This is a genomic window from Ruegeria sp. BHSC276, from assembly GCF_059612945.1.
Genome location: NZ_JBXWRP010000007.1, coordinates 112,385 through 317,957, shown reverse-complemented (window position 1 = coordinate 317,957; position 205,573 = coordinate 112,385). Strand labels below are relative to the sequence as shown.

At 64.0% G+C, this 205,573-nt stretch carries 211 protein-coding genes (1 of these 211 only partly in view); 122 read left to right on the top strand and 89 right to left on the bottom strand.

The features are described 5' to 3' along the window. The 3 genes from AC2FMD_RS14070 to panB form a co-directional block, all read right to left on the bottom strand. On the bottom strand, positions 1-424 hold a 424-nt coding region (locus tag AC2FMD_RS14070), incomplete at its 3' end, for an FGGY family carbohydrate kinase (RefSeq protein ID WP_496795131.1). A 71-nt stretch (positions 425-495) separates the two neighbouring features. Then, positions 496-1,347, bottom strand: coding sequence for a pantoate--beta-alanine ligase (panC, locus tag AC2FMD_RS14065; protein WP_496742513.1), 852 nt, complete (start codon positions 1,345-1,347; stop codon positions 496-498). Continuing rightward, on the bottom strand, positions 1,344-2,183 hold the full coding sequence (panB, locus tag AC2FMD_RS14060) for a 3-methyl-2-oxobutanoate hydroxymethyltransferase (RefSeq protein WP_496742514.1): 840 nt from the start codon (positions 2,181-2,183) through the stop codon (positions 1,344-1,346). The genes panC and panB overlap by 4 nt, the downstream gene beginning before the upstream one ends. Positions 2,184-2,355: 172 nt before the next feature. Here panB and AC2FMD_RS14055 point away from each other — a divergent pair, with 172 nt between their 5' ends. The 6 genes from AC2FMD_RS14055 to AC2FMD_RS14030 all read left to right on the top strand — a co-directional run bounded on the left by AC2FMD_RS14055 (position 2,356) and on the right by AC2FMD_RS14030 (position 9,862). Beyond that, a complete protein-coding gene (locus AC2FMD_RS14055; protein ID WP_496742515.1) occupies positions 2,356-3,843 on the top strand; it encodes an ABC transporter substrate-binding protein in 1,488 nt (495 codons plus the stop codon). 61 nt (positions 3,844-3,904) lie between these two features. After that, on the top strand, positions 3,905-4,987 hold the full coding sequence (locus AC2FMD_RS14050) for a ligand-gated ion channel (protein ID WP_496795130.1): 1,083 nt from the start codon (positions 3,905-3,907) through the stop codon (positions 4,985-4,987). Positions 4,988-5,027: 40 nt separating this feature from the next. After that, complete coding sequence (locus AC2FMD_RS14045; RefSeq protein ID WP_496742521.1) at positions 5,028-5,975, top strand: ABC transporter permease; 948 nt, start codon at positions 5,028-5,030, stop codon at positions 5,973-5,975. Next, positions 5,972-6,787: an ABC transporter permease gene (locus tag AC2FMD_RS14040; protein WP_496680027.1), complete on the top strand. Its 816-nt coding sequence runs from the start codon at positions 5,972-5,974 to the stop codon at positions 6,785-6,787. Before AC2FMD_RS14045 ends, AC2FMD_RS14040 begins: the two co-directional genes overlap by 4 nt. Then, positions 6,784-8,382 (top strand): ABC transporter ATP-binding protein, encoded by a 1,599-nt coding sequence (locus AC2FMD_RS14035; RefSeq protein WP_496742517.1) that lies wholly within the window; start codon positions 6,784-6,786, stop codon positions 8,380-8,382. The genes AC2FMD_RS14040 and AC2FMD_RS14035 overlap by 4 nt, the downstream gene beginning before the upstream one ends. Before the next feature lie 34 nt (positions 8,383-8,416). After that, positions 8,417-9,862 carry an aldehyde dehydrogenase family protein gene (locus AC2FMD_RS14030; protein WP_496742518.1) on the top strand — a complete coding sequence of 482 codons (1,446 nt, stop codon included), beginning with the start codon at positions 8,417-8,419 and terminating at the stop codon, positions 9,860-9,862. A gap of 6 nt (positions 9,863-9,868) precedes the next feature. Here the strand turns inward: AC2FMD_RS14030 and pncB are convergent, their stop codons facing one another. Then, on the bottom strand, positions 9,869-11,161 hold the full coding sequence (pncB, locus tag AC2FMD_RS14025) for a nicotinate phosphoribosyltransferase (protein ID WP_496742519.1): 1,293 nt from the start codon (positions 11,159-11,161) through the stop codon (positions 9,869-9,871). A 166-nt stretch (positions 11,162-11,327) separates the two neighbouring features. On the opposite strand from pncB, the gene AC2FMD_RS14020 reads away from it, so the two are divergent. Continuing rightward, positions 11,328-11,858: a hypothetical protein gene (locus AC2FMD_RS14020; protein ID WP_496689549.1), complete on the top strand. Its 531-nt coding sequence runs from the start codon at positions 11,328-11,330 to the stop codon at positions 11,856-11,858. On the opposite strand, the gene pncA is transcribed toward AC2FMD_RS14020, so the two are convergent. Next, a complete protein-coding gene (pncA, locus tag AC2FMD_RS14015) occupies positions 11,859-12,452 on the bottom strand; it encodes a bifunctional nicotinamidase/pyrazinamidase (RefSeq protein ID WP_496680022.1) in 594 nt (197 codons plus the stop codon). It lies immediately after the preceding gene. Positions 12,453-12,548: 96 nt separating this feature from the next. On the opposite strand from pncA, the gene trhO reads away from it, so the two are divergent. Together trhO and AC2FMD_RS14005 are read left to right on the top strand one after the other, a co-directional pair. Then, entirely contained in the window at positions 12,549-13,454 is a 906-nt protein-coding gene (gene trhO / locus AC2FMD_RS14010) for an oxygen-dependent tRNA uridine(34) hydroxylase TrhO (RefSeq protein WP_496680021.1), read from the top strand. 74 nt (positions 13,455-13,528) lie between these two features. Beyond that, positions 13,529-14,041: a potassium channel family protein gene (locus AC2FMD_RS14005; RefSeq protein ID WP_496743265.1), complete on the top strand. Its 513-nt coding sequence runs from the start codon at positions 13,529-13,531 to the stop codon at positions 14,039-14,041. A 3-nt stretch (positions 14,042-14,044) separates the two neighbouring features. Here the strand turns inward: AC2FMD_RS14005 and AC2FMD_RS14000 are convergent, their stop codons facing one another. Beyond that, complete coding sequence (locus AC2FMD_RS14000) at positions 14,045-14,374, bottom strand: hypothetical protein (RefSeq protein ID WP_496743267.1); 330 nt, start codon at positions 14,372-14,374, stop codon at positions 14,045-14,047. A gap of 190 nt (positions 14,375-14,564) precedes the next feature. On the opposite strand from AC2FMD_RS14000, the gene betB reads away from it, so the two are divergent. From betB to AC2FMD_RS13985, 3 genes are all read left to right on the top strand, one after another. Beyond that, complete coding sequence (betB, locus tag AC2FMD_RS13995; RefSeq protein WP_496680016.1) at positions 14,565-16,019, top strand: betaine-aldehyde dehydrogenase; 1,455 nt, start codon at positions 14,565-14,567, stop codon at positions 16,017-16,019. 141 nt (positions 16,020-16,160) lie between these two features. After that, positions 16,161-18,605 carry a GcvT family protein gene (locus AC2FMD_RS13990; RefSeq protein WP_496743268.1) on the top strand — a complete coding sequence of 815 codons (2,445 nt, stop codon included), beginning with the start codon at positions 16,161-16,163 and terminating at the stop codon, positions 18,603-18,605. After that, the gene (locus tag AC2FMD_RS13985) at positions 18,602-19,951 is read left to right on the top strand and encodes an MmgE/PrpD family protein (RefSeq protein ID WP_496795129.1); all 1,350 of its coding nucleotides are present in this window, start codon (positions 18,602-18,604) and stop codon (positions 19,949-19,951) included. The genes AC2FMD_RS13990 and AC2FMD_RS13985 overlap by 4 nt, the downstream gene beginning before the upstream one ends. An 18-nt stretch (positions 19,952-19,969) precedes the next feature. On the opposite strand, the gene thpR is transcribed toward AC2FMD_RS13985, so the two are convergent. From thpR to AC2FMD_RS13955, 6 genes are all read right to left on the bottom strand, one after another. After that, positions 19,970-20,485, bottom strand: coding sequence for an RNA 2',3'-cyclic phosphodiesterase (gene thpR, locus AC2FMD_RS13980; protein ID WP_496743271.1), 516 nt, complete (start codon positions 20,483-20,485; stop codon positions 19,970-19,972). Between the two features lie 125 nt (positions 20,486-20,610). Continuing rightward, entirely contained in the window at positions 20,611-22,761 is a 2,151-nt protein-coding gene (locus tag AC2FMD_RS13975; protein WP_496743272.1) for a hypothetical protein, read from the bottom strand. Then, positions 22,758-23,627 (bottom strand): flagellar motor stator protein MotA, encoded by an 870-nt coding sequence (gene motA / locus AC2FMD_RS13970; protein WP_496689642.1) that lies wholly within the window; start codon positions 23,625-23,627, stop codon positions 22,758-22,760. The genes AC2FMD_RS13975 and motA overlap by 4 nt, the downstream gene beginning before the upstream one ends. A gap of 45 nt (positions 23,628-23,672) precedes the next feature. Beyond that, positions 23,673-24,251, bottom strand: a complete 579-nt coding sequence (locus AC2FMD_RS13965) for a MotE family protein (RefSeq protein WP_496680008.1) — start codon at positions 24,249-24,251, stop codon at positions 23,673-23,675. After that, positions 24,248-24,859 carry a hypothetical protein gene (locus tag AC2FMD_RS13960; RefSeq protein WP_496743275.1) on the bottom strand — a complete coding sequence of 204 codons (612 nt, stop codon included), beginning with the start codon at positions 24,857-24,859 and terminating at the stop codon, positions 24,248-24,250. The genes AC2FMD_RS13965 and AC2FMD_RS13960 overlap by 4 nt, the downstream gene beginning before the upstream one ends. 9 nt (positions 24,860-24,868) lie before the next feature. Beyond that, the gene (locus AC2FMD_RS13955; protein ID WP_496743277.1) at positions 24,869-25,357 is read right to left on the bottom strand and encodes a flagellar basal body-associated FliL family protein; all 489 of its coding nucleotides are present in this window, start codon (positions 25,355-25,357) and stop codon (positions 24,869-24,871) included. Between the two features lie 119 nt (positions 25,358-25,476). On the opposite strand from AC2FMD_RS13955, the gene fliF reads away from it, so the two are divergent. From fliF to fliP, 4 genes are read left to right on the top strand one after another with little or no spacing between them, the layout of a single operon-like run. Continuing rightward, positions 25,477-27,069, top strand: a complete 1,593-nt coding sequence (fliF, locus tag AC2FMD_RS13950; protein WP_496743279.1) for a flagellar basal-body MS-ring/collar protein FliF — start codon at positions 25,477-25,479, stop codon at positions 27,067-27,069. Further along, entirely contained in the window at positions 27,069-27,665 is a 597-nt protein-coding gene (locus AC2FMD_RS13945) for a FliH/SctL family protein (RefSeq protein ID WP_496795128.1), read from the top strand. Before fliF ends, AC2FMD_RS13945 begins: the two co-directional genes overlap by 1 nt. Beyond that, positions 27,658-27,945, top strand: a complete 288-nt coding sequence (locus AC2FMD_RS13940; protein WP_496795127.1) for a FliM/FliN family flagellar motor switch protein — start codon at positions 27,658-27,660, stop codon at positions 27,943-27,945. The genes AC2FMD_RS13945 and AC2FMD_RS13940 overlap by 8 nt, the downstream gene beginning before the upstream one ends. Continuing rightward, positions 27,942-28,673 (top strand): flagellar type III secretion system pore protein FliP, encoded by a 732-nt coding sequence (gene fliP / locus AC2FMD_RS13935; RefSeq protein ID WP_496689651.1) that lies wholly within the window; start codon positions 27,942-27,944, stop codon positions 28,671-28,673. The genes AC2FMD_RS13940 and fliP overlap by 4 nt, the downstream gene beginning before the upstream one ends. Positions 28,674-28,682: 9 nt before the next feature. On the opposite strand, the gene AC2FMD_RS13930 is transcribed toward fliP, so the two are convergent. Both AC2FMD_RS13930 and AC2FMD_RS13925 read right to left on the bottom strand, forming a co-directional pair. Beyond that, the gene (locus AC2FMD_RS13930) at positions 28,683-30,122 is read right to left on the bottom strand and encodes a sensor histidine kinase (RefSeq protein WP_496795126.1); all 1,440 of its coding nucleotides are present in this window, start codon (positions 30,120-30,122) and stop codon (positions 28,683-28,685) included. Beyond that, positions 30,119-30,856 (bottom strand): response regulator transcription factor, encoded by a 738-nt coding sequence (locus AC2FMD_RS13925; RefSeq protein ID WP_496679997.1) that lies wholly within the window; start codon positions 30,854-30,856, stop codon positions 30,119-30,121. The genes AC2FMD_RS13930 and AC2FMD_RS13925 overlap by 4 nt, the downstream gene beginning before the upstream one ends. 221 nt (positions 30,857-31,077) lie before the next feature. Here AC2FMD_RS13925 and AC2FMD_RS13920 point away from each other — a divergent pair, with 221 nt between their 5' ends. The 4 genes from AC2FMD_RS13920 to AC2FMD_RS13905 are packed head-to-tail and all read left to right on the top strand — an operon-like array spanning position 31,078 to position 35,240. Next, the gene (locus AC2FMD_RS13920; protein WP_496710856.1) at positions 31,078-32,322 is read left to right on the top strand and encodes an ABC transporter substrate-binding protein; all 1,245 of its coding nucleotides are present in this window, start codon (positions 31,078-31,080) and stop codon (positions 32,320-32,322) included. A 58-nt stretch (positions 32,323-32,380) separates the two neighbouring features. Beyond that, entirely contained in the window at positions 32,381-33,253 is an 873-nt protein-coding gene (locus AC2FMD_RS13915) for a carbohydrate ABC transporter permease (RefSeq protein WP_496795125.1), read from the top strand. Next, on the top strand, positions 33,246-34,139 hold the full coding sequence (locus AC2FMD_RS13910) for a carbohydrate ABC transporter permease (RefSeq protein WP_496679991.1): 894 nt from the start codon (positions 33,246-33,248) through the stop codon (positions 34,137-34,139). Before AC2FMD_RS13915 ends, AC2FMD_RS13910 begins: the two co-directional genes overlap by 8 nt. Positions 34,140-34,142: 3 nt before the next feature. Next, entirely contained in the window at positions 34,143-35,240 is a 1,098-nt protein-coding gene (locus AC2FMD_RS13905) for an ABC transporter ATP-binding protein (protein ID WP_496795124.1), read from the top strand. Positions 35,241-35,311: 71 nt separating this feature from the next. Here the strand turns inward: AC2FMD_RS13905 and AC2FMD_RS13900 are convergent, their stop codons facing one another. Beyond that, positions 35,312-35,920 (bottom strand): MlaC/ttg2D family ABC transporter substrate-binding protein, encoded by a 609-nt coding sequence (locus AC2FMD_RS13900; protein WP_496689344.1) that lies wholly within the window; start codon positions 35,918-35,920, stop codon positions 35,312-35,314. Next, entirely contained in the window at positions 35,910-36,737 is an 828-nt protein-coding gene (locus AC2FMD_RS13895) for an MlaA family lipoprotein (protein WP_496679987.1), read from the bottom strand. The genes AC2FMD_RS13900 and AC2FMD_RS13895 overlap by 11 nt, the downstream gene beginning before the upstream one ends. 284 nt (positions 36,738-37,021) lie before the next feature. On the opposite strand from AC2FMD_RS13895, the gene AC2FMD_RS13890 reads away from it, so the two are divergent. The 4 genes from AC2FMD_RS13890 to AC2FMD_RS13875 are packed head-to-tail and all read left to right on the top strand — an operon-like array spanning position 37,022 to position 39,767. After that, positions 37,022-37,477, top strand: coding sequence for a RidA family protein (locus AC2FMD_RS13890; RefSeq protein WP_496679985.1), 456 nt, complete (start codon positions 37,022-37,024; stop codon positions 37,475-37,477). Beyond that, on the top strand, positions 37,474-38,241 hold the full coding sequence (locus AC2FMD_RS13885; RefSeq protein ID WP_496795123.1) for a glycerophosphodiester phosphodiesterase family protein: 768 nt from the start codon (positions 37,474-37,476) through the stop codon (positions 38,239-38,241). Before AC2FMD_RS13890 ends, AC2FMD_RS13885 begins: the two co-directional genes overlap by 4 nt. Positions 38,242-38,289: 48 nt before the next feature. After that, positions 38,290-39,477 (top strand): GNAT family N-acetyltransferase, encoded by a 1,188-nt coding sequence (locus AC2FMD_RS13880; RefSeq protein ID WP_496743292.1) that lies wholly within the window; start codon positions 38,290-38,292, stop codon positions 39,475-39,477. Continuing rightward, positions 39,474-39,767 (top strand): 4a-hydroxytetrahydrobiopterin dehydratase, encoded by a 294-nt coding sequence (locus tag AC2FMD_RS13875; protein ID WP_496795122.1) that lies wholly within the window; start codon positions 39,474-39,476, stop codon positions 39,765-39,767. Before AC2FMD_RS13880 ends, AC2FMD_RS13875 begins: the two co-directional genes overlap by 4 nt. Here AC2FMD_RS13875 and AC2FMD_RS13870 read toward each other — a convergent pair. Together AC2FMD_RS13870 and AC2FMD_RS13865 are read right to left on the bottom strand one after the other, a co-directional pair. Then, positions 39,764-40,084, bottom strand: a complete 321-nt coding sequence (locus AC2FMD_RS13870; protein ID WP_496689351.1) for a hypothetical protein — start codon at positions 40,082-40,084, stop codon at positions 39,764-39,766. The two genes, AC2FMD_RS13875 and AC2FMD_RS13870, sit on opposite strands and share 4 nt — an antisense overlap. A 77-nt stretch (positions 40,085-40,161) precedes the next feature. Then, positions 40,162-40,647: a peroxiredoxin gene (locus AC2FMD_RS13865; RefSeq protein ID WP_496680145.1), complete on the bottom strand. Its 486-nt coding sequence runs from the start codon at positions 40,645-40,647 to the stop codon at positions 40,162-40,164. Between the two features lie 99 nt (positions 40,648-40,746). On the opposite strand from AC2FMD_RS13865, the gene AC2FMD_RS13860 reads away from it, so the two are divergent. The 3 genes from AC2FMD_RS13860 to AC2FMD_RS13850 are packed head-to-tail and all read left to right on the top strand — an operon-like array spanning position 40,747 to position 42,730. Continuing rightward, the gene (locus tag AC2FMD_RS13860; protein WP_496742571.1) at positions 40,747-41,958 is read left to right on the top strand and encodes an NAD(P)/FAD-dependent oxidoreductase; all 1,212 of its coding nucleotides are present in this window, start codon (positions 40,747-40,749) and stop codon (positions 41,956-41,958) included. Continuing rightward, complete coding sequence (gene rsmD / locus AC2FMD_RS13855; RefSeq protein ID WP_496742572.1) at positions 41,955-42,506, top strand: 16S rRNA (guanine(966)-N(2))-methyltransferase RsmD; 552 nt, start codon at positions 41,955-41,957, stop codon at positions 42,504-42,506. The genes AC2FMD_RS13860 and rsmD overlap by 4 nt, the downstream gene beginning before the upstream one ends. A gap of 47 nt (positions 42,507-42,553) precedes the next feature. Further along, entirely contained in the window at positions 42,554-42,730 is a 177-nt protein-coding gene (locus AC2FMD_RS13850; protein WP_496742573.1) for a hypothetical protein, read from the top strand. Here AC2FMD_RS13850 and map read toward each other — a convergent pair. Next, positions 42,724-43,530 (bottom strand): type I methionyl aminopeptidase, encoded by an 807-nt coding sequence (map, locus tag AC2FMD_RS13845; RefSeq protein WP_496742574.1) that lies wholly within the window; start codon positions 43,528-43,530, stop codon positions 42,724-42,726. The two genes, AC2FMD_RS13850 and map, sit on opposite strands and share 7 nt — an antisense overlap. An 84-nt stretch (positions 43,531-43,614) precedes the next feature. Then, positions 43,615-44,307 (bottom strand): DNA/RNA nuclease SfsA, encoded by a 693-nt coding sequence (sfsA, locus tag AC2FMD_RS13840; protein WP_496710846.1) that lies wholly within the window; start codon positions 44,305-44,307, stop codon positions 43,615-43,617. 50 nt (positions 44,308-44,357) lie between these two features. On the opposite strand from sfsA, the gene AC2FMD_RS13835 reads away from it, so the two are divergent. The 4 genes from AC2FMD_RS13835 to AC2FMD_RS13820 are packed head-to-tail and all read left to right on the top strand — an operon-like array spanning position 44,358 to position 47,272. Next, on the top strand, positions 44,358-45,080 hold the full coding sequence (locus AC2FMD_RS13835) for a competence/damage-inducible protein A (RefSeq protein WP_496679968.1): 723 nt from the start codon (positions 44,358-44,360) through the stop codon (positions 45,078-45,080). Next, positions 45,077-45,787 carry a GNAT family N-acetyltransferase gene (locus AC2FMD_RS13830; protein WP_496742575.1) on the top strand — a complete coding sequence of 237 codons (711 nt, stop codon included), beginning with the start codon at positions 45,077-45,079 and terminating at the stop codon, positions 45,785-45,787. The genes AC2FMD_RS13835 and AC2FMD_RS13830 overlap by 4 nt, the downstream gene beginning before the upstream one ends. A 31-nt stretch (positions 45,788-45,818) precedes the next feature. Beyond that, positions 45,819-46,376: a peroxidase-related enzyme gene (locus AC2FMD_RS13825; RefSeq protein WP_496689420.1), complete on the top strand. Its 558-nt coding sequence runs from the start codon at positions 45,819-45,821 to the stop codon at positions 46,374-46,376. Then, on the top strand, positions 46,373-47,272 hold the full coding sequence (locus tag AC2FMD_RS13820) for an OmpA family protein (RefSeq protein ID WP_496742576.1): 900 nt from the start codon (positions 46,373-46,375) through the stop codon (positions 47,270-47,272). The genes AC2FMD_RS13825 and AC2FMD_RS13820 overlap by 4 nt, the downstream gene beginning before the upstream one ends. A gap of 60 nt (positions 47,273-47,332) precedes the next feature. Here AC2FMD_RS13820 and AC2FMD_RS13815 read toward each other — a convergent pair whose 3' ends face one another. Next, positions 47,333-48,238, bottom strand: a complete 906-nt coding sequence (locus AC2FMD_RS13815; RefSeq protein ID WP_149774265.1) for a LysR family transcriptional regulator — start codon at positions 48,236-48,238, stop codon at positions 47,333-47,335. Positions 48,239-48,464: 226 nt separating this feature from the next. Here AC2FMD_RS13815 and AC2FMD_RS13810 point away from each other — a divergent pair, with 226 nt between their 5' ends. Beyond that, positions 48,465-48,908 (top strand): DUF4399 domain-containing protein, encoded by a 444-nt coding sequence (locus AC2FMD_RS13810; protein WP_496689422.1) that lies wholly within the window; start codon positions 48,465-48,467, stop codon positions 48,906-48,908. Positions 48,909-48,921: 13 nt separating this feature from the next. On the opposite strand, the gene AC2FMD_RS13805 is transcribed toward AC2FMD_RS13810, so the two are convergent. Next, positions 48,922-50,949 (bottom strand): FAD-dependent oxidoreductase, encoded by a 2,028-nt coding sequence (locus AC2FMD_RS13805; RefSeq protein WP_496795121.1) that lies wholly within the window; start codon positions 50,947-50,949, stop codon positions 48,922-48,924. 129 nt (positions 50,950-51,078) lie between these two features. Here AC2FMD_RS13805 and AC2FMD_RS13800 point away from each other — a divergent pair, with 129 nt between their 5' ends. Continuing rightward, a complete protein-coding gene (locus tag AC2FMD_RS13800; RefSeq protein WP_496742578.1) occupies positions 51,079-51,564 on the top strand; it encodes an RNA pyrophosphohydrolase in 486 nt (161 codons plus the stop codon). 96 nt (positions 51,565-51,660) lie between these two features. Further along, positions 51,661-52,554 carry a DMT family transporter gene (locus AC2FMD_RS13795; protein ID WP_496742579.1) on the top strand — a complete coding sequence of 298 codons (894 nt, stop codon included), beginning with the start codon at positions 51,661-51,663 and terminating at the stop codon, positions 52,552-52,554. A 41-nt stretch (positions 52,555-52,595) separates the two neighbouring features. Here AC2FMD_RS13795 and AC2FMD_RS13790 read toward each other — a convergent pair whose 3' ends face one another. Together AC2FMD_RS13790 and nth are read right to left on the bottom strand one after the other, a co-directional pair. Continuing rightward, positions 52,596-53,585, bottom strand: a complete 990-nt coding sequence (locus tag AC2FMD_RS13790) for an adenosine kinase (RefSeq protein ID WP_496742580.1) — start codon at positions 53,583-53,585, stop codon at positions 52,596-52,598. Beyond that, complete coding sequence (gene nth / locus AC2FMD_RS13785) at positions 53,582-54,226, bottom strand: endonuclease III (RefSeq protein ID WP_496689375.1); 645 nt, start codon at positions 54,224-54,226, stop codon at positions 53,582-53,584. Before nth ends, AC2FMD_RS13790 begins: the two co-directional genes overlap by 4 nt. A gap of 132 nt (positions 54,227-54,358) precedes the next feature. Here nth and AC2FMD_RS13780 point away from each other — a divergent pair, with 132 nt between their 5' ends. Next, entirely contained in the window at positions 54,359-55,210 is an 852-nt protein-coding gene (locus tag AC2FMD_RS13780; protein WP_496689376.1) for a bifunctional helix-turn-helix domain-containing protein/methylated-DNA--[protein]-cysteine S-methyltransferase, read from the top strand. 177 nt (positions 55,211-55,387) lie between these two features. After that, entirely contained in the window at positions 55,388-55,822 is a 435-nt protein-coding gene (locus tag AC2FMD_RS13775; protein WP_496742581.1) for a glyoxalase superfamily protein, read from the top strand. Between the two features lie 63 nt (positions 55,823-55,885). On the opposite strand, the gene AC2FMD_RS13770 is transcribed toward AC2FMD_RS13775, so the two are convergent. After that, entirely contained in the window at positions 55,886-57,325 is a 1,440-nt protein-coding gene (locus AC2FMD_RS13770; protein ID WP_496795120.1) for an aldehyde dehydrogenase family protein, read from the bottom strand. Positions 57,326-57,542: 217 nt separating this feature from the next. Between AC2FMD_RS13770 and AC2FMD_RS13765 the strand changes: the two genes are divergently transcribed. Then, complete coding sequence (locus AC2FMD_RS13765; protein WP_496689381.1) at positions 57,543-58,193, top strand: peroxiredoxin; 651 nt, start codon at positions 57,543-57,545, stop codon at positions 58,191-58,193. Positions 58,194-58,261: 68 nt separating this feature from the next. Here the strand turns inward: AC2FMD_RS13765 and AC2FMD_RS13760 are convergent, their stop codons facing one another. Both AC2FMD_RS13760 and pnp read right to left on the bottom strand, forming a co-directional pair. After that, complete coding sequence (locus AC2FMD_RS13760) at positions 58,262-59,005, bottom strand: glycosyltransferase family 25 protein (protein WP_496795119.1); 744 nt, start codon at positions 59,003-59,005, stop codon at positions 58,262-58,264. A 92-nt stretch (positions 59,006-59,097) separates the two neighbouring features. Further along, the gene (gene pnp / locus AC2FMD_RS13755; RefSeq protein WP_496689385.1) at positions 59,098-61,248 is read right to left on the bottom strand and encodes a polyribonucleotide nucleotidyltransferase; all 2,151 of its coding nucleotides are present in this window, start codon (positions 61,246-61,248) and stop codon (positions 59,098-59,100) included. Between the two features lie 285 nt (positions 61,249-61,533). Between pnp and AC2FMD_RS13750 the strand changes: the two genes are divergently transcribed. Next, entirely contained in the window at positions 61,534-62,280 is a 747-nt protein-coding gene (locus AC2FMD_RS13750; RefSeq protein WP_496710835.1) for a DUF3299 domain-containing protein, read from the top strand. A gap of 240 nt (positions 62,281-62,520) precedes the next feature. On the opposite strand, the gene AC2FMD_RS13745 is transcribed toward AC2FMD_RS13750, so the two are convergent. Beyond that, the gene (locus tag AC2FMD_RS13745; protein WP_496683298.1) at positions 62,521-62,838 is read right to left on the bottom strand and encodes a potassium channel family protein; all 318 of its coding nucleotides are present in this window, start codon (positions 62,836-62,838) and stop codon (positions 62,521-62,523) included. A gap of 3 nt (positions 62,839-62,841) precedes the next feature. On the opposite strand from AC2FMD_RS13745, the gene AC2FMD_RS13740 reads away from it, so the two are divergent. Then, on the top strand, positions 62,842-64,281 hold the full coding sequence (locus tag AC2FMD_RS13740; protein WP_496742583.1) for a metal-dependent hydrolase family protein: 1,440 nt from the start codon (positions 62,842-62,844) through the stop codon (positions 64,279-64,281). A 75-nt stretch (positions 64,282-64,356) separates the two neighbouring features. Here the strand turns inward: AC2FMD_RS13740 and rpsO are convergent, their stop codons facing one another. The 6 genes from rpsO to rbfA all read right to left on the bottom strand — a co-directional run bounded on the left by rpsO (position 64,357) and on the right by rbfA (position 68,577). Next, positions 64,357-64,626, bottom strand: coding sequence for a 30S ribosomal protein S15 (gene rpsO / locus AC2FMD_RS13735; protein ID WP_490360262.1), 270 nt, complete (start codon positions 64,624-64,626; stop codon positions 64,357-64,359). Positions 64,627-64,769: 143 nt separating this feature from the next. Then, positions 64,770-65,855 (bottom strand): calcium-binding protein, encoded by a 1,086-nt coding sequence (locus tag AC2FMD_RS13730; protein ID WP_496742584.1) that lies wholly within the window; start codon positions 65,853-65,855, stop codon positions 64,770-64,772. Positions 65,856-65,949: 94 nt separating this feature from the next. Next, entirely contained in the window at positions 65,950-66,459 is a 510-nt protein-coding gene (locus AC2FMD_RS13725; RefSeq protein WP_496742585.1) for a DUF1643 domain-containing protein, read from the bottom strand. Positions 66,460-66,481: 22 nt separating this feature from the next. Beyond that, positions 66,482-67,387: a tRNA pseudouridine(55) synthase TruB gene (gene truB, locus AC2FMD_RS13720; RefSeq protein WP_496742586.1), complete on the bottom strand. Its 906-nt coding sequence runs from the start codon at positions 67,385-67,387 to the stop codon at positions 66,482-66,484. Positions 67,388-67,441: 54 nt separating this feature from the next. After that, positions 67,442-68,185, bottom strand: a complete 744-nt coding sequence (locus AC2FMD_RS13715; RefSeq protein WP_496742587.1) for a phosphodiester glycosidase family protein — start codon at positions 68,183-68,185, stop codon at positions 67,442-67,444. Further along, the gene (gene rbfA, locus AC2FMD_RS13710; protein WP_496683311.1) at positions 68,182-68,577 is read right to left on the bottom strand and encodes a 30S ribosome-binding factor RbfA; all 396 of its coding nucleotides are present in this window, start codon (positions 68,575-68,577) and stop codon (positions 68,182-68,184) included. The genes AC2FMD_RS13715 and rbfA overlap by 4 nt, the downstream gene beginning before the upstream one ends. 92 nt (positions 68,578-68,669) lie before the next feature. Between rbfA and dapB the strand changes: the two genes are divergently transcribed. Further along, the gene (gene dapB / locus AC2FMD_RS13705) at positions 68,670-69,479 is read left to right on the top strand and encodes a 4-hydroxy-tetrahydrodipicolinate reductase (protein ID WP_496683313.1); all 810 of its coding nucleotides are present in this window, start codon (positions 68,670-68,672) and stop codon (positions 69,477-69,479) included. Here dapB and tmpB read toward each other — a convergent pair. Together tmpB and tmpA are read right to left on the bottom strand one after the other, a co-directional pair. Then, the gene (gene tmpB, locus AC2FMD_RS13700) at positions 69,476-70,066 is read right to left on the bottom strand and encodes a (R)-1-hydroxy-2-trimethylaminoethylphosphonate oxygenase (protein ID WP_170342010.1); all 591 of its coding nucleotides are present in this window, start codon (positions 70,064-70,066) and stop codon (positions 69,476-69,478) included. The two genes, dapB and tmpB, sit on opposite strands and share 4 nt — an antisense overlap. Further along, the gene (tmpA, locus tag AC2FMD_RS13695) at positions 70,063-71,199 is read right to left on the bottom strand and encodes a 2-trimethylaminoethylphosphonate dioxygenase (RefSeq protein WP_496795118.1); all 1,137 of its coding nucleotides are present in this window, start codon (positions 71,197-71,199) and stop codon (positions 70,063-70,065) included. The genes tmpB and tmpA overlap by 4 nt, the downstream gene beginning before the upstream one ends. A gap of 98 nt (positions 71,200-71,297) precedes the next feature. Here tmpA and AC2FMD_RS13690 point away from each other — a divergent pair, with 98 nt between their 5' ends. Next, positions 71,298-72,158, top strand: coding sequence for a LysR family transcriptional regulator (locus tag AC2FMD_RS13690; protein WP_496795117.1), 861 nt, complete (start codon positions 71,298-71,300; stop codon positions 72,156-72,158). A 4-nt stretch (positions 72,159-72,162) separates the two neighbouring features. Here the strand turns inward: AC2FMD_RS13690 and AC2FMD_RS13685 are convergent, their stop codons facing one another. Further along, positions 72,163-72,345 (bottom strand): DUF1674 domain-containing protein, encoded by a 183-nt coding sequence (locus tag AC2FMD_RS13685; protein ID WP_496742590.1) that lies wholly within the window; start codon positions 72,343-72,345, stop codon positions 72,163-72,165. An 88-nt stretch (positions 72,346-72,433) separates the two neighbouring features. Between AC2FMD_RS13685 and AC2FMD_RS13680 the strand changes: the two genes are divergently transcribed. The 7 genes from AC2FMD_RS13680 to AC2FMD_RS13650 all read left to right on the top strand — a co-directional run bounded on the left by AC2FMD_RS13680 (position 72,434) and on the right by AC2FMD_RS13650 (position 80,904). Then, positions 72,434-73,693, top strand: a complete 1,260-nt coding sequence (locus AC2FMD_RS13680) for an RsmB/NOP family class I SAM-dependent RNA methyltransferase (RefSeq protein ID WP_496795116.1) — start codon at positions 72,434-72,436, stop codon at positions 73,691-73,693. 88 nt (positions 73,694-73,781) lie between these two features. Further along, the gene (locus AC2FMD_RS13675; protein WP_496795115.1) at positions 73,782-75,521 is read left to right on the top strand and encodes a heparinase II/III family protein; all 1,740 of its coding nucleotides are present in this window, start codon (positions 73,782-73,784) and stop codon (positions 75,519-75,521) included. A 21-nt stretch (positions 75,522-75,542) separates the two neighbouring features. Then, positions 75,543-77,132 carry a bifunctional phosphoribosylaminoimidazolecarboxamide formyltransferase/IMP cyclohydrolase gene (gene purH, locus AC2FMD_RS13670; protein WP_496795114.1) on the top strand — a complete coding sequence of 530 codons (1,590 nt, stop codon included), beginning with the start codon at positions 75,543-75,545 and terminating at the stop codon, positions 77,130-77,132. Continuing rightward, complete coding sequence (gene lspA, locus AC2FMD_RS13665; protein WP_490360251.1) at positions 77,132-77,608, top strand: signal peptidase II; 477 nt, start codon at positions 77,132-77,134, stop codon at positions 77,606-77,608. The genes purH and lspA overlap by 1 nt, the downstream gene beginning before the upstream one ends. Positions 77,609-77,658: 50 nt before the next feature. After that, the gene (locus tag AC2FMD_RS13660) at positions 77,659-78,174 is read left to right on the top strand and encodes a DUF3035 domain-containing protein (protein ID WP_496680591.1); all 516 of its coding nucleotides are present in this window, start codon (positions 77,659-77,661) and stop codon (positions 78,172-78,174) included. 82 nt (positions 78,175-78,256) lie between these two features. Beyond that, on the top strand, positions 78,257-79,597 hold the full coding sequence (locus AC2FMD_RS13655) for a M16 family metallopeptidase (RefSeq protein ID WP_496742594.1): 1,341 nt from the start codon (positions 78,257-78,259) through the stop codon (positions 79,595-79,597). After that, a complete protein-coding gene (locus tag AC2FMD_RS13650; protein WP_496742595.1) occupies positions 79,594-80,904 on the top strand; it encodes a M16 family metallopeptidase in 1,311 nt (436 codons plus the stop codon). The genes AC2FMD_RS13655 and AC2FMD_RS13650 overlap by 4 nt, the downstream gene beginning before the upstream one ends. Positions 80,905-80,924: 20 nt before the next feature. Here the strand turns inward: AC2FMD_RS13650 and AC2FMD_RS13645 are convergent, their stop codons facing one another. From AC2FMD_RS13645 to deoC, 3 genes are read right to left on the bottom strand one after another with little or no spacing between them, the layout of a single operon-like run. Then, on the bottom strand, positions 80,925-81,740 hold the full coding sequence (locus AC2FMD_RS13645; protein WP_496742596.1) for an SDR family oxidoreductase: 816 nt from the start codon (positions 81,738-81,740) through the stop codon (positions 80,925-80,927). Between the two features lie 27 nt (positions 81,741-81,767). Beyond that, a complete protein-coding gene (locus tag AC2FMD_RS13640) occupies positions 81,768-84,101 on the bottom strand; it encodes an aldehyde dehydrogenase family protein (RefSeq protein ID WP_496742597.1) in 2,334 nt (777 codons plus the stop codon). Between the two features lie 11 nt (positions 84,102-84,112). Beyond that, on the bottom strand, positions 84,113-85,111 hold the full coding sequence (gene deoC / locus AC2FMD_RS13635; protein ID WP_496742598.1) for a deoxyribose-phosphate aldolase: 999 nt from the start codon (positions 85,109-85,111) through the stop codon (positions 84,113-84,115). A gap of 197 nt (positions 85,112-85,308) precedes the next feature. On the opposite strand from deoC, the gene AC2FMD_RS13630 reads away from it, so the two are divergent. The 6 genes from AC2FMD_RS13630 (at position 85,309) to AC2FMD_RS13605 (ending at position 92,643) form a co-directional block, all read left to right on the top strand. Further along, complete coding sequence (locus AC2FMD_RS13630) at positions 85,309-86,262, top strand: metal ABC transporter solute-binding protein, Zn/Mn family (RefSeq protein ID WP_496742599.1); 954 nt, start codon at positions 85,309-85,311, stop codon at positions 86,260-86,262. Between the two features lies 1 nt (position 86,263). Beyond that, positions 86,264-87,067 (top strand): metal ABC transporter ATP-binding protein, encoded by an 804-nt coding sequence (locus AC2FMD_RS13625; RefSeq protein ID WP_496680610.1) that lies wholly within the window; start codon positions 86,264-86,266, stop codon positions 87,065-87,067. 3 nt (positions 87,068-87,070) lie between these two features. Further along, positions 87,071-88,276, top strand: a complete 1,206-nt coding sequence (locus AC2FMD_RS13620) for a metal ABC transporter permease (RefSeq protein ID WP_496689416.1) — start codon at positions 87,071-87,073, stop codon at positions 88,274-88,276. After that, entirely contained in the window at positions 88,273-89,202 is a 930-nt protein-coding gene (locus tag AC2FMD_RS13615; protein ID WP_496742600.1) for a metal ABC transporter permease, read from the top strand. The genes AC2FMD_RS13620 and AC2FMD_RS13615 overlap by 4 nt, the downstream gene beginning before the upstream one ends. Positions 89,203-89,484: 282 nt before the next feature. Beyond that, complete coding sequence (gene mutL, locus AC2FMD_RS13610; protein ID WP_496795113.1) at positions 89,485-91,347, top strand: DNA mismatch repair endonuclease MutL; 1,863 nt, start codon at positions 89,485-89,487, stop codon at positions 91,345-91,347. 57 nt (positions 91,348-91,404) lie between these two features. After that, positions 91,405-92,643, top strand: a complete 1,239-nt coding sequence (locus AC2FMD_RS13605; protein WP_496680618.1) for a DNA recombination protein RmuC — start codon at positions 91,405-91,407, stop codon at positions 92,641-92,643. Between the two features lie 3 nt (positions 92,644-92,646). On the opposite strand, the gene AC2FMD_RS13600 is transcribed toward AC2FMD_RS13605, so the two are convergent. From AC2FMD_RS13600 to AC2FMD_RS13590, 3 genes are read right to left on the bottom strand one after another with little or no spacing between them, the layout of a single operon-like run. Then, positions 92,647-93,051 carry a hypothetical protein gene (locus tag AC2FMD_RS13600; RefSeq protein WP_496710819.1) on the bottom strand — a complete coding sequence of 135 codons (405 nt, stop codon included), beginning with the start codon at positions 93,049-93,051 and terminating at the stop codon, positions 92,647-92,649. 56 nt (positions 93,052-93,107) lie between these two features. Continuing rightward, a complete protein-coding gene (locus AC2FMD_RS13595; protein WP_496688538.1) occupies positions 93,108-93,758 on the bottom strand; it encodes a ChrR family anti-sigma-E factor in 651 nt (216 codons plus the stop codon). A 10-nt stretch (positions 93,759-93,768) separates the two neighbouring features. Then, positions 93,769-94,425 carry a sigma-70 family RNA polymerase sigma factor gene (locus AC2FMD_RS13590; protein ID WP_496742602.1) on the bottom strand — a complete coding sequence of 219 codons (657 nt, stop codon included), beginning with the start codon at positions 94,423-94,425 and terminating at the stop codon, positions 93,769-93,771. A 138-nt stretch (positions 94,426-94,563) separates the two neighbouring features. Here AC2FMD_RS13590 and AC2FMD_RS13585 point away from each other — a divergent pair, with 138 nt between their 5' ends. The 5 genes from AC2FMD_RS13585 (at position 94,564) to AC2FMD_RS13565 (ending at position 97,504) form a co-directional block, all read left to right on the top strand. Next, positions 94,564-95,334: a DUF1365 domain-containing protein gene (locus tag AC2FMD_RS13585; RefSeq protein WP_496710817.1), complete on the top strand. Its 771-nt coding sequence runs from the start codon at positions 94,564-94,566 to the stop codon at positions 95,332-95,334. Between the two features lie 86 nt (positions 95,335-95,420). After that, positions 95,421-95,738 carry a DUF3775 domain-containing protein gene (locus tag AC2FMD_RS13580; protein WP_496680628.1) on the top strand — a complete coding sequence of 106 codons (318 nt, stop codon included), beginning with the start codon at positions 95,421-95,423 and terminating at the stop codon, positions 95,736-95,738. A 106-nt stretch (positions 95,739-95,844) separates the two neighbouring features. Further along, positions 95,845-96,897, top strand: a complete 1,053-nt coding sequence (locus tag AC2FMD_RS13575) for a hypothetical protein (RefSeq protein ID WP_496742603.1) — start codon at positions 95,845-95,847, stop codon at positions 96,895-96,897. 128 nt (positions 96,898-97,025) lie between these two features. Then, positions 97,026-97,259, top strand: coding sequence for a hypothetical protein (locus AC2FMD_RS13570; protein ID WP_496680633.1), 234 nt, complete (start codon positions 97,026-97,028; stop codon positions 97,257-97,259). Between the two features lie 41 nt (positions 97,260-97,300). Continuing rightward, positions 97,301-97,504 (top strand): hypothetical protein, encoded by a 204-nt coding sequence (locus AC2FMD_RS13565; RefSeq protein ID WP_496680635.1) that lies wholly within the window; start codon positions 97,301-97,303, stop codon positions 97,502-97,504. 81 nt (positions 97,505-97,585) lie between these two features. Here the strand turns inward: AC2FMD_RS13565 and AC2FMD_RS13560 are convergent, their stop codons facing one another. The 4 genes from AC2FMD_RS13560 to AC2FMD_RS13545 are packed head-to-tail and all read right to left on the bottom strand — an operon-like array spanning position 97,586 to position 101,092. Continuing rightward, positions 97,586-98,728 carry a saccharopine dehydrogenase family protein gene (locus AC2FMD_RS13560; protein ID WP_496795112.1) on the bottom strand — a complete coding sequence of 381 codons (1,143 nt, stop codon included), beginning with the start codon at positions 98,726-98,728 and terminating at the stop codon, positions 97,586-97,588. A 3-nt stretch (positions 98,729-98,731) separates the two neighbouring features. Further along, on the bottom strand, positions 98,732-99,787 hold the full coding sequence (locus tag AC2FMD_RS13555) for a saccharopine dehydrogenase (protein WP_496742606.1): 1,056 nt from the start codon (positions 99,785-99,787) through the stop codon (positions 98,732-98,734). 12 nt (positions 99,788-99,799) lie between these two features. Next, positions 99,800-100,417 carry a glutathione S-transferase family protein gene (locus AC2FMD_RS13550; protein WP_496795111.1) on the bottom strand — a complete coding sequence of 206 codons (618 nt, stop codon included), beginning with the start codon at positions 100,415-100,417 and terminating at the stop codon, positions 99,800-99,802. A 24-nt stretch (positions 100,418-100,441) separates the two neighbouring features. Next, positions 100,442-101,092, bottom strand: coding sequence for a histidine phosphatase family protein (locus AC2FMD_RS13545; RefSeq protein WP_496710810.1), 651 nt, complete (start codon positions 101,090-101,092; stop codon positions 100,442-100,444). A gap of 366 nt (positions 101,093-101,458) precedes the next feature. Here AC2FMD_RS13545 and gcvT point away from each other — a divergent pair, with 366 nt between their 5' ends. From gcvT to gcvP, 3 genes are all read left to right on the top strand, one after another. Then, positions 101,459-102,556, top strand: coding sequence for a glycine cleavage system aminomethyltransferase GcvT (gcvT, locus tag AC2FMD_RS13540; protein WP_496742607.1), 1,098 nt, complete (start codon positions 101,459-101,461; stop codon positions 102,554-102,556). A gap of 18 nt (positions 102,557-102,574) precedes the next feature. Then, entirely contained in the window at positions 102,575-102,940 is a 366-nt protein-coding gene (gene gcvH / locus AC2FMD_RS13535) for a glycine cleavage system protein GcvH (protein WP_496680648.1), read from the top strand. 143 nt (positions 102,941-103,083) lie between these two features. Continuing rightward, positions 103,084-105,939 carry an aminomethyl-transferring glycine dehydrogenase gene (gene gcvP / locus AC2FMD_RS13530; protein WP_496795110.1) on the top strand — a complete coding sequence of 952 codons (2,856 nt, stop codon included), beginning with the start codon at positions 103,084-103,086 and terminating at the stop codon, positions 105,937-105,939. A 40-nt stretch (positions 105,940-105,979) separates the two neighbouring features. Here the strand turns inward: gcvP and AC2FMD_RS13525 are convergent, their stop codons facing one another. Continuing rightward, positions 105,980-107,260: a cytochrome-c peroxidase gene (locus tag AC2FMD_RS13525; protein WP_496680652.1), complete on the bottom strand. Its 1,281-nt coding sequence runs from the start codon at positions 107,258-107,260 to the stop codon at positions 105,980-105,982. A gap of 6 nt (positions 107,261-107,266) precedes the next feature. On the opposite strand from AC2FMD_RS13525, the gene AC2FMD_RS13520 reads away from it, so the two are divergent. After that, positions 107,267-107,737, top strand: coding sequence for a tetratricopeptide repeat protein (locus tag AC2FMD_RS13520; protein ID WP_496680654.1), 471 nt, complete (start codon positions 107,267-107,269; stop codon positions 107,735-107,737). A gap of 40 nt (positions 107,738-107,777) precedes the next feature. Here the strand turns inward: AC2FMD_RS13520 and AC2FMD_RS13515 are convergent, their stop codons facing one another. From AC2FMD_RS13515 to AC2FMD_RS13490, 6 genes are read right to left on the bottom strand one after another with little or no spacing between them, the layout of a single operon-like run. Then, on the bottom strand, positions 107,778-108,839 hold the full coding sequence (locus AC2FMD_RS13515) for a TRAP transporter substrate-binding protein (protein ID WP_496680656.1): 1,062 nt from the start codon (positions 108,837-108,839) through the stop codon (positions 107,778-107,780). A gap of 25 nt (positions 108,840-108,864) precedes the next feature. Next, complete coding sequence (locus AC2FMD_RS13510; protein WP_093964183.1) at positions 108,865-110,154, bottom strand: TRAP transporter large permease; 1,290 nt, start codon at positions 110,152-110,154, stop codon at positions 108,865-108,867. Continuing rightward, on the bottom strand, positions 110,155-110,742 hold the full coding sequence (locus AC2FMD_RS13505; protein WP_496680659.1) for a TRAP transporter small permease: 588 nt from the start codon (positions 110,740-110,742) through the stop codon (positions 110,155-110,157). A gap of 52 nt (positions 110,743-110,794) precedes the next feature. After that, positions 110,795-111,313 carry a flavin reductase family protein gene (locus AC2FMD_RS13500; protein ID WP_496680661.1) on the bottom strand — a complete coding sequence of 173 codons (519 nt, stop codon included), beginning with the start codon at positions 111,311-111,313 and terminating at the stop codon, positions 110,795-110,797. Beyond that, positions 111,310-112,200: an aldo/keto reductase gene (locus AC2FMD_RS13495; protein WP_496680662.1), complete on the bottom strand. Its 891-nt coding sequence runs from the start codon at positions 112,198-112,200 to the stop codon at positions 111,310-111,312. The genes AC2FMD_RS13500 and AC2FMD_RS13495 overlap by 4 nt, the downstream gene beginning before the upstream one ends. Further along, positions 112,200-113,354: an LLM class flavin-dependent oxidoreductase gene (locus tag AC2FMD_RS13490; RefSeq protein WP_496710803.1), complete on the bottom strand. Its 1,155-nt coding sequence runs from the start codon at positions 113,352-113,354 to the stop codon at positions 112,200-112,202. The genes AC2FMD_RS13495 and AC2FMD_RS13490 overlap by 1 nt, the downstream gene beginning before the upstream one ends. Positions 113,355-113,458: 104 nt before the next feature. Here AC2FMD_RS13490 and AC2FMD_RS13485 point away from each other — a divergent pair, with 104 nt between their 5' ends. The 5 genes from AC2FMD_RS13485 to AC2FMD_RS13465 all read left to right on the top strand — a co-directional run bounded on the left by AC2FMD_RS13485 (position 113,459) and on the right by AC2FMD_RS13465 (position 119,182). Next, positions 113,459-114,169 carry a GntR family transcriptional regulator gene (locus AC2FMD_RS13485; protein ID WP_170342101.1) on the top strand — a complete coding sequence of 237 codons (711 nt, stop codon included), beginning with the start codon at positions 113,459-113,461 and terminating at the stop codon, positions 114,167-114,169. A gap of 13 nt (positions 114,170-114,182) precedes the next feature. Then, the gene (locus tag AC2FMD_RS13480) at positions 114,183-115,283 is read left to right on the top strand and encodes a Gfo/Idh/MocA family protein (protein ID WP_496743397.1); all 1,101 of its coding nucleotides are present in this window, start codon (positions 114,183-114,185) and stop codon (positions 115,281-115,283) included. 182 nt (positions 115,284-115,465) lie between these two features. After that, positions 115,466-116,620: a phosphoserine transaminase gene (locus AC2FMD_RS13475; RefSeq protein ID WP_496743398.1), complete on the top strand. Its 1,155-nt coding sequence runs from the start codon at positions 115,466-115,468 to the stop codon at positions 116,618-116,620. Positions 116,621-116,688: 68 nt separating this feature from the next. Further along, complete coding sequence (serA, locus tag AC2FMD_RS13470) at positions 116,689-118,284, top strand: phosphoglycerate dehydrogenase (protein ID WP_496680671.1); 1,596 nt, start codon at positions 116,689-116,691, stop codon at positions 118,282-118,284. Between the two features lie 160 nt (positions 118,285-118,444). Then, positions 118,445-119,182, top strand: a complete 738-nt coding sequence (locus AC2FMD_RS13465; protein WP_496743399.1) for a metallophosphoesterase — start codon at positions 118,445-118,447, stop codon at positions 119,180-119,182. Here AC2FMD_RS13465 and AC2FMD_RS13460 read toward each other — a convergent pair. The 3 genes from AC2FMD_RS13460 to AC2FMD_RS13450 form a co-directional block, all read right to left on the bottom strand. Next, positions 119,070-120,587 carry a malonate--CoA ligase gene (locus AC2FMD_RS13460; protein ID WP_496743400.1) on the bottom strand — a complete coding sequence of 506 codons (1,518 nt, stop codon included), beginning with the start codon at positions 120,585-120,587 and terminating at the stop codon, positions 119,070-119,072. The two genes, AC2FMD_RS13465 and AC2FMD_RS13460, sit on opposite strands and share 113 nt — an antisense overlap. Positions 120,588-120,675: 88 nt before the next feature. Then, positions 120,676-121,380 carry a histidine utilization transcriptional repressor HutC gene (hutC, locus tag AC2FMD_RS13455; protein WP_496688571.1) on the bottom strand — a complete coding sequence of 235 codons (705 nt, stop codon included), beginning with the start codon at positions 121,378-121,380 and terminating at the stop codon, positions 120,676-120,678. A 28-nt stretch (positions 121,381-121,408) separates the two neighbouring features. Next, entirely contained in the window at positions 121,409-122,770 is a 1,362-nt protein-coding gene (locus AC2FMD_RS13450) for a formimidoylglutamate deiminase (RefSeq protein WP_496743402.1), read from the bottom strand. A gap of 81 nt (positions 122,771-122,851) precedes the next feature. Here AC2FMD_RS13450 and hutI point away from each other — a divergent pair, with 81 nt between their 5' ends. The 8 genes from hutI to AC2FMD_RS13410 all read left to right on the top strand — a co-directional run bounded on the left by hutI (position 122,852) and on the right by AC2FMD_RS13410 (position 130,179). Then, on the top strand, positions 122,852-124,051 hold the full coding sequence (gene hutI / locus AC2FMD_RS13445; protein WP_496795109.1) for an imidazolonepropionase: 1,200 nt from the start codon (positions 122,852-122,854) through the stop codon (positions 124,049-124,051). A gap of 2 nt (positions 124,052-124,053) precedes the next feature. After that, positions 124,054-125,592, top strand: a complete 1,539-nt coding sequence (gene hutH / locus AC2FMD_RS13440; RefSeq protein WP_496743405.1) for a histidine ammonia-lyase — start codon at positions 124,054-124,056, stop codon at positions 125,590-125,592. Beyond that, entirely contained in the window at positions 125,589-126,404 is an 816-nt protein-coding gene (gene hutG / locus AC2FMD_RS13435) for an N-formylglutamate deformylase (RefSeq protein WP_496743406.1), read from the top strand. The genes hutH and hutG overlap by 4 nt, the downstream gene beginning before the upstream one ends. Continuing rightward, on the top strand, positions 126,401-128,083 hold the full coding sequence (gene hutU / locus AC2FMD_RS13430) for a urocanate hydratase (RefSeq protein WP_496743407.1): 1,683 nt from the start codon (positions 126,401-126,403) through the stop codon (positions 128,081-128,083). The genes hutG and hutU overlap by 4 nt, the downstream gene beginning before the upstream one ends. A gap of 72 nt (positions 128,084-128,155) precedes the next feature. Continuing rightward, the gene (gene serB, locus AC2FMD_RS13425) at positions 128,156-129,034 is read left to right on the top strand and encodes a phosphoserine phosphatase SerB (RefSeq protein ID WP_496743409.1); all 879 of its coding nucleotides are present in this window, start codon (positions 128,156-128,158) and stop codon (positions 129,032-129,034) included. 50 nt (positions 129,035-129,084) lie between these two features. Further along, positions 129,085-129,414, top strand: a complete 330-nt coding sequence (locus tag AC2FMD_RS13420) for an ArsR/SmtB family transcription factor (RefSeq protein ID WP_496743410.1) — start codon at positions 129,085-129,087, stop codon at positions 129,412-129,414. Further along, positions 129,402-129,839 (top strand): SRPBCC family protein, encoded by a 438-nt coding sequence (locus tag AC2FMD_RS13415; protein WP_496743412.1) that lies wholly within the window; start codon positions 129,402-129,404, stop codon positions 129,837-129,839. The genes AC2FMD_RS13420 and AC2FMD_RS13415 overlap by 13 nt, the downstream gene beginning before the upstream one ends. Before the next feature lie 19 nt (positions 129,840-129,858). After that, positions 129,859-130,179, top strand: coding sequence for a YciI family protein (locus AC2FMD_RS13410; RefSeq protein ID WP_496680694.1), 321 nt, complete (start codon positions 129,859-129,861; stop codon positions 130,177-130,179). Between the two features lie 3 nt (positions 130,180-130,182). On the opposite strand, the gene AC2FMD_RS13405 is transcribed toward AC2FMD_RS13410, so the two are convergent. Continuing rightward, a complete protein-coding gene (locus AC2FMD_RS13405) occupies positions 130,183-131,181 on the bottom strand; it encodes an asparaginase (protein ID WP_496680696.1) in 999 nt (332 codons plus the stop codon). 179 nt (positions 131,182-131,360) lie between these two features. Between AC2FMD_RS13405 and AC2FMD_RS13400 the strand changes: the two genes are divergently transcribed. From AC2FMD_RS13400 to AC2FMD_RS13380, 5 genes are all read left to right on the top strand, one after another. After that, positions 131,361-131,897 carry an invasion associated locus B family protein gene (locus AC2FMD_RS13400; RefSeq protein ID WP_496680697.1) on the top strand — a complete coding sequence of 179 codons (537 nt, stop codon included), beginning with the start codon at positions 131,361-131,363 and terminating at the stop codon, positions 131,895-131,897. A 157-nt stretch (positions 131,898-132,054) separates the two neighbouring features. Then, positions 132,055-132,222, top strand: coding sequence for a hypothetical protein (locus tag AC2FMD_RS13395; protein ID WP_496680700.1), 168 nt, complete (start codon positions 132,055-132,057; stop codon positions 132,220-132,222). Positions 132,223-132,361: 139 nt separating this feature from the next. Further along, complete coding sequence (locus AC2FMD_RS13390) at positions 132,362-132,682, top strand: lysozyme inhibitor LprI family protein (protein ID WP_496743590.1); 321 nt, start codon at positions 132,362-132,364, stop codon at positions 132,680-132,682. 84 nt (positions 132,683-132,766) lie between these two features. Then, complete coding sequence (gene rlmN, locus AC2FMD_RS13385; RefSeq protein WP_496680704.1) at positions 132,767-133,954, top strand: dual-specificity RNA methyltransferase RlmN; 1,188 nt, start codon at positions 132,767-132,769, stop codon at positions 133,952-133,954. Between the two features lie 217 nt (positions 133,955-134,171). Continuing rightward, on the top strand, positions 134,172-134,792 hold the full coding sequence (locus AC2FMD_RS13380; protein ID WP_496680705.1) for a cytochrome P460 family protein: 621 nt from the start codon (positions 134,172-134,174) through the stop codon (positions 134,790-134,792). Here the strand turns inward: AC2FMD_RS13380 and AC2FMD_RS13375 are convergent. The 3 genes from AC2FMD_RS13375 to AC2FMD_RS13365 all read right to left on the bottom strand — a co-directional run bounded on the left by AC2FMD_RS13375 (position 134,774) and on the right by AC2FMD_RS13365 (position 137,808). Next, the gene (locus AC2FMD_RS13375) at positions 134,774-136,453 is read right to left on the bottom strand and encodes a U32 family peptidase (RefSeq protein WP_496795108.1); all 1,680 of its coding nucleotides are present in this window, start codon (positions 136,451-136,453) and stop codon (positions 134,774-134,776) included. The genes AC2FMD_RS13380 and AC2FMD_RS13375 overlap by 19 nt on opposite strands. An 84-nt stretch (positions 136,454-136,537) precedes the next feature. Continuing rightward, positions 136,538-136,882, bottom strand: coding sequence for a hypothetical protein (locus AC2FMD_RS13370; RefSeq protein WP_496742412.1), 345 nt, complete (start codon positions 136,880-136,882; stop codon positions 136,538-136,540). After that, positions 136,879-137,808, bottom strand: coding sequence for a DnaJ C-terminal domain-containing protein (locus AC2FMD_RS13365; protein WP_496742413.1), 930 nt, complete (start codon positions 137,806-137,808; stop codon positions 136,879-136,881). Before AC2FMD_RS13365 ends, AC2FMD_RS13370 begins: the two co-directional genes overlap by 4 nt. Before the next feature lie 179 nt (positions 137,809-137,987). Here AC2FMD_RS13365 and AC2FMD_RS13360 point away from each other — a divergent pair, with 179 nt between their 5' ends. After that, positions 137,988-138,371 (top strand): hypothetical protein, encoded by a 384-nt coding sequence (locus tag AC2FMD_RS13360; RefSeq protein WP_496742414.1) that lies wholly within the window; start codon positions 137,988-137,990, stop codon positions 138,369-138,371. Between the two features lie 3 nt (positions 138,372-138,374). Here AC2FMD_RS13360 and AC2FMD_RS13355 read toward each other — a convergent pair whose 3' ends face one another. Further along, positions 138,375-139,481, bottom strand: a complete 1,107-nt coding sequence (locus AC2FMD_RS13355; RefSeq protein WP_496742415.1) for a cystathionine gamma-lyase — start codon at positions 139,479-139,481, stop codon at positions 138,375-138,377. 3 nt (positions 139,482-139,484) lie between these two features. Next, positions 139,485-140,327 (bottom strand): LOG family protein, encoded by an 843-nt coding sequence (locus AC2FMD_RS13350; protein ID WP_496680717.1) that lies wholly within the window; start codon positions 140,325-140,327, stop codon positions 139,485-139,487. A 79-nt stretch (positions 140,328-140,406) separates the two neighbouring features. On the opposite strand from AC2FMD_RS13350, the gene AC2FMD_RS13345 reads away from it, so the two are divergent. From AC2FMD_RS13345 to dapD, 3 genes are all read left to right on the top strand, one after another. Further along, entirely contained in the window at positions 140,407-141,324 is a 918-nt protein-coding gene (locus tag AC2FMD_RS13345; protein WP_496742416.1) for a threonine/serine dehydratase, read from the top strand. Positions 141,325-141,369: 45 nt separating this feature from the next. After that, the gene (locus tag AC2FMD_RS13340; protein ID WP_496680721.1) at positions 141,370-141,969 is read left to right on the top strand and encodes a GntR family transcriptional regulator; all 600 of its coding nucleotides are present in this window, start codon (positions 141,370-141,372) and stop codon (positions 141,967-141,969) included. Between the two features lie 119 nt (positions 141,970-142,088). Then, positions 142,089-142,916, top strand: a complete 828-nt coding sequence (dapD, locus tag AC2FMD_RS13335) for a 2,3,4,5-tetrahydropyridine-2,6-dicarboxylate N-succinyltransferase (RefSeq protein WP_005980357.1) — start codon at positions 142,089-142,091, stop codon at positions 142,914-142,916. A 72-nt stretch (positions 142,917-142,988) separates the two neighbouring features. On the opposite strand, the gene AC2FMD_RS13330 is transcribed toward dapD, so the two are convergent. Next, positions 142,989-143,528 carry a GFA family protein gene (locus AC2FMD_RS13330; protein WP_496795107.1) on the bottom strand — a complete coding sequence of 180 codons (540 nt, stop codon included), beginning with the start codon at positions 143,526-143,528 and terminating at the stop codon, positions 142,989-142,991. 28 nt (positions 143,529-143,556) lie between these two features. Here AC2FMD_RS13330 and AC2FMD_RS13325 point away from each other — a divergent pair, with 28 nt between their 5' ends. Then, positions 143,557-143,904 carry a DUF8846 family protein gene (locus AC2FMD_RS13325; protein WP_496795106.1) on the top strand — a complete coding sequence of 116 codons (348 nt, stop codon included), beginning with the start codon at positions 143,557-143,559 and terminating at the stop codon, positions 143,902-143,904. On the opposite strand, the gene AC2FMD_RS13320 is transcribed toward AC2FMD_RS13325, so the two are convergent. Continuing rightward, positions 143,901-144,959, bottom strand: coding sequence for a transporter substrate-binding domain-containing protein (locus AC2FMD_RS13320; protein WP_496795105.1), 1,059 nt, complete (start codon positions 144,957-144,959; stop codon positions 143,901-143,903). The two genes, AC2FMD_RS13325 and AC2FMD_RS13320, sit on opposite strands and share 4 nt — an antisense overlap. A 200-nt stretch (positions 144,960-145,159) precedes the next feature. On the opposite strand from AC2FMD_RS13320, the gene dapE reads away from it, so the two are divergent. From dapE to AC2FMD_RS13305, 3 genes are all read left to right on the top strand, one after another. After that, the gene (gene dapE, locus AC2FMD_RS13315) at positions 145,160-146,299 is read left to right on the top strand and encodes a succinyl-diaminopimelate desuccinylase (protein ID WP_496742420.1); all 1,140 of its coding nucleotides are present in this window, start codon (positions 145,160-145,162) and stop codon (positions 146,297-146,299) included. A gap of 65 nt (positions 146,300-146,364) precedes the next feature. Beyond that, entirely contained in the window at positions 146,365-148,629 is a 2,265-nt protein-coding gene (gene rnr / locus AC2FMD_RS13310) for a ribonuclease R (protein ID WP_496680735.1), read from the top strand. Between the two features lie 89 nt (positions 148,630-148,718). Beyond that, positions 148,719-150,017 carry a lytic murein transglycosylase gene (locus AC2FMD_RS13305; RefSeq protein ID WP_496795104.1) on the top strand — a complete coding sequence of 433 codons (1,299 nt, stop codon included), beginning with the start codon at positions 148,719-148,721 and terminating at the stop codon, positions 150,015-150,017. Between the two features lie 51 nt (positions 150,018-150,068). On the opposite strand, the gene AC2FMD_RS13300 is transcribed toward AC2FMD_RS13305, so the two are convergent. After that, entirely contained in the window at positions 150,069-151,466 is a 1,398-nt protein-coding gene (locus AC2FMD_RS13300; protein ID WP_496680741.1) for an aspartate aminotransferase family protein, read from the bottom strand. Positions 151,467-151,542: 76 nt separating this feature from the next. Continuing rightward, positions 151,543-152,226 carry a GntR family transcriptional regulator gene (locus AC2FMD_RS13295; RefSeq protein WP_496680743.1) on the bottom strand — a complete coding sequence of 228 codons (684 nt, stop codon included), beginning with the start codon at positions 152,224-152,226 and terminating at the stop codon, positions 151,543-151,545. 140 nt (positions 152,227-152,366) lie between these two features. Between AC2FMD_RS13295 and AC2FMD_RS13290 the strand changes: the two genes are divergently transcribed. The 5 genes from AC2FMD_RS13290 (at position 152,367) to AC2FMD_RS13270 (ending at position 157,657) form a co-directional block, all read left to right on the top strand. Beyond that, positions 152,367-153,452: a polyamine ABC transporter substrate-binding protein gene (locus AC2FMD_RS13290; RefSeq protein WP_496742423.1), complete on the top strand. Its 1,086-nt coding sequence runs from the start codon at positions 152,367-152,369 to the stop codon at positions 153,450-153,452. 74 nt (positions 153,453-153,526) lie between these two features. Beyond that, complete coding sequence (locus AC2FMD_RS13285) at positions 153,527-154,654, top strand: ABC transporter ATP-binding protein (protein WP_496680747.1); 1,128 nt, start codon at positions 153,527-153,529, stop codon at positions 154,652-154,654. Further along, a complete protein-coding gene (locus AC2FMD_RS13280; RefSeq protein WP_005980379.1) occupies positions 154,654-155,544 on the top strand; it encodes an ABC transporter permease subunit in 891 nt (296 codons plus the stop codon). Before AC2FMD_RS13285 ends, AC2FMD_RS13280 begins: the two co-directional genes overlap by 1 nt. Further along, positions 155,541-156,359 carry an ABC transporter permease gene (locus AC2FMD_RS13275; protein WP_496710781.1) on the top strand — a complete coding sequence of 273 codons (819 nt, stop codon included), beginning with the start codon at positions 155,541-155,543 and terminating at the stop codon, positions 156,357-156,359. Before AC2FMD_RS13280 ends, AC2FMD_RS13275 begins: the two co-directional genes overlap by 4 nt. Further along, positions 156,356-157,657 (top strand): NAD(P)/FAD-dependent oxidoreductase, encoded by a 1,302-nt coding sequence (locus AC2FMD_RS13270; RefSeq protein WP_496795103.1) that lies wholly within the window; start codon positions 156,356-156,358, stop codon positions 157,655-157,657. The genes AC2FMD_RS13275 and AC2FMD_RS13270 overlap by 4 nt, the downstream gene beginning before the upstream one ends. Before the next feature lie 6 nt (positions 157,658-157,663). Here AC2FMD_RS13270 and AC2FMD_RS13265 read toward each other — a convergent pair whose 3' ends face one another. The 3 genes from AC2FMD_RS13265 to AC2FMD_RS13255 form a co-directional block, all read right to left on the bottom strand. Next, positions 157,664-158,518: a phosphotransferase family protein gene (locus tag AC2FMD_RS13265; RefSeq protein WP_496680755.1), complete on the bottom strand. Its 855-nt coding sequence runs from the start codon at positions 158,516-158,518 to the stop codon at positions 157,664-157,666. A 76-nt stretch (positions 158,519-158,594) separates the two neighbouring features. After that, a complete protein-coding gene (locus AC2FMD_RS13260) occupies positions 158,595-159,260 on the bottom strand; it encodes a flagellar hook capping FlgD N-terminal domain-containing protein (protein ID WP_496742426.1) in 666 nt (221 codons plus the stop codon). A 3-nt stretch (positions 159,261-159,263) separates the two neighbouring features. Beyond that, on the bottom strand, positions 159,264-160,403 hold the full coding sequence (locus AC2FMD_RS13255; RefSeq protein ID WP_496795102.1) for a flagellar hook-length control protein FliK: 1,140 nt from the start codon (positions 160,401-160,403) through the stop codon (positions 159,264-159,266). Positions 160,404-160,597: 194 nt separating this feature from the next. Here AC2FMD_RS13255 and AC2FMD_RS13250 point away from each other — a divergent pair, with 194 nt between their 5' ends. The 6 genes from AC2FMD_RS13250 (at position 160,598) to AC2FMD_RS13225 (ending at position 164,324) form a co-directional block, all read left to right on the top strand. Then, entirely contained in the window at positions 160,598-160,870 is a 273-nt protein-coding gene (locus AC2FMD_RS13250; protein ID WP_496680761.1) for a rod-binding protein, read from the top strand. Beyond that, the gene (locus tag AC2FMD_RS13245; RefSeq protein WP_496688624.1) at positions 160,860-161,219 is read left to right on the top strand and encodes a flagellar biosynthesis protein FlgN; all 360 of its coding nucleotides are present in this window, start codon (positions 160,860-160,862) and stop codon (positions 161,217-161,219) included. The genes AC2FMD_RS13250 and AC2FMD_RS13245 overlap by 11 nt, the downstream gene beginning before the upstream one ends. A gap of 207 nt (positions 161,220-161,426) precedes the next feature. Then, on the top strand, positions 161,427-162,674 hold the full coding sequence (locus AC2FMD_RS13240; protein ID WP_496680766.1) for a flagellin N-terminal helical domain-containing protein: 1,248 nt from the start codon (positions 161,427-161,429) through the stop codon (positions 162,672-162,674). Between the two features lie 80 nt (positions 162,675-162,754). After that, positions 162,755-163,129 carry a flagellar biosynthesis regulator FlaF gene (gene flaF / locus AC2FMD_RS13235; protein WP_496680768.1) on the top strand — a complete coding sequence of 125 codons (375 nt, stop codon included), beginning with the start codon at positions 162,755-162,757 and terminating at the stop codon, positions 163,127-163,129. Further along, positions 163,129-163,530 carry a flagellar biosynthesis repressor FlbT gene (flbT, locus tag AC2FMD_RS13230; RefSeq protein WP_496680771.1) on the top strand — a complete coding sequence of 134 codons (402 nt, stop codon included), beginning with the start codon at positions 163,129-163,131 and terminating at the stop codon, positions 163,528-163,530. Before flaF ends, flbT begins: the two co-directional genes overlap by 1 nt. After that, positions 163,527-164,324: a DUF1217 domain-containing protein gene (locus AC2FMD_RS13225; RefSeq protein WP_496795101.1), complete on the top strand. Its 798-nt coding sequence runs from the start codon at positions 163,527-163,529 to the stop codon at positions 164,322-164,324. The genes flbT and AC2FMD_RS13225 overlap by 4 nt, the downstream gene beginning before the upstream one ends. Positions 164,325-164,412: 88 nt before the next feature. Here the strand turns inward: AC2FMD_RS13225 and AC2FMD_RS13220 are convergent, their stop codons facing one another. The 3 genes from AC2FMD_RS13220 to AC2FMD_RS13210 all read right to left on the bottom strand — a co-directional run bounded on the left by AC2FMD_RS13220 (position 164,413) and on the right by AC2FMD_RS13210 (position 167,040). Beyond that, entirely contained in the window at positions 164,413-165,984 is a 1,572-nt protein-coding gene (locus AC2FMD_RS13220) for a DUF427 domain-containing protein (protein ID WP_496742429.1), read from the bottom strand. A gap of 95 nt (positions 165,985-166,079) precedes the next feature. Continuing rightward, positions 166,080-166,781, bottom strand: coding sequence for a winged helix-turn-helix domain-containing protein (locus tag AC2FMD_RS13215; protein ID WP_496742430.1), 702 nt, complete (start codon positions 166,779-166,781; stop codon positions 166,080-166,082). Then, complete coding sequence (locus AC2FMD_RS13210) at positions 166,753-167,040, bottom strand: hypothetical protein (protein ID WP_496742431.1); 288 nt, start codon at positions 167,038-167,040, stop codon at positions 166,753-166,755. Before AC2FMD_RS13210 ends, AC2FMD_RS13215 begins: the two co-directional genes overlap by 29 nt. Positions 167,041-167,218: 178 nt before the next feature. Here AC2FMD_RS13210 and AC2FMD_RS13205 point away from each other — a divergent pair, with 178 nt between their 5' ends. From AC2FMD_RS13205 to AC2FMD_RS13190, 4 genes are all read left to right on the top strand, one after another. Beyond that, positions 167,219-167,695, top strand: coding sequence for a hypothetical protein (locus AC2FMD_RS13205; RefSeq protein WP_496710771.1), 477 nt, complete (start codon positions 167,219-167,221; stop codon positions 167,693-167,695). 115 nt (positions 167,696-167,810) lie between these two features. Next, positions 167,811-168,428 (top strand): ribonuclease HII, encoded by a 618-nt coding sequence (gene rnhB / locus AC2FMD_RS13200; protein WP_496742432.1) that lies wholly within the window; start codon positions 167,811-167,813, stop codon positions 168,426-168,428. 106 nt (positions 168,429-168,534) lie between these two features. After that, on the top strand, positions 168,535-169,638 hold the full coding sequence (locus AC2FMD_RS13195) for a site-specific DNA-methyltransferase (protein WP_490361517.1): 1,104 nt from the start codon (positions 168,535-168,537) through the stop codon (positions 169,636-169,638). Between the two features lie 146 nt (positions 169,639-169,784). Further along, a complete protein-coding gene (locus AC2FMD_RS13190; protein ID WP_496742433.1) occupies positions 169,785-171,167 on the top strand; it encodes an adenylate/guanylate cyclase domain-containing protein in 1,383 nt (460 codons plus the stop codon). Here the strand turns inward: AC2FMD_RS13190 and AC2FMD_RS13185 are convergent. Both AC2FMD_RS13185 and mutY read right to left on the bottom strand, forming a co-directional pair. Continuing rightward, the gene (locus AC2FMD_RS13185) at positions 171,164-172,300 is read right to left on the bottom strand and encodes an alkane 1-monooxygenase (protein WP_496742434.1); all 1,137 of its coding nucleotides are present in this window, start codon (positions 172,298-172,300) and stop codon (positions 171,164-171,166) included. The genes AC2FMD_RS13190 and AC2FMD_RS13185 overlap by 4 nt on opposite strands. A gap of 24 nt (positions 172,301-172,324) precedes the next feature. After that, positions 172,325-173,416 carry an A/G-specific adenine glycosylase gene (gene mutY, locus AC2FMD_RS13180; protein ID WP_496710766.1) on the bottom strand — a complete coding sequence of 364 codons (1,092 nt, stop codon included), beginning with the start codon at positions 173,414-173,416 and terminating at the stop codon, positions 172,325-172,327. 81 nt (positions 173,417-173,497) lie between these two features. Here mutY and AC2FMD_RS13175 point away from each other — a divergent pair, with 81 nt between their 5' ends. From AC2FMD_RS13175 to AC2FMD_RS13165, 3 genes are read left to right on the top strand one after another with little or no spacing between them, the layout of a single operon-like run. Further along, positions 173,498-174,016, top strand: coding sequence for a DUF721 domain-containing protein (locus AC2FMD_RS13175; RefSeq protein ID WP_496683957.1), 519 nt, complete (start codon positions 173,498-173,500; stop codon positions 174,014-174,016). Positions 174,017-174,018: 2 nt separating this feature from the next. Further along, positions 174,019-174,684, top strand: a complete 666-nt coding sequence (locus AC2FMD_RS13170) for a DsbA family protein (protein WP_496795100.1) — start codon at positions 174,019-174,021, stop codon at positions 174,682-174,684. Next, a complete protein-coding gene (locus AC2FMD_RS13165) occupies positions 174,684-175,796 on the top strand; it encodes a CaiB/BaiF CoA transferase family protein (RefSeq protein WP_496710765.1) in 1,113 nt (370 codons plus the stop codon). Before AC2FMD_RS13170 ends, AC2FMD_RS13165 begins: the two co-directional genes overlap by 1 nt. Here AC2FMD_RS13165 and lpxK read toward each other — a convergent pair. The 5 genes from lpxK to AC2FMD_RS13140 form a co-directional block, all read right to left on the bottom strand. Then, a complete protein-coding gene (gene lpxK, locus AC2FMD_RS13160) occupies positions 175,793-176,791 on the bottom strand; it encodes a tetraacyldisaccharide 4'-kinase (protein WP_496742437.1) in 999 nt (332 codons plus the stop codon). The two genes, AC2FMD_RS13165 and lpxK, sit on opposite strands and share 4 nt — an antisense overlap. Further along, positions 176,778-178,013: a 3-deoxy-D-manno-octulosonic acid transferase gene (locus tag AC2FMD_RS13155; protein ID WP_496742438.1), complete on the bottom strand. Its 1,236-nt coding sequence runs from the start codon at positions 178,011-178,013 to the stop codon at positions 176,778-176,780. Before AC2FMD_RS13155 ends, lpxK begins: the two co-directional genes overlap by 14 nt. Then, positions 178,010-178,813: an inositol monophosphatase family protein gene (locus tag AC2FMD_RS13150; protein ID WP_496688646.1), complete on the bottom strand. Its 804-nt coding sequence runs from the start codon at positions 178,811-178,813 to the stop codon at positions 178,010-178,012. The genes AC2FMD_RS13155 and AC2FMD_RS13150 overlap by 4 nt, the downstream gene beginning before the upstream one ends. Continuing rightward, entirely contained in the window at positions 178,800-180,146 is a 1,347-nt protein-coding gene (locus AC2FMD_RS13145) for a TldD/PmbA family protein (RefSeq protein WP_496742439.1), read from the bottom strand. The genes AC2FMD_RS13150 and AC2FMD_RS13145 overlap by 14 nt, the downstream gene beginning before the upstream one ends. Positions 180,147-180,362: 216 nt before the next feature. Further along, positions 180,363-181,886 (bottom strand): DUF2125 domain-containing protein, encoded by a 1,524-nt coding sequence (locus tag AC2FMD_RS13140; RefSeq protein WP_496742440.1) that lies wholly within the window; start codon positions 181,884-181,886, stop codon positions 180,363-180,365. Positions 181,887-182,020: 134 nt separating this feature from the next. Here AC2FMD_RS13140 and AC2FMD_RS13135 point away from each other — a divergent pair, with 134 nt between their 5' ends. The 3 genes from AC2FMD_RS13135 to AC2FMD_RS13125 are packed head-to-tail and all read left to right on the top strand — an operon-like array spanning position 182,021 to position 184,106. Then, the gene (locus AC2FMD_RS13135) at positions 182,021-182,770 is read left to right on the top strand and encodes an SDR family oxidoreductase (RefSeq protein WP_496688651.1); all 750 of its coding nucleotides are present in this window, start codon (positions 182,021-182,023) and stop codon (positions 182,768-182,770) included. Continuing rightward, positions 182,767-183,375 (top strand): enoyl-CoA hydratase/isomerase family protein, encoded by a 609-nt coding sequence (locus AC2FMD_RS13130; protein ID WP_496680327.1) that lies wholly within the window; start codon positions 182,767-182,769, stop codon positions 183,373-183,375. Before AC2FMD_RS13135 ends, AC2FMD_RS13130 begins: the two co-directional genes overlap by 4 nt. Further along, on the top strand, positions 183,372-184,106 hold the full coding sequence (locus AC2FMD_RS13125; RefSeq protein ID WP_496742441.1) for a VOC family protein: 735 nt from the start codon (positions 183,372-183,374) through the stop codon (positions 184,104-184,106). Before AC2FMD_RS13130 ends, AC2FMD_RS13125 begins: the two co-directional genes overlap by 4 nt. On the opposite strand, the gene AC2FMD_RS13120 is transcribed toward AC2FMD_RS13125, so the two are convergent. Beyond that, positions 184,107-184,403 carry an HNH endonuclease gene (locus AC2FMD_RS13120; RefSeq protein ID WP_496680331.1) on the bottom strand — a complete coding sequence of 99 codons (297 nt, stop codon included), beginning with the start codon at positions 184,401-184,403 and terminating at the stop codon, positions 184,107-184,109. It lies immediately after the preceding gene. 49 nt (positions 184,404-184,452) lie between these two features. Here AC2FMD_RS13120 and AC2FMD_RS13115 point away from each other — a divergent pair, with 49 nt between their 5' ends. Beyond that, positions 184,453-185,661, top strand: coding sequence for a TIGR03862 family flavoprotein (locus tag AC2FMD_RS13115; RefSeq protein WP_496680332.1), 1,209 nt, complete (start codon positions 184,453-184,455; stop codon positions 185,659-185,661). On the opposite strand, the gene AC2FMD_RS13110 is transcribed toward AC2FMD_RS13115, so the two are convergent. From AC2FMD_RS13110 to AC2FMD_RS13090, 5 genes are all read right to left on the bottom strand, one after another. After that, on the bottom strand, positions 185,628-186,224 hold the full coding sequence (locus tag AC2FMD_RS13110) for a glutathione S-transferase family protein (RefSeq protein ID WP_496688657.1): 597 nt from the start codon (positions 186,222-186,224) through the stop codon (positions 185,628-185,630). The genes AC2FMD_RS13115 and AC2FMD_RS13110 overlap by 34 nt on opposite strands. Before the next feature lie 73 nt (positions 186,225-186,297). Then, positions 186,298-187,326, bottom strand: coding sequence for a DNA polymerase III subunit delta (gene holA / locus AC2FMD_RS13105; RefSeq protein WP_496742442.1), 1,029 nt, complete (start codon positions 187,324-187,326; stop codon positions 186,298-186,300). After that, on the bottom strand, positions 187,323-187,823 hold the full coding sequence (gene lptE / locus AC2FMD_RS13100; protein ID WP_496742443.1) for an LPS assembly lipoprotein LptE: 501 nt from the start codon (positions 187,821-187,823) through the stop codon (positions 187,323-187,325). The genes holA and lptE overlap by 4 nt, the downstream gene beginning before the upstream one ends. Next, positions 187,810-190,347: a leucine--tRNA ligase gene (gene leuS, locus AC2FMD_RS13095; RefSeq protein WP_496742444.1), complete on the bottom strand. Its 2,538-nt coding sequence runs from the start codon at positions 190,345-190,347 to the stop codon at positions 187,810-187,812. Before leuS ends, lptE begins: the two co-directional genes overlap by 14 nt. 72 nt (positions 190,348-190,419) lie before the next feature. Beyond that, positions 190,420-190,908, bottom strand: a complete 489-nt coding sequence (locus tag AC2FMD_RS13090; protein ID WP_496680340.1) for a DUF3576 domain-containing protein — start codon at positions 190,906-190,908, stop codon at positions 190,420-190,422. Between the two features lie 279 nt (positions 190,909-191,187). Here AC2FMD_RS13090 and AC2FMD_RS13085 point away from each other — a divergent pair, with 279 nt between their 5' ends. Both AC2FMD_RS13085 and AC2FMD_RS13080 read left to right on the top strand, forming a co-directional pair. Beyond that, positions 191,188-192,201 (top strand): porin, encoded by a 1,014-nt coding sequence (locus AC2FMD_RS13085; RefSeq protein ID WP_496710755.1) that lies wholly within the window; start codon positions 191,188-191,190, stop codon positions 192,199-192,201. Positions 192,202-192,303: 102 nt separating this feature from the next. Then, the gene (locus tag AC2FMD_RS13080; protein ID WP_496742445.1) at positions 192,304-192,963 is read left to right on the top strand and encodes a YggS family pyridoxal phosphate-dependent enzyme; all 660 of its coding nucleotides are present in this window, start codon (positions 192,304-192,306) and stop codon (positions 192,961-192,963) included. On the opposite strand, the gene AC2FMD_RS13075 is transcribed toward AC2FMD_RS13080, so the two are convergent. Together AC2FMD_RS13075 and ribA are read right to left on the bottom strand one after the other, a co-directional pair. Then, positions 192,947-193,447, bottom strand: coding sequence for a L,D-transpeptidase family protein (locus AC2FMD_RS13075; RefSeq protein ID WP_496742446.1), 501 nt, complete (start codon positions 193,445-193,447; stop codon positions 192,947-192,949). The genes AC2FMD_RS13080 and AC2FMD_RS13075 overlap by 17 nt on opposite strands. Further along, a complete protein-coding gene (gene ribA / locus AC2FMD_RS13070) occupies positions 193,444-194,538 on the bottom strand; it encodes a GTP cyclohydrolase II (RefSeq protein WP_496742447.1) in 1,095 nt (364 codons plus the stop codon). The genes AC2FMD_RS13075 and ribA overlap by 4 nt, the downstream gene beginning before the upstream one ends. A gap of 160 nt (positions 194,539-194,698) precedes the next feature. Between ribA and AC2FMD_RS13065 the strand changes: the two genes are divergently transcribed. The 5 genes from AC2FMD_RS13065 to AC2FMD_RS13045 all read left to right on the top strand — a co-directional run bounded on the left by AC2FMD_RS13065 (position 194,699) and on the right by AC2FMD_RS13045 (position 198,223). Further along, on the top strand, positions 194,699-195,385 hold the full coding sequence (locus AC2FMD_RS13065) for a response regulator transcription factor (protein WP_149775464.1): 687 nt from the start codon (positions 194,699-194,701) through the stop codon (positions 195,383-195,385). A 192-nt stretch (positions 195,386-195,577) separates the two neighbouring features. Then, positions 195,578-196,366 carry an exodeoxyribonuclease III gene (locus AC2FMD_RS13060; protein ID WP_496742448.1) on the top strand — a complete coding sequence of 263 codons (789 nt, stop codon included), beginning with the start codon at positions 195,578-195,580 and terminating at the stop codon, positions 196,364-196,366. Between the two features lie 88 nt (positions 196,367-196,454). Continuing rightward, the gene (gene trxA, locus AC2FMD_RS13055; protein ID WP_496680350.1) at positions 196,455-197,372 is read left to right on the top strand and encodes a thioredoxin; all 918 of its coding nucleotides are present in this window, start codon (positions 196,455-196,457) and stop codon (positions 197,370-197,372) included. A 27-nt stretch (positions 197,373-197,399) separates the two neighbouring features. After that, on the top strand, positions 197,400-198,041 hold the full coding sequence (locus AC2FMD_RS13050; protein WP_496795099.1) for an LON peptidase substrate-binding domain-containing protein: 642 nt from the start codon (positions 197,400-197,402) through the stop codon (positions 198,039-198,041). After that, a complete protein-coding gene (locus AC2FMD_RS13045; protein WP_496680352.1) occupies positions 198,038-198,223 on the top strand; it encodes a Trm112 family protein in 186 nt (61 codons plus the stop codon). The genes AC2FMD_RS13050 and AC2FMD_RS13045 overlap by 4 nt, the downstream gene beginning before the upstream one ends. On the opposite strand, the gene AC2FMD_RS13040 is transcribed toward AC2FMD_RS13045, so the two are convergent. Next, positions 198,220-199,446, bottom strand: a complete 1,227-nt coding sequence (locus AC2FMD_RS13040; RefSeq protein ID WP_496742449.1) for an FAD-dependent monooxygenase — start codon at positions 199,444-199,446, stop codon at positions 198,220-198,222. The genes AC2FMD_RS13045 and AC2FMD_RS13040 overlap by 4 nt on opposite strands. A 93-nt stretch (positions 199,447-199,539) precedes the next feature. Here AC2FMD_RS13040 and AC2FMD_RS13035 point away from each other — a divergent pair, with 93 nt between their 5' ends. From AC2FMD_RS13035 to AC2FMD_RS13020, 4 genes are all read left to right on the top strand, one after another. Next, positions 199,540-200,868 (top strand): amidase, encoded by a 1,329-nt coding sequence (locus AC2FMD_RS13035; protein ID WP_496742450.1) that lies wholly within the window; start codon positions 199,540-199,542, stop codon positions 200,866-200,868. Positions 200,869-200,977: 109 nt separating this feature from the next. Then, positions 200,978-202,159: an aminotransferase class I/II-fold pyridoxal phosphate-dependent enzyme gene (locus AC2FMD_RS13030; protein ID WP_496795098.1), complete on the top strand. Its 1,182-nt coding sequence runs from the start codon at positions 200,978-200,980 to the stop codon at positions 202,157-202,159. 13 nt (positions 202,160-202,172) lie between these two features. Next, positions 202,173-205,076, top strand: coding sequence for a DNA translocase FtsK (locus tag AC2FMD_RS13025; RefSeq protein WP_496710747.1), 2,904 nt, complete (start codon positions 202,173-202,175; stop codon positions 205,074-205,076). A 39-nt stretch (positions 205,077-205,115) separates the two neighbouring features. Further along, a protein-coding gene (locus AC2FMD_RS13020) for a LolA family protein (protein ID WP_496680358.1) crosses the window boundary here: on the top strand, positions 205,116-205,573 show its 5' portion. Its footprint extends 139 nt past the window's final position; the window shows 458 of its 597 coding nt (coding positions 1-458); its start codon is at positions 205,116-205,118; the stop codon falls past the right edge of the window.

Sequence of the window (205,573 nt, the reverse complement as noted above, 5' to 3'; positions counted from 1 at the left end):
CCCACTTGACCTTGGTGCCCGAGAAATACGGGTCGAGCAGCAGGCCGGTTTGGGAGGTCACGTCATCCTCGCAGCCCGCGTCGCGGAACCGCCGGCAGATCTCGGCGGTGCGGCGGTCCTGCCAGACGATGGCGTTGTGGATGGCCTTGCCGGTCGTCTTGTCCCAGACCACGGTGGTTTCGCGCTGGTTGGTGATGCCGATCCCGGCGATCTGGTCGGCCGAGGCACCGACCTCGTCCATCACCTGCCGGCAGACGTTCAGGACGCTGTCCCAGATTTCCTCGGGGTCGTGCTCGACCCAGCCTTCCTGCGGGAAATACTGGGTGAATTCCTGCTGTGCGGTGCCCACGCGCTGCATCTGCGCGTCGAACAGGATCGCGCGCGAGGACGTGGTGCCCTGATCGATTGCCAGAATATAGGTCATGCCCGTGCTCCCCCTGTCGTCATTTTCAGAGGACATTAGGCGATTGGTCAGGGCCGTTCCAGACCCCAGTTTCAGGCCACCGGCACGTCGATATTGTCGATCAGGCGCACGCCCTCCAGCCAAGCGGTGGCGAACAGGCGCGCGGGGCGGGTGGCGGCGGTCAGCGGCGTAAGCGTTTCGGCGCAGCGCAGGTCGATATACTCCACTTCGGAAAAGCCTGCCGCCAGCAGCGCGTCGCGGGCCGGCCCCACCAGATCCGCGAACGCGGCGCCCTGCGCCAGTTGCCCGGCCATGTCCTGCATCACCGCATGCATCCGCGCCCCGGTCACCAGCCCCTGGTCCGACAGACGCAGGTTGCGTGAGGACATCGCCAGCCCCGAGGGCTCGCGCACGGTGGGGCAACCGATCACTTCGATCGGGATGTCCAGATCGCGGGCCATGCGGCGCACGACCATCAACTGCTGATAGTCCTTTTCGCCGAAATAGGCTCGGTCCGCCTGCGTCTGCAGGAACAGTTTCGCCACGACGGTCGCCACGCCGTCGAAATGTCCGGGGCGGAATTCGCCCTCCATCACGTCGGTGAGGCCGGCGACGGACACAGTGGTGGCGAATCCGTCGGGATAGATCTGGTCTGGGTCGGGGACATAGATCGCGTCGACCCCCAGCGGCGCCAGCTTGGCCGCGTCGTCCTGCTCGGTGCGGGGGTACTTGGCCAGATCCTCGGGATTGTTGAACTGTTTGGGGTTGACGAAGATCGTCACGATCACCCGGTCGCAATCGGCCCGCGCCGCCTGAGCCAGCGACAGGTGCCCCTGATGCAGCGCGCCCATGGTGGGCACCACGCCGATGGTCTGGCCTGCCCGGTGCCAGGCCTGGGTGATGGCGCGCAGGTCCGGCAGGGTGCGCAGGATGGGCGCGGTCATGCCTTGCCCCCCTTGGCGGGAGCCTGATCGGCAAACACATGCTCGGCTGCGGGGAAGGTGCGGGCGCGCACCTCGGCGGCGTATTCTGCAATGGCGGCCTCGGCCAGCGGGCCCAGATCGGCATAGCGTTTGACGAATTTCGGCTTGAATGCGGTGAAGAAGCCCAGCATGTCATCGACCACCAGGATCTGACCGTCACAGCCCGCCGAGGCGCCGATGCCAATGGTGGGAATGGGCACCTCGGCGGTGATCCGGTCGGCAAGACCCTGCGGAACCTTCTCGAGCACGACGGAAAACGCCCCGGCCTCGGCCACGGCGCGGGCGTCGGCCAGCACCGCCTCGGCCTGTTCGTCGCGGCCCTGCACCTTGTAACCGCCCAGCGTGTTGATCGATTGCGGCGTCAGCCCGATATGCGCCATCACCGGGATGCCGCGCTTGACCAGAAAGCGGATCGTTTCGGCCATCTCGACCCCGCCTTCCAGCTTGACCGCGCCCGCCCCGGTTTCGGCCATCAACCGGGCCGCGTTGCGGAAGGCCTGCGCGGGACCTTCCTCGTAGCTGGCAAAAGGCATGTCGATGACCATCATCGCCTTCTCCAGCCCGCGGGCGACGGCCTGGCCGTGCAGGATCATCATCTCCATCGTCACGCCAAGGGTCGAGGTCAGCCCATGCAGCACCATGCCGACGCTGTCGCCCACCAGGACGAAATCGCAATGGGCATCCATCAGCCGTGCCATCGGTGTCGTGTAAGCGGTCAGGCTGACCAGTGGCTCGCCGCCCTTTCTTGCTCGGATATCCTCGGCGTTCGGGGCTTTCTTGCGGGCTGTCGCGCTCATCTTGGGTCCTGTGGACAAGTCATGTTGCAGCGCGGCATAGCAGAGAGCGTCTCCGTTTTCAAAGACCGGTTGCGCCAACAATTCCTTGATTGACCTGAGGTTTGGGGGAACAGTGATTGCAGGCGGCCGCGAAATGCCGGGCTGCGACGTAAGCATAGGGGAGGGAATTTTCATGACGAAATCAAGGTATCGCGCCTTTGCGTCCGCCTTGGCGGTGGGCGCCAGCCTGTTTGCGACCCAGGGCTGGGCGCAGTCGGACATCACCATCGCCATGCAGCTGGAGCCGCCGCATCTGGACCCGACCAGCGCCGCCGCGCAGGCCATCGACTCGGTGGTCTATGCGAACGTGTTCCAGGGTCTGACCCGCTTCATGGGGGATGGCTCGATCGTGCCGTCGCTGGCCGAAAGCTGGGACATCTCCGAGGATGGCAAGACCTACACCTTCAAGCTGCACAATGGCGTGACCTTTCACGATGGCACCACGATGGATGCCGAGGACGTGAAGTTCAGCCTCGACCGCGCCACCGCCGAGGACAGCGCCAATGCGCAGAAGGCCCTGTTCGCCGGGATCGAGTCCGTCGAGGCCGTGGACCCGCTGACCGTCAAGATCACCCTGACGGAACCGAACGGCAATTTCCTGTTCAACCTGGCGTGGGGCGACGCGGTGATCGTGGCGCCGGAAAGCATCGAGAACATCAAGACCAACCCGGTCGGCACCGGCCCCTACACCTTTGCCGAATGGGTGCAGGGCGATCGCGTCGTCTTGCAGCGCAACCCCGATTACTGGGGCGAGCAGCCGGCGCTGGAAAAGGCGACCTTCAAGTTCATCTCGGACCCGACCGCCGCCTTTGCCGCCGTGATGGCCGAGGACGTGGACGTGTTCACCGGCTTCCCGGCCCCCGAGAACCTGCCGCAATTCGAGGCCGATCCGCGGTTCCAGGTGCTGGTCGGCTCGACCGAGGGCGAAACGATCCTGTCCACCAACAACAAGCGGCCGCCGTTCGACGATGTCCGCGTGCGCAAGGCGCTGGCCCATGCCATCGACCGGCAGGCCATCATCGACGGCGCGATGTTCGGCTACGGCACCCCGATCGGCACCCATTTCGCGCCGCACCACCCGGCCTATGTCGACCTGACCGGCAACTCGGCTTATGACCCAGAACAGTCCAAGGCCCTGCTGGCCGAGGCAGGGTTCCCGGACGGGTTCGAGACCACCCTGCACCTGCCGCCGCCTTCCTATGCACGGCGCGGGGGCGAGATCATCGCCGCGCAGCTGGCCGAAGTCGGCATCAAGGCCGAGATCATCAACGTCGAATGGGCGCAGTGGCTGGAAAGCGCGTTTAAGGGCAAGGATTACGGCCTGACCATCGTCAGCCATACCGAGCCGATGGATATCGGCATCTATGCCCGGCCGGACTACTATTTCCAGTATGACAATCCCGAGTTCCAGAAGCTGATGGAAACGCTCAACGCCACGACCGACGAGGCCAAGCGGACCGAGTTGCTGCAGCAGGCGCAGCGGATCATCGCCGAGGATTACGTGAACGGTTACCTGTTCCAGCTGGCGGCGCTGAGCGTGGCCAAGGCCGGCGTCAAGGGCCTGTGGGTCAATGCGCCGACGGCGGCGACCGACCTTGCCGCGATTTCCTGGTCCGAGTGACCGCAAAGGCAGGAGGCCCGGGTGCCCGGGCCTCCGCATTCACCCCAAGGTGCTGGTCCGCATGTATTTTTTGCGCCTTTCGCGTCTTCTGATCTTCAACTTCGCCCTGCTGCTCGCCGGGCTGTTCCATTCGCCCGGTCCGGCCAGCGCTCAGGATCTGTTGTCCGAAGGCTTTGCCACGAAGGTGGAAATCCCCGACGAACCCTTGCAGGTCGGCATCGGCATCCATATCGACCAGATCACCGGCGTCGACCAGAAAGCCGAAAACTATGGCGCCGTGGTGGTCATTCGTGGCGAATGGAAAGATCCGGCACTGGCCTTCGATCCGGAAGAAAGAGGGCGAGAGGTTCTGGTGGTCGATCCAAAGAAGCTTGCCGATTACGCGACCTCCATCGGAACGGTCATTCCCGTCTTCATCATCCAGAACCAGCAGTCCAACCGCTGGATCCACGAATCCGTGGCCGCGGTCTATAGCGACGGCCGAGTCATCTATGTCGAGAAATCGTCCCTGACGTTGCAGGCACCCCATTTCAACTTTCTGAAATACCCGTTCGACACCCAGGAGTTCCACTTCAAGGTGGAATCGATCCTGCCGTCTGAATTCGTGTCCTTCGTGCCGCTACGCGAATTTTCGGGGCTGGGGGATCAGCTGGGAGAGGAAGAGTGGATCCTTGGCAACGACAGGATGGAGAAAAACCACGTCATCGGCGTGTCGGGGCGGATCAGCGACCAGTTGGATCTGGTTTTCGAAGGCAAACGGCACCTGACCTATTACATCATTCGGGTCTTCCTGCCGATGCTGGTTCTGATCACCGTCAGCTGGGCTTTGTTTTTTCTGGATGAATACCGCAAGCGGATCGAGATGTCCGGGGCCAACCTGCTGGTTTTCATCGCCTTCAACTGGGCGATTTCGGCCGACCTGCCCAAACTGGGGTATCTCACCTTCGTCGACTTCATCCTGCAGTGGATGTTTTTGGTCACGGGCGCGATCATTGTCTTCAACGTGGTGCTGCGAAAGATCAAGATTTCGGGGCGCGACGACCTCGCCCGCAAACTCGACAATTACGTTATCAAGTGGATCTATCCGCTGGGCTATGCCGCGATCGTGGGCTGGGCGGTTTATGCCTATCTGCTAGCATCTTAGGCGCTGGACCCAGGGCAAAACCGCGCCTAACGTGGCCCTGATGCTTCGCTATGCGCTCAAACGCCTGATTTCGCTGGTTCTCAGCCTTGCGGTCGCCTCGGTGGTCATCTTCGCGGTGATCGAGGTGGCACCCGGCGATCCGGCATCCTTCATGCTGGGGGTGAACGCGCAGCCCGACACGCTGGCGGCCTTGCGCGCCGAGCTTGGCCTGGATGTGCCCAAGATCGAGCGCTATTTCACCTGGGTCGGCGGGATGCTGACCGGCGATTTCGGCACCTCCTACACCTACCGCACACCGGTTTCGACCATGATCGCGGACCGGATGTGGGTGTCTCTGCCGCTGGCGCTCTATGCGCTCACGCTGTCGACGGCCATCGCCTTTCCGGCAGGCATCTACGCGGCCTCGCGGCGCGGCCGGCCCGGGGACATCGCGGTGATGGGCGCCACCCAGCTGGGCATCGCGGTGCCGAATTTCTGGTTCGCGATGATGCTGGTGCTGATCTTTGCGATCAATCTGCGCCTGTTTAACGCGGGCGGCTTTGCCGGGTGGGAAAACGGCATCTGGACCGGCCTGCATTCGCTGACCCTGCCGGCCATCGCGCTGGCACTGCCGCAGGCGGCGATCCTGGCGCGGGTGATGCGCTCGGCCCTGCTGGACATACTGGGCGAGGATTTCATGCGCACTGCCCGCGCCAAGGGCCTCAGCCGCCGTCAGGCGCTGTGGCGGCACGGGGTGCGCAACGCGCTGATCCCGGTGCTGACGATCATCGGGCTGCAGTTTTCCTTCCTGCTGGCCGGGGCGATCATCATCGAACAGGTTTTCTACCTGCCCGGTCTCGGGCGGCTGGTGTTTCAGGCGATCTCGTCGCGCGACCTGATCGTGGTCGAGTCGGTGGTCATGCTGCTTGTCTTCGCGGTCATCACCGTCAATTTCCTGGTCGATCTGGCCTATGCCGCCGTCGATCCCCGGCTGAGGAGCCGCACATGAGCCGCAACCTGATCCTCGGCGCATGCCTGTCGTCTCTGGTGGTTCTCGCAGCGCTCGTGTCCTTTGTCTGGACGCCCTATGACCACGCCGCACTGAACATTCCTGACAAGCTGCAACAACCCAACGCGCAGCACTGGTTCGGCACCGATCATTTCGGGCGCGATCTGTTCTCGATGATCATGGTGGGCGCGCGCACCTCTATCGCGGTGGCGCTGGTGGCGGTGGGCATCGGCATGGCGCTGGGCGTGCCGCTGGGCCTGACGGCGGCGGCGCGCAAGGGGTCTTGGCTGGACGAGCTGATCATGCGCGGCAACGATCTGGTCTTTGCCTTTCCCTCGCTGGTCATCGCCATCCTGATCACCGCCGTCTTCGGCGCGGGCGCGATCAACGCGATCATCGCGATCGGCATCTTCAACATCCCCGTCTTTGCCCGCATCACCCGCGGTGCGGCCCTGTCCCTGTGGGAGCGCGAGTTTATCCTGGCGGCCCGTGTCGCGGGCAAGGGCGCGGCGCGGATCTCGGCCGAGCACATCCTGCCCAACGTCGCCAACCTGTTGATCGTGCAGGGCACCATCCAGTTCTCTCTGGGTATTCTGGCCGAGGCGGGTCTGTCCTATGTCGGTCTGGGCGCGCAGCCTCCCACGCCCAGCTGGGGCCGGATGCTGGCCGACGCGCAGACAATGGTCAGTTTTGCCCCGCATTTGGCTCTGATTCCGGGGCTGGCGATCATCGTCACGGTGCTGGGGCTGAACCTGATGGGTGACGGGCTGCGCGACTGGCTCGACCCCCGCATCCGGGTGGCGCGCGCATGAGCTTGCTGGAAATCCATAACCTGTCGCTGTCGATCCACGCCGTTGGCATCCTCAAGGACGTAAGCCTGTCCGTCGATCCCGGACAGATAGTGGCCGTCACCGGCGAGAGCGGCTCGGGCAAGTCTATGACGGCGCTGGCGGTGATGCAGCTTTTGCCCAACGGGGCGCGGACATCGGGGGCGCTGCAACTTGACGGGCAGGACCTGCTGGGCCTGCCCGAGGCCGAGATGTGCGCCCTGCGCGGGGCGGCGATCGGCATGGTGTTCCAGGAGCCGATGACGGCGCTCAACCCGGTCCAGACCATCGGGGCGCAGGTGATGGAGACCATCCTGATCCACAAGGCGATGCCGCCCGATCAGGCCGAGGCCCGTGCTCGCGAGGTTTTGACCCGCGTCGGCCTGCCGCCCGAGAGGTTCCCGCTGGACCGCTACCCGCATGAACTGTCGGGCGGGCAGCGGCAGCGGGTGGTGATCGCCATGGCCATCGCGCTGCGCCCCCGGCTGCTGATCGCGGACGAGCCGACGACGGCGCTGGACGTGACCACGCAGGCGCAGATCCTCGATCTGCTCAAGGGTCTGGTCACGGAATACGGCATGGGCCTGTTGATGATCACCCATGATCTGGCGGTGGTGGCGGACATGGCCGACCGGATCGTGGTGATGCGCAACGGCGAAGTGGTCGAGGCCGGGCCTACGGGTCAGCTGCTGACCAACATGCAGCATCCCTACACGCGGATGCTGTTCGAGGCCTCGAACCACCAAGTCGAACTGCCCGCCCCGGCGGCCCCGGCGCCTCTGCTTTCGGTCTCGGAGGTGGTGCGCGACTATCGCCTGCCGCGTGCGCGGCTGTTCGAAAAGCCCGGCCATCATCGCGCCGTGGACAATGTGAGTTTCACGCTGAATAGGGGCGAACGCCTTGGGCTTGTGGGCGAGTCCGGTTGCGGAAAATCGACTCTAACACGGGCCATTTTAGGGCTCGAGGAGGTGCAGGGCGGGCAAATTCTGCTGGACGGCCAGCCGGTGTTCACCGGGCACAAACCCAACCTGGCCGTGCGCCGCAAGATGCAGGTGGTGTTCCAGGACCCGTTCGGCAGCTTCAACCCCCGGCACCGGGTTGCCCGCCTGATCACCGAACCTTTTCACCTGCTGGAAACCCCGCCCACCGGGTCGGAACGGCAGGATCGCATCGCCGAGATGCTGACCGCCGTGGGCCTGTCGCCCGACGATGCGTGGAAATACATCCACGAATTTTCGGGCGGGCAGCGCCAGCGCATCGCCATCGCCCGCGCGCTGATTATCCGGCCCGAGCTGATCTTGTTCGACGAGGCCGTCTCGGCGCTGGATGTCTCGGTCCGGGCACGGATCCTCGACCTGCTGGCCGAGCTGTGTGCGACCTATGACCTGACCTACCTGTTCATCAGCCATGACCTGAGCGTGGTGCGCACCATTACCGACCGGGTGATGGTGATGCAGTCGGGTCGGATCGTCGAGCAGGGTGAGACCGAGCGCGTGTTCTCGGACCCGCAGCACCCCTATACGCAAACCCTGATCCAAGCCGTGCCGAAATTGCCCGATCTCGGGCAAGGCGCAGCATGAAACCTCTTTGTTAGAGCCTGTTTTGGAGGCAGATATGCAAAATCCCATCTGGTTTGATTCCACCTTGTGCCTGATCGGCGGCGATTGGGTCGCGAGCGATGACACGCTTGATCTGACCAACCCGTCCGACGGCACGCCGCTCGGCCGAATTGCGCGCGGTGGGGCGCCGCAGATCGATGCCGCCGTGCAGGCCGCGCAGGCCGCGCTGGACGGCGACTGGGGCCGGATGACCGCGCCGGAGCGGGGCCGCATCCTGACCCGTCTTGGACAATTGGTGCAGGACAGGATTGAGGAGCTTGCTCTGCTCGAAGCGTTGGACGTTGGCAAACCGCTGACCCAGGCCCGTGCCGACGCACTGGCGCTGGCGCGCTATTGCGAGTTCTACGGCGGTGCGGCGGACAAGGTGATGGGCGAGACCATCCCCTATCTCGACGGCTACACCGTCTATACCCTGCGTGAGCCGCACGGGGTGACCGGCCATATCGTGCCTTGGAACTACCCGATGCAAATCATCGGCCGCTCGGTCGGGGCGGCGCTGGCCATGGGCAATGCCTGCGTTCTGAAACCGGCGGAAGAGGCCTGTCTGACCGCGCTGGCCTTTGCCCATCTGGCAACCGAGGCGGGGCTACCCGCCGGCGCGCTGAACGTGGTTCCCGGCATCGGGGCCGAGGCGGGCGCGGCCCTGTCGGCGCATCCGGGTGTGCATCATATCTCGTTCACCGGGTCCGTGGCGACGGGCGCGCTGGTGCAGCAGGCGGCCGGGCGCAACGTGGTACCGGTGACCCTGGAACTGGGGGGAAAATCTCCGCAACTGGTGTTTGATGATGCCGATCTGGAGGCCGCGTTGCCGTTTCTGGTGAATGCGGGCATCCAGAACGCGGGTCAGACCTGCTCGGCCGGGTCGCGTGTTCTGGTTCAGCGCGGCGTCTATGCCGAGGTCAAGGCGCGCATGGCCGCCGCCTATGCCGACCTGACCGTCGGCCCCGCGACCGAGGATCTGCGCGTTGGGCCGCTGATTTCGGACCGGCAGAAGCAGATCGTGACCGGCTTTCTGGCGCAGGGGGGCGATCTTGAGATCGCAGCACAGGGCCGAATCGTGGATCACGCGCCGCCGGGCGGGGCCTATGTGCGCCCGACGCTGTTTGGGGACGTGCCGCCCGATCATCCGCTGGCGCAGCAGGAAATATTTGGCCCGGTGCAGGTTCTGATCCCGTTCGACACCGAGGAACAGGCCATTCAAATCGCCAACGGCACCGACTATGGGCTGGTGGCCGGGGTCTGGACGCGGGACGGCGCGCGGCAGATGCGGCTGGCCAAACGGCTGCGCGCGGGGCAGGTGTTCATCAACAATTACGGCGCGGGCGGCGGGGTCGAGCTGCCGTTCGGCGGGGTCGGAAAATCGGGCCATGGCCGCGAAAAGGGGTTCGAGGCGCTGTACGGTTTTTCCCAGTTGAAAACCGTGGCCGCCCATCACGGCTGAGCCGGGCTAGACGATCACTTCGATCGCTTCTTGTTCCCCTACGCCAAAGACGCGCTTGTAGCGCTCGATCTCGTCTTTCGGCCCCATCGCCTTTTCGGGGTTGTCCGACAGTTTCACCGTCGGCCGCCCATTGGCCGAGACCGCCTTGCACACCAGCGAGAACGGCGCCAGCGCATCCCCCGGCACCAGACCGCGGAAATCGTTGGTCAGCAACGTGCCCCACCCGAACGAGACCTTCACCCGGCCCGCGAATTGGCCGTGCAATTCGCGGATCTTGTCCACATCGAGCCCGTCCGAGAATATGATCCGCTTCTGGCTGGGATCCTCGCCGCGCGATTTCCACCACTCGATGGCGATCTCGGCGCCCTTGGCCGGATCGCCGCTGTCAATGCGGATGCCGGTCCAGCCGGCCAGCCAGTCGGGTGCGCGGTCCAGAAACCCCTTGGTGCCATAGGTGTCGGGCAGGATGATCCGCAGGTTGCCGTCATGTTCGTCATGCCAGTCGCTCAGCACGTCATAGGGCGCGCGGGCCAGTTCTTCGTCGGTTTTGGCCAGCGCCGAATAGACCATCGGCAGTTCATGCGCATTGGTGCCGATCGCCTCGACCTCGCGCCGCATGGCGATCAGGCAGTTCGACGTTCCCGTGAAAGCCGGGCCCAGCCCCTCGATCATCGCCTGCACGCACCAGTCCTGCCACAGGAAGGAATGCCGCCGTCGGGTGCCGAAATCGGCGATGCTGAGGCCTTCGATCGCGCGCAGTTTTTCGATCTTTTCCCAGACGCGGGTCATGGCGCGGGCATAAAGAACCTGCAACTCGAACCGGCGCATGTCGTTCAGCACCGCGCGTGAGCGGAGCTCCATCAGCACTGCTAAGGCCGGTATCTCCCACAGCATGACCTCGTGCCATTTGCCCTCGAACGTCAGCTCGTACTGGTCGCCCTTGCGTTCCAGGTGATAGGGCGGCAGGCGCAGATTCTCGAACCATTCCATGAAATCGGGGCGGAACATCTGGCGCTTGCCGTAGAAGGTGTTGCCCCGCAGCCAAGTGCTTTCACCCCGGCTGAGGCTGAGCGAGCGGATATGATCGAGCTGTTCGCGCAGCTCGCCCTCGTCGATCAGCTTGGCCAGCGGAACGTGATTCGAACGGTTGATCAGAGAAAACACGACCGTCGTTTGGGGCTTGTTGCGAAACACTGACTGGCACATCAGCAGTTTGTAGAAATCCGTGTCGATCAATGACCGCACGATCGGGTCGATCTTCCATTTGTGATTGTAGACACGGGTCGCGATGTCGACCATGGGGAGCTCCTGCCATTTCCGTTGTTAGATCAATCGGTGCGGTGATTGGCAAGAGTCCCGGATCTGTTAACAATGCCAAGGACAGGTCACAATCCGGGCATAAAGTCCGATCCTTTCGCGATCTAGTGAGGGGGGTGGGATGGGACCAGAAGTTTGTAAGTGGTGAATGAGTCTGACGTACGATTTTGATATTGTAACGATTGCTGAAGAGTCCGAGACGGAAAACCCTGAGGCCGGTGCCCAGGTGGCGGGGCGGCATGTCTATGCCGTGTTTCGCGATATCCGCACGGCGGATGCGCTGCGCCGGGCCTCGCCCAGAATCCGCAGGATTTTCGTGGATGCCGGTTTCAGTCTGGAATCCAGACGGACCGGGCTCGAGCGCGATCTGTACCCGGCAGAAGATGCCGAGGCGCGCGCGCTCATCCTGCGCCGGTTGTTCGACAACATTCGGAACCGGGGCGTTCAGGGCCAGTATTGCGGCACGTTCGACATCCTGGCGTTTCTGCAACATGTACGTCGTGCGCAGCCGCTGCCCCGCAGGCCGGTCCAAGAGAGACCAAAGCCGGCCCGGGCCGGTGCCGACGCGAAGAAGACCGCCCGCCGCTCGATCGTGGGCCGGGTCGGGTTCGCGCTGGGGCTGGCAGTCATCCTTTTCGTCGTGCTGAAATATCTGGCGGCCACCGGGGCGACGCCCTGATCAGAGCAGCGCCACACCTGCCGTTTGCATGGCTTGCTCGGCCGCAGCCAGCGACCCGTCTAGGTCGATCGCCCGGCAGGCGTCGGTTCTGACGGTCACGTCAAAGCCCAGCCGGGCCGCATCCACCGCCGAATAATGCACGCAGAAATCGGTCGCCAGGCCCACCAGCGTCAACCGGTCTATCCCGCGCGTGCGCAGATAGCCTTCCAGCCCGGTGGGGGTGGTCCGGTCGTTTTCGAAGAAGGCCGAATAGCTGTCGATCGCGCTGCGAAAGCCCTTGCGCAGGATCAGGTCGGCATCGGTGCGCAGGTCGGGGTGGAATTCGGCGCCGAGTGTGCCCTGCACGCAATGGTCGGGCCACAGGACCTGTGGGCCATAGGGCATTTCGACCAGATCATAAGGTGCCTTGCCCAGATGGGATGACGCGAACGAGGAATGACCTGCCGGGTGCCAGTCTTGCGTCAGGATCACCGCGTCGAAATCTGGCATCATGGCATTGATCGGGGCAACGATCTCATCCCCGTTGGGAACCGCCAGCGCGCCGCCGGGGCAGAAATCGTTCTGGACATCGATCACGATCAGGGCATGGGTCATGGCAGCCTCCTTTGCGTGTGCTATCGGTAGGGGGGTGGGCGGTGGTCGTCAATGCGGTCTCTTGCGTTGCGGGGGGCCGCGCATTAGATCGCGGCCATGTACACGATCGCCGCACTGTATCACTTCACCCGTTTTGCCGACCCGGACGCCCTGCGCGCGCCGCTGCTGGAGCTGTGCCGCGCGCAGTCGGTCAAGGGCACGCTGCTGCTGGCGCATGAAGGCATCAACGGCACCATCGCCGGCCCCCGCGCCGGGATCGACGCGGTGCTGGCGCATATCCGGGCGCTGCCGGGCTGTGCGAACCTGGAATGGAAAGAGGCCACCGCCAGCCAGCCGCCGTTTGGCAAGATGAAGGTGCGCCTGAAGAAAGAGATCGTGACCATGGGCCAGCCGGATGTCGATCCGCGCGCCCGCACCGGCCATTATGTCGAGCCGCAGGACTGGAACGATCTGATCCGCTCGGATGATGTGGTGGTTATCGACACGCGCAACGACTATGAGGTGTCGATCGGCACATTCGAAGGCGCAATCGACCCTAAAACGGACAGTTTCCGCGATTTTCCCGCTTGGTGGGAGCAGAACAAGCACAGGTTCCACAACAAGCGCGTCGCCATGTTCTGCACCGGCGGCATTCGCTGCGAGAAATCCACCAACTATCTGCTTGGGCAGGGGGTCGAGGATGTCTACCACCTGAAGGGCGGCATCCTGCGCTATCTCGAGGAGGTCCCGCCCGAAGACAGCACCTGGAAGGGTGAATGCTTCGTGTTCGACAACCGCGTGTCGGTGGGGCACGGGCTGGTCGAGGGGCCGCACCAGCTGTGTCATGGCTGCCGCCGCCCGATCCTGCCCCAGGACATGGAGCGCCCTGAATACGAGCATGGCGTGTCTTGCCACCAATGCATCCACGAGACGTCCGAGGCCGACAAGGCGCGGTTCCGCGAACGGCAGAAACAAATCGCGCTGGCGCGGGCGCGAGGCGAAGAGCATCTGGGCGGTCAATAGCGAATCGCGAAAGCGCTTGTGATGGCGGACGCTTCGGTGAAGGATGGCCGAAGCCGAACCGCCGAGGATGACAGATGCCCGCCGACCCAACCACCTTCGAGGACTGGAAGCCCACATTGCTGGCCGCGCTGGGGCTGATTCTGGTCAGCACGATGGCCTGGTATCTGCTGTCGCATCTGAACGAGGCGACCGCGGGCACCACGATCGGGACCGCCACGACGATCGGGCTGGCGTTTTTGCTGGTGTGGCAGACTTGGTACTACATGACCCGGGTCCGCAACCCCAAGCGGCAGCTGCTGCTGATGGGGATCTCGTTCATTCAGGCGGTGCCGTTCCTGTTTGCAGCCGTCTATGGGTCATATGGGTATCACGACCTGTGTGTCGAGGGCGCGCGCCGCCCCAGCGATGTGCTGTATTTCTCGTATGTCACCTTCACCACGGTCGGGTTCGGCGACCTGCGGCCCATCGGCGTCTGCCGGGCCCTGGCCGTGGCCGAGGCCATCACCGGATATATCCTGCTGGGCCTGTTCGTGGCCGCCGCGGTGGGGCTCTATGGCCGCACCCATCGTGCCCGGCGAGACCACTGACGCCTACTTGTTGCGGTCGATCCACTGTGACATGGCACGTTTGTCGCGAAAGCACTCATCCGGGATCGGGCGGCGCTTGCTGCGCGAAATACGTTCGGCAAATGCCACCTGCTTGCCGGTGGGATAGTTTGCAAAGGGCGACGTGTCCCTTGGTTTGTGTGCTGAAATCCAATCGGACATTGACCGTCGGTCACGCTGCGCTTCGACGGGTATCTCGAGCGCGGCCTGACGCGCGATCGCGCGGGCATAGCGCATCTGCCGATCCGTGACCGGCATTAGGTGATAGTCGTTTGTGGGCTCCATCCGGGCCGTAATCTGCCGGGACCGTTGCATCGTGCAATCCTCCGATCATATGGAACATAAATGGAACATTAACCAAATTTTTCAAGTTTCCTTGCGGTTTCAGCGGCGGAAACCGGCCGATGCCAGTGTTTTATTGACTGACCAATCAACAACCCTTAACTGCGGTTGGAACCCATTTGCCGCTGGCCTGACCGGCGGCCCCGCAAGAAAAGGATCCGCCATGAAATTTCAGCCCACGGCCAGCCATTTCATCGATGGCGAATATGTCGAAGACACCGCAGGCACCCCGATCGACGTGATCTATCCGGCTACGGGCGAGGTCATCGCCCGCCTGCATTCGGCGACGCCGCAGATCATTGAACAGGCTCTAAACAGTGCAAAACGCGCTCAAAAGACCTGGGCGGCGATGACCGGGACCGAGCGCGGCCGCATCCTGCGCCGCGCCGCCGACATCATGCGCGAGCGCAACCGTGAGTTGTCGATCCTCGAAACCCATGACACCGGCAAGCCGTTGCAGGAAACGCTGGTGGCCGATGCGACCTCGGGCGCGGACGCGCTGGAATATTTCGGCGGACTGGCCGGGTCGCTGACCGGCGAGCATATCCCGCTGGGCAGCGGTGATTTCGTCTATACCATCCGCGAGGCGCTGGGCGTCTGCGTCGGCATCGGCGCGTGGAACTACCCCACCCAGATCGCCTGCTGGAAGGGTGCCCCGGCGCTGGCATGTGGCAATGCGATGGTGTTCAAACCCTCGGAAACCACGCCCCTGTCAGCGCTGAAAGTGGCCGAGATCCTGATCGAGGCCGGCGCGCCTAAGGGCATCTACAACGTGGTTCAGGGCTATGGCGATGTGGGCGCCGCGCTGGTCACCGACCCGCGCGTGGCCAAGGTGTCGCTGACCGGATCGGTGCCCACGGGCCGCAAGGTCTATGCCGCCGCCGCCGAGGGCATGAAACACGTCACGATGGAACTGGGCGGCAAGTCGCCCCTGATCGTGTTCGACGACGCCGATATCGAAAACGCCGTCTCGGGTGCGATCCTGGGCAATTTCTATTCCTCGGGCCAGGTCTGTTCCAACGGCACCCGGGTCTTCGTGCAGAAAGGCATCAAAGAGGCCTTTCTGACCCGACTGACCGAACGTCTGGCCAAGGTGAAGATCGGCGACCCGATGGATGAGGCCGTGAATTTCGGCCCGATGGTCAGCGAGAACCAGATGAACATCGTTCTGGGCTATATCGAGAAGGGCAAGGCCGAGGGCGCACGGCTGGTCCATGGCGGCGCGCGGTTGGATCGCCCGGGCTTCTACCTTCAGCCAACGGTCTTTGCCGACGTGACCGACGACATGACCATCGCCCGCGAGGAAATCTTCGGCCCCGTCATGTCGGTGCTGGATTTCGAAACCGAAGACGAGGTGATGGCCCGCGCCAACGCCACCGAGTTCGGCCTGGCCGCCGGCGTGTTCACCAACGACCTGACCCGCGCTCATCGCGTGGTGGCCGGTTTCGAGGCAGGCACCTGCTACATCAACACCTACAACCTGGCCCCGGTCGAGGCGCCGTTCGGTGGGTCGAAAATGTCGGGCGTCGGGCGCGAGAACTCGAAGCTGGCGATCAACCACTATTCGGAAATGAAAACCGTCTATGTTTCGATGAACGACGTCGAGGCGCCTTACTAGACGATCCCAAACCGGGATTCCGTCCAACTTGCCCTGTTCCCGACATTTGGGGTCGGGAACAGAGCATACGGTGTCCGCACACTGTGGCTGACTTCTGAAGCAGAGGGGTGACGCGCCCCCGCCAGTCAGGAGAGAAGCCCAATGAGAACCCATGCACAGGCCGTCGTGATCGGAGGGGGCCTTGTCGGTTGTTCGATCCTCTACCATCTTGCCAAGCTGGGCTGGACCGACGTGATCCTGCTGGAGCGGGACGAGCTGACCAGCGGTTCAACGTGGCACGCGGCGGCCAACATCCACGGGCTGCACGACAACAACAACGTCACCCGCATCCAGCACTACACGATGAACCTGTACAAGCAGCTGGAAAAGGAAACCGGGCAGGGCTGCGGCGTGTTCCAGCCGGGATCGCTGTATCTGGCCCAGACCGAAGCGCGCGAGCACCAACTGCGTTTGCAAGAGGCCAAGGCGCGGTTTTACGGCCTGAACTTCTATGAAATCAGCCGCGAACAGGCGATGGAGCTGCACCCACTGGCGCAGTTCGACGACATCCGTTGCATCATGTACGAACCCGACGGCGGCAACGTGGACCCCTCGGGCGTAACCCATGCCTATGCCGCCGGAGCGCGCGCGCTGGGGGCCGAGATTCAGCGGTTTTGCCCTGTAATAGGGACTGAACAGCAGCCTGACGGCTCGTGGATTGTGCGAACGGAAAAGGGCGACATCCACACGCAATGGGTGGTCAACGCAGCCGGGTTGTGGGGGCGCGAGGTGGCGTCGCTGGCCGGGCTGGAGCTGCCGCTGCAACCGACCGAACACCAGTATTTCGTGACCGAAGCGATTGACGAGGTGGCAGCTCTCGGCCGCCGGCTGCCCTCGATCGCCGACCGCGACGGCGAATATTACTTCCGGCAGGAAGGCAACGGGTTGCTGATCGGCGCCTATGAGAAAGACATGCGTTTCTGGGCCGAGGACGGCACGCCGCTGGATTTCGCCCATGACCTGTTTCCCGACGATTTGGACCGGATCATGGAGAACGTGATCCGCGCGACCGAGCGTGTGCCGGTGGCCGCGACCGCAGGCGTGAAACGGGTGATCAACGGCCCGATGATCTGGTCGCCGGATTCCAACGCCATCTGGGGGCCGGTGCCCGAGCTGCGCAACTATTTCTGCTGCACCGGTATTATCCCCGGATTCTCGCAATCGGGTGGGCTGGGCCTCTTGGCCGCGCAATGGATGATCGAGGGCGAGCCGCAATACGACATGTTCGCCTGGGATCTGGCGCGGTTCGGCGACTGGGCCGACAAGAAATTCACCAAGGCGCGGGTCGCCGACCAATATTCCCACCGCTTTGCCATCCACTTCCCGAACGAAGAACGCAGCGCTGGCCGCCCCGCTCGTGTGCGCCCTGCCTATGAGATGCAGAACCAGATGGGCGCGGTCTTCGGCCTCAACTGCGGCTGGGAACACCCGCTGTGGTTCGCCGACCGGCCCGGAACGGTCGAGACCACCGGCTTCACCCGCCAAAACTGGTTCGAACCGGTGGGCCAGGAGGCCCGGATGCTGCGCGAGAGCGTGGGCGTGATCGACATCTCGAACTTTGCCAACTACGTCATCAAGGGGCCGGGCGCGCATGACTGGCTCGACCGGCTGGTGGCCAACCGAGTTCCGACCGAGGTGGGACGTTCGTGCCTGACCCCGATGATCTCGGTGCGCGGTGGCGTGGCGGGGGATTTCACCATCACCAAGACCGCCGAGGACGAATACATGATGATCGGCTCGGGCATGGCCGAACGCTATCATCAGCGGTTCTTCAACATGGTGGACCTGCCCGAAGGCACCACCTTCGAAGTCGCCACCAACCGCATCGCAGGCTTCAACGTCGCTGGCCCGAAATCGCGCGAGGCCTTGCAACGGCTGACCAACGCCGACCTGTCGAATGAGGCGTTCCGCTTCATGCGCACGGCCACGATCGAGGTTGCCGGGGTCACTTGCTTGGCCATCCGCGTCAGCTTTACCGGCGATCTGGGGTGGGAGCTGCACTGCGCCGAAGAGGACCAAATCAGACTCTATTCTGCGCTTCTGGATGCTGCCCGCGCTTGCGGTGGTGGGCCGGTCGGCAGCCGGGCTCTGGGCGCATTGCGGATCGAAAAGGGTTATGGCTCGTGGGGTCGTGAGTATTCTCAGGAGTACTGGCCGCACGAGGTCGGTCTGGATGGGTTGATCAAGCCAGACAAGGATTTCCTGCACAAGGAGGCCTGGCTGGCGATCAAGGACAATCCCGCGCGCGAGGTGCTGTCGATTTTCGAGGTCAATGTCACCCACGATGCCGATGCCAGCGGGGGCGAGCCGATCTTTACCCCAGATGGTACGCCCGTCGGGCGCGTCACCTCGGGTGCCTATGGCTACACAGTCGGCAAGTCGCTGGCCATCGGATACGCCAACCCTGATGTCGCCCAGCCGGGTGACGAGGTGCATGTCTTCATCCTGGGTAAGCCGCACAGGGCACGGATCTTGCATGCGCCTCCGTTCGACCCCAAGGGCTTGCGATTGCGTGACCAAAAACCGGTGATGGAGGGCGCCAAGTGACCGAAACCTTCGCCCGCGTTGCCGAGTTTGTTCTAAACCGCCCGGCGGACCAGATGCCCGACAGCGCGCGCGAAGCGGCGGCCCTGATGCTGCTGGATACTTTGGGCATCGTGGTCGCCTCGACCCCGATGGAGGCAGGCGTGATCGCCCGCGACACTGCGGCATTGCTGTACGGAACGACCGATCATGCGTTCTCGGCGCGGATGCTGTGCGATGGGCGCCGGGTCAGTCTGGCGGGCGCAGCTTACGCGGCCGCCACGCAGACTGACAATCTCGACGGGCACGACGGCTACAACCCGACCAAGGGGCATATCGGTGTCGTGGCAATACCCGCGCTGTGCGCATTGGCCGAGCACTGCCCTGACCTGTCCGGACCCGATGCCTTGGCGGCCGTCATCACCGGCTACGAAATCGCGGGCCGCGCGGGTATCACGTTGCACGCCACCGTCAGTGACTATCACACCTCGGGGGCGTGGAACGCACTGGGCGTCGCGGCGATGGCGGCCCGCTTGCGGGGCCATTCATCCGACCAGTTGCGCCAAGGCCTTGGCATTGCCGAATATCACGGCCCCCGCAGCCAGATGATGCGCGAGATCGCCAACCCAACCATGCTGCATGACGGCTCGGGCTGGGGCGCGCTGGTGGGAATGTCGGCGGCAATTCTGGCCGAGCGCGGCTTTACCGGCGCCCCTGCCATCACCATCGAGGAGGACCGCGCCGCACCCTATTGGCAGGACCTCGGCACGTTTTGGCAGATGGAACATCAATATGTGAAACCCTATCCGATCTGCCGCTGGGCCCATGCCGCCATAGACGGGCTGCGCACGGTGATGCACACGCACGGTCTGACCCATGACCGGATCGCCCATGTTGATATCAATACCTTTCATGAGGCATGCCAGCTGTTTTCCGGCGTGCCGCAGACGACGTCTCAGGCTCAGTACTCGCTGCCCTTCGCCGTTGCGGTGCAAGCGGTGCACGGCCGGATCGGAGTGGAACACTTGATGGGGTCGGGGCTAGCTGACACGGACGTGGTCGGGTTCATGTCACGAATTTCGGTTCGAACATGCGATCGGCACTCGGCCCGGTTTCCAGCCGGACGCTGGGCGGACGTCTCGGTCACGACACGCGACGGCCGGTTGTTGCACTCGGGGGACACGCATGCCCGGGGTGGCCCCGAAGCGCCGATGTCGCGCCAGGATGTCATTGGCAAATTCCTGGAATTCGCGACGCCGCAGATGGGGGGCGATGCCAAGACGCTGGCCGAGGCTGTTCTCGACCTGGTCGACCCCGATGCGCGGTTCGACCGAGTTGCCAGCTTTCTCTACCCGGGCCTTGACCGGTAACGCCCGCCCCGCCCGATGTCAGGTGTCGGGCAGCAGGGGATAGTCGGCAAGCCGATCATACCGCGATCCCTGCGGAGTCAGGGTCGAGGAGAAAAGCGCGAACCGGTCTACCGGCATGTCTAGCGCATCCGGCAAGAACCCGGAAAAACCCTTGAGCAGAGCCGGATTCGCGCCGCGCTGGATGGTGATGTGCGGCCGAAATCTGCGCCGCGGTACGTCGATGCCCGCCCTTCGCGCCAGTTGCAGAGTTTTCGTCTGCAATTCCTGCAAGGACGGGTTTTTCGCAACGGCCAAGTGTATGGTGTTTCCAAACATTCCCAAACCGTCGAACCGGATGCAAAAGGCAGGGTGCTGAACGCGCTCCAATTCAACATGCAGAACGGAAAGTTGTTCTTCCGGCGTGTCCCCCAGAAAAGCCAGTGTGACATGCAGATTCTCTGCCACAACCGGGCGACCTCCGGAAAAGCCGGATTGTAGGACGCGGCAGAACCGCACCAGATCCGGCGTTGCGGGAATGGCCAGAAAACTGCGCATTTCGTCCAGACCTGACAGGCCGGTTCGGGGCCTGTCTCATGGGTTTGTATTTCGGTCAGCCCATCTTGAGCTGGCGGACGAACTTTGCAAGCCTCGACGCGACGCCCATGGTCGGTTCAAGGTCGTCATTCTGCGTCCGTTTCGACAAGAGCCAGCAGATCTCGGATTTTTTCGCGCGTTCCGGTGCTGGTCTCCAACAGTTCCCGCGCGTCCTTCAAGGGCGATTCCGGTGACCGTTCCGCCGCGTTATCCAGTTCAGCGCTCAAGGCCATCAACCGGCCCACTCGACCGTCCGAAAGGTCGATCTGCGCCCTTGGCGAACCCGCAAACCACGACAGCCGGGCGGCCTCGACATCCTCTCCCAACTCGGTCAGGATCCCTGCGGCTTCCTCAAATTCGCCCAGCTCGGTCAGTGCCGCGGCGCGCAGTCGCTGGGTCCGCTCGGATCGGTCGTCTGCCAGTTCTTCCAGCGCCTGTCGCGGCTGGCCTTCCATCATCGCGACGCGGGCGCGCAGCCATGCTCGGTCGCGCTGGCGGGTCCGGTCTTGCCCTTTGTCGACCAGCCGCCGGACTTGCGAGGAAAAACCCAGATCGGCATATCGCTCGGCCAGGGCCAGGGCGGTGTCGGTGCTGAGGCGTTGAACCAGCGACGGATCCATCGCGAAGGTCATGCGGACGAAAGTACCGTCATCCGCCCGTTCTGCCATCAACTGCAGGATACGGTTCTGAGTGCCATCCCAATCGGCGTCCCCCACATGAGCCGTGGAAAGCCGGAATGCCGGTTCAAACTCGTTGAACAGGCTCAGCGCTACGGCATGGCTGCGAGCCATGACGGGCCCGAGTTCCGAGTTCTTCAGTTCAACGGCATAGGCCCCGGCAAGGTCCAGCTGTCTTTGGGTGATCGCGCCACGGTCGGCCCATTGCTGCTCGATCAGCCTTGCCAGAGCCAACGGAGCTTCGACCCGCGCCTTGGGGTCCTCGATCACCCTGCTCAGCAACGTTCTGCTGCTTTGCGCGTCTTCCGCGGCTGAGGCGACTTGGGCCTTTGCCAAGTTGGTTTCGGCGCTGACTTCTGGCTCGATGCGCTCCACCGAGCGCAGAATCCTGCGGGCAGCCTCCATTTCTTCGGCCTTCGTGAAGACCTGCGCCAATCTGGGACCAAGATGGCGCCGCAGATGTTCGGGCAACCGTTGGAACGATTGCTCGACTGTTTCCGGCCGAGCCTCGGGCTGCAACTCTCCTTGGGCGAGCGCGGCCCAAAGCGCTATTGCACCGTCACAACGTTGCAACCCCTCGAATGGTGGCGGCCCGTCGGATGGAAGCGCATCGATGACCGTCGCAATGCCGGCAACCCACTCTGCTTCCTCGGGAACCTGGGAGAGCAGGCCCAACGTTTGTACCGCTTCGGCTCCGAAGCCGAAATAGGTCAGGACCTCGGCAAGCCTGATCACGGCGTCTGGATCGATGCGATCGAACTCTTGGAACAGGGCGCGGCGTAGGTCTGCCACCTGCTGATGGAACGGACGGCCATCTGTCCAGGACTCGAAGTCCAATGCGGCGTCCGAGATGCAGGCCGGCCCAGGTTCCAGAATTGGCAATGGCAAATTCGCCATGAAGCCCAACTCGTCCAAAACCGAGGTTATCGCCAGGTTTGGTGACAGGTCGGACCCAAGCAAAGTCGGCGGAGGCGGCGTCGAGGCGCGCGGCCCGACGCCCGACAGGTCGAGATCGACGATCTCGCGGTCGGCACTCTGCAGGAAGCGGGTGGCTAGACGGTCTTCGATGTCTTGCCGGCTCAGGCGCAGTAAAGGTTCGGCCAGATGGGTCAAAGGCAGGTCTTTGGCCGGTGTCGCCTGGTCCACGCGGGGAAGAACCGGTGGCGGGATATCGAGATCGGGCAAGGGCAGCGCCTTCCCCGGAGCGATGTCCACCACGACCATCGTGTCCTTGAACAGAAAAGCGGTTGCCGCACAGTCGCAGCCGAATTCCATTTCCAGCGGCGCGCCCGGCTGCGCTTGCGTGAGGCCCGAAAGCCGGTTGCCCGACAGGCGTGTAAATACCGATTTCATGTCGAACACCACGTCGGTCAGGGCCAGCGAAAGGGTGGCCCCCTTCTTGCGATGTGTCAGCCGCCAGGAGGTTCCGGTCGGAACTTGCACCACCAGCCGGGTATAGCCATCATGTTCGCCCGATCGCACCGGAATGGTGGTTTGCGCCACTGCTCCTCCGGTCGCGAAGCCCAGAAAAGCAAATACCAGAGCCAGCCTTCGCATCATGCCGCCGCCTGCTTGATTTCCTTTAGTGCTTCTTCCAGTTCAGTGAAATTCGGCCGGTTGTGGGTCGGCGTGTTCTGCCGTCCGACCTCGATACACATCGCCGCGTTGTGGTTGTGAAGGTTGGCGACCAAAACTTCCTTGATCAGTTGGTAGAAATGGTTGTCTTCCTCGACGACCGCTTTCAGCTTTCCGGCGAACGGGCCGACTAGGCCATAAGCCAAAAACACCCCCAGGAAGGTCCCGACCAATGCGCCCCCGATCAACTTGCCCAGAACCTCCGGCGGCTGGTCGATCGACCCCATGGTCTTGATCACACCCAGAACCGCAGCAACGATTCCCAAGGCCGGCAGGCCGTCGGCAACCGTCTGAAGAGCGTGGCTGGAATGCATGGCATGTTGAAAATTGGCTTCCATGCGTTTCTCCAGAACCTCTTCGACCTGGTGCGGGTCATCATAGTTCATCGCCGCAGACCGCAAGGTGTCGCAGATCAGGTCGACGGCCTCCTTGTCGGCCTGAATCTTGGGATACGCCGCGAACAGAGAGGAGTTTTCCGGATCCTCGATATGCCCCTCGACCTCGACCGGGTTGGACCGGGCCAGCCGGATCAGCGAAAATAACAAGCACAACAGGTCCCGATAGTCTTCGGGTTTCCATTTTGGGCCCTTGAACACCTTTCCCAGATCCTTGACCGTATGCTTGACCGCGGACATGTCGTTGCTGATCAGGAAAGCGCCGACGGCGGCCCCACCGATCATCATCATCTCGAAAGGCAGGGATTTCAGGATGATGGCCATCTTGCCGCCGGCGGCAAGATAACCGCCGAAAACCATCGCAAAAATGACGACAATACCAAGAATTCCAATCATGCTTGCTCTCCGACAGGGCGACATTTGGAGTGGTGGGGCAACGGCCTACTCCGTAGGTGCGTTGGCATTGCGGCCTGCCAAGACGACACTGATCGTATAGGCCACCTGAGGGTTCAGCCCGGCCATGATGCCGGCGGCGGTATCCGAGGGCATGCGCGCCAGGAAACCCGCGGCGAATACAGGGTCCATCGTTTCGAACAACTTTGCGGCATCCTTCGGCTTCATGTTCTGGTAGACATCGGTCAGACGCGCCAGATCCCGCTCGGCCGCCTGGTCGGCAACGGCCAGAGTTTCCCGCAGCGACTCTTCGGCCTTCCGCAGATCGGCGAGGCGCTGTGCGATCGTCTTTTCCGCAATCTCGACTACCTTTTCCTTCTCGCGCAGCATGTTCTCCCGCTGTCGGAGCGCGGTTTCCCGCTGCGACAGCTCGGCCAGAAGCGCGTTCAAGTCCGAGGCTTGGGGTTGTGGATCGTGGTGCTCGGCCGCAGCTTTGGGTGCGCGGGCAAGGGCGGGCCCCGCCTCAAGCCCCAATCGGATGACGGCGGACCCGATCATCAAGGCGGAGATCAGGGTCAATACCCCTCCGCGCGCCCGCGGTTGCGCGTGTTGCGGGGCGGAGGTCATTGTCGCGCCTCGCCGCGTTGAGTCGTATGACGGAAGAACAGGACGCCTTTGGGCATCGCCTTTGCCTCCTCGGCGCCCTTCTCCGAACCGCCCCTTGCGTCAGGCTCGTCGTTCGGCTCGGTATCACCTTCGCCCGAGGCGTCTTTCGCTGTCTCTTCACCTGCGCTCGCGCCATTTTCTGTTTCGCCGCTTCCTGCGTCGGCTACGCCCGCTTCGGACTCGTTGAATTCCGGTTCGGCCGGTGCCGTGGGCGGTTCGTCAGGTCGAACCAGGTCGTCAGGTTGCGGCGGTTCGTTCTTTTTTTCGGTATCCGAGCCAGTCGCGGGCACCACATCGTGCATCGAGGCCATGATCAGCTCTAGCCGTTTGGCAACCGATTCCGCGCATTCGGTCAGGCCTTGCAGTCGCTGCCCAGACTGATCCGAGGCCGCTCGCGCCGCGTCCAGGGATTTTCTCAGCTCTTCCGCCTGGGCGGACAGCACGGAAACCGCCCCGCCGACCCCTTTCTCAAGGTCGGTGAACCGCTTGAGTCGCCGGGCCAGAACGAAACAGTACAAGCCCGCCCCAAGCGCGCCTGCCGCCAGAAGAATGTCCGCAATCAGCTCCAATTTCGCCTCCTAGTTCAACACGAATTCCATGACCAGAACGTCACGCACCCGGCCCTCGCCCACGACCATGCCGATGCGCCGCAGCAAGTGGCCGCGAATCCGCACCAACGCCAGCGAGTCCTCGAGGTCCGACAGATCGACTGCGCGCAGATAGCTGTTCATGACATCCACGATTCGGGGTTTCATCGCCTCGACTTCCGAGGCGTATCCGGCCTCGACCTCGAGCTGAGCATGGAATTTCAGGTGCCGCGAATCGCCGGTGGTTACCGCAACGATGACCTCCGGCAACTCGACGAACTGAACGTTCGGCGCCGCATGGCCGGCGGGGGACTTTTCCGCCGTTTCTTCATGCGAATCTCGGCCCAGCGGCAACAGCCCTGAACTGGTCATAAAGTACCCGCCGGCAGCGCCAGCCAAGGCCAGCACGAGCCCAACGATCAGCCCTGCTTTACCCGATTTTTCAGGGACTTCTGCCTGTTCTGCAGTCGCGTCCGTCATGGCGTCCTCATTCTTGCGTTCGGACACCGTCATAACCCTGCAGGGACTAACCGATTGTTAAGGGCAATCGTCCAAACAAGGGACGAGCCGCACAGAATGTCGGCGAGTCGGAGGTGAGCGTGCAGCAGATCGGAACTGTCTGGGCAAGTTTGGACAGGCGCAAGCAAATCATCGTGGCGGGCGCCGCGATCCTGGTATTCCTGAGTGTGCTGGCCATGTCGCGGCTGGTGACTTCTCCATCGATGACCCTGTTGTATGCCGGGCTGGAAAGCGGCGCGGCGGGCGACATCGTTCGCGCACTGGATCAACGCGGCGTCGCGTATGAGATCCGGGGCGGTTCGATCTATGTGCCAGCCTCCCAGCGGGATGAACTGCGCATGACGCTGGCGTCCGAGGGCCTGCCGGCCAATGGTAATCGGGGCTATGAACTGCTCGATTCGCTCAGCGGGTTCGGCACCACGTCGCAGATGTTTGATGCCGCCTATTGGCGCGCGAAAGAGGGTGAACTGGCCCGCACCATCGTCAGCAGTCCCCATGTCAGCCAGGCGCGGGTGCATATCGCGAACGGGTCGTCCAACCCGTTCCAGCGGTCGGTCGCCCCCACGGCCTCGGTCTATCTTGTGCCGGCTGGCGCCCGGGTGACGGCCGAGCAGGCCAAGGCAATCCGATTCCTGGTCGCGTCGGCGGTGACCGGATTGGCGCCCGAGGATGTTGCGGTGATCGATTCCAACGGCGCGGTCGTCGGCCCGCAAGAGGCCACGGTCGCTGCCGATACGGCCGACGACAAGGCCAAGCAGCTGCGCGAGCGGGTGTTGCGCCTGGTCGAGGCGCGCGTCGGCCCCGGAAATGCCGTGGTCGAGGTGAGCGTCGATACCGTGACCGAGACCGAGTCGATCCGCGAGCGGCGGTTCGATCCCAAGGGCCGCGTTGCCATCAGCACCGATATCGAGGAACGCTCGGACAGCTCGCGCAACCAGTCTTCGGACGTCACCGTGGCGTCGAACCTGCCGGATGGCGATGCCGCCGGCGGGGACGAGTCGAATTCGACCGCGACCCAGACCCGCGAGCGTGTGAACTACGAGGTGTCCGAGACCGAATTGGAAGTGCATCGCGCCCCGGGGGCGATCAAGCGCCTGACCGTGGCGGTCATGGTAAACGGCACGCGCACGGTGGATGCGTCGGGAGCGTCGGTGTTCCAGCCGATGCCCGACACCGAGCTTGAGGCCCTGCGCGAACTGGTGGCCTCGGCGGTCGGCTTCGATGCCGAACGCGGGGACGTGATCACGCTCAAGTCGATGGAATTGCCGCAGGTGGAGCCGCAGGGAACCCTGGCCACGGCCTCGATCTGGCAGAACATTCATCTGGACACGATGTCGTTGATCCAGATGGCGGTATTGGCGATCGTGTCGCTGGTGATGGGGCTGTTCGTGATCCGTCCGATCCTGACCAACGCTCCGGTCGCGGCATTGCCGCCGGCGGCCGAGCGGTCGACGGCACCGGATGCCCAATATCTGGTCGGCGAGATCGCCGACGGCCAGGATCAGGATTTCGCGCCGCTTGCCCCGGCCGCCGACCAAGGTGCGGTCCCCGCAATTGCGCAAGCCACGTCCGAGGATGCGGTCGCGCGTCTGCGCAGCATGATCGGCGACAAGCAGGAGGAAACGGTCGAAATCCTGCGCAGCTGGCTTGAGGAAAGCGAGGAGAAGGTGTGATGTCGATAGCCCATCTGCTCGAGGATTTCACCGCCCAGGCCGAAGGCGCCCCGATGCGCCTTCTGGACGAGGAAGCGTTGGAGGAAGAACGGTTCGCAGCCTTTGAAAAGGGATACGGGGCCGGCTGGGAGGACGCGTTGCAGGCTCAGGGACAGGGCCGGGCTGCCCTGACCGAAGAGTTGCGCGCCGCCTTCGCGGACCTGTCTTTCAGCTATCACGAGGCGTTGACCCGCATGACCTTGTCGCTCGAGCCGATGTTCCAGTCGCTCGTGCAGGTGGTTCTGCCGCAGGCCATCGATCAGGGTTTTGCCGCGCGCGTAGTCGAACAGTTGTGCGAACTGTCACGCGAACAGGTCGCCCAGCCGGTGCACCTGGTCGTGCCTCCGGGCGCGGCCGAGGACGTCTCGGCGCTGTTGCCCGGCGGCATAGACCCCGCACCCAAGGTGGTCGAGGACCCGGCACTGCAGCCTGGACAGGCGCGGTTGCAGGTCGGCACGGCCCGCGCCGAGGTCGATTGCGCGGCGCTGTTGGAGACGATCGCCGCAGCGTTCAACGCGTATGTATTCGAGGCAAAAGAGGCTTTGTCAAATGAGTGAAAACCAGCCCCCCAAACCGGAAAAATACAACCCGTTCGAGACGGTGCCGATCGAAGTGACCGTCTCGGTCGGCCGGGCGCGTCCGTTGGTTCGCGACCTGCTGAACATGGGCGAAAACGCGGTTCTGGCGCTGGACAAACGTGTCGAGGATCCGGTCGACCTGTATGTCGGCGATCAACTGGTTGCGCGTGGTCTGCTGGAAGAGATGGAGGGGGAGCATGCCGGCCAGCTTGCCGTGCGCCTGACCGAGATATCGGATTTCAAGACCGGGCTGGGATGATGCGCGGCGGATTCTGGCTGATCCTCGCGGCGGTGTTGCTGGCGCCGGCACTGGCTTCGGCCCAGGAGCTGTCGCTGTCTCTGGGCGAGGGCGGCTCGATATCGGCGCGCACGATCCAGTTGATTCTTCTGATCACCGTGCTCAGCCTGGCGCCCGGGCTGGCGATCATGGTCACCTGTTTTCCGTTTCTCGTGACGGTTTTGGCAATTCTGCGGCAGGGGATCGGGCTGCAACAGTCGCCGCCCAACATGCTGATCGTCAGCCTGGCGATGTTCCTGACCTATTTCATCATGGAACCGGTTTTCACCCAGGCCTGGGACACCGGAATCCGGCCGATGGTCGAGGAAACGATGGACGTCGAGCCTGCGTTGGAGCGTGCGCTGGTGCCGTTTCGCGAGTTTATGGCCGCGCGGCTGGATGCCGATACGTTCCGGGCGATGGCTGCCCTGCGGCCGAATGGCGAAACGTTGGAGCTGTCGCCGCAGGCGCCTCTGTCGGTGCTGATGCCGTCCTTCATGCTGTCCGAGATCGCCCGCGCGTTTCAGATCGGGTTCCTGATCTTCCTGCCGTTCCTGATCATCGATCTGGTGGTAGCCGCGGTGCTGATGTCGATGGGTATGATGATGGTTCCCCCGGCTACGGTGTCGCTTCCGTTCAAGCTGGCGTTCTTCGTCATCGCCGACGGGTGGTCGTTGATCGCGGGAGCGCTGGTGCGCAGCTACTCGTGAGGCGGAGCGTCACCTCAGGATCGTGAACCGGGCGCGCAACCCCTGTTCGCCGGCCTCGAACCGCAGGGAGCCGCCGTGTTGTTCGGCCACAGTCGCGACGATGGTCAGGCCAAGGCCGAACCCGTCCGACGAGCCGGTGTTGGACCCGCGCCGGAAAGGGGCCATCAGCGCCTCGATATCGGTGACCGTCAGGTCGGTGCCCTTGTCCTCGACGATGACCGTGGCGGTTTCGGCATCGGTCTCCAGCGCAACCCTGGCGTGCCGACCGTATTTCAGCGCGTTGTCGATCAGGTTGGTCAGCGCCCGCCGCAGCGAGATCGGGCGGGCCATCACCAGGATGCGCCGGCTCTCCGGCAGGCTGGCGTGGCCGCGCCGGGACATGAACAAAGAGGAGGCGCCTTCGACTTCGACCGGGGCGATCTGCTGCAGATTCACCGGCAGGTCCATGTCCTGGTAATCGGCCACCAGCGACTCGACCAGCGAGGTCAGTGAGATCTGCCGCGGTTCCTCGACGCTCAACTCCGACCGGGTATAGGTCAGCACGCTTTCGATCATCCCGGTCATCTGGTCGACGTCCGATTCCAGCTTTTCGCGCAGGTCGGGGTCGGGGATCAAGGCCGCGCGCAGCCGCACCCGCGCGGCAGGGGTGCCCAGATCGTGGCTGACCCCCGACAGGACCGTGGCGCGTTTTTCCAGCTGTGCGCGTTCATCCTGAAGATAGTCGTTCACGGCCGAGACGATGTCGCGCAGCTCGGCCGGGCCGGCAATGTCATAGCTTTGGGGACCGCCATGCCGGCGCCGGTCGCGCAGCGCCTGTGCGAAGCGGGCGAAACTGTCGGTGGCATTGCCGATCGATGTGAGGATGGCGGCCAAGGCTACGACCGCCGCCAGGATCGCCGGCAAGCGCAGATCGGTCGGCGCGGCACCGCACCCCCAGACCCGTGTTCCGTCCACCTGCTGCCAAGCACCGCGGCCGTACCGGGCGATCAGGACCGGTTCGCTGCAATAGGTGGCCAGCAGCCGGGTCAGGTTTCCCATTTTCTGCGGACCGGTCTGATCGCTGCCTGAAACGATGTCGGACACCGGATAGACCAGCCGGTCGGACATCACGGCCAGTGTCAATTCGCGCCCACCCAGCGGCGCGGAACTGTCGGTCAGGATCGACAGGTTGGTTACGAAGCGCCGCTCCTGCAGGCCAGGCAGTTGTTCGAACTCGCCGGCCTCGGCCAGCCGTGCGGCCTGCGGAGACAGCGGCGTGGTCGTGATGTCAGGCAGGGCGCCGCGCCCGGTACGCAAATTCTCGTAGACGGCAAACCCGGCCGCGTAGGCCCGGGTCAGGTAACGGTCCCAGTTGCGGGCCGAAGCAAACCACAGCCCGGCCGCCAGCAACCCGGCGGCGAAGGCACTGATGGCCCAGACCCAGCCGAGACTGCGCAGGCGCAGGGTCATGCCTCGTCTTCCACGGCCACGTCGCAGGCAAAGACGTATCCCACCCCGCGCGCGGTGCGCAGCATCTGGGGATCCTTGGGGTTGGCCTCGATCTTGGAGCGCAAACGCCCGACCAGAACATCGATGGCGCGGCCCTGAGCCTCGGGCTTGTCGCCGCTGCCGGTCACGTCCAGCGCAGCGGCGATCTCGTCGCGGGTCAGGGGGATGTGGGGATTGGCCAACAGCACCTTGAGCAGCGCGGTTTCCCGCTGCGAAAGGGACACTTGATAGCCGTCGGGGGCATGCACCTCGTCGCGTTTTCCGTCATAGACCCAGCCGCCGAAGCGGAACGTACGGATCCTTCGGCGATAGGCCAGAGACGGCGTGCGCCGCGCGCGCTGCATCACCGCCCGCACGCGCGCCAGTAGCAGCTGCGGGTTGAACGGCTTGGCGATGTAGTCATCGGCGCCCACTTCGTAGCCGGCCATGCGCTGGTGATCGGCCGACAGGGCCGACACGAAGATGATCGGGACGTCTTGTTCTCGGCGCAGGCGGGCACAGATCTCGACCCCGTTCTCGTCACCCAGCATCACGTCCAGCAGGATCAGGTCGATGCGGCCCGATTTCAGGTGCGCACGCACCTGGTCCTCGGTTGCGGCCGGCAGGGCGATGAACCCGTTCTGCTGAAAGAACTGGGTCAGCATCGACCGGATCTCCGGATCGTCGTCGACAACCAGCAAACGTGGAATGCTCACGTTCGTCCTCCCTGAGTTTCCCTACGACGCTGCCCTCAATTGTAACGGACTGCAACGGATTCAAGATCAACGTAACATGCTGTAACAAAAGCCGGGAAAAATTGCCTCCGGCGCCGGGTTCGGGCCAGATTTTCCGTTGCCTGATGACGGTTTGTCTCCGGTAATATTCGGCATCGCCGCCCAAACGGCGGTATGACATAGGTTCTGGGAGGATACCGAACATGAAACGTTTTGCATTCGCCACGGCGTCGTCGCTGGCCGTTCTGGCCGCGTCCTCGGTCATGGCCGAGCCGCAGGCCGAAGTTCTGCACTGGTGGACATCGGGGGGCGAGGCCAAGTCGGTCGCCGTTCTGCAGGAGGAATTCGCGGCCAATGGCGGCACCTGGACGGACATGCCCGTCGCGGGCGGTGGCGGCGACGCGGCAATGACCGCGCTGCGCGCCCGGGTTCTGGCCGGCAACGCGCCGACCGCGGTTCAACTTAAGGGCCCGGCGATCCAGGAATGGTACGAAGAAGGCGTTCTGGCCGACATCTCGAACGTGGCCGAGGCCGAGGGCTGGGACAAGGTTCTGCCCGCTTCGATCGCGGCGCACATGAAGTGCGAGGGCACCTGGTGTGCAGCGCCGGTGAACGTGCACCGGGTCGACTGGATCTGGGCCAATGCCGACGTGCTGGCGGCCAATGGCATCGAGATGCCGACCACTTGGGACGAATTCAACGCCGCCGCCGAGAAGCTGCAGGCCGCGGGTGTGATCCCGCTGGCCCATGGCGGCCAAGCCTGGCAGGACGCGACCGTGTTCGAAACGGTCGTTCTGGGCCTTGGCGGCCCCGAGTTCTACAACAAGGCGCTGGTCGAGCTGGACGCCGAGGCGCTGACCTCGGACACGATGGTCAAGGTGTTCGACCAGATGCGCACTCTGCGTGGTTTCGTTGACGAGAACTTCTCGGGCCGCGACTGGAACCTGGCCACCGCCATGGTCATGAACGGCGAGGCCGCCTTCCAGATCATGGGCGACTGGGCCAAGGGCGAATTCCTGGCTGCAGGCAAGGAACCGGGCAAGGATTTCCTGTGCGCCTCGACCCCCGGCGACGGATATCTGTACAACGTAGACAGCTTTGCCATGTTTGACGTGGAAGGTGACGACAAGCGCGCCGGGCAGGAATTGCTGGCCAAGCTGATCGTCGCGCCCAAGTTCCAGGAAGTGTTCAACCTGAACAAGGGGTCGATCCCGGCCCGGACCGACGTGTCGCTGGACAAATTCGACATGTGCGCCAACATCTCGGCCGAAGACATGGCGACCTCGTCCGAAAACGGCTCGCTGCTGCCGTCCTATGCCCACGGTATGGCGCTGCGCGGGTCGCAGGCCGGTGCGATCACCGACGTGGTGACCGCGCATTTCAACTCGGACATGTCCTCGCAAGAGGCCGTGCAACAACTGGCTGACGCAGTGGCCAACAGCTACTGATCTCCAACCCGCCCTGCCCCCATGCGCGGGCAGGGCACCTTTCTCCCCGGAGGCTCAAATGTCGGAATGGCTGGAAAACCACCTGCCCAAGGTGGTGCTGGCACCCTCGTTCATCGCCGTATTGATCTTTGTCTACGGTTTCATCGGATGGACGGCCTGGGTATCGCTGACCCGCTCGAAACTGCTGCCGAAATACGAGATCAAGGGCTTCGTGCAATACGAACGCCTGTTCGACTCGCCCCGCTGGGACACGGCAATCAACAACCTGTACATCTTTGGCGCGCTTTTCATCGTGATCGCGATGGTACTGGGCCTGGCGCTGGCCATCATGCTGGATCAGAAGATCCGCGTCGAAGGGTTCATCCGCACGATCTACCTGTACCCGATGGCGCTGTCGATGATCGTCACCGGCACCGCGTGGAAATGGATCCTGAACCCCGGTCTGGGGATTGAAGCCACCGTTCGGGGCTGGGGGTTTGAAAACTTCACCTTCGACTGGCTGGTGAACCCCGATTTCGCGATTTATACGATTGTGATGGCGGCGGTCTGGCAAAGCTCGGGCTTCGTGATGGCGCTGTTCCTGGCCGGGCTGCGCTCGGTCGATGGCGAGATCATCAAGGCCGCGCAGGTCGACGGCATCCCCACCTGGCGGATCTACACGGCAATCATCATCCCGTCGATGGCGCCGATCTTCCTGTCGGCCTTCATCGTGCTAGCCCACCTTGCAATCAAGAGTTTTGACCTGGTCATCGCCCTGACCGGCGGCGGCCCCGGCTATGCCACCGATCTGCCGGCTACCTACATGTACGCCATGGCGTTTTCGCGGGGCGACATCGGCCAGGCGGCGGCGTCGGCGATGATCATGATGCTGGTCGTCTTTGCGATCGTGGTTCCTTACCTTTACTCAGAACTGAGGGCGAAAAATGACTGATCTGTCGATGCCCCGAACCCGTGCGCAGGGCACGGCCGGCAAGACCGCGCTGCGCTGGCTGCTGTATGTCCTGCTGGGCCTGTTCGCGCTGTATTACCTGATGCCGCTGTTCGTGATGGTCACGACCTCGCTGAAAAGCCTCGAGGAGATCCGCACCGGCAGCCTGATCGCACTGCCCCGCGACGTCACGCTCGAGGCGTGGAAAACCGCATGGTCCAGTGCCTGCACTGGGATTCAGTGCGAAGGGTTGCGGCCCTATTTCTGGAACTCGGTGCTGATCGCGGTGCCGGCGGTGATCCTGTCGACCCTGCTGGGCGCGCTGAACGGGTATGTCGTGGCGCAGTGGCGGTTCCGCGGGGCCAACATCATCTTTTCGCTGATGCTGTTTGGCTGCTTCATCCCGTTCCAGGTTGTGCTGCTGCCGATGGCGCGGCTGCTGGGGCTGATGGGGCTTGCGGGCACCATTCCGGGCCTGATCTTCGTCCACGTGATCTATGGGCTGGGCTTCACCACGCTGTTTTTCCGCAATTACTATGTCACCATTCCGGCCGAGCTGACCAAGGCGGCGCGGGTGGATGGGGCCGGGTTCCTGCGGATCTTTTGGTCGATCTTCCTGCCGCTGTCGCTGCCCATCATAGTGGTGACGGTGATCTGGCAGTTCACCCAGATCTGGAACGACTTCCTGTTCGGCGTTTCGTTCAGCCAAGCGGGCACGCAGCCCGTGACCGTGGCACTCAACAACATCGTCAACTCAACCACCGGCGTCAAAGAATACAACGTCGACATGGCAGCCGCGATCATCGCGGGGTTGCCGACGCTGCTCGTCTATGTCGTTGCCGGCAAGTATTTCATCCGCGGCCTGACCGCCGGTTCCGTGAAGGGATAACCCATGGCTCCCATCCTCGATATCAAAAAACTGTACAAGAATTACGGCGCAACCGAGATTCTCAAGGACATCAACATCTCGATCGAACCGGGCGATTTCCTGGTGCTGGTCGGGCCGTCGGGCTGCGGCAAGTCGACCCTGCTGAACTGCATCGCCGGGCTCGAGCCGATCTCGGGCGGGACGCTGTCGATCGGCGGCAAGGACATGACCCATGTCAGCCCCAAGGACCGCGACATCGCGATGGTGTTCCAGTCTTACGCCCTGTACCCGACCATGTCGGTGGCCAAGAACATCACCTTTGGCATGAAGGTGCGCGGGGTCGATCAGGCGACACAAGACGCCAAGCTGAAAGAGGTCGCCGCGCTTCTGCAGATCGAGCCGTTGCTGAACCGTCGCCCCAGCCAATTGTCGGGTGGCCAGCGGCAACGTGTGGCGATGGGCCGGGCGCTGGTGCGCGACCCCAAGCTGTTCCTGTTCGACGAACCGTTGTCGAACCTCGACGCCAAGCTGCGGGTCGAGATGCGGACCGAGATCAAGAAGCTGCATCAGACGCTGGATGCCTCGATCGTCTATGTGACCCATGATCAGATCGAAGCGATGACCCTGGCCACCAAGATCGTGGTGTTGAAGGGCGGCGTGGTGCAGCAGATCGGTACCCCGGCCGAGATCTACAACCGCCCCGCCAACCTGTTCGTGGCGGATTTCATGGGGTCGCCGGCAATGAATTTGATCCCGGCGCGGGTCCAGCGCAACGGGACCGGCACGCAGGTCGCAATCGCGCGTGCGGGGGGCGATCCGATCGTGCTGACGGACACGCGCGATCTGCACCTGCCTGAAGAGGTGATCCTGGGCCTGCGCCCCGAGGACATCGCCGAGGCCGGGTTCCGCGCCGGCGCCGGCGTGCAGGAGGCTGCCTGCCTGGTCGATATGGTCGAGCCGGCGGGGGCGGACACCTATGTCGTTTCGGAACTGGGCGGCAAACAAGTGACCGCGCGTCTGCATGCCGAAACCAGCGCCAGGGCCGGGCAGATGCTGAACCTGGCCTTTGACATGAGCAAGGTGTCGTATTTCGCCAAGGACACGGGCGAGCGGCTGAACTGAGCCGCTTATTCGGGCACGAAAATGCCGCGCATATCGGATGCGCGGCATTTTTGCGGTCCGGTCCGGCGGGGTCAGCCGGTGGTTTTCAGGTCGCGGATTAACTGATCCAGATTACCCTTGCGGGCATCCAGCATCGCGCCGATCTCGGTGCGCTCGGTCAGCAGCAGGTTCACCCCTTCGATGAACATGTTGTAAAACTTGTCGCGGCCCGATTTGTCCGACACCAGGAAGGTTACCTCGAACGGGGCTTCGCCGCGCAGCTTGACGGTGCTGCGCACCTCGTATCCGGCCTTGATCTTGCGGGCCGATTTCACAGTGACCTGACCGCCGATGAACTCGCGGAACCGGCGGCCATATTTGCGCGAGATATAGCCCTGGAACGCTTTGGTGAATTCGCGCAGTTGCGCTTGGCTGGCGCTGCGCGCATCCGCCCCCAGCGCATATCGCGCCATGATCGGCACATCGGCGTATTGCACGAAGATCTTCTCGAAATCGCGCAGCATCGCGCTTTCGGATTTGCCCGATTCGATGACGCGGTTGATCTCGGCCACCACCTTGTCGACCAAGACCTTGGCCGATGCCTCGGTCAGGGCCAGCGCGGGCAGGGGAAGGGTGGCTGCCGCCACGCCGGCCAGGGCGGTGGAGACGAAACCGCGGCGGGTCAATGTGTCATTCGGCATAGGGGTCCTCGTAGGGGTCAAGATAGGCGTCCGCGGCCGGATCGCCATCAAGGTCGGCATAGGGGTCCGAGTACAGATCCAGATAGGTATCTTCATCGTCGCGTGCCAGTTCGAACCGGCGGTTCTGCAGATAGATCAGGCGCGCCTGCGCATAGCTGTCGGCGCTTTCATATAGGATAGAATCGACAGTGTCCGAGAACCTGCCCCGATCGCCCATACGGCGCACGACCTCGGCATAGAGGCCTAGGTTGTCGGCTGGGCGGGTCGGCGCCAGGTCGATCGGGTTGGTGAACAGGTTCACCACCACGCCGACCGCGTCGCGCGTGGTGGACGGGCCGTAGAAGGGCAGCTCGACATAGGCGCCCTCGCCGAAACCCCAGACATGCAAGGTTTCGCCGAAATCAGTATCGACCTGCGGCAGGTTCAGCTCGTCTGCCGGTTTGGACAGGCCGAACCCACCGACAGTTGAGTTGATCACGAAGCGCAGCAGGGCGTTTCCGGACTGTTTCAGATTGCCCTGAAGCAGGTAATCGACGGCCTGCCCGGGCAAGGTAATGTTCTCGGCGAAGTTGTTGAAACTGGTCACCATCGGGTCGGGCACGATCTTGACATAGCCCTTGGACGCCGGGCGGAACAGAAATCGGTCCACGCCCAGGTTGAACTTGTGTATGCCCCGATTGGTTTTTTCGTAGGGGTCGAAAACCTCGCCCCGCGTCGCGGCATCCTGTGGCTGGCTGGCGCAAGCCGACAGCACCGCCAAAAACGCGGCAAGGGCGACATGTCTGAAACGGATCCGGCTCGACACGGTCTCATTCACTCCCGTTCGCCCGGATGTAAGGCAACCGGACACTCAATCAATACTCTTGGCCTGTTCGCACCGGCCCAATTCTCCGGCAGATAGTTGCTTTCTGCCCGAAATGAAACTCCTAGCGTGTTACCTGCGCACATCCGCTAGGTAAAGTGGCCGGCGTTCAACACCTCGGGGACAACAGAAAACGCGCCGTTTCGCAGACTGGCGGGGAAATGACGGTTTTGCGTCTTTTCGCGAATCCCGTTCCCGGTTAGCGTCCCGAAAACAGACCGGAAGCTGAGGACAAGAACATGAGCATCGCGGCAAAACTGGAATCCATGGGCGTGACCCTGCCGGACGCCCCGGCGCCGGCGGCCAATTACGTGCCGTTCGTGCGGGTAGGCAACATCGTTTATGTCTCGGGCCAGATCTCGAAGGACGATGCGTTGATCACCGGCAAGCTGGGCGCCGATATGGATGTCGCGGCCGGTGCGGCGGCGGCCCGGGTCTGTGCCATCAACCTGCTGGCCCAGGTCAAGGCGGCCTGCGGCGGGGACATCGACAAGCTGGTGCGTGTGATCAAGCTGACCGGTTTCGTGAACTCGACCGCCGATTTCACCGACCAGCCGCAGGTGATCAACGGCGCGTCCGATTTCCTGGTCGAGGCGCTGGGCGAGGCGGGCCGCCATTCGCGTTCGGCCGTCAGCGCCGCGTCGCTGCCGCTGGGCGTCGCGGTTGAGATCGAAGGGATTTTCGAGATCCAATGACACCGTCTCTGCCTCGTGTGTTCATGGGCGCGCCGATTGCGCATCGGGCGCTGCATGACATTCGCCAGACCCGCCCGGAAAACAGCCGGGCGGCCATCCGGGCCGCCATTGCTGCGGGCTACGGGATCGAGATTGACCTGCAGATGACGTCGGACGGCCATGCCATGGTTTTCCACGACTATGACCTGACGCGCCTGACCGGCCAGTCCGGCGCGATCCAGCAGATCACCCGGGCCGAGGCCGCGGACCTTCCGCTGCTGCACGGGGACGAGGGGATCCCCTCGCTTGAGGAAGTTCTGCAACTGGTGGCGGGCCGCGTGCCGTTGCTGATCGAGTTCAAGGATCAGCACGGTGCGATGGGGCCTGTGGACGGGCGGCTGGAAGGGGATGCGGTCGCGCTGCTGAAGTCCTATGACGGTCCGGTCGCGCTGATGTCGTTCAACCCCAACTCCGTGGCCGAGCTGGCCCGGCTGGCGCCGGAGATTCCGCGTGGGCTGACGACCTGTTCCTACAAGCCCGAAGTCGAGCATCTGCCGGCCGAGGTCTGCGACCACCTGCGCGACATCCCCGATTTCAACCGGGTTGGCGCCAGCTTCATCAGCCACGAGGTGCAGGACCTGGCCCGCCCCCGCGTGGCCGAGTTGAAGGCGCAAGGCGTGCCGATCCTGTGCTGGACGGTGCGCTCGGCCGAACAGGAGGCCGAGGCGCGAAAGGTGGCCGACAACGTGACCTTCGAAAACTATCTGGCCGCCATTCCGGGTTGAACCCGGCTGCCGGCGTCACAGATAGTTCAGGGGGACGCAGGAGGGCACATGGACCAGTCACAGATCGAGATCCGGGTTCTGTCGACGCTGGATCAGATCCCGGCGGCCGAATGGGACAGTTGCGCCTGCCCCGAGGCCGCCGACGGCACCCGCCCGCTGGACCCGTTCACCACGCACCGGTTCCTGCGCGCGCTGGAAGACAGCGGATCGGTCGGGCGGGGCACAGGCTGGCAGCCGCAATACCTGACCGCCTATCTGGACGGCCTGCTGATCGGGGCCGCGCCGATGTATGCCAAGTCGCACAGCCAGGGCGAATACATCTTCGATCACAGTTGGGCCCATGCCTATGAAAATGCGGGCGGGCGGTACTATCCCAAACTGCAGATCGCGGTGCCGTTCACCCCGGCCACCGGACGGCGGTTCCTGACACGGCCCGGCTATGACGGGATCGCCATGTCGGCGCTGGTGCAGGGGGCGGTGCAACTGGCCGCCGACAACCGCCTGTCGTCGCTGCACGTCACCTTCTGCACCCAGGCCGAGGCGCTGGCCGGGCAGCAGATGGGCCTGCTGGCGCGCGATTCGCAGCAGTTTCACTGGCTGAACGATGGCTATGCCGATTTCGACGATTTCCTCGCCGCCCTGTCCTCGCGCAAGCGCAAGAACATCCGCAAGGAAAGGGCGCAGGCCAACGCCTTCGGCGGCGAGATCCGAACCCTGACCGGCGCCGATCTGCGCCCCGAACACTGGGACGCGTTCTGGGAATTCTATCAGGATACCGGCGCGCGCAAGTGGGGCTCGCCCTATCTGACGCGGCAATTCTTTGACATCGTTCACGAAACCATGGCCGATGACATGGCGCTGGTGCTGGCCGAGCGGGGCGGATACCCGGTGGCCGGCGCGCTGAACTTCATCGGGCGCGAAACCTTGTTCGGGCGCTATTGGGGCTGCACCGAACATCATCCCTGCCTGCATTTCGAACTGTGCTACTATAGGGCGATCGACTTTGCCATCGCGCAGGGGCTGGCCCGAGTCGAGGCCGGCGCGCAGGGCGAACACAAGCTGGCGCGCGGCTACCTGCCCACGCGCACGCACAGCCTGCACTGGATCGCCGATCCCGGCTTCGCGGACGCCGTCGCGCGGTACCTCGAGGCCGAAGCCCGCGCGGTAGGGGAAGAGATCGAGATTCTGACGGATTACGGCCCGTTCAGAAAAGCCAACCCGGAGGAACGGCAATGAGCGAACTTCTGTCCACCGAGACCCGCGGCCCGCTGCTGGACCCGCTGTTTAGGAACGGCTGGACCATGGTCGAGGACCGCGACGCGATCACCAAGACCTTCATCTTCGACGATTTCGTCGATGCCATTGGCTGGATGACCAAGGTGGCTATCTTTGCCGAAAAGTGGAACCACCACCCCGAATGGTCCAACGTCTATCGCACGGTCGAGGTGGTTCTGACAACCCATGACGTGGGCGGCCTGTCGTCTCAGGACGCCAAGCTGGCGCGCAAGATGGACAGCCTGCTCTAGCCGCGGTCGCCGCGCGACCCCATTCCGCCGGCCAGCAGGGCAACCTCACCCAGCCGCTGGAACTCGGCCGGGGTCACGGTGCCATCGCTGACATCTATTTCGCGCGGAATGCCTGTGGTGCGGTTGCCCACCATCCGAACGCTGCGCGCGGCCGGATTGATGTCGAGGCAGCGCGTCTGATAGCAGGTCAGACCCGATGTATTGATCTGGATGCGGGCCTGCCCGTCGGGGCCGGTAACGACAGGAGACTGAGGCACCTCGCAGGCGGTCAGAGCGACCATGGCGCCGATCCCAGCCAGTGTTTTCATGTAGGCCATCAAGATCCTCCTTGCCGTTTATCCGGCCATTTGCAAACGCCCGGGCGGGCGCCTGCGGTTGGGTTTCCTTTTAGCGGTCAGATAACCGCCAGCAGGCCTTCTCCGGCCGAAATCTCGCAGGCACCGGGGCTTTCCTCGAGGTTCAGCGCCACGACCTTGCCGTCTTCGACCAGCATCGCATAGCGCTTGGAGCGCGCGATCAGGCCGGCGGGCGGGGCGTCGAAATCCATGCTGATCGCCTTTGTGAATTCCGAGGCCGGATCGGCCAGCATGGTCAGCCCTGCCGCGGTCGCACCCGTGGCCTCGCCCCAGGCCTTCATCACGAAGGGGTCGTTGACCGACACGCAGATGATCTCGTCAACGCCCTTGGCCGCGAACTGGTCCTTGGTGCGCATGAAGCTGGGGACATGGGCCGAGTGGCAGGTGGGGGTGAACGCGCCGGGCACGGCAAAGATCACCACCTTGCGGCCCTTGACCTTGCTGGAGAGCCGCACCTCTTCCGGTCCGTTTTCGCCCATCTGGATCAGGGTTGCTTCGGGCAGGGTGTCGCCGGTTGAAATCATCTTCATGCTCCTGTCGTTTGAAATTGCAAACTCGCTCCTTGCCGCAATATAGGTGGGCGGGTGGCACAAGCCACGGGAAATCGACAGGGGGCGGACCAGATGAGCCATATCGTCGTGATCGGAGCCGGACAGGCGGGGTCGTCACTGGTGGCCGGGCTGCGCAAGGGCGGGTTTGACGGGGCGATCACCCTGATCGGGGCTGAGCCCGTGCTGCCCTATCAACGCCCGCCGCTGTCCAAGGCCTACCTGCTGGGCGAGATGGAATTGGAACGGCTGTTCCTGCGCCCCGAGAGTTTCTATGCCGAAAACAACATTACCCTGCGGCTGGGTCAGCAGGTGACGGCGATCGACCCGGCCGCCAAGACCGTGACCATCGGCGACGAGGTGATCTCCTACGACCAGCTTGCCCTGACCACCGGTTCGCATCCGCGCTGCCTGCCCGCCGCGATCGGCGGAGACTTGGAGGGCGTGCATGTGGTGCGCACGCTGGCCGATGTGGACGTGATGGCCCCCGCCGTGATCGAAGGCGCTCGGGCGCTGATCGTGGGCGGCGGCTATATCGGGCTCGAGGCCGCAGCCGTCTGTGCCAAGCGCGGCGTACAGGTGACGCTGGTCGAGATGGCCGACCGCATCCTGCAGCGTGTCGCCGCGCCCGAGACCAGCGACTATTTCCGCGCGCTGCACGGCACCCATGGCGTGGACATCCGAGAAGGCGTTGGGCTGGAACGGATCACCGGCGAGAATGGCAAGGTCACCGGCGCGGTGCTGGGCGACGGGACGGAACTGGCGGTTGATTTCGTGGTGGTCGGCGTGGGCATCACCCCGGCCACCGAACTGGCCGAGATGGCCGGGCTTGCCATCGAGAACGGCATCAAGACCGACGCGCAGGGCCGCACCTCCTCCCCCGATATCTGGGCGGCGGGCGATTGTGCCTCGTTCCCCTACAAGGGCCGACGCATCCGTCTGGAAAGCGTGCCCAATGCGATCGACCAGGCTGAGGTGGTGGCGCAGAACATGCTGGGCGCGGGCAAGGATTACGTGGCCACGCCCTGGTTCTGGTCGGACCAGTATGACGTGAAGCTGCAGATCGCCGGGCTGAACACGGGCTATGACCACGTCGTCACCCGCAAGGGCGAGGGGGCGACCACCTCGTTCTGGTATTACCGGGGCGATCAGTTGCTGGCGGTGGATGCGATGAACGACCCGCGCGCCTACATGGTCGGCAAGCGCCTGATCGACGCGGGCAAAACCGCCGATCCGGCGGTGGTAGCCGACCCCGCAGCGGATCTGAAGCCGCTGCTCAAGGCGTGAGGATCATCGCCGGAGATTTCCGGGGCCGGGCGCTGGCCTCGGTCGGCAAGGGGGACGCGGGTGCGCATCTGCGCCCCACCACCGACCGGGTGCGCGAAAGCCTGTTCAACGTGCTGAACCACCTTGTCGACTTCGATGGGCTGCGGGTGCTGGACCTGTTCGCCGGCACTGGTGCCTTGGGGCTCGAGGCGCTGTCACGCGGCGCGGCGCATGTCACCTTGGTTGATGATGGGCGGGTGGCGCAGGGGCTGATCCGCAAGAATATCGACCTGACCCGCAGCGCCGACCGCACCGCCCTGATCCGCCGCGACGCGACACGGCTGGGCGACAATCCCGGCGCGCCGTTCGACCTGATCTTCCTCGATCCGCCCTATGGCAAGGGAATGGGGCAAAAGGCGCTTGCCGCGGCGCTCAAGGGCGGCTGGCTGGCCGATGACGCGCTGGTGGTCTGGGAAGAGAACGCCCCGATGGCCCCGCCCGAGGGCTTCACGCTGCACGATGCGCGCAAATACGGCGACACCCATATCTCGCTGATGTGGCGGGGCTGAACCGCCCTTTTTTGGACCCGGGGCCGCGCCGTGCTATGTTGCGGGTCATGGACCACGCCATGCCCATTTTCCCGCTGGTTCCCGCGCAGAGTGCCGAGACCGAGACAGGGCCAGAACCCAAACCGCGCCGCGCGCCCGTCTTCATCCAGGACGCGGTGACGCCTTGGGGGCAAGAGACGCTGTTGCTCGCCCTGTGGCGCGCGCAGCGGGATCAGGATCAGTAGGTCGGGTGGAACTTGCCGCCCGGTGACAGGGTAAAGATCTCGACCCCGTCCGCGGTGACACCCACGGAATGTTCGAACTGCGCCGACAGCGACTTGTCGCGGGTCACGGCGGTCCAGTCATCGGCTAGGGTCTTGGTCTCGGGGCGGCCCAGGTTCACCATCGGCTCGATGGTAAAGAACATGCCCTCTTCCAGAACCGCGCCGGTGCCCGGGCGGCCGTAATGCAGCACGTTCGGCGGCGCGTGGAACACCCGGCCCAGCCCGTGCCCGCAGAAATCGCGCACCACGCTCATGCGGTGCGATTCAACGTAGGACTGGATGGCATGGCCGATATCACCAAAGGTGTTGCCCGGCTTGACCATCTCGATCCCTTTGAACAGGGCGTCATGAGTCACCTGGATCAGCCGCTCGGCCTTTCGCGGCAGCTTGCCTGCCACATACATGCGGCTGGTGTCTCCGAACCAGCCATCGACGATCACCGTCACGTCGATGTTCAGGATGTCGCCATCCTTCAGCTTCTTCTCGCCCGGGATCCCGTGGCAGACCACGTGGTTCACGCTGATGCAGCTGGCGTGCTGATAGCCCTTGTAGCCGATGGTGGCCGAGTTGGCGCCGGCATCCTCGACCATCCGGGTGATGATCCGGTCGATCTCGCCCGTGGTCTGGCCGGGAAAGACATGCTCGGCGATGTCATCCAGAATCCGCGCCGCAACCGCCCCTGCCGCGTGCATGCCGGCAAAGTCAGCCTGTTCGTAAATGCGGATGCCGTCCTTCGTCAGGCGGCCACGATGTTCCTTCATCAACGCGGGGCTCCAATTGTTGCGCGCGATACCCTCTTTACGCTGCTTGTGCAGAAAGTGCCAGAGGGCGCGCGGTGGCGGGCGTCACAGTTTGTTGCCGATCCAGACGCCTTTGGGCGTGATTTGGGTCGCATAGACCAGCCGTTCAACCCCTTTCGCTGCCGCAGCGTCAAATTGCGCCGCATAGGCCGGGTCGATATCGGCGGCCAGCTCGAACCGCTTGCAGTCGGTGCGTTGCACCAGATACAGCATGACGGCTCGGTACCCGGCCTCGGCCATCGCCGCCAGTTCGCCCAGATGCTTGGTGCCGCGTGCGGTCACGCTGTCGGGAAATTCGGCCAGACCGGGCTGGCGCGACAGGGTCACGCTTTTCACTTCGACATAGGCGTCCGGCAACCCCGCCTCGCTCAACAGGAAATCGACACGGCTGTTTTCGCCGTATTTCACCTCGGGCCGGATGGTGCCATAGGCGGCCAGTTCGGGGATCTCGCCCGCCTCAAGCGCGGCCCGCAGCGCGCGATTGGGCACCGAGGTATCGACCCCGGTGAAATGGCCGTTCTCGTGCTCGACCAGCCGCCAGCCGAATTTCAGTTTCTTCCTGGGGTCGTCATTGGGTTCCAGCCAGATTTTCATGCCCGGCTCGGCCAGTCCCATCATCGAACCGGGATTGGCGCAATGGGCCGTCACCTCGCGCCCGTCCTCCAGTACGCAATCGGCCAGAAAGCGTTTGTAGCGGCGGATCAGGCGGGCGGGAACAAGAGGGGTTTGAAAGCGCATGGCTCCGGGCCTATACCTGCCTCAAAGGTCGATCAAGAGGAGAGCGCGCCATGCCCAACCCAACCGCGGCAATGCTGGTGATCGGGGATGAAATCCTGTCGGGCCGCACCCGCGACGCGAACATGCACTTTCTGGCGCAGGAATTGACCAAGCATGGCATTGACCTGAAAGAGGTCCGCATCGTCAGCGATGACGCCGAGGCCATCGAAACCGCCGTCAAGGCGCTGTCGCAGGCCTATGACCATGTGTTCACCAGCGGGGGCATCGGCCCGACCCATGACGACATCACCGCCGATTGCATCGCCCGCGCCTTCGGGGCCCATATTGACGTGCGCGATGATGCCCGTGCCCTGCTGCAGGCGCATTATGACCAGGCCGGGTTGGAGCTGAACGCCGCACGGCTGCGCATGGCGCGCATCCCCGATGGCGCGACGCTGATCGACAACCCGGTCTCGACCGCGCCGGGATTTACCCTGGGCAACGTCCACGTGATGGCCGGGGTGCCCTCGGTGTTCCGGGCGATGGTGGCCAGCGTGCTGCCCACCCTGACCGGAGGCAAGCCATTGTTGTCGCAGACCCTGCGCGTAGACCGGGGAGAGGGCGACATCGCCACCAATCTGTCGGCCCTGGCGCAGGATTTCGACGACTTGTCGATCGGTTGCTACCCGTTTCAGATCAACGGCGTGTTCGGCGCCAACGTGGTGGTGCGCGGCACCGACGGCGCCCGTATTGACGCCGCCATCACCCGCCTGGCAAGGGAGCTTGACCTGTGAGGCCCGACTGGGCCGCCGTCGTCGACGGCACATGGCCCGCCGCGCGGTACACGCAACTGGGTCCTTTCCTGCTGCGCGAAGGGCTGGGAGGCGGCTCGCGCGTGTCCGCGGCCAGCCGTGTCGGCCCGGTCACCCCGCCGGATATCGACGCGGCCGAGGCGGCCATGCAGGCGATGGGCCAGAAACGCATCTTTTGCCTGCGCCCGGGTGATGAGGCACTGGACGAAATGCTGGCCGCGCGGGGCTATGAGATCCTCGATCCGGTCAACATCTATGCCTGCCCGGTCGCGCGGCTGACCGAGCAGCCGGTGCCGCCGGTGACCGTCTTTACCCTGTGGGAGCCGCTGGCCATCATGCGCGAGATCTGGGCGCAGGGGGGCATCGGCCCCGAACGCCTTGCGGTGATGGAGCGCGCCTCCGGCCCCAAGACCGGCCTGTTGCTGCGCCACCGCGATCAGCCGGCGGGCACCGCCTTCGTGGCCATCCACGACGGCATCGCCATGCTGCATGCGCTCGAGATCGTGCCGGCCAATCGCCGGCAGGGGCTGGGCCGCTGGGCGATGCGCGCCGCGGCCTTTTGGGCGCTGGACAATGGCGCCCATACCCTTAGCGTGATCTGCACCAAGGCGAATGAGGGGGCCAACGCGCTCTACCGCTCTCTGGGGATGGAACACGTCGGAGAGTACCATTACCGCCAGCTGGTCTGAGAGGAGAAAGACAGCCGTGACCGACACCGACATGCCCACCGCGCTGAACCTGCCGATGGTGGACCCGCTGCCGCCCGAAACGCAGAAGTACTTTGACATCTGCACCGAAAAGCTGGGCATGATTCCCAACGTGCTGAAGGCCTATGCCTTTGACATCGACAAGCTGAATGCCTTCACGGCCATGTACAACGACCTGATGCTGGCCGACAGCAACCTCTCCAAGCTCGAGCGTGAGATGATCGCGGTCGTAGTGTCGTCGATCAACCGCTGCTTCTATTGCCTGGTGGCGCATGGCGCGGCAGTGCGGCAGATGTCGGGCGATCCCAAACTGGGCGAGATGCTGGTGATGAACTACCGTGTGGCGCCTCTGGATGACCGCCAGCGTGCGATGCTGGACTTTGCGGCCAAGATGACCACCGCCAGCGCCGAGATCGAGGAGCCCGACCGCCAGCGCCTGCGCGACGTGGGGTTCTCGGATCGCGACATCTGGGACATCGCCAACGTGGCCGGGTTCTTCAACATGACCAACCGGGTGGCCAGCGCAACGGCGATGCAGCCCAATGACGGCTACCACGCCCAGTCGCGATGATCCGCCGTGCCGCCTTGCTGATCTGGCTGCTGGGCGGGCCGGTTGCGGCCCAGACCCTGACGCTGCCTGACAGCGCCCGGCAGGTCAGCGAACGCATCAGCCCCTTGGACAGCTATGACATGCCGATCGGGCCTTTTGCCGACGGCTCGGTGCCGGTGCGTCCGGTCGAAGGGCGGGTCGAGCGGATCACCTGGCGCCTGCAGGCGGGGTCCAGCACCACGCTGCAGTTGCTGGCGCCGCTGCGTGACCATCTGAAGGCACAGGGCTATGACATCGTGTTCGAATGCGAGGCCCGCAACTGCGGGGGTTTCGATTTCCGCTTTGCCATCGAGGTGGTGCCGACCCCCGACATGAACGTGTCCATCAACGATTATCGCTTTCTGTCCGCGACGCGCGGCGAAGAAGTGCTGACCCTGCTGGTCAGCCGCAGCCCACCCGATGGGTATCTGCAGATGATCCGCGTCACACCCCAAGGCGCAAAACCGCCGCCCCTGGTGGTCGAAGAGACGGTTCAGGGCGCAGGCGGCCTTCTGTCCGATCTGACGCGCGATGGCCATGTTATCCTGGATGATTTGAGTTTCGAATCCGGCGCCGTCGCACTGGGCGAAGGTCCGTTTGCCTCGTTGGCCTTGTTGGCCGCCTATCTGGCGGACAATCCGGGGGCGCGGCTGGCGTTGGTCGGCCACACCGACGACACCGGAGACCTGCAGGCGAATATCGATGTCAGCACCCGCCGTGCCCAGGCCGTGCGAACCCGCCTGATCGAACGGCACGGCGTTGCCCCCGATCGGGTACAGGCGCAAGGGGTGGGATATCTGGCGCCGTTGACGTCGAACGCCACCCCGGAAGGCCGCGAACTGAACCGCCGGGTCGAGGCGGTGCTGCTGGTCAACTGAGCCTTGCCAAAAAAATGGCCCACGCAGGACGCGCGGGCCGTTCAGGTGCCACCGGGAGAATTACCAGTCCATCGGCCCCTTTTCAGCGAAGGAGTCGACAAGAAAATCAATGAAGGCGCGCACCTTGGGCTGGGTAAACCGGCCCGGCGGGTACACCGCATAGATGCCCTGTACCTCGTCCGGCAGCGACGGCATAGCGTCCACCACCTTGCCCGATTTCAGCGCATCCGCATACAGATAGCTGGGCAGATAGGCGATACCCAACCCCGAGATCGCCGCGTTCAGCAGCGACTGCCCGTCATTCACGCTCAGCCATCCGGCCGTGCGCACCTGCCGCTTTTCGCCCGACGGCGCCGTCAGTTTCCAGACATTGCCCGAGGACTGGCTGGAGTAATGCAGCAGCTTGTGTTCGTTCAGATCGTCGATCTTTGCGGGCAGCCCAAAGCGTTCCACATAGCTGGGGGCGGCCACCATGCGTTTGACCGTTTCCGTCAGCTTGCGGGCGCGCAGGGTGCTGTCTTCCAGCTCGCCGATGCGGACGGCCACGTCGAACCCTTCCGAGATCAGCTCGACATAGCGGTTGTTCAATACCATGTTCACGGTGATGTCGGGATAGGCGGCCAGGAATTCAGACAGGACCGGCGACAGGTGATTCACGCCGAAATCCGTCGCAACCGAAATCCGCAGCAGGCCCGACGGCGCCGATTGCATAGAGGTTACCAGCGCGTCGGCCTCTCCGGCGTCGTTCAACACACGGCGGGCGCGGTCGTAGTAGGCCAGCCCGATCTCGGTCGGCGAAACGCGGCGCGTCGTGCGGTTCAGCAGCCGCGCGCCCAGCCGGGCCTCGAGGCTCGACACATGCTTTGACACGGCTGATTTGGAAATGCCCATCTTCTTGGCCGCATCGGTGAAACCACCTTGGTCCACCACATTGGCAAAGGCCTCCATTTCGGTCAGTCGGTCCATTCTCGTTCCCCAGGTCTTCTGTTCGTTGTCCGACCATGGCCTTGAATCTGGGCGGAAACGGGGCAGACATGGGATAATATCAGGGTTTCGAATTGGATCGTTTGCGCTTCGGAAACGCGGAAACAGTGGTGTCTTGGGCGTTTGACGCCCTGATGTTCCGGCGGTTTTTGGAGCATTTGCCTGCGCATGTTACGCTGGGATCGGCAATTCCTTGACCAAGGAGATGATGATGAAGATCATATTCGCGTGCATATTCTGCCTTGTGGCATCGGTCGCGCAGGCCGGAGGGCCAACCGCATCCAATCCCGACGCCAAGGTCTATTTCGTGGATCCATCCGATGGCGACGCGGTGACGTCGCCGGTGACCATCGTCTTCGGTCTCAGCGGCATGGGGGTCGCACCGGCCGGGACCGAAAAGGAGAACACCGGCCATCATCACCTGCTGATCGACCGCCCGCCGCTGGGGCAGGGCGAAGACGGGGCCGACGAACTATCCAATGGCCTGCCGTCAGACGCGCATCACATGCATTTTGGCGGCGGCCAGACCGAGGTAACGCTGGACCTAGCCCCCGGCCCGCACACGCTGCAACTGGTTCTGGGCGACGCCGGGCATGTGCCGCACTCCCCGCCGGTCTTGTCCGAGGTGATCACGATCACCGTCGAGGAGTGACCGACGGCCGCGCTCAGAGCGCAGTGGCCAGCCGGGTGCCTTGGTTGATCGCCCGCTTGGCGTCCAGTTCGGCCGCCACATCGGCGCCGCCGATCACATGCGGGGTGATCCCGCGTTCGATCAGCGCATCGGCCAGCGACCGCTCGGGCACCTGTCCGGCGCACAGAACGATCGTATCGGCCTTGATGACGGTCGGGTCGGCGCGCTCTTCTCCGAACGAGACATGCAGCCCCTCGTCGTCGATTCGCTCGTAGTTCACGCCGCCAACAAAGTTGACGTTCTTCATCTTAAGCGTCGCGCGGTGGATCCAGCCGGTGGTCTTGCCCAACCCCTTGCCATGCGCCTGTTTCTTGCGCTGCAGCAGCGTGACCTGCCGCTTGGGTGCCTCGGGCTGAGGGCCTTCGGGCGCGAGGCCTGAGCGGTGTTGTTCGGGGTCGGCGACGCCCCATTCCTTCATCCACAGGGGCAGGTCGGTGGTGGGCGAATGGCCCTCCTCCAGCAGGTATTCCGACACGTCAAAGCCGATGCCGCCCGCGCCGATCACCGCCACCGATTTTCCTACCGGAGCCTTATCGCGCAGCACGTCGATATAGTTCACGACATTGTCGCGGTCCTCGCCCGGGATCTGCGGGTCGCGCGGGTTGACGCCGGTGGCGATCACCACCTCGTCGAACCCGGCCAGATCGTCGGCGCCAACCTCGCGGCCCAGTTCGACCTTGACGCTCAGATCGTCCAGCATGGTGCGATACCAGTCCACCAAGCCCCAGAACTCTTCCTTGCCAGGCACCTGCTTGGCCATGTTCAGCTGGCCGCCGATCTCGTCGGCCTTGTCGAACACGGTCACGTCATGGCCGCGCTGTGCGGCGGTCATCGCCGTGGACAGGCCCGCCGGACCCGCGCCCACGATGGCCACGCGCTTGGGCGTGGCGGCCTTTTCGATCACCAGTTCGGTCTCGTGGCAGGCGCGCGGGTTCACCAGGCAGGAGGTCAGCTTGCCGCTGAAGGTGTGATCCAGACAGGCCTGGTTGCAGGCGATGCAGGGCGCGATCTTGGCCGACTCGCCGGCCATGGCCTTGGCCACGAAATCCGCATCCGCCAGCATCGGCCGCGCCAGAGAGACCATGTCGGCGCAGCCCTCGGCCAGCACCTGCTCGGCCACTTCGGGCGTGTTGATCCGGTTCGAGGTGATGACCGGAATCCCCACCTTGCCCATCAGCTTCTTCGTCACCCAGGCAAATGCCGCGCGCGGGACGCTGGTGGCGATTGTGGGAATCCGCGCCTCGTGCCAGCCGATGCCGGTGTTGATGATCGTGGCCCCGGCCTTTTCGACCGCTTGCGCTAGCTGCACCACTTCTTCATGAGTCGAACCATTCGGCACAAGGTCGATCATCGACAGCCGGTAGATGATGATGAAATCGGTACCCACCGCCGCGCGGGTGCGGCGGACGATTTCCAGCGGCAGACGCATCCGGTTCTCATAGGACCCGCCCCAGCGGTCGGTGCGCTTGTTGGTGTGGGTCACGAGGAACTGGTTGATGAAATACCCCTCGGACCCCATGATCTCGACCCCGTCATAGCCCGCCTTCTGGGCCAGCACGGCGGCGTTCACGATGTCGCTGATCTGTTTCTCGATGCCGTCCTCGTCCAGCTCGGTCGGCGGGAAAGGCGAGATCGGCGACTTCACCGGGCTGGGCGCCACGCATTTCGGCCCATAGGCATAGCGGCCCGCATGCAGGATCTGCATGGCGATCTTGCTGCCCGCCTGATGCACCCGATCGGTGACGACGGAATGGTTCGCCACGTCCTTGTCGCTGGTCATCATCGCCGCCCCCGGCAAGACCGAGCCTTCGAGGTTTGGCCCGATGCCGCCCGTCACCATCAGCGCCACACCACCGCGCGCGCGGGCAGCATAGAACTCGGCCACCCGGTTCCAGTCGCCGGTTTCCTCCAACCCGGTATGCATCGAGCCCATCAGGACCCGGTTCTTCAACGTGGTAAAGCCCAGATCCAGCGGGGCCAGCAGGTGTGGGTAGTCGGTCATCAGAATCTCCCTTGCTTGCGCGCACCATTGCTTTACGCGCAGGTCATGTCACGCCAAACGCCGCGTCAGACCCTTGCACTGACGCAACGACCGATTAGGAATGGGGCGACATCAAGCCCGGAGACCCCCATGACCCCCGAACAGATCGCCAAGCTGCCCTACCGCCCCTGCGTCGGCCTGATGCTGATGAACGATCAGGGCCAGATCTTCGTCGGCCAGCGCAACGACCGGTTCGAGGACGCCTGGCAGATGCCCCAGGGCGGCGTGGACGAGGGCGAAGACCCGCGCGCGGCGGCCCTGCGCGAGTTGCAGGAGGAAATCGGCGTCACCCCCGACCTCGTGGAAATCGTGGCCGAGACCGACGGCTGGCTGCCCTACGACCTGCCGCACGACATCGTGCCCCACATCTGGAAGGGCCGCTTTCGCGGGCAGCAGCAGAAATGGTTCCTGATGCGGTTTCTAGGGACCGACGACCAGATCGACATTCAGACCGAGCACCCCGAGTTCACCCGCTGGAAATGGCAGGACCCCGACCGCCTGATCGCCGAGATCGTGCCATTCAAGCGGGACGTCTATGAGCGGGTGATGGAGGCGTTTCGGGGGAATTTGGGGTGAACTAGACCCCGGTCGAGTGGGTTCCGCATTGCGCACAAAGTGCCCAGCCCATGGTTCTCTGCTATGAAATTCGCGAACCTGTGTTAGGCCTTGGTCATGGCAAAGACCTCGACACAAACCGGAACGGCTATTCCCTATGCGCTTGCGGTTGCAGGCGTTCTTTTCGCGTCGATCTGCTTTGGGCTGGTGCCCTATTTCAGCAGAGGGCTGACGCAGCAGGGTGTCGCGCCTTATGCCGTCGCATTCTACCGCTACATCGTCGCGGCAATTCTGCTGCTGCCCGTTCTCGTCATGCACCGCAAAGCTTGGCGCGAGATTTGTTGGGGCCTCTCGGCAGGAGCCGTGATGGGAGTGGGGTGGATCGGATACGTGACTGCGTTGGAGACCTTGCCCGCGTCAACCGTAGGCGTGCTCTACATGACCTATCCGGTTTTTACATTGGTCATTGCCTGGGCGCTTTTCTCTGATGCACCCACGCGGAGCGCCTTGCTCGCTTCTGGCCTTATTGTTCTGGCTGCAATCATTGCTGGTTCGCCCGCATCCGTGTCACCACAACACATACCAACTCTATTGGTGGCACTGGCGGCCCCGTTCGGTTTTGGTTTCGGTATTTGTGTTTTGGTCCACAGGCTGTCCCGCATCGCGCCGCTTGCGCGCATAGCCTCGGTTTCCTTGGGATCGGTTCTTGGGCTCTTGCCGCTGATGCTGAGTGCCGATGTGCGACAGCTGCTCCCGGAGGGGCAATCCGACTGGATCTTGATCGTCGGAATTGGCCTGGTCACGGCGCTTGTGCCTCAGCTCATCTACACGATCTGCTCGCCGTTGATCGGCGCCTCTCAAACCGCGGTCGTCGGAAGCATAGAATTGCCCACGATGTTCGTGGTCGGATTTGTTGCTTTTGGCGAAGCAATCACGGCGCCCCAAGCCATAGCGTGCGCTTTGGTTCTTGGTGCGATTGGAATCACCCGAAGCCGAACGACACGCACCTAGACCACTGTGATTGCGAAAGAACCGAAAAGGTAGGTTTGACCTCAAACCAACCCTTCTTCCCGCAACAACTCCAGCACGTTGGTATCCGGCCGCGGGCCGATATGGCTGATCACCTCACGGGCGCAGACATTGCCGATGCGGGCGCAGGTTTCCAGGTCGCGGCCCGTCGCCATGCCGAACAGGAACCCGGCGGCGAACTGGTCGCCCGCGCCGGTGGCGTCCACCGGCACGATCTTCTCGACCGGCACGTCGATGCGCCCCTCGCCGCTCAGCACCGTCACCCCGTCGCCCGAGCGGGTGCAGACCACCAGCGGGCAGATCGCCGCCGTGCGCCGCAGTGCCTCTTCCAGATCGTCGGTCTCGAACAGTGACTTGATCTCGGCCTCGTTGCCGATCACGAAATCCAGCTCGTTCTCGATCAGCGACAGGAAATCGGCGCGATGGCGTTCCACGCAGAACGGGTCGGAAATGGCGATGCCGGTCTTGCCGCCGCCCTCGCGGCAGTCGCGCGCGGCCTCCAGGAACGCGGTTTTGCCCTTGTCCTTGTCGAACAGATACCCTTCGAGGAACATGATCTGCGCATTTCCCGCCACCTCGCGCGGCACGTCGGCGGAACTCAGCTCCGAGGAAATACCCAGGTAGGTGTTCATCGACCGCTCGCCATCGGGCGAGACGAAGATCATTGACCGCGAGGTCGGCAGCTCGCCATCCTGCACCGGCGGATTGACGAAATCCACCCCGTCCTCGTTCATCGCGGCGGCATAGAAATGGCCCAGCCGGTCGTCATGCACCCGCCCGATGAAGGCCGCGTCCAGCCCCAACGCGCCCGCGCCCGCGATGGTGTTGGCAACCGAGCCGCCCGGCGTCTGCACCCGGTTCTCCATCGAGGCATAAAGCAGCTCGGCCCGTTCGCGCTCGATCAGCTGCATGATGCCCTTCTCGATATCCATCATCTCGAGGAAATCGTCGTTGCATGTGCTGATGACATCGACGACGGCATTGCCGATGCCGACAAGCTGGTAGGTTTTCATAGATTCTTGTCCTCGAATTGGCACAGGTCGCGGATGATGCAGGTGGCGCACATCGGTTTGCGCGCCTTGCAGTGATAGCGGCCGTGCAGGATCAGCCAGTGATGGGCGTGCAGCTGGAAATCGACCGGAATGTTGTCCTCGATGGCGCGTTCCACGGCGTCCACGTCCTTGCCGGGGCAGATGCCGGTGCGGTTGCCGACGCGAAAGATATGGGTGTCGACCGCCTGCGCCGGGTGCCGCCACCACATGTTCAGAACCACGTTGGCGGTCTTGCGCCCAACGCCCGGCAGCGACTGCAGCGCCGCGCGCGAGTTGGGCACCTCGCCGCCGTACTGTTCGACCAGGATGCGCGACATCTTGATGACGTTCTTGGCCTTCTGCCGGAACAGGCCGATGGTCTTGATGTGCTCGATCAGCCCCTCTTCGCCGAGGTCGAGCATCTTCTGCGGGGTATCGGCGATCTTGAACAGCGCGCGGGTGGCCTTGTTGACGCCCGCATCGGTCGCCTGCGCCGATAGCGCCACGGCGACGACGAGGGTATAGGCGTTCACATGCTCAAGCTCGCCCTTGGGTTCGGGGTCGGCCTGTTGGAACCGGGTAAAGATCTCGCGGATCGTGTGATAATCAAGCTGCTTTGCCATCCGGGCCTTAATGCCGCCCGCGGTGCCGGGTGACAAGCCCAAAGCCCGCTGCACCGGCAATGCGCAAGTTTCGGGTCGCCCCGTCGGGCCCGGCCCGGCTAGGATGGTGCAAGCCACAGCAAGGTGAATGCCATGAACGTCCAAACATCCGAATCCGGGTACCACTACAACGTGATGCGGCGAGCGATCGAGCTGATCGACCGGGGCGGCGAGTCCCTGTCGCTGGAAGAACTGGCCCGCCAGATGGACATGAGCCCTGCGCATTTCCAGCGCCTGTTCTCGCGCTGGACAGGCGTGTCGCCGAAACGCTACCAACAATATCTGACGCTGGGCCATGCCAAGGCGCTGCTGCGCGAGCGGTTCACCACGCTGGAGACCGCGCACAGTGTCGGCCTGTCCGGCAGTGGCCGCCTACACGACCTGTTCTTGAAATGGGAGGCGATGAGCCCCGGCGAATACGCCCGCAAGGGCGCGGGGCTGACCATCTATTGGGGCTGGTTCGAAAGCCCCTTTGGCCCGGCGCTGGTGATGGGCACGGCCAAGGGCATCTGCGGCATGGCCTTTGCGGCCGAGACCGGCGAAGAGGCCGCGATGCAGGACATGCTGTCGCGCTGGCCGATGGCCGACTATGTCGAGGATCCGATGCGCCTGCGCCCATGGGTCCTGTCGGCCTTCGGCGCGGCCAGCGACCGCCTGGAGCCAACGCCGCTGTACCTGATCGGCTCACCCTTGCAGATCAAGGTGTGGGAGGCGCTGATGCAGATCCCCTCGGGCCAGGTGACGACCTATTCCCAGATCGCGCAGGCCGTGGGTGCACCGCAGGCGGTGCGGGCGGTGGGCACGGCGGTGGGCCGCAACCCGGTCAGTTGGCTGATCCCCTGCCACCGCGCGCTGCGCAAATCGGGGGGGCTGGGCGGCTATCACTGGGGGTTGCCCGTCAAACGCGCCATGCTGGCCTATGAAGCGGCGCAGGCCGATGCCTGATTGACTTGGGGTTCCGCGCCTGCCACAAGGCGCACAGGTTCGGGTCTCCTGCCGCTCGCGGCCGTTTGGCTTTGGTGAAACCCGGTTCAAACCACATCTGTCGCCCTTTCCCGGCGCGCGGATGGCAAGGCGAGCCCCGTCCAATACTCGCGCCCGTTTTTGGAAACGAGGCAAGACATGACACAGATCCGAAACATCGCCCCGGTGGGCGAGCTGAAAGTGCAGGCCAAACGCCTGCGCGAGAAACTGCATGGCGCAGGCGTGGCCCTGAGCCATGCGCAATCGCTTGAGATGATCGCCCATCAGCACGGCGCGCGCGACTGGAACACGTTGCACGCATTGGCCGGAAACCGGCTGCACTTGAAGGTCGGAGACCGCGTGCAGGGCACCTATCTGGGCCAGCCCTTCACCGGGGAAATCCGCGGCCTGACGATGCTGGGCGACGGCTCGCAGCGGCGGATCACGCTGCAGTTCGACACTCCGGTCGACGTGGTGACCTTTGACAGCTTCTCCTCATTCAGGCAGCGCGTCAGTGGTCAGATCGGCTGGGACGGTCGGTCGACCCGCCACACGTCGAACGGCGAACCACAACTGGTGGTGCGCCCGGCATGACGAAAACGGGGCAAGGTGCCTGTCCGCGCCTTGCCCCGCATTTTGTGCGTTCCTGTGCCGGGTTTATTCCGGAGTCCAGCCGCTGACGGCCTTGACCTCGAGGAAGTCCTCCAGACCCCAGACACCGCCTTCGCGTCCGTTGCCCGACTGCTTCATGCCGCCAAATGGCGAACCGGCGGCGCGCGACTGGCCGTTCATCTCGACCATGCCCGAGCGCAGTTTGCGCGCCATGCGGTTGGCGCGGGCGCCATCCTGCGTTTGGACATAGTTGGTCAGGCCATAGGGCGTGTCATTGGCGATCTCGATGGCCTCTTCCTCGGTATCGAAGGGGATCATCGTCAGGACCGGGCCAAAGATCTCCTCGCGCGCGATGGTCATCTGGTTGTTGGCGTCGGCAAACACGGTGGGGCGCACGAAGTAGCCTTTGTTGAACCCTTCGGGCCGACCGGGACCGCCGGCGACCAAGCGCGCACCCTCGTCGATGCCTTTCTGGATCAGGGCCTGGATCTTGGTCCATTGCAGCTCGTTCACGACGGGGCCGATATGGCGGCCTTCCTGCATCGCCGGGCCCACGGTGACCTTGTTGGCCACCTCGGCCGCGGTTTCCACCGCCTTATCATAAATCGAGCGCTGCACCAGCATCCGGCTGGGCGCGTTGCAGCTCTGGCCGGTGTTGTTCATCATGTGCAGCACGCCGCGCTTGACCGCCTTGTCATCGGCATCGGCAAAGATGACGTTGGCGCCCTTGCCGCCCAGTTCCAGATGCACTTTTTTCAGCGTGTCGGCGGCATTCTTGGAAATCGCCGTGCCCGCGCGGGTCGAGCCGGTGAAGCTGACCATGTCCACGTCGGGGTGGCCCGAAAGCTGAGTGCCCACGCCGGCCCCGTCCCCGTTCACAAGGTTGAACACGCCCGGCGGGAAGCCCGCCTCGTGCATCATCTCGGCAAATATCATCGCGTTCAGCGGGCTTTGCTCGGAGGGTTTCAGAACCATGGTGCAGCCCGCGATGGCCGCCGCGCCAACCTTGAGCGTGATCTGGTTCATCGGCCAGTTCCACGGGGTGATCAGCGCGGCCACGCCGACCGCCTCATAGATGATCCGGTCACCGGGGGCATGATCGCCCAAGGGGCGTTCGAACTGGAAGTTCTTGGCCGCACGAATGAAATTCTTCAAATGCCAGATCCCGGCGCCCACCTGCTGGGTGCGCGACATGTCGATCGGCGCGCCCATTTCCATCGACATCGCCTGCGCGAGGTCTTCGGCGCGGGTGGGGTAGATTTCGATCAGCTTTTCCACCAGCGCGATCCGTTCGACCACTGGCGTGGCCATCCAGCCCGGCAGCGCCGCCTTGGCCGCCGCCACGGCCGCGTCGGTATCGGCCTGACCGCCCAGCGAGATCACCGTGCAGGGCTCCTCGGTCGAGGGGTCGATCACATGGAAATCATTGGGCTGGCTGGGGGCGACCCACTGGCCGTTGATGTAAAAGTCGCGTTTCTCGATCATGGCGTGTCCTCTTGATCCGCATTCATTCGACCGCGCGGTCGGTTTTCTCGGGCACTCTGTCACTGCGGCCCCCTTGGGGCAAGGCAATTCTGGGAATTTGATCAAATTATTGATCGCACGTTTTTTGCCGCTGTGCCACATCAATGGTTTAACCTGTGGGCAAAGTGATTAGGTTTGCACCATCCGACTCGGGTTTTCACAGGAAAGGAGATGCATCATGGGTTTGCGCATCAACGATACCGTCCCCAATTTCACCGCTGAAACGGACCAGGGCACCATCCAGTTCCACGACTGGATCGGCGACAGCTGGGCGATCCTGTTCTCGCACCCCAAGGACTTCACTCCGGTCTGCACCACCGAGTTTTCGGCCGTCGCGCAATTGAACGATGAATGGGCCAAGCGCAACACCAAGGTGATCGGCGTATCAGTCGATGGTGTCGAGGACCACAAGAAGTGGAAAAAGGACATCGAGGCCTATGGCAAGGCCAACCCCGGCTTTCCGATCATAGCCGATGACGGACTGGCAGTGTCCAAGGCCTTCGACATGCTGCCGGCCGAGGCATATCTGCCCGACGGCCGCACCCCAGCAGACAGTGCAACGGTGCGCTCGGTCTTTATCATCGGGCCGGACAAGCAGCTGAAACTGTCGATGACCTATCCGATGACCGTGGGCCGGAATTTTGCCGAGATCCTGCGCGCGCTGGACGGGTTGCAGATGAGCGCCAAGGGTGTGGCCACCCCGGCCAACTGGGTGCCGGGCGAAGACGTGATCATTCCGCCTTCGGTTTCGGACGAAGACGCGAAGGAGAAGTTCGGCGAGTTCGAGACGATCTTCCCCTATCTGCGCAAGACCAAGGCGCCAGCCTGACGGCGACCGGGTCGGGGGCTGTCTGCCCCCATCGCGCCCCAAGGGGCGCGATTCCCCCGAGGATATTTTCAGCCAGATGAAGCAGGCGCGCGCTGCGGATGCAGATGCAGTTGTGCTCGGTAGGCGGCGCGCTTGAATTCGCGGGTCAGTTTGTCGGTCAGAGGCGGTTTCGCCTGGATCGTCGAGCCGCCGATTTCGCTGGCCACCTCCCGGTTGCCGCTGCCCAACAGAGCATGGACGGACTGGCCTGTGATCCAGTGCATTTGCAGAAACGTGTCCACCGGGCGGTCAATCTGGTCGGTGGCGGCGAGTAGGCGTTCGGCGGCATTCCGCCCCACCACCTGACAGCAGCATTGCAGGCCGATGACCTTGGGCAGGATCAGGCGCAAACCGTCGCGCTCGGCCAAGGTTTGGGCGGCGGTTTCGCGCTGCTTGACCGGGATACGGATATAGTGGTCAGGCGTTGCGATCGGGCGTAGCAGTTCCAGCGCCGCTGACATCCGGTCGGGATCGATACGCAGGTCATCCTCGGCGGTGATGGCCAGATCGATCCCCTCATCGACCATCTTGCGCCAGATTCGTCGGTGGCTTTCGAACACGCCGATTTCGGCCGGGCGCAGGGCGAAGGGGTAGCGCGGGCGATGCAGGTTTCCCGGGTGCAGTGTAACCCCGGCAATCTGCGCTGGATCCCGCCCGTCGACCGCTTCGATCAGTTCGGCATTGGGCAGCTCGGCGCAGAGTTTCTCGGCATTCGGGCGGCGCGCGGTGCTGGACGACATGTGTATGACGAAGGATCGCATGGTACCGTGCATAAAACAGGGGCGCGGCCCGGGAAAGGCCCCGGTCAAACAAAAAAGACCCCGGCCGGAACCGGGGTCTTGGATCAAGCAAGGGGCAGGGCGGATTATTCCGCGCTTTCCTCTTTCTTTTCCTTCTTCTCGGGCACGATCTCTTCGCCGGTTTCCTGATCGACGCATTTCATCGACAGGCGCACCTTGCCGCGATCGTCAAAGCCCAAGAGCTTGACCTTCACTTCCTGACCTTCCTTCAGAACGTCCGAGGGATGGTTCAGGCGGCGGTTTTCGATCTGCGACACGTGGACCAGACCGTCGCGCTTGCCAAAGAAGTTCACGAAGGCGCCGAAATCGACGATCTTCACGACCTTGCCGGTATAGATCTTGCCCTCTTCCGGCTCGGCCACGATCGAATGGATCATGTCATAGGCCTTCTGGATGGCTTCGGCATTCGGCGAGGCGATCTTGATGATGCCGTCGTCGTTGATGTCGACCTTGGCGCCGCTGGTCTCCACGATCTCGCGGATCACCTTGCCGCCCGAGCCGATCACTTCGCGGATTTTGTCGGTTGGGATCTGCATGGTCTCGATGCGCGGTGCGTGAATCGAGAACTCGGCAGTCTCGCTCAGCGCCTTGCCCATCTCGCCCAGAATGTGCAGGCGGCCGTCCTTGGCCTGGGCCAGCGCCTTCTCCATGATCTCGGGCGTGATGCCCGCGACCTTGATGTCCATCTGCAGCGAGGTGATGCCGTTTTCGGTGCCCGCCACCTTGAAGTCCATGTCGCCCAGGTGGTCTTCGTCACCCAGGATGTCGGTCAGAACGGCATAGGAGCCGTCTTCTTCGAGGATCAGGCCCATGGCCACACCGGCCACCGGCGCCTTGAGCGGAACGCCCGCATCCATCATCGACAGCGAGCCGCCGCAGACCGATGCCATCGAGGACGAGCCATTCGACTCGGTGATCTCGGACACAACGCGGATGGTGTAGGGGAAGTCGGTCGGCGCCGGCAGAACCGCCTGCAGCGCGCGCCAGGCCAGCTTGCCGTGGCCCACTTCGCGGCGGCCCGGAGGGCCAACGCGACCCACTTCACCGACCGAGTAGGGCGGGAAGTTGTAGTGCAGCAGGAAGTTCGATTTGAAGTTACCGTGCAGCGCGTCGATGAACTGTTCATCGTCACCGGTGCCCAGCGTGGTCACGGCCAGCGCCTGAGTTTCGCCACGGGTGAACAGGGCCGAACCGTGGGTGCGCGGCAGCAGGCCGGTTTCGGCCACGATCGGGCGCACATCGGTGGTCGAACGACCGTCGATCCGCTTGCCGCCCTTCACCACGTCGCCGCGCAGGATGCCGGCTTCGAGCTTTTTCATCGCCGAGCCGAGATTCGGGTCTTCCAGCTGCTCTTCGGTCAGGGCGGCCTTGATGGCCTCGCGCGCGGCGGCCACGGCTGCGGTGCGCTCCTGTTTGTCGGTGATCGCGAATGCGGCGCGCATCTGCTCTTCACCGGCGGCCTTCACGGCGTCGTACAGCGCGGAATAGTCCGGCGGGGTGAATTCGAACGGCTCTTTCGCGGCTTCTTCGGCCAGGCTGATGATCAGGTCGATCACCGGCTGGATCTGCTGATGCGCGAAAGTCACTGCGCCCAGCATCTCGGCTTCGGACAGCTCGTAGGCTTCCGATTCCACCATCATCACAGCGTCCTTGGTGCCGGCAACAACCAGGTCCAGGCGCTGCTCGGGGTTCAGGCGCAGGTCCTGCATGTCGTCAACGGTCGGGTTCAGGACGTATTCGCCGTTGGTGTAGCCCACGCGGCAGCCGGCGATCGGACCCATGAACGGTGCGCCTGAGATGGTCAGAGCGGCCGAGGCGGCGATCATCGCCACGATGTCGGGGTCGTTGACCAGATCGTGGCTCAGGACGGTGCACATCACCAGAACTTCGTTCTTAAACCCGTCAACGAACAGCGGGCGGATCGGACGGTCGATCAGGCGCGCGGTCAGCGTCTCTTTCTCGGTCGGACGCGCCTCGCGCTTGAAGAAGCCACCCGGCACCTTGCCGGCAGCATAGTATTTTTCCTGATAGTGCACGGTCAGCGGGAAAAAGTCCTGACCGGGCTTCTGTTCCTTGGCGAAGGTCACGTTGGCCATGACACTGGTTTCGCCCAGGGTGGCAATCACGCTGCCGTCGGCCTGACGGGCAACCTTGCCGGTTTCCAGTGTCAGCGTCTCTTCGCCCCACTGAATTGATTTTTTCGTTACATCAAACATTTGCGTATCCTAGAAGGGAGCTCTCCCAGGCCCATCCCGGGTCTCCCGTTTGCGTGGCGGCCCCATTGCCGCCGACCCCATTCATCCTTGTTTCGAGTGCCGGGGTCAGGGCACAACGTCTCAGATGCTGCGCGCATACAATAGAATCCGCCGGATTGAAAGAGAAACCGAACGGCCCCGGCCCGCACGGGCAAGTGGGGCTATGGACGCACCGGGGTCGCGGCGCTAGGGTAGCGGAAGGAGGCGTTCCGTTGTCGTCGGATCGACCCAAGCGGAGGGACAGGTATGCGAGTCGGACGAGTGTTGGCCCCGTTGGCGGCCTTGCTGATGGCGGCTCAGGCGACCTTGGCCGGACCCGCGCCGCTGAACTGGTCCGACCTGCGCGACCCCGCGGTGCAGCAGTTCGAGGATCCCTATCGCGACCTCAGCCCCGAACAGTTCGACGATGTGCTGTTTGCCGTGCGCCTGCGCGGGCGTCTGCAACAGGATCGCGGCACGTCCGAGGACCGCCAGAACTGGCAGGAATTGCTGGATGAAACCGAAGACGCCCTGGCCGCCGACGGGATCGATGTGGACTGGTTGTTGGATCAGCGCGCGGTCGTCACTGAGCGCCGCCGTCGCGCTGCCACGCAGGGCAATCCCGTGCTTGACGGTCAGACCGTGACCTTGGCGGGCTTTGCGATCCCGGCGCCACCGGATGCCGACGGGCGCGCCGTGGCTTATCTGGTGCCCGAACGCGGCATGTGCAGCCACATGCCGCCGCCGCCGCCGAACCAGATGGTCCGCGTTCGGCTATCCGATGACTGGGCGCCCACCTTCAATCACGAGCCGGTTCGCCTGACAGGTCGGCTTGTCATCGACCCGTCCGATCAGCAGATGGTCGTCGTGGACGGGTTGATGCCGATGCGCGCTACGTTCCGTCTTGATGTGATGGACGCCGAGCCGTTGGCACAGACGGCGCCGTCGACCGAGGATGCCGCCGAACGGCTGCGCGCCGCTGCCCGGCGCAAGACCGGCGGGGCCTCGGACTGATCCTGCCGGTCGAGGGCCGGCGAAAATCGCACCGAAACTGCAATATTGCGCAACCGGTCGTTTGGTCACGAGGTAGAATTCGTTCGCCGCAAAAAATGAAACGATAGGATTTCCGCCGGAACCCGCCCGGACTTGGACTCTTGCGAAAAACACGAAGCCTTACGGTAAGCAGTCATTTCTGTGCGCGTCCGGTCGCCCCGGGAAGTCGGGCGAATTGCCCTGCGGTTGGAGTTGCTGGCGTCATTGCCGCAACAAAGCCTTCGCAAATTGAATGAACATTGCGATGAATACGCCGACCCCTACGAAAATGTAGATCACGGTGAAGATCTTGCCGATCTTGGTCGCCGGGGACAGATCGCCGAACCCGACCGTCGACAGAGTGGTCGCGCTGAAATACAGCGCGTCCACCCAATGCCAGCCCTCGACACTGCTGTAGAACAGCGTGCCGGACAGAAGAATAAGCACACACAGCAGCAACCCACCCCGAAAATGCGGATCATCCCAGGATCGGACGATCGCCTTGAGCAGACGGTAGGCATTGAGGATCAGAGCAATCATTCTATGCGCCCTCAGGTTGTTTTGACGATTTCTCAGTTAGGCTTCAACTTCTCGAGTGAAATTCCGCATGTACAAATCGGATTATTTGCTAAGATGCCGGTGTTTGACAGGAGATACTTTATGCGTATTCATCTTTTGGTGGCGATGGTTGCCGCCACCTCGGTTTCCGCGCAGCAAGACCCGGCTCAGACCCTGATCACCAATGTGCATGTATTTGATGGCGTCAACGACGGGCGCATCGAAAACGCGAATGTTCTGATCGAGGGCAACCTGATTGCGGCTGTGTCAACAGACCCGATCTCGGCCGAAGGTGCAACGGTGATTGACGGTGGTGGGCGCACCCTGATCCCGGGTCTTATCGATGTGCACTGGCACACCCTCTATTGTTGCAGCCCGCAAAGCTCGGTTGTGACCGATGATATCTTGGGTGTCGCGATCCGTGGTGCTTTGGGGTCCGAAGGCACGCTGATGCGGGGCTTCACGAGCGTCCGTGATGTTGGCGGTAATTCCTTCGCCATCAAGAAGATGATCGACGCCGGCGAAATCCCCGGTCCGCGAATCCTGCCGTCCGGTCCGCCGATCACGCAGACGGGCGGGCATTTTGATTACCGCCCTTATCAGGCGGTGCCGACAAACGAAGGCGATGCTTTGTGGTATTGGTACAGCGTTGGCCTGATGATGCAGGCAGACGGCGTCCCGGAAGTCACCAAGCGGGCCCGAGAAATCATGCGTATGGGGGCCACGCAGCTAAAGATTTCGGGCGGCGGCGGTGTGTCGTCCACATACGACCCGCTGGACGTTCGCCAATACACAAAGGATGAAATCGAAGCCTTTGTCGAAGTGGCCGACACCTACAACACCTACGTTGCCTCTCATCTTTTCACCGACGATGCTGCGCGCATCGCGATCGAGGCCGGTGTGAAATCCATCGAGCATGGCTTCCTCATGAGCCGTGAGACCATGGAAATGATGCGTGACAATGACGTGTGGCTGTCCGTGCAACCGCTGCTGGATGACGAAGACGGGTTTTCCTTTGATGACCCCGTCAGCCAACAGAAGTGGATCGACGTGACCAACGGCACCGATTTCACCTACAAGGCCGCAAAGGAAGTGGGGGTCAAAACCGCCTTCGGGACCGACATCCTGTTCGACCCGAAATTGGCCGAGCGGCAGGGTGCGTTTCTTGCCAAGCTGCAGCGGTGGTACTCTCCTTACGAGGTTCTGCAGATGGCCACTTCGACCAATGCCGAACTGCTGGAATTGTCCGGCCCCCGGCACCCTTATCAGCAAGGACCGCTGGGCCAGATTACAGAAGGCGCTTATGCCGATTTGATCCTTGTGGATGGCAACCCGCTAGAAGACATCGATCTGGTTGCCGACCCACACGAAAACTTCGACCTGATCATGAAAGACGGTGTGGTCTACAAGAATACGCTGGACTGAACACCGTGCTCCTCTGACAATAAAACGCCCGCCAAATGGCGGGCGTCTCGAACTTGAAAGCGGTGTGTTCCGCGCTTAGCGGCGGATGCCCAGCTTTTTGATCAGGTCCTGATACCGGGCTTCGTTCTTGCCCTTCAGGTAGTCCAGCAGCTTGCGGCGCTGGGCGACCATCTTCAGCAGACCACGGCGGCCGTGGTTGTCTTTCTTGTGGGTCTTGAAGTGCTCGGTCAGGGTGTTGATGCGCGAGGTCAGGATGGCAACCTGGACTTCCGGCGAACCGGTGTCGCCGTCCTTGGTTGCGAATTCTTTCATGACGCGTGCTTTTTCTTCGGCAGTGATCGACATCGGGGTCTCCTTTACAGGTTAGAGTTGATGGCGCAGGCCGGGATGTCGTCCAGCACAGGCCCATGGAGAAAACCGCACCGATTCCGATGCGGATGGGCGCGTATAGGCGCATTTGGCGCAAATGGCAAAGGGATTCTGGTCCGTCAGCCGGTGGCGGTGGATTGGGAGTTCGTCAAGGTCGAAACCAACTCGATATCGTCCAGCGTCAGCCCCTCGGCGTCGAGCAGCTGTGCCACCAACTGCCCGTTGACCAGCACCTGCGTCATGTCCGGGTTGTCGGCATCCTGTTCGATCGAGATCTCGGGCGCCTCGGGCTGGTCCCAGGACACCAGCAGCTTGTCCTGCCCGTGGGCAAAATCCATGACGGTCACTTCCGGCCCGTCCGGGGCGCCGTCGAAGATGAACGTGTCGCTGCCCGCGCCGCCGGTGGCGATGTCGCCCGGGCCGGCCAGGATGGTGTCGTCTCCGGCCCCCCCGTTCAGAAAATCGGTGTCCGGGGTGTCTTCGCCATCGGACCCGTCCAGCGTGTCGTCCCCGTCGCCGCCGAACAGGGCATCCTCGCCCGCGCCGCCGGACAGGTGGTCATCGCCACCGCCGCCCTGCAGCGAATCCTCACCCGCATCACCGACCAAGCCGTCGTCACCCTGCCCGCCATAAAGCTTGTCCGCGCCGGAACCGCCGGTCAGCCTGTCGTCGCCGTAATGGCCAAACAGCCTGTCGTCGCCGGTGCCGCCATCCAGAGTGTCGTCGTCATCCTGCCCGTGCAGGGTGTCGTCGCCCGCGCCGCCGGTCAGCCTGTCTGCGCCCTGATCGCCGAACAGAACGTCATCCCCGTCGCCGCCTTCCACGGTATCGTCGCCGCCATATCCGTTGATCTGATCATTTCCTGTACCGCCGGCCAGAACATCGTCGCCTTCGGTCCCGGCAATGACCAGGTTGCCGTCATAGTCGGACAGTACGGTGCCGGCAGAGGGTGTCTCCTCCGCATTCGTCGCGCTGTCCTCGGGCGCAATTTCGTCAGTCGCGGTTGCCGTGACGGGTTCGACAAGGTTGCCCTCGCTGGGCACGTCGTCGATCTCGAGCAGGTTGCCTTGGGACAGGTCGTCGATCTCTTCGTCATCGATCACGTCGGTGTCTGTCTCGTCCTCTTCCGAGGGCGAGAGGACATCGCTCATGGCATAGGCGGCGCCGCCGATGGCGGCCAGTCCAAGCAGGCCAAACAGGAACATGAAACCCTCCGAGCGGAAATTGTTCCGAGTGTGAAATATCCCACCCGATCAGGGCGTTGGTCAAAGGCTACCTTCCTCTTTGGTTAACCGTTGGTCACCGGCCCCAAGACTGCGGTTGCTGCGAATAGGCGATGTACAACGGGTGCTTGGGGTGGCCGTCCTTGGTCAGGCCCAGGTGGAACAGCGGCTGGCCGGTGCCGCGCAGCAAGCGCTCGACCGCCGGGCCGCGATCCAGATGCGCGCCATGGGTGCCCCAGGCGGCGATCACCTGATCGGCCCAGTCCACGCCGGCCAGGATGGCGGCGTCGTTTTCCGGCCCCACCGGATCGGCCACTGCGCGCATCTTGCGCGGGTCGGTGTCGCGCCAGGCAAAGATGTTGGTCACCTGGAACGCCCCGAACCCCAAGGCCCGCGCGCGCCGCTCGCAACGCTCGACGGTCGGGTCGTTCTGCACCTCGGTCGCGGTCGAGGGGTTCAGCATCACGAACAGCGCCCGGCGCCCGGCCGGATCCCAGATGCGGGTCAGGCTGTAGCGATAGCGTTCGCAGTCGGAATAGACAGCTGTTGAGGGCGCATCGCCCTTGGTGTGGGAGCGGGTGATCATGCGCCTTCGCTTAGCACGGGACCTAACCGGCGAACACCCGGCTGGGGTGCAACTCACCGGATTTGTAGATCCCCACTGCCACGGCCTTGCCGTCGAACGAGGCCCAGGCCTCGTCGCCGTATTCCACGTCGTTGGCCAGAACCATGCCGGGGTTGCCGTTGCGCAGGCGGGTGGCGCCTTCGGGGGTGCATTTCAACTCGGGAAGGTCGGTCAGACCTTCCTCCAGCGGGCGCAGGTAGTCATCCAGCGCCGGGGTTTTCGCCATCTCGTCGATTTGCTCGATGCTCAGGCCGTCTTCGACGTCGAACGGGCCGGACCAGATCCGGCGCAGCGCCTTGACATGGCCATGGCAGCCCAGCGCCGCCCCCAGATCACGGGCGATCGAGCGGACATAGCCACCCTTGCCGCAGGTCATTTCCAGCACGACATGATCGGGATCGGGGCGGTCGACCAGCACCAGTTCCTCGATCCATAGTGGGCGGGCGGTCAGTTCGACATCCTCGCCGTCGCGGGCCAGCTTGTAGGCGCGCTGGCCGTCGATCTTGACCGCCGAGAACTTGGGCGGCACCTGCATGATCTCGCCCACGAAGGGCAACAGGGCCTGCTTGATCTCGTCATCGGTGGGGCGCAGGTCGCTTTCCGCGATCACTTCGCCCTCGGCATCGTCGGTATTGGTGGCCTGACCCAGCCGCACGGTAAAGGTATAGGCCTTGAGCGCATCGGTGATGTAGGGAACGGTCTTGGTGGCCTCGCCCAAAGCGACGGCCAGAACGCCGGTGGCCTCGGGGTCGAGCGTACCGGCGTGGCCCGCCTTCCTGGCGTCCAGCGCCCAGCGAACTTTGTTGACCACGGCGGTCGAGGTCATGCCCGCGGGCTTGTCGACCACCAGCCAACCGGAAATGTCACGACCCTTGCGTTTGCGTCCCATGATGCACCTTGTCGTCTGTTAAGGCGCGCGACCTAGCGGATCGGTCCGACGCTGTCAATTTGCCGGGATGTCCTCGACCACGCCGACGATCGGTCCCAGCGAGAAGCCCACGTCCGACCGGTTCGCCGCCCGGTCATACATACGCGAGATGTTGCCGTCGAAAAACAGCGCGTTGGGCGTGTTCAGCACGTCGCGGAACAGACGACCGAATTCATGGAAGGTGACATAGTCCTCAGAGATCACGAACACAGAACGGCTGCCATCGGCGCTGGTGCCCACCCCGTTGCGAACATAGCGCGAGGTCGAATCCTCGAGAAACCGTGGATGCAATTCGCCGTCGATCACCAGCATCGGGCCGGATTGGGTGGCAAAGCGGCAATCGGGTTTGCGATCAAGATAGTCCAGCGTCTCGAACACGTCGGCGCGGCCTTGGCGGATGCAGAACACCCCGTTGGGCAGCAGGCCGAAATTGCCAGGGCCGGCGTTGGGAATCACGCGCATGAGTTCCTGCCCGTCTTCGACATAGTGGCCCACGGGCGAGCGGTCCTCGTGATACATTCCGGCGTTCATCGCAAAGCTCAGGCGCTGGCCAGCATCGGCCAGTTCCTCGTTCACCGACGAGAAATGGCCCAGCACCTGGCCCGCGTCGTCATACAGGAACAGGCGCAGGTCCTCGGTGGCGGCGTCAACCTCGCACACGGTATAGCGCCGGTCTTCGTGGGCCACGCGCTCGCACGTCACAGCCGCGGCCTGTCCGGCCCAGAGCAATGCGATCACAGCGGCGGTTCTGCGGATCACTCGTCCAGGTCCCGGCGCACGGCGTCCTGTTCGAACATCCGGCGCGTGTCGTCCATGCGGTCGAACGTGTCGTCCAGCCGAAAGCGCAGGTCGGGGGCGAATTTCAGGCCGACCTTCTTGCCGACCATGCGGCGCAGCTCGCCCTTGTTGCGGGCCAGCAGCTCGATCACGGTGTCCTGCCCCTTGCCGCCCAGCGGCAGCACATAGGCGGTGGCGATCTTGAGGTCGGGCGAGGTGCGCACTTCGCCCACGGTGATCGACAGGCGGTTCAGGTCAGGGTCGTGCACGTCGCCGCGCGCCAGCACCTCGGACAGGGTGCGGCGGATCAGTTCGCCGACGCGAAGTTGCCGTTGCGAGGGGCCGGGGCCGTCGTGGAATTTGTTCTTAGCCATGTCCCCGATCTAAGCGCAAAGCGGGGCTTTGCCAAGCGGCCCCGAACCGGGTAGGAGGCTTTGAGCCGAATTTCAGAAGAAGGACCAGCGCAATGACGCATATTCCGGGAATTGTCGTGACCGGGGCTTCGGGCCGGATGGGGCAGATGCTGATCAAGACCATCACCGACAGCGATCAGGCGCGGCTGGTCGGCGCGGTCGAGCGCGCTGGCCATGACTGGATCGGTCAGGACGTTGGCACCGCGATGGGCGGCCAGCCGCTGGGCGTGACCGTCACCGACGATCCGCTCGAGGCCTTTGCGCAAGCCCAGGCGGTGATCGACTTCACCGCGCCCGAGGCGACGCTGGAGTTCGCCGCACTGGCGGCGCAGGCGCGCTGCGTGCATGTGATCGGCACAACCGGCATGAGCGATGAACAGATCGCTGCGCTGGAACCTGCCGCGCGCCATGCGGTGATCGTGCGGGCGGGCAACATGAGCCTGGGCGTGAACCTGCTGGTGCAGCTGACCAAAAAGGTCGCCGCCGCGCTGGACGAGGATTTCGACATCGAGGTGATCGAAGCCCATCACCATCACAAGGTCGATGCGCCTTCGGGGACGGCTCTGATGCTGGGCGAGGCCGCGGCCGAGGGGCGGGGCGTAGACCTTGCCGATTTCGCCGACCGGGGCCGCGACGGGATCACCGGCGCCCGGCAGCGGGGCCATATCGGCTTTCACGCCATCCGCGGTGGCGACATCGTTGGCGAACACGACGTGCTGTTCGCCGCGGCGGGCGAACGGATCGTGCTGCGCCACGTGGCGACCGACCGGGCGATCTTTGCCCGAGGCGCGCTGAAGGCGGCGCTTTGGGGGCAGGGCAAGGCCCCCGGCCAATATGACATGGTGGATGTGCTGGGGCTTTAACCCTCGCCCAGATGCCGGTCGACCATGCGCTGAACCATCGGCGCGAAATGGTCGAAGCCAGGGGTGTCCATGTCGGGCCGTTTGCCGGCCTCGTCTAGATACCGGACCTGGATGATTTCCGTCAGGTTCGGGTTGGCCTCGAATGCGGCGACTTCCTCGGCGCTCATCGGGCCGCCCTGCAATTCCAGCGTATGGACCGAGGCCGCCGACAGGCGGTTGAAATACTCGGGCTTGGTTGCACACAGATATCGCTTGGCCGCGACGTGATAGCGGCAGCAATCGGTGATGACCGACGGAAAGAACCGCTCCAGCATCTCGGCGCCGGCATCCTCGTGGTGGCGGTCCTCGGTGTCGTCGGGGTGGTAGGTGCCGAATTCCGAGGTGAAATGTCCGATATCGTGCAGCAGAGCGCCCACGATGATCTCTTCGGGCATGCCGTTCTGCTCGGCGATGGTGGCGCCCTGCAGCATGTGCTGGGCCATGGTGACCGGCTCGCCCAAGTATTCCTCGCCCCCGCGCCGGTCGAAGATATCGGCGATGAAGGCCACGATGTTGTCGCGGGTCAGGGTCTGGAAATCGGGTTTCATTCCGCCGCCTCCGGTTGCGCCATCCGCATAGCGGCGAGGGTCGACAGCAGCCCGTCCTTGTCGGCATAGCATCCCTGCAGCCAGCGCGACCCGGCACCCGAATATCCCAGACGCGCATGCAGGACGCGGGTGTTGTCGACGATGAAGCTCTCGCCCGGTTCCAGCTTGAACGCCACGCCCATGGCTGGGTCGTCGATGATCTCGCCCAAACGGCGATAGGCGGCGTAATAGGCCTCCATCCGGTCGAAGGGCACATCCACGAACGGGGCCGAGGACCGGTTGTTGAAGCGGATGCCGATCAATTCGCCATCGGGCGACAGCTCTATCATTGGGCGGCGCGCGCGCAGGCAGACCCCGTCCGAACCGCGGTATTCGAACCGCGCGGGATAGCCGGCCAGCAGGGCAAAGCCTTCGGGGTTTTCGGCGCGCAGGCGCTGGGCCGCGCGAAAGCCGTCGACCACGATCGACTCCCCGCCTTCGGCGCTGTTTTCCAGGCAATAGAGGATCTGCAACGTGGGGACCGGGTCGCGATAGGGATTGTCGGTATGCGCCTGCAGGCCAAGGCCGGTATAGGCCAGGTTGGTCGGGTTCACCTCGGTCCGAACCTCGAAATAGGGGCCATAGTTGGTCTCGCGCACATAGCCGAACAGATCGGCGACCTTCAGCAGCGAACCGGGTTCCGTCGGGCCGTTGGTCAGCTTGGCAAAGCCGTATTCGGCGACCGCCGCCAGCCAGTCGCGCTTGGCGGCGGGGATTTCATGCACCTGCGTCCAGTCGCCGGCCGGGGCCGCGAACCCGCCGTCCCAAGTGGTGATGCCGGGCGACAGCCAGCCCATCGGGCGGGTCTGGTCCCGATCATAGACATGCGCGGCCAGCCAGTTTGCGGGGAAGCTGACGGTCTTGTCTTCGGGGGCGAAGGTCACCTGCAGGTCACCGCCCGCCACCTCGGCCGCTTGAATCGCGATCTCTGCCGGAATGTCGCCGATCGTGATCAGGCGCTGGCCGTTGCCGGGGTCGCGCGTCTGCGGGTCCAGCGCATTGTCGCGCAGCCAGATGGCGTGGAAACGGGCGCGGGTGCCGTCTTCGAACTCAACCGAAACGACCGCCGGGCCATGGGTGGCGTGGCGCAGCATGGGACTCTCCTGTTCAGCGCGGGCTTTGATTGAGGAGATACGCGCGATATGGCATTACGACAATTAAGTCTTGTTTCCTCTGAGGGTTGGAAAATCTAATGAGCAAGAAAAAGGTCGGCCTGCCCCCGCTGGACTGGCTGCGCGTGTTCGAGGCGGCCGGGCGGCTGGGCGGATTTTCGGCCGCGGCGCGCGAGTTCGGCCTGACTCAGGCGGCGGTCAGCCAGCGCATCGCCAGTCTGGAATCCTGGCTGGGCCGGTCCCTGTTCGTGCGCGAGGCGCGCGGCGTGTCGCTGACGGTCGAGGGCGAAAGCTATCTGCCGCTGGTGCAGGACAGCCTGCGCGCGTTGGAACGCAACACCGAGGATCTGTTCGGCACCGCCCCGCACGCGCTGCGGGTGGCCGGGCTGTCCTCGCATATCCAGGCGCTGGTGTTGCCCAGCCTGGGGGGCTTTCGCGCCCTGCGGCCCGAGGTGCAGGTCACCACGGATTCGGTGGCCCGGCGGTCCTCGCTGGAGGACGAGCGGACCTGGCTTCAGATCCGCTATGGGCGTGGCAACTGGCCGGGGCGCGCCGCGGACCTGATCGCGCCCGAGATTCTGACCCCGATGGCGGCACCGGGCGTCGACTGGGGCGCGCCGGTGATCGACCTGCGCGGCGAACGGCCCGGCTGGCAGGACTGGATGCAGAAGACAGGCGATACAGACCTGCCACGCGCCGGTCTGAGCTTTGACTCGATGGAACATGCCCTGAGCGCGGCGCGGCAGGGGCTGGGGGTCGTTCTGGGGTCGGTCGCCCTGGCCTCGGTGGATCTGGCCTCGGGCCGCCTGATCCGGCTGGGGCGTCTCGACCTGGAAACCCGCGACGGATACTGGCTGACATGGCCGCGGGACCGGGCGCAGTCGAAAAAGCAGCAGGCCCTGATCGGCGATTTCCTGCAGGCCCTGCGCGCGGCAGTCTGAGCGGTCAGAAATCGATCGCGATGCCCTTCTTCTCCCAATCGCCATAGCGCGCGGGATCGGGGCCGTCGCGCCCGCCAAGTTCCTTGGGCAGGGGTTTGGCCTCTGCTTCGGCCTTGCGCCGGCGCTCTTCGGCCTCGGCCAAGGCGCGCTGGGCGGCGGGTGCCAGATCTGTGCGGTCGTCGCTCATGACATCGGGTTCCTTTCCGTGCATTGCCTTGATATACGCCCTCGTCCGCTGATGGCAATGCGGGCGAAAACCTTGCAAAGGCGGTTTCATGTCCAACACCCCGACAGCGGCGCGGCGCAGCGTCATCTATCTGCTGGATCAGATCCTGGGCGAGGGGCGCTTGCTGTCCGAATGCCTGGCGGCCGGGGCGCTGGATCGCCTTGCTCCCGAAGACCGCGCGCGGGCGCAGCGGCTGACGCTGGAGACCTTGCGCGGACTTGAACGCGCCGACCGCCTGCTGGAGGGGCATCTGCGGCGCACACCGGCTTTGACCGTCCAAAACGCGCTGCGTCTGGGAACGGTCGAACTGTGCCAAGGCGAGGCCGCGCATGGCGTTGTGAACGCGATGGTCGAGATCATCGGCCGCTCGCGCAAGCACGGGCGGCTCAAGGGGCTGGTCAACGCGGTTCTGCGCAAGATTGCGGCCGAAGGCCCTGAGGCTTGGCCGAAGATGCGGGTGCCCCGCCTGCCGGACTGGCTGCGCGAACCGCTGATCGCGGCGTGGGGTGCGGATGCGGTCAAGGGCATGGAGCAGGCCCATTTCGCCGGCGCGCCGCTGGATCTTTCGCCAAAACCCGGTGCAACGATCCCCATGGGCATCGAACTTCCGACCGGCTCGGTTCGGGTTGCTGACGCGGGTCAGGTCTCGGCCCTGCCGGGTTATGCGAGCGGAGACTGGTGGGTGCAGGATGCCGCCGCTGCCCTGCCGGCGCGGATTCTGGCCCCCCGGCCCGGCGAGCGGGTTCTGGACATGTGCGCCGCGCCCGGCGGCAAGACGCTGCAACTGGCGGCGGCGGGGGCAGAGGTCACCGCGCTGGACATTTCCGAGGCCCGGCTGTCGCGGGTGCGGGAAAATCTCGAACGGACCGGGCTGTCGGCCCGGGTGGTCGCCGGCGACGCGCTGGACCATCAGGGCCAGTACGATGCGATCCTGCTGGACGCGCCCTGTTCGGCGACCGGCACCATCCGGCGTCACCCGGATCTGCCCTTTGCCAAGGACGGCTCCGAATTCGGCGGCCTGATCGCATTGCAGGCCCGGATGCTGGCCCATGCCTGGACCCTGCTGAAACCCGGCGGGCGGCTGGTTTATTGCACCTGCTCGCTGCTGCCCGACGAAGGCGAAGTGCAGATCGAAGAGGCTCTGCCGCAATATCCCGACATGCAGGTGGACCGCGCCGCGCTGCAGGTGCCCGGCGTTCAGCCCGACTGGCTGACCGATGAAGGCGGGTTGCGCCTGCGTCCCGATTATTGGCCCGATCTGGGCGGCATGGATGGGTTCTACATCGCCTGCCTGAACAAATCGGCCTGACCGGTCGCTTTTCGATGACTTGACGAACCGGCCCGGCTATCGTTGGTTCAAACGCCAGCAGAGCGGCAGGGGCAGAGCAACACACGTCATGTCGAATTCGGACACCATGGCCAACCGATGGGTGCGGTTTCAGAACCGTCTGTATGCGCGTCTCAGCCAGCGCCGCAAGCCCGTCAGCGGCTTTGCCGGTCAGCCCGAGCCGCGCACCGTCGGTTCATTTGCGCGCGGGCGGCAGCTGGTGGCCGGAAATCTCTTGTTTGCCGGTTTTCTGGTCGAGGCCCGCGATACCGGCCTGTGGGAGGTTCAAGCCCCCAACGCTGCGTTCGAGGATGAACGGCATGGATTTGCCTGGCTGGACGATCTGGCAGCAGTGGGTGATGCCGCGGCGCGGGAAAAGGCGCAACGCTGGGTCTGGGGTTGGATCGAGACCCACGGCAAGGGGCAGGGTCCGGGTTGGGCCCCGGACCTGACCGGACGCCGCCTGATCCGCTGGATCAATCACGCGCTGTTTCTGCTGCGCGGTATGGACGAGGCCCACAGCCGCCTGTTTTTCCGATCTCTGTCACAGCAGACATGGTTCCTGTCCAAACGCTGGCACGCGGCGACACCGGGATTGCCGCGCTTCGAGGCTTTGGCAGGCTTGGTTCAGGCAGGATTGGCGCTGGAGGGGATGGAAGACATCTCGGACCCGGCCGTTCGGGCCCTGGCGCGGGAATGCGAGGCCCAGGTCGACGCCCAAGGCGGCATTCCCACGCGGAACCCGGAGGAATTGCTTGAGGTTTTTACCCTACTGGCCTGGACATCCGCAGCGCTCAGCGAAGTGGGGCGCGGTACGCCCGCCGCTCAGACGGCAGCAATCAAACGGATTGCCCCGACCCTGCGCAGCCTGCGTCATGCCGACGGCGGGCTGGCCCGGTTTCACGGCGGTGGCCGCGGCGTAGAAGGCCGGTTGGAACAGGCCCTTGCCCAAAGCGGGGTCAAACCCAAACCCGTCAAAGGTCTGACCATGGGCTATGCCCGTCTGGCCGCCGCCCGCACCACGGTGATCATCGACGCAGCACCCCCGGCCAAAGGGGCGGCCTCGTACATGGCGCACGCCTCGACACTGGCTTTCGAACTGACCTCGGGGAGGCGGCCATTGATCGTCAATTGCGGTTCGGGCGAAAGCTTCGGGTTGGAGTGGCGTCGGGCAGGGCGCGCCACGCCTTCGCATTCGACCCTTTGCCTGGATGGATACTCCAGCGCCCGGTTGGCTGCTCCGGCCAAGGGAACCGCGAACGAAGCAATGGTGGACGCCCCGAGCGAGGTGCCGGTGGAGTTCGAAGATTCGTTCGAAGGCGCGCGCGTGATGGCGGGCCATGATGGGTACGCCAAGGTGTTCGGGCTTACCAATGCCCGTACGATCGAGCTGCGCTTTGACGGGCGGGAGGTAACCGGTGAAGACATCCTTCTGACGGCCACCGACAAGGCAAAACGCCAATTTGATCGGGCGGTTGACGCATCCAAGCTGTCAGGGATCGGTTTTGATATCCGGTTTCACCTGCATCCGGACGTGGACGCCGCGCTGGATCTGGGGGGGTCTGCGGTTTCAATGGCGCTCAAAAGCGGCGAGATCTGGGTTTTTCGCCATGACGGCGCCGGAAAATTGTCTCTTGAGCCAAGCGTTTATCTGGAAAAAGGCCGTCTGAAGCCCCGCGCGACAAAACAGATCGTTCTATCCGGCCGCGCAATCGAGTATGCGACGCGCATCCGGTGGACGCTGAGCAAGGCGCAGGATACAGCCTATGCCGTGCGCGACGTGCACCGGGACGAGCCCGATTTCGACTGAGCCAAAAGGACCTTTGGACCCATGACCGACCTTCACCCCGTGCGCCGCGCGTTGCTTTCCGTTTCCGACAAGACCGGATTGATCGATTTGGGCAAGGCCTTGGCCGACCGCGGGGTCGAGCTGCTGTCGACCGGCGGCACCGCCAAGGCGCTGCGCGATGCGGGGCTTGCGGTCAAGGATGTCAGCGACGTTACAGGTTTCCCCGAGATGATGGATGGCCGGGTCAAGACGCTGCACCCTATGGTGCATGGTGGCCTGCTGGCGCTGCGCGACAATGACGCCCATGTGGCGGCGATGCAGGAGCATGGCATCGGCCCGATCGACCTACTGGTGGTCAACCTCTACCCGTTCGAGGAAACGGTGGCCAAGGGCGCAGGCTACGACGAATGCATCGAAAACATCGACATCGGCGGCCCGGCGATGATCCGCGCCGCGGCCAAGAACCACGCGTTCGTCAACGTGGTGGTCGATGTCGAAGACTACTCGGCCCTGCTGGATCAGCTTGAGGAAAACTACGGCAAGACGTCGCTGGGCTTCCGCCAGTGGCTGGCGCAGAAGGCCTATGCCCGCACCGGAGCCTATGACGCGGCCGTGTCCAGCTGGCTGGCCGACGCACTGCAGATCGACACCCCCAAGCGCCGCGTGTTCGCCGGTGAGCTGAAACAGCCCCTGCGCTATGGCGAGAACAGCCACCAGCAGGCGGCGTTCTATGTCGATGGCTCGGGGCGTCCCGGCGTCGCCACCGCCGTGCAGCATCAGGGCAAAGAGCTGAGCTACAACAACATCAACGATACCGACGCCGCCTTTGAACTGGTGGCCGAGTTCGACCCGCGCGACAGTGCCGCATGCGCCATCATCAAGCACGCGAACCCCTGCGGCGTGGCCAAGGGCGCGACGTTGCTCGAGGCATACAAGGCCGCTTTCGACTGCGACCGGACCTCGGCCTTTGGCGGGATCGTGGCGCTGAACCGGCCGCTGGACGCGGAAACCGCGCGCGAAATCACCGGCATCTTCACCGAGGTCGTGATCGCCCCCGGTGCCACCGACGAGGCCAAAGCGATCTTTGCCGCCAAGAAGAACCTGCGCCTGCTGACCACCGAGGCGCTGCCCGACCCACGCGCGGGCGGGCTGGCCTTCCGCCAGGTGGCCGGCGGGCTGCTGGTGCAGGACAAGGACAACGGCCATGTCGAGATGGATGACCTGAAGGTCGTAACCAAGCTGGCCCCCACGCCCGAGCAGATGCGCGATCTGCTGTTTGCCTGGAAAGTGGCCAAGCACGTCAAGTCGAACGCCATCGTCTACGTCAAGAACGAGGCCACGGTGGGCGTCGGCGCCGGTCAGATGAGCCGGGTGGATTCGGCGCTGATCGCTGCCAAGAAGGCCGAGCGCATGGCCGAAACCCTGGGCCTGCCCGAACCGCTGACCATCGGCTCAGCCGTAGCCTCGGACGCGTTCTTCCCCTTCCCCGACGGGCTGATGGAGGCTGCTGCCGCAGGCGCAACCTGCGTGATCCAGCCGGGCGGGTCGATGCGCGATGACGAGGTGATCGCCGCCGCCGACGAGGCGGGTCTGGCCATGGTGTTCACCGGCATGCGGCACTTCCGTCACTGATGCGGGTCCGGGTTCTGCTCTGGGCGGGGCTGGCCGCATTTGCGATCGACCAGCTCAGCAAATATCTGGTCGTCCACGTGTTGCGCGTGGCCGACCGGCCCGGCGGTATCGACGTGCTGCCGCCGCTGCTGACCTTTCGGTACGGCGAGAATCGCGGCATCAATTTCGGCCTGTTTCAAGGCAATTCCGAAGCCGCACGCTGGGCGCTGGTGGCCGTGTCGCTGGCCGTCTGCGCGGGCGTGGCGATCTGGCTGTGGCGCAGCGCGCAGCCCGTCCGCATGGTGATCTGCGGCGGTTTGCTGATCGGCGGAGCGCTGGGCAACGTGGTCGATCGGGTGCTGTACGGGTATGTTCTGGATTTCCTGAACATGTCCTGCTGCGGCATCAACAACCCCTATGTGTTCAACCTGGCCGACGTGTTCATCTTTGCCGGCGCGCTGGGGCTGATACTGCTGGATGGCAAAAAGCCCTCGTGACGCGCCGGATGTTATGCGATAAAAGCGCCTGAAACAGGCTGGAGACCAAGATGCGGATGCCGCGCGCCACCATTGCCCTGACACTCGCCGCCCTTGCCGCGGGATGTTCCGATATCGGCCTGCGCCATCTCGAAGCGCCCGGCTCGGGGCCTGACGAGTTTTCGGTGATGCCGGTCAAGCCGCTGACCCAGCCCAAGGATTATGCCTTTCTGCCCGCCCCCACACCGGGCGGCGAGAACCTGACCGATCCCAACCCCAAAGGTGACGCGGTGGCCGCGCTGGGCGGCAATGCGGCGGCGCTGAAGCCCGCGGGCGGCATCCCGTCGTCGGATGCGGCGCTGGTCACGGCTTCCAGCCGCTATGGCGTGGCGCCCGACACCCGGCAGGCGCTGGCCGCCGAGGACGAGGCCTTCCGCACGCGCCAGGCGCGCTGGACCCGTCTGCGCCTGTTCAAGGTTGACCGCTACTCGCAGGTCTACAAGCGCGAGTCGATCGACGCCGGGCAGCAGGCCGAAGCTTTCCGTCGACAGGGATATGAAACCCCGTCCTTCCCGCCGGATGAATAATCCTTAACTTTCCGTCATCGCTCTTGATCCCGCCCGGCACCACCGTAGTTTGAAAACCAACGACACAGACGGAGGATGCCCCATGGTTCGGGTCCTGGCGTTTTGCGCCGCACTGACAGCCGCAGCCCCGGTTCTGGCCGGAACCGGGCACGAGGCCGTGACCACCTTTGCCTTGGACAACGGTATGGACGTGGTGGTGATCGAGGATCACCGCGCTCCGGTCGTGCAGCACATGGTCTGGTACCGGGCCGGATCGGCGGACGAGCCGGTGGGGTCATCCGGTGTGGCGCATTTCCTGGAACATCTTCTGTTCAAGGGTACCGACAGCATGGCCCCCGGCGAGCTGTCGGCCACCGTCGCGGCCAATGGCGGCAATGACAATGCCTTCACCTCGTATGACTATACGGCCTATTTCCAGCGCGTGGCCGCCGATCGGCTGGGCCTGATGATGAAGATGGAGGCCGACCGGATGCGCAACCTCAGGCTCTCGCAGGAGGACATCGCAACCGAACGCGACGTGATCCTGGAAGAGCGCAACCAGCGCACCGAGAACAACCCCCGCGCCCTGTTCGGTGAACAGATGAGCGCGGCGCAGTACCTCAACCACCGCTACGGCGTTCCGGTGATCGGCTGGAAGCACGAGATGGAAGAACTGGACATGGAGGACGCGCTGTCCTTCTACCAGACTTATTACGCGCCCAACAACGCGATCCTGGTGGTGACCGGCGATGTGGACCCGGCCGAGGTCAGGACCCTTGCCGAGACTTACTACGGCGTGATCCCGGCCAACCCCGACCTGCCCGAGCGGGTCCGCTCGCAGGAGCCGCCTCAGACCGCCGCCCGGCGCCTCACCTTCAAGGATGCGCGGGTGTCGCAGCCTTATGTCCAACGCAGCTACCTTGCACCCGAACGCGACGCTGGCGCGCAGGAGAAGGCCGCGGCGCTGTACTTGCTGGCCGAGCTGCTGGGCGGTAGCACCACATCCTACCTGAACGAAAAGCTGCAGCTCGAGCAGCAATTGGCGGTCTATGCCGGGGCGTTCTATCGCGGGGTGTCGCTGGATGACACGACCTTTGACCTGATCGTCGTGCCTGCGCAGGGCGTGTCGCTGCAACAGGCCGAGGAGGCGATGGATCAGGCGGTGGCCGATTTCATCGCCGAGGGCGTCAAGCAAGAGGATCTGTACCGGATCAAGCTGCAACTGCGTGCCGCGCAGATCTATGCCCGCGACAATGTCGACGGAATCGGCAACCGCTATGGCCGGGCGCTGACCAGCGGTCTGACGGTCGAGGACGTGCAGGCTTGGCCCGACATTCTGCAGGCCGTCACCGGCGACGACATCATCGCTGCCGCGCGCGACGTTCTGCGCCCCGAGGCTTCGGTCACCGGATGGCTGATGCGTGATGACGAGGTAACCCAATGATCCGTTTCCTTGCCCCCCTGATTGCCCTGCTGTTCGCGCTGCCCGCCTGGGCCGAAATCAAGATTCAAGAGGTCACCTCGCCTGGCGGCATCCGGGCCTGGCTGGTCGAGGATCACTCGATCCCCTTCACCGCGCTGGAACTGCGGTTCCGCGGGGGCACCTCGCTGGACGATCCCGAAAAGCGCGGCGCGGTCTACCTGATGAGTGGCCTGCTGGAGGAAGGCGCAGGCGACATGGATGCGCGCAGCTACGCGCGGGCGCTGGAGTCGCTGGCGGCCTCCTTCGGCTATGACGCGTCGGATGACAGCGTGGCGATCTCGGCCCAGTTCCTGACCGAAAATCGCGATCAGGCGGTGGACTTGCTGCGCACCACGATCCAGCAGCCGCGGTTCGATCAGGATGCGATCGACCGGGTGCGGGCGCAGGTGCTGTCGGGGTTGCGGTCCGACCAGACTGACCCGAACACCATCGCGGGGCAGACCTTTGCCTGGATGGCCTATGGCGATCACCCTTACGGCTCGGACGGGAAGGGCACGATCGAAAGCGTTTCGGCCCTCACCCGCGATGACATCGTGGCGGCCCACAAGGGCGTCTTTGCCAAGGACCGGCTGTATGTGGGCGCCGTGGGCGACATCACCCCCGACGAACTGGGCGCGCTGCTGGACCATCTGCTCGCCGATCTGCCCGAGACGGGCAAGCCGATCCCCGGAAAGGCGCAGGTGAACATCCCCGGCGGCGTCACGGTGGTCGAATTCGACACGCCGCAATCGGTGGCGCTGTTCGGCCAGAAGGGCATCGACCGCGACGACTCGGATTTCTTCGCGGCCTACATCCTGAACCACATCCTCGGCGGCGGCGGTTTCGAAAGCCGTCTGATGCAGGAAGTGCGCGAGAAGCGCGGCCTGACCTATGGCGTTGGGACCTATCTGGTGCCCAAGGATCTGGCCTCGGTCTATCTGGGGTCGGTGTCCTCGGCCAATGATCGGATCGCGCAGGCGATCACGGTGATCCGTGACGAATGGCGCCGCGCCGCGACCGAAGGCGTGACGCAGAAAGAGCTGGATGACGCCAAGACCTATCTGACCGGTGCCTATCCCCTGCGCTTCGACGGCAATGCCCGGATCGCGGGGATCATGGTGGGGATGCAGATGGAAGGCCTGCCGATCGACTACATCGCCACCCGCAACGACAAGGTGAACGCGGTGACGCTGGACGAGGTGAACCGCGTCGCGGCCGAGCTGCTGGACCCCGACGGGCTGCATTTCGTGGTGGTGGGCAAACCCGAGGGGCTCGAGACAACGAACTGAGGCGCGGGGCTGAGCGGTGCTCAGCCCTTGTTGCCGGCCATGTCGCGCAGCATCTGCCCCATCATCTGGCCGAACCGGCCCGAGCCGCGCTGATACAGCGCCCCGTCCACGGCCAGAACCGTCCCGCTGATATAGCTGGCCATGTCCGAGGCCAGAAACAGGCAGGCATTGGCCACGTCCTGCGGCGTGCCCCAGCGGCCCAGAGGCACGTCCTGAAGCAACTGCTTGCCCGCGTCGGGTGTGGGGGCCAGACGTTTGGCGCCCTCGGTGCCCTCGATGAAACCCGGCACCACCGAGTTCACCCGGATGCCTTCCACGCCCCATTCCATCGACAGGGTGCGGGTGATCTGATCGACCCCCGCCTTGGCCGCGCAGACATGGGCCTGGCCCTCGTAGGGCAGGTAGGATTGCGGGGCCGAGATGTTGATGACGTTGCCGCCGGGCCGTTTCAGATAGGGATAGGCCCCCTTCATCACATGCACGGTGCCCATCAGGTCGATCTCGACCACGGTGCGGAAGGCGTTGACCGACATTTCCGCCATCAGCGCGGGAAAGTTGCCCGCCGCCCCCGAAACCAGCACGTCGAAATTACCGAGCGCCGCGTGGAACTGTTTCAGCCCCTCGGCGACCGCTTCGGCATCACGCACGTCGAAGGCCGCGCCGATGGCCTCGGTCGCGCCCGCCGTCTTCAGCGCGGCGATGGTGTCGTCCACCTTCTCCTGCGAGCGGCTGGCCACGGCCAGTTTCGCGCCCGAGGCCGCGAAGGCCTCGGCGATGCCCCGGTTGATACCGCTGGTGCCACCGATGACGATGACCGTCTTTCCTGCGAAGTCCATGCAGAGCCTCCCCATGATGCGGGAGCCCTACTCGCCGTAGGGCACCCAGATGTTCTTGATCTCGGTCGCAGCCTGCAGGAAGCGGCGGGTGTGGTCCACGCTCCAGTCAAATGCCGTCGCGTTATTCACCCAAGTCCGCTTGAGGTTCCCGGCCGAGGCTTTCTCGATCTGTGCCGACAGGTTCGACGACGAGAAGGACCAGACCGCATCCACGTTCAGATGCGAGGCCAGCGGTTTGGCCAGTTCCTCGTGGCTGCCGGTCAGGATGTTCACCACGCCGGCGGGCACGTCCGAGGTGTCCAGCACCTGATAGAAATCGGTGGCCGCCAGCGGATAGGGCTCGGACGCCACCAGAACCACCCGGTTGCCCATCGCGATCGCCGGGGCCATGGCCGAGACCAGACCCAGCAGCGGCGCCTCGTCAGCGCAAAGCGCGCCGATCACGCCAACCGGTTCCTTCATCGCAATCGCCACGCCGCGGATCGGAACGCCATGCACCTGGCCGTCATATTTGTCGGCCCAGGCGGCGGCGGTGAACAGGCGCTGGATTGCGGCGTCGACCTCTTTCGCACCGTCCTTGCGGCCGGTCATCGCGTCGATGCGATGCGCGAACTCCTCGGCGCGGGCCGAGAGGTTCTCGCCGATGTAATACAGGATCTGCGCCCGTAGATGGCCGGTGGTTTTCGACCAGCCCGCCGCCCCCGCCGCGGCCTCGACCGCGTTGCGCACGTCCTTGCGGTTGGCCAGACCTACATGGCCCAACAGCCCCGCCTTGCCCCAGACCGCGCGGGAATAGCCGCCATCGGGCCGCGCCTGCTTGCCGCCGACATACAGTTTGGCGGTGCGGTCGATCGGATCGACCGGGCCACCTTCGCCCACGATAGGTTCGATCTTGGCCAGCGGCTTGGTTTTACCCTTGGGCTTGGTATAGGCGTTCAGCCCTTCCCAGCCGCCTTCACGGCCAAAGCCGCTTTCGCGCACGCCGCCAAAGCCCGCGGCCGCGTCGAACAGGTTGGTGGCATTGACCCAGACCACGCCCGCGACCAGCTTGGGCGCGATGTCCAGCGCAAGGTTGACGTTCTCGGTCCAGACCGTTGCGGCCAGCCCGTAACGGGTGTTGTTGGCCAGTTCGACCGCCTCGGCCGGGGTGCGGAAGGTCGATGAGACCAGAACCGGGCCGAATATCTCCTCCTGCATCAGCGGGTCCGAGGTCTCGAGTCCGGTGATCAGCGTCGGCGGGTAGTAGCAGCCATTCGACGGCAACTCGCAGGCGGGTTGGTAAACCTGGCCCACCGCGTTGCCCTCGACCATCGACTTGATGGTCTGCAGCTGTACCGGGTCCACCACCGCGCCCACGTCGATGCATTTGTCCAGCGGGTTGCCGATGCGCAGCTTGTCCATGCGGGCGCGCAGCTTGGTGTAGAAGCGGTCGGCAATGCCCTCCTGCACCAGCAGGCGCGAGCCCGCGCAACAGACCTGGCCCTGGTTGAACCAGATCGCATCGACCAGACCTTCGATGGCTGAATCGATGTCGGCATCGTCAAAGACGATATAGGGCGACTTGCCGCCCAGCTCGAGCGTCAGGGACTTGCCCGACCCGGCGGTGGCTTCGCGGATGCGGCGGCCCACTTCGGTCGAGCCGGTAAAGGCGATCTTGTCCACGTCCGCCTTTACGATCATCTCGCCCACCGTGCCGTCGCCGGTGACGATGTTGACCACGCCCTTGGGCAGACCGGCCTGCATGCAGATATCAGCAAACAGCAGCGCCGTCAGCGAGGTGTATTCGGCCGGCTTCAGAACAACCGTGTTGCCCATGGCCAGCGCCGGGGCCACCTTCCACGCCAGCATCAGCAGCGGGAAGTTCCACGGAATGATCTGGCCGCAGACCCCCAGCGCCTGCGCGTCGGGCAGCTCGGCTTCCATCAGCTGGGCCATGCCTGCGTGATAGTAGAAATGCCGCTGTACCAGCGGAATGTCGATGTCGCGCGATTCCCGGATCGGCTTGCCGTTGTCCAGCGTCTCGAGCACTGCGAACAGGCGGGCGTGTTTCTGGATCAGCCGCGCGATGGCATAGAGGTAGCGGGCGCGGGCCGGGCCGCCCAGCTTTTCCCATTTGGGTTGCGCCTTTCGCGCGGCGGCCACGGCGGCGTCCACATCGGCCCGGGTGGCTTGGGTTAGGGTCGCCAGAACCTCGCCCGTGGCCGGGTTGCGGCTTTCAAACCCTTGGCCGGGCTTGGTGAAGGCGCCGTCGATGAAATGGCCGAACTTGTCGCCCTGATCGACCAGCCATGCCAGGGCCTCGGCGGCACTTTCCGGGGCGGGTCCGTATTCCATGGTCTCGAAAATCTCTTTGACTGTCATTGTTCCTGTCCTCAGCCCATCGGGTGCCGGTAACCGGCCGAGTATGCCCCGGTGACGAAATGTTCCAACTGCCGCTCGATATCGCCCAGCAGGGACGAGGCGCCAAAGCGGAACAGGTCGGGTTGCAGCCAGCGGCCGCCCAGCTCGTCCTTGATCAGCGACAGGTAGACCAGCGCGTCCTTGGCCTTGGAAATCCCGCCCGCGGGCTTGTAGCCCACGCGATATCCGGTGCGGTCATAGTAGTCACGGATCGCGCGGATCATCACTAGCGACACGGGCAGGGTGGCGTTGACGCTTTCCTTGCCGGTCGAGGTCTTGATGAAATCTGCCCCCGCCATCATGCAGACCAGCGAGGCGCGCGCCACGTTGCGCAGGCTGCCCAGCTCGCCGGTGGCGAGGATCGCTTTGACATGCGCCTCGCCGCAGGCTGCGCGGAACGCCTTCATCTCGTCATACAGCGCCTGCCAGTCGCCCTGCAGCACATGGCGGCGCGAGATCACGATGTCGATCTCCTCGGCCCCGGCCTTCACGCTTTCCTCGATCTCGGCCACGCGCAGGTGAAAGGGCGACAGACCCGCCGGAAAGCCGGTGGACACGGCCGCGACCGGAATGCCGGTGCCTGTCAGCGCATCCACCGCCGTTTCAATCATGTCGTGATAGACACAGACCGCGCCGGTGGTGATCGGCGGCATGTCCAGCGCCCTCAGCAGGGCGGGTGACACGGGCTGGCGGGCCTTGGCGCATAGGCGGCGAACGCGGCCCTCGGTGTCATCGCCCGAAAGGGTGGTCAGGTCGATCATGGTGATCGCCTTCAGCAGCCAGGCGGCTTGGTATTCTTTCTTGACCGACCGGCGCCCAGGCAGGGTCGCGGCGCGGCGCTCGATGGCCGAGGTGTTGGCCTGCACGGCGCGGACCCAGTCCAGGTCCAGTTCCATGCCGGGGTTTCGGGGCTCGGTCACTTGCGGCAGATGCGCGGTGCGCACGGGGCTTTCTGAGCTCTGCGTATCCATTGTCACGTCCTTTGGGAGGTTTGCGCCAAAATCGCACGGCAGGCCGGCGAAGGAAAGGTGTCGCGTGCTGCGGGGATCAGGTTTTTGACCAAATGGACAAAATAGGCGTTTTCTTGCGAGTAATTCGCAATTGCATTGACTTAGTTGCGAATGGTTCTCATATTTGGGGTCAACATGAACCCAACCCGAGGTCAAAAATGATTCGCCGTCAGTTTCTTGCCGCGCTTGCCGTTGCTGCCGCGCTTCCGGTTGCCGGATTGGCCGGGGCGCCGCTGAAGGTGGTGGCCACGACCGGCATGATCGCCGACGCGGTGCGTCAGATCGGGGGCGACCAGGTCGAGGTGAAATCGTTGATGGGCCCCGGCGTGGACCCCCATGCCTATCGTCAGACCCGCAGCGACATCGTCGCCATGACCCGCGCCGACCTGGTTCTGTGGCACGGCCTGTATCTCGAGGCGCAGATGGAAGATTTCTTTCACGATCTCGGCCGCAAGCGCCCGGTGGTGGCCGTGGCCGAGGGGGTCGACAAGTCGAAACTGCGCGCTCATTACGATTATGCCGACAAGTACGACCCGCATCTGTGGATGAGCCCGGTCCTGTGGCGCGACGTCGTGATCGAGGTGCAGCAGGCCCTGACCGAGGCGCGCCCCGAGGCTGCCGACCTGTTCGCCGCGAACACCCAGGCGTTTCTGGACCGGATCAACCGCCTGCATGCCTATGGCCAACAGGTTCTGGCGCAGATCCCCGCGGACAAGCGGGTGCTGGTCACCGCCCATGACGCCTTTGGCTATTTCGGCGCGGAATACGGGTTCGAGGTGACCGGCATTCAGGGCATTTCCACCCAGTCCGAGGCCGGGCTCAACCGGATCGGAGAACTGGTCGACATGCTGGTCGAACGGCAGGTGTCGGCGGTGTTCGTCGAAAGCTCGGTGTCCGACCGGTCGGTTCGGGCGCTGATCGAGGGGGCGGCGGCCAAGGGGCACACCGTTGCCGTGGGCGGCGAGCTGTTCTCGGACGCGATGGGCGCGCCGGGCACCTACGAGGGCACCTATGTCGGCATGCTCGATCACAACTTCACCGTCATCGCCCGCGGGCTGGGCGCCGATGTGCCCGCGCGCGGCATGGACGGCAAGCTGGCGGCGGGGTCCTGACATGGTTGAGCTTGCCGCGAAACAGGGCACCCGCCCGACCGATCCGTCGGTTCAGGCCAGCCCGCTGGCCATTCGCGGGCTGACCGTGTCCTACAACCAGAAACCGGCCGTGTTTTCCGTGGACATCACCGTTCAACCGGGGTCGATGACCGCGATCATCGGCCCGAACGGCGCGGGCAAGTCCACCCTGCTGAAGGCCGCGCTGGGCATCGTCCGGCCGGTATCCGGGCAGGTCACCGTCTTTGGCAGGCCGCTTGAGAAACAGCGCGCCCGCATCGCCTATGTGCCGCAGCGCGCCAGCGTCGATTGGGATTTCCCCACCCGCGTGATCGACGTGGTCCTGATGGGCATGTCGCGCGAGCTGGGCCTGCTGGGCCGGGTGCGCATGCGGCACATGGCCCGCGCGATGGACTGTCTGCATCGGGTCGGGATGCATGAATTCGCCGACCGGCAAATCGGCCAGTTGTCGGGCGGTCAGCAGCAGCGTGTCTTTCTGGCGCGCGCGCTGGCGCAGGAGGCCGACCTGTACCTGCTGGACGAACCCTTTGCCGGCGTCGATGCCGCCACCGAAAAGGCCATCATCAGCGTTCTGAAGGGGTTGAAACAGGCCGGCAAGACGGTTGTCGCCGTGCATCATGATCTGGCCACCGTCACCGATTATTTCGACCATGTGTTCTTGATCAACACGCGCAAGATCGCCGAAGGCCCCGTGGCCGAGGCCTTTACCGCCGAGACCCTGCAGGCGACCTATGGCGGGCGTCTGGCCACGGCGCAGATCGACCAGATCGCCGGGGCGCTGGGCTAGGCCATGCTGTGGGACGCGCTGACCCTGCAACTGGGGTACAACGCCACTTTGGTCGCCATCGGGGCGACGCTTCTGGGGTTTGCCGCCGGGGTGACCGGTACCTTCCTGTTTCTGCGCAAACGGGCGCTGGTCAGCGATGCGATCAGCCATGCGACCTTGCCGGGCGTCTGCATCGCCTTCATGGTCATGGTGGCGCTGGGCGGCGAGGGGCGCAACCTGCCCGGCCTGCTGGCGGGCTCGGCGCTGTCGGCCTGGGTGGGGCTGTTGTGCATCAACGGCCTGACCCGGCGCACCCGGTTGGCCGAGGATGCGGCGATCGGGGCCGTTCTGTCGGTGTTCTTCGGGTTCGGCGTGGTGTTGCTGACGGTGATCCAGACGATGGGCGTTGGCCGTCAGGCGGGGCTTGAGGGGTTCCTGCTGGGCTCGACCGCGGGGATGCTGTTTGCCGACGCGCTGATCATCGCGGTGGGCGGGGCGGCGACCGTGCTGCTGGTCATGATCCTGCGTCGCCCGATGCTGATGGTGGCCTTCGACGCCGAATACGCAGCAGCCGCGGGGGTGCCGGTGCATCGCGTTGACCTGGCGATGATGGGCCTGGTGATGGCGGTCACGGTGATCGGCTTGAAGATCGTCGGCCTGATCCTGGTCGTGGCCCTTCTGATCATCCCGCCGGTTACGGCGCGGTTCTGGTCGGACCGGGCGGATCGGGTGGTGCTGCTGTCGGGGCTCGCCGGGGGGCTGGCGGGGTATCTGGGCGCGGCCGTATCCGCCTCGGCCCCGAACCTTCCGACCGGCCCGATCATCGTGCTGATCAGCTTTGCGCTTTTTGCGCTATCGCTGTTGCTGGCGCCGGTGCGCGGCGTCTTGGCCGCGGTGGTGCGTCACCGGCGGTTTCAGCGCCGCGTTCATATCCGGCAGGGCCTTTTGGCTTTGGCGCAGGGGCAGGAAGTCTATGAACCCTATACCCGGCGTCTGTTGCGCCGGTCCGGGCTGATGCGGGCCGACGGCGTGGCCACCGATGCGGGTCGGGCGCGGGCGGCCAAGGCGTTGCGCGACGAAAGGCGCTGGGGCCTCGTGCGCGCGGATCAGACGCACGAAGCCGCAGCGGCGCAATATGACGGCCTGCGCGAAATCGAAACCGTCCTGACCCGCGATCAGATCGACGAGATCGACCGCCGAATCGGCCCCCCGCATGAGGTGCGCACATGAGCGGTGAAGAATTCGTTTCACTGTCCTTGACGCCACTGCTGATCGGCATTTGCGCGGCGGTGGCCTGTGCGCTGCCGGGCAATTTCCTGCTGCTGCGCCGGCAGGCCCTGATCGGCGATGCGATCAGCCATGTGGTGCTGCCGGGCATCGTGGTGGCGTTTCTGCTGACCGGGGTGATCTCGACCTGGCCGATGATGCTGGGCGCGGCAGGCGCGGCCGCAGTGGCGGTGATCCTGATCGAGGCCATCCGGCGGCTGGGCCGGATCGAGCCGGGCGCGGCGATGGGCGTGGTGTTCACCACCATGTTCGCCGCCGGGGTGTTGCTGCTGGAACAGACCGACACCTCGAGCGTGCATCTGGACGTGGAACACGCGCTTTATGGCAACCTCGAAAGCCTGATCTGGCTGGACGCGACGGGCTGGGCCTCGGTTCTGGATCCGGTGGCGCTGGCCGGATTGCCACCGGAACTGCCGCGGATCGCGGTCACGCTGCTGGCCGTCAGCCTGTTCATCCGACTGTTCTGGCGGCCGCTCAAGATTTCGACCTTCGACGAAGGGTTCGCCCGCACGATCGGCATCCGCACCGGCGCGCTCGGCCTTGCGTTGGTGCTGGTCGCGGCGATCTCAGCGGTGGCTGCGTTCGACGCGGTGGGCTCGATCATCGTGATCGCGATGTTCATCTGCCCGCCCGCCGCTGCCCGGATGATGACCAACCGGCTCGAGGCCCAGATCGGCTGGAGCGTCCTGTTCGCGGTGCTGTCGGCCGTGATCGGCTATGTTCTGGCGGGCTATGGGCCGCTGTGGCTGGGCTGGGCCGATGCGGTCAGTGCCGCCGGCATGATCGCCACGGTCTCGGGCGTCATCCTGGCCCTGGCCGCCGCTTGCGGGCCGTGCCGCGGGCGGGCGGGAGCGCCGGGCACCGGTTGACTCCGCAGGTTTTCGCCACTGGGAATTGCGCTGCTTCGGCCAAACTTTGCCGAGACCGGGCGGGGCGAAAATCCGGGGGCGCTTTGTCTGCCGTATCGTGCTACACCGCCGGCCATTGCAAAATGCACGACCACCACTCACCTCGGGTCGTTCGGGCAGTCGCGATGATACAGGCAACCTGTCGAGCTTGCCGGTTTCGATGGCCCGGACGATCCGACCCCCTCTCCTGAACCTGTCCAAACCTGTGGCAGAATCGCGTGCGATTGTGCTAGGTCTAGCGGTATGGCGCAGGCAAACCCCAATATCAGCGAAAATCGCCCCGTAATCCGGCAACTCGACGAAGCCGCGATCAACCGCATCGCCGCCGGTGAAGTGGTCGAACGCCCGGCCTCGGCCGTCAAGGAACTGGTGGAAAACGCGATCGACGCCGGAGCGACCCGGATCGGCATCGACATCGCCGATGGCGGCAAGACCTTGATTCGCGTCACCGACGACGGGTGCGGCATCGCGCCCGAGGATCTGCCGCTGGCCCTGTCGCGCCACGCGACCTCCAAGATCGACGGGTCGGACCTGCTCAACATCCACACCTTCGGGTTCCGGGGCGAGGCGCTGCCCTCGCTGGGGGCGGTGGGGCGTCTGACCATCACCAGCCGCGCGCCGGGGGCCGAGGCGGCCCAGATCCGCGTGGCCGGTGGCAAGATGGAAGGCGTCAAGCCTGCCGCCCTGCGCGCGGGCACCGTAGTCGAGCTGCGCGACCTGTTCTATGCCACGCCCGCGCGGCTGAAATTCATGCGCACCGACCGGGCCGAAGCGCAGGCGATCTCGGACACGGTCAAGCGGCTGGCCATGGCGGAACCCTCCATCACCTTCACCCTGCGCGATGTCTCGGGCGGGGGCGAGGGGCGCGTGGTGTTTCGCGCCGACCGCGAGAACGGAGACCTGTTCGACGCGCTGCACGCCCGGCTGGCCCGAATTCTGGGGCGCGAGTTTGCCGAGAATGCCTTGCAGATAGACGCTACCCGCGAGGGGATCCGGCTGTACGGATATGCCGCGTTGCCCACCTATTCGCGCGGGGCCGCCGTGGCGCAGTTCCTGTTCGTCAACGGCCGACCGGTGCGCGACAAGATGCTGACCGGGGCGCTGCGGGCAGCCTATTTCAATTTCCTCAGCCGCGACCGGCACCCGGCGGCGGCGCTGTTTCTGGACTGCGATCCTACGCTGGTCGACGTAAACGTGCACCCCGCGAAATCCGAGGTGCGGTTCCGCGATCCCGGTGTGGCGCGCGGGCTGATCGTCTCCAGCCTGCGTCACGCGCTGGCCGAGGCGGGGCACCGCGCCTCGACCACCGTGGCCAACGCGACGCTGGGCGCGATGCGGCCCGAGCCGGCCCCGGCGGCGCCCGCGCGGGTCTATCAGATGGACCGGCCGTCGCCTGCGGCGCGGTCGGTGGCCTATCAGGCGCAGGCGCCCGGATTTGCCGATCTGGCCAAAGCCTACAGCGGTAGCGTGGTCGAGCCCGTGGCCGAACCCGCCTCTGCACAGCCCGACCAGACGCCACCCGAACATCTGCCCCTGGGGGCCGCGCGCGGGCAGGTGCATGAAAACTACATCATCGCCCAGACCGCCGACGGTATGGTGATCGTGGACCAACACGCCGCGCATGAACGGCTGGTCTATGAGAAACTGAAGAAACAGATGGCTGAGAACGGCGTGGCCGCGCAGGCGCTGCTGATCCCCGAGATCGTCGAACTTTCCGAGGGCGACTGCGCCCGCCTGCTCGCGGTGGCCGATGACCTGTCGCGCCTGGGCCTGACCATCGAACCCTTCGGCGGCGGCGCGGTGGCGGTGCGCGAGACCCCGGCCATTCTGGGCGAGGTCAACGCGCGGGCGATGATCCTGGATATTCTGGACGAGTTGGCCGATCAGGGCGAAAGCCAGACGGTGCAGGCGCGGATCGAGGCGATCCTCAGCCGCGTGGCCTGCCATGGCTCGGTCCGTTCGGGCCGCCGGATGCGCGCCGAAGAGATGAACGCCCTGTTGCGCGAGATGGAGGCCACGCCCCATTCGGGCCAGTGCAACCACGGGCGGCCGACTTACGTGGAACTGAAGCTGGGCGATATCGAACGGTTGTTCGGCCGCAGTTGATCCGGCCGCCGGTCGGCGATAGAAAAGAAGAAACAAAACGAGAACACGCAGGTTGAGATGATCGAGATTGCAGGCACCCGATACTCGCTGGAAGACCCCATGGTGATGGCCGCCCTGATCGGGGCGGGGGTGGTTCTGCTGATCCTCGTCCTGCTGTTCCTGGCCCTGCGCGCGGCCAACCGCTCGGCCCGGATGGCCGAGCCACTGGCGCAGCAGCTGGCCTATCTGGGCCAGCATGTGCAGCAGTTGGGGCAGGGGCAGGAGCAACTGCGCGGCGGGTTGCAGCATGTCTCGGACACTCAGGCCAATGCGCAGGTGCAGGTGATCCAGACGGTCGAGGCACGCCTGTCGGCGGTGCAGCAGCACATGAACGACCGGCTGGCCGACAACGCCATGAAATCCGCCCGCGCGCTGGCCGAAATGCAGGAGCGGATGAAGGAAACCCTGCACGGCACCTCGAAACAGACCGCGACCTCGCTGACCCAGCTGCAAGAGCGTCTGGCCGCCATCGACAAGGCGCAGGACAATATCACCAAGCTGTCGGGCGACGTGCTGTCGCTGCAGGACATCCTGTCGAACAAGCAGACCCGCGGCGCCTTCGGCGAGATCCAGTTGAACGACATCGTGTCCAAGGCGCTGCCCTCGGACAGCTATGTGCTGCAGGCGACCCTGTCGAACGGCAAACGCGCCGACTGTTTGATCCGCCTGCCCAACCCGCCGGGGCCCATCGTGATCGACAGCAAGTTCCCGCTGGAAGCCTATGAGGCGCTGGTGGGCGCGGGCAGTGACATGGAGTTGAAGGCGGCGGTGCAGATGTTCCGCAGCACGGTGCGCAAGCACATCACAGACATCTCGACCAAGTACATTTTGGACGGTGAAACCGCCGACGGGGCGCTGATGTTCCTGCCCTCCGAGGCGGTCTATGCCGAACTGCACGCCAAGTTCCCCGAACTGGTGCAGGAGAGTTTCTCGAAACGGGTCTGGATCGTCTCGCCCACCACCTGCATGGCCACGCTGAACACGATGCGCGCCATCCTCAAGGACGCGCGGATGCGCGAACAGGCGGGCGCGATCCGTAAGGAACTGGGTATGCTGCACAAGGATGTCGAGCGTCTGGGCGACCGGGTGGCCAATCTCGACCGGCATTTCGGTCAGGCGGCCAAGGATATCTCGGAAATCAAGATCAGTGCCGAAAAAGCCGGTCGCCGGGCGCAGCGGCTGGACAATTTCGATTTCGAGGAACTGGCCCCCGAGGACCGCGCCAACGTGGTGCCGCTGGGCAAGTCCGAGGGCTGAGGCCTACTGGATTGACAGGTCTAGATTGTAGCCCACGGTCTTGCCGGTGTCCCGGTCATTGCCCATCAGGTAGACGCGGATGGTATAGTCTCCGTCCTCGGGCAGGTTGATCCGGGCGGTATTGCCGTTGACCGAGCCATTGTAGATCGCGACCCCGTCGCTGCCCGGCGGCAGGATGTTGAAATAGATCACGCCGTTGCCGTTGGTGTCGCTGACCTGAAGCTCGGCAAACAGTTCCTGCCCGCCCTTCGCACCCAGTACGTAGTCGAAATATTCATCACCCGTGATGGTGCCGCTGACCATGGAGCCGAAATTTCCGGGCTGGAATTTCACTTCGGCTTTTCTTTGGGCCAAGGCGGGCAAGGCCACAACGGCAATGAACAGGGCTGCCAGAGCTTGTTTCAACATTCTGCATATCCTCCCGGTGATTCCCGGCTCCAAGCCTAGCACAACCGAGGGACCGTTCAGATTCGCAGGAAGGGCTGCACCAAACGTGGGATCAGGCTGTTGAACTTCAGCGGAGCGTCGGTCACCGCCAGGCAGATGCAATCCTCGGACATGTCGGCCACGGGCGTGTGTTCTAAGTCCTCGTCTGCGATCTCGACGTCACCGCGGGCGAAATGGTCCACCTCGTCGGAAAACGCGCCTTGCAAAACCATGGTCAGCTCCATGCCTTTGTGGCCGTGATCGGGTACCGCAGCACCGGCCGGGATGAACAGCAAGCGTGCGGATGCTTCGTTGCTGGTCGGAAGTATGGCCTGCTTGACGCCCATGCCAATCGGTTTCCAACGGATGCTGTGCACATCGCCGCCAACGTAATCCTGCAACGGGGCGGGCAGAACACTGCAGGCCTGGCGCTTGGGTGTCGACGCGGGCGCGCTCTGCGCGATCAGCGCCATGGTTGCCGCCAGTGAACCCTGGCTCATCGCCACCGTGTCGTCTTGATCTTCCAGCAGATGCCCGCCGACGGCCTCGTAGCTTTCGGCGCGCGCGCGGCAGTGGTCGCACAGCGAGATGTGCGTGGCGACCATCAGGTCAAATGCCTCGGGCAAGGCGCCCGCGGCATAGGCCATCAGCAGATCGTCTGTCAGGTGGTGTTTGATCGCGTTGCTCATCTTTGTCATCTCAGTTCATCGCGTGGCGCAGGCGATCCAGCGCCAGTCGTATTCTCGATTTGATCGTACCCAGAGGCAAACCCGTCTGCGCGGCAATCTCGCGGTGGCTCAGGTCGCCGAAATAGGCTTTCACGATCAGTTCCCTTTGTGCCTCGGGCAGCTCGCGCAGGGCCGTGCGCAACTGCGCCGTTTCCTGCTGCAACGCAACCACGTCAGCCTGTTCGGGCTCCGCCTCGGGGCCCCAGGTCAGTTCTTCCGGTTCGGGACGCCGCTGCTTGCGCAGGGCGTCGATGCGTTTGTTCCGCGCAATCGTGAAGACCCAGGTGGATACCGTCGCCCGCGTCGGGTCGAACAGATGGGCCTTGTGCCACAGCGTCGCCATGACCTCCTGCGCGCACTCCTCGGCCAAACCGGCGTCGGACCCCGAACGGATCAGGAACGCCTTGACCCGAGGGGCAAAGTGCTGGAACAGCTCGGCAAAGGCCGTCTGATCCTGCGCCTCGCGGATACGCTTCACGTGGTCGATCCACGGGCACCGCGCTGCGCCATTCGTTTGTGTTCCGTTCACCGAACTTCCTTTGGTTCGTTTGCTACCGCTGCTGGGGCGCCGCGCTGCGGTTTCTGCCGCGGCACTGTCCAAATCAACGGTGTCGATCTCGGTAAACATAACCGCATTACGACGCTTGGCCCAAGCTGGATCACAGGAAACGAGATTTTTGATCCGAAAACGGATAATTTTCGTACACAAAATGAAAGCCGCACGAAAAACCGTGCGGCCTCAAGCAGTTGAAGACGGCACCAGTTCATGACTTCGATCGAATTCGTCCCCGCCCACACCTATCACGGCAGGAAAGGTGCGATCGAGAACGCCTTTCGCTATTCAGTCGACTATATTCTGCTCGATCCCGAAGTCCGGCCGCGGACGCCGCTTCTTTTCTCGGTGGACCGCGCCAACATCACCAATTGGCGCATCCGCGACCACGGTGGCCTGCCAGGGCGGGGCAGTGGGGCCGTCTGGCTACGCGCGCGCCTTAAGGAAATGGACATTCCGCAGCCCGCCCGGATCGCCCTGCTGACGCAACCCAGAGTCTTCGGCCATGTGTTCAACCCGGTCAGTTTCTGGTTCTGCCTCGATGATGCGGACCAACCCTATGCAGTCGTGGCCGAGGTCACGAATACCCACGGCACGCGCCACAGCTATGTCTGCCACAAGCCCGGATTTGCACCGATCGGGCCATCGGATCGCATCCGTGCAGAGAAGCTCATGCATGTGTCCCCGTTCCAGAAGATCGAGGGGACATATACCTTCCGTTTCGATTTCCGGCCCGACCGGGTTGGCGTTTGGATCGACTATGGGCGCGACGGGGGCGGACTGATCGCCACGCTTACCGGCCCGCGCCGGGCGCTCACCAACCGAGCGATCCTGTGGTCGTTGCTGCGGCGGCCATTCGGGGCCCGGCGTGCGGTCTTTCTGATCCACTGGCAGGCGCTCAGGCTGTGGGTCAGGAAAGCGCCCTTCCTGCCGTTCCGCACCGCGCCGGTGCCGGCCGACCCCGTGTCGCGGTCGCACGAGTGACCGGCGCAATTTGCGCAAGATCAAGGACGACGCCCGGTGCGGATGGTTCAGATGGGGGGCAAACGCGGACAGAGGAGTTGACACCGATGCTGGAAATCTCGCCCAGAAAAGTGGCTCAGGTTGCCCTGATGGGGCGCGAACTGCACCGGGCCGAAGGCGAACTGCGCGCCTTCATCGACCGGATGAGCGAGGACGAGCAGGCCGAGCTGGTCGCGATCATGTGGATCGGTCGCGAAAGCTTTTTCCCCGAGGACCTGGCCGAGGCGATCGCAACCGCGCGGGCCGAGGCCTCGACCCCCTGCGCCGACTATCTGATCGGTACGCCGCATATGTCTGACCACCTGGAAAATGGATTGGACGCACTTGGAATCTCGGCCGAGGATGTGGAAAACGATCTGATGTGAACCGCTGTCGCCACGGACACGCGCATTTGGTATGGTGAGCTAGGTCCCTGGTTTTTGATGAGGCGGCGTGGTGGAGAGGCGGCACATTTCGATTCAAGCGACTCTGTTGCAAGTTCTGGCATTGCTGTGCGCCTTATTCGTTCTGAACAGCCCGGCGCGGGCTTGCACGGTATGCGTGACGCTGCCCGAGCATTCGCTGGCCGACCGTTTGATGATGGCGCAATTCGTGGTTCTGGCCGCACCGACAACAGACAACCCGTTCCGATACGTGCCCGTCGAGGTGTTGAAGGGCAACAGCAAAGACTTGGCGGGTTTGCCCGAAATCCCATTTTTGGTCGATAGCGTGACGCGGGCGGCGGTGCGAGCAGATCCGGATCGTTCGGTATTGATGATGTACGGCCCCGACAGTCGTGACCGGGCCGGGCGCGCTTTGGTGCATGGCTGGACCAAAGGCTTCTTGATGACGCCCGCGCGGAAAGACTTTGTGGCGTTGGTACTTGCACAGGGGCCGGGCTGGAGCATTGGTGGATCCGCCTCGGCTGAGCGGGTCGCATTTTTTGCAGGTTTTCTTCAGGATGATGATCGCCTGTTGCGCAATACCGCCCTGATTGAATTGCACCGCGCACCTTACGATATCGTGCGCGGGCATCGCGACAGCGCTTCTACCCGGCAGCTGTTGCATGACCTGCGCAATCTGAACCGAATTGCCTATGCACCTGCCTCCATTCGTATGCTGGGTTTGCAATCCGACGACGCGGCCTTGGCTGCTGTAAGGTCCGTCTATCCGGGCGCGTTGGAAACCGGTGGTCTCAACCTGCGGGATTGGGCGCTTGCGGCAATCGAGGTGGATGGCGCAGTCGCGCTTGTCGCGATCGCACAGTCGCTTCGTTCTCCTGTAGCGGCCAGTGAAGACGCACGAGCATTGGTTCGCGCCCTCGTCGATGCTGGCAACGCGTTGCCAGCACATCGCGCGGCCATCATAGCAATCTTTGCCGAAGTTTTGGAAACAGACACCGAAAACGCGGCGCGTATTGCATTTGCTGTCCGCGATTGGGGCGACGAGACGCTGGTGCCTCGATTGCGCAAGCTGCTGTTTGATCCGGAAACCGATCCCGCCACGGCTTTTGCCCTGCGCGCGACTTTGCCAGCAGGCCAATGACACGCTTCACCTTTCGTTTCGGCAAAGGATTAACTCGGCTTAATGGGTCGGTCCGGAACCGTTAACGTAGGCCTCCTTTATCTAGTGTCAGTGCTGCATCGCAGCTCAGTTTTCGGGAGGACACGACAATGGCAACCGCACGAACAGAAAAGCTTCAATCCAGCCTGATTAGGGGCATATTCGCCAAATACACGGATGCCAGAGTTGAACGATCCCGCCGCCGTATCCTGGCAAAAACCGTGCGCGATCTCGAGCGGCTCAGCCATGATCGGCTGAAGGACATCGGTGTCGATCGAACGGAGATCAATCGCCGCGCATACCAGAGCGTTTATCGCAACGCACCATATCGGCAGTCGCGCTGACTGACGCCCAGCCCATGCAACCATCCGGGGAGGAAGGGAAAATGTTTGACCGCGTCATACCGACCAGCCGACATGAGCCGACCGCCAGCGCTTTGTTATTGTTTGACAGAGCCATGCGCATTCACGCGATCAAGGGCGATATCGTAAGTGCCGCTCAGCATTTGAATACGTTGAGCGATCATCATCTGTCCGAGTTGGGGATCAACCGCAGCGATCTTGAGGAAACGATCGAGCGCTACATCTGACGCCCGAGGCGACGATCGGACAGTCTTGTCCAGCCGGAAAAAAAGCCATTCCGGTGCGTCCGGAATGGCTTTTTGGTTGGTTCAGGCCAGGTGGTCGACCTCCTGCAGGTGCTGCGCTAGCTTGTCGACCTCGGCCATCCAGGCCTGGACCAGTTTCGGGTCGCTGGGGGCGGCGTGGACTCCAGCGGGGATGGCGCGGTTCAGCACCGCCTCGACCGCAAGCGAGACCGGGATTGAGACGAGGCGGGCCATGGCGCTGCCGCGCGCGTCGCCCCAGGCGTCCATCACATAGGTCTTGTGCCAGACCGGCCTGCCGTCCTTCTCGGCCTTCAGGCCGACGCAGAGCACAACGCGGTCGGGCTCGCCCTCTTCATAGGCGTTCTCGGCCCAGAACTGGTCGGACATTTCCTTGAGCCGCGCTTCGCCCTCGGGGCCTTCCAGCGTTTCGATTTCGCGGAACACGTCCGACCACGCATCCGACCAGCCGTTCAGCCGAAGGGTGCCGCGGACGAATTCCTTGACCGGCCAGTGCTCCTCGAAATGGTACTGCTGCATGAAGGGGATCGAGTCGCGGTTCGGATAGACCTCGAAACTTTCGGGCGTGGGCAGCGGCGCGACATAGGTGCTGATCGCGATCCAGGGCCGGGCCACGTCCAGCGGGGCATAATCGCGGATCGACCGCGAGGGCGAGCGCAGCGCCTTGAGCACGCCCAGGGGCGACCAGCTGAACTTGTAGCGGAACGGGTTCGGGTTCTTGGGGATGCCGCCGCAATAGGAAATGAAGCTGAGGTGGTTTTCCGGGTCGAAGGCGTCGGAGGCGCGGTAGTCGTCGACCAGCGCATGGGCCATCAGGTGGTCGATGCCCGGATCCAGCCCGACCTCATTGACCAGCGCGACGCCGGCCTCGCGAGCCTTGTCGTCCAGCGTGCGCATTTCGGGCGCGATGTAGGAGGACGAGACAAAATGCGCGCTCTTCTCGATCGCCAGTTCCGCCAGCGGTACGTGCCAGTCGCCCGGCAGCATCGAGACGATCACGTCACCTTTTCCCAGCACCGCGCCCAAGGCGTCGATGTCGAAGGCCCGGATGTCGTCGGTCAGGTCGCCGACCTCGGCGCGGGCCTTTTCGACGGTCCGGTTCCAGACGGTCACTTTGTGGCCGGCCTCGATCAGGCGTCGCAGGCCGGGAATGGCCGACAGGCCGGTGCCGCACCAATGAATCGTCATGGCTCAGATTCCCTTCATGTGAGTTTCGAATGTCGCCTTGGCCCGGCCCCAGACCCCGCTGTCGATGTCGGTCAGCGCAAGCAGCGAGGGCAGAAGCTGCGCGGCGTAGTCCTGCGAGCTTTCGACCGGCAGCATCGAGGGCAGGTTGTCTATGGCCATCACGTCCAGCACCGGGTCGGTGGCCACGCGCAGGGCGGGTTCTTCCCAAGCGGTGGCGCGGTCATAGACCGGGACCGGGTTGTAGTCGCTGTCGGGGTCGCAGGCCACGTCGCCGATGGCGGTCAGCTGACGCGGGGCATTCAGCGCCTCGCGCGGGACGAAGACCGGGGTTCCGGGGCGCGCGAAGATGCAGTTGAGGAAGATGTCGTGTTCGAGGATTTCGGGGAACGGCCCGCCATGGGCGGTTTCCGCCATGTCCCATTTCGTCACCTCTACCCCCATTGCCTCGCACAGGTCGGACGCGCCGGTGCCGACCCTTCCCAGCGCGCCGATCACGATGGCGCGGGGGCGGGGCGCGCCGGTGGCGTCCAACTCGGCCAAAAGTTCGGCGTTCAGCGCATCCTTGCCGGGATAGGCGCCGACGAGGCCGCAGATCTCGCCGCGCTGCTGCGCCGCCCAGGTCTTGAGCGTCACCGCCGCGCCGGCATACCCGGCCCAATAGCCGAAGGCCGCGACGCGCCGCCCGGTCTCGTTTACCAGGTATTCCAGGTCATACAGCGTGCCGTCGCCGGCCTTGAACCGCTCCAGCAGCTTTCGGCCCGAATGCTGGCCCTTGAAGGCATGACCGAACATGATGTGGCGATGCGGCAGGGGCGTGCCGTCCTCGGGCAATTCCTTGAGGCCGAAGATGATCGCATCCAGCGGCGCCTCCGGCCAGGAGTTTTCCGGCGCAATCTCGCAGCCCGCCGCGCGGTAGCCGTCGATCGGGATGGCGCGGACATGGCTTTCCTCGACCGTCACGCGGATGCCGGCGTCGATCAGTTGCGCCGCACCCTCGGGCGTCAGCCCCACCCGTTCCTCGTTCGGGCGCTGTTCGGCCCGGACCCAGAGATGTGTCATCTGTTCTTCCTGTTATCCCAGCATCCCGGCGGCTCGAACCGCCCTGACGGATGCGCGTGCCTCCATCGCGTCGCGAAACGCGACGATCTTGGGAAAGGCCGAAACATCGACCCCATCCCCCTCGAGCCAGCTGCACACCACGTAAAGATACGGGTCGGCAAGGCTGAACCTTTCGCCCAGCACGAACGGGCCGCGCAGGCCGTTCGTCTCGACATACTTGCAGGATGCGGTCATGGTCTGGGCCACCTTGGCCGCCATGTCCTTCCAGCTGGAATTCCTGTCGGCCCAGCGGTGTCCACGCATCTTGTGCGCATGGTTCACATGCATGGTCGAGGCCAGGTAATACATCACCTCACGCATCCGCGCCGCCTGCAGCGGGTCGTCGGGGACAAGCCCGGCCTCGGGGGCCTTGGCGGCAATGAATTCCAGCAGGGCGCCGGTCTCGGTCAGAATGCCGCCCTCGACCACCAGCGCGGGCACGCGCCCCTTGGGGTTGATCTGCCTGTAGGCCGCCGTCGTCTGCTCGCCCGAAGCGAAATCCAGTCGGACCGGCTGATAGTCCAGCGCTGCCTCTTCCAAGGTGATGGCGGTCGCAACCGATATGGTGTTGGGCGCATAGTACAGCTGCATCGGCGGCTCCGTCGGGTTGGGCGGTTACAGATGCGTCTGGGCGAACTGCCGGTCGGGCGCTTCCAGATGCGGGACCGCGTTGAACAGAACGGGGCTCAGATCGGCCCCGATCGGGTGCAGACGATGCAACGACGTGTTCATGATGGCAAGGGCCACCCGCGCCATCGCCGGAATGTCCAGCCCCATCGCCTGCCGCACCACCATCGAGATCAACCCGCCCGAGGTCACCACGATGGCCGGCCCGTCCCCGGCGTGAATCTCTCGCAGGGCGTTCGAGACGCGGGTTTCGAACTGTTCGAAGGTTTCCGGCGCATCTTTGATATCGCCCCGCGCCCAGGCCTCGAAGGTCTGCGGCAGGTGCCGGACAAAGCCCTCGCGGTCGGTCGGGATCGCTACGCCGTGCTGTTCCTCGAACAGTTTGGCTAGGGTGAAATACTCGATTTCGTTCAGGCGCGGGTCACGGACCGGATCCGGCAAGCCCATGCTGGCCGCCGTTTCCAGGTGGCGGGTCAAGGTGCCGCAGAACACGCGCGGGTAATGCGCCCGCGTGTCTTGCAGATAGGCACCCAGCCACCGTGCCTGCTGATGGCCCAGCGGGCTGAGCTTGTCGTAGTTGACCTCATCGCGCGCGGCGGTGTTGGCCTGTCCGTGGCGAACCAATGTGATGTATGACATGTGCGTCCCTCTTGCTGCGAAGTCTTAGGGCAGGTTTCCGCAAGGGGCCAGAGGCGTTCGACCGGCAGGGCCGTAAATCTCGCGATCACGACACAGGCGGCCCGGATCAATTCGCGTGTTGCTTAACGGAAAAAAGTTTCCTATAGGAACATTGGCTGCCGTATGCGGCCGTATACCTCTTGTCTTGCATCGCGATTTGGGCCGCAATGACCGCCACCCGATTGACGCCACCGCTGATCCGGTCTCACCCGCAGGAATGGGGGTCATGCGTCGCGGTTATTGGGCTAGGATGGGGTCGAGTCGAGACCGCCTTCCCTTCCGGTGTGACACAGCCCCTGCGGTCTTATCCAAGGAAAGGTCATTGAAATGACAGACACGCTCCGCCGCACGCCGCTGCACGCTCTTCATGTCGAACTGGGTGGCAAGCTGGTTGACTTTGCAGGCTGGGAGATGCCTGTTCAGTATCCTTTGGGGATCATGGGCGAGCACAAGCAATGCCGCGAGAAGGCGGCGCTGTTTGACGTGAGCCACATGGGCCAGGTGATCCTGCGGGGTGAGAATGTGGGCGAGAAGCTCGAGGCATTGTGCCCGCAGGCTTTTGCGACACTGCCCGAAGGCAAGGCGCGCTATGGGTTCTTCACCAACGAAGACGGCGGGATCATGGACGACCTGATCGTGTCGAACGCGGGCGATCATTTCTTCGTGGTGGTGAACGCGGCGCTGCGCGATCAGGACATTCCGCACATGCGCGCGCATCTGGACGGGGTCGAGGTGATCGAGATCTTCGACCGCGCGCTGGTGGCGGTTCAGGGCCCGAAAGCCGAGGACGTGGTGGGCGCACTGTGCCCGGCCGCCCGCGATCTGAAGTTCATGGAAACCACCGTGGCCCCGATCAACGGCGTCGAATGCCGGATCTCGCGGCTGGGCTACACGGGCGAGGACGGCTACGAGATCTCGATCCCCGAGGACAAGGCGATCGAGATCACCCGCGCCCTGCTGGCGCATGAGGATTGCGAGCCGGCGGGCCTGGGCGCGCGCGACAGCCTGCGGCTGGAGGCGGGGCTGTGCCTTTACGGCAATGACATCGACCAGAGCACCTCGCCGATCGAGGCCAACCTGGCCTGGGCGATCCAGAAGCGGCGCAAGGAAGAGGGCGGCTTTCCCGGCGCGGCACGCATCCAGAAAGAGCTGGCCGCCGGCCCCACGCGCAAGCTGGTTGGGATCAAGCCCGACGGCCGCGCCCCGGCGCGACAGGGGGCCGAGGTGCAGGATCTTCAGGGCAACACGATCGGTCAGATCACCTCGGGCGGGTTCGGCCCGACGGTCGGCGGTCCGGTTGCGATGGGCTATGTCGCCGCTGGCCACTCCGAGCCGGGCGAACAGGTGAGCCTGATCATCCGGGGCAAGGCGCAGCCGGCGCGGATCGTGGCGCTGCCCTTCGTCAAACAGAATTACAAGCGTTGAAGTCAGGAGAGAGACATCATGGCAACCTATTATTCCGAAGAACATGAATGGCTGACGGTCGAGGGCGACACGGCCACGCTGGGCATCACCAAGCACGCGGCCGAGCAGCTGGGCGAGGTGGTCTTCGTCGAGCAGCAGGAGGTGGGTGAAGAGTTCGAGAAGGACGGCGAGATCGGGGTGATCGAATCCGTCAAGGCGGCCTCCGAGATCTATGCCCCGGTCGATGGCGAGATCCTCGAGGTGAACGAAGCGCTGGCCGACAACCCGGGCGCGCTGAACGAGGATCCCGAGGGCGAAGCGTGGATCTACAAGATCAAGATCACCGATGCCGCGCAGCTGGAAGATCTGATGGACGAGGCCGCCTACAAGACGTTCATCGGGTAAACCCGACCGGAGTCCCGGCATGGGGCTCCATCGTTTTTCATATACCGCCGAATTTGGGCTCCGCCCTTCATCTGGCAAGAAATATCCCCGTCGGAGGCTCCCGCAGTCTCCGCCGGGCCTGACCTATCCATGGGAGCGCTGCAATGGCCTTCAAACTGACCGACTACGAAGCCTATGACTTTGCCAATCGCCGCCATATCGGTCCCAGCCCGACCGAGATGCGCGACATGCTCAAGGTAATCGGCTTCAAGACGCTGGACGACCTGATCGATGCCACCGTCCCCCCGGCGATCCGGCAGAAAGACCCGCTGGACTGGGGTCCGGCGATGACGGAACGCGACGCGCTCTATCACATGAAAAAAGTGGCGGGTAAGAACAAGGTTCTGACCTCGCTGATCGGTCAGGGCTATTACGGCACCACCACGCCTGCGCCGATCCTGCGCAACATCCTGGAAAACCCGGCCTGGTACACCGCTTATACGCCCTATCAGCCCGAGATCAGCCAGGGCCGGCTCGAGGCGCTGTTGAACTTCCAGACCATGGTCAGCGACCTGACCGGGCTGGACGTGGCCAACGCCTCGCTGTTGGACGAGGCGACCGCAGCGGCCGAGGCGATGGCGATGGCCAAGCGCGGCGGCCGGTCCAAGGCCAACAACGCGGCCTTCTTCGTTGACCGCAACTGCCACCCGCAGACCATCGCGGTGATCAAGACCCGGGCCGAGCCCCTGGGCATCGACGTCAAGGTAGCCGATCCCGACGAACTGGATCCCGGCGCGGTCTTTGGCGCGATCTTCCAGTATCCGGGCACCTATGGCCACGTGCGCGACTTCACCAAGGAGATTGCGGCGCTGCATGAACACAACGCGATCGCCATCGTCGCCGCCGACATCCTGTCGCTGGCGCTGCTGAAATCCCCGGGCGAAATGGGCGCCGATATCGCCGTGGGCTCGACCCAGCGCTTCGGCGTGCCGATGGGCTATGGCGGCCCGCACGCCGCCTACATGGCCACCACCGACAAACTCAAGCGCGCGATGCCGGGCCGGATCATCGGCGTCAGCATCGATAGCCGCGGCAACAAGGCCTATCGCCTGGCGCTGCAGACCCGCGAACAGCACATCCGCCGCGAGAAGGCCAATTCGAACGTCTGCACCGCGCAGGCGCTGCTGGCGGTGATCGCCTCGATGTATGCCGTGTACCACGGCCCCGACGGAATCAAGGCGATCGCGCAGTCGGTACACCGCAAGACCTCGCGCCTCGCGGCCGGGCTGGAAGAGCACGGCTTCAAGGTCGAACCCGAGGTGTTCTTCGACACCATCACCGTCGAGGTCGGCCCGCTGCAGAAGACCGTCATGGAGGCGGCCGTGGCGCGCGGCGTCAACCTCCGTAAGGTTGGCGAGACCCGCGTCGGCATCAGCCTCGACGAACAGACCCGGTCCGAGACGATCGAGGCCGTCTGGGGTGCCTTTGGCATCGACAAGAAGGACGACAGCTCGAACAAGCAGTACCGCCTGCCGGACTATGCGCTGCGCGAGACGCCCTACCTGACCCACCCGATCTTTCACAAGAACCGGGCCGAGGCCGAGATGACCCGCTACATGCGCCGTCTGGCCGACCGCGACCTGGCGCTGGACCGGGCGATGATCCCGCTGGGCAGCTGCACCATGAAGCTGAACGCGACGATCGAGATGATCCCGGTCACTTGGCCCGAGTTCGCCAATATGCACCCGTTCGTTCCGGAAGATCAGGCGCAGGGCTATCACGAGATGATCGCCGATCTGAACGACAAGCTGTGCCAGATCACCGGCTATGACGCGATCAGCCAGCAGCCCAATTCGGGCGCGCAGGGCGAATATGCGGGCCTGCTGACGATCCGCAACTATCACATCGCCAACGGGCAGGGGCATCGCAATGTCTGCCTGATCCCGACCTCGGCGCATGGCACCAACCCGGCCTCGGCACAGATGGTCGGCTGGCAGGTGGTGCCGGTGAAGGCGGACGCGAAGGGCAACATCGATCTGACCGACTTCCGCGAGAAGGCCGAGAAGCACTCGGACAACCTGGCAGCCTGCATGATCACCTATCCTTCGACCCACGGCGTGTTCGAGGAAACCGTGCAGGAGGTCTGCCAGATCACCCATGACCACGGCGGGCAGGTCTATATCGACGGGGCCAACATGAACGCCATGGTGGGCCTGTCGCGCCCCGGCGACATCGGCGGCGACGTCAGCCACCTGAACCTGCACAAGACCTTCTGCATCCCGCATGGCGGGGGCGGCCCCGGCATGGGCCCGATCGGCGTCAAGGCGCATCTGGAGCCCTACCTGCCGGGCCACCCGGAATACGGCACCGCCGTGGGGCCGGTCTCGGCGGCGCCCTTCGGCTCGCCCTCGATCCTGCCGGTCAGCTGGGCCTATGTGCTGCTGATGGGCGGCGCGGGTCTGACCCAGGCGACCAAGGTTGCGATCCTGAACGCCAACTACATCGCCGCGCGTCTGCAGGAGGCCTATCCGATCCTTTACACCTCCGAGTCCGGCCGGGTGGCGCATGAATGCATCCTCGACACCCGCCCCCTGGCCGAGGCCGGCAACATCACTGTCGATGACGTGGCCAAGCGCCTGATCGACAGCGGCTTCCACGCGCCGACCATGTCCTGGCCGGTGGCCGGCACGCTGATGGTCGAACCGACGGAATCGGAACCCAAGGACGAGCTGGACCGCTTCTGCGACGCCATGCTGTCGATCCGCGCCGAGGCGCAGGATGTGATCGACGGCAAGATCGACCCCGAGAACAACCCGCTGAAGAACGCCCCCCACACGGTGCGCGACCTGGTGGGCGAGTGGGACCGACCCTACACCCGCGAACAGGCCTGCTTCCCGCCGGGTTCCATGGGCGTCGACAAATACTGGTCGCCCGTCAACCGCGTCGACAACGCGTACGGAGACCGGAACCTCGTCTGCACATGCCCGCCCATGGAAGCGTACGAGGAAGCCGCCGAATAAAAAAACCTGAAACCCCCGCCCGATCCGGCGGGGGTTTTTCCTAGGGCTTGAAGTCCGCGGGCACGCCAAAGGGCGGCGCGTCCACGCTCATCCCGGTCAGGGCGTGCAGGAACACCACCAGTTGCGCGATCTCATCGTCGCTCAGAGCAACTGGCGTGATGTCGACCTTGGCGCGTTGGCGCGCCATCTCGAACCGGTCCTGCCAGACGATGAAATCGGTCTGTTCCAGCCACGGCGCCTTGGGCAGCGCGGCCTGATCGGTTGTCCAGCGCGACAGGCTGGTTGCCGGGTTCAGGTGATGGCGGATGATCCCTTCGAGGTCGGGAAAGGCGCCGTTGTGGCCATAGGGTGCGGTCAGCGCCACGTTGCGCAGCATGGGCGTGCGGAACCGGTAGGCGTCCTCCAGCCGGTCGCTTTCGCCCATGCGGCCCACGTCGCGGGCATAGGCGTCCCATTGCCGGGTGCGGCCCGGGCCGAATGGCGGCAGGGCCAGCGCGTGGAATTTCTGATCCGACAGCAGCGGCCCCGAATGGCAGGTGGCGCACCGCGCCTTGCCGTAGAACAGCCGCATCCCGGCCTTCTGATCGGGGGTCAGGGCGGTCTCGTCTCCGGCCAGGTACTGGTCGAACGGGCTGTCGGTGCTGCGCCATTCGATGGCCATGAAAGCGGCCAGAGCGTTGGCGACATGGGTGATGGTTATGTCCTCGGTGCTGTCCACGTCGTCAAAGGCGGCCACCATCGCCGGGCCGTATTTGGGGTCGGTCCGCACCCGCTTGGCCAGAATCGGCCAGCCCTTGTCGATCCGGTCATGCACGGCGCCGGTGACCTCGTTCTCGGCCACGTTCCCGGCCATTTCGAACTGAGCGGTCAGCGGAAACAGCGCCTGCGCGGCCAGCAGCGAGTTCAGCCCTTCGGGCAGCCATTCCTGCGCGGGCGAGTTGAACCCGTTGCCATAGACGTCCGACAGGCTGAGCCGCCCGTCATGGAACATCGTGTGGATGTCGCGCGCGCCCAAGTTCCATAGGCCCGGCGCGTTGCGCGGGATGCGTTTGCGGATGCGGTCCGCCCCGGTGCCGGGTGTGCGGTCGGGGCCAAGACCCTCGCCGCCCTCGCCGATGCCCAGCGACAGGCCGTCGGAGGTGCCGAAATCGGGGTGGTGGCAATGGGCGCAGCTGATGTTGCGGTTGCCCGACAGGATCGGGTCATAAAATAGCTGGTGACCGATCGCGGCCTGTTCCCTATCAAAGAACAGAAAGTCGTCATCGGTCAGTGGCGCGGGCAGGTCCTGCGCCCAGGCCGCCCCGCAAAACAGGAGACCCACCGCACCATGCGCCAGCTTGTGCTTGCCCTTTGTCTTGCCGCCACGCCCGTTTGGGCCGAACTGGAACAGGCCCGCGACCTGATGGAGGCGGGCAAGTTTGCCGCCGCGCGCGAACAGCTTCTGCCGGCGGCCCGGTCGGGCAACGCCGAGGCCGAGGAGCTGATCGGCGTGATGTACGGCCTTGGCCTTGGGGTTAAGCAGGACTACGAGCGCGCGTTCGAATGGTATCTGCGTGCCTCGATGAAGGGGCATCCGGGCGCGCAATCGGGTGTCGGATGGTATTACGAGCTGGGTCTGGGCCTGCCCGCGCCTGATCTGGTGCGGGCCTACATGTGGTATACGCTCAGCGCCATCGGCGGCGACCCCGATGCGGCGATCAGCCTGGAAGAGGTGGTCAAAAAGATGACGCCCGAACAGATCGAAAAGGCCCATGTGCTGGTCAATGACTACAAGGGGTGGATGTACCCCTTTCGGTAAGGGCGGGCCGGGATGACGCGTCATCCCGGCCCGAACTGTATCAGTTCAGGTCGGCGGCGCGTTCCGCGTTGATCTCGGCCTCGGCCTCGGCCACGGCCGCGGTCAGCGCGGCATAGATCTCGTCCCCGCGCGCGACGTTCTGCTGGAACCAGTCATAGACCGGGGTCGCGGCCTGCTTGAACGCCTCTTTTTCTTCGGGGGTCGGCACGTACAGGTCGCCGCCACCGGCCACGAAATCCTCGTAGGCCTGGATCGACTTGCGCTTGGGCGATGCAAAGGTGGCCTGCTGCAGCGCATAGAACCCATCGACGACGACACGGCGCAGATCTTCCGGCATTTCCTGGAACTTGGCGTTGTTCATCCACCACAGCGCGCCCATATAGGCGTGCCCGTCCAGCGTGACATATTGCAGGCCGGCATCGGGGAATTTCATGCCCATGATGTCGGTGATGCCGTTCTTCGAGCCGTCGACCACACCGGTCTGGAAGCTGGTGAACAGTTCCGGCCACGGGATAGGGGTGGGCGAGGCGCCCAGGGCCTTGACCAGTTCCTGCGGCAGGTCTGCGACCACGGTGCGGATCTTCAGCCCGTCCATGTCGGACGGCTGGGTCACGCGGCGCTTGGTGTTGGCGAAGTTGCGCCAGCCGCCGGTGTTGCCGATGGTCATCAGGCGGATCGCGCCGCCCGAATCTTCCAGCGCCATTTCGCGCATCTTGCGGGTGAAATCACCCGACAGTACTCGCTCGGCGATGCGGTCGTCGGCCATCAGATAGGGCAGGTCCAGAACCTGCACGTAAGGGAAGATGCCCGAGGCCCCGCCCGAGGTCGAGATGTAGATGTCGATGGTGCCGTCGGCCACGCCCTGCAGGCATTCGGCGCCGTTCGAGCACAGCTGCGTGCCGATGAACAGTTCGACCTCGATCGCGCCGTTCGAGGCGTTCTCGACGAAGTTCTTGAACACGACCAAGCCGTCATAGTCCTCGTCGTTTTCGTTCGAGTTGGCAGTAGCGCGCAGCGTGTAGTCGGCCGCCGAGGCCGCCAGCGCCGAGGCCGCCACCAGCGACGTGGCCAGTGCTGCGGTTTTGAAGAATGTTCTGAGCATGCGTTTCCTCCCTGTGGTACTCAGTCTAGTTTGCAAATCCCGTCAAACGCGGAATCGTCATGGATATTGCGGGGACATAGGTGATCAGGAAGATCACTGCGATTTCGACGGCCAGGAACGGCAGGATCGCCTTGGCGATGGTTTCTACCCGTTCGCGTGACACGGCGGCGGCCACGAACAGCACCAGCCCCATGGGCGGCGTGGCCAGGCCAACGGTCAGGTTGACGCTCATGATGATGGCGAAATGGATCGGGTCGACCCCCAGGCTGGTGAAGATCGGGCCCAGGATCGGACCCAAGATGATGATCGCCGGGCCTGCATCCAGGAACATGCCCACGACGAACAGCAGCAGGTTGATCAGGAACAGCAGGATCAGCGGGTTTTCCGACAGTCCGAGGATCAGCGCGGCCAGTTGCTCGGGCGCGTGGCTGAGGCTGACCACGGTCTTGAACGCCATCGCCGCCCCCACCAGCAGCAGCACCACGGCCGAGGTCATGCCCGCATTGCTGAGGACTTCGGGCACCTCTTTCAAGGTCAGCGTGCGCAGCACGAAAAACCCGATGATGAAGGCATAACCCACGGCAACGGCGGCGGCCTCGGTCGGGGTGAAGATGCCGCCCAGGATGCCGCCCAGGATGATCACCGGCGTCATCAGCGGGAAAAACGCCTTGAGGCTGGCCTGACCGCGCTCGGGCCAGGTGTATTTGCGGCTGGCCACCGGGAAATCATAGCGGTTCGCCATGACCTTGATCATCAGCATCAGGCCGATGCCCACCATGACGCCCGGCACGATGCCGGCCAGAAACAGGGCCGCGACGCTTTCGCCCATGACATAGGCATAGATGATCATGATCCCCGAGGGCGGGATGATCGGTCCGATGACCGAACTGGCTGCGGTGATCGCTGCGGCAAACTTGCGGGTATAGCCCTGCTTCTCCATCGCCGGGATCAGCATCGATCCTAGCGCCGAGGTGTCGGCCACCGCAGAGCCCGACAGCCCCGCGAACAGGATCGAGCTGAGCACATTCACATGCGCCAGCCCGCCGCGCAAGTGCCCCATCAGGGCCTGGCTGAACTCGACCAGACGGATGGTGATGCCGCCGCGGTTCATCAGCTCTCCGGCCAGCATGAAGAAGGGGATGGCCATCAACGGAAAGCTGTCCATCCCGTTGTAGACGTTGCGATACAGCAGTGTGATGTCGTTGGTCTGGCCGTTCAGCCACAGCAGCAGGCCGGGCGCGGCCAGCAGCGCGAAAAAGACCGGCAGGCCGATCAGCAGAAACACCAGAAAGACGGGCAGGAACCAGACCAGCATCTATTCGGCCCCCACGGCGGCTTCGGGGATCTCGGGCAGCAGGTCACCGCCGCCAAGCATGGTGATGATCGAGCGCAGGATCAGTTCGATGTTGACCGACAGCAGCAGGATCACACCCACCAGAAGGGATGCCATCATCCAGCTGCGCGGGATCCGGTACCATTCGTCAAAGCCAAACGAGGTGGGCAGGTACAGCGCGGCGGTGGCGAAACGCCCGCCAAAGCCCGTGACCTCGGACCAGCCGATGCGCACGGCGACCACCAGAACCGTCAGGCTGAGCAGCAGCAGAAACAGGTTCAGCAACTGGCCGGGTACGCGGGGCAGAAAGCGGACCAGCATGTCGATGGCCACGAACCCGCCGCGCCGAAAGGCGGTGGGTGCCATCAGGCCGGTCATCCACAACATGCAGAACCGCGCCGCCTCGTCGGGCCAGGGCAGGGCGTTGCCCAGAACGTATCGGAAGAACACCTGAATCAGGATCGCGATCACCATGAGGGCGATCGCAACGACGCCAACCGCGCGGCCCAGACGCAGCGCGGTTTCGTTCACGAATGCAATCGGCGCAAGCACCGATGTCAATCCGCCCATGCGGATCCTCCCTGTTCAGGCCGCGGGTTTGGCCCGCGACCGTGTCCCGCGCTTATTGGTGCGCGAATTGGCCGAGCTTGCCGGCGTAAAAGGTCAGCGCGTCTCCGTCCGCCATGCTGGCCCGCAAGACCTTGCCCACCACGATAACGTGATCGCCCGCATCGTGATACGCATGTTGTTCACATTCGAACCGCGCCAGGCATCCGCGCAGCAGCGGCGTACCGTTTTCGCAGCGGTCGTGGTCGATGTCACGCAGGGCAAAGGCGTCTTTCGAGCAGCCAAAGCACAGCTCGGCCTGGTCGGCCGACAGCACGTGAATGCTGAAATGCCGGGCCGCGCGGAAATAGGGGAACCGGCGCGAATTCCGGTCTCCGGCCCACATCACCAAAGGCGGGTCCAGCGACAGCGAGGAAAAGCTGTTGGCCGTGATGCAGACCGGCCCGTCGGGGCTGTCGCAGGTCACGACGGTGACGCCGGTGGCGAACCGGCCGAAAGCGTCCCGCAGGGTGCGGGTGTCGTCCTTGTGCGGAATGAAGGTGCGCGCCATGTCGTTCGAAAATGCGTTCATCATGGTACCTCATGCCCCAGCGCCGCCTCGTAGAGGCGGAACCAGGCTTCACGATCCAGATTGACTTTCAGGGCGTCCGAGATGCGCTTGATGCGGTCCAGGCTGTTGGTGCCCAGAACCGGCAGGATGCCGGCCGGATGGGCCAGCAGGAAGGCCACGGCCACCGCGGCACGGTCGACGCCGAACTGCGCGCCGATCTCATCCGCGACGACGCCAACCGGAGGATTGCCCGCCATCAGCGCTCCGCCGCCCAGCGGCGACCACGCCATCACCGGGTGGCCGTGCTGCTGGTGAAACGCCAGATCGCCATTGGTGAACGGGGCGATCGCGCCCAGAGAAATCTCGATCTGGTTGGTCGCCAGCGGGGTCTTCATGGCCGATTGCAGCAGCTGCCAGTCCCAGGGGCGGAAATTCGACACGCCCACCGCGCGGACCTTGCCGCTAGCCACGACCTCATCCAGCGCAGCGCCGGTTTCATGGTGGTCCATGAACGGGTCGGGGCGGTGGATCAGCAGCAGGTCGATATGGTCGATCGCCATTTCCCGCAGCGAGGTGTCGACCGATTTCAGGATGTGCGCGCGCGAGGTGTCATAGTATTTCACCTTGGCATCCGCATAGCGCCCGCAGGGGGCGACGATGTCGCATTTGGTGACGATCTCCATCCGATCCCGCAGGCCGGGATTGGCGCGCAGGGCGCTGCCCAGAATCGCCTCGGCGCCATAGTCGCCATAGATGTCGGCCTGATCGAAACTGGTGATGCCCTGATCCAGACAGGCGTGGATCTTGGCCGCCACATGCGCGGCCGAGGTATCGCTGTCATCGCCCAGCCGCCACATGCCATAGACGAGGCGGCTCAGCTCCAGGGTGTCAGAAAGCTTGATACGTTGCATCAACGACGAACTCCGTTGCCCAGCGGCGTCGCCGGGGTGTCAGCAGGGACCCTTCCATAGGCTTCGGGAAGGGAGCAGGTTTTCAGATGTGGCATCACACGGGTGCCGAAATGGCGGGCCTCGTCCATATGCGGATAGCCCGAGAAGATGAAGGCGCGGATGCCCATCTTCTGATACTCTTCGATCTTCGACAGCACCTGGTCTGTCGACCCCACCAGCGCCGCGCCGCAGCCTGACCGCGCCCGGCCGACGCCCGTCCACAGGCCCGGCTCGACATAGCCGTATTTGTCCGCCAGCTCGCGGTTCCTGGCCTGATGCGAAACACCCAATGAGGTGGCGTCCAGCGCCCGTTCGCGGATTGCGCGGCCGTATTCGTCATCCAGTTTCGACACGATATAATCGGCATATTCCTTGGCCTCGGCCTCGGTGTCGCGCACGATCATGTGTACCCGCAGGCCATAGTCCAGCGTGCGGCCATATTCGTCGGCCACCGCGTGTACGGCCTTCATCCGCTCGGCCAGCTGGTCCTTGGTTTCGGGCCACATCAGATAGACGTCGCAATGCTGGCCGCAAAGCTTCAGCGCATCGGGCGAATAGCCCCCGAAATACAGCAGCGGCCCGCCGATCTGATAGGGTTTGGCCGGATCGGTCGTCAGGCCCGAGAAATTGTAGACCTGACCCTGATAGTTGATCTCATCCTGCGTCCAGGCCTGTTTCAAAATCTCGACCACCTCGCGCGAGCGCTGGTAGCGATAGCTGCTCTCGGCCTTTTCGCCCGGAAAATCCGACGAGATGATGTTGACCGTCAGCCGCCCCTTCAGCATGTGATCCAGCGTCGCGATCGTGCGTGCCAGCATGATCGGCTGCATCTCGCCGCAGCGCACGGCGGCCAAAAGGTTGATCTTTTCTGTGATCGGGGCGCAGCCGGCCACGAAACTCAGCGTGTCCTGCCCCACCTGATACGAGGACGGGCACAGGATGTTGCGGAAGCCCTGCGCCTCGGCCTCTTTCACGATGCCCGAGCAATGTTCCCAGCTGGAGCGCAGATCGCCGTCGGGCACACCGAGAAACTGATAATCGTCCGAGCACAGCGCCGCGAACCACGAAACCTCGGCCGCATCCAGATCGGGGGATGTGATGGGGACGATCGTCATCTGATTCTCTCTCCTGCCGGGCTCAACTTTTCTCTTGCGTAGCAACCACATTGATGTAGATCAATAGTGTATCAATTTTTTCTGCGACCAAGTGAAGCGCCCGCGTGCCCCCATCCACCAGAAACCCCAACGCCCTGCCGATCTATGTGCAGATCGCCGAGCTGCTGATCCGCGACATCGCCGCCGGCCGGCTGATCGACGGCGAGCGTCTGCCGCCCGAGCGGGACATGGCGGCGCAGCTGAACGTCTCGGTCGGAACGCTGCGAAAATCGCTCGCCGAGCTGGAAAAAAAGGGGATGCTCGAGCGGATCCAGGGCTCGGGCAACTATGTGCGTGAGACCGGGACCCAGAACAGCGTCTATGCCATGTTCCGGCTGGAGCTGCCCGAGGGCGGCGGCCTGCCGCGCGCCGACATCCTGTCGGTCGATCACTTGGACAAACCCGCCGACCTGCCCGATTTCGGCACCTCGCGGCGCGGGTCGCGCGTGCGGCGGATGCGCTATCTGAATGACACAATCATCGCGGTCGAGGAGATCTGGCTGGACGAATCAGCCGGTCTGATCGACCGGCGGCTGCTGTCGGACTCGCTCTATCGCTATTACCAGCAGCAGCTTGGGTTCTGGATCACCCGCGCCGAGGATCGGGTTTCGGTCGGGCGGCTGCCCGACTGGACCCCTGCGAACTTCACCCGGCCGGCGGGCGAGACCGTCGGTTACATCGAGCGGTTCAGCTGGTCGGAACGGCCTGAACCCGTCGAGTTTTCGAAAACCTGGTTCGACCCGGACCGGGCAACTTACGTCCAACGACTGAAATGACGAGGAAACGCGCATGACCCGGACCATCAATTACGGGCTGATCGGATGTGGCATGATGGGGCAGGAACACCTGCACAACATCGCCCTGCTGGAGGGCACGCAAGTGGCCGCCATTTTCGAGCCCGACCCCGAGATGGCGCGCGCCGCGCAGGCGATTGTGCCGGGGGCCCGGATGATGGCTTCGGTGCAGGACCTGCTGGCGGTCGCGGCGCTGGACTGCCTCGTCATCGCCAGCCCCAACCATCTGCATGTGGATCAGATCGCCCAGATCGCCGAAACGCGTCCCTTGCCGCTGTTGGTGGAGAAGCCGCTGTTCACCAACCCCGATGATGCGGCCCGTCTGGCCGAGATCGAGCGCAGCTATCCCTGTCCGATCTGGGTGGCGATGGAGTACCGCTATATGCCGCCCATCGCCGCCCTGATCGCCGAGGCGCAGGACACCAGCGGCGGGGTCAAGATGCTGAGCATCCGCGAACACCGCTTTCCGTTTCTGGAAAAGGTCGGCAACTGGAACCGGTTCAACCGCAACACGGGCGGCACCTTCGTCGAGAAATGCTGTCATTTCTTCGACCTGATGCGCCTGATCCTGCAATCCGACCCAGTGCGCATCAGCGCCAGCGGCGGTCAGGCCGTGAACCATCTGGACGAAACCTATGACGGCGAAACGCCTGACATCCTCGACCACGGCTATGTCATCGTCGATTTCGCCTCGGGTGCGCGGGCGATGCTGGAACTTTGCATGTTCGCCGAGGGCGCGCGGTATCAGGAGGAAATCTCGGTCGTCGGTCCCAAGGCCAAGATCGAGGCGCTGGTCCCCGGGCCGGGCCGGTTCTGGCCCGAACATCTGGGCGAGCCGCCGGTGCCGCAGCTCATCGTCAGCCCGCGCGACCCCAAAGGTCCGATCGCCCGCGACATTCCCGTCGATCCGCGCCTGCTGGCGGCGGGCGACCACAACGGCTCGACCTTCTATCAGCACCAGGGCTTTCTGGCGCTGGTGCGCGGTGAGCGCGACGCCCCGGATGTCAGCCTGACCGACGGCATGTGGGCCGTGCGCATGGGGCTGGCGGCACAGCAATCTCTGGCCACGGGTGAAACCATCTGGCTGGATCGCTGAGGTCTTTCTGCGGGTGCAAAATGCGCCGATCGGAAACCTGTGTTCCGATTTGGCGTCACCGCCCATGTCGTTTTTGATATTCAAAGCGTCTTTTCCGCTTGCCCGTCCATCTGCGGCCCCCTAGGTCTGGCCGCGGGACACCCCTCCCCAACGAGGGGCGTATATCTGGAAGGGTAACACCAATGACCATCGAACGACCGGCAGCGCGGCCGGCCAATCCGCGTTTTTCCTCGGGCCCCTGCGCCAAACCCCCCACATTCGAGCTGAACAAGCTGGCCGGTGCCGCGCTGGGCCGGTCGCACCGCGCCGCCATCGGCAAGGACAAGCTGAAAGCGGCGATCGAAGGCACGCGCGAAGTGCTGGGCATTCCGGCCGACTATCGTATCGGCATCGTTCCGGCCTCGGATACGGGTGCGGTGGAAATGGCGCTTTGGTCGCTGCTGGGCGAACGCAAGGTCGAGATGCTGGCCTGGGAAAGCTTTGGCGCGGGTTGGGTCACCGACGTGGTCAAACAGCTGAAGATCGACGCCGAGGTGAAAACCGCCGATTACGGGCAGATCGTCGATCTGGCGACCATCGATTTCAACAATGACGTGGTCTTTACCTGGAACGGGACCACCTCGGGCGTGCGGGTTCCGAATGGCGACTGGATCTCCGATGACCGCGCCGGCCTGACCATATGCGACGCCACCAGCGCCGCTTTTGCGATGGACCTGCCCTGGGACAAGCTGGATGTCACCACCTTCAGCTGGCAGAAAGTTCTGGGTGGCGAGGCCGCGCATGGCATGCTGATCCTCAGCCCCCGCGCGGTCGAGCGGTTGGAAAGCTATGCCCCTGCGTGGCCGCTGCCGAAGATCTTCCGCCTGACCAAGGGCGGCAAGCTGATCGAGGGCATCTTTACCGGCGCAACCATCAACACGCCGTCGATGCTTGCGGTCGAGGATTACCTGTTCGCGCTGGACTGGGCCCGCTCGGTCGGCGGGCTGCAGGGCCTGATCGCCCGCGCCGATGCCAATGCGCAGGCGATTTTCGAATTCTGCGACCAGAACGACTGGATCGACAACCTGGCCGAGGACCCGGCCACCCGGTCGAACACCAGCGTCTGCCTGAAATTCACCGATCCGCGCATTCGCGACGGCGCAAACTTTGCCAAGGCGGTCGCCAAGCGGCTGGAGGCCGAGAACGTGGCGCTGGACATCGGCGCGTACCGCGATGCGCCGGCCGGGCTGCGCATCTGGTGCGGCGGCACGGTCGAGACGTCCGACATCCAGGCAATGCTACCCTGGCTGAAATGGGCGTTCGAGGCCGAGATCGCAGCCCAGGCCGAAGCCGCCTGACCCCTTTCCCTTACAAGATCCGGGCCGTGTCCGGCCCGGAGTTATCATTCCATTCAAGGACCACGCACATGGCCCCCAAAGTACTCGTATCCGACAAGCTCAGCGAAACCGCGGTTCAGATCTTCCGTGACCGCGGCATCGACGTGGATTTCATGCCCGACGTGGGCAAGGACAAGGAAAAGCTGGCCGAGATCATCGGCAACTATGACGGCCTGGCCATCCGCTCCGCCACCAAGGTCACCGAGAAGATCCTGGAAAAGGCCGACAAGCTGAAGGTGATCGGCCGCGCCGGCATCGGCACCGACAATATCGACAAGGAAGCCGCCTCGAAAAAGGGCGTGATCGTGATGAACACGCCGTTCGGCAACATGATCACCACCGCCGAGCACGCCATCGCGATGATGTTCGCCGTGGCGCGTCAAATCCCCGAGGCCAATGCCAGCACCCATGCGGGCAAGTGGGAAAAGTCCAAATTCATGGGGGTCGAGCTGACCAACAAGACGCTGGGCGTGATCGGTGCCGGCAATATCGGCGGCATCGTCTGTGACCGGGCGCATGGCCTGAAGATGAAGGTCATCGCCTATGACCCCTATCTGGGCCAGGAGAAGGCCGACAAGATGGGCGTGGAAAAGGTCGAGCTGGACGAGCTGCTGGCGCGGGCCGATTTCATCACCCTGCACGTGCCGCTGACCGACCAGACCCGCAACATCCTCAGCCGCGAGAATCTGGCCAAGACCAAGAAGGGCGTGCGCATCATCAACTGCGCCCGCGGCGGTCTGGTCGACGAAGAGGCGCTGGCCGAACTGATCAAATCCGGCCATGTCGCGGGAGCAGCCTTCGACGTGTTCAGCGAAGAGCCGGCCAAGGAAAACCCGCTGTTCGACCTGCCCAACGTGGTCTGCACCCCGCATCTGGGCGCGGCGACTACCGAAGCGCAGGAAAACGTGGCGCTGCAGGTGGCCGAGCAGATCTCGAACTATCTGCTGACCGGCGCGGTCGAGAATGCGCTGAACATGCCCAGCGTCACCGCCGAAGAGGCCAAGGTCATGGGGCCTTGGATCAAGCTGGCCGGCCATCTGGGCAGCTTCATCGGCCAGATGACCGACGAGCCGATCAAGGCAATCAACATCCTGTATGACGGCGTGGCGGCGCAGATGAACCTGGCGGCGCTGAACTGCGCGGTGGTAGCGGGGATCATGAAGCGCTCGAACCCCGAGGTGAACATGGTCTCGGCCCCGGTCGTGGCCAAAGAGCGTGGCATCAAGATCTCGACCACCAATCAGGACAAGTCGGGCGCCTTCGAGGGCTATATCAAAGTGACCGTGGTGACCGACAAGCGCGAACGCTCGATCGGGGGTACCGTGTTCAGCGACGGCAAGCCGCGCTTCATCCAGATCAAGGGCATCAACATTGATGCCGAGGTCGGCGCGCACATGCTCTACACCACCAACGAGGACGTGCCGGGCATCATCGGCACCCTGGGGAAGACCATGGGCGAGCATGGCGTGAACATCGCCAACTTTACCTTGGGCCGCGCCCAGGCGGGTGGCGAGGCGATCGCGCTGCTGTATGTTGACGAGCCGGTTCCGGCTGAAGCCCGCGCCAAGCTGGCTGAAACCGGGCTGTTCACCCAGATCAAGCCGCTGGAGTTCGACGTGATCTGATCCGGCAAGACCCGGATGAAAGCGATTGACGCCTGCACCCGCCCGGTGCAGGCGTTGTCGTTGCAAAGGCCCGCAAATCCAACCCGGCCCGGAACGGAGACATCGGCATGACCGCGCCCTGTCCCTGATCGAGCAGGATGGCGGACGCGATGCGCGGATCGTGTTTCTGGGCGACTACGTCGATCGGGGCCCCGACAGCAGGGGTCTGCTGGACCGGCTGATTGCCGGGCGCGACGCGGGGCGAAACTGGGTCTTGCTGCTGGGCAACCATGACCGGATGTTCGCGTGGTTCCTGCAGGATGAGCTGTGCCATGATCCGCATCTTCTGGTCGGCTACCACTTGCTGCACGCGCGGCTGGGCGGAACCGAAACCCTGCGCAGCTATGGTGTCGAATTCGAAGATCGCATCCGGCTGCAGAATGTGCATCGCGCGGCTCACGCGGCGGTGCCGGCTGCGCACAAGGCATTTCTGCGCGACCTAGTGCGGAAGCACCAGACCCCCGAGCTTGCTTTTGTTCATGCCGGCATCCGGCCGGGCGTGCCGCTGAGCGCGCAGGCCGAGGATGATCTGGTTTGGCTCCGTCAGAGCTTTCACGCCCGTCAGACCCCGCACCCCAAGCTGATCGTGCATGGCCACACGGTGGTGGACCACCCCACACATTACAGGAACCGCATCAACCTGGACATCGGCGCGGGCTATGGCCGCCAAACCGGGGGTCGCCGTGTTCGGGGGGCGCGACTGCTGGCTGCTGACCGAAGCCGGGCGCGTGCCGCTGCGCCCCTGATCAGCCGCCCGCGAACATGTCCTTGTAGGTCTCGCGCAGAACGTTTTTCTGCACCTTGCCCATCGTATTGCGGGGCAATTCGTCCAGCAGGATCAGCTTGCGGGGATGTTTGAAACGGGCAAGGCTTTGGCTCACCGCATCCATGATCGCACCCAGATCCGGTGCCGCGCCGGCCTCGGGCACCAGTATGCCCAGAACGGTTTCCCCGAAATCCGGGTGCGGCACGCCGATCACTGCGCTTTCCAGCACGCCGGGCTGTTCATCCAGAACCAGCTCGATTTCCTTGGGATAGATGTTGTAGCCGCCCGAGATGATCAGGTCTTTGCCGCGCCCGACGATATGCACATACCCGTCAGCGTCGATGCGGCCCAGATCACCGGTGATGAAGAACCCGTCCTCACGCAGCTCGGCAGCGGTTTTCTCGGGCATCTGCCAATAGCCCTTGAACACGTTCGGGCCGCGCACCTCGATCATGCCGATCTCGCCCTGCGGCAGCGGATCGCCCGTTTCGGGGTCGGTGATCTTCAACTCGACCCCCGGCAGCGGAAAGCCCACCGTCCCGGCGCGGCGCTCGCCGTCATAGGGGTTCGAGGTGTTCATGTTGGTCTCGGTCATGCCATAGCGTTCCAGGATCCGGTGGCCGGTGCGTTGCTCGAACCGCGTGTGGGTTTCGGCCAGCAACGGCGCCGAGCCGGAAATGAACAGCCGCATGTGTTGGGCCAGATCCCCGGTGAATCGGTCGTCGTTCAGGAGGCGAGTATAGAAGGTCGGCACCCCCATCATCGAGGTGGCCTTGGGCATCAGGCGCAGGATGTCGTCCAGATCGAAGCCCGGCAGAAAGATCATCGACCCGCCGGCCGACAGCATGACATTGGTGGCCACGAACAGGCCATGGGTGTGAAAGATCGGCAGCGCGTGCAGCAACACGTCATCCGCGGTGAAGCGCCACTCCTGCACCAGCGTTTCGGCGTTCGAAAGCAGGTTCGCCTGCGTCAGCATGGCGCCCTTGGACCGCCCGGTAGTGCCCGAGGTATAGAGAAACGCGGCCAGATCGTTTGAAGTGCGGCGCACCGGTTCAAACGCCGGCAGCATCCCCAGCGCGCGCCGCATCAGGCTGCCCGAGCCGTCGGCGTTCAGCGTTTCGACCCGCGCGCCATGGCTGTGGGCAATGGGCTCCAGTTCGGACAGCGTACCCGCATCGCAGACCACCAGCGCAGCGCCGCTGTTATCGATGAAATAGCTCAGCTCGGCGCCGGTATAGGCGGTGTTCAGCGGCAGAAAGATCAGCCCGGCTTGAACGCAGGCCGCATACAGCGCCAGCGCCTCGGGCGATTTGTGGACCTGAACCGCCACCCGGTCGCCCGGTTCCAGCCCCAGCCCCGTCAGCGCATTGGCCACCCGCGCCGCCATGTCCAGAAACGCGGCATGGGTCAGCGTACGGCCGTCCGGAAGATGCAGAAACGGCGTGTCTTTGCCCGCATGGATGCCGAACAGACGATCATAAAGCGGGTTGGCCATTTCGGGTCCTCCTGATTGCGGTGCTGCCGATCCGGACCCTGTATCGGATTGCGCCGCTGGTAAAGACCCTGTTGTGGGCCTTTTTGCATCAGAGCCGGGTGGTCATGCGATAGCCAGCGGCAAAATACATCTTGGCCAGCGTCACAGGTGCGCCCTGCAGCCATGTGATGCGTTCGGCGGTAAAGACCGGCTCGCCTTCGGTCACGTCCAGAAAACCGGCCAGCGTGGCGTCGGCCCGGCTGGCCAGAAAGGACAGTTCGACATTGGTGAAGGGGACCGTCTGCACCAGCCATTCATTCGGGCCGATGGCGGAGAAATCGGCCTGTTCGACCTGCGGCACGCTGTCGATGACGATCCAGCGGTCCTCGAACTGAAAGGGGGTGTTGCCGGAATAGTGCATGCAGCGCACATGCACCACGCGCTGCCCCGGTGTAAGCGCCAGCCGCGCCCCCAGCCATTCTGGCGCGGTCTCAGTCAGCGCTGAGACCAGTGCATACCTATAGGTGCCGCCCATGGCCTCGACCTCGTCGCGTACCAGCGGGATGGTAAAGCGGGCCTGCCGCTGCGGGGCGCTGGACACGCGGGTGCCCGCCTTGCGGCGGCGTTCCAGGAAACCCTCCTCGGCCAGTTCGCGCAGCGCGCGGTTCACCGTGGTGCGGGTGCAGGAAAACTCGACCGCCAGTTCCTCTTCGTTGGGCAGCAGTGTGTCGGGCCGCCATTCGCCGGAACGGATGCGGCCTAGCACGGTCTGTTTGATGTCCTTGTAGCTGGTGGTCTCGGGGCTTTGGGTCATAGGGCGCTCGGCTTGGTGTTGGAGTTGATTAGACTCGGGACAGCAGATCGGCAATGGCCCGGCGATAGGCGGGGATGATCGTGTCGCGCGCGACGTGGCGCCCGGCGCGGACCGTGTGGCGGCCGGCCGACCACAGATCGGTTACCAGCCCGTCGGGGGCCGCGAAACACAGCCCGTCCAGCAGTTGGTCGTCTCGCAGTGCGCACAGGGTCGGGTGCGCGCGGTCGATGGCCACCAGATCGGCCAGCTTGCCTGGGGCGATTTCGCCGGCGTCGCGCCCAAGCGCCTGCGCGCCGCCTTGGGCCGCACCTGTATACAGGGCGTGCCCGACCGAGCCTTCGCCCCGCACCAGAACCGCCCGGGCGCGGTCGCGCAGACGTTGCGAATATTCGAGGGTCCGCAGTTCCTCGGGCAGCGAAATCCGAATGTTAGAGTCTGATCCAACCCCGAACCTCCCGTTCTCACCAACAAAGGTCGGACCTTCGAAAATACCGTCGCCCAGATTGGCCTCGGTGATCGGGCACAGCCCCGCCACGGCGCCCGACCGTGCTAGGGCCCGGGTTTCGCCGGGCGTCATATGGGTGGCGTGGACGAGGCACCAGCGGTCATCGACCGGCAGGGTGTTCAGCAACCACTCCACCGGACGGCTGCCCAAAGCGGCCTGCACGTCCTGAACCTCTTTCACCTGCTCGGCGATGTGGATGTGAACAGGGCCGTCCGGGACGTTGTCGATCAGGGCGCAAAGGTCGCCGGGGCGGGTGGCCCGCAGCGAATGCGGGGCGATGCCGACAACGGTGTCGGCCGGGGCCTGTCGGGCCCGGTCCCGGGTCGCGTCGAGCAGGTCCAGATAGCGGACCAGATCGTTGCCGAACCGCATTTGCCCGCCGGTCAAAGCCTCTTGCCGGACTCCGCCAAAGGTATAGAGCACCGGCAGATGGGTCAGCCCGATCCCCGTCTGCTGCGCGGCGGCAAAGATGCGCTGACTCAGTTCGGACAGATCGGCATAGGGCGCGCCGCCGGGTTGGTGATGGACATAGTGGAACTCGCCGACCGCAGCATATCCGGCCTCCTGCATCTCAAGGAAGGTCAGGGCGGCGATGGCCTCGATATGCCTAGGCGTCAGGTTCTCCAGAAACCGGTACATCAGCTGCCGCCAGCTCCAGAAGCTTTCCCGGCCAGCGGTCCGGGTCTCGGTCATCCCGGCCATGGCGCGTTGAAAGCTGTGGCTGTGCAGGTTCGACAGGGCCGGCAGCAAGAGATCGACGCATGTATCACCGGGCGCGGGCGGGACGTTGGCCTGCAGCCCGGCAATCCGCCCTTCGGTGATTTCCACCCGCAGGTTCGGAACCCAATTAGAGCCTAACAAAGCGGTTTTTGCGTGTATCATCATACTGCGTTCAATTTGTGTAGACTTTAGATTTTTACCCGTATACGAAAAATCCAACTGCAACGGGAGTCCAAAAGAATCGCCATGGCCGAAAAAACTGTCCTCCGCTGTCAGCACGTTGCGACCATGGCCGAAGGCGCGTCGCCCTATGGCCTGATCGAGGATGCCGTCATCGTGCTGAACGGCGACCGGATAGACTGGGTGGGATCTTGGCAGGACCCCTTGGCGCGACAGGCCGGCCCGGTCATTGATTACCGGGATCGCCTGATCACGCCGGGCCTGATCGACCCGCACACCCATGTCGTGTTTGGCGGCAATCGCGCCGCCGAGTTCGAGATGCGTCTGAACGGTGCCTCTTACGCCGATATCGCCCGGGCCGGTGGCGGTATCCTGTCCACGGTGGCGGCCACTCGCGCGGCCAGCCAGCAGGAGTTGCTGGACACCGCCTTGCCCCGCGTCGATGCCATGATCGCCGAAGGGGTGACCTGCATCGAGATCAAGTCGGGTTATGGTCTGGAGCCAGAAGCGGAGCTACGCATGTTGCGCGTGGCCCGTCAGATCCCGCAGCTGCGCCCGGTTCGGGTAATGACCAGCTTTCTGGGCGCGCATGCGATCCCGCCCGAATTCACCGGGCGCGCGGATTCCTATATCGACACGGTCTGCATCCCGACCCTGCGTGCGGCCCATGCCGAGGGGCTGGTCGACGCGGTCGACGGGTTCTGCGAGGGAATCGCCTTCGATACGGCTCAGATCGCGCGGGTGTTCGACGCCGCGCGTGAGCTGGGGCTGCCGGTCAAGCTGCATGCCGAGCAATTGTCGAATCTGGGCGGGGCCCGGCTGGCGGCGTCCTACGGCGCCCTGTCGGCCGATCATCTCGAATATGTGGACGCCGCAGGGGTGGACGCCATGGCCGAGGCCGGAACGACTGCGGTTCTGCTGCCCGGCGCGTTCTACACACTGCGGGAAACGCAGGCCCCGCCGATCGACCTGTTCCGCAAGGCCGGGGTGCCGATGGCCCTGGCCACCGATTGCAATCCGGGGTCCTCGCCGCTGACGTCGCTGCTGCTGTCGATGAACATGGGCTGCACCCTGTTTGGCATGACCCCGGTCGAGGCGCTGGCCGGGGTCACCCGCAATGCCGCCCGCGCGCTTGGGCTGGCCGATGCCGGTACGATTGCGCCGGGCCAGCGGGCGGATCTGGCCGTTTGGGACGTCTCTCACCCGGCCGAGCTGGCCTATCGGATCGGGTTCAACCCGCTGCACGCACGCATTTTCGGAGGGTAGGCATGAGCGCTCTGACCTTGGTTCCGGGGCAGGTCTCGCTGGCCCAACTGGCGGACATCTACTGGAACGAAACGCCGGTGGTTCTGGATCATTGCTGTCGCCCGGCTGTCGAGGCCGCCGCCGCTCGCATCGCCGAGGCCGCCGCCGGTGACCAGCCCGTCTATGGCGTGAATACCGGTTTCGGCAAGCTGGCCAGCCTAAAGATCGCGGCCAAGGACACCTCGGCGCTGCAGCGCAACCTGATCCTCAGCCATTGCTGCGGGGTTGGCCCGGCGGTGCCGCGGCGGTTGGCGCGCCTGATGATGGCGCTCAAGCTGTTGTCCTTCGGGCGCGGCGCATCCGGCGTGCGGTGGGCGCTGGTGGACCTGCTGCAACAGATGCTCGCCCGTGGCGTGACCCCGGTGATCCCGGCGCAGGGCTCGGTGGGGGCCTCGGGTGATCTGGCGCCGCTGGCCCACATGACGGCGGTGGTCATCGGCGAAGGCGAAGCCGAGCTGGACGGTACGGTCATGCCGGGCGCCCAAGCCTTGAAAAAAGCCGGGTTAGAGCCTGTTCAGCTGGGGCCGAAGGAGGGCTTGGCCTTCATCAACGGCACCCAGTTTTCGACAGCCTACGCCTTGGCGGGCCTGTTCGAAGGCTGGCGCGCGGCGCAAAACGCGCTGGTCGTTTCGGCCGTTTCGACCGATGCCATCATGGGGTCCACTGCGCCGCTTCAACCCGAGATTCACGCTCTGCGCGGTCATCGCGGCCAGATAGAGGCCGCCAGCGCCATGCGCGCCGTGTTGCAGGGGTCGGAAATCCGTGAAAGCCATCGCGAGGGTGACAGTCGCGTGCAGGACCCGTATTGCATCCGCTGTCAGCCGCAGGTCACCGGTGCCGCGATCGACGTAATCCGGCAGGCCGCCGCGACCTTGCAGACCGAGGCCAACGCGGCCACCGACAACCCGCTGGTGCTGTCCGATCCCGACATGATCGTCTCGGGCGGCAATTTTCACGCTGAACCGGTGGGGTTTGCCGCCGACATGATCGCACTGGCCTTGTCCGAGATCGGTGCCATCGCGCAGCGCCGGATCGCCTTGATGGTGGATCCGACTCTCAGCTTCGACCTGCCGCCATTCCTGACCCCCGACCCGGGTCTGAATTCGGGCTTCATGATCGCCGAGGTCACGACCGCCGCGCTGATGAGCGAAAACAAGCATCTGGCCAACCCGTGCGTCACCGACAGCACGCCCACCTCGGCCAACCAGGAAGATCACGTCTCGATGGCCGCCCACGGTGCGCGGCGTTTGACGCGTATGGTGGAAAACCTCAACCACATTCTGGGGATCGAGCTGCTCTGCGCCGCTCAGGGCGTCGAGTTCCGCGCCCCGCTGGTCACCAGCGCGCCCTTGCAGCGGGTGATTGCGCGGCTGCGCGCCGACATCCCGCCTTTGGCCGATGACCGGTACCTGGCCCCGGAACTGGAACAGGCCAAGGATCTTGTGGCCAGCGGCGCGATCCTGGAGGCGCTGGGCGTACCGCTCCCGGAGGTGACGGCATGATCGTGGTCGAGGTGCAGCAAGGGCAGAGCCCGATCGTGCTGGGCCAACCGCATGGCGGAACCTTCGTGCCCGAGGAGATCCATGCGCGCCTGAACCAGACCGGCCGGGCGTTGGCCGACACGGATTGGCACATAAACAGGCTCTATCAAGGGCTCTTGAGCGATGCGACGGTGGTTCAGTCCCGCGTGCACCGCTATGTGATCGACGCCAATCGCGATCCGGCGGGCGTGTCGCTCTATCCGGGGCAGAACACGACGACCCTGGTGCCGCTGACCGATTTCGACGGGCAACCCATATGGCTGGAAGGACAGGAACCGTCGGAAGATGAAATCGAGGAGAGGCGCGAAAAGTTCCACGCTCCCTATCACGCCGCGTTGCAGGAAGAATTGGAGCGGGTGCGGGCCAGGCATGGCGTGGTGATCCTGTTCGACTGCCACTCGATCCGGTCCCTGATCCCCTTCCTATTCGACGGAGAGTTGCCGGTGTTCAACACGGGCACCAATGACGGCACCACCTGCGCACCCGAGATCGCGCAGGCGGTGGATGCCGTGGCTCAGGCGTCGGGCTGTACCGCGGTGCTGAACGGCCGATTCAAGGGCGGCTGGACCACCCGGCACTATGGCCGCCCAGACAAGGGTATACATGTGATCCAGATGGAGATCGCCCAACGCGCCTATATGGACGAGACCCCGCCCTGGACCTGGCGCGCGGACCGGGCTGAACGCCTGCGCCCGCACCTGCAAGAGATGCTTGACCGCCTGCGCGCCTTGGCCTTGTCGGGCGCACTGGCCGAAAAAGGAGCCCCGAAATGAGTGACCCGCGCAAGAACACCCGTGACGTCTTTCCACCGACCGGGCCGGACCTGAATGCCAAAAGCTGGCTGACCGAGGCCCCGTTGAGGATGCTGATGAACAACCTCCACCCCGACGTTGCCGAAAACCCGCACGAATTGGTAGTCTATGGCGGCATCGGCCGTGCGGCGCGAACCTGGAAAGATTTCGACACTATTGTGGCCAGTTTGAAGGATCTCGAGGCCGACGAGACCCTGATCGTGCAGTCCGGCAAGCCGGTGGCGATCATCCGAACGCACAAGGACGCGCCGCGGGTTCTGATCGCCAATTCCAACCTCGTGCCGCATTGGGCGACCTGGGACCACTTTAACGATTTGGATCGGAAGGGCCTGATGATGTACGGCCAGATGACGGCCGGGTCGTGGATCTATATCGGCACGCAGGGCATCGTTCAGGGCACCTATGAAACCTTCGCCGAGGCCGGGCGCCAGCACTATGGCGGCGACCTGACCGGGCGATGGATCCTGACCGGTGGGCTGGGCGGCATGGGCGGGGCACAGCCCCTGGCGGCAGTCTTCGCCGGGGCCTGCTGTCTGGCGGTGGAATGCAACCCCGACAGCATCGATTTCCGTCTGCGCACCAAATACCTGGATGAGAAGGCCGAAACGCTGGACGAGGCGCTCGCCATGATCGACCGCTGGACCAAGGCGGGCGAGGCGAAATCCGTGGGTCTGCTGGGAAATGCGGCCGAGATCTTCCCCGAGATTTACCGCCGCATGGCCGCGGGCGGGATGCGCCCCAACATCGTGACCGACCAGACCAGCGCCCACGACCCGATCAACGGGTATCTGCCGCTGGGCTGGACTCTGGCGCAGTGGCGCGAAAAGCGGGAAACAGACCCTAAAGCGGTGGAAAAGGCCGCGCGCGCCTCGATGAAGCAGCATGTCGCGGCGATGGTCGATTTCTGGAACGCGGGCGTGCCGACGCTGGATTACGGCAACAACATCCGGCAGGTGGCGCAGGACGAGGGGCTGGAGAACGCCTTTGCCTTTCCCGGATTCGTCCCTGCCTATATCCGCCCGCTGTTCTGCCGTGGCATCGGCCCGTTCCGCTGGTGCGCGCTGTCGGGCGACCCCGAGGATATCTACAAGACCGACGCCAAGATGAAAGAGCTGTTCCCCGAGAACGAGCATCTGCATCGCTGGCTGGACATGGCCCGTGACCGGATCGCGTTTCAGGGTCTGCCCGCGCGGATCTGCTGGATCGGGCTGGGCGACCGGCACCGGGCCGGGCTGGCCTTCAACGAGATGGTCGCGAATGGAGAGCTGAGCGCACCGGTCGTCATCGGCCGAGATCACCTGGACAGCGGCTCGGTCGCCAGCCCAAACCGCGAGACCGAGGCGATGCTGGATGGGTCCGACGCCGTGTCGGACTGGCCGCTGCTGAACGCATTGATCAACACCGCCAGCGGCGCGACCTGGGTGTCGCTGCATCACGGCGGCGGGGTTGGCATGGGCTTCAGCCAGCACGCGGGCGTGGTGATCTGCGCCGACGGCACCGAGGACGCCGCGCGGCGGCTGGAGCGGGTGTTGTGGAACGACCCGGCCTCGGGCGTGTGGCGCCATGCGGATGCGGGTTATGACATCGCCAAGGACTGCGCCCGCGAACACGGGCTGCGCCTGCCGGGCATTCTGGGGTAGCGGCGCGGAATTGGCCTCTGGCGGAAATGCTGCGCCTGCGATATGCGCAGGGCAGGCTTCCGGAGGATCAAGATGTACGTAGCCACCCTGTTGACCAACCCCAAGACGCCGTCGCTGGACGGGGCGCTGATCGACGCGTTGCGCAATGCCTGGGGTGGGGGCGACATCCAGTGGCTGAGCCCCGACGAGGCGGCCGAATTTACTCTGCCGGCGGTTCCGGAAAACCGCTGGGATGTCTGGGCCGACCTGCAGAAACTAGGCGTCGATCTGGCGGTGCAGCCGGCCGAGGGCCGCCGCAAGAAGATGCTGTTGGCCGACATGGACAGCACGATGATCCAGCAGGAATGCATCGACGAACTGGCCGACGAGGCCGGGGTGGGCGAGCGGGTCAAGGACATCACTGCCCGCGCCATGAATGGCGAACTGGATTTCGAAGGCGCGCTGACCGAGCGGGTGGGCCTGCTGAAGGGGCTGGACGTGTCGGTGATCGACCGGGTGCTGAACCAGCGCATCACCCTGATGCCGGGCGGCCGAGAACTGGTTGCTACGATGCGGGCCAATGGCGGCTATGCCGCGCTGGTCTCGGGCGGGTTCACCGCGTTCACGGCCCGCGTGGCCGAGCTGCTGGGTTTTGACGAGAACCGCGCCAACACGCTGCTGGCGGCGGACGGCAAGCTGACAGGTGACGTGCAGCGCCCGATCCTGGGCCGTCAGGCCAAGGTTGAGGCGCTGGAACAGATTTCGGCCCGGCTGGGTATTTCCGAGGCCGAGGTGATCGCCGTGGGCGACGGGGCGAATGATCTGGGCATGCTGGAGCGTGCCGGGACGGGGGTGGCCCTGCACGCCAAACCCTCGGTCGCCGCGCAATGCGACGTGCGCATCAACCATGGCGACTTGACCTCGCTGCTGTATCTGCAGGGATATGCCCGATCGGATTTTGCGCAGGGCTGATCCGACGGTTTCGGGTTTTCATTGTTTAACATTCGCGTTAAGCAATGGGCATGAACTCGCTGCTTTATGCCTTTTCGGCCCTGTCCGACCCGACCCGATTCACGATCGTTGAACAACTGATGGATCAGGGCGAACTGCCCGCAGGCGACCTTGCCCGGGGCAAGGGTATGTCCGGCGCGGCCATTTCCCGGCACCTGAAGGTTTTGCGGCAGGCCGGGCTGGTGAGCCAGCGCGTCAACGGCACCCAGCGGATCTATTCGATCCGCCCCGAGGGGCTGCGGGCGATTGCCGAATGGACCATCTCGAAACGCAAGTTCTGGGAGGCCAGCCTGGACCGCCTGGGCGACATTCTGCAGGAGGACCCCTCATGGCCGACCTGAAGCTGGTGCGCGACTTTCCGGTCAGCGCCGAAACCCTGTTCGTCTGGATCAGCGACGGAACCAGATTGTTGCAGTGGTGGGGCCCTGAAGGGGTCGAGGTGCCGGAGCACGACCTGGATTTCTCGCGCCTTGGTCCGTGGTATTCGGTCATGGTCAATGGCGACGGGCAGCGGTTCAAGGTGTCCGGGCATGTGACCCATGTGGACCCGCCGAACTCGGTCGGGTTCACCTGGGGCTGGCATGACGACCAGGACCAACGCGGCGCCGAGAGCCATGTAACGCTGACGGTCGAGCCGACCGGCACCGGGGCGCGCCTGATCCTCGATCACTGCGATCTGGGCGATGACGAGGTCTCGGCCAATCATGAAAGCGGCTGGACCTCGTCGCTGCGCAAGCTGGAAGCCCGGCTTGCCAACCCCGTCTGACCAAAAGGGAGACCAGAAAATGCCTCAGTACCTGTTTGTCTACCACGGTGGCACCACGCCGACCGACCCGGCCGAGATCGAAGCCGCCATGGCCGCCTGGGGCGCGTGGTTCCAGAACATGGGGCCGGCGCTGGAAATCCCCGGCAACCCGGTGGGCCAATCTTATACCGTCAGCGCCGATGGCGTGACCGACAATGGCGGGGCCAACCCGGCCTCAGGCTTTACCGTGGTCAAGGCCGACAGCATCGAAGCCGCCACCGAGATGGCCAAGGGCTGCCCCATGGTGGTCAACGGCTCGGGCTCGGTCGAGGTGGCCGAGATCCACGAGATCGAGATGTGACCCTTACCCGGGGAAACCCGGCGCGGGGCGGATCACGCCGCATTCCAGCCCGCGGCGGCTGTATTGCGTGGCGTTCATGAATTTGCGCGTGGCCGGGTGATCGGCTTCGAGCACGCCGAGGCTGACGAGAATGGCGGCGATCGCGCATTCGCTGGCGCGGGTGGCGCCATCGGTGATCTTCAACGCCACGCCCATCTTCTTTTCCGGGATGATCGCGACAAATACGGCCTCGGCCCCGGTCTTGATCGCGGCACGCCCGTTCATCGCGCGCATCAGTTCGGTGCAGGCGCGGGTTTCCCCGGCCACCAGCTCGGGGTGGGCGACCATCGCCCGGGTCAATTGCAGGGCCGCATCGCTGGCCCGGTCCGACCGGTCGCCGGCCGAGGCAAACCACGCCATCGACCGCGCCAACCCCACCAGCGAAGTGGCGAAATTGGGCGCCGAGCAGCCGTCGATCCCGTAGCAGGGGCTGTCCTCGCCCGTGGTCTCTTCGAAGGCCGACAGGCAGGCCTGCTGCACGGGGTGGTCGATCTCGATATATTCGGGGCCTGCCCCCATGTGCCGGGCCAGGGTCAGGAACCCGCAATGCTTGCCCGAGCAGTTGTTGTGGATCTGGCAGGGCGTGTCATCGGCCAGGATCAGGCCGTCGCGCGCGGCCATGTCGGCCGGCTCCTGCGGGCCGCAGCGCAGATCAGGCTCGGACAGGCCCAAGTGATCCAGCCAGGCGGTCACGCGCTCGGTATGGATCGCCGCGCCATTGTGCGAGGCGCAGGCCAGTGCTAGGTGCTCGGAGCCCAGCCCGTATTTGGCCGCCGCGCCCGAGGTGACCAGCGGCAGCGCCTGGATCATCTTGGCCGACGACCGCGGATAGATCACCGCATTCGGATCGCCCCAACTGCGCACGATCTGACCGCTGTCGTCGCAGATCACCGCATGGCCCAGATGAAGGCTCTCCAACAGCGGTCCGCGCCATAGTTCGGTCATCGGTACGGGTTGCGTCATGTCGTCCCTCCGGAATGTGCGCAAAATTCTGCCAATCGCCCTTTCGCCTGTGGCGAAACCTGCGTTAGTGTGTGTATGTCGGCAATCATCCGGATGCGCAACTGCAACAGACGGACCGTCAGGGTTCGCGGCCATCCGGGGTGGAGTTGAGGTGTGGGTCGAGCCAGGAGGCTGAACAGATGAGATCGAAGCTCGTCCGCGTGATCGCGGGCCTTTGCGTGGCGGGGATGGCCACGACCGCAATCGCCCAGCAGGCGACAAGCACGAACCGGGTGGCGGCAAAGACCGACTGGAGCGTCTTCGTCGAGGACGATCCGACCGAATGCTGGAGCGTCTCGGCGCCCAAGGAAACGGTGAATACCCGCGGCGGGCGGGTCGTGTCGGTGCGGCGCAGCGACATTCTGCTGTTCGTGTTCTACCGTCCGAATGCCGAGGTCAAAGGGCAGGTCACCTTTACCGGCGGATACCCGTTTGCGCCGGGATCGACCGTCAACCTGAAGATCGACGACAACGAATTCGAGCTGTTCACCGAAGGCGAATGGGCGTGGCCGGCCAGCGCCGCGGATGACGCCAAGATCGTGACCGCGATGAAACGCGGCACCGAAGCCGTTCTGACCGCCCGGTCGGCGCGCGGAACCCAGACCAAGGACACCTTTTCGCTGCTGGGCTTCACCGCGGCCATCGAAGAGGCCGAGAAACGCTGCACCCAGCAGTAAGAACCGTTCTTGGCTCCATGCCAAAGCTCCGCCCATCCGGCGGAGCTTTTTTCGGTGCAGGTTTCCGCTACGTCGCCGGCTCGATTTGATCCGTATCAAGGCCGAAGCGGCCTGAACCTGAACAATCCGGTTCAGTTCAAACCAAAGGAGCCACGCCATGACCACCAAACCATTCCTTGTTCTTCTGGTCGCTGCCGCCGCCGTTCTGAGCGCCTGCGAGAAATCCGCCGACACCTATCCGGTCACGGGTGAGCAGTGCGGCCCGAACGATCCAGTCAAGAAACTGGACGCCGAGGATTGTTACATCCCGCCGGCGGGGCTGTAATCGCAACGGACGCATGAATCGTGCCCAAACCCTTCTGCCGTGCTAACGTTCGTTTCAGTGCACAGCGATGAAAGGGTTAGCCATGCGTTGGGTTTGGGCAGTGATATGTGTGCCGGCATCGGTTTTCGCGGACCCCGCATTGGAATGCATCGATGCCGGATCGCAGGTTGAGATCGGCGCCTGCGTCGGTCAGGCCGAAACAAATGTCGAGGCCGCTTTGGTGCAGGCCTTCGGTCTCGCGGCCGATGCTGCGAAGGAACTGGACGAGGTCACCGGGCGCACCGTCGCGCTGCCTGCGCTCGAGGCCTCTCAAGCCGCGTGGCAGGCCTATCGCGACGCGCAATGCGAGGCGGTGGGTGCGTCCTATGGTGGTGGATCGGGAACGGGTATCGCGATCACCTCGTGCCGGGTCGAGCTGGGGCGGACCCGGGTGACCGAACTGCTGCGGTTCGTGAACTGACACCTGGGTTTCACGAATCCTTTTGATCTTTGCCGACGTTCCTATATAGAGGCGCATCCCAAGCCAGAACGCCCGAGAACCACCATGACCGCCAAAGCGCCGATCACCCAGGATGTCGTGACCATTCCCCGCAAACTGCCCGAGGGAAAGATCAACCTTGTCGGTCTGACCCGCGACCGGCTGCGCGAGGTTCTGATCGAACACGGCACCCCGGAAAAGCAGGCCAAGATGCGGGTGAACCAAATCTGGCAGTGGATCTATCAATGGGGTGTGCGCGACTTTGACCAGATGACCAATCTGGCCAAGGCCTATCGCGCGCAGCTGGCCGAGCATTTCGTGATCGAAATCCCCGAGGTCGTCACCCGCAAGATCTCGTCCGACGGCACCCGCAAGTACCTCGTGCGCATCGCCGGTGGGCACGAGGTCGAGGTCGTCTACATCCCCGAAGAGGATCGCGGCACGTTGTGCATCTCGTCGCAGGTGGGCTGCACGCTGACTTGTTCGTTCTGCCACACCGGAACGCAGAAGCTGGTGCGCAACCTGACTGCCGCCGAGATCATCGGTCAGGTGATGATGGCGCGCGACGATCTGGACGAATGGCCCACCCCGGGCGCGCCCAAGAACGAGACGCGCCTGCTGTCGAACATCGTGCTGATGGGCATGGGCGAGCCGCTTTACAATTTCGAAAACGTCCGCGACGCGATGAAGATCGCGATGGACCCCGAGGGCATTTCTCTGTCGCGCCGGCGTATCACCCTGTCGACCTCGGGCGTGGTTCCCGAGATCGCCCGCACGGCGGAAGAGATCGGTTGCTTGCTGGCGATCTCGTTCCACGCCACCACAGACGAGGTGCGCGACGTTCTGGTGCCGATCAACAAGCGCTGGAACATCGAGGAACTGCTGCAGGCGCTGGCCAGCTATCCCAACGCGTCGAATTCCGAGCGGATCACCTTTGAATACGTGATGCTGGACGGCGTGAACGACAGCGACGAGGACGCCCATCGCCTGATCGACCATATCAAGCGCCACAACATTCCGGCCAAGATCAACCTGATCCCGTTCAACGAATGGCCGGGCGCGCCCTACAAGCGCAGCTCGAACAACCGGATCCGGGCCTTTGCCAACATCATCTATCAGGCCGGGTACGCCTCGCCCATCCGCAAGACGCGGGGTGACGACATCATGGCCGCCTGCGGTCAGTTGAAATCGGCCACCGAGCGCGCCCGCAAATCGCGCCGCCAGATCGAGGCCGAGGCCGGGCTGAAAGGTTGATTCGACGCCCGCGGGTTCGCGGGCAAATGGTCTGTAATTTTATCGCCGGATTTGGTAGTCTTGAGCCATGAGACGTGCGCTGTGGCGCGCACGTGAAATCTGCGCACAAGACGGTGAGTTGGACAGTCCGTTTTCTGGTGCGTTTCGACCAGTCCGCTCCTATTTGTCGGGGAAATCTGCGGAATTCAGGCAATCCTTGAACAGGGTGGGCCAATACATGAACGCACTGACGAAACTGTCAACGATCTGCATGACCGCCGCGTTGGTGGCATCGGGCGCCGCCATTTCATGGGCGCAATCCAACGAGACCGAGGCGCATCTGGCGATCGAGAACCCGGCGGAGCTGAGCAAAGAGGACGCGCAGCAGCATTATCGCGCCCTGAAGAAACAGATGGATCGCGGATATGCCACCGCGCATCTGGATCAACTGATGAACTATCAGCACTGGCCGCTGTTCAACGACGCACCGTACCTGTCGGCCACGCATGGGCAGCGCTACGTCAACAGCTATGCCAACCGGATGGCCCACAATTATGGCACGTTGCAACCGGGGGAAGATTTGCCCGTGGGCTCGGTCCTGGCCAAGGACAGCATGACCGTCACGGATGAGGGCCGGGTGCATCCCGGCGCCCTGTTCGTGATGGAGAAACTGCCAGAAGGCACCAGCCCCGACACCGCCGACTGGCGCTATGTCATGGTGATGCCCGACGGGTCGCTGTTCGGCGACACGATGGGGGATCGCGCGGGGGCGGTTGCCTATTGCCATGTCTGCCACGAAGCGGTCGCTGACCGCGACTATACGTTCTTCGTGCCAGAGGATTACCGCGTCGGCAACTGATCGCGGGCCGCGTCACCGGGTAGTTTCAGGGCGGCGGCCTCGCGCCGGCTGAGCTGTTCACCCTGCTTGCGTTTCGACAGAACCTCGCGCGCCAGCGCGTATTTGTCATCCTGCCAGAAGATCAGGCAGCCGTTGCACCCCTTGCCGCAGCAACCCTCGGTGCCCACGCGGTTGGTCTTGAACCGGCGCGCGGTGCCGTCTTGGCCAATCTTCGCCACCAGCTCGTCCCGGCGGCGGGCATAGGCGGCGGGATTGTCGCGCCCCGAGGTTTCCAACCCCTGCACCAGCTTGTCAAAGCGGATGCGACTCCAGTGCTCGTCGGTCAGGGCGCGTTCCTTACGCAGGACCGAATATACGGGGAAGCGGGCGCGAAGGTCGTCGGGGTCTTCGTGATCGAACAGGGCAAACGGCAGGCGGATCACGGTTTTCGTGCTGCCATGCACCACGTCCAGCTTGGCTCCGTCGCTGGCGCGTTCGAACTCGTAGACGCGCAGCAGGACCGTCTCGCGCGAGATGGGCGAGACGAAATCCAGCACGTCGCCGGGTTCGAGCTTGTTCTTCACCTCGACCAGGAACGCATCCTCGGTCACGTCGGTCACCAGCCCGGCATATTCCCATTGGGCGATGGTCGCGGTGTGCTCGTAATCATGCGCGTAATTGGTCAGCCGCCCCTCGTGAAAGGCCAGCGTATAGCCGCGGTTTCCCACGGTCTCCAACTCGCGCATATAGGGTTTCGGGTCCCAGTTCTCGGGGTCGGCATAATAGTCGTCGATGGCCATGCGATAGGCGCGCGCGACGATGGCGGCATAATATTCCGACTTACCGCGCCCCTCGACCTTGAGGCTGTCGACACCGATCTTCAGGTATTCGTCCAGCTTGGGCATGATGCACAGATCGCGCGAGTTTAGGATGTACGAGCCGCGATCATCCTCTTCGATCGGCATCAGTTCACCCGGGCGGCAGCCTTCCTCCAGCAGGAATTCGAACAGGTCGGCGTTTTCCTCGGTGATCCGCAGTTCCTGATGGGTGCCGTCCTTCAGGCGCAGCTTCAGCGCATAGTTCCAGCGGCAGGAATTGGCGCAGTTGCCCTGGTTGGCGCCGCGCTCGGCCATGAAGTTCGACAGCAGGCAGCGGCCCGAATAGGTCATGCACATTGCACCGTGCACGAAGGCCTCGAGCCGGATGTCGGGGCATTTCTCGCGGATCTCGACCAGTTCGGGGTACGAGACCTCGCGCGCCAGCACCACCAGTTCGGCCCCCTGATCCTGCCAGAACTTCACCGACAGCCACGAACAGATATTGGCCTGGGTCGAGATATGCAGCGGCAGTTCCGGCGCGCGTTCGCGCACGTACTGGAACACGCCGGGGTCGGCGATGATCAACCCGTCGGGCCGCACCTTGCGCACGGTGTCGATGTATTCGTCCAGCTTGGGGATGTCCTTGTTGTGCGAGAACAGGTTCAGCGTCAGATAGGCGCGGCGTCCATGCGCGTGGCAGAACGCGACCCCTTCGATCACCTCGTCCAGCGAAAACTCGGACTTGGTGCGCAGGGACATGTCGGGCGTGCCAAGATAGACCGCGTCCGCCCCGTACAGGATGGCCAGTTTCAGCTTGCGCAGATTGCCCGCAGGCATCAGCAATTCCGACTTGGTCCGTGTCATCGCAGCACCCGGTTCCGACTCGATGGCGCCTTCTAAGGCAAAACCACCGGCTCCAGAAGGGCAAACCAGCCTTGCACGCAGGCTCTAACCGCGACGGAACCGCGCTGTTCCGATCCGTTCGACCAACTGGTTGCGCACCGGGTCGGGTTGGGCGTCGATGGCGCGCAGCACCTCGCGCAGTTCCGCCCGCAGACCGTGCATCTGGTCGATCAGCGACAGCACCATCGACAGGGCGTCGGGCTCCATCTCGTACTGGTCGTCCAGCTCGCAGGCCAGTTGCAGGCGCGCCATGTCCAGCCGCTCGTAGACCAGCCCCTGGTCGGACTGGCGCGGGATCACGATCCGGGCGGACAGGAAACGGGACAACCGCTCCGAGGTCAGGTTCTGGACGGCTTCGATCAGTTCGGCTTCGGTCAGAGAACGGGTCATGCCGGCATTCCTTTCCGCGGGTCATAGCTGTGCGAATTGCGCCAGTTCTGGATGAACTGCTTCAGTTCGTCGTCGATCTTTTCGGGCATCACCACGCTCAGCTCGATCAGCTGGTCGCCGCGTTTGTCCGAGCCGCGTTTCCTGACGCCCTTGCCCCGAAGACGCAGGGTCTTGCCGCTACTGGTGCCCTCGGGCACGATCACGTTCACCCGGCCGTCGATCGTGGGCGCGGGGACCTTGCCGCCCAGAACGGCCTCGTCGATGGTGATCGGCAGGGTGATGCGGATGTCGTCACCCTCGCGCTTGAATACCGGATGTTCGGCCACGCGGATCGTGACCAGCGCGTCACCCGGTGGCCCCTCGCCATAGCCCGGCGCGCCCTTGCCGCGCAGGCGGATGGTCTGGCCGTCTGTGATGCCGGCGGGGATCTTCACCTCGATTCGGTCGCCATTGGGCAGGGTCAGCTTTTGCATGGCGCCAAAGACGGCATCCAGGAAACTGATCTGCAGGCTGTAGTTCACATTGTGACCAGGCGCATGAAACTCGCGCGCACGCCCACCGCTGAAGCCACCGTTGCCACGGTTGCCGAAGAATTGGGCAAAGATGTCGGACATGTCGTCGTCTTCGACCCCACCGCCCGAGCGATAGGGGTTGCCCGCGGTTTCGGCATATTCGCGGTAGTATTGCTGCTGCGGGCGTTCCTGGCCAGAGGCGTCGATCTCGCCCCGGTCGAACTTGGCCCGGGTTTCGGGGTCCTTCAGCAGGTCATAGGCGGCAGCGGCGGCCTTGAATCTGGCCTCGGCCTTGGCGTCGCCGGGCTTGAGGTCGGGGTGGCAGTCTTTGGCGATGCGCCGGTAGGCTTTTTTGATTTCGGCAGCACTGGCGTCTTTCGAGACGCCCAAAACCGAATATGGATCGTCGCTCATGTATCTCTCGTTTCTGATTGGTTTCGCCAGTGGATGTTGTTGGCAGTTAACCCTTCAGATTGTGTCGTGTCATGGAATTTCAACAAGGCCGAATACCGAGGAGATTGAATTCTCTCGAAAAATTCCGGCATCCTGATACTATCCGCATGTTTCGAACCGTTGCGGATGGAGTCAAACGCATGTCACGCAGAATCAAGTCGGCCCTGGCCCTGTTGGCGGGCAATGCCATCGGTCTGTTGCTGGCCAGCCTGTTGCTGACCGGCTTTTCGATCAAACCGGTATCGTTCATCGTGGTTGTGATCGTGTTCACCTTGGTTCAGGTCGTGGCCGAGCCATTGATCCTGAAGATCGGGGAAAAGAACGTGCCGGCGCTGAAGGGCGGAATCGCGCTGGTGGTCACCTTCGTGGGCCTGCTGGTCACCGATCTGGTCACTGAAGGGCTGACTGTGGGCGGCATCTCGAATCTGCTGGCGGCGACGCTGCTGGTGTGGCTGGGCGCCCTGATCGCCGGGGTTCTGCTGCCGATCTACGTCTTCACCGAACTGCGCGAGCCCAAGAAATAGGGCCTAAGCCAGCGCAGTCAGGCTGTCGTTCAGAGCCTGCCACAGCTCATCCACCGGCTCGCACCCGATCGAAAGACGCACGAAGCCGGGATCGACCTGATCCCCCCAACGCGCGCGCCGCTCGGCCGAGCTGTGCACGCCACCAAAGGAGGTGGCCGGGCGCAGTAGTGGGCAGCCATTGATGAACCGTTCGGCCTGGTCCTCGGAGGCCAGCGTGATCGTTAGCAAAAAGCCGAACCGCGTGGTCTGTTTGCGGGCCAGATCGTGCGACGGGTCCGACGGAAGGCCGGGATAGCGGATCTGCTTGACCTTCGGGTGATCGGCCAACCGTTCGGCCAGAACCTGCGCCGAACTGCACATGCGATCGAAGCGGACGTCCAGCGTCTCCAGCCCGCGATGCAGCAGCCAGGCCTCATGCGGTCCGGGGATCGCGCCCGAGACGCGGCGCCATTCCTCGACCCGTTCCATGATCTGGGCGTCACGGCCGGCCACATGGCCCATCAGCAGATCGGAATGCCCGCCCATCGCCTTGGTGTCCGAGGCGACGACAATGTCGATACCCAGGTCCAGCGGGCGTTGTCCCAGTGGAGTCAGCGTCGTATTGTCGGCGATGGTGATGCCACCCGCGGCGCGCACGTCTCTCGCCACCTGCGCCAAGTCGATCATGTCGAGCCCGGGGTTGGACGGGCTTTCGACGAAAACCACATCGAACCCGTCGAACCCGCCCTGCGCGAATGCGGTCGTGGGGCGCTCTTCGACCGACACGCCCAGCTTGGCGAGGAACCGGTCGGCCAGCAGGCGGGTGACGTAATACCCGTCCGACGGGATCAGGATGCGCGACCCCGCCCGCACGGTGGCGAACAGCGCGGCCGAAATCGCGCCCATGCCGGACGGAAAGATCAGGCAGGGTGCGTCTTCGAGATGCGCCAGCACGTGCTCGACCTGCGTCCAGGTCGGGTTGTCAACCCGGCCGTAGGTCGGGTGCCCGTCCGGCGCGCCGGGCAGGTGGAACATGCTACTTTGGGTCAGCGGCAGGGCCACAGGCTCGCCCTTGCTCAGCGCGTTGCCGCGCAGATGCAGCATCTCACCGGTCTTGGGAGGGCGCGCCATCGCTCAGCGCCCCGGAATGTCGCTGCGCGGCGGGGCGGGTTCCCAGCGCTCGATGATGTCGACCGCCTCTTGCGCGGTTTCGACAAAGCGGAACAGGTCCAGATCCTGTTCGGAAATCGTGCCGGCATCGGCCAGGGCTGTCCAGTTGATCACTCGTTCCCAGAATTCGCGCCCGAACAGCAGGAAGGGCACGCGCTCCATCCGGCCGGTCTGGATCAGCGTCAGCGACTCGAACATCTCGTCCAAGGTGCCGAACCCGCCGGGGAAGATGGTGATCGCGCGGGCGCGCATCAGGAAATGCATCTTGCGGATGGCAAAATAGTGGAAGTTGAAACACAGATCCGGCGTGACGTACTGGTTCGGGGCCTGTTCGTGCGGCAGCACGATGTTCAGCCCGATCGAGCAGCCGCCAGCATCATGCGCGCCGCGGTTGCCGGCCTCCATCACGCCGGGGCCGCCGCCGGTGACGATCACGTTCTCGCGGCAGCCGCACAGCTTGGATTTCTCGGTCATCAGCCGTGCGAATTCGCGCGCCTCGTCATAATATTTCGAAAGTTCGGCCAGGGTCCTGGTCCGCGCGCCGTCTTTCTTGGACGGTTCTGGTATGCGCGCGCCGCCGAACATCACGATGGTCGACGTGATCTCGCGCTCGGAAATGTTCAATTCGGGCTTCAGCAACTCCAGTTGCAGCCGCACGGGGCGCAGCTCGCTGCGCAGCAGGAATTCTTCATCGGCAAAGGCCAGCCGGTACGAGGGCGAGCGTGTCTGCGGGGTGTCCGGAACCTCGCTTGCGGTCGAGCGGTCGGTCTGGGCGTCGCGGAAGGGGCTGAGGCGTTGATCTTTCATTGCTGGGCGTTCCCTGCTTGCGTGTTTTCCAAACAGCTATAGGGTTCGCGGGCGGAGTGCCAGTCACGGAAAGATGAGAATGGATTGGAAACACGAGATTTCGGCGGCGGCCCAGAGGATTGCCGGCCATGCGCAGGTGACGCCGGTCATGACCAGTGCTGGTCTGGGGCTGGGCTATCCCGTCGAGCTGAAGCTGGAGCACCTGCAGCACACCGGCAGTTTCAAGGCGCGCGGCGCCTTCAACACTTTGCTGAGCACGGATGTGCCCGCGGCCGGAGTGGTGGCGGCATCGGGCGGGAATCACGGTGCGGCTGCGGCCTATGCCGCGCGGGCGCTGGGCCATCCGGCCAAGATCTTCGTGCCCGAGATGGCCGGTCCGTCCAAGATCGCCCTGATCGAACGGATCGGGGCCGATCTGAGCGTCGTGCCGGGCGAATATGCCAATGCCCTGACGATGGCACGTGAACACGAAGACCGAACGGGTGCGGTGCAGATACATGCCTATGACGCGCCGGCAACGGTGGCCGGGCAGGGTACCTGTTTCGCCGAATGGGACAGCCAAGGCTTGCAGGCCGATACCATATTGGTGGCGGTGGGCGGCGGCGGGCTGATCGCGGGGGCGCTGGCCTGGTTTCAGGGCGCGCGCAAGGTCGTTGCGGTCGAGCCGGAAACGTCACGTGCGTTGAACGCCGCGTTGCAGGCCGGTGCGCCGGTGGATGTTCCTGTGTCGGGTATCGCTGCCAACGCGCTGGGCGCGCGGCGGATCGGCGACATCTGTTTTGGGCTGGCGAAGGGGATGACGTCGGTGCTGGTCAGCGACGATGCGATCGCCGAGGCGCAGCAGCGCCTGTGGCAGGCGCACCGTATTCTGGTCGAGCCGGCGGGCGCGACGGCACTCGCGGCTCTGACCTCGGGCGTTTACACGCCGGAACCTGGCGAGCGGGTCGCGGTTCTGGTCTGCGGGGGCAATATCGCACCTGACCCTCTCACCGCTTGAATTTGCGCCTTGAGGGCCGAGCCTTGGGATTATAGATAAAATCCCATGACCGCCACGATTGCAGATTCCATCTATGCCCGGCTCAGCCAGCGCATCATCACGGGCGAGCTGCCCGCGGGTGAGAAACTGCGGCAGGACCATATCGCGCGGGCGTTCGACACCAGCCATGTCCCGGTGCGCGAGGCGCTGTTGCGGCTTCAGGCGCATGGTCTGGCCCACAGCGAACCACGGCGCGGCATGCGTGTCACCGCGCTGGACCCGGCCGAGGTGCGCGAGGTGATCGAGATGCGCGTGGCCCTGGAATCGCTGGCCCTGCAACATGCGATCCAGAATTTGACACCGGCGGATCTCAAGGCGGCCGACAAGGCCCGCATCGCCTGCGACGAGGCCCAGGACATGCCAACATGGGAAACCCGGAACCGCGCCTTCCACCGGGCGATCCTGACACCCTGTGCGCGGCCGCGCCTGCTGCATACGATCGACGATCTGCACATCGCCAGCGCCCGCCATCTGTTCGCCCATTGGCGTCACCGCTGGGTCCAGCGGAAAGACACCGACCACGCCGCCATCGTGCAGGCGATGAAGCGCCGCGATACCGCCACGGCCACAGCGATTCTGGTGCGCCATATCCGCCGCGCCAGCTGAGACCGGCGGGTTTTGGCACCGGGTGGCCGCAAATGGCCCCGCCAACGTCGCATTGCGCATTGGCCCCGGCTTTCATATAGGCAAGACCAACCAAACGAGAGTCAGCACGGAGTAACCCCATGTCCAACGCCCAACTGGAAACCGCCATCGAGGCCGCATGGGAGGCCCGCGACACGATCACGCCCGCCACCACCGGTGAACAGCGCGAAGCGATCGAGGACACTTTGAACGCGCTGGACAGCGGCACGCTGCGTGTCGCCGAGAAGCAGGCCGATGGCAGCTGGCATGTGAACCAGTGGGCCAAGAAGGCGGTCCTGCTGGGCTTTCGCATCAAGGACATGGAAATCCAGTCCGGAGGCCCGCAAGGTGGCGGCTGGTGGGACAAGGTCGACAGCAAGTTCGCCGGCTGGGGTGAAAACCAGTGGCGCGCGGCCGGTTTCCGCGCTGTGCCCAACTGCGTGGTGCGCAAGTCGGCCTATATCGCGCCGGGCGTGGTACTGATGCCGTCTTTCGTGAACCTCGGCGCCTATGTGGACGAAGGCACCATGGTCGACACTTGGGCCACGGTCGGTTCCTGCGCGCAGATCGGCAAGAACGTCCACCTGTCCGGTGGCGTCGGCATTGGCGGCGTTCTGGAGCCCATGCAGGCCGGCCCGACTATCATCGAGGACAACTGCTTCATCGGCGCCCGCTCCGAGGTGGTCGAGGGCTGCATCATCCGCGAAGGCTCGGTTCTGGGCATGGGCGTCTATATCGGCCAGTCCACCAAGATCGTGGATCGCGAGACCGGCGAGGTGTTCTATGGCGAGGTGCCGCCTTATTCGGTGGTGGTGTCCGGCTCGATGCCGTCGAAGAACGGGATCAACCTGTACTGCGCGGTGATCGTGAAGCGGGTCGATGAGAAGACCCGTTCGAAGACCGGGATCAACGAGCTGCTGCGCGATTGATCGTAGACGTCGTTCAATGTTCCGAAGGTCGCGGCTCTGGTCCGCGGCCTTTTTCGTTCGGCAGGGTCGGACCTATCCCGCCTGGTAGTCGGCGAGATCCTCGGGCGCGTGCAGCAGGGTGCCTTCGTATTTCGGTAAATCATCGCGCAGATCCAGCCAGGGCAGCTTGCTTTGATAATTGACGTGAAAGGTTGGCGCAAAGTCTGAAGCGTCTTCCAGCGAGGTCGCGTACAGGTGCATCCCGCCCTCATAGTGGTCGGCCTCGAACCCCATCGGAGAGCCACACGTGGCGCAGAAATGACGCTGGACGCCGTTCGAACTGGCGAAAGTACGCGGTGTTGCGGCGGTCCATCGGAAATTGCGTAAGGGTACGCCCAACCACGCGACCACGGGCGCGGCGCAATTGCGGCGGCAATCGTCACAATGGCAATAGCAGCTCCAGGTCTCGGGGCCCTCAAACTCCCAGCGGGTTTCACCGCACAAGCAGCGGCCGCCTTTGGTCATGATGTCCTCCGTCGTTTTTCGCGACCAGTCTGACTGAACGGTGGGCTTGAGCGCGTCAAAAAACGACACGGCATCCGGGAACCGCGTCGAGCTGCCATGCTTGACCATCGACCGACCCCCGGCTAAGGCCCACGGCATGGAAAAGCAAAAGAAACCCTCGCGCCAGCAGGTCTATACTCTGTTGGTTCAGATTGGTCGCAAGGATGGCGACGGCCTGCCCGAAGGCGCCACCGGCGCGGCGCTCATGTGCTATGCCAGCGGCGTGGACGAGGCCGAGGCCGTGCGCGAAACCGTGGCCATTCTCAAACAGGCCGATACGGCCCCGCTGGACGTCACCGGCTATGGGACCCTGGCCGAGCGCGAGGCGCAGGGGCACGAGATCGCCCCGGACGAACGCGCGCTGATGCAGAGGGCGCTGGATGAAAACGCGGTGATCGTGGCGCAGATGATACCGTTTTTCGGCGACAAGCCCGAAGGCAGCTAGCGCCGCGCGCCGAACCACTTGCTATAGATCTGGTCGTAGGTGCCGTTCTCGCGCAACGTGAGCAGCACCCGGTTGACGTCTTCGTCCAGCGGTGACCCGGTCGGGAACAGGATGCCGTAGTTCTCGCGCAGGAAGACGCCGCCGGTCATTGCCGCAATCTTGCGCCCCTCGTGGGTAGCAAAATAGGACAGGATCGGCGCGTCAAACACGACGGCATCAAGGTCCCCATCCCTGAACGCGGTCAACATGCCGTCGAGGTCATCATAGCCGACGAATTCGATCTCGCGCCGGTTCAGGAAACTGGCGGCGGTCGAGCCCGAGATCGTGCCGACCTGTTTGCCGTACAGGTCGTTGACCGAGTTGATGTTGCTGGTGATCGCGTCCACCGTCATCACCGAGGTGATCCGCGCGGTGAACACGGATACGATGAACAGCGAGGACACGACCAGCACCACACCCAGAATGCGTCCGAAGGGGGTGCGGGGCATGCGCTCTTCGAACCCGCCATTGACCACCAGGTTCAGCGCCCACCAGAAGGACGGGAACCAGGCCTCGTTCAGGTCGCGGTCGAAATAGGGTTGGGATCGGCGTTCGAATCCCCACATCAGCATGCCGCCACCCAGCAGGATGGCAAAGGCCAGCCCGATGGCGATGAACAGCTCGCGCGACAGCAGCGCCTGCATCAGGGACGGGCTGCGCGCCGCGTCGGAGGGCACCATGATCTGCAGACCGGCCTCGAAGATCGGCTGGCTGAAATCCATTCGGGCTTCGCGGTCGGCGGTGATCGAGATGTTGGCGATGGCCATGTCCGCCTCGCCGTTTTCGACCGCCGACAGCATGTCGCCGAACGTGTCCATGCGGACGACCGTATATTCCCAGCCCAGCTCCTCGGCCAGTGCGGCCAGCAGATCCATTGAAAACCCGGTATCCACGCCCTCGACTTCATACGAGAACGGTGAGCGGTCCACCGTCGCGACCGTCAGAGTTTCGGCCTGGCTGGCTTGTGCAAGGGCTGCCATGGTCAGGCAGATCAATGCGAAAAGGGCGCGCGTCATGGGGTATTCACCTGTTTCGCGGCCCTCTAGCTCAATTTGGCGTGCTGCGGCAAGGCCGTCGCAAGGTCATCACCTCAGAATTCTTTGTCCCGCATTTTCGGGCCGGATCGCCGGAAAACCGTAGATCGGGGTTGGCATCGCCGCCAATTCGTTGAATCTGTGCGGTATCCCGTCCCACGCCGAAACCGCGAGGCCCCCGAATGACCGACCCCGTAGACCTGACCGCAGACCTGATCCGTTGCCCCTCGGTCACACCCGAGGAAGGCGGGGCGCTGGTTCTGCTGGAAGAAATCCTGTCGCGGGCCGGTTTCACCTGCACGCGGGTGGATCGCGGCGGCGTCTGCAACCTGTTCGCCCGGTGGGGCGACAAGGGGCATGCGCGCAGTTTCGGGTTCAACGGGCATACCGATGTGGTGCCGGTGGGCGATGAGGCCGCATGGACCTGCCCGCCGTTCGGCGCGGAAATCCATGATGGCATTCTGTACGGCCGGGGCGCGACCGATATGAAATCGGGGGTTGCGGCTTTTGTTGCGGCGGCGGTGGATTTCGTGCGCGACACTCCGCCGGACGGGGCAATCATCCTGACCATCACGGGGGATGAGGAAGGCGATGCGGTGGACGGCACCACCGCGCTGCTGGACTACATGCAGGCGCAGGACGAGCGGATGTCAGTCTGTCTTGTGGGCGAGCCGACCTGCCCCAACGAGATGGGCGAGATGATGAAGATCGGCCGCCGCGGGTCGATGACCGCTTGGTTCGAGGTGACGGGCGTGCAGGGCCATTCGGCCTATCCGCATCGTGCCAGAAACCCGGTGCCCGCTCTGGCGCGGCTGATGGACCGGCTGGCCAGTCACGAACTGGATCGGGGGACGGACCATTTCGACGCCTCGACCCTTGCTGTGGTCACGATGGACACCGGCAACGAGGCCACCAACGTCATTCCGGCCCAGTGCCGTGGCGCGGTGAACATCCGGTTCAACGACCTGCATACAGGCGTCAGCCTCAGCAACTGGCTGAAGGCGCAGGCAGCCAACGTGGCGGCGGAGTTCGGCGTGCAGATCGACACGCGGATCAAGGTCTCGGGCGAAAGCTTTCTGACGCCTCCGGGGCCGCTGTCGGATCTTGTGGCCCGGGCCGTCGAGGCCGAGACCGGCCGCTGGCCCGAGCTGTCCACGACCGGCGGCACCTCGGACGCGCGGTTCATCAAGGATCACTGCCCCGTGGTCGAGTTCGGCCTGGTCGGTCGCACCATGCACCAAGTGGACGAATCCGTCCCGGTCGAGCAGGTCCGCCAGCTCAAGGCGATCTATGCCCGGATCCTGGCCGACTATTTCACCTGAGCGATTGATGCGCCCGGCCGCTTTTTGGTCATGACGCGGTCGTATAGGCATGCTAGGCGGACATCATGAAACGCATACCGACCAAGCAGGAGATCCTCGACTGGATCTCGGCGAACCCCACGCTCACTTCGAAACGCGACATTGCCAAGGCCTTTGGCATTAAGGGCGCGGACCGGATCGACCTGAAACGGATCCTCAAAGAGCTTGAGGCCGAGGGCCATCTTGAAAAGCGCAAGCGCAGCTATCGAGACCCGGACCGCCTGCCGCCGGTCAGCGTGTTGCAGGTCAAGGCGCCGAACGCCGATGGCGACCTGTTCGCGCGACCGCTGGAATGGCATGGAGAAGGGGTCGAGCCGATCGTGCTGATCATATCCCGCGCCAGCGACCCGGCGCTGGGCGAAGGTGACCGCATCCTTGCCCGCCTGACCCAGGTGCATGCAGAAGACCACAATTACGAGGCCCGCCTGATCCGCCGCATCGGCGCCAATCCGCGCCGGGTCGTCGGGATTTTCCGCAAGGGCGCCGAGGGCGGGCGGATCGTGCCGATCGACAAGGCCGGATCGACCGAATGGCTGGTGGCCGAAGGTGCGGCGCTGGGCGCCAAGGATGGCGAATTGGTCGAGGCCGAGCAGGCCGGGCCGAAAAACCGTATGGGGCTGCCGCGCGCGCGCATCGTGGAACGGCTGGGCGATCCGTCCGCGCCCAAGGCGGTGTCGCTGATCGCGATCCACCAGCACGGCATCCCGGACGATTTTCCCGATGACGTGATCGCCGAGGCCGACCTGGCCAAGCCCGTCGGGCTGAAAGGGCGCGAGGATCTGCGGGACATCCCTCTGGTGACCATCGACCCGTCGGACGCGCGCGACCGTGACGACGCCTGCCATGCCCATCCTGACGACGACCCGAAAAACCCGGGCGGCCACGTGATCTGGGTCGCCATTGCCGATGTGGCCGCCTATGTGCGCCCCGGCAGTGCGCTGAACCGCGAGGCGCGAAAGCGGGGCAACTCGACCTATTTCCCCGACCGCGTCGTGCCGATGCTGCCGGATCGTCTGTCGGGTGATCTGTGTTCGCTGCACGAAGGCGTGCCGCGCGCTTGTATCGCAGTGCGGATGCGGATCGATGCAAACGGCAACAAGATCGACCACCGCTTTGTGCGCGGGCTGATGCGCTCGGGCGCGTCTCTGAACTATGCCGAGGTGCAGGCGGCCATCGACGGCACCCCCAATGACCGCACCGGCCCGCTACTGGAGAGCGTTCTGAAACCGCTCTATGCCGCGTATGGTGCGCTGAAGACGGCCCGCAACGAACGTCAGCCGCTGGACCTGGACCTGCCGGAACGCAAGATCGTGCTGAACGACAAGGGCGGGGTCGAAAGCGTGGCCTTCCGCGAGCGGCTAGACGCGCACCGGCTGATCGAGGAATTCATGATTCTGGCCAACGTGTCCGCAGCCGAGACGCTGATCGCCAAGCGCAGCCCGCTTCTGTTCCGGGTGCACGAGGAGCCGGCGCCTGAAAAGCTGGAAAGCCTGCGCGAAACGGCACAGGCCGCTGGGCTGAATCTGGCCAAGGGGCAGGTGTTGCAGACCCGTCACCTGAACGCGCTGCTGAACGCCGCCGCCGGCACCGAGGATGCCGAGTTGATCAATCTCAGCACATTGCGGTCGATGGCGCAGGCCTATTACAGCCCCGAAAACTTTGGCCATTTCGGGCTGGCGCTGCGTAACTACGCGCATTTTACCTCGCCCATCCGCCGCTATGCCGACCTGATCGTGCACCGGGCGCTGATCTCGGCCCATGGCTGGGGCAAGGACGGTCTGACCGCCGACGAGATCGAACGTCTGGAGGAGATCGCCACCCATATCTCGGATACCGAGCGCCGCTCGATGATGGCCGAGCGCGACACGACTGACCGCTATCTGGCGGCCTATCTGAGCGAGCGCGTCGGCAACGAGTTCACCGGCCGCATCAGCGGTATCGCCCGGTTCGGGGCCTTCGTCAAACTGGATGAAACCGGGGCCGACGGGCTGGTGCCGGTGCGGTCGCTGGGGCGCGAGTTCTTCCATTTCGACGCTGAGGCCGGCACCCTGATGGGAGCCGATACCGGCCTGACCATCGCCATCGGTCAGCGTGTCACCGTGCGCCTGACCGAGGCCACGCCGGTGACCGGCGGGCTGGAACTGGAGCTGCTGTCCATCGACGATCAGCCGATGCCACGTGGGGGCGGCCGTGGAAAGCCGGGTCGTCCGACGCGGCGCAAGGCGGTCAGCACCAAGCGCAAGAAGGACAAGATCAAGCGCAAGGTCGAGCGCAAACGCCGTCAGCGGTGATGGTGCGCAGCGCCTTGCAAAGGAACGCTTTGTGAATTTCCGGATTCGGGTTACCCTGAGCGCGAGCAGTCATCAGGAAAACCTGAATCATGAAATATGTGTGTGGCTTTTTGGCCGCCGCAGTTTGGGCATCCAGCTTGCAGGCGGAGACGACCAACCTTTCCCTTGGGCCAGCAGACGCCAGGGTTCAACTGGCCTCGGCCGATCTGACCGCGTCGCTCAGGCCGGTGCCAAGGCCCGCGCACGGCGCGCATCGTGTGGCGGCGGTAAATCCCCGGTTCGAGGTCTGGCTTGGCGCGTTCCAACGCCGGGCCTTGGCGCGGGGGATCAGCCAGGCCACGTTGAACCGCGCGCTGAGCGGCGTGACCCAAGACCCTGACATAATCAGACGCGACCGAAACCAAGCCGAATTTTCCAAGCCGATCTGGGAGTATCTGGACACGGCCGTCTCGGACCAGCGCATCGCCAACGGGCGCAAGGCGCTGGAACGGCATCGCCGTGTTCTCGACCGGATCGAGGCGCGATACGGGGTCGAGAAAGAGGTCGTCGTGGCCGTCTGGGGGCTTGAGACGTCCTTTGGCAGCTTCCGGGGCAGCTCGCCTACGATCCGATCGCTGGCGACCTTGGCTTTTGACGGGCGGCGGGCGGAGTTCTTTGAAGCCCAGCTGCTGGCCGCACTGCAAATCCTGCAGGCGGGCGACGTGCGCCCCGAGGCGATGACCGGCAGTTGGGCCGGGGCCATGGGGCACACGCAGTTCATGCCGACCTCATATCTGGAACACGCGGTGGATTTCGACGGTGACGGCCGGCGCGACATCTGGTCGGACGATCCCACAGATGCGCTGGCCTCGACCGCGGCCTATCTTGCGCGCTTCGGCTGGACCAAGGGCCAACCCTGGGGCATCGAGGTACGCCTGCCGGCGGGGTTCGACTATGCCCAGGCCAGCCGCGAAATCACCCGGTTGCCCTCGGACTGGGCGGCGTTGGGGGTTCGGGCGGCGGATGGGCGGGCGATTGCCGATCATGGTCCGGCTTCGATCCTGCTGCCGGCGGGCAGCAATGGCGTGGCCCTGATGATCTTTGACAATTTCAGCGTGATTGAGCTCTACAATGGCGCCGATGCCTATGTCATCGGCATTGGCCACCTGTCGGACCGGCTGGCCGGGCAAGGCCCGTTCCGCGCCAACTGGCCGCGCGACGACCGGGTGCTGAGCTTTGCCGAACGCAAGGAACTGCAACTGCGCCTGACCCTTGCCGGGTTCGACACGCAGGCCATCGACGGACGGATCGGTCCGAACACCATCAATGCGCTGCGGGCCTATCAGGTGGCACGCGGCCTGGTGCCCGATGGCTATGCCACCGTGCAAGTGCTGGAACGGATGCGCTGAACGAAAAAGGGCGGCCGCGTCGGGCCGCCCGTTTGCGATGTTTCCGTGAAATCAGGAGGCCGCTTTCATCAGGCCCTGGGCGATGATCTCGGCCTGCGCCTCGTCCAGCGACTTGTAGATGCGCACGAACATCTCGTCGATATCGGCCGGGGTCAAGATCAGCGGCGGCGAAATGATCATCCGGTCGCCCACATGGCGCATGATCAGGTTGTTGGCAAAGCAGCGATCGCGGCAGATGTACCCGACCGTGCCCGGATCGGAGGCGAACTTGGCCCGGCTGGCCTTGTCCGGCGTCAGCGCGATCGAGGCCATCATGCCCACGATCTTGGCCTCACCGACCAGCGGGTGCTCGACCAGCGCCTCCCATTTCTGTTTCAGATAGGGGGCCGCGACATCGCGCACATGCTCGACGATCTTTTCTTCTTCCAGAATGCGCAGGTTTTCCAGCGCAACGGCCGCCGCGACGGGGTGGCCCGAATAGGTATAGCCGTGGTTGAACTCGGTCCCGCCGATCACCTCGGCGATCTCGTCATTGACGATCGAGCCGCCGATTGGCGCATAGCCCGAGCTGAGCCCCTTGGCGATGGTCATGATATGCGGGCGGATGTTCATGGTCTGCGAGCCGAACCAGTTTCCGGTGCGACCAAAGCCGCAGATCACCTCGTCGGCGATCAGCAGGATGTCGTACTTGTCGCAGATGCGCTGGATTTCCGGCCAGTAGGTGTCGGGCGCGACGATCACGCCGCCCGCGCCCTGGACCGGCTCGGCGATGAAGGCGGCGACGCGGTCTTCGCCCAGTTCCAGAATCGCCTCTTCCAGCTCGCGCGCGCGGGCCAAACCAAATTCCTCGGGCGTCATGTCGCCGCCCTCGGCCCACCAGTTGGGCTGGTTGATGTGGTGGATGTTCGGGATCGGGATGCCGCCCTGTGCGTGCATGCCGGCCATGCCGCCCAGCGACGCCGACCCGACGGTCGAGCCGTGATAGGCGTTGCGGCGGCTGATGATGATGTTCTTGTTCGGATGGCCCTTTTCCGCCCAATAGGTGCGAACCAGACGGATGTTGGTGTCATTGGCCTCGGACCCGCCGGCGGCGAAGAAGACATGGTTCAGGTCGCCTGGCGCCAGCTCGGCCAGTTTGGCCGCCAGCGCGATGGCCGGGACATGGGTCGTTTTGAAGAAGGTGTTGTAGTAGGGCAGTTCGCGCATCTGGCGTGCCGCCACCTCGGCCAACTCGTCGCGGCCATAGCCGACGTTCACACACCACAGACCGGCCATGGCGTCCAGAATTTCTTCGCCCTCGCTGTCGGTCAGATAGACACCCTTGGCACGGGTGATGACGCGGGCGCCTTCCTTGCCCAGGGCATTGTTGGCCGAAAACGGGTGAAGGTGATGCGCCGCGTCCAGCGCCTGCAACTCGGCGGTCGGCATGTGGTTGGTGATGGTCGGCATCGGGAGGTTCTCCTGCAACAGCGGTTGGCGGCCAGAATATGATCAAATTTTTTCCTGTCAATCGACTTGGGCGCTCTCAGTCGTCCGCCAATGCCTCGGCCATCAGCTCCATGCCCTGTTCGATGTCTTGCGTCGTTGCTTTTGCGACCTTTTCCGCGTCACCCGCCCGCAACGCGCCGATGATATCCTTGTGCCGATCCGGCAGGCTTTGGGTGCCGAACCGCCCGCAGACGACACGCAACGAAGGACCGAATCGCAGCCACAGACGCTCGGCCAGGTCCTTGAGGATCGGGGCGTTCGCGTGGTCATACAGCTTTTCGTGGAAGGCGTGGTTCAGACGCAGATAGCCGCTGACATCACCATCCGCGATCATGCGATCCAGACGCCGGTCGATTTGCTCCAGCTGGTCGATGTCCGCCGTGGTCATTCTGCTGGCCGCGCGACGGGAAAGTTCTGATTCCACGGCGTTTCTGGCAAAAATCATCTGTTCGACATCCGCCGCCGTCAGAAGTGGCACGCTGACCCGGCGGTTGCCCTGAAAGATCAGCGCGCCATCCGAGATCAGGCGGCGGATCGCTTCGCGCACCGGGGTCATGCCGACCCCCAGTGATTCGGTCAGGCCCTGGATCGTGACCGGCTGGCCGGGTACCAGTTCGCCGAACAGGATCTGTGACCGCAACGTCCGATACACCTGTTCATGCGCCGGCGCCTTCTGCGCTCCGTCATCGACCCCGGATGCCTTATTTTTGATCAAATCCAAGTGTTTCACCTCGATCCCGATGGTCCTGACTTGTCAGGTTTGCTGCCGCGTGAAACCATACGACGGATCGACGGAAAACGCAAAACTTGATCAAATCTAAAAAAACGGGATGATACCCCTACACTTGCAGGGAGAAGAAAATGAAAATCAGAACGCTGACGATGACGGCGATCGCCGCCTTGGGGACGTCGGCCGCATTCGCGGAAGAGGTGCGCGTCTACAACTGGTCGGATTACATCGACGAGGAATTGCTGACCAAGTTCGAGGAAGAAACGGGCCTGACCCTGATCTATGACGTGTTCGACAGCAACGAGGTTCTGGAAACCAAGATGCTGGCCGGCGGGTCGGGCTATGACGTGGTGGTGCCTTCGGGCACGTTCCTGCAACGGCAGATCCAGGCCGGTGCGTTCCAGAAGCTGGACAAATCCAAGCTGCCGAACCTGGCCAACTTGTGGGACGTGATCGAGGAGCGCACGGCGCAGTATGACCCGGGCAACGAATACGCCATCAACTATATGTGGGGCACCACCGGAATCGGGGTGAACGTGGGCAAGGTTCAGGAAGCGCTGGGCGAGGACGCCCCCATCGACAGCTGGGACCTGGTGTTCAATCCGGCGAACATGGAAAAGCTGGCCAGTTGCGGTGTGCATTTCCTCGACGCGCCCGCCGAGATGATCCCGGCCGCGCTGAAATATATCGGTGAAGACCCCGACAGCCAGGATCCGGACGTGATCGCCAAGGCCGAGGGCGTTTTCATGGCGGTGCGTCCCCACATCCAGAAGTTCCACAGCAGCGAATACATCAACGCGCTGGCCAATGGCGACATCTGCGTGGCCGTGGGCTGGTCGGGCGACGTTCTGCAGGCCCGCGACCGGGCGGACGAGGCCGACAACGGCGTGACAATCGCCTATCACGCGCCCAAGGAAGGCGCGCAGATGTGGTTCGACCAGATGGCGATTCCGGTGGATGCGCCCAACCCGGACGGTGCGCATAAGTTCCTGAACTTCATCATGGACGCCCAGAACATGGCGGCGGCCACGAACTATGTCTACTACGCCAACGGCAACAAGGCCTCGCAGGAGTTCATCCTGCCCGAGATCCTGGAAGACCCGGCGATCTATCCGCCCGCCGACGCGTTGGAGAACCTGTTCACCACCCGGCCCTATCCGGCCAAGGTGCAGCGGGTCGTGACCCGTCTGTGGACCAAGATCAAGTCGGGCACCTGATCAGGTGCTCGGGCGCAAGGCGGCGACTGCCCGCCTTGCGCATTCCCAGTTCCGGCTGACTTACGGGGGTCCCTTTGAACTCTACCGTCTTTGCGCCGTGGGACGACCCACAGGCGAAACCCTTGATCCAGTTCAAGAACGTCACCAAGCGATTTGGGGGATTCACGGCCATCGACAACCTGTCGCTGGATATCTTCGAACGTGAATTCTTTGCCCTGCTTGGTCCGTCGGGCTGCGGCAAGACCACGATGATGCGAATGCTGGCGGGGTTCGAGCAGCCCTCGGAAGGAACCATCCTGCTGAGCGGTCAGGACATCGCGCCGGTACCGCCCAACAAACGGGCGGTGAACATGATGTTCCAGTCCTACGCGTTGTTTCCGCATCTGAACGTGTGGGACAACATCGCTTTTGGCCTGCGCCGGGACAACATGCCCAAGCATGATCTGGAAGACCGGGTCGAGGAAATGCTGCGCCTGACCCGGCTTGAAAAATTCGCCCGCCGCAAGCCACATCAGATCTCGGGCGGGCAGCGGCAGCGCGTGGCGCTGGCCCGGTCGCTGGCCAAGGCGCCCAAACTGCTGTTGCTGGACGAACCGCTTGGCGCGCTGGACAAAAAGCTGCGCCAGGACACCCAGTTCGAGCTGATGGACATTCAGGAAAAGACTGGCACCACCTTCGTGATCGTGACCCACGACCAGGAAGAGGCGATGACGGTCGCCAGCCGCGTTGCGGTGATGGATCAGGGCAAGCTGATGCAGGTCGCCACGCCAGACCGCATTTATGAAAACCCCAATTCCGTCTATGTCGCCGATTTCATCGGGGACGTTAACATCATCCAGGGCCGGGCCACCTCGATCGGCGAGGACACCTATCGCGTCGACTGGGCCGAGGGCCAGCCGCCGCTGACCGCGACGTCGGCCAACCGGTTTGCCGACGGTCAGACCTGTCACCTGGCCATCCGGCCGGAAAAGGTGACCATCTCGGCCGAGCGCCCCGCCGATGCCGTCAACGCCGTGCAGGGCAAGGTGCATGACATCGCCTATCTGGGCAATCTGTCCACCTATTACGTCGAACTGTCCAACGGCATCATCATCAAGGCGCAGACGGCCAATACCCGCCGCATCTCGCGCCGGTCCTTCACATGGGAAGACCCTGTCTGGCTGTCTTGGACGGCCACGGCGGCGGTTCTGCTGGCAGACTGATGCGCCGCGCGGTCCTGATCGCCATTCCCTATGTTTGGCTGCTGGCCCTGTTTCTGGTGCCGTTCTTCATCGTGTTGAAGATCTCGCTGTCGGACATCGCGCTTGCGATCCCGCCCTACACCCCGACCCTTGATCTGTCGCAGGGCTGGGCCGGGATCAAGGAATTCTTCAGCCAGTTGGATTTTGAGAACTTCGTCTGGCTAACAGAGGATGACCTGTACTGGAAAGCCTACCTGTCCAGCGTCAAGATCGCGCTGATCGCGACCGCGCTGACCCTGCTGGTGGGCTATCCGATCGCCTATGGCATGGCCCGAGCGCCCGAGGAATGGCGCCCGACGCTGATGATGCTGGTGATCCTGCCGTTCTGGACCTCGTTCCTGATCCGCGTCTATGCATGGATGGGGATCCTGTCGAACGAAGGCTACCTGAACCAGTTCTTGCTGTGGACGGGCATCATCTCGACCCCGCTGACCATCCTCAACACGCAGACGGCCGTCTATATCGGCATCGTCTACACCTATCTGCCTTTCATGATCCTGCCGATCTATGCCGCGCTCGATCGGTTGGACGGCTCGCTGATCGAGGCGGCCGAGGATCTGGGCTGTTCGCGTACGCAGGCCTTCTGGCTGGTGACCATCCCACTGTCGCGCCCGGGCATCATCGCGGGATGTTTCCTGGTGATGATTCCGGTGATCGGTGAATTCGTGATCCCGTCGCTGCTGGGCGGGTCGGGCACGCTGATGATCGGCAAGGTCTTGTGGGAGGAGTTCTTCTCGAACCGCGACTGGCCGGTGGCCAGCGCTGTGGCGGTGATCCTGCTGCTGATCCTGGTGATCCCGATTGTGCTGTTCCAGCGCAACCAGCAGAAACAGGCGGAGGCCGAGCAATGAACAGGCTGAGCTGGTTCAACACGGTCTCGCTGACGCTGGGCTTTGCGTTTCTGTACATCCCGATGGTGATCCTGATCATCTTCAGCTTCAATGAAAGCAAGCTGGTCACGGTCTGGGCTGGGTTCTCGACCAAATGGTACGGCGAGCTTATGCAGAACCAGGCGTTTCTGGATGCGGCCTGGGTCACCGTTCGCGTTGCCGTGTTCTCTTCGACGCTGGCGACCATTCTGGGCACCATGGCCGCCTATGTCATGGTGCGGGGCGGGCGGTTCTTTGGCCGCACGCTGTTTTCCGGGATGATCTACGCGCCGCTGGTGATGCCCGAGGTGATCACCGGCCTGTCGCTGCTGCTGCTGTTCATCGGCATCGGGCTGGACCGGGGCATCATGACCATCGTGCTAGCGCATACGACCTTTTCGATGTGCTACGTCTCGGTCGTGGTTTCCTCGCGGCTGGTGACGTTCGATCAGTCGCTGGAAGAGGCGGCGCTGGATCTGGGCTGCTCGCCGGCGCAGGCCTTTAGGTTGGTGACGCTGCCGATCATCGCGCCGGCGGTGATCTCGGGCTGGTTGCTGGCCTTCACCCTGTCGCTGGATGACTTGGTGATCGCGTCCTTCACATCCGGACCCTCGGCCACGACCCTTCCGATCAAGATCTTCTCGGCCGTGCGTTTGGGGGTCAGCCCCGAAATCAACGCGCTGTCGACCATCATGATCGCCGTTGTCACCGTCGGCGTGATCACCGCTTCGCTGGTGTCGAAACGCGCGATGGTCCGGCAGCGGCAAGAGGAACAAGCCGCCGCGCGCACCGAATGAAACGGATCTTTCCTGCCTACACCTATGGCTCCCGCCCGCGCGCGGGGTGCTGGTGGGATGAAACCGTGCCGGCCCCCGACTGGCCGGTACATGAAGGTGATCTATCGGTAGACGTTGCGATCGTCGGCGGCGGGTTCACTGGCATGTCGGCGGCGCTGCATCTGGCGCAGCAGGGCGTTTCGGTCGCCGTGTTCGAGGCGGAAACGCCGGGCTGGGGCGCCTCGGGGCGCAACGGCGGATTTTGCTGCAAGGGCGGGTCGAAACTGGGCCATGCCGCCATGGTGCGCAGGTACGGCCCCGCAGCGGCCGAGGCCTATGCGCAGGCCGAGGCAGATGCGGTGGCGCTGGTTGCCCAACTGTTGTCGGCGCACGGGATTCAGGCGGATGTGCATTCGCAGGGCGAGACCCGGCTGGCCCACACGCCGCGGGCGATGGAGGCGCTTCGGCGCGATGCCGGGCCAGACGGTATTTTGCATGAAACCTGTGACCTGCCGAGTCTTGGGCTGGGTGGGCGCTTTTTCGGCGGATACACCGACCCGGTCGGGTTTGCACTGAACCCGCGCAAATACCTGTTTGGTCTTGCCATGGCCGCCCAGGCGCAGGGTGCGCGCCTGTTTCAGCGCAGCCCGGTGCAGGATGTCCGGCGCGCAGGATCCGGGTTCGCACTTGCGCTGCCGCGAGGCTCCGTGCGGTCCAAAACCGTTCTGATCTGTACCAACGGCTATTCCAGCGAAGACATGCCCGACTGGTTGTCGGGCCGCTACATGCCGGCACAGTCGACGGTCATGGTCACGCGCCCGCTGTCCGAGGCCGAGTTGCAGGCGCAGGGCTGGACGTCGCGCCAGATGGCCTATGATACACGCAACCTGCTGCATTATTTCCGACTGATGCCGGACAATCGGTTCCTGTTCGGAATGCGCGGTGGTCTGATGTCCTCGCCCCGGGCCGAGCGCGCGATCCGGCGCAAGGTGGTGCGGGATTTCGCCCGCATGTTTCCGTCCTGGGCCGGGGTTGAGGCAACGCATCTGTGGTCGGGAATGGTATGTCTTGCCCGCGATCTGGTGCCGTTTGTCGGGCCGGTCGCCGATCGGCCTGGCATGTTCGCGGGGCTGGCCTATCACGGCAACGGTGTTGCGATGGGCACGTTTTGCGGCCGAGCCCTGGCGCAGTTGGTCCTGGGGCAGGATGCGAACATCCCCGACCCCATCGCGCGCCCGCCGGGGCGGTTTCCGCTGGGTCGATGGCGGCGCTTGTTGATGCCGCCGGCTTATGCCGTCATGGCATTGGCGGATCTTTGATCCGGTCTAACGGGCGTCCGCCAGCCCCGCAAGTTCCAGCGATAATCCGTTCTCATAGGCCGGGGCGCCGTTTTCGACGCGCCACAGGCAATAGGCCGCCATTCGCCAAGCGTACCAGGGTTTGAGTTCACGGTATCGTTCCGCGGTTTCCGGGCAGCCATAGGCCTGCAGGAACCGGATTTCCTGATCGTGGGTCAGCGGGCGGCCGCGGTAAATCTGCTGCATCGCAGGTGACAGAAACAGAGCCAGATCCTCGCACCGATCCCCGACCGCAGGGCATTGCCAATCGATCAGCATCGCCCCCGAGGGCGAGGTCAAGATGTTGCCGGCTACCGGGTCGCCATGGATCAGGCAAATCCGAATTGTTGGCGGAACGCTTGTTTCTGGCATCAGCCCCTGCAGTGTCTTTCGGAGCTTGTCGTGGCAGCGGCTCAGAATCTCCGAGCCATGGCGAGCAAGATCGGCACTGCCGTTTCGACCGGCAGGCGCAGCAACAGGCGGATTCATGTCATGCAGGCGTCGTAGTAACCGGGCGACAGATTCGACACCCCTCTGCCAAGGGGCGCCCGGCGCATGGTCATACAATACCCAACCGTCCTTTCTGAAATGTCCCGAAGCACGCAGCCGAGGCGCCATACCCGTTTCTGACAGCGCCCGCAGGCAGGCCGCTTCAAGCCGTGCATCATTGCGGAACAACGGATTGGTCTGGGTCGTGTCATACAGCTTGAGGACCTTGTCCCGACCACGGTCCATGATTTTCCACACCCGGTTGGTTCGCCCGCCATACAGCTTTTGAAAGCTGGCCCCATGGACAATCAGGCCACCTTGGAAAAGGTGCTCGACAAGGCCTGATGGTGGCAAGAGAAGCTGGGACAGGGTGGCACCCTTCGACTGAGAATCCGGATGCGCCCAGCATTGGCCTGCGCATTGGTCAAGTTCAAGCGCTCGCGCGCACCGCCGCGACCTCGGTCGCCGAAAGTGACGCGCCGCTGTCCAGCATCAGCACGATTCCCCCTTTATCCAACTGCGCCTCAACGACGCGGCTGAAGGCCGCAGCCGGCTTCTGGGACAGCAGATTGTCCCCCTTGTAGCTTTCCAGACTGGCGGTATACGCCCCTTCGGCAACCGGCGCGCCCGTGATGTCCAGACCGGGCCAGACGAATTGCCGGTCTGTTGCGGGAACGTCCAGCCGGGTGACCACGTCACCATTGATGTCGCGTATGACAAGCACGGCCTTGTCGGCGTTGGGGTCGGGGTCAACAAAGACCGTTCGCGGTTGTCCGTCAAATTGAAATGCGGCGGGCGCCCGCACCTCAACCCCGACCCATCCAGACAGTTCATCGAGATTCGCGCCGTTCAGTGCCGCGGCCAGCCCGGTCAGCAACTTGTTGGTCTGGACCTGCTGTTCGACCATCGAAAACTGTGCCAGCTGGGCGGCATATTCGGAGGAATCCAGCGGCTCGAGCGGATCCTGATTCCGCGCCTGTGTGGTCAGCATCAGCAAGAAGGTTTCGAAATCGGATGCCAAACCCGAACTCTGCGATTGGGTTGTGGCTTGTCCCTGAGCTGTGGTCTGCGTCGCAGGGTTGGTGGCGTTGATCATGGGTCATAACCTCAAGTCGAGTGGGCGCGAAGGGTCGGGCCGGCGTGGAACCGGAGAGTCGGGGTCGGGCGAAACGGGATTCGCCTCGGTTTGAATCGCGCCTTGATGCTTCGCTTCCCCCTGCGTTTCGGAGCCGGCGGCACCATTCGAATCGAATTCAAGGCCCCCATAGCCCAGTTGCTGGAACTCGGTCGACAGCAGCGAGATGTGGCGGCGCATCAGATCCAGGGTTTCCGGCCGTTCGGCGGCAATCACCAGGTGGATACCGTCTTCCCGACCCATCATTCTGATCGAGATTCGTCCCAGCTCTTCGGGGTTGAGCTGCAGCTCGATGCCGCCTCCTGCTCTCGCGGAAACCGATGCCGAAATCTGGCTGGCGATCGACCTGGCCAATTCAGCGCCCGAGGCGCGATGCAGCACGGCCGGCGGCGGCATGCTTTCATGTGCGGTGCGGGCGGCAGACGGCTGCACCAGCTGAGGCGTCTCACCCAGATCCTCAGGCGGCTCCTGCGTGTCAGGCTGAACCGGCGGGAGCGGCTGATGGGATTGATTGGGCGACAGAGACGCGGCTGCCGCCTCCATGTTGGTGGGCGCTACGATGGGGCGCTGACCGGAAACCGGCTTGGGTTGGGTCGAATCGGTCCAAGGCGTTTCCGAAGCGGCGCGCATGCCGTGTTCCCGATCAGGCGATTCGGGGCGAAGCAGCAAGGCTTGGACGGCCGTCTCGCCCCGCGTGGTCGAGGAAAGCGAACCGGCGGTTTGTGATGAGGGCTCGGCGGTTGTGGCGGACGAGTCTTCTTGCAAAGACCCCGTCCGAGGCGCCACCGCCGACACCCCTTGGCCGTCTGTCATGGTGGACTTGATAGTCTTGGACGCCGCGCCGATGGCCGGAGCGCCCGGTGCGGTGGCCGTATCGTGCGGAACCGGCTTCGACCCCTGTTGGCCCTGAGGTAAGGGCGGCGGCATCGCCACCGCGTCGTCCGGAATCGCCGGAAGAACTTCCGAATCGACCGACTCGCCCTGGGCGATTTCCAGATCCCCGTCCTGCGCCGCCAAATCGTCAGGGACGACGATCGGGTCCGCCTCCGGTTTTTTCCGGTCTGATGGCTGCAATTCGGCCACGAAGTCCGCAAAAGCCTTCACAGGCTCGGCCTTTCTTGTGTTGCACGCCGACAAAGCAGCGCTTTTCGCCGTTTGGTCGGGGCTCACTGTCAGTGGGTTGGGCATTTTGCTCCGGCTCCGTCTGCATGAACCGAACCTGCCCACAGGAAGTTACGTTTATTTTAACCGCTCTTCGCTTTCATCGGGAAAGTTTCTGACAATTTTCGGAGTTGCTCATGATGATTTCAGCACTCACCCAAACAGCCCGCCCGGACGTGGGGACCAAGCTCAAGGCCGCCGCGGTCGAGCTGGAGGCGACATTTCTTGCAGAGATGTTGAAGGCCGCCGGCATGGGGCAGGCGCGACAATCCTTTGGTGGCGGCGCGGGCGAAGACCAGTTCTCGTCCTTTCTGGTTCAGCAGCAAGCACTGCAGATGGCCCGGGCCGGCGGGATCGGGCTTTCGGAAATCCTGTGCACTGCAATGATGGAGAAAACCGATGCAAAGTGATAACCGGCGCGTTCAAGCCCAGGCGCTTGAGGAGATTCTGGATCAGGAACGGTCGGCCTTGCTCGAGGGTGACCTGGAGCGGCTGAGCCAGATGCTGCCGCGAAAGGAGCAGTTGATCGAGGACCTGAACGCGCTGGAGGTGTCGGACAGTGACGATCTGATCAGGCTTCAGGCGAAGGTCAATAGAAACCAGAGCCTGTTGAGCAGCGCGGCCGAAGGGATCCGGACCGTAGCCGACCGCATGGCGGAACTGCGGAAGGTGCGTCAGGAGTTCACCACATATGACGCCAACGGTCAGCGGACCGGTCACGCGGTGCGGCATGCGGCCAAGCTTGAAAAACGGGCGTGATGACATTTGATTCAAATGCGTTTTTTTTCCACGGGCGCGCTTTAGCACTCCGTTAGGAGATCAAACCCGATAGTGGTCCGGCACCTGCAAGACGGGTGGCGCGAAGGCCGCAAGGTTCCTCGCACAGGTCAGAACGACATTTGGCCCGCCGATCCCGGCGGGGTGTCAATGGGCGAAGAAGGCCCGAACGAACAAAGGATGAAAAGCATGTCCAGCATTCTGACAAACAACGGCGCGATGGTTGCGCTGCAAACCCTGAAATCGGTCAACAAGAACCTGGCCGCCACCCAGAACGCGATCTCGACCGGCAAGGACGTGGCAACGGCCAAGGACAATTCGGCGGTTTGGGCAATCTCCAAGGTGATGGAGTCCGACGTCAACGGTTTCAACGCCATCAAGGACAGTCTGGCGCTGGGCGAATCGACCGTGGCCGTGGCCCGGAACGCGTCGGAAACCGTAACCGATCTGCTGACCCAGATGAAAAACAAGATCGTGGCGGCTCAGGAGGACAACGTCGATCGCAGCAAGATCAACGATGACGTAAGCGCCCTGCGCGATCAGATCGCATCGGTTGTCGGCGCGGCCCAGTTCAACGGGCTGAACCTGGTGGATGGATCGGCCGGCACGGCATCGATTCTAGCGTCGCTGGACCGCGACAGCACCGGGGCGGTGACTGCGTCGTCGATTACCGTGAACGGTCAGAACCTGTCGACCGGAGGCTATTCGAGCAAAGGCGTTCTGGCCGGGTCGGACAACGCCACGACCGACAACGATGCTGCGGGCTTTACCATGGACAAGGCTGGCGGCACCGGTGATATCGTGATCGACAGTTCGACCGACAACTTCGCCGCCGGCGACAAGGTGACGATCACCATCGGTGACAAGGTCGCGTCCTACACCGTCCAGGCCGGCGATCTCGATCCGTCGGGTACTTACGACTCGGCCTATACTGACGCGATTGTCGCAGTCGGCTTGAAGAACCAGATTGACGCGCTGGGCATCACCGGCGTGGCCATCGACTATGACTCCAGCGCGCCCGGCACCCTGACCTTCGTGACCGGCACCGCCGCGGCAGGGGCTGACGCAGATCGCGACGTCACCGTTTCGGCCCAGTTCACCAATGCCGGGTCCGGCGGGCTTGGCGCGCTGTCCTCGATCGATGTCTCGACGAGCGCGGGCGCCGCTGCGGCCCTGGGCACCATCGAGACCCTGATCGACACCGCGATCGACGCGTCGGCGGCATTCGGCTCGGCGCAGGGTCGGATCGAAACCCAGAAGGAGTTCATCTCGAACCTGACGGACTCGTTCAAATCGGGCATCGGCTCGCTGGTGGACGCCGACATGGAAGAAACTTCGGCCCGTCTGCAGGCCCTGCAGGTGCAGCAGCAGCTGGCGACGCAGTCGCTGTCGATTGCGAACCAGGCGCCGCAGTCGATCCTGTCATTGTTCCGCTGATCCCAAAGCAATCCCGGGGCGCGATCCACGCGCCCCGGTTCTGACCGCCAGACCCAGTCGGCCAATTGGAAGGATTTCAAGTGACACTGCAAACGCTTGCTCAACGCGCCTACGCGCAGTCTGCCGCTCCGACCCGCACCCCGCGTGATACCGAGTACGAGGCAATTTCGAAAATCACCCATCGTCTGAAAGCGGCCGCGGCGCGAAAGGCATCGGATTTTTCGGGTTTTGTTCAGGCCCTGCACGACAATCGCAGGCTTTGGTCGGTTCTGGCAAACGGTGTCGCGGACTCAGACAATGCCCTGCCGAATGACCTGCGGGCGCGTATATTCTATCTGGCCGAATTCACCGAACAGCACACCGGTCAGGTTCTTGCGAGGAAGGCCGGGATTGAGCCGCTGCTGGAGATCAATCTTGCGGTGCTGCGCGGCCTGCGTCAGATGGGTGCTTCGTAATGGCGGGCCTTGTTCTGAAGCTGGCGCCAAAAGAGCGCGTTCTGGTGAACGGCGTGGTGATCGAAAACGGAGACCGGCGCAGTCGGTTTTCCATCCTGACGCCGGATGCAAACGTTCTGCGACTGAGGGACGCCATCCATCCCAATGAGGCCACGACGCCCGTCCGCCGGGTGTGCTATGCGGCGCAACTGGTCCTATCGGGAGATCTGGATGCCGCTCAGGCACGCCAACAGCTCTTGCGACGCATCGAGGAATTGAGCCAGGTCTTCACCGACCCTGACAGCCGCCGCGTACTGGGGCAGGCAACCGAAGCCCTGGTGGCCGAGCAATATTACAAGTGCCTGAAGGCGTTGCGGTCGCTTTTGCCGCGTGAAGAACGCTTGTTGGCCTACCGCCAATGACCTTTCAGCCGGTCATACCAACTGGCGGGCTGGTCGGCTGGCGCTTTTTGCAACGCACCTATGATGCCCAGTTGCAGGCATTTTCGTCTTCGGCCGTGAACGAGCGGGACACGCAGTATTTTTTAGAGAATATCCGCAACGTGCAGTCCGCCGAAGACCTGGTTTCGGATCGTCGGCTTTTGAGCGTTGCTCTGGGTGCCTTCGGGTTGGAGGACGACCTGGACAACCAGTATTTCATCCAGAAGGTTCTGTCCGACGGAACCAGCGCCGATGACGCTCTTGCCAACCGCCTTGCCGACAGCCGGTACCGCGAGTTTTCAGAGGCGTTCGGACTGGGGCCAGGTGAGGTGAAAAAAACGGTCCTGATCACGGATATGGAGCAAATCGCCCAGAGAGGCATCGTGTCCCGGTTCGAAACCTCGGTGGGTGAAACGGACGATTCCATGCGGATCGCGCTTTTCGCACAGCATGCCTTGCAGGACCTCGCGTCGCAGTCGGGAAGCGAAACAAAGAAATGGTACGACTTGATGAGTTTGCCGCCGTTGCGCAGCATGATGGAAACCGCGCTGGGGTTGCCATCAAGTTTCGGGCAGCTGGATATCGACAAGCAACTGGAGATTTTCCGGGACAAACTGTCGGGTTTGACCGGGTCCGGTGACCTGTCGCAGTTCTCCTCGGACGCGGCGGTGGAAACCCTGACCGACACCTATCTGGCGCGCCGTCAGATCGCCGATCTGCAAAGCACGATTTCGCCGGCGCAAACGGCTTTGATCTTGCTGGGCGGATCGGCGTGACCCGGTTTCGGGGTCGCTGTTGGCCAGCCGGAGGCGGGTTAGTTGCGTCCCTTGCGGATGCTTCTGACGCCGCGCTGTACAAGCCGGTTCAACCGCCAAGGAGAGCTTCGGCCGGAGTATGCAGGGCAAAGCAGGTGACGGGGCGCGAGACATTGTGGAGCTTGAGCGGCCCCAGCGGCACGACGTCGGCGCATTCGGGTGCGATGTCCTCTGACACGAGGATGCGGTGGCCATTGGTTTTGCCCAATTCTCCCAGCCGAGCGGCGATGTTCGCGGCCCGGCCGATGACGGTGAAATCCAGCCGCTCGCGCGAGCCGACATTGCCGTAGGTGACCCGACCATAGGCGATGCCGATCGAGCAGTCGCAATGATGGTCAGCATCGGATGCCTTCAGTTCGGCCAATTGCTCGACGATCTTGATGGCGCTGCGTTGTGCGTTTGACCGCGCCCGTGCGGGTTCGTCTCCGGCGGGAAAGACCGCAAGTACGGCGTCGCCGATGAATTTCAGAACCTCGCCGCCATTTGCATGCACGATCCCCGAGACGGTTTCGAAGAACGCGTTAAGCAAGGTGATGTAGGCCGACCGTCCCAGTTTTTCCTCGAGACTGGTTGAATTGCGCAGGTCGCAGAACATTATCGCGGCATCGATGTCATCGCCGTCACCGCGCCGGATGTCGCCGCCCAGAACACGGGCGCCCGTGCGCTTGCCCACATAGGTCTCGAGCAGGGCCTGCGCGTTTTCGCGCTGGGTGAAGACCTCGTAGAAACGGGCGATGACGGAGGCGCATTCAAAGACCAGTCCGAGGTTCTCGGTCGTGAACCCATCCGGGTGGTCGCAGGTCAGGGTCAGGACATTTATGCGACCATCCGAGAACGGCAGGGGCATGGCGACATAATCCGTGCCGCCCTTGGCGCGCAGGTCTTCCATGATCGGGAAGCTGTGGCGCGGGTTGGCATCGGTCAACCGCTGCCGGACGCCACCCAGACCGTTCGACACATGCCGCAGCGGGCTGTTGATGAAGGCCGGGTGGTCATGGATTTCATAGGTGGGAACATTGGTCGAAATCTCTTCGGCGCCCTTCTCCCAGATATAGTGTTTGCCGGCGATCAGCGGGTGCAGCGACCAGACCAGTACGCTGAGTCTTTGGATTGCGATTCCATGCTGCTGCATGTTCTCGGCCAGCGCCTTGGTGAAGGCTTCGGGTGTTCGAATCGTGCCGGCGCCCCGCATCAGCCAATCGATCAGGGGGCCGCTGATGTTGCCATCCTGTACGCTGCGCAGCTGGTTTTCGCCAAGGTCGATGTGGGTATAGGTCTCGGGCATGAAACCGATATGGCCTTGGATGGCCTCGCTTTCGGGCAGCGAATCCTCGTAGGCCCAGACCGAATTGGACAGCCGTTCGTCGCCCAGGATCACGTCATGATAGGTGGCGGTGCCTTTGAACGGGCAGAAGGTCTGCAGATCGGTCTCGGGGCCGAGGTCGACGCAAACGTCTTCGCGCGGCACATAGATGACCGGCGCCAGCCGCGTTTCATACATGACCTTTGCATTGGTGCTTTCGGCCAGAACAAGATCGTCGCGGTAGATCGCGACGCGGCCTGTCAGCCGCTCGATCGCGATTTCATAGCCTTTGGTTTCGGGCGGGGCGTGGACGTTCATCAGCAACCTCCCGTGCCGGGTTTCTAAAGGATGGGCCCTGCACGGCGGTTTTCCAAGGGGGCAACGCAGATTTTCCCGGTCGGGACCCGAGCCCGTCAGACCATCTTGATGACGTCCTTGTCGATCGACAGCATATAGCCTTTTTTGGCGATGTTCTTCACCAGCAACTCGCTGACCATCTGGTTGCCCAGCGCGTCGCGCAGCCGCTTGATGCGGGTCGCACCGGCGGCTTCGTCACAATCGCTGGCGTCTCGGCCCGAGATCATCGCTTCGATCTGGGCACCTGACAGAACTTCGTCGTCCAGCCGCGATTCGGCCAGCACCGACAGGGTCTCCATGGCGGCGGGCGTGAGTTTGAAATCCATGTTGTTCAGGTACACCGTGTTTTCCTCGCGGCTGATTAGCAACGAGGTCACCTGGATGCCGGTGCGCTCGATCTGGGCCATGCGGCGGTTCAGTGCGGTCAGCATCACAAGAAAGACCAGCGCGGCCACAAGCATGGCGGTTGCGAATACCAGCAGCACGAAGATCACCATCCGGTAGCTGGCCAGCGTGTCGGCAAAGGCGGTCCCCGATTGGGCGAGGATTTCCAGCAGGCGGATCTCGGCTTGGGTGGTCAGATCGCTTTCGACGAACAGCCGCTCGACCCGCGCGTTGAAGGCGTTGGCGTCCGGAAGCGTCCAGAACAGGAAGGCTGCCGCCGTGATCAGGATGAGGACGATCGCCGCGATGCCGAAGCCGACGAGCCGGGCCCCAGAACGCCGCGCCTCAGAAACGGAGATAGAATTTTCCGGCATTTTCCTTCCTTTGATCCAGACCCTCGGGGCCAAAGACCGAGATGACGTTCAGCAGCGTCCAGCCCGACTTTTTCAGCCGCTTTGCAATCTCTTGCCTGGCTGGCCCCGGCTGGCAGACCGGGACCTCCATCACGCCATAGTGCAGGCGCAGCGGGTTGTCCTGTTTGGCCTTGTAGTCGGCATAGCACTCTGCCGCCGCAGTGGTGGCGAGAAGCGATAGCAGCGTGGAAACCGCCAGGAAAGAGAGGATCTGTCTCATGGGCCGTATCCTGCGCATGGCTTGGTGCGATATTCAATATCTCAGCGGGGTTAGCAGCAATGATATCGGATATCACCGGGCCGATATTGCCTGTCTTGCAGGGCCGGCAGCAAGGATGGTGCATCACTTCCGACGGTCGCAGACGCGGCCACGCAGTTCATCCGAAAGGACGTGTCCGATGCACAAGAAATTCATCGCCCTGGTCGTGTCGACCGCCATTGCCATCACCGGGATTTCGGCCTCGAAGGCGCGGGCTGCCGATGCCCATGACATCCTAGGCGGTCTTGCCGCCATTGCCCTGCTTGGCGCGGCCATCAATCATTTCGACAAACAGACACGGCCCAAGACGGTCACCCGTACCTACAATCACATCTACACCCCGCCAAAAGTGCAACCACCTGTCCGGCGTCCACACCATGTGCGCCCTCTGCCGCCCCGGGTTGCGCGCTATGACTTGCCGCAGCAGTGCCTGCGGGTCTTCAAGCACTATTCCACAGAGCGTCCGCTCTTGGCGACGAAATGCCTGGACAAGCACTACGACTATTCGGCCAGCCTGCCGCAACAGTGCAAGGTCGGATTCTGGAACGGCAAGAAGGTCGAGCGTGCGTACGAGCCGGCCTGTCTGCGCCAGAAGGGATACCGCGTGGTTTACTAGTAATACGTTTCGAGCAGGAGCGGCGCCGTCAGACGCGCCGTGCGGGAAGGGGGCGGCGCCGATCGCCCCCTTCTTTTGTCTTGCGGATCGGGGCGAAACACGGTTTGCCAATGGCATGACGACTCCGAATTTCGAACTGGAACAGGCGCTGATCGCGCAAGGCTACGCCAGGATCGCCGGCGTTGACGAGGTGGGGCGCGGCCCGCTGGCCGGGCCTGTTGTGGCCGCGGCGGTCATTCTGAACCCGCAGGACGTCCCCGAGGGTCTGAACGATTCCAAGAAATTGACCGCCCGCCGGCGGCTTGCGCTGGATGCGGATCTGCGCGCCCGGTCCGAATATGCCATTGCCGAGGCCAGCGTGGCCGAGATTGACGACCTCAACATCTTGTATGCTTCGCACCTGGCGATGGAGCGCGCCGTGGCGGCGCTGAAGCCGGCGCCGGACTATGTGTTGATCGACGGCAATCTGATCCCCAAGGGTCTGACCGTGCCGGCGCAGGCTGTGGTCAAAGGCGATGCGAAGTCAGTCTCGATTGCGGCGGCGTCGATCCTTGCAAAGAAATGGCGCGATCAGGTGATGGTGGATTTGGCGCAACAGCACCCGGGCTATGGCTGGGAAACCAATGCGGGCTATCCGTCCAAACAGCATCGCGAGGCGCTGCAAAATCTTGGGGTAACCCCACATCATAGACGTTCGTTCAAGCCCGTCCACAATATCTTGTATCAAGAGTAAATCGTAACCCCATGATTCAAAAAAGAAATTGACGGCGAATCCGGTTTGACTCATCCTTGTCTCAACCAAATGAGCGCAAAAGCGCCGTGGATATTGAGGCAGAGAAATGACGAAAACCCAGACACAGGGCGCGGCCGCGCTCCCATTAAACACGATTCTTTCCGGCGACTGCATCGAGGTGATGAACAGTCTGCCCGAGGCGTCGGTGGATCTGATTTTTGCCGATCCGCCGTATAACCTGCAGCTGAAGGGTCAGTTGCACCGCCCCGACAACAGCCAGGTCGATGCGGTGGATGACCACTGGGACCAGTTTTCCAGCTTTGCCGCCTATGACAAGTTCACCCGGGCCTGGCTGAAGGCCGCGCATCGGCTGCTCAAGCCCAACGGGGCGATCTGGGTAATCGGCTCGTATCACAACATCTTCCGTGTGGGCTCGGCCCTGCAGGATGCGGGCTATTGGATCCTGAATGACGTGATCTGGCGCAAGTCGAACCCGATGCCGAATTTCCGCGGCAAGCGGTTCACCAACGCGCATGAAACGATGATCTGGGCCAGCAAGCGGGAAGGGGCCAAATACACCTTCAACTACGAGGCGCTGAAGGCGTTGAACGAAGGCGTACAGATGCGCAGCGACTGGGTGCTGCCGATCTGCACGGGCCACGAACGTCTGAAGGATGAAAACGGCGACAAGGCGCACCCGACGCAAAAGCCCGAGTCGCTGCTGCACCGGGTTCTGATCGGTTCGACCAACCCGGGCGACGTGGTGCTTGACCCGTTCTTCGGCACCGGAACCACCGGCGCAGTGGCCAAGATGCTGGGACGCGAGTTCATCGGGATCGAGCGCGAGGAAAGCTATCGCAAAGTGGCCGAAAAGCGCATCGCCAAGGTGCGAAAGTTCGACCGTGACGCGCTTGAGGTCAGCGCCAGCAAGCGCGCCGAGCCGCGCGTGCCCTTCGGTCAGTTGGTCGAACGCGGTATGCTGCGCCCGGGCGAGGAGCTGTATTCGATGAACCGGCGTCACAAGGCCAAGGTGCGGGCCGACGGCACGCTGGTGGGCGACAACATCAAGGGCTCGATCCATCAGGTGGGCGCGCATCTGGAAAACGCGCCGTCCTGCAATGGCTGGACGTACTGGTGCTTCAAACGCGACGGAAAAACGGTTCCGATCGACGTGCTGCGCCAGCAGATCCGGGCCGAACTGCACAACTGATCACACCCATACCGCCGGTGCCTGTGGCCTGACACATGGTACCACGCCTTGCCCCGCCGAACCCGGCGGGGTCTTTTGTTTTTGGCCCGGTGATGTTTGGATGGTCGGACCTCATATCCCGCTACAATGCGAGGGAGCATCAGCCAATGACCGACACCGCCGCCACCCCGTCCCGGTTCGGGCGGTTTTTCGTGACCACGCCGGACAGGTTCGATCTGGACAACAAATACACCGAGGCCGCGCTGGAACGGCACAAGCGCGAAGGGCTGGAACTGGCCGTCCGCGCCCGCTGGATCGCCATGGCGCTGACCGGTGTCCTGCTGGTGTTTCTGAACCCGAACTGGGATGTGATGTGGTACCATTTCATCCTGCTGCTGCTCTGCGGCAACGGCTGGTTGATCCGTCGCGCCGGCCGGGTGGGCCAATCCCGGATCGAGCTGTTGTTGATTTTCGTCGATCTGCTGATCATGACGCTGGGCATGATCGTCCCCAACCCGTTCAGCGACGATGTGCGCCCACTGGCGATGCAGTACCGGTTCGACAATTTTCAGTATTTCTTCGTCATCTTGGCCGCGGGTACGCTGGCCTATTCCTGGCGGACGGTGATCGCCATGGGCAGCTGGACGGCCCTGATGTGGACGGTGGGCTGGATCGTCGCCTGGTGGGTGGCCACGCCCATCCCCGGGCTCAGCGAGGCGGTCGCCGCCGCGTTGCAGGGCTATCCTGCCGTGGCTGAATTGTTGGACCCAAACAGCTTCATGGTTCCGATGCGCGTGCAAGAGGTGATCGTGTTCATGATGGTCGCGGTCACGCTGGGAGTGTCGATGCGGCGGCTCAATCGTCTGTTGATCTCAAACGCCGGGCTGGAACGAGAACGCGCCAACCTGTCGCGATACTTCTCGCCCAACGTGGTTGAGCAACTGAGCCAGAACGACGAGCCGCTCAAGCAGGTGCGCAAGGAAAACATCGCGGTTCTGTTCATCGACATCATCGGCTTCACCAAATTTTCGGCCGGGCGTGACCCCTATGAAGTGATCGAGGTGCTGCGGGGCTTTCACGCGCGAATGGAGGCCGAGGTGTTTCACCATCACGGCACGCTGGACAAATATCTGGGCGACGGTCTGATGGCCACGTTCGGCACTCCGGTTCCGACCCCGTTGGACGCGGTCAACGCCCTGTCCTGCGCGCGGTCGATGGTGGACATCATCGACCGGTGGAACCTGGAACGGCGCCGGGCCGGAGAAGAAGAGATTCAGGTTGGCATCGGAGTGCATTTCGGCCCGGTGGTTCTGGGCGATATCGGCGCCAATCGGCTGGAATTCGCGGTGATTGGAGACGCGGTGAACGTGGCCGCCAAGCTTGAGGCGATGACCCGCGAGATGGGGGCCCGTGTCGTGGTCTCGGACGAGCTGCGTGAACAGGCGTTACGGCAGGCTGATTCTGCCGTCGACCTGATGGCTGGGTTCATCCGGCATGACCGGCAGGTGATCCGCGGGGTCGACCAGCCGATGACCATCTGGACGCTCTAGGCGCGCGGCATCGGCAGCTCTGCTCTGTTGTAGGGCCGCCAGTTGGTGATCTCGGGATAGTACTGTTGCCGCCAGGCCCGCACCCGCGGGTTCATCATGCGCCGCCACAGCGGCGGGATCATTGCCGCGACCGTCATCACCGGATAGCCATAGGGCAGTTGCGGGGCCGCCTCGGCTGGGTGGTTCTGCAGCAGCGGAAACCGCCGGTTGGGCTTGTAATGATGGTCCGAGTGGCGTTGCAGATTGATCAGCAGCCAGTTCGAGGCCTTGTGCGCGGCGTTCCACGAATGGCGCGGCCGGACATGTTCGTATTTGCCGTCGCCCAGGTATTTGCGCGTCAGTCCATAATGCTCGACATAGTTGACCAGCTCCAGCTGCCAGATCGCGGTGCCCGCCTGAACCAGGAACAGCCCCAGCCCCGCCCATCCGCCGAGCAGCAGCGCCAGCGCCAGCATCAGCCCCTGCAGCCCCCAGTACCGCCAGAACGGGTTCGACCGGTTCGTCCAGCTCAGACCCTTGCGCGCCAGCTTGGCCTTCTCGGCCTGAAACGCGGACACCAGGCACTGGCGCAGGACGCGCGGATAAAAGCGGTGGAACCCTTCGTTGTAGCGCGCGGTCACCGGGTCGCGCGGCGTGCCCACATAGCGGTGATGCACCAGCAGGTGTTCGGACCGAAAATGCGAATACAGCACCATCGCCAGTAGGATGTCGCCCAGCCACCGTTCCAGCCGGCCCTTCTGGTGCATCAGCTCGTGGCTGTAGTTGATGCCGATCGTACCCGAGATCACGCCCATCCCGAAGAAAAGTCCGATCTTTTCCAGCGATGACAGGTGTTCGGCGCGGGTGGCGTACCAGATCAGGCCATAGAGCGTGAAAAACTGGACCGGCACCCAGGCCTTGGTCAGCAGGACGTACCAGCGCAGCGCGTCCTCGGGCGTTTCGGGGTCGGCGTTTTCAAGGTTCAGCCCGGTCAGGCCGTCCAGCGCCGCAAACAGCCACCAGGTAGACAGCGGCACCAGCAGCACCCACCAGCCGCCGGCAAAAGCGGTGAACCACAGAATCGGGATCAAAAGGAAGGAAACCCAGAAGGGCAGGGCCGATTGCCAGCGCGACAGGGTGTCAGTCGGGATCATGGTTCAGGCTCCGAAACTCTGCCGTCAGGGTAATCCCGCCCGCTGCGTTTTCCCAGAGGTCGAACTGCCGCGCCATAGATCATGCGCCTTGCGCATCACGGTCGGAAGGTCGCTGGGGCGAAAGGAATGTTTGGGCGTCACCAGCAACCCCTCGGGGTTCACCTCCGCGGGCACGGCGGCGGTCCAGACGCGCAGGATAAGGTGGAAATGGGTAAAGGTATGGCGCACCTCGGCGGGCAGCAGGGTCCAATCGGCCGGAAAGGGCGGCGCCTCGGCGGTGTCCTCAGCCCAGTCCGAGCCTGGAAAGCCCAGCATCCCGCCCAAAAGCCCTGTCTCGGGGCGGCGTTCCAGCAGGATTGCGCCATCGGCGCGCTGCGCGATGTAGACATGGCCGATCCGGGTGGGTTTCGGCGCCTTGGGCGCCTTGCGCGGCAGGTCGGCCTGGGTTCCGGCAGCGCGGGCTTGGCACGGGTCTCGCAGGGGGCAGATGCCACAGGCCGGTGACTTCGGCGTACAGATCGTGGCACCCAGATCCATCACCGCCTGGGCATAGTCGCCGGGGCGTTCGTCCGGGGTCAGCTCGGCGGCCTTCGCCTTCAGAAGAGGCTTCGATTTCGGCAACGGGTCGTGGATGTCATGCAGCCGGGCCATGACCCGCTCGACATTTCCATCGAGCACGGTTTCGGGGCGGTCAAAGGCGATGGCTGCGATGGCAGCAGCGGTGTAGGGGCCGATGCCGGGCAGCATCAGCAGCGCATCATGGCTGTCGGGAAAGCGCCCGTCATGCTGGTCCACCACCGTGCGGGCGCATTTCAGCAGGTTGCGGGCGCGGGCGTAATAGCCCAGCCCGGCCCATTCCGCCATCACCTCGTCGTCGGGTGCGGCGGCCAGCGCCCGGACATCCGGCCAGCGCGAGGTGAAGCGCAGGAAATAATCCCGCACGGCGGCCACGGTGGTCTGCTGCAACATCACCTCGGACAGCCACACGCGATAGGGGTCGGGCTGCACGCCCGAGGCCCTGTCGGCGGGGCTGACCCGCCACGGCAGGTCGCGGGCATGTCGGTCGTACCAGGCAAGCAGGCTGCGGCTCAGGTCGAAGGTGGCGGTGTCACGCAAGTTTTATCCATTTCTCTGTCGGGTTTCGCTGGCGCCCGGATGCACGCCCATTACAATAGCGGCGCAGGAGTTGGAAACCAGATGCAACCAAGACGGTCCACCACCCGCGGGTTCAAACGCACCGCGTCCTTGCTGAGCGATCGGATCCGGAAAGCCGGTGAAAGCCGCGGCTTTGCCGTGTCGCGGCTGTTGACCCATTGGGCCGATATCGTGGGCCCCGACATCGCCGCCATCGCACGGCCGGTCAAGGTGGGCTATGGCAAGGGTGGGCTCGGCGCCACGCTGACCGTGCTGACTACCGGACCGCAGGCTCCGATGCTGGAGATGCAGAAGGACCGTCTGCGCGACAAGGTGAATGCCGTCTATGGCTACAACGCCATCAGCCGCATCCGCATCACCCAGACGGCTCCCACAGGATTTGCCGAGGGGCAGGCCAGTTTCGAACACCGTCCGAAACAGGCGAAACCCACCATCGCACCGGAAGTCGTTGCCGAGGCAGACAAAGTCACGCGCGAAGTTCACGACCAAGACTTGCGTGCTGCCCTTGAACGACTGGGCCGGAACGTTCTATCCAAACAAAAATCGCTGAGAAAGGGCTGAGAATGAGCCGTATCGCAACCGCAATCTGTGCGGTCATCGCCGTGGCCGCTGGCGGCTATTGGCTGACCCAATCGCCAAGCACCGTGCCTGTGCCACAACTGGTCGGCAGCGCTGAAGCGCAAAGCGCCGATCTGGACACCTCGAGCATCGTCGAGATGGTTCAGGGGGCCGAGGATGCACCGGTCGAGATCATCGAATATGCGTCCTATACCTGTCCGCATTGCGCGAATTTCCATCAAGGGCCGTACAAGCAGCTCAAGAAGGAGTACATCGACACCGGAAAGGTCAAGTTCATCTACCGCGAGGTCTATTTCGACCGCTACGGCATCTGGGCGTCGATGGTGGCGCGCTGCGGTGGCCCCGAGAAGTTCTTTGGCATCACCGACCTGATCTATCAGGGCCAGTCCGATTGGACTCGCGCCGGCGGCCCGGCCGAGATCGTGGAAGAACTGCGCAAGATCGGCCGTCTGGCCGGGCTGAGCAGCGATCAGCTTGAAGCCTGCCTGCAGGACGGCACCAAGGCGCAAACCCTCGTCGCCTGGTACCAGAAAAACGCCGAGAAAGACGGTATCCAGTCCACCCCGTCCTTCGTCGTCAACGGAAAGAAGGTCGACAACCAGTCCTATGACGAGTTCAAGGCTCTGATCGAAAAGGAACTGGGCAACTGATGACCGGGCCACTGGCCGGTCTCAAGGTTGTCGAGCTGGCGCGCATTCTGGCTGGCCCCTGGGCCGGCCAGACTTTTGCCGATCTGGGCGCCGAGGTCATCAAGGTGGAATCCCCGGCCGGTGACGACACCCGCGCCTGGGGTCCGCCTTTCGTGACCCGCGATCAGGATGTCTCGGCGGCTTATTACCACTCGACCAATCGCGGCAAGGCGTCGGTGATCGCCGATTTCTCGACCCCCGAAGGGCAGGAGAAGGTGCGCGCGCTGGTCGCTGACGCCGATGTGGTGATCGAGAATTTCAAGGTCGGCGGGCTGCAGAAATACGGGCTCGACTATGACAGCCTCAGCCAGTTGAACCCGCGCCTCGTCTATTGCTCGATCACCGGGTTCGGGCAGACCGGACCTTATGCGCATCGGGCTGGCTATGATTTCATCATCCAGGGCATGTCGGGGCTGATGTCCGTGACCGGAGAACCCGATGGCCAGCCGCAGAAGGCAGGTGTGGCGATCACCGATGTGTTCACCGGCATCTATGCGGTGGCCGGGGTTCTGGCGGCGCTGCACCAACGCCAGCGTACCGGGCGCGGGCAGCATGTGGACATGGCCCTGCTGGACGTGGCCGTGGCAGTCACGGCAAACCAGGCGCTGAACTATCTGACCACGGGCCAGGTGCCGCAGCGCATGGGCAATGCACATGTGAACTTGGCGCCCTATCAGGTGTTCGACTGTGCCGACGGACACATCATTATCGCCACCGGCAATGACCGGCAGTACCGGCGCCTGTGTCAGGTGTTGAACCTGCCCGACATGGCCGAGGCGCCCGAATATCTGCACAACAAGGACCGGCTGGCCAATCGCCGCACCCTGATCGCACGGCTGAACGGCGCCACGGCGACCTGGGCCAAGGCCGACCTGCTGGCCGCCTGCGAGGCGCAAGGCATCCCCGCCGGGCCGATCAACACGCTGGACGAAGTCATGGCCGATCCGCAGGTGATCGCGCGCGGCATGCAGATCGAACTGGACGGGGTGCCTGGAATCCGCGCGCCGTTCGTCTTTTCGGATGCCGATCTGAACCTGTCGCGCCCCGCCCCGAAACTGGGCGAAGACGACTAGGGCGGCGGCGCGGCCGTCAGCAACCGCTGACGCACGTCGTCGGCCTGATCCACCTGCAGGCGCACCGGCAGGGTGATGACCTTGCTGCGGAAGGCGGGCGGCAGGCGAACGGCGTCTTTTTCGGTGGTGACCATCTGCGCACCCAGCAACCGCGCCTCGTTTTCCAGCCGGGTCATCAGGGCCGGCGTCAGCGGCTGGTGATCGTCCAGCGCCTCGGCCCGCAGCAGCCTCGCGCCCTGTTGGCGCAATGTCTGAAAGAACTTCTCGGGGTGGCCGATACCAGCAAAGGCCAGAACCGGAGTCTCGCTCCAGTCCATCCCGGTTTGCAGCGCCGTGACTTGACCGGTTGCGTGCGGAACGCCCAGCTTGTTGCCCCATAGCTGCGCGAACCGCTCCTGCGCGGCCGGATCGCCCAGCGACAGCACCAGATCGGCCCGTTGCAGCCCGACATCGACCGGCTCGCGCAGCGGTCCGGCGGGCAGGCACAGGCCGTTGCCAAAGCCACGAGCGGCGTCCACCACCACGATCGAGAATGTCTTGGCCACCGAAGGATTCTGGAACCCGTCGTCCAGCACGATCGCGGTGGCGCCGGTTTCGGCTGCGGCGCGGGCGCCGGCGGCACGGTCCTTGGCGACCCAGACCTCGGCGAAGGCCGCCAGCAGCAGGGGCTCGTCCCCGACCTGGGCGGCCGTGTGCCGCAATGGGTCCACCCGAACCGGACCTTCGAGCGATCCGCCATGGCCGCGGGTGACTACATGCGGGGTGTGATACGCATCGCGCAATTGCTCCAGAACCCAGATTGCCGTCGGTGTCTTGCCGGTGCCGCCGGCATTCAGGTTGCCGACGCAAATCACCGGCACACCCGGATCGATCCCGGGCCCAGCCGCCACCCGCCGGGCCGTGGCCCGCGCGTATATCCGCCCCAGCGGCGCCAGAAGGCGCGCGCGCAGACCGGGCCGGTCCGGAGGGGTATCCCAGAATTCAGGTGCTCGCATCGTCCATCCGGCCTTTGTCCAACTGGTCCTGAACCATGTCGATCAGCGTGTCCACCTGCGGGGCCCCCTCGGTCACCAGATCCCAACCGGCCAAGGCCATGTCGGCCGCCCGGTCGGGGGCCAGCAGATCGACCAACGTATCGCCCAGCTCGGTTGCGCTTCTGATCACGCAGGCTGCCGAGGCGTTGTCCAGTTGGTCGTAGATGTCCTGATGATGGCCCACGAAAGGGCCGTGAATGACGGCCGACCCCAGCGCGGTCGCGATGATCGGGTCGCAACCGACGCTGCCCTGCTCGAGCGATCGCCCTAGGAAGGTGACCGGGCACAACCGGTACCACAAGCCCAGCGTTTCGGGGTCGTCGCACAGGATCACCTGGGTCATGTCCTCGATCGGGTCGCCGTTTTCCCAGTTGGCGCATCTGAGATCCATGTCTTCGAGCCGGCGCCGAAGCGGGGCGACCTCGCCCCGGTCGGAGACATGCAGGACCATCGCCAGCCGCGGAAGCATCCGCATGGCCTGCCGGTGCGCGCTCAGCACCGAGATGACCTCGCGCGGTTCCACCCAGGCCGCCAGCCAGACCGGGCGCCCCGACACCGCATGTGTTGTTTCTATCAATTCGTCCTCGGGCCAAGATTGCAGCGTCGGATTGATGCGCATAGGCGGGGAAACCGACACTTTGTTCGTCGCCACGCCGAGTCTGCGGATCTGTCGTGCGGTTTCCTCGGACGTTACGTGGATGGCCTGAAAACAGTCGAAGGTGTGGCGGGCGATGTCGGGTACCCATTTCGCCGCCGGCGCTGCGCGGATATCCGGTTCGGCCTCGAGCAGGATCAGAGGTATTCCAGCGTCATGTGCGCGGATGACGAGGTTGGGCATGAGCCCACCGCCAACCCACAACCCGAGATCGGGTTGCCAGTGGTCCAGAAAGCTGCGTGCCGCGCCGGTCCTCTCGCCCGGAAGGCAGACGACAGGGGCGTCGTCCGAGGTCCAGCCGGTCAGGTCTGTCTCGGGCGGAGCGGTTCTGAGGATCGATAGTCCGGGCCGGGTCTGCTGCAACCGACGGCAAAAGTCGTTCGCCGCGCGCAGGCGGCGCCGGTCGGCGATATGAAACCACAACAGTTCGCCCGCGGGGCGCGGGGGGGTGCCGTGATCCTGCGGTCTGGGTACACCCCAGGACAGCACCCGGTAGGCCGCGAGGCTGAGAGAGCGCTGTCTGCTCATGCCGGCAGGCCTTGGTCTGCAGGCGGTGCCAGCCGTCGGATCAGCAGCTCGTGCAGCCGGGGGCCGGCGGCCACGACGCCGTTCAGTCGCGGGTTCGGATTGTTGAACCGCAACCGGTCGCCGGCACGGTCCGAGCACTGCCCGCCGGCTTCGTGCAGAATCAGTTCGCCGGCGGCGATGTCCCATTCCCAGCTTGGGCGCAGGGTCAGCATCCCATCAAACCGCCCCTGCGCGACCAGGGCCATGCGGTAGGCCAGCGAAGGCCGGTAGGCCCGACGAAACGAGGGCGGTCTGGCGTCTTTCCAATGTCGCGGGTCGAGGCTGGGTTTGGCGGCCAGCACTTCGGCCTCGGATTCCGACCGGACCCGGGTCGCCTGAATAGGCTGGCCGTTCAACGTGGCGCCCCCGCCACGCTCCGCCGCGAACAGCAGGTCGCGCAGGGGCAGATAGATGACAGCCGCGATCACCTGCCCGTGCTCGGCCACCGCCAGCGAATGCGCCCAGGTGCTCGAACCTTCGGCAAAGCTGCGGGTGCCGTCGATCGGGTCGATGATGAAGACACGGTCGCGGGTCAGCCGGTCGGGGTTGTCTTCGGTTTCTTCGCTTAGCCAGCCATAGCCGGGCCGGGCGGCGGGCAGGCGCTGTTCCAGCATCGCGTTCACGGCCAGATCGGCCTCGGTGACGGGGCCCGCGCCTTGCGGTTTGTCCCAGCGCCGGGCGTCGCGACCCGAATACCGCGTGGCGATCTTGCCGGCCTCGCGCGCCGCGTCGATCAGCAGGAGCAGGTCAGTTTCCGGCAAGCGTCATCCCTTCGATCAGCAGCGAGGGCACTACCCGCGAAAGATAGGGGCGCGCGTCGTTGGCCGGAATGATCCGCATCAGCATCTCGCGCAGGTTTCCGGCGATGGTGCATTCGTTCACCGGATAGGCGATTTCGCCGTTCTCCACCCAGAACCCCGCCGCCCCGCGCGAATAGTCACCGGTGTTGGGGTTGATCGTCGATCCGATCATCGAGGTCACCAGCAGCCCGGTGCCCATGTCGCGCAACAGATCCTCGCGCGTCGCTGTGCCTTGGGTTAGACTCAGGTTCCAGTTGCTGGGCGAGGGCGGGCCGGACACGCCACGGGCGGCGTTGCCGGTGGGCGCCATGCCCAGCTTGCGCGCGCTGGACAGGTCCAGCGTCCAGCCGGTCAGAACGCCGTCTTCGACGATCGCACGATGGGCGGTCGGCAGCCCCTCGGCGTCAAAGGGTCGCGATCCCGAAATGCGCGGGCGGTGCGGATCCTCGACCAGAGACAGGTGTGCGGGCAGAACCTGCTGGCCCAGGCTGTCCTTCAGCCACGATGCGCCGCGCGCAACCGCCGCGCCATTGCTGGCCGCCAGAAGATGCCCGATCAGCGAGGATGAAATCCGTTCATCGAACAGTACCGGGAACTGGCCGGTCTGCGGCTTGCGCGCACCGACCCGCTGCACCGCGCGTTCACCGGCGGTCCGGCCGATCTCGTCCGGGCTGCGCAGGTCGGTCTGAAAGGTGCGGCTGTCCCCGTCATAGTCGCGCTCCATCCCGGTGCCTTCGCCCGAGATCGCCACGCAGGACACCGACCGGGTGCTACGGGCATAGCCGCCCGAGAATCCGTTGGTGGCCGACAGATGCACCCGATGCGTCCCATAGGCGGCAGCTGCATCCGACACCTGCGTCACGCCCGGAACGGCCAGGGCGGCGGCCTCAGCGGCCAGCGCGTCCTGCATCAGCGCGTCGGCGGAAGGTGCGGGCGACGGATCAAACAGTTCCAGCGCGTCGCCGTCCCAGTTCCGCGCCAGTTGGTCGGGATCGGCCAGCCCAGAAAAAGGGTCTGCGGGGGCCTCGCGGGCCATGGCCACGGCGCGCTCGGCCATGGCTTGCAGTGCTTCGGGGCGGCTGTCCGACCCGGACACGATGGCCTGACGCTGGCCCAGAAAGACCCGCAACCCGACATCGATGCTTTCGGCGCGCTCGGCATGCTCCAGCTTGCCGCCGCGCACCTCGACCGAAACCGAGGCCCCGTCGATCACGATCGTGTCCGCCGCCTCGGCCCCGGCTTTGGCGGCCAGTTCGATCATCCGGGCGCTGATTGCTTCGAGTGTGTTGGTCATGTGGCCTCCGACTGCTTGCATTGGACCTAGCCTTCGACAGGCGGCCCCGCAAGCCCCAAGGCGGGCCGGGTCCGGGCGCGGCGGGTGCCAGAAAAACGCATCTGTCGGTGCAGGCCGCGCTGCACGAACCGGGCCTGTTCGACTGATCGCGGGGAGCGATGCCAAAAAAAGGGCGCGGGTTCCCGCGCCCCTGTCTTTTGCTCTTTCAGGCCGGATTCACTTGATCCGCTGGCCATTGGCCAGGATCTGCCCGTCTTCCTTGAATTCGATGGTCGAATTCAGCGTGTCCGGCGCCTCGCCCGGAACCGCCATCATGCCCATCATCATGCGGGCGCCCATGGCATCGTTGTCCGACACCAGCCCCATTTCGATCAACTTGTCGATCAGGGCGTTTGCGCCCACCAGTTGCAGGTTGACCACCCCGGTCGGGATCGGCATGCCGCCGGTCTGTTCGGCGTTGGAATTGTCGAAGGTGAAATCGCCGTTGCCTGTCAGCTTGGCGCCCACCAGCGAAACCAGCAGCTCGTTGATCTTCAACGAGTGCAACTCGGCCGGAACGGCGTCGGCCTTCTCCATCGCTTCGGCGGCGGCCGGATCGAAGATGTTCAGCAGGACCTTGGCCGTACCGGTGGTGTCCAGCGCGATGGTCGCCGGATCTCGTGGCAGTGCGCCGGCCGGGTCGAACATGCTCCACAGAATGTCCGACATGGTGAAATCGGTCAGGTTCAGGGCCAGGGCAAACGGTTCGACCTCGCCGCTGTCCTGAATTGGAGCCTCAAGTTTCAGGCCCGCCTTGGCCATCGCAAGTTCGATGGGAAACGGTACATCGGCAGAGGTGACCGACAGCTTGGCGTTCTTCTGTTCGACGTCATAGGCCAGACGCTGCGCATCGATGCTGGCCGCGAAACGGCCGCCGTCCGAGCTGCTGGCCATCGAAAACGCTTCGCCTTCGCTGGTGCCCTCGATGCTGGTCTGGCCCGCCACATAGGTGAAGGCGCCGTCAAAGGCGAATCCGGCCTCATAGGCGGCCTGGACATCCGCCAGGCTGAACCTGGCCGGGATCACGTTCCGGCCCTCGAAGGCCAGTTGCTCGAGCTTGCCGTTGATCCGGCCTTGTTCGCCGGTTTCCGGTTCGTTGAAATCCACCTCATAGGTCAGATCGGCGGCGGTGAAGGTCTGATCGACCGTTCGCCCCTCGCCGATCACCATGCGCGACGTGCCGGCCAGATCCGCCAGGCGCAGGCTCAGATCAAGGCTGTCTTCGGGCATGGTCTCGCCGTCGACGGTGACGTCGCCCAGCGCCAGGCCCAGGCTCTGGGCCGCGTAGTCATAGGTCATGTCCTCGCGGGTGCCGGACACGACCATGTTCAGACCGTCATGAGTGTACAGAAGTGCGGCAGAAAATGCCTCGCCCTCGGCCTGACCCGAGATGGTCATGGGAAAGCTCTCCGGCAAGCCGATGGTGACGGTGCCGTCGCCATTCTCGGTCAGGGTCATTTCCGGGATGACCATGTCGAACGCGCCATCCTCGTCCGGCAGCTCCATCTTCAGCGTCATGTTCCTGATGCTGGTGACGTTGCCCGAGGTACTCTGATCGCCGGTGACGGCATAGCCCATGCTGCCCATGTAGGACTGCCAGTCGGACCAGACATCGTTGGCGGTCAGGTCTGCCAGCGCGCCTTGCGTCGCGATAACATAGGCCAGGACGGCGCCGCCCGTGCGGCGAAGGAAAACGGACATAAGGGAACCCTTCGTGTTGAAATTCGCGCGCATCGTCGGGCCTGTGGCGCACGCCGTCAAGGGGGCAAGGGGTGGACGCTTTCCCCGTTTGCGCGATAGGACTTGAACGGATTGCAAGCCGAAAGGATTACGGGATGTCCATGCAAGGAAAAACAGTGCTGATCACCGGGGCCAGCCGCGGCATCGGGGCCGAGGCGGGGCGCGTTTTTGCCGCAGCCGGGGCCAATGTCGCGCTGGTGGCCCGCAGCCGCGCGCAGATCGACGCGCTGGCCGCCGAGTTGGGGGGGCAGGCACTCGCGATTGCCTGCGATGTCAGCGACTTCGCGCAGGTCGATCAGGCGGTGGCCGCCTGCGTCGATCGCTTTGGCGGGGTGGACGTGCTGATCGGCAATGCCGGGGTGATCGACCCGATTTCGCATCTGGCCAAGGCTGATCCGGCGGATTGGGGTCGGGCCATCGACATCAATCTCAAGGGCGTGTTCCACGGCATGCGCGCGGTGCTGCCGGTGATGCGGGCCGCAGGCGGCGGAACTGTGCTGACGGTCTCGTCGGGCGCTGCGTCCAACCCGGTGGAGGCTTGGAGCCATTATTGCGCCTCGAAGGCGGGTGCGAAGATGCTGACCGAGTGTCTGCATCTGGAAGAGTCCCATCACGGCATCCGCGCGATGGGCCTGTCGCCGGGCACGGTGGCCACCGACATGCAGCGGACGATCAAGGCCAGCGGCATCAACCCGGTCAGCCAGCTTGAATGGGAAGATCATATCCCCGCCGATTGGCCGGCCCGCGCGCTGTTGTGGATGTGCTCGGCCGACGCCGACGAATTTCTGGGCACCGAGATTTCTCTGCGCCGCGACGACATCCGCAAGAGGGTCGGCCTGACGTGATCGAACTGACTAAGGAAAACGGCCTGTGGACCGTGGTGCTGAACAATCCCGGCAAGGCCAATGCGCTGACCGGGGCGATGCTGGCCGAACTGGTCGATATCGCCCAGGCGGCGACCGAGGCGCGGGCCTTGATCCTGACGGGTGCCGGCAAGGTCTTCAGCGCCGGTGCCGATCTGGACGAGGCGCGGGCGGGTCTGGCCACCTCGGACCTATGGGAACGTCTGTCGGGCGCCATCGCAGCGCTGCCCTGCCTGACCGTTGCCGCGCTGAACGGCACGATGGCGGGCGGGGCCAACGGCATGGCGTTGGCCTGCGACCTGCGCATCGCGGTGCCGGAGGCCAAGATCTTCTATCCGGTGATGCGGCTGGGGTTTCTGCCGCAGCCGTCGGACGTGCTGCGCATGAAGGCGCTGATCGGGCCGGCACGGACCAAGCTGATCCTGATGGCCGGGCAGAAGATCACGGCCGACGAGGCCCTGGCCTTTGGTCTGGTCGACCGGGTGGTGGCCCGCGACATGCTGTTGCAGACCGCGCGTGAGCTGGTTTCCGACAGCCTGGCGGCAGATCCTGATGTCGCCTGCGGAATCGCCGGGATGTGCGCATGAGGCTGGCTGCCCTGCATCTGCGCGTGGCGGACCCGGCCGGGCTGGCGGAGTTCTACCGCCAAGCGCTGGGCATGGTGTCGCGCCGTGACGGGGCGGACTGGCGGGTCAGCTACCCTGACCGGGGTGCGGAAATCGTGTTGCAGCCCGGCGGGGGCGGGTATGTCGCGGATCGTGGGCAGCGGTACTGGAAGATCGGCATCACCTTGCCTGACGTGGACCGGGCGGCGGACTGGCTGCGGCGAAGGGGGGTCAAGGTCAGCCTACCGGCGCAGTTTCTGGACATCGGCTATTTGAGCCATCTCACCGATCCCGAGGGGTTTGCGATCGAACTGCTGCAACATGATTTCGAATGCAACCGCCCGAAGGCCGACCCCGTGCAGGCGCCGTTCGACCGGGCCTGCGTGGGCCAGATCACCCTACGCTCCGGCGACATCCAGGCCGAGGATGCGATCTGTCGCAGCCTTGGGATGCGGCTTCTGTCGATACAGGATGTAACCCCGCACGGGTTCGACCTGCACTTCTATGCCTTCACACAGGAGCGACCGCCCAGCCCTGACCTCTGGGCCGTCGGCAATCGCGAATGGCTGTGGCGACGGCCCTATACCACGCTGGAGTTTCAGCACATTCCCGGTGCCGTCATCGTACCCACGCCCGACCTGCGCGGGATCGGCATCGAAGGGCTGACCGAACCCGTCCGTGCCGCGCATGGCACGGTGTTCGTGCCCGCCTGATCAGCGGCTGCGGCGCTTTCCGGGCACTTTCGACTGGAACCCGGGCGGGCGTTTGCGCACCCAGTCCAGAAACCGCGACAGCCGGGGGTGGCCGCGCAACGCCGCGACCGAGTTGTAGCTGCGGGCCAGCTCGGCTTCGGTCAGGGTGGCGTGAATTTCCTTGTGGCAGATTCCGTGCAGCAGAACCGTGGGACCGCCCTTGCCCCCTTTGAGTTTTGGGATCAGATGGTGCAGGCTGCCGGTCCCGTCGGGGATCGGGCGGTCGCAGAGCGGGCAGATGGGGCAGTCCTCGGTCATGGCGAGGCTAAGATTTATCCCGGGCCCGGCCCGGGACAAGAGGAAAGATATGGCGCAGGCATTGGTGATCGGGGCGGGTCCGGCCGGATTGATGGCAGCCGAGGAACTGGCGCGGGCCGGGCATGCTGTTCTGGTGGCCGAGGCCAAGCCATCGGTCGCGCGCAAGTTCCTGATGGCGGGCAAATCGGGCCTGAACCTGACGAAGGATGAACCGTTCGAGACTCTGCTGCCGGCCTATGGACAGGCGGCGGACTGGCTGCGTCCGATGCTTGCCGATTTCGATGCCGGAATGGTGCAGGACTGGGCGCGCGGTCTGGGGCAAGAGCTGTTCACCGGCTCGACCGGGCGGGTGTTCCCCCGCGCCAAGAAGGCCTCGCCGCTGTTGCGGGCCTGGCTGGAGCGGCTGGACGGGATGGGGGTTGTGATCCGCACCCGCTGGCGCTGGCTTGGCTGGGATGGCGCGGCGGCGGTGTTCGACACGCCCGACGGCGGGCAACGGGTCGCGGCCGGGGCGACGGTGCTGGCGCTTGGCGGCGCTAGTTGGGCGCGGCTGGGCTCGGACGGGGCTTGGGCGCCGGTTCTGGCGGAAAAGGGGGTGCCGTTGGCGCCTTTCGCGCCGTCGAATGCCGCGCTGGCGATGGGTTGGAGCCCGCACATGACGCCGCATTTCGGCCGGGCACTCAAATCGGTGCGGTGGATGGCGGGCGATCGCATCAGCCGGGGCGAGGCGGTGATCTCGGAGAAAGGGCTTGAAGGGGGTGGGCTGTACCCGCTGACCCCGGCCCTGCGCGCGGGCTTGCCGTTACGTGTGGATCTGGTGCCGGACCTGCCGCAGGAAGAACTGCGCCGCCGCCTCGCCGCGACCAGCGCGAAAACCACGCTCAGCCGGTGGCTAAAAAACGGCTTGCGCCTGCCAGCGCAGAAAGTGGCGCTGTTTCACGAAATGACCAAAGGCGAGGTCGTGACCCGGGCCGACTGGGTCGGGCTGCTGAAAGCGCTTCCCGTGCGCCACGCGGGACTGCGCCCGATGGACGAGGCGATCTCGACCGCGGGCGGCGTCATGCGCAGCGGGCTGACCGATGGCCTGATGCTGAAGGCGCTGCCGGGCGTGTTCTGTGCCGGCGAGATGCTGGATTGGGAAGCACCGACCGGCGGCTACCTTCTGACCGGTTGTTTCGCCACCGGGCGATGGGCCGGGCGATCGGCCGCCGACTGGCTGAGCGCTCAGGCGGTTTTGGCCAGCTCGCCCAGTTTCTGATAGGCCGGCCGCGCGCGGAGGTCCTTGCCATAGGCTTTCAGCACATCCGAATTCATCGGAAAATCGGCGGTTTTGGCCCAGCTCATGCAATGGACGCACAGGATGTCGGCAATCGTCATCTTGTCACCTTGCAGGTACGGTCCCTTGAAGCGGCGGCCCATGCGCTGGAAGCTGCGGTCAAATTCCCATTTCGCGACCTCGACCACCTGCGGAACACGTTTGTCCTGCGGCAGGATGAATGCGTGCCGGGTGGCCAGCCACAGCGGCGCATCGAATTCCTCGAGCATGGCGTTGACCAGCGAATCCTGCTCGGCCCGTTCCAGGGTTCCGGCCGGATAGGTGAAGGCCCCGTGCTTGTCGGCCAGATAGGTCATGATCGCCACGCTGTCCGAGAGCACGGCATCGCCGACCTGAAGAACCGGCACCTTGCCGGATTCATGCAGGGCCAGAACCTGCGGATCATGCGGCCCTGCCGGGATCAAATCATAGGGCTGGCCCAATTCCTCGAGCAGCCAGATCACCCGCGAAGCGCGGCTGTGGACGCGTCCATAAAGTTTGTACATGCCGTGCTCCTGTCTTGGCTGACCTACAGGTTGGTGGCGCAGGGCGGTGCGTCAAGCCCGACGCCCCGTCACGTCAGCGTGACCGAGCCAGCATGGCGATGCGGATCATCGCCCGTTCGACCAGCGCCATGGCCGGCGCGGTCTGCCCGGCCGACCGCAGGGACAGGTCGGTATCGGTCAGCACGGTCAGTGCGGTCTGCAGTTTCTGCGCCCCCCAGGCCTGCGCCTGCCGCAGGATGCGGTCGCGCCGCTTGCCATAGATCGGCGGACGCAGCTTGCCGATGCCCTGGGCCGCGCCGCCCGGGTCCGAAGCGCAGGCATAGAGAGTACGGAAATGCCGCGTGGCGCCGATGCACAGCGTCACCGGGTTGGTGCCCTGCGCCTGCAGGCGTCGGATCAGCGGGCCGATCTCGGGCGCGCGGCCCTCGGCCACCACGTTCAGAACATCGTCCAGCGCGGCCTCGTTGGATTGCGGGGCGCAGGCCTCGATGTCCTCGACTGTCAGCGCGGTGCCGTCCCCGCGTTTGTACAGGGCCAGCTTTTCCAGCGTCTGCGCGAAATCGCCGGGGCTGAGCTCGGCTGCCAGATCCCCCAGCATCGCCATCGAACCGTGCGGGATATCGGTCAGGCCAGCCTGTGCCAATGACCGCTCGATCTCGGCGCGGCTGGGTGGGTCGTCATAGATGCCCACCGCATAGGCGTTGCGATGGGCCTCGAAGGCCTTGCGCAGCTTCGAACTGGCCTTGAGCTGGCCCGCGGTCACGATGATCTGCGCGTCGCCCGGGGCCCAGTCCTCGAGCGCGGTCAGAATCGCAGAGGCGACGGAGTCGGTTGCCTCCTCGACAAAGACGGCACGCGGGCCGGGAAAGAACCCGACCGCCTTGACCGCGTCCAGCAGCATGGCCGGGTCGCCGCGCAGATCGGCGCCGGGCATCCGGGTCAGGCGCATCTCTTCCTCGGCGGTAGGGCCAAGCAGCGCGGCCAGAACCTGCTGGCGTTTCAGCGCCACGCGCATCGCGTCGGCGCCGTAGATCAGCAAGCCCGTCTTGTCGGGGTCCGGTTTGGAAAAATACCCGTCAGCCTCGCGTGGCGAAAGCTTCATGAAGCCAGTTCCGGTGTGGAATACAAGCGCGTCACGATCTGATCGGCTAGGATGACCATCAGGCGATCCTTTGCGTCGCGCTCGTCGGCCAGGGTCGAGACCGTCGAACCCGATGCCGAGTAACCCACGAAATCGGTCACGGTGCCCGACGCGACGACCTGCCCGGTTTCAGCCGAGCTCAGGGTGAAATTCGCGCGCCCATCTATTGTGTAGCGGTTGGTCTCGTTGGTCGTGGTGATCGCTGCCCCGCGGGTTGCGGTGGTGACCTTCACGTTCAACCTATAATCCTTGGCCGAACCGGCGCCGCGCCCCAGCCGCTGTTCCAGATTCTGCACCAGCAGATAGCTTTCGACCGTGTCCGGGGCTGAAACCGCGACTCTGCCATAGAGAGCGGACCCCGCCGCCCCCGGCGCGTAGACGGGTTGAAACCCGCAGGCTGCGGCCAGCGCACAGGCGGCCAGCGGCAGCAGCATTTTTCTGCGGTCAAACAACGACATTCACGATCCGGCCCGGAACAACGATCACCTTCTTCGGAGCAGCGCCATTCAGCGCCTTTTGAACAGCTTCGGTGCTGAGCGCGATTTTTTCAACCTGCGTCTTGTCCAGATCTTTGGCCACGCTGATTTCGGCGCGGCGTTTGCCGTTGATCTGGATAGGCAGGGTGACGGTGTCATCGACCAGCATCGACTCGTCCGCCACCGGCCAGGGCGCCAGCGCCACCAGCCCTTCGCCGCCCAGCATCTGCCACAGCTCTTCGGACAGGTGCGGGGTCATCGGCGACATCAGCTGCGCCAGCGTCTTGGCCGCCTGCCGCTTGGCCTGCGCGCCCGCCTTGGATTTGGCCAGCGTGTTGGTAAACGCATAGAGCTTGGCGATCGAGGCGTTGAAGCCGAAGGATTCGACCCCGCCGGTCACGTCATGAATGGTCTTGTGCATCTCGCGCAGCAGCGCTTCGTCCTCGGCATTGGCCGGGGCGTCGGATGCGGCGATCTCGGACACGATGCGATGCACGCGGCTGAGGTGCTTGTGCGCGGCCTCGGCGCCGGCGGCGGTCCATTCCACGTCACGCTCGGGCGGCGAATCGGACAGCACAAACCAGCGCGCGGTATCCGCCCCAAAGGCTGAGATGATGCTGACCGGGTCCACCACGTTCTTCTTCGATTTCGACATCTTGGCCGAGGGGATGATCTCGACCGGCTCGCCCGTCGCCTTCAGCTTGCCGTCCTCGACTTCTTCGGGAAGGTGATAGACCGGGCGGCCCTTGTCGTCGCGGGTCTGATAGATTTCATGGGTGACCATGCCCTGGGTGAACAGCGCGTCGAACGGCTCGATCGCCTTTTTCGGCAGATGCCCCGTCAGATGCATGGCCCGGGCGAAGAACCGCGAATACAGCAGGTGCAGGATCGCGTGTTCGATGCCGCCGATATACTGGTCCACGTTCATCCAGTATTCGGCTTCGGCCAGATCGGTGGGCGTTTCCGCGCGTGGGGCGGTGAAACGGGCGAAATACCACGACGAATCGACGAACGTGTCCATCGTGTCGGTTTCGCGCTTGGCCGGCTTGCCGCAAGACGGGCAGGCACAGTCGCGCCATGTCGGGTGACGGTCCAGCGGGTTGCCCGGTTTGTCGAAAGTGACATCGTCGGGCAGGCGAATCGGCAGGTTTTCCTTCTTTTCGGGCACCACGCCGCAATCGTCGCAATGCACCACCGGGATCGGACAGCCCCAGTAGCGCTGGCGCGACAGGCCCCAATCGCGCAGGCGGTACTTGGTCACGCCCTTGCCCCAGCCGGCTTTCTCGGCAAACTCGATGGTCGCGTCGATGGCTTCCTGTCCGGTGGCCTCGGTCAGACCGGCGAAATGGTTGACCCAGCGCACTTTCTGCTCTTTCGGCGGGACGAAAGCGATCTTGTCCACCGGCGTGTCGTCATCCAGAGCAAAGAAGGTGTCGATCACCGGCAGGTCATATTTGCGGCAGAAATCCAGGTCGCGCTGGTCATGCGCGGGGCAGGCGAAGATCGCGCCGGTGCCGTAATCCATCAGGATGAAATTCGCGATCCAGACCGGCAGTTCCCAGTTCGGGTCCAGCGGGTGCTTGACGCGGATGCCGGTGTCGAAACCCAGCTTCTCGCCGGTTTCGATGGCCTCTTCCGTGGTGCCGCCCTTGCGGCATTCTGCAACGAATTCAGCGACTTCGGGGTTCTCGGTCTCAAGCTGCTTGGCGATCGGGTGATCGGGCGAGATGCCCACGAACGAGGCCCCTAGCAGCGTGTCGGGCCGCGTGGTGTAGACGGTGATCGGCTCACCACCGTCCGTGCGCTCGAACGCGAATTCCAGCCCGCGCGACTTGCCGATCCAGTTCTCCTGCATCAGGCGCACCTTGGCGGGCCAGTTCTCGAGCGTATCCAGCGCCTCGAGCAGCTCTTCGGCGAACTCCGAGATCTTGAAGAACCACTGGGTCAGCTCGCGTCGCTCCACCAACGCGCCCGAGCGCCAGCCGCGGCCGTTTTCCACCTGCTCGTTGGCCAACACGGTCATGTCCACCGGGTCCCAGTTGACCACGGCGTTCTTGCGATAGACCAGCCCCGCCTCGAGCATGTCGAGGAACAGCGCCTGCTGCTGGCCGTAATATTCCGGGTCGCAGGTCGCGAACTCGCGCGACCAGTCGATCGACAGGCCCAGCGGCTTCATCTGCGCGCGCATGTCGGCGATGTTGCCATAGGTCCAGTCCTTGGGGTGGCCACCTATGGCCATGGCCGCATTCTCCGCCGGCATCCCGAAAGCGTCCCAGCCCATCGGGTGCAGCACGTTGTGCCCGGTGCTCAGCTTGTAGCGCGCGATCACGTCACCCATGGTATAGTTGCGCACATGCCCCATGTGGATGCGCCCCGACGGATAGGGGAACATTTCCAGCACATAGTATTTCGGCTTGTCCGCCGTGCGTTTGGCGGTGAAGATCCCGGCCTTGTCCCAGGCCTCTTGCCATTTTGCTTCGATTTCGTTGGCCGAGTAACGCGACATCATGCGGTCCTTCGTGAATGAAAACGCCGGGCAGGGGCCCGGCGTGGTAATATTGTGATTTTCTGCGGGTTGCTAGAGCTTGTTGTCCGCGATCCGCAGCTGGCGCGCCCGCGACAGGATCGCATCTTCGACCGCACGCGTGGTGGCGGCGCTGACCGGCGCGCCTCCGCTGGTCTGCAGCGCCACCGAAAGGGACCGCGCCGCCAGGGCCGGATCCTTGATGTGCACCGTTGCCCGATAAGACCGCCCGCCGCCCGGCGGTCTGCCGTAACCCGTTACGATCACGCCGGTAAACGGATCCACCTCTTCGATCGGCAGGAAATTCAGCACATCCAGCGAGGCCGCCCACAGGTACCGATTGACCTGTGTCACTTGTTCCGAGTTGTTGGGGCCGAACACATCCCAGATGGTCGAACGATTCGGATCATTGAGTTCACGAGCCTCTGACGAACTGCCGTCGGTGGTTAGATAGTTCGGATTGGGCTGTGCCGAGCGATTCTGCCCGCAGGCCGCAACCGAGACGGTCAAAATCAACAAACCCGAAATCGTCTGCAGGCGCATCGTCGGCATGTCCTGTTCTGCTGGTTAGACTGTTGGGTGATACTCCTAGACAAGCTGTTGTGTTGCAACAAGCCCATTCTTTCCAAAGGCGCCATGGCGGTGCCGAAAACACGCCCTCAAACCAACTGTGGCATCCTTGCACCAATTCCGGGGCAATGACTGCAAAAGAATTAAGGCAAGCTTGCGCTGAGGGGGCAAAAAGAGCGAAACGGTCTGCGTGCTGAGACATGTGCAGCAGGCATGTGTCGAGTAGAAATTACTGAAACCGAGGGAAACAAGATGAAAAAAGTTCTCTTCGCATCGACCGCACTGATCGCAACCGCATCGGTTGCCGCGGCCGAAGTTAGATTCAGCGGCTATGGCCGCTTTGGTATCGGCTACCAAGAAGACCGTACCGGCGTTGTGACCAACTTCACCACCACTGCCAGCGGCACCACCACCGGCACCGCTGCTGTCGCGACCGACGAAACCATCCTGGTTTCGCGTTTCCGTCTGAACATCGACGGCATCGCGGAAACCGACGGTGGCGTCCGCTTTGAAGCACGCGTCCGCCTGCAGGCCGACGAGAACGCCGGCACCGGTGAAGCCAACTCGGCTGGCCTGAACGGCGCACGTTTCTCGGTCATCTACGGTGGTCTGCGTGTTGACGCGGGCAACATTGCCGGCGCGTTTGACAACCTGGCCAACTACTACGGTAACGAACCGGGCCTGGAAAACTTCATCGGCCAGTACTCGGGCGTTGACTATGCCTTCACCGGCTATTCGTCGACCGGTTCGGGTGCGAACGGTGTGTTCTTCCAGTACGCAGTCGGCGACTTCGCCTTCGGTGCGTCGTATGACCAAGCCACCTTTGGTGTGAACGGCGTTGCAACCGATGCCGACCGTTGGGACATCAGCGCAACCTACACCTTCGGCAACATCACTGCCGCTCTGGCCTACGGTGAGACCGACGCTCTGGCAGGCAAAGATCCGAGCCTGACCGTCTTCACCCTGGGTGGCGAATTCGGTGACTTCTCGGGCACCCTGTTCGTTGCTGACGACGCAACCCAAGTTGCAGCAACCGACGGCACCGCCTACGGTCTGTCGCTGGCCTACAACGTTGGCTCTGCTCTGACCCTGACCGCCGCTTACGGTGACGGTTCGGCTGACGCTGACACCCAGCAGTACGGCATCGGCGCCATCTACGACCTGGGCGGCGGCGCATCGCTGCGCGGTGGTATCGGTGTGTCGGACTGCGACGTCTGCGCAGACTCGACCATGCGTGCCGACTTCGGTGCTCAGTTCAACTTCTAAGTTGATCTGAACCGCAAGGTTTGGGGCGGGTCTTCGGACCCGCCCTTTTCTTTTGCGCCGACATGGTGTTTTTCTGGCGCGAAACCGGAACAGGGGAAATCCATGTCGTTGCAGGAAATCAAAGATCGCATCGTAAAGGCCGAAGCCGCCGCCGGGCGGCTAGCCGGGTCCGTGACCCTGATTGCCGTATCCAAAGTTCAACCAAATGACAGGGTTCAGGCCGTGCTCGAGCAGGGCCACCGCTGTTTCGGCGAAAACCGGGTGCAGGAGGCTGCCGCGAAATGGCCCGCCTTCCGCGAGCGGTTTTCCGGCATCGACCTGCATCTGATCGGCCCGTTGCAGACCAACAAGGCGCGGCAGGCGATGGATCTTTGCAATGCCATCCATTCAGTGGATCGGCCCAAATTGGCAAAGACCCTGGCGCGGTTGGCGCAAGAGACGGGCGCCTGCCCTGATCTGTTCATCCAGGTGAACACCGGAGAGGAACCGCAGAAAGCCGGCGTTTTGCCCGCCGATGCGGATGCCTTCATCGCCGAATGCCAAGGGCTGGACCTTCCCGTGCGCGGCCTGATGTGCATCCCGCCGGTGCACGAGGAACCGGCGCTGCATTTCGCCCTTCTGGCCAAGATCGCCGCGCGCAACGGGCTGCAAGGTCTCTCGATGGGCATGAGCGGCGATTTCGAAACCGCGATCGCGTTGGGGGCCACCCATGTCCGGGTGGGGTCGGCGATCTTTGGCGAACGGGTCAAAGCGGGGGAATGATCACTCGGGTGCCCAGGGTGACCCTTTGCGCGATCCAGTGCAGGTGGTCACGGCGGAAGGCCAGGCAGCCCTCGGTCGGATAGCCCGTCCGGCGCCATTGGTGGATGAAGATGGCTGATCCGCGTCCAGGCACTGCATCGGGCCAGTTCCAGTCGGTGATCAGAACCAAATCGTACAGCGGATCGGCCCGCCGAAGGCGTTCATGGCTGAACCCGTGCGGCGCCCGCACATGCCGGTTGTAGTCCGGGTCAGCACCATCATCCGACCACAGGTCGCGCGGCCCGATCGGCAGGGCCCAGGGGGCGGGTGGCGCAATCCGGTCGGGCCGGTACAGCATGCCTACGATCCGCAGAACGCCAGTCGGGGTGGCGCCATCGCCTTCGCGTTTGGCGTTGGTCAGGCCGCCTTTGCCGATCGTGCAGGGGAACGTCCTGCCGAGAAACCGCGCGCCGCGCCAAGACAGGACCAGATCGTGCGGGCTCACAACAGATGGCCCGACTTGGCCGCCTTGGTCGCCAGATAGCCGCGATTGTGCGCTGTTTCCCCGACCTTGAGCGGCACACGTTCGGTGACGGCGATCCCGGTGCGTTCCATCATCGCGATCTTGGCGGGGTTGTTGGTCAGCAGTCGCACCGAACTGAAGCCCATTGACTTCAGGATGTCGGACCCGAGGCGGAAGTCGCGCTCGTCATCCTCAAACCCAAGCCGGTGGTTCGCTTCGACCGTGTCGAACCCCTGATCCTGAAGGAAATAGGCGCGCATCTTGTTGGCCAGGCCGATCCCGCGGCCCTCCTGGTTGAGATACAGCAGAACGCCGTGGCCCTCGGCTCCCATCTGCGCCAGGGCGCCGCGCAGCTGCGGGCCGCAATCGCATTTCAGGCTGCCCATCAGGTCGCCGGTGAAGCAGGCAGAATGCAGCCGCGCCAAAACCGGTTTCGAACGGTCGGGCCGGCCGATTTCGATGGCATAGTGTTCTTCACCGCCGTCCTTGGGGCGAAATACATGCAGCCGCCCGGCCTCGGAGACCTCCATCGGCAGGCGGGCGGCGACCACCTCGTGCAGGGGGCTGCGATCGGCCAGATGTGGGGCGGCGCGGGTATGGTCGATGCAGGTCAGCCCGTGGGAGGCGGCAAACGCGCGCCCGTCCTCGACGGGTACGACCACTGCCGCCGGCAGCAGGCGCGCGGTCTTGGCCAAGGCAATGGCGATGCGGTGCAGGTTGGTATTGCCGCTCCGCTGGGTCATCAGCGGACCCTTCATCGGGGAATCGAGGTCATCGGACGGGTCTGCCACGGCCTGCACCCAGGCAAGGTCGGCATCGGCGGGGATTACGACACGAGCCAGATCGCCGTCATAGGCGCGCGCCTTCAGGGTCTCGGCCCGGCGGTTGGTGATGGCAACCACGGGCTGATCGCCCAGACCGCGGAGATCGGACAGACGTTGCGGCCCCAAGGTCTCGGCCGCCGCGGCCACTACGCCACGGCCGCCGTCATCGACCAGCACCACGGGAACGCCCATGCGCAGATCCGCCCGCGCGCGCGCCAGCAATTCGGTGATGTCGGGAATCAGACTCATCGATGTTATCCTGTAACGTTTGTCTCGTCCTAGCCCGTTCGCCGCCGAATGTGAAACATTTCCCGTCCATCAGACACGAGGGCGTGAGAGCGTTGCAGCAAAACTTGTGGATTGCATATTCCAAGCTCAAGTGATGCAAAAGCAAAAGGAGGACCGGGACATGGCGCAACTCAAGAAAATCCTGCTGGTCGATGACGACGAGGACCTGCGCGAAGCGCTGAGCGAACAGCTGGTGATGACCGAGGATTTCGACGTGTTTGAGGCCTCGGACGGTCAGTCTGCTTTGGAGCGCGCGCGCGAGGCGATCTATGACCTGGTGATTCTGGATGTGGGCCTGCCCGACACCGATGGGCGCGAGCTGTGCCGGCTGATGCGCAAGCAGGGGGTCAAGAGCCCGATCCTGATGCTGACCGGCCATGACAGCGACGCCGACACGATCCTCGGGTTGGATGCCGGGGCCAATGACTACGTGTCGAAACCCTTCAAGTTTCCAGTGCTTCTGGCCCGCATCCGCGCGCAGCTGCGCCAGCATGAACAATCCGAGGATGCGGTTTTTGTTCTTGGGCCCTACACCTTCAAGCCGGCGATGAAGATGTTGATCACCGAGGATGACCGCAAGATCCGCCTGACCGAGAAGGAAACCAACATTCTCAAGTTCCTGTACCGATCCACCGACGGTGTCGTGCCGCGCGATGTTCTGCTGCACGAGGTCTGGGGCTATAACGCAGGTGTCACCACGCACACGCTGGAAACCCACATCTACCGTCTGCGCCAGAAGATCGAGCCCGATCCCTCGAATGCGCGCCTTTTGGTCACAGAATCCGGCGGATATCGCCTGGTTTCCTAACGATTGGTGGATTGATGTGGATCAAAGTGATACTCTATAGACATCTTTAGGTTACTCGCAACCCGCGCATGTCCGGGTCATGACATGTACCTCCCTGTTGGACTGCCGGGCCTTTGGCCCGGCTTTTTTTCGGATGGCACCCCGGCACTTGCCGCGTTAGGTTGCCCCGGTCGCGACAAGGGAACCCCGATCATGCCTTTCACTCTGGCCACCTGGAACATCAATTCCGTTCGCCTGCGCGAGCCGATCGTGCAGAAACTGCTGCAGGAGGAGGCACCGGACGTGCTGTGCTTGCAGGAATGCAAATCGCCGGTCGACAAGATCCCGACCGAAGGTTTCGCGGAACTGGGTTACACCCACATGATCGCCCGCGGGCAAAAGGGCTACAACGGTGTGGCCATCCTGTCGCGCCTGCCGATCACCGACCTGGGTGACCGGGATTTTGCCGGGCTCGGCCATGCCCGCCATGTCGCAGGGCAACTGGAAAACGGTGTGATCATTCACAATTTCTACGTCCCTGCAGGCGGCGACGTTCCCGACCGGGACGTGAACGAAAAATTCGGCCAGAAACTGGACTACCTGACCGACATGCGCGACTGGTTCCACGCCGAAAAGCCACAGAAATCCATTCTGGTTGGTGACCTGAACATCGCCCCGCGCGAGGATGACGTATGGTCGCACAAGCAACTGCTCAAGGTCGTGTCGCACACGCCGATCGAGGTCGAGCAGCTGGCCGAAACGCAGGACGCGGGCGGCTGGGTCGACATCACCCGGCAAGACATCCCCGAGGGGCAGCTGTACAGCTGGTGGTCCTATCGCGCCCGCGATTGGGATGCGGCTGACAAGGGGCGGCGCCTCGATCACGTCTGGGCGACGCCCGACATCTCTAACGCGGGTCATTCCAGCCGCATCCTGCGCGAAGCGCGCGGCTGGGAGAAGCCCAGCGACCACGCGCCGGTTTTTGCGACCTTTGATCTCTGATCCGCCCTGAACCGGTGCGACGGCTCTTGGTTTCCGCCGCGCCCGGTTGCATATAAGGGCCAAGACTGAATTCCGGAGAGTGAATGCCATGGAACTTCTGAACGGCGCAGGCAACCCCGCCGCCACCGATTTGATCAAGGACGGAACCGAGGCCACGTTCATGGCCGATGTCGTCGAAGCGTCGCAGGAAACCCCGGTGATCGTGGATTTCTGGGCGCCGTGGTGCGGCCCGTGCAAAACGCTGGGTCCGGCCCTTGAAGAGGCCGTGACCGCCGCCAAAGGCGCGGTGAAAATGGTCAAGATCAACGTGGACGAGGCGCAGATGATCGCTTCGCAGATGCGAATCCAGTCGATCCCGACCGTCTATGCCTTTTTCAAGGGTCAGCCGATCGACGGGTTCCAGGGCGCGCTGCCCGGCTCCGAGATCAAGGCGTTCATCGACCGCGTGATCGAGGCTGCTGGCGGCCAGAGCCCCGGCGGACAGCTGGACGAGGCAGTGGAGGCCGCCGAAGAGATGCTGGCCGAGGGCGCGGCAGTAGATGCGGCCCAGACCTTTGCCGCCATTCTGGGCGAAGACCCGAACCATGCCGCGGCCTATGGCGGACTGGTGCGGGCGCATATCGCGATGGGTGATCTGGAGCAGGCCGAGGCCATCCTGAACGGCGCTCCGGCCGAAATCTCAACGACGGCCGAGTTGGAGGCTGCCCATGCGCAGTTGGAGCTTGCCAAGCAGGCCGCAAATGCCGGCCCGGTGGCCGAGCTGACCGCTGCTGTCGAGACCGACCCCGACAACCATCAGGCCCGGTTTGACTTGGCGCAGGCGCTCTATGCCAACGGCAAGGCCGCCGAGGCGGTCGATCAGCTGCTGGAGCTGTTCCGTCGCGACCGCGAATGGAACGATGGTGCAGCCAAGACCCAGCTGCTGACGATCTTCGACGCGCTCAAGCCGAATGATCCGATCGTGCTGAACGGACGGCGCAGGCTGACTTCGATGATATTTGCCTGATCGCATATCAGAGCTAGAACACATTACATGATGCATCCCGCCGATCTGCCGGACACGGTGTCCGTGTTCCCGTTGCCCGGGGCCCTTTTGCTGCCCCGGTCCCGGCTGCCGCTGCATATATTCGAGCCGCGCTATCTGCAGATGCTGGACGATGCCCTGAAAACCAAGGAACGGCTGATCGGCATGGTCCAGCCGAATCCGGGCTCCGGCCATGGGGCTCGATTGCACCGCATCGGCTGCGCCGGGCGCGTCACCCAGTTTTCCGAGACTGAAGACGGGCGCTATCTGATCACCTTGACCGGCGTGTCGCGGTTCCGCATTCAGTCCGAGGTCGAGGGCTTCACGCCCTATCGCCGCTGTGCCGTCACCTGGGAGGGGTTCGACCGCGACCTGGGTCAAGGCGAGCGGGATGCCGGGTTCGACCGCGCCGCTTTCCTGCGGTTGCTCGAAAGGTATTTCTCGGCCCGTGCGCTCTCGACGGATTGGGAGACGCTGAACGAGGCGGATGACGAATTGCTGGTCAATTCCCTGTCGATGCTTCTGGATTTCGATCCCGAGGACAAGCAGGCCCTGCTTGAAGCGCCCTGCCTGCGCACCCGGCGCGAAACTCTGGTCACACTGATCGAATTCTCGCTGCGCGGGGGTTCAAACGAGGAACAACTGCAATGACTGAGACGGAACCGGGTTTCGACCGCCATATGCTCGAGGCGCTGATCTGCCCCCAGACTCATACCACGCTGGAATATGACGCCGAGCGGCAGGAACTGGTCTCGAAAGCCGCTGGTCTGGCCTTTCCGATCCGCGACGGGATTCCGGTGATGCTGGTGGATGAGGCGCGCAAACTCGACTAGATCGGGCGGCCCTGCAACAGCCTGGGCAGGTCGCCTGTCAAACCAGCGGCCTCGCGCACGAAGCCGCGGCGCAGACCGGGCAGGGACCCGACAATGCCCATGCCGATGTCGCGCCCGAGGCGCAGGATAGGATTGTCGTTCGAAAACAGCTTGTTGAACACATCCGTCGCCATTGCCAAGGCCGCCGTGTCAAAGCGGCGCCATTCCTGATAGCGCTCCAGAACCAGAGTCGAGCCGATGTCCTCGCCGCGTCGACCGGCCAGCGTCAGCACCTCGGCCAGCGCGCCTACGTCGCGCAGCCCGGCGTTGAGCCCCTGACCGGCGATCGGGTGCATGCCATGGGCCGCATCACCCACCAGAGCCAGCCGGTCCGCGATGAATGAATTGGCGATGGTCAGGTTCAGCGGATAGGTGAACCGGTCGCCCTGTAGGCGGATGTCACCCAGAAAATCGCCGAACCGGGGCCGCAGGACCTGAAGGTAATCGGCCTCGTCCAGCGCGTTGATGCGCTGTGCGGTCTCGGTGCGTTCGCTCCAGACGATCGAGCTGCGGTTACCGGTCAACGGCAGGATCGCCAGCGGGCCGGGGGGCATGAAGAACTGATGTGCAATGCCGTGATGGGGCAGGTCGTGCTCGATCGCGCAGACCAACGCAGTCTGGCCGTAGTCCCATCCGGTCCGCTTGATCCCGGCGCGGGAGGCGGTGCCGCTGCGGCGGCCGTCGCACCCCACCAGAAGCCGACCGGACAGCGCCGATCCATCATCCAGCGTCACGGTCACGCTGCCTGGCCCGGTTTCCTGCGTAACCACGGTTTTGCCATCCACCCGGGTGATCGCCGGTTCCGCCTGCATCGCCGCAAGAAATGCGCGCCGCAGGTGACGGTCCTCGACCATATAGCCCATCGGGCCTTCCTCGATCTCGGCATGGTCGAAATGCATGAAAAACGGCGACGGACCTGTGCCTGCGTGGCCATCGGTGACCTTGATCTCCAACATCGGCTGGGCGTGGTCCGCAACCCGTTCCCAGACGCCGATCGCGGCCAGCAACCGTTGCGAGGCCAGCGCCAGTGCATAGGCACGCCCGTCGAACGCCGCGTTCTTGCGCAGCTTCTCGGCCAGCGCGTCTATCACGGTGACGCTGTGTCCGGTCTGCGCCAGCGCCAGCGCCAGGGCGGGGCCGTTCAGCCCGCCGCCCACGATCAAGATATCGGAAACCTGTGTCATGCGGTGCAATATGCGCGCCCTTTCGGGATTGTCCATGTGCAGTCCTGTCGCTACCGTCGCCGAAATACGAATTTTTCCGACAAGGGGGCAAAGATGCAGGACTGGCTGACCATGACGGCATGTGACCTGGGCCGCGGGATCGGCATGGGTCAGATCGATCCCGAGGAGCTGACCGAGGTCTATCTGGCGGCCATCGATGCCCATCCGCATCGGGACGGCATCTATGCCCGCGTCACGCATGACCGCGCCCGCGCCGAAGCCCGCGCGGCCAAGGAGCGGGCGGCCCAAGGTCTGCGCCGGTCGTTGCTGGATGGGGTGCCTATCAGCTGGAAGGATCTGTTCGACACCGCCGGGATCGGAACCGAGGCCGGATCGGCCCTACTGCGCGGCCGGGTGCCCGAGCATGACGCAACCGTTCTGCGCAACGCGACGGCCATGGGCGCGGTCTGTCTGGGCAAGACGCATATGAGCGAATTGGCCTTTTCGGGCCTTGGTTTGAACCCCGTGACCGCGACGCCGCCCTGCGTGAATGACGAAAAGGCGGTTCCGGGCGGGTCGTCCTCGGGCGCGGCGGCGTCGGTGGCCTTTGGTCTGGCGGCCTGCGGAATCGGCTCGGACACGGGCGGATCGGTGCGCATTCCGGCCGCATGGAACGATCTGGTAGGGCTGAAAACCACCCCGGGGCGGCTGAGCCTTGAAGGCGTGGTGCCCCTGTGCCTGCGGTTCGATACAGTCGGCCCGCTGACTCGGTCGGTCGAGGATGCGGCGCAGATGCTGGCGCTGTTGGAGGGCGGAACGCCGGCCGATCTGCGGGGCGCCAGCCTGAAGGGGCGGCGGTTTGCGGATCTGCAGACCATCGCGCAGGACGATCTGCGCGACGCGCCACGCCAGGCCTATGCCGACGCGCTGGACCGCTTGCGTGATGCAGGGGCCGAGATCGTGCCGTTGGAGGTGCCGGAACTGGCCGAGGCGATAGGCCTGTCCGGTGTCCTTTATACCACGGAAGCCTATGGCCTGTGGCGCGACGTGATCGAGGCCAACCCCGAGGCGATGTATCCCGAGATCCTTGAGCGGTTCCGCGCGGGCAAGGCGCATTCCGGACCGGATTACGTGGCGGCGTGGTCGCGGTTGAAGGCCTGCCGATCGGCCTGGGACTCGGCCACCGCCGGGTTCGACGCGGTTCTGGCGCCGACGGCCCCGATCCTGCCGCCGGATCTGGACCGACTGATGAACGACCATGACTATTACGTCACCGAGAACCTTCTGGCCCTGCGCAACACCCGGATCGGCAACCTGATGGGGCTGGCGGCGCTGTCGTTGCCCACCAAGACACCGTCCTGCGGGCTGATGATGTTGGGTTATCCGGGCTCGGAAGAGGCGCTTTTGCGGCTGGGTGCGGCGGCCGAGGCGGTTCTGACCTGAATGCCACAATCCCCTGATTCGGAACCTCTTTGTCTGGACGCGCGGGGGCTCGGCCTGTAATCTGCTGGAAAACCGGGGCGCCAATGATCCCGGTATCGAGGCAGCAGTCATGAATTTTCCCGAGCGGTTTTCGAACCTACCGGCCTATGCTTTTCCGCGTCTACGCGCCCTGCTCGACCATCACGCGCCGGGCGGCGATGTCGTGCATATGACGATTGGCGAGCCCAAGCATGACTTTCCGGCCTGGGTGACCGATGTCATCGTGGAAAACGCAGCAGGGTTTCAAAAATACCCGCCGAACGAGGGGTCGGACGCGCTGCGCGGGGCCATCGCCGACTGGATCGACCGCCGCTATGGCGTGCGGATGAACCCCGAAACCAACATCATGGCGCTGAACGGCACGCGCGAGGGGTTGTACAACGCCGCCATGGCCCTGTGCCCCGAGCAGAAGAACGGCCAGCAGCCGATCGTGCTGTGCCCCAACCCGTTCTATCAAGTCTACATGGTCGCCTCGATCTCGGTCGGGGCGCAGCCGTATTTCGTGCCGGCCACCGCGGCCACCGGGCACTTGCCGGACTATGCGGGCCTGCCAGAGGATGTGCTGAACCGCACCGCTGTGGCCTATATCTGTTCGCCCGCCAACCCGCAGGGTGCCGTCGCCTCGCGCGACTACTGGGCCGAGTTGATCCGGCTGGCCGAGAAGTATGACTTCCGCATCTTCGCCGACGAGTGCTATTCCGAGATCTACCGAGACGCGCCGCCCACCGGCATCCTGACCGTCGCGCAGGAGCTGGGCGCCGACCCCGAGCGGATCACGCTGTTCAACTCGCTGTCGAAACGCTCGAACCTGGCGGGGCTGAGGTCGGGGCTGATCGCGGGCGGGTCGGAAAGCATCAAGCGGGTCAAGCAGTTGCGCGCCTATGCCGGGGCGCCCTTGCCATCGCCGTTGCAGGCCGCCGCGGCCAAGGTCTGGGCCGATGAGGCGCATGTTCAGGAAAACCGCGCGCTGTATCAGGAAAAATACGCCATCGCGGATGAGGTGTTTGCGGGCGTTCAGGGCTATATGCCGCCCGAGGCGGGGTTCTTTCTTTGGCTGCCCGTCGAAGATGGCGAGCAGGCCGCATTGAAGCTGTGGCAGGAAACCGGGGTTCGGGTCCTGCCGGGCGCCTATCTTTCGCAAGGGGAGCCGGGGCAGAACCCGGGCAAGGGCTTTATCAGGGTCGCTTTGGTGGCCCCAAAAACAGAGATGCAGCGCGGGCTGGTCACGCTCCGCGACTGCATCTATTCGTGAGGTACGAGGGCACATGGCATCTTACAACGCGCGCAACCGCGACCCATTGTTGGACAGCACCACCCAGGCCGCGATCGAGCGGCGCAGCAAGGAACTGATCGGGATCGCCCTGATTTTGGCCGGCCTGGCGGCTGCTGCGATGATCTGGTCCTACACGCCGGATGATCCGAACTGGATGGTCTCGACCGACGCGCCGGTGCAGAACTGGCTGGGCCGGTTCGGCGCCTCTATCGCCGCGCCATTGTTCATGATCGTAGGCTGGGGCAGCCTTGGCATCGCGCTGGTGCTGGTCGGCTGGGGCGTGCGGTTTGCCGGCCATTTCGGCGAGGATCGCGCCGTGGCCCGCCTGATTTTCGCGCCGATCTGGATCGCCGTCCTTTCGGTCTATGCCGCAACGCTGGTGCCCGGTGCCGAATGGCGCGCGACGCACAGCTTTGGCTTGGGCGGTCTGTTTGGCGATACGGTGATGGGCGCTCTGCTGACGCTGTTGCCGATTTCGTCGCATTTCATGGTCAAGTTGATGTCGCTGGCCATGGCGGCCGGCATGCTGGCGCTGGGCGTCTTCGTGCTGGGCTTCACCAAGTCGGACGTCCGGCGCGGGGTCCGGGCTTTCCTGCTGGGTCTCGTGATGGCCTATGACATGCTGATGACCGCGCTGGGGCAGGGGGCCTCGGCCACCGCCCGTGCCGCGCAGGCGCGCCGGGAAAAGTGGCAGGACCGCAAGACAACCCGGGCCGCCGGTGCCGAATTTGAGGATGAGCTGGCCTATGCCGATCCGGTCTTTGAAGAGCCCGAGATCGCAGCCCCCGAACCGGTCAAGACGGGCCTGCTTGCACGTATGCCCGGCTTGATCCGCCGCCCCGAGCCGATGCCCGAACCCGAGCTGGTCGACCCCGAACCCGTCACCGGATATGACGAGATGCCGGGCGAAGACCGGATCCGCTCGAAGATTTCTGCGGTGATCCGGAACCGCAAGGTCGCCACCGGTGAAATCGCGCCCGAGCCCGATCCGAACCGCCCTCTGACCAAAGGGCGCGGCCGTGGCCCCGACCCGCTGATCCTGAACGCGCCGCGTGCGGGAACCCTCCCGCCCGAGCCTCCGCTGACTGCAGGCGGGCTTCCGCCCGAGCCGCCGTTGACAGGTCACCCGGCGCAGTCGTCTGCGGAAATGGAGACGTTAACGGAAGACCCGCTCTCGGCGTATGCGCCTGAAGATATCGACGAAGATCAGGTGTTCGAGGATGTCCCGGAACCGATCGCCCCGCCGCGCCCGGCAATGAAGATCCCGGTTGCCGAACCGCGCAAGCCGGTTGTAGCGCAACCCGTCCGGCGCAACGTCCTGCCGTCGCGCCGCGCCCAGGCCGAGGCCCAGCCCAGCCTGTCCTTCGAAGAGCGTCATTCGGATTTCGAACTGCCGCCGCTCAGCCTGCTGACCAACCCGGCCGGCATCCCGCGTCATCACCTGAGCGACGAGGCGTTGGAGGAAAACGCGCGGATGCTGGAAAACGTGCTGGATGACTATGGCGTCAAGGGCGAGATCGTCAGCGTCCGCCCCGGCCCCGTCGTCACCATGTACGAACTGGAACCCGCGCCGGGCCTGAAGGCCAGCCGCGTCATCGGCCTGGCCGATGACATCGCCCGGTCGATGTCGGCGCTGTCGGCGCGGGTGTCGACGGTCCCCGGACGCTCGGTCATCGGCATCGAATTGCCCAACGAGAACCGCGAGATGGTGGTTCTGCGCGAAATCCTGGCCAGCCGCGATTTCGGCGATGGCAACCACGCGCTGCCGCTGGCGCTGGGCAAGGATATCGGCGGTGAATCCGTGGTCGCGAACTTGGCCAAGATGCCCCACTTGCTGATCGCGGGGACGACCGGCTCGGGCAAGTCGGTGGCGATCAACACGATGATTCTGTCGCTGCTCTACAAGCTGACGCCGGACGAATGCCGCCTGATCATGATCGACCCAAAGATGTTGGAACTCAGCGTCTATGATGGCATCCCGCATCTGCTGTCGCCGGTCGTGACCGACCCGAAAAAGGCGGTGGTCGCCCTGAAATGGGTCGTCGGCGAGATGGAGGACCGCTATCGCAAGATGTCCAAGATGGGCGTGCGCAACATCGCCGGCTACAACGGTCGAGTGAAGGACGCGCTGGCCAAGGGCGAGATGTTCAGCCGCACGGTCCAGACCGGGTTCGACGACGAAACCGGAGAGCCGATCTTCGAGACTGAGGAATTCGAACCCAAGGCCATGCCGTATATCGTCGTCATCGTCGACGAGATGGCCGACCTGATGATGGTGGCGGGCAAAGAGATCGAGGCCTGTATCCAGCGCCTGGCGCAGATGGCGCGGGCCTCGGGCATCCACCTGATCATGGCTACGCAGCGGCCCTCGGTGGACGTCATCACCGGCACGATCAAGGCCAACTTCCCCACCCGGATCTCGTTCCAGGTGACGTCCAAGGTCGACAGCCGCACCATCCTGGGTGAGATGGGGGCCGAGCAGCTGCTGGGGCAGGGCGACATGCTGTACATGGCCGGTGGCGCCAAGATCACCCGCTGCCACGGGCCGTTCGTGTCGGATGAAGAGGTCGAGGAGGTCGTGAACCACCTCAAGCAGTTCGGCCCGCCCGATTATGTCGGCAGCGTGCTGGATGGTCCGTCCGAGGACAAGGCCGACAATATCGACGCGGTTCTGGGTCTGAATACCGGCGGCAACACCAATGGCGAGGATGCGCTGTACGATCAGGCGGTCGCCATCGTGATAAAGGATCGCAAGTGTTCGACCTCGTACATCCAGCGGAAACTTGCCATCGGCTACAACAAGGCTGCACGGCTGGTCGAGCAGATGGAGGAGGAAGGTGTTGTTTCGGCGGCAAATCACGTGGGCAAACGCGAAATCCTCGTCCCGGAGCAGTAGGATATTTAATAACAAGGGCAAAGCGCATATCTGAGTGTCATGAAACAGATTGCCTTTGCCCTTGCCCTCGCTTTGACCGCCCCGGCAGCCTGGGCCGCCGACAAGCTGCCTTTGTCACAGATCTCGAACTACCTGAACGGTCTGAAAACCGTTCAGACGACGTTTACCCAAGTCAACGATGACGGATCGCTGAGTACCGGCAAGCTGTGGTTGCAGCGCCCCGGCAAGATGCGGTTCGAATACGACCCGCCCAACAGCGCGGTGGTGCTGGCGAATGCCGGCACCGTGATGGTGTTCGACCCCAAGTCGAACCAGCCGCCCGAGCAGTATCCGCTGAAGCGCACGCCGCTGTCGCTGGTTCTGGCGCGCAACGTGAATCTGTCGCAGGCCGATATGGTGGTGGGGCATACGTTCGACGGCACTGCCACGGTCGTAACCGCTCAGGATCCCAAGAACCCCGAGGCCGGGCGGATCGAACTGATGTTCACCAGCGATCC

What these genes read in the sequence shown, in the direction of transcription:
- AC2FMD_RS13545 (WP_496710810.1), bottom strand. Translation starts at nt 101,092, where the DNA reads ATGTCATACATCACATTGGTTCGCCACGGACAGGCCAACACCGCCGCG.
- AC2FMD_RS13155 (WP_496742438.1), bottom strand. Translation starts at nt 178,013, where the DNA reads ATGAGCAGACAGCGCTCTCTCAGCCTCGCGGCCTACCGGGTGCTGTCC.
- gcvH (WP_496680648.1), top strand. Translation starts at nt 102,575, where the DNA reads ATGGCAACCTATTATTCCGAAGAACATGAATGGCTGACGGTCGAGGGC.
- AC2FMD_RS13940 (WP_496795127.1), top strand. Translation starts at nt 27,658, where the DNA reads ATGAGTGAAAACCAGCCCCCCAAACCGGAAAAATACAACCCGTTCGAG.
- hutI (WP_496795109.1), top strand. Translation starts at nt 122,852, where the DNA reads ATGGCCGAAAAAACTGTCCTCCGCTGTCAGCACGTTGCGACCATGGCC.
- AC2FMD_RS13420 (WP_496743410.1), top strand. Translation starts at nt 129,085, where the DNA reads ATGAACTCGCTGCTTTATGCCTTTTCGGCCCTGTCCGACCCGACCCGA.
- purH (WP_496795114.1), top strand. Translation starts at nt 75,543, where the DNA reads ATGACCGACCTTCACCCCGTGCGCCGCGCGTTGCTTTCCGTTTCCGAC.
- holA (WP_496742442.1), bottom strand. Translation starts at nt 187,326, where the DNA reads ATGAAGCTTTCGCCACGCGAGGCTGACGGGTATTTTTCCAAACCGGAC.
- AC2FMD_RS13380 (WP_496680705.1), top strand. Translation starts at nt 134,172, where the DNA reads ATGAACGCACTGACGAAACTGTCAACGATCTGCATGACCGCCGCGTTG.
- AC2FMD_RS13480 (WP_496743397.1), top strand. Translation starts at nt 114,183, where the DNA reads ATGACCCGGACCATCAATTACGGGCTGATCGGATGTGGCATGATGGGG.
- AC2FMD_RS13495 (WP_496680662.1), bottom strand. Translation starts at nt 112,200, where the DNA reads ATGCAACGTATCAAGCTTTCTGACACCCTGGAGCTGAGCCGCCTCGTC.
- mutL (WP_496795113.1), top strand. Translation starts at nt 89,485, where the DNA reads ATGGCGCAGGCAAACCCCAATATCAGCGAAAATCGCCCCGTAATCCGG.
- AC2FMD_RS13490 (WP_496710803.1), bottom strand. Translation starts at nt 113,354, where the DNA reads ATGACGATCGTCCCCATCACATCCCCCGATCTGGATGCGGCCGAGGTT.
- AC2FMD_RS13745 (WP_496683298.1), bottom strand. Translation starts at nt 62,838, where the DNA reads ATGATTGCTCTGATCCTCAATGCCTACCGTCTGCTCAAGGCGATCGTC.
- AC2FMD_RS14035 (WP_496742517.1), top strand. Translation starts at nt 6,784, where the DNA reads ATGAGCTTGCTGGAAATCCATAACCTGTCGCTGTCGATCCACGCCGTT.
- AC2FMD_RS13060 (WP_496742448.1), top strand. Translation starts at nt 195,578, where the DNA reads ATGCCTTTCACTCTGGCCACCTGGAACATCAATTCCGTTCGCCTGCGC.
- leuS (WP_496742444.1), bottom strand. Translation starts at nt 190,347, where the DNA reads ATGTCGCGTTACTCGGCCAACGAAATCGAAGCAAAATGGCAAGAGGCC.
- AC2FMD_RS13210 (WP_496742431.1), bottom strand. Translation starts at nt 167,040, where the DNA reads ATGAGACAGATCCTCTCTTTCCTGGCGGTTTCCACGCTGCTATCGCTT.
- AC2FMD_RS13590 (WP_496742602.1), bottom strand. Translation starts at nt 94,425, where the DNA reads ATGTTTACCGAGATCGACACCGTTGATTTGGACAGTGCCGCGGCAGAA.
- AC2FMD_RS13275 (WP_496710781.1), top strand. Translation starts at nt 155,541, where the DNA reads ATGAACAGGCTGAGCTGGTTCAACACGGTCTCGCTGACGCTGGGCTTT.
- pnp (WP_496689385.1), bottom strand. Translation starts at nt 61,248, where the DNA reads ATGTTTGATGTAACGAAAAAATCAATTCAGTGGGGCGAAGAGACGCTG.
- AC2FMD_RS13820 (WP_496742576.1), top strand. Translation starts at nt 46,373, where the DNA reads ATGATCCGCCGTGCCGCCTTGCTGATCTGGCTGCTGGGCGGGCCGGTT.
- AC2FMD_RS13290 (WP_496742423.1), top strand. Translation starts at nt 152,367, where the DNA reads ATGAAAATCAGAACGCTGACGATGACGGCGATCGCCGCCTTGGGGACG.
- AC2FMD_RS13515 (WP_496680656.1), bottom strand. Translation starts at nt 108,839, where the DNA reads ATGCTCAGAACATTCTTCAAAACCGCAGCACTGGCCACGTCGCTGGTG.
- AC2FMD_RS13125 (WP_496742441.1), top strand. Translation starts at nt 183,372, where the DNA reads ATGAGGCTGGCTGCCCTGCATCTGCGCGTGGCGGACCCGGCCGGGCTG.
- AC2FMD_RS13405 (WP_496680696.1), bottom strand. Translation starts at nt 131,181, where the DNA reads ATGACGCAACCCGTACCGATGACCGAACTATGGCGCGGACCGCTGTTG.
- tmpB (WP_170342010.1), bottom strand. Translation starts at nt 70,066, where the DNA reads ATGAAACCCGATTTCCAGACCCTGACCCGCGACAACATCGTGGCCTTC.
- AC2FMD_RS14055 (WP_496742515.1), top strand. Translation starts at nt 2,356, where the DNA reads ATGACGAAATCAAGGTATCGCGCCTTTGCGTCCGCCTTGGCGGTGGGC.
- pncB (WP_496742519.1), bottom strand. Translation starts at nt 11,161, where the DNA reads ATGGTCGACATCGCGACCCGTGTCTACAATCACAAATGGAAGATCGAC.
- AC2FMD_RS13690 (WP_496795117.1), top strand. Translation starts at nt 71,298, where the DNA reads ATGAGCAAGAAAAAGGTCGGCCTGCCCCCGCTGGACTGGCTGCGCGTG.
- AC2FMD_RS14040 (WP_496680027.1), top strand. Translation starts at nt 5,972, where the DNA reads ATGAGCCGCAACCTGATCCTCGGCGCATGCCTGTCGTCTCTGGTGGTT.
- AC2FMD_RS13345 (WP_496742416.1), top strand. Translation starts at nt 140,407, where the DNA reads ATGGATTGGAAACACGAGATTTCGGCGGCGGCCCAGAGGATTGCCGGC.
- AC2FMD_RS13850 (WP_496742573.1), top strand. Translation starts at nt 42,554, where the DNA reads ATGGACCACGCCATGCCCATTTTCCCGCTGGTTCCCGCGCAGAGTGCC.
- panC (WP_496742513.1), bottom strand. Translation starts at nt 1,347, where the DNA reads ATGACCGCGCCCATCCTGCGCACCCTGCCGGACCTGCGCGCCATCACC.
- AC2FMD_RS13170 (WP_496795100.1), top strand. Translation starts at nt 174,019, where the DNA reads ATGAGCCGTATCGCAACCGCAATCTGTGCGGTCATCGCCGTGGCCGCT.
- AC2FMD_RS13965 (WP_496680008.1), bottom strand. Translation starts at nt 24,251, where the DNA reads ATGACCTCCGCCCCGCAACACGCGCAACCGCGGGCGCGCGGAGGGGTA.
- truB (WP_496742586.1), bottom strand. Translation starts at nt 67,387, where the DNA reads ATGGGACGCAAACGCAAGGGTCGTGACATTTCCGGTTGGCTGGTGGTC.
- AC2FMD_RS13240 (WP_496680766.1), top strand. Translation starts at nt 161,427, where the DNA reads ATGTCCAGCATTCTGACAAACAACGGCGCGATGGTTGCGCTGCAAACC.
- AC2FMD_RS13615 (WP_496742600.1), top strand. Translation starts at nt 88,273, where the DNA reads ATGAGCGGTGAAGAATTCGTTTCACTGTCCTTGACGCCACTGCTGATC.
- AC2FMD_RS13415 (WP_496743412.1), top strand. Translation starts at nt 129,402, where the DNA reads ATGGCCGACCTGAAGCTGGTGCGCGACTTTCCGGTCAGCGCCGAAACC.
- rnhB (WP_496742432.1), top strand. Translation starts at nt 167,811, where the DNA reads ATGACGACTCCGAATTTCGAACTGGAACAGGCGCTGATCGCGCAAGGC.
- AC2FMD_RS13645 (WP_496742596.1), bottom strand. Translation starts at nt 81,740, where the DNA reads ATGGACTTCGCAGGAAAGACGGTCATCGTCATCGGTGGCACCAGCGGT.
- AC2FMD_RS13355 (WP_496742415.1), bottom strand. Translation starts at nt 139,481, where the DNA reads ATGGCGCGCCCTCCCAAGACCGGTGAGATGCTGCATCTGCGCGGCAAC.
- AC2FMD_RS13800 (WP_496742578.1), top strand. Translation starts at nt 51,079, where the DNA reads ATGACCCCCGAACAGATCGCCAAGCTGCCCTACCGCCCCTGCGTCGGC.
- motA (WP_496689642.1), bottom strand. Translation starts at nt 23,627, where the DNA reads ATGATTGGAATTCTTGGTATTGTCGTCATTTTTGCGATGGTTTTCGGC.
- AC2FMD_RS13815 (WP_149774265.1), bottom strand. Translation starts at nt 48,238, where the DNA reads ATGGACCGACTGACCGAAATGGAGGCCTTTGCCAATGTGGTGGACCAA.
- AC2FMD_RS13775 (WP_496742581.1), top strand. Translation starts at nt 55,388, where the DNA reads ATGACACAGATCCGAAACATCGCCCCGGTGGGCGAGCTGAAAGTGCAG.
- hutU (WP_496743407.1), top strand. Translation starts at nt 126,401, where the DNA reads ATGAGTGACCCGCGCAAGAACACCCGTGACGTCTTTCCACCGACCGGG.
- AC2FMD_RS13460 (WP_496743400.1), bottom strand. Translation starts at nt 120,587, where the DNA reads ATGGCCAACCCGCTTTATGATCGTCTGTTCGGCATCCATGCGGGCAAA.
- AC2FMD_RS13870 (WP_496689351.1), bottom strand. Translation starts at nt 40,084, where the DNA reads ATGGCCTACATGAAAACACTGGCTGGGATCGGCGCCATGGTCGCTCTG.
- AC2FMD_RS13040 (WP_496742449.1), bottom strand. Translation starts at nt 199,446, where the DNA reads ATGACACAGGTTTCCGATATCTTGATCGTGGGCGGCGGGCTGAACGGC.
- AC2FMD_RS13140 (WP_496742440.1), bottom strand. Translation starts at nt 181,886, where the DNA reads ATGTCCGTTTTCCTTCGCCGCACGGGCGGCGCCGTCCTGGCCTATGTT.
- AC2FMD_RS13905 (WP_496795124.1), top strand. Translation starts at nt 34,143, where the DNA reads ATGGCTCCCATCCTCGATATCAAAAAACTGTACAAGAATTACGGCGCA.
- AC2FMD_RS13550 (WP_496795111.1), bottom strand. Translation starts at nt 100,417, where the DNA reads ATGCAGCTGTACTATGCGCCCAACACCATATCGGTTGCGACCGCCATC.
- AC2FMD_RS13305 (WP_496795104.1), top strand. Translation starts at nt 148,719, where the DNA reads ATGAAATATGTGTGTGGCTTTTTGGCCGCCGCAGTTTGGGCATCCAGC.
- AC2FMD_RS13885 (WP_496795123.1), top strand. Translation starts at nt 37,474, where the DNA reads ATGACACCGTCTCTGCCTCGTGTGTTCATGGGCGCGCCGATTGCGCAT.
- AC2FMD_RS13580 (WP_496680628.1), top strand. Translation starts at nt 95,421, where the DNA reads ATGCTGGAAATCTCGCCCAGAAAAGTGGCTCAGGTTGCCCTGATGGGG.
- AC2FMD_RS13780 (WP_496689376.1), top strand. Translation starts at nt 54,359, where the DNA reads ATGAACGTCCAAACATCCGAATCCGGGTACCACTACAACGTGATGCGG.
- AC2FMD_RS13050 (WP_496795099.1), top strand. Translation starts at nt 197,400, where the DNA reads ATGATGCATCCCGCCGATCTGCCGGACACGGTGTCCGTGTTCCCGTTG.
- AC2FMD_RS14030 (WP_496742518.1), top strand. Translation starts at nt 8,417, where the DNA reads ATGCAAAATCCCATCTGGTTTGATTCCACCTTGTGCCTGATCGGCGGC.
- AC2FMD_RS13655 (WP_496742594.1), top strand. Translation starts at nt 78,257, where the DNA reads ATGGTTCGGGTCCTGGCGTTTTGCGCCGCACTGACAGCCGCAGCCCCG.
- AC2FMD_RS13395 (WP_496680700.1), top strand. Translation starts at nt 132,055, where the DNA reads ATGACCACCAAACCATTCCTTGTTCTTCTGGTCGCTGCCGCCGCCGTT.
- AC2FMD_RS13025 (WP_496710747.1), top strand. Translation starts at nt 202,173, where the DNA reads ATGGCATCTTACAACGCGCGCAACCGCGACCCATTGTTGGACAGCACC.
- AC2FMD_RS13990 (WP_496743268.1), top strand. Translation starts at nt 16,161, where the DNA reads ATGAGAACCCATGCACAGGCCGTCGTGATCGGAGGGGGCCTTGTCGGT.
- AC2FMD_RS13225 (WP_496795101.1), top strand. Translation starts at nt 163,527, where the DNA reads ATGACCTTTCAGCCGGTCATACCAACTGGCGGGCTGGTCGGCTGGCGC.
- AC2FMD_RS13890 (WP_496679985.1), top strand. Translation starts at nt 37,022, where the DNA reads ATGAGCATCGCGGCAAAACTGGAATCCATGGGCGTGACCCTGCCGGAC.
- lptE (WP_496742443.1), bottom strand. Translation starts at nt 187,823, where the DNA reads ATGTCGTTGTTTGACCGCAGAAAAATGCTGCTGCCGCTGGCCGCCTGT.
- AC2FMD_RS13090 (WP_496680340.1), bottom strand. Translation starts at nt 190,908, where the DNA reads ATGCGCCTGCAGACGATTTCGGGTTTGTTGATTTTGACCGTCTCGGTT.
- AC2FMD_RS13350 (WP_496680717.1), bottom strand. Translation starts at nt 140,327, where the DNA reads ATGAAAGATCAACGCCTCAGCCCCTTCCGCGACGCCCAGACCGACCGC.
- AC2FMD_RS13630 (WP_496742599.1), top strand. Translation starts at nt 85,309, where the DNA reads ATGATTCGCCGTCAGTTTCTTGCCGCGCTTGCCGTTGCTGCCGCGCTT.
- AC2FMD_RS13325 (WP_496795106.1), top strand. Translation starts at nt 143,557, where the DNA reads ATGGAAAAGCAAAAGAAACCCTCGCGCCAGCAGGTCTATACTCTGTTG.
- trxA (WP_496680350.1), top strand. Translation starts at nt 196,455, where the DNA reads ATGGAACTTCTGAACGGCGCAGGCAACCCCGCCGCCACCGATTTGATC.
- AC2FMD_RS13110 (WP_496688657.1), bottom strand. Translation starts at nt 186,224, where the DNA reads ATGTACAAACTTTATGGACGCGTCCACAGCCGCGCTTCGCGGGTGATC.
- AC2FMD_RS13910 (WP_496679991.1), top strand. Translation starts at nt 33,246, where the DNA reads ATGACTGATCTGTCGATGCCCCGAACCCGTGCGCAGGGCACGGCCGGC.
- AC2FMD_RS13115 (WP_496680332.1), top strand. Translation starts at nt 184,453, where the DNA reads ATGGCGCAGGCATTGGTGATCGGGGCGGGTCCGGCCGGATTGATGGCA.
- dapD (WP_005980357.1), top strand. Translation starts at nt 142,089, where the DNA reads ATGTCCAACGCCCAACTGGAAACCGCCATCGAGGCCGCATGGGAGGCC.
- AC2FMD_RS13215 (WP_496742430.1), bottom strand. Translation starts at nt 166,781, where the DNA reads ATGCCGGAAAATTCTATCTCCGTTTCTGAGGCGCGGCGTTCTGGGGCC.
- AC2FMD_RS13195 (WP_490361517.1), top strand. Translation starts at nt 168,535, where the DNA reads ATGACGAAAACCCAGACACAGGGCGCGGCCGCGCTCCCATTAAACACG.
- AC2FMD_RS13270 (WP_496795103.1), top strand. Translation starts at nt 156,356, where the DNA reads ATGAAACGGATCTTTCCTGCCTACACCTATGGCTCCCGCCCGCGCGCG.
- AC2FMD_RS13190 (WP_496742433.1), top strand. Translation starts at nt 169,785, where the DNA reads ATGACCGACACCGCCGCCACCCCGTCCCGGTTCGGGCGGTTTTTCGTG.
- serA (WP_496680671.1), top strand. Translation starts at nt 116,689, where the DNA reads ATGGCCCCCAAAGTACTCGTATCCGACAAGCTCAGCGAAACCGCGGTT.
- tmpA (WP_496795118.1), bottom strand. Translation starts at nt 71,199, where the DNA reads ATGCTGCGCCACGCCACCCATGGCCCGGCGGTCGTTTCGGTTGAGTTC.
- AC2FMD_RS13400 (WP_496680697.1), top strand. Translation starts at nt 131,361, where the DNA reads ATGAGATCGAAGCTCGTCCGCGTGATCGCGGGCCTTTGCGTGGCGGGG.
- AC2FMD_RS13145 (WP_496742439.1), bottom strand. Translation starts at nt 180,146, where the DNA reads ATGACCAACACACTCGAAGCAATCAGCGCCCGGATGATCGAACTGGCC.
- trhO (WP_496680021.1), top strand. Translation starts at nt 12,549, where the DNA reads ATGTACACGATCGCCGCACTGTATCACTTCACCCGTTTTGCCGACCCG.
- dapB (WP_496683313.1), top strand. Translation starts at nt 68,670, where the DNA reads ATGACGCATATTCCGGGAATTGTCGTGACCGGGGCTTCGGGCCGGATG.
- AC2FMD_RS13085 (WP_496710755.1), top strand. Translation starts at nt 191,188, where the DNA reads ATGAAAAAAGTTCTCTTCGCATCGACCGCACTGATCGCAACCGCATCG.
- rnr (WP_496680735.1), top strand. Translation starts at nt 146,365, where the DNA reads ATGAAACGCATACCGACCAAGCAGGAGATCCTCGACTGGATCTCGGCG.
- AC2FMD_RS14000 (WP_496743267.1), bottom strand. Translation starts at nt 14,374, where the DNA reads ATGCAACGGTCCCGGCAGATTACGGCCCGGATGGAGCCCACAAACGAC.
- AC2FMD_RS13080 (WP_496742445.1), top strand. Translation starts at nt 192,304, where the DNA reads ATGTCGTTGCAGGAAATCAAAGATCGCATCGTAAAGGCCGAAGCCGCC.
- panB (WP_496742514.1), bottom strand. Translation starts at nt 2,183, where the DNA reads ATGAGCGCGACAGCCCGCAAGAAAGCCCCGAACGCCGAGGATATCCGA.
- AC2FMD_RS13875 (WP_496795122.1), top strand. Translation starts at nt 39,474, where the DNA reads ATGAGCGAACTTCTGTCCACCGAGACCCGCGGCCCGCTGCTGGACCCG.
- AC2FMD_RS13795 (WP_496742579.1), top strand. Translation starts at nt 51,661, where the DNA reads ATGGCAAAGACCTCGACACAAACCGGAACGGCTATTCCCTATGCGCTT.
- lpxK (WP_496742437.1), bottom strand. Translation starts at nt 176,791, where the DNA reads ATGCGAGCACCTGAATTCTGGGATACCCCTCCGGACCGGCCCGGTCTG.
- AC2FMD_RS13640 (WP_496742597.1), bottom strand. Translation starts at nt 84,101, where the DNA reads ATGACAGTCAAAGAGATTTTCGAGACCATGGAATACGGACCCGCCCCG.
- AC2FMD_RS13585 (WP_496710817.1), top strand. Translation starts at nt 94,564, where the DNA reads ATGACTTCGATCGAATTCGTCCCCGCCCACACCTATCACGGCAGGAAA.
- AC2FMD_RS13175 (WP_496683957.1), top strand. Translation starts at nt 173,498, where the DNA reads ATGCAACCAAGACGGTCCACCACCCGCGGGTTCAAACGCACCGCGTCC.
- AC2FMD_RS13505 (WP_496680659.1), bottom strand. Translation starts at nt 110,742, where the DNA reads ATGGGCGGATTGACATCGGTGCTTGCGCCGATTGCATTCGTGAACGAA.
- gcvP (WP_496795110.1), top strand. Translation starts at nt 103,084, where the DNA reads ATGGCCTTCAAACTGACCGACTACGAAGCCTATGACTTTGCCAATCGC.
- flbT (WP_496680771.1), top strand. Translation starts at nt 163,129, where the DNA reads ATGGCGGGCCTTGTTCTGAAGCTGGCGCCAAAAGAGCGCGTTCTGGTG.
- AC2FMD_RS13790 (WP_496742580.1), bottom strand. Translation starts at nt 53,585, where the DNA reads ATGAAAACCTACCAGCTTGTCGGCATCGGCAATGCCGTCGTCGATGTC.
- gcvT (WP_496742607.1), top strand. Translation starts at nt 101,459, where the DNA reads ATGACAGACACGCTCCGCCGCACGCCGCTGCACGCTCTTCATGTCGAA.
- AC2FMD_RS13245 (WP_496688624.1), top strand. Translation starts at nt 160,860, where the DNA reads ATGCAAAGTGATAACCGGCGCGTTCAAGCCCAGGCGCTTGAGGAGATT.
- AC2FMD_RS13410 (WP_496680694.1), top strand. Translation starts at nt 129,859, where the DNA reads ATGCCTCAGTACCTGTTTGTCTACCACGGTGGCACCACGCCGACCGAC.
- AC2FMD_RS13860 (WP_496742571.1), top strand. Translation starts at nt 40,747, where the DNA reads ATGAGCCATATCGTCGTGATCGGAGCCGGACAGGCGGGGTCGTCACTG.
- AC2FMD_RS13560 (WP_496795112.1), bottom strand. Translation starts at nt 98,728, where the DNA reads ATGACGATTCATTGGTGCGGCACCGGCCTGTCGGCCATTCCCGGCCTG.
- AC2FMD_RS13330 (WP_496795107.1), bottom strand. Translation starts at nt 143,528, where the DNA reads ATGGTCAAGCATGGCAGCTCGACGCGGTTCCCGGATGCCGTGTCGTTT.
- AC2FMD_RS13930 (WP_496795126.1), bottom strand. Translation starts at nt 30,122, where the DNA reads ATGACCCTGCGCCTGCGCAGTCTCGGCTGGGTCTGGGCCATCAGTGCC.
- AC2FMD_RS14045 (WP_496742521.1), top strand. Translation starts at nt 5,028, where the DNA reads ATGCTTCGCTATGCGCTCAAACGCCTGATTTCGCTGGTTCTCAGCCTT.
- AC2FMD_RS13825 (WP_496689420.1), top strand. Translation starts at nt 45,819, where the DNA reads ATGCCCACCGCGCTGAACCTGCCGATGGTGGACCCGCTGCCGCCCGAA.
- AC2FMD_RS13570 (WP_496680633.1), top strand. Translation starts at nt 97,026, where the DNA reads ATGGCAACCGCACGAACAGAAAAGCTTCAATCCAGCCTGATTAGGGGC.
- AC2FMD_RS13900 (WP_496689344.1), bottom strand. Translation starts at nt 35,920, where the DNA reads ATGCCGAATGACACATTGACCCGCCGCGGTTTCGTCTCCACCGCCCTG.
- AC2FMD_RS13975 (WP_496743272.1), bottom strand. Translation starts at nt 22,761, where the DNA reads ATGATGCGAAGGCTGGCTCTGGTATTTGCTTTTCTGGGCTTCGCGACC.
- AC2FMD_RS13185 (WP_496742434.1), bottom strand. Translation starts at nt 172,300, where the DNA reads ATGATCCCGACTGACACCCTGTCGCGCTGGCAATCGGCCCTGCCCTTC.
- AC2FMD_RS13360 (WP_496742414.1), top strand. Translation starts at nt 137,988, where the DNA reads ATGTCACGCAGAATCAAGTCGGCCCTGGCCCTGTTGGCGGGCAATGCC.
- betB (WP_496680016.1), top strand. Translation starts at nt 14,565, where the DNA reads ATGAAATTTCAGCCCACGGCCAGCCATTTCATCGATGGCGAATATGTC.
- AC2FMD_RS14020 (WP_496689549.1), top strand. Translation starts at nt 11,328, where the DNA reads ATGAGTCTGACGTACGATTTTGATATTGTAACGATTGCTGAAGAGTCC.
- AC2FMD_RS13365 (WP_496742413.1), bottom strand. Translation starts at nt 137,808, where the DNA reads ATGAGCGACGATCCATATTCGGTTTTGGGCGTCTCGAAAGACGCCAGT.
- AC2FMD_RS13370 (WP_496742412.1), bottom strand. Translation starts at nt 136,882, where the DNA reads ATGACCCGTTCTCTGACCGAAGCCGAACTGATCGAAGCCGTCCAGAAC.
- AC2FMD_RS13260 (WP_496742426.1), bottom strand. Translation starts at nt 159,260, where the DNA reads ATGATCAACGCCACCAACCCTGCGACGCAGACCACAGCTCAGGGACAA.
- AC2FMD_RS13320 (WP_496795105.1), bottom strand. Translation starts at nt 144,959, where the DNA reads ATGACGCGCGCCCTTTTCGCATTGATCTGCCTGACCATGGCAGCCCTT.
- thpR (WP_496743271.1), bottom strand. Translation starts at nt 20,485, where the DNA reads ATGCGCAGTTTTCTGGCCATTCCCGCAACGCCGGATCTGGTGCGGTTC.
- rbfA (WP_496683311.1), bottom strand. Translation starts at nt 68,577, where the DNA reads ATGGCTAAGAACAAATTCCACGACGGCCCCGGCCCCTCGCAACGGCAA.
- AC2FMD_RS13250 (WP_496680761.1), top strand. Translation starts at nt 160,598, where the DNA reads ATGATGATTTCAGCACTCACCCAAACAGCCCGCCCGGACGTGGGGACC.
- AC2FMD_RS13625 (WP_496680610.1), top strand. Translation starts at nt 86,264, where the DNA reads ATGGTTGAGCTTGCCGCGAAACAGGGCACCCGCCCGACCGATCCGTCG.
- AC2FMD_RS13065 (WP_149775464.1), top strand. Translation starts at nt 194,699, where the DNA reads ATGGCGCAACTCAAGAAAATCCTGCTGGTCGATGACGACGAGGACCTG.
- AC2FMD_RS13620 (WP_496689416.1), top strand. Translation starts at nt 87,071, where the DNA reads ATGCTGTGGGACGCGCTGACCCTGCAACTGGGGTACAACGCCACTTTG.
- AC2FMD_RS13220 (WP_496742429.1), bottom strand. Translation starts at nt 165,984, where the DNA reads ATGAACGTCCACGCCCCGCCCGAAACCAAAGGCTATGAAATCGCGATC.
- AC2FMD_RS13920 (WP_496710856.1), top strand. Translation starts at nt 31,078, where the DNA reads ATGAAACGTTTTGCATTCGCCACGGCGTCGTCGCTGGCCGTTCTGGCC.
- AC2FMD_RS13760 (WP_496795119.1), bottom strand. Translation starts at nt 59,005, where the DNA reads ATGCACGGTACCATGCGATCCTTCGTCATACACATGTCGTCCAGCACC.
- fliP (WP_496689651.1), top strand. Translation starts at nt 27,942, where the DNA reads ATGATGCGCGGCGGATTCTGGCTGATCCTCGCGGCGGTGTTGCTGGCG.
- serB (WP_496743409.1), top strand. Translation starts at nt 128,156, where the DNA reads ATGTACGTAGCCACCCTGTTGACCAACCCCAAGACGCCGTCGCTGGAC.
- deoC (WP_496742598.1), bottom strand. Translation starts at nt 85,111, where the DNA reads ATGGATACGCAGAGCTCAGAAAGCCCCGTGCGCACCGCGCATCTGCCG.
- nth (WP_496689375.1), bottom strand. Translation starts at nt 54,226, where the DNA reads ATGGCAAAGCAGCTTGATTATCACACGATCCGCGAGATCTTTACCCGG.
- AC2FMD_RS13595 (WP_496688538.1), bottom strand. Translation starts at nt 93,758, where the DNA reads ATGAGCAACGCGATCAAACACCACCTGACAGACGATCTGCTGATGGCC.
- AC2FMD_RS13300 (WP_496680741.1), bottom strand. Translation starts at nt 151,466, where the DNA reads ATGCCGACCATCACCAACCACATGCCGACCGCCGAGTTGCAGGCGCTG.
- rlmN (WP_496680704.1), top strand. Translation starts at nt 132,767, where the DNA reads ATGACCGCCAAAGCGCCGATCACCCAGGATGTCGTGACCATTCCCCGC.
- AC2FMD_RS13685 (WP_496742590.1), bottom strand. Translation starts at nt 72,345, where the DNA reads ATGAGCGACGACCGCACAGATCTGGCACCCGCCGCCCAGCGCGCCTTG.
- AC2FMD_RS13865 (WP_496680145.1), bottom strand. Translation starts at nt 40,647, where the DNA reads ATGATTTCAACCGGCGACACCCTGCCCGAAGCAACCCTGATCCAGATG.
- AC2FMD_RS13475 (WP_496743398.1), top strand. Translation starts at nt 115,466, where the DNA reads ATGACCATCGAACGACCGGCAGCGCGGCCGGCCAATCCGCGTTTTTCC.
- AC2FMD_RS13915 (WP_496795125.1), top strand. Translation starts at nt 32,381, where the DNA reads ATGTCGGAATGGCTGGAAAACCACCTGCCCAAGGTGGTGCTGGCACCC.
- AC2FMD_RS13510 (WP_093964183.1), bottom strand. Translation starts at nt 110,154, where the DNA reads ATGCTGGTCTGGTTCCTGCCCGTCTTTCTGGTGTTTCTGCTGATCGGC.
- AC2FMD_RS14050 (WP_496795130.1), top strand. Translation starts at nt 3,905, where the DNA reads ATGTATTTTTTGCGCCTTTCGCGTCTTCTGATCTTCAACTTCGCCCTG.
- AC2FMD_RS13500 (WP_496680661.1), bottom strand. Translation starts at nt 111,313, where the DNA reads ATGATGAACGCATTTTCGAACGACATGGCGCGCACCTTCATTCCGCAC.
- AC2FMD_RS13765 (WP_496689381.1), top strand. Translation starts at nt 57,543, where the DNA reads ATGGGTTTGCGCATCAACGATACCGTCCCCAATTTCACCGCTGAAACG.
- AC2FMD_RS13680 (WP_496795116.1), top strand. Translation starts at nt 72,434, where the DNA reads ATGTCCAACACCCCGACAGCGGCGCGGCGCAGCGTCATCTATCTGCTG.
- AC2FMD_RS13810 (WP_496689422.1), top strand. Translation starts at nt 48,465, where the DNA reads ATGATGAAGATCATATTCGCGTGCATATTCTGCCTTGTGGCATCGGTC.
- AC2FMD_RS13030 (WP_496795098.1), top strand. Translation starts at nt 200,978, where the DNA reads ATGAATTTTCCCGAGCGGTTTTCGAACCTACCGGCCTATGCTTTTCCG.
- sfsA (WP_496710846.1), bottom strand. Translation starts at nt 44,307, where the DNA reads ATGCGCTTTCAAACCCCTCTTGTTCCCGCCCGCCTGATCCGCCGCTAC.
- AC2FMD_RS13035 (WP_496742450.1), top strand. Translation starts at nt 199,540, where the DNA reads ATGCAGGACTGGCTGACCATGACGGCATGTGACCTGGGCCGCGGGATC.
- AC2FMD_RS13835 (WP_496679968.1), top strand. Translation starts at nt 44,358, where the DNA reads ATGCCCAACCCAACCGCGGCAATGCTGGTGATCGGGGATGAAATCCTG.
- AC2FMD_RS13045 (WP_496680352.1), top strand. Translation starts at nt 198,038, where the DNA reads ATGACTGAGACGGAACCGGGTTTCGACCGCCATATGCTCGAGGCGCTG.
- AC2FMD_RS13675 (WP_496795115.1), top strand. Translation starts at nt 73,782, where the DNA reads ATGTCGAATTCGGACACCATGGCCAACCGATGGGTGCGGTTTCAGAAC.
- AC2FMD_RS13945 (WP_496795128.1), top strand. Translation starts at nt 27,069, where the DNA reads ATGTCGATAGCCCATCTGCTCGAGGATTTCACCGCCCAGGCCGAAGGC.
- AC2FMD_RS13555 (WP_496742606.1), bottom strand. Translation starts at nt 99,787, where the DNA reads ATGACACATCTCTGGGTCCGGGCCGAACAGCGCCCGAACGAGGAACGG.
- lspA (WP_490360251.1), top strand. Translation starts at nt 77,132, where the DNA reads ATGCGGGTCCGGGTTCTGCTCTGGGCGGGGCTGGCCGCATTTGCGATC.
- AC2FMD_RS13805 (WP_496795121.1), bottom strand. Translation starts at nt 50,949, where the DNA reads ATGACCGACTACCCACACCTGCTGGCCCCGCTGGATCTGGGCTTTACC.
- AC2FMD_RS13955 (WP_496743277.1), bottom strand. Translation starts at nt 25,357, where the DNA reads ATGACGGACGCGACTGCAGAACAGGCAGAAGTCCCTGAAAAATCGGGT.
- AC2FMD_RS13375 (WP_496795108.1), bottom strand. Translation starts at nt 136,453, where the DNA reads ATGACACGGACCAAGTCGGAATTGCTGATGCCTGCGGGCAATCTGCGC.
- AC2FMD_RS13340 (WP_496680721.1), top strand. Translation starts at nt 141,370, where the DNA reads ATGACCGCCACGATTGCAGATTCCATCTATGCCCGGCTCAGCCAGCGC.
- AC2FMD_RS13750 (WP_496710835.1), top strand. Translation starts at nt 61,534, where the DNA reads ATGCGAGTCGGACGAGTGTTGGCCCCGTTGGCGGCCTTGCTGATGGCG.
- AC2FMD_RS13600 (WP_496710819.1), bottom strand. Translation starts at nt 93,051, where the DNA reads ATGTTGAAACAAGCTCTGGCAGCCCTGTTCATTGCCGTTGTGGCCTTG.
- AC2FMD_RS13120 (WP_496680331.1), bottom strand. Translation starts at nt 184,403, where the DNA reads ATGACCGAGGACTGCCCCATCTGCCCGCTCTGCGACCGCCCGATCCCC.
- AC2FMD_RS13605 (WP_496680618.1), top strand. Translation starts at nt 91,405, where the DNA reads ATGATCGAGATTGCAGGCACCCGATACTCGCTGGAAGACCCCATGGTG.
- AC2FMD_RS13205 (WP_496710771.1), top strand. Translation starts at nt 167,219, where the DNA reads ATGCACAAGAAATTCATCGCCCTGGTCGTGTCGACCGCCATTGCCATC.
- AC2FMD_RS13770 (WP_496795120.1), bottom strand. Translation starts at nt 57,325, where the DNA reads ATGATCGAGAAACGCGACTTTTACATCAACGGCCAGTGGGTCGCCCCC.
- AC2FMD_RS13650 (WP_496742595.1), top strand. Translation starts at nt 79,594, where the DNA reads ATGATCCGTTTCCTTGCCCCCCTGATTGCCCTGCTGTTCGCGCTGCCC.
- hutC (WP_496688571.1), bottom strand. Translation starts at nt 121,380, where the DNA reads ATGACCCAAAGCCCCGAGACCACCAGCTACAAGGACATCAAACAGACC.
- hutG (WP_496743406.1), top strand. Translation starts at nt 125,589, where the DNA reads ATGATCGTGGTCGAGGTGCAGCAAGGGCAGAGCCCGATCGTGCTGGGC.
- AC2FMD_RS13730 (WP_496742584.1), bottom strand. Translation starts at nt 65,855, where the DNA reads ATGTTCCTGTTTGGCCTGCTTGGACTGGCCGCCATCGGCGGCGCCGCC.
- AC2FMD_RS13660 (WP_496680591.1), top strand. Translation starts at nt 77,659, where the DNA reads ATGCGGATGCCGCGCGCCACCATTGCCCTGACACTCGCCGCCCTTGCC.
- map (WP_496742574.1), bottom strand. Translation starts at nt 43,530, where the DNA reads ATGAAGGAACATCGTGGCCGCCTGACGAAGGACGGCATCCGCATTTAC.
- AC2FMD_RS13880 (WP_496743292.1), top strand. Translation starts at nt 38,290, where the DNA reads ATGGACCAGTCACAGATCGAGATCCGGGTTCTGTCGACGCTGGATCAG.
- AC2FMD_RS13280 (WP_005980379.1), top strand. Translation starts at nt 154,654, where the DNA reads ATGCGCCGCGCGGTCCTGATCGCCATTCCCTATGTTTGGCTGCTGGCC.
- AC2FMD_RS14005 (WP_496743265.1), top strand. Translation starts at nt 13,529, where the DNA reads ATGCCCGCCGACCCAACCACCTTCGAGGACTGGAAGCCCACATTGCTG.
- AC2FMD_RS13135 (WP_496688651.1), top strand. Translation starts at nt 182,021, where the DNA reads ATGTCCATGCAAGGAAAAACAGTGCTGATCACCGGGGCCAGCCGCGGC.
- AC2FMD_RS13165 (WP_496710765.1), top strand. Translation starts at nt 174,684, where the DNA reads ATGACCGGGCCACTGGCCGGTCTCAAGGTTGTCGAGCTGGCGCGCATT.
- hutH (WP_496743405.1), top strand. Translation starts at nt 124,054, where the DNA reads ATGAGCGCTCTGACCTTGGTTCCGGGGCAGGTCTCGCTGGCCCAACTG.
- AC2FMD_RS13520 (WP_496680654.1), top strand. Translation starts at nt 107,267, where the DNA reads ATGCGCCAGCTTGTGCTTGCCCTTTGTCTTGCCGCCACGCCCGTTTGG.
- ribA (WP_496742447.1), bottom strand. Translation starts at nt 194,538, where the DNA reads ATGAGTCTGATTCCCGACATCACCGAATTGCTGGCGCGCGCGCGGGCG.
- dapE (WP_496742420.1), top strand. Translation starts at nt 145,160, where the DNA reads ATGACCGACCCCGTAGACCTGACCGCAGACCTGATCCGTTGCCCCTCG.
- AC2FMD_RS13740 (WP_496742583.1), top strand. Translation starts at nt 62,842, where the DNA reads ATGCGCCCTCAGGTTGTTTTGACGATTTCTCAGTTAGGCTTCAACTTC.
- AC2FMD_RS13725 (WP_496742585.1), bottom strand. Translation starts at nt 66,459, where the DNA reads ATGATCACCCGCTCCCACACCAAGGGCGATGCGCCCTCAACAGCTGTC.
- pncA (WP_496680022.1), bottom strand. Translation starts at nt 12,452, where the DNA reads ATGACCCATGCCCTGATCGTGATCGATGTCCAGAACGATTTCTGCCCC.
- AC2FMD_RS13565 (WP_496680635.1), top strand. Translation starts at nt 97,301, where the DNA reads ATGTTTGACCGCGTCATACCGACCAGCCGACATGAGCCGACCGCCAGC.
- AC2FMD_RS13450 (WP_496743402.1), bottom strand. Translation starts at nt 122,770, where the DNA reads ATGATGATACACGCAAAAACCGCTTTGTTAGGCTCTAATTGGGTTCCG.
- rpsO (WP_490360262.1), bottom strand. Translation starts at nt 64,626, where the DNA reads ATGTCGATCACTGCCGAAGAAAAAGCACGCGTCATGAAAGAATTCGCA.